Below are 195,903 nucleotides of genomic sequence, written 5' to 3'. Positions count from 1 at the left end.
CGCCGGTCCCTGGTAAACGACACCAGAGACCGGCGGCGACGCGACCTGGAGATTCGATCCCCCCCGACCCCCGCCGGGAGAGTGGAGCGGCCCCATGCGCTGATCGGCACACGACGCCGAACAGCGCACGGGTCCGACCGATTCTCATGCGGGGAGAGCCCCACTCCCCCGAGGGTCGCAGGCTCCAAGGTGCGTGCCCGCCCGGCTCATGGCACACGACGCCAGCAGCCGGGCGGGCACGACCGGGGGATTCTCATCGGTGGTGTCGCGGGGCTGATCGCGAGTCTGAGACCCGATCTCGGCTGAGAGGGCGCAACGTCCGACGCTCACTCATCGCCATGCTCGATCCGCCCGCACCTTCGCACTCCGCCGGGGCCGGCTGAAGGGCGCCGGTCCCGACTCCGTGCTTCGGTCCGGGCTCCGTGGCACGGCACACCCACTGCAGGATCTGAGCGCGGCCGGGCGGTGATTGGCCAACGACGCCAACCACCGCCCGGCCACGACCGATTCTCATGCGGGGAGAGCCCCACTCCCCCGAGGGTCGCAAGCTCCGAGGAGCGTGTTCCCCCGGTTCCCGGCACACGACGCCGGCAACCGGGGGAACACGACCGGGGGATTCGATCCCCCCGACCCCCGCCGGGAGAGTGGAGCGGCCCCATGCGCTGATCGGCAAACGACGCCGAACACCGCATGGGGCCGACCGATTTCATACGGGGTGAGCCCCGCACCCCCGAGGGTCGCAAGCTCCCAAGGTGCGTGCCCGCCCGGTTTCCGGCACACAACGCCGCCAACCGGGCGGGCACGACCGGGGGATTCTCATCGGTGGTTGCGGCGAGCATTGCAGCGATCCCGAACCCGATCCCGGATGCGAGGACGCTACGTCCCGCCGAGCGCTTATTGCCAAACGAGATCCGCCCGCACCTACGCACTCCGCCGGGGCAGGCTGAAGGTCGCCGGTCACGACTCCGTGCTTCGGTCCGAGTTCAGCGGTTCGATGTGACCTCGGCGAAGTGCGGAGCGCGTTGTCCCAATCCCCGGCACACGACGCCAGAGACAAGGACAAGGACAGGGACAAAGCGAGCTGGGGATTTGATTCGTCTCTTACATCCGCTGGGGGAGGATCATTCACAGATCCTCATCCGGGGCTGGCAGTCGCGGCCGGTTCGACGCTGGGCAGGGGGAAGATCAACGCGCCGGTCTCGAAGCCGGCCACCCGTGCCTTGGCGATCAGATCCCCCAGGATCTCGGCCGGCAGTTGCGGTTGCCGGGCCAGGATCCACAAATACTCCCGCGTCGGCCCCGAGATCATCGCCCAGCGGTATTCGGGATCCAACTCGAAAACGTGATAGCCGCCGTAGAAGGGGCCGAAGAAACTGACCTTCAGGCTGGCAACGTCCGGAGTGGACTGGAAGTAGGCGCGGCCCTCCGCTGTTCTCCAGACCTCCTTGGCCGGTTCGTAACCCCGGTTGAGCACGGCAAGACCTCCGTCCTCGCGCCGGCTGTAGGTGGCGGTCACCTGCTCCAGACCGCGCTCGAAGCGGTGGTCCAGACGGGCGATCTCATGCCAGGTGCCGAGGTAGCGCTCGGCGTCGAAGCCCCGCACCGGCGCGATGCCCTCCGGCACGCCGGTACAACCGGCCGCCAACAGCATCGGGAGCAGGAGGAAAAGTACGAGCAGCCACGGGCGAGGATTCATCGCGGGTACCGGGTCGGGTGGATGTGGGTGTCGGTTGCCCGTCCCGCGAGGGCTCGTGACCCGCTCGGATGCGCGTCCCTCGGCGTCACGGGTCGCGCCGGACGGCACGGGAGGTGCGCCGCGGCGAGCACGCACGGGCCATCGCGCCCGGCCGATCCCGCATCGCGACGCCGACGATGAGCGCCGCGGCAGGCTAGGGACCGTCCGAAAGACCTGTCAAGGCAAGGGCAAGGCAAGGGCAAGGCCGCGCCGGGTCATCCCCTCGCCCGAGGACGCGTCCGTCGTCGAGCGATGAGCGGCTCGGGATCCGGCGTGGCGCGTGACCGGGGTCGAAACGACCCGGCGACGATCGCCGCCGTTTGCGGGATGATGGCGACTTTCTCTCCTGCCCCCGGCCCTGCGCCTCACGCCGATGCCCGCCGAGTATCTTGCCGCCGGCTTCCCCGATGTCGATGCGAGCACGCGCACGGCGGACTACACCCGCTGCCTGGAGTTGCTCGATTCACTGCCTTACTTCCGGGCCTACAAGGCGCGCAGCGCTGTCCTGCTCGATCTGCACGCCGGTCAGACGATCCTCGAGATCGGCTGCGGACTCGGCGACGACGCCCGCCGCCTGGCCGAGCGGGTCGCACCCCGCGGGCGCGTCTTCGGCATCGACCGCAGCCGGCGCCTGCTGGCGGAGGCGCGGGCGCGCACCGCCGCGGCAAACGGGCTCGCGTTCGTGCAGGCCGATGCCCGCGCCCTGCCCTTCGCGCCGGCGAGCGTGGATCGCTGCCGGATCGATCGCGTCCTGCAGCACATCCGCGACCCGCAACGGGCGATCGACGAGGCGGCGCGCGTGCTGCGCCCCGGCGGGTGCCTGCTCGCCTACGACAACGACTGGGGCACCTTCGCCCTGAGCAGCCGCCTGCGCGAGACGACAGCGCTCGTCCAAAGCCGCTGGGCCCATGCCTTCACCAACCCCTGGATCGGACGGGACCTGCCGCGCATGCTGCTCGCGGCCGGCTTTCACGCCGTGCACGTCGAGCCGAGCGTCTCGCTGATCCGGGAGGTCGACCTGGCCGACCGCGTCTACAACGTGTCGGACACCCTCGACCGCGCGGTGCGCGACGGCGCCCTCTCGGCGGCGGCGGCCGAGGCATGGCGCGCCGAGCAGGCGTTGCTCGGCCGCACCGGCGGCTTCCTGTGCAGTCTCACCGCCTATACCGTCGTCGGCACCCGGTGAGCGACACGGCCCATGCCGGTCCGCGCTATCCGAGTGCATCATCGTTCGTCGGGCTCGTCGGGCACACAGCGCCCCTGCCGACATCGGCCCTCCAGCAGGCGATCGCGCGACACCATAAAACGGCACGCGGCGCGCTCCGGCCGCGCGCCGTTCGCATCGCGACAGGCGCACACGTCCGGGGCCTTCCGCAGGCAACCCAGACAATACTCATCATCGTCGGTGCTCCGACAGATCCGATCCGTCGGGCAGCGCCGGTGTCCGGGTGGGCATGGCGTGGCGCAGGCCGGGAGGAATTGCACCATCGGGATCGTCCAGGCGGTCCAGGGCGGCATGCTCCAGCGACCGGCATGCCAACGCACCAGGGTGTCGCGCAGCTCCAGCCGATCGCAGAAGGTCTCGGTGTCGGACTCCAGCGTGCGGGTGCAGCGCACGCCCGGCAGGTCGGCCGAAGGCATCGCCAGGACGACGCGCGGCCGACACTCGTCGCGTTCGAGACAGGTCGGGTCGCGCGGGATCTGCCCGCTCTCCAGGATCACCGTGCCCTGGATGCGCAGGTCGCCCGAGAGTGTGCTCCACCCTGGAGACGACTCGTGCGGAGGGGTCCGGTCGAGCTCGGCGAATACGTCACCCCAGTCCCGCGAGGAGCGCACGAGACGCGGCGGTGCGCAGCCGTCCGCCGTCGTGTCGGACGCACCCTCGCGCACCGCGTTCGCGCCGGACCCGGCCTCGCGCGGCACCAGGCCCGGCGGCAGCGTCGGGAACCGCTCCAGGAGCCGCTCGGGGTCGGTGTCCGCGGCGCAGGCCGCCGGGTCGTCTTCTTCGTCACAGGGGCCGAGTACCTGCACCGCCCAGCGCCCGTCCTGCTGCTGCAGGAGCGCGGTGACGTCCTCGTAGCGGCGCGCCCCGTCGCGCGATTGCGGGGCGGCCTCGATCCAGGCCCAGCCCGCGCGCACCCGCAGGGTCGCGACGACGAAGACCAGATCCGGCCCCGTCAGGTGCGTCAGCTCCGCGCGCAAGGCGTCGAGGATCGCGCCCCGCTCCGGGCTGCCGGGCGGCGGCGTGGTGATCGTCTCGCTCGTGGCCGGCGTCGCCGCGTGACTCGCCATGCAGCACCCCAGCAGGATCAGGATCAGGATCAGGGCGTCGCCGATCCGGGCGCGTGTCGGGTTCATCCTCGTGTCCTCGCTGCAATGAGATGACGAGGCCCGCGCGAGCGCATGACCGCGCGCCCTCAAAGCCCCATGATGTCCCGCAGCTCCACGCTGCCGAGCACCTGGCAGTAGATCATGTCGGGATCACGATCTCGCGCATGCGCCGGTGGAAGGGGAACCAGCGCGCGGCCTCCTGCGGATCGGCCGGGATCTCCAGATAGAGGTTCTGCACGTCGATGCACAGCAGCGCCGTCTCGGCCGGGTCCAGCACCAGGTCCTCGGGCTCGGGGGCCTGCGCGTAGTAGAAGGAGCGGTAGGCGGTCTTCCAGCGCATCGAGGTTCTCCGGGTGATGGGACGGGCGGGTAGCGCGCGCGGCCGCGCCAAGCAGGTGCGAGCCATCGGCGCCGATGATCCCCGCGCGTGCAGCGTAACCGGCTCGACCCGGTTGTGATCCGTAGCCAGCGGGACGTCTCATGGGCGATGACGCCGTCGGGCGTGACGATCCGATCCGGGTCGGCAGGGCGTCGAGGTTCAGCCGTGACCGGTCACCCAGCACCCGAAAGACGGTGACTCTTCAATCCTGTTGGCGAGCCGTCGCGGCCGAACCATGGGGTTTCTAGCCCAAACCGCACAAAAACCCCACTTTGGAAGACTGCATCGCCCTGCCCGACATGGATTGCAGCCTGAGGCCTGCCGACGTCTCCGAGCTGGGGGCATGTCCAGCTCAGCCCCTCGCAGCTCCCGTGCCAGCATCCATAAGGCGGTCAGACGCCAGCGAGATAGGCTGTCTTCCACCCGGCATAGCGCTCGACCAACCCCCGTAACGCTTCGGGCTCATAGGCCCGCAAGCCGCTCAGGATGAGGGTCTTCGCGCCCTGCCCGACCGGCTCCCCGGCGGCCGTCAGGCGGAACCCGAGTCGGGCCTCGCCGCGCTTGCCCGTCACCTCCAGCTCGGTCGATTCCAGAGCAATGTCCACGTCGGGGCAGTCCAATCGGTCCAGCTCGAACGACATCCGGTCATAGATCACCAGCGGCCGATCCGGGTTGATCATCACACCCTGCTGCTCCATGAGCGGCACCAGGATGTGCGGAAAATTCCGACCCGAAAAGGCCACGTAGCGGCGCACCAGCGATTCAATCATGACCAGATCCCGGGTCACCGGTCCCGAACGCTCGACCTCGAGACAGGGCTTGCCGTCGACCGTCTCGACCAGGACGCCGGCGCCGCTCTCAATGACGTTCAATGCGGTATCCGCTCCGACCATTCCGGTGAAGTGAAAGGTCATCCGGCGCGCAAGACCACATCGGGCGAGGACAAGTGCAAAGAGGAGATCGCCGGGGACACAGAAGCGCGGATTCGTCGCATCGTGGATCGGATTGAAGTCACCCGCGACCTCCTTGGCGAAGGCGCTGCCTTGCGGCGCGGAGATGCGGAGCGTGCCGTCTTCGGCCGCGTGGAAAGGATCGAGAAACATGGCTCAAAGCTCCGAGGTCGGGGAGGCCGGGCGACCTGCCACCGGGGCGAGGAAAGGACATCGACCGCGCAAGGGATCGGGTTGGCGCTGATTGCCCTCGGGGAACACTGGCGCTTCGTGCCCACGCACCACGCGGTTCATCCCTGCAGACGCTGAGGCCACTTGGAGAAGCCAGCCCTCGCCGGCACCCCGGCACCCCGGCAGTGTCGAGGTTAAGCTGAGATGCCGTGTCAGATCCACTACGAGACGTCAGCGTTGGACAACGCCGCCCCACCATCCGCGAGCATCGAGTATCACCGAAGCGGATACCGCGGAGTGCCTCCGACTGTGTTCCGGGAAGCCGTCACCGGTCTTTCGCAGCGTGGTGACTCATCAATCCTGACAGCGGTCACCGAGCAACCGAAGTGCACCGACCGACGCAGACCCCATTGGTCGCATCCTGAACTGCAGTCGCACCGGCAGAAATCCGCTATAGAGCGGTCGCACGGTTTAGGCGATCGCGTCCCTCAAGCGCTTAGTGTCGGCGATGTAGCTCGCTGCGCACACCCTACCTCGTCAACGTCCAAATAGGCTGAACCGCGCCCGAGCGTTTGAGTCGCTGCCGCCGATCAGGATCCTGGTTGTTGCGCATGAGGTCGAATATGTCGTGCAGAAGCGCTTCCGCCTCCGCGAAATAGCTGTGGCCCAAGAGGTCGACATCGAAGTCTGGTACGGCGATCGTGTTGACCCCGTCAACGACTGTGTACGGTTTGAAGTATCCTGCACGCGGGGCATCGTGCACGCGGGCGGATAGGTGCACGGCCTTGTCTGCATCGGAGGCGTAGAGCGTCGTTCGCTCGCTGTGATTCGGATAGAGCCTCGCGAGGTCAAGGAAGAGGTCACGGTCGACGTCCGGCGCGGCCAGGAAGATCTGGCCGAACTTAATCCGTCCACTGGTCTCGGCGTTGCTGGCGATTCGCTGCAGCGCACGGAGCAGGCCCCGGTTGCCCATGCTGTGCGCGATCAGGTGAACTCGGTCGGCACCGCAGTGCTCGACAAGGTCGATGAGAAACGCGGTGATTGCCGCTTCGCTCGCCTCGATGGTCGCCTCGTCGGCCGTGTAGGCGGTTACGCTGCCGCGCGATGGCCAGCTGAAAAAGGCTGTTGCCCCGGGCACCTTCAGATCGCAACCAAGCTGGGCTGCACGGATCGCCGCCTCCTCGAAATCCACATTGAATCCGTGCAGGAAGACCAGCGCATGGGGAGTCTCCTTGCTCTCGCGCGCCGCCGCCATTGCCTCCTGAATCTCATGGAAAAATGCGACTTGCTCTCTGGCTTCGATGGCTTGCACCTTTAATCTGTCGTCTCGCAGATCAAAGCGACACAGCCGTGTCCAGAAGCTATTGCCGATCTCGCCGAAGCGGTGGGCTTCCGGAACATGCACCAGCACTCGGCCGCGGGAGATCTCGTCATGTCGCTCGACACCGTAACCGCCGCGTCCGTCGGGCCTCCGATTGGTACCGAACCAGACGGGAAAGACAACGCCGGAGCCCGTTGCCGCTCCCGGGTCAATCGACAGTACCTTCGGTGTGCTCTTCTGCGGTTGCAAGCCCCGGCGGTCGAGGTCTGTCAGCAGCGCGCGTACCTTCTGTTCAATGGTTTGCGATTCAGCGGCCTCCGCGGCCAGACGTCGCTGGATCTTTTGCGAGAGCGCGAGAGCGATCTCCCGATTGCCGGCCTGAACCGCATCGTCGAGGGCTCTCATAAGTTCATCGATCGAAGGGGCATTTGTGGACCGAATCAGAGCCATGAACGCACTCCTGGAGTAAGTTACGACCTCAATCGCCGCACCGAAGCCAATCCAATACACGGAATTGTTCCGTTATCATAACCGCCTACCGGAGCTCGCTCGTGACTGAAATCGAACGGGGCGTGACATGACGGAACAATCAAGCACCCAACTGACCGGCGATGGCGCGATTGCCGCCGATTCCTCGACGGCGCTCGGCGCCGGTGCCGTCCTGATCGGGGGGGACAATCCGGGCGACATCAACACCGGGCGCTCGATTCACGCCAATGAAGGTGCTCGGGTCGTCTATGCGGAGCAGGGCGCCACCGTCGTCATCGGCGATGCGCCGGTCGCGATGACAGCGGTGGATCGCCATACCCTCCTCGGGCGCTACCTTCAGCATCTCATCGGGCAGAACCGCTACCTGCAGCTGCAGGGCATCCGTTCCGGCGGCCGGCTCGTCAACATCGAGCTGGATCGGATCTACATCACCCTGCGCACTGCACGCGTTCCGGAGGAGCGAACACGGGCCGACTGGCTCAAGGCTGAGGGTCTCCTGGCACCGGGCGAGCACCACCGGCATCGCCGGGATGAGCCGCCGCGCGACATCACGGATGTCTCCGTCAATCAGGCACTCGCCGAGCATCGGCGCCTCGTTGTCCTGGGCGACCCCGGCTGCGGCAAGACCACACTCCTGCGCTACCTCGCACTGCTGTTCGCCAGAGATCTCGCGGAAGGCACCGGGTTGGCTCGGGAAAACCTCGGCCTGACCGAACCGGGAACGCTGCCGATCCTCATGCCCCTGCGCCAGATCGGGCGTTACCTCAAAGAGCACCGCCCCAAGGACGATGGGACCGAGGGGCACGCCCTCCTCTTGGAGTTTCTGACGCGCGTGCTCGCCGCCGAGCGGATCGAAGTCCCCGGCCACTTTTTTGACGATTGGCTGAAGGCCGGGAAGGCCGCTGTCCTGCTTGACGGACTCGACGAGATCGCCGAGCCGGATCTGCGTCGCCGCGTCGCAAGGCTCGTCGATGCCTTTACCCGCGCCTACCCGGAGTGCCGCTATGTGGTCACCAGCCGCATCCGGGGCTACACGGACGCCTCGCGGCTGAGCGAAGGGTACGCCACGACCACGGTTCGCGATTTCTCGCCGGAGGACATCCGCCGCTTTCTCACCCAGTGGCATCGTTTGGTGGCTATCGGGCAGCACGGTCCCGGCGCGGAGGCCGAGGCGCTCGCCACTTCTCAGACGGATCAGCTACTCAATGCGATCGCCCAGAACGAGCGCGTCGGTGACCTCGCCATCAATCCGCTGATGCTGACCGTCATCGCTTTGATCCACCGTGATCGGGTCAAGCTCCCGGACCGTCGGGCCGAGCTGTACCAAGAGGCGGTCGACGTCCTGCTGGGCAAGTGGGACGAGGCGCGCGGCGTTCCCGAGTCGCAGATCCTGAGCGACGGCGTGTTCGATGCCGGCGACCGCCGGCTCGTGCTGCAGCAGGTTGCCCTGACGATGCACGAACGAAACATCAAGGAAATCGACGTCGGACCCTTGAAAGACTTGCTCGGAGAGGAACTTCGCAGCTCGACTAACGATTCTCGTGGGCTGGAGGCGACTGTGGGTCGCTTCCTTGGCGTCATCGCCGAGCGTACAGGCTTGTTGATTGCGCGCGCCGAGGGGACCTATGCGTTCTCCCATCTGACCTTCCAGGAGTATCTCGCGGCCTTGGCCGTTTCCGGGCGAGATGACTATCTCGACTACACGTTGGCGCGCTCTTCGGATCCTTGGTGGCGCGAGGTGATCTTGCTCGAAGCGGGCCACCTCAGCACCCAGAGCAAAAAACGTACGACTCGTCTCATCCGCGCCCTCGCCGATTCCAAGCGTGAGCCGCAGCTCTACCACAACCTCGTCCTGGCAGCCGAGTGCCTGCGCGACGCCGGTGCGAGCCGAATCGAGGACGACCTCGAGAGAGAGCTTCGTACACGCTTGCAGCGCGAGTTCGGCTCGCGTCCCCTTCGGGGGCCGCTGCGCATCGTGCACACTCTCCTCACACGACGAATGACTCCGGAGCAGGTGGTGAGCCGACGGATTGCGGCGGCCGAGGCGCTGAGCCGGATCGGCGGCACACAGTTCTGGTCGCGGCCACATGGCGAGCCCGAGTGGGTTTGCATCCCAGCCGGCGCCTTCACCATGGGTGAAGGCGCTGAAGCGCATCGCGTCCAGCTCTCGGAATTCAGGATCGGGCGCGTACCCATCACCAATGCCCAATATGCGCTCTTCATCGAGGCATCCGATCATGAGGCGCCAAGTGATTGGAATGGCCGGCGTCCGCCGCGGAGCCAAGAGTCTCACCCGGTCACCGGAGTCGGATTTCGGGATGCCTTGGCCTATTGCCGTTGGCTCGCCGAGGCGACAGGGAAGTCGATCACACTGCCGAGCGAGGCAGAGTGGGAGAAGGCAGCGCGGGGCTCTGAGGACTCGCGTGCCTATCCATGGGGAGACGCCTTCGATGCGGCGAAGTGCAATGCTCGGGACTTCGGATTCGATGGCACCACGCCGGTCGGCAGCTTCCTCAAAGGTGCCAGTCCATATGGATGCCTGGATATGGCGGGCAATGTCTGGGAATGGACACGCAGCCTCTGGGGCGAAGACTTTGGGTCGCCTGATTTTGGATATCCTTACGACCCGTCCGATTCCAAGCGAGAGGCACAGAATGCATCCAAGGCCATCCTTCGGGTCGTGCGCGGCGGCTCATGGTATGCCCTTCCCGACGTCGCGCGCACCGCCTTTCGCTACAGTCTTCTTCCCGACTACCGGTTCTACGGCCTTGGTTTTCGGGTGGTGTTGCGCGCCCCCCCTGTACTCTGATTGGTCTCCGGAGTGGGTGCGGGGGAGCCTTCTCCCGCCGCGCGCCGCACGTCGCCCCCACTCGGCGCGCGGTGCACGACAGCGAGAACAGCTATCATTCCGTCGCAGAGATTCGCACGCCTCGGAACAGAGATCACGCCGATTCGCGGAGAGTGAAATGACGGAACAGCCGCTCACACGACTGGAACAGCTCAAGCGCGCCCTGGACGCGGGTTTCCTCGATCAAGACACGTACGACACCGCGGCCGCCACCCTAAGCGCCCAGCTTCAAGGCTCGGGCGCCGTCGCTCAAGGTCAGGACGCGATCGCAATCGGCGCGGCCGGCGTCGGCGTTCAGGGCAACAATGACGGGGTCATCAACACGGGCGTCTTGATCCAGCAGGGCACCCGCCCCGGCGCCAGCCCCGCGGACCTGCGGCGCGCCTACCTCGCCCGCATTCTGTGTCAGGCGGATCAGTTGCCGCTTTTCACCGGCGACGGGGCCAGTGCACAGGTTCGGCTCTCGGCGGTCTACACGGCTTTGCTGACCCAACGCAGCGCCGTGGACGCGGACCCCAACGAGCGCTCGGCGCTCCTCGGTCGATCACCGGAAGGATCGCAGCGCAAAGCCTCCGCCGTGGATGTGCTCAATACCGACAACCGCCTCGTCCTGTTGGGCGGTCCGGGCAGCGGCAAGAGCACCTTCGCCAGCATCGTGGCGCTCTGCATGGCCGGCGAGCTGTTGGAGGTCCCCGGACTTGGCCTCGCGACCCTGACCGCACCGCTTGCGAGGGGAGACGATGCCGATAAGGAGTCCCAACCCCAACGCTGGAACCATGAGCCTCTGCTGCCGGTCTTTGTGGTCCTCAGGGACTTGGCCAGCCAACTGCCGCTGCCCGGCACGCCGGTGGCGGCACAGACCCTCTGGGAGTTCATCTGCGGACGCCTGAAGCAGGCCGCACTCGAAGACTTCGCGCCCCACCTGCAGCAGCACCTCCTCGACAAAGGTGGTCTGGTGCTCCTGGACGGCCTGGACGAAGTCCCGGACGCCGGCGGTCGCCGGGTTCAGATCAAGCAAGCGGTGCAGGACTTCGTTGCGACCTTTTCGAAGTGTCGCTTTCTGGTCACCAGCCGCACCTATGCCTATCAGCGCCAGGACTGGAAGCTCGACGGCTTCGGCGAAGCCCATCTGCTGCCCTTCACGACCGAGCAGATCGGCCGCTTCGTGCACGCCTGGTACGGACACATGGTCGAGCTGCAGCGCTTGGGCGAGTCCGATGCGAACGACCGCGCCGCGGTCCTGATCCGCGCGGTCGAGCACAGCGAGCGCCTCCGCGAGCTGGCCGAGCGCCCGCTGCTCTTGACGCTGATCGCCAAGCTCCAGACCGAGGCCGGCGGCGCGCTGCCGGAGAAACGTGAAGAGCTCTACGACAAGGCGGTAGAGATGCTGCTCACCCAATGGGAGCGCATGAAGATTCGGGTCCGCGACGACGGCACCAAGGTGATCGAGCCCAGCCTGGCAGAGGGGCTGAACGCCGAGCGCGACGCCATTCGCCGACAGCTCGATCGCCTCGCCTTCGAGGCGCACCGCGACCAGCCGCAGCTCACGGGCACCGCCGACATCCGCCAGGAGACCCTGATCGCGGCCCTGCTCAATGCCGGCAACCGCCGCGAGGAGCCGCCCGACGTCGCATTGCTGGAACGCTATCTGCGCGACCGCGCCGGCATCCTGGTTTCCCACGGAGTCGGCATGTACCAATTCCCGCACCGCTCCTTTCAGGAGTATCTCGCCGCCTGCCACCTCACCAACGACGAGTTCCCGGACAAGCTGGCCGAGCTGGCCCGCACGGATCCCGGGCGCTGGCGCGAGGTGGCGCTGTTGGCGGGCGCCAAGGCCGCGCGCGGGTCTTCGCTCAGCGCTTGGGCGCTGGCCGAGACGCTCTGTCCAAAGGCGCCGGCGGTCTCCACCCCCGCCGAGGACCACTGGGGCGGACTCTTGGCCGGGCGTATCCTGGTGGAGTGCGCCGACCTCGACAAGGTCGCGCCGCGCGACGAAGCCAAGCGCGCGCGGGTGCGTGATTGGCAACTCGCCATACTGCGGGACAATCGTCTTCCCGCGACCGAGCGCGCGCTGGCCGGGCGGTCGCTTGCCGTGCTCGGCGATCCGCGCCCGGAGGTGATGACGCTGGACGGCATGCAGTTCTGCCTGGTGCCGCCCGGAACCTTCCTCATGGGCGAGGACGACAGCGGCTTTGCCGACGAACAGCCCCGGCACCGCGTCGATCTGCCCTATCCCTACTTCATCGGCCGCTTTCCGATTACCGTCGCCCAGTGGCGCGAGTACCTGCGAAGCGGCGGTGGAGCCACCGCGGACGACGTCGAGCCACGGGGTAGGGACAACGATCCGGTCGTAGAGTTGAGCTGGCACGACGCTCTTCTGTTCTGTGACCACCTCACCGCGGCATGGCGGGAGCGCCTGCCTGAAGGGTTTATCGTCACCCTGCCGTCCGAGGCCGAATGGGAGAAGGCCGCACGTGGAGGCGAGCAACTGGTGGCGGACAACGGGCCTCTTTCTTTGGATCGCCTGATCAGTCAGCTGCAGGACAGATCGACTCGGTCCTGGACGCAGAATCCCTATCAGGCGCGCGTCTATCCCTGGGGCGATCACTTCGATGGCGAGATGGCGAATGTCGAGTTGGCGATCGGCGAGACGAGCGCGGTCGGCTGCTATCGCGCGGGCTTCAGTCCTTACGGTTGCGAGGAGCTGAGTGGCAACGTCTTGGAGTGGACGCGCAGTCTGTGGGGCAAAAAATTTGAGACGCCCGACTTCGGACATCCTTACGACCCGGCCGATGCCACGCGAGAGGTAATCGATGCTGGAGACGAAGTCTTGCGGGTCGTGCGCGGCGGCTCGTGGCTCGCCCCTCAACACCTCGCGTGCTGTGCCTTTCGCTTCGGGATTCAACCCGATAACCGGATCCCCGACCTGGGCGTTCGGGTGGTGTTGCGCGCAACCCGTGCGTTCTGACTCCAATTTCTGGTCCTCAGGCCTCCGGAGTTCTGAGATCCGGACTGTGAAGGGGTCACGGGGGAACTTGCCCGGCCGCGCGCAGCGCGGCGTTAAGCCCACCGTCTCGGGCGTCATCAGCGCTCCTGGCGGGGAATCGGGTGGCCGGCAAACAGATGCTCGCGCAGTCCCCAGGTTTCCCCGTAACGGACATGGTTGATCCAGCCCTGCACGCCGGCATCGAGCTCCGCGAAGGAGATCCTCCCGGCTTGGTAGGCGTCGAGATTGCGCTCGAAGCGCCGGGTGAAATTGACGGCGTTCCGGCGCTTGATGAGGCGGTACGTCGGATAGACGACGAAGCCCAGCTAGGGAATTCTGCAGCGCGTCGGCAGCACCTGGGCTGCGGTCTCGTGGATCCGGAGCTGGTCGCCTGCCAGGCGCTCGATGATGGCGCGCTTTCACGCGCAGAGCTGGCGCTTGCTGTCGCTGAAGAAGGCGATGTCGTTGACGTAGCGCAAATAGGCTCTGCATCCCAACTCGCGGTGGGCAATCCAATCGAAGTCGGTCAGGTAGACGTTCGACCAGAACTGCGAGGTGAGATTGCCGCTCGGCAAGCCACGGGGACGACAGCCTGCGAGCAGATCATCGCCGGGGTAATAGAGCAGACAGTGCTCGTCCGCGAGCACGCGGTCGCTGCTGGCCAGGATGAGATCCATGAGCCACCGGACCAGACAAGTCCTGCGCTGTTCTTCTTCCTTCACCTCGGCGAGCAAATCCGGCACAGCGGATCGACCGGCATTTCCGCAACGCGCTCGGCACGGGTGTCCCGGAGCGTCGTCCAGCTCGGGAGCAGGACCAGAAGAAGAGGCAGAAGAACGTGGGAGGCGCGCAACACCACCCGAAAGCCCAGGTTGTTGTTCCGGTTGTCGGGTTGATTCCTGTTGCGATAGGCGCAGCGCGCGTTGTCTTGATGGTTGTTCCACGAGCCGCCGCGCACGACCTCTCCAGACCGCCTGGCTGGATACACGATCCAGCGGCGCCATGATAGCGCGAACAATTCCGCGCTGCGCGCGGCGGCGGGGGAAGGCTCCCCCGCACCCCCTCCGGAGTCCGGTATCCGGAGTTTCGGAGGACAGAGCACCGGAGACCGGAGTCAGGAAACAGGGGAGGCGCGCAACACCACCCGAAAGCCCAGGCTGTAGTAACGGTTGTCGGGTCGATTCGCTAGGCGATAGGCGCAGCGCGCGAGGTCTTGACGGGAGCCCCACGCGCCGCCGCGCACGACCCGGAAGACATCGTCTCTAGCTTCGAGTACCTCTCGCGTGGAATCCGCCGGGTCATAAGGATACCCGAAGTCGGGCGGCCTAAAGTCCTTGCCCCAGAGACTACGCGTCCACTCCCAGGTATTGCCGAGGAGGTCATGGAGACCGAACCCGTTGGGCGGGAAGCATCCAACGACCGAGGTATCACCGATTGCCGAGTTTGTATAATTCGCACGTTCTGGATTCGGGTCATCTCCCCACGAGAAGATGGTATCCAATTGACCGCCTCGTGCCGCCTTCTCCCACTCCAACTCGCTCGGCAGCGCGACCTGCCATGCCTTGCCGCGCACCAGATTGGCTGCAGCGCATCCTTCTAGCTCCGGTGCGCAAGCCAACTGCTGATGCAGCCATCGACAATAGGCCAGCACCTCCTGCCAATCGATCCAGCGCACGGGCCGGCTTTCAGTATCGCGCAACGCGTCCACGTCGCGCGGCCGGCATCCGGTCGCTTCCAAAAAGGCTCGGAACTGTGCCACCGTGACGGGATAGCGTGCGATGAAGAAGTCCGATGTTGGAGTCAGTGCGTCGTTGAGCTCGTATTCGGGAATCTCGTGCCCGACGACCTCGGCGATGCGTTGCGCGTCCGAGTAACGTGTGCCGATCCGAAACGCGGGATCGGCAGGGACATGAACGAATCCGAGCCAATCGTCGGCAGGTAGATGGAAGCGGTCCGGGTCGAAACGGGGATCCCCGAGCGCGGCGAGCACATCCCCCGCAAGGGCGCGCACTGGCGCAGGCATGCCGCCATCGTCCGGGTGCACCGGCAGCGACGCTGCAAGCCAGCCTGCGACCCGCGTCTTGATGGCCCGTGTGCGATCGCGCGTGTCCACGGCGCCGAGACCGATCTCGCGCAGCTGGAGTCCGGCCATCAAGGCACAACGCCAGTCGGCAGCGCCCGGTTGCCGCTGTGCACCGAGCTCGGCGATCGAGGTCCCGCCGACGAGCTCGTCGGCCGCGCTGGAGCCGCGCTCGACCTTGGCAAGCCGAGCGGCCAGCGGCAGTGCAACCTGCCAGTGACCCGGCGCAAAGCGAGCCAGGCGGACGCACTCGGCGGGGAAGTCATCCTGCGCCTGCAGATGACAGGCCGCGAGGAACTCCTGAATGGTGCGGTGGGGAAAGCTGAACTGCCGCTCGTCATCCATCTCGCCTTGGCCGACCAGCAGACCGGCTCGCTTCTCGATGTAGTCCACGACCACGGCCGCCTTGTCCCGGCTGTTCTGCAGCAGCGGACGCAGAGAGCGAATCAAACGGTCTTCCCCTACATCCGCAGTCCGATCGGATTCAAGGCCGGCCAGGTTCGCGGGAATGGTGCTCTCTTCGTGCAGCTTGAAGGCCAACTCTTCGAGCGCCCCGCGCAGATCCGCAAGCTTGAGGGTTGGAATAGCCAGCTCCTCGAGCAACGCCTTGTCGGCGCCGATCTGGCGGTTCCAACGCAGCATCAGCAGCTGGACCGATTCGTCGTAGAGATCGGCACGATCATCCGGGAGACGGCCGCGGTTGGTGTGGAGGGTCGCCATCAGTGTTAGCAGCAGCGGATTGCGGGTGAGCGGGTCGAGGTCCGTCCGGTTGCGTGCGGCGAGCAAGTCGATGCGCTTGCGATCGGCTTCGCCCGGCGAGCGCCATCCGCGCCGGACCAGTGCCTGGTACCAAGCCTCGATGAACTGCTCGATCTGCGGATCGCTCAAGTCGGCCAGGGCGTAGACGCCGCGCCGCGGATCGGCCCCGCCGGGCCAGGCATAGGGGCGTGCCGTTAGGAGGAAGCGGCATTTGGGGCCGGCGGTGCGCATCAGCTCTTGGACGGCTCCGATCACCCGCTCACGCGCGTTGCCGGCGCCGCATTCGTCCAGCCCGTCCAGGAGGATGAGTGCACCGCTGCAGCGTGCGATGCGCTGCACGTAGTCAAGGGTCTTCGACGAGAGGCCGTAGCCGCTGGATTGGAGCTCCTCCCCGATATGGGCCCAGAGGTCTCCGGCCCGTACCGGTCGATCGCCCTCCGGAAGCCGGTCGGCGAATCGTCGCAGGACGACCCGGATCGGGAGCAGGGGGCCGTGCGACCAAGTTTCGCCGAGCGCGTCGAGCTGGTCGTGATGTCCTTGCCAGGCTTGTGCAAGCGCAAGGAGGACATGGGCGCCGAAGGTGCTCTTGCCGCTGCCCGGCTTGCCGAGCAGCTTGAGCTCGCGATGCATCGCCAGCGCTTCGAGTGCCGAGACCCGGCGCTGCCCGCCGGGCTCGCGAGGCTCGTCGCGCGTGCCGTCCCGCTCGCGCGCGAGCCACTGCGGAAGCGTGGCGTCTTCGGGTATCGAGAGACCGGTGTCGAGCGGGACGTAGACATCCGCGAGCTGCAGCGGCTCGCGGCTCGGATCCTGCGCGGCGGCATCGATCTCGCCGAGTTTGAGGCCGGCCAAGTCGGCAGCCAACACATGCAGATAGAGCGCGATGACCGACTGCGCTTCCGCCGGATCCTCGCCGCCCTGAACGGCCTGCGTGATGATCTGGATGAAGTCTCGGCCGATAAAATGGCCATTGGGCACCTGGACCGAGCCTTCGATCGCGGCGCCGCCTTGGGTCGCGATGCCGGGCGCGGGCGAGTCGGCGGGAGCGTCGTCCCCGCCGTGCTGGCTTAATTGGGCCGCTTGCGGGTTTGTCGCTTCAGCCGACGCCAGCTTGGCTTGCAGCTCGGCGATCTGGCGCCGCAACGCCTCGATGCCTCCGGGGTCGTGAGGCTCCGATGTCACAGCGGCTTCTCTCCGGGACCTTGGAGTCGTGCCAGGACCGCCTTCGTCACCGGCCCGGCGACACCGGCCAGAATTGGATTCCCGAAGGCACCGACAATGGCACCGATCGCGCCCGGCACCATCTCCGCCAGGCCGTCGACGAGTTTGGCCAGCCGGCCATCCTGATCGGGTTGGGGACTGGCCAGCTCGGCCTTGATCCGCTGCACCTGCCGGCTCGCGGTCTCCAACTGCGTTGCCGGTGCACCTCGAGCGACACTCTGCTCCAGGAGTGCGAGGAGGGCATCGAGCTCGTCGGGCTGGATACCCGACGACGCGGCCGCCCATGCGCTGCGCCCGATGGCGTTACCCGAGCCTCGAATGGAGTCCACTGTCGTCTGATCGCCCTAGAGGATCTTGTCGCGACCGACGACATCCCCGCCACTGGTCACATTGCCACCGACGTAGGCGCCACCCCCTGTATCGATCTGCGTTCCGGTATTGATGCGCCCGGTGTTGCTGCCGCGAACCAGCACGCCGCGGGCACCTACTGCCGCGGCGTTTGGACCTTGAGCAGTTGCGCCGTCTCCGGTCAGCGTTGCATTGTAGGTGTCCCCGGTCTGCTGAAGGATCTGGCGGAGCCTGGCATCTGCTTGAGCGGGCGTGATCTCGCGGGCAGCGGTACCCTCGGGGAGGTCTGCGGAGTCGTCGAATGTTCCGATCGCCGTCGAGCCGCGGTAGAGTGCGACCGCGAGGGGGCCGACCCCTTTGAGTATGGTCAGCTCCGGCTCCTGCAATTCGCCAAACTGCCGACGCACCGCCTCTTCGACGCTGTGGTAAAGATGGGTGTAGAGGTCGAAGGCGCTAACGTAGCCGCGGCTGCTCACTGTCCCCTTGCCCTGCAATCCGTCCACCAGTGCCTGCGTGAAGAGGGTCAGAGTACCGGCGCCTATGTATGAGACTTGCCCCTCGCGGCAGGCAGTGATGATGATGCGCCCTTCGCCCGTAGCGAGGAGGGCGGAGGTGGTGGCCGCAGGAAGTGGATGACCGCTTAAGGTTTTCCGGCCTGTGTCCAGGGTCGGCGAAACCTGGCCAGAATGGCAGGCGTTGATTAAAAGGAGTACCCGCTTGGCCTTGATCGCGCGAAGTTTCTGGATCAACTCCCCTTGGCGCAGCCCACTGCCGGCAGCGACTTGGTGTCCCTGCAGTCGTGTGTCGTGGGTGGTGAGGTAGTAGTCCCCGTCTGCACCATAGTCCCCGTGGCCACAGAAGAAGAGAAAGACCGTGTCGTCGGCGCCGGTACGGAGAGCAAGCTGATCCAAGGCGTCAAGGATCCCGGCGCGCGTCGCCATGGCATCATGCAGGACTGCGACCTGATCCGGTGGATAGGCACACAGGTCTGGATCCACAAGGACCGCGGCAACAGCCCCGGCGTCGGCGGCCGTGATGGGAACGTCGAGTCCGGGCGCATTACAATAGGACCCGATACCAATAAGCAACGCCTGGCCTTGACTGAACGGCATCGCAACCTCCTCGGGGTGTGGTCTGTAGACCGGCGGAGCGTCCGTACCATCGCGGCGCTCGCCGACAAGGCGAGAGCTTAGTTTACCCGCGTGCCAACGCGAACACGCAAATGTGCAACGTCTCTCCGGCGTCTGCTTTACGCTTTCATCCCGCCAGACGTCAAACACACTCTTTCGATCGGTGGCGGCGGGCTCTCTGCTGCTGTGATTGCGAATCCTGTGACCGCTGATGGGGCCCAGCCGTCGCCCACACCGGCGACTCGACTGACAGCTGTTCCGGTTCGACATCCGGTCTTTCGGGGACCGATCCGTTGCGGCTGGCCCCGACACATCGGCTCCTCACGGGAAACCAAGGCACACGCCCTCCTCGACGCCATGAGCGCTGGTGAAGCCCGAGCCGCCAAGCGTGCGCCGGAGTTTACGCCTGCGTAAGGCGGATGGATCCCGATCCGCTGCAGCGCTCTCGGTTGTTCTATGGCGAGAACACACCGTCCGGGCGGCTTCTCCCGAGCCCCGCCTGTGCCCGACAAATCAGCCGAGAACCCGCTCCAGGTGGTCGCGGCCGTAGGTCCGCGCAAAGCGTTGCGTCTCCTCCTGGCCTGGGTCGGCGAGGATGCGGATACGCTCCTTGACATAGTCGGGGGTCAGCGCAATGCCCCACTTGACCTCGATGCAATAGCGCCAGCTCGCGTAGCCGGACGGGATGAGTTCGGCGGCGAAACCCGCGGTGTCGTCGGTCATCGTTCACTCCTCCAGGCCGCGGGTCCAGGCCGGAAACGGGTCCGGGAGCCCACGCCAGGCGTCCGGCCCCAACGCCATTTCGGCATCGTCGAGCAGGCAGACGTCGAGCCGGGCGCGCATCTGCGGCGCGTCCAGGTGCTGGCCGATGAAGACGATCTCCTGGCGACGGTCGCCGAAAGGGCCGTCGAAGTCGGCCTCGATGCGGGCACGCTGCGCCGGATCGTCCGGCCAATGCTCGCGCGGGGCCGCGTCCCACCACAGCCCCGCCGGCCCATGACGCACCAAGCCGCCGGCCTGTGACCATTCGCCGGCCCAATCGAGACGCGAGGCAAGCCAGAAGAAGCCCTTGGAGCGCAGCAGGTTGCCGGGCCAGTCTTCCTGCATGGCGGCATGAAAACGCCCGGGGTGAAACGGCCGGCGGGCGCGATAGACGAGGCTGCCGACACCGTATTCCTCCGTCTCCGGGGTGTGGGTGCCGCGCAGCTCCGCGAGCCAGCCGGGTGCGTTGGCGGCCCGTGCGAAGTCGAAGCGGCCGGTGTCGATGACCTCCGCGAGCGGGACCTGCCCGAGCACGGCCGGGAGGATGCGGGCGTGGCGATTGAGCTGGCGCAGGGCATGGATCAGGCGCTCGCGCTCCGCGCTGCCGATCAGGTCGATCTTGTTCACGACGATGACGTCGGCGAACTCCACCTGGTCGATCAGCAGTTCCGCGAGCGAGCGGTCGTCATCCTCGCCGAGGGACTCGCCGCGCTCGGTCAGGTCATCGGCGGTCTCGAGATCGGCGGGAAAGGCGACCGCATCCACCACCGTGACCAAGGTGTCGAGCCGCGCCAGGTCACTCAGACTCACCCCGGTCGCGTCGCGAAAGGTGAAGGTCTCGGCCACCGGCAGGGGTTCGGAGATGCCGGTGGATTCGATCACCAGCACATCGAAGCGCCCGGCCCGCGCCAGGGAGGCGACCTCCACCAACAGGTCCTCGCGCAGGGTGCAACAGATGCAGCCGTTGGTCATCTCCACCAGCCGCTCCTCGCCGTGGCTCAGGGTGACCTCGCGGTCGACCAGGGCCGCGTCGATGTTGACCTCGGATAGGTCGTTGACGATCACCGCAACCCGTCGGCCTTCGCGGTTGTTCAGGATGTGGTTGAGCAGCGTCGTCTTACCGGCGCCGAGGAAGCCGGACAGCACGGTGACGGGCAGACGGGCATCGCTGTTGGACGGGGCCATGGATGGATCGCTCGTTGTGGCTGGCGGGAGTGCAGAGAACGCCGGTTGTCCTGTCCGGGTTTAGTCCCAGAGGGCATCCAGGGCCACGAGGATGCGCGGACCCGAGCCCGGGTCGACCTGCGGGGAGCGGTGGATCGCCCCGCCGGTCGCGTTGCCCTGCCAGGCGCTGCCCTTGAGCAGCAGGATGTCGAAGGGCCGGGCTTGGCCGCTTGCGAGGGTGCCCGCGGCGCTGCCGGGCAGGCCTCGGGGGTCGATCCGAGGATCGTCGAGCCACTCCGTGCCCGGACCGCACCAGGTGCAGAGCAGCCGGATGCCGGTGCGGTCGACATGCCAGCCGGGACACATGGCGCGCTCCAGACGCTCGATACGCAGCCCGATGGCCGCGCAGCCGAGCAGATCACCGTAGAGCTCCAGCAAGAAGGCGAGCTCGCGCCGAAGCGCCGGGTGCGCGAACGCCGGCGGCAACGGCAGCGCCTCGATGTCGGGAACGCCATCGGCGGAGAGCCGGACGACCGCCCGCAGGCCGGACCAGCCGCTCACGCGAAGGCCCGCGAGTGCGCCGAGCAGGTTCGGGCTGCCGGGGGGCGAGTGCACACAGATCTGGATCTCCGGCACGAAGATCCGGGTCAGGTCCGCCAGGGTACCGGCCCGTTGCACCATGTCGGTCGGGCTGCCTAGCCCGAGCAGCGCGTCGCTCCGGTTCACAGACTGCACGCTCATGACTGACACCTCCAGGCTAAACGGTCGAATCCGGGCGATGCCGGATGGCAGTCGCCCCTGTCGGGATCGGCGAGGGTCGCGAGGATCCGTTTGGCGGCTCGGACAGGATGCGCGGAGGCGATCCTTCGCTCTTGCACCGCGGGTCGCGGCAACCGCAAGGGCTCGGCTGAAACACTGCGCACGATGTTATAGCGTTGCATTTCGAGACGTAAACCCTGCAGCGAACAGGGTAGTCGGTGTTCGCCCGCACCTGCGACCAGCCGATCGGCGTCATCACCCGTCGGATCAGCCCGCGTCCCGTGCCGAATCCAACGTCCCCGATGCCATCCGGGTGCAGGACTGCGGCCGCGCTTTGCCGGTTGCCGATCCGCCCTCGCGCGTCTCTCCTTAACCCGACGGCATCGATCGGTCTTGCATTCCAATCAATAACGATTATCATTCGTTTTAAGGGAGGGCACCCATGCCCTGCCCCGCCATCCCGATCACCCGATCACCCGATCGGGTCGACACGCCGGCAAGGGCGTCTCGACCCTGGAGCCATGGTCATGCGCGCGCTTCTCGTCAGTACGGTTGCAACAGGTGTCCTCCTGCTCGGTTTGATGGGCGCCCACACTGCGACACCTCCGCCCGGCGCCTCGTCCGCGCTGGAGCGCACGCCCGCTACAGGGTACGCCGGCCCGAACAGGTTGCCGGTGATGGGCCGCTCCGCCGAAGCGGAGAACGCCTCATGAGCGCCACGGTCGAGCGCGACGAGCATCCCCGGAGGTCGCTGCCGGGAACCGACATCCAAGACACCGTCTTCAGCGCCGAGCTGTTCGACCCTACCGGGGAGCTGCGCATCCTGCATCGCGGCCGGCTCTATCGGCTGCGCGTGGCGCGCGCCGGTCACCTCGAGCTCGTCGGGCCGAAGGGATCCTCGCGGACAGCCCGTGCCATCTGACGGATCGGCGTTCTCCCCGCGCGATGCCCGGACGCGGCGAAGCCGTTTGGGGATTGCGGGACGCCGACGCGATCACGCCACTTGCGGCAATCCGAATACCCAAGACTGCCGTCGCGCGCGTCTCGATCCCCGCGCCGGTTGCGATCCGGATCCACCACAAGGCTGTGCAGACCCCACGGAAAGAATCGGCCGTTCGCTCATCGATGGATCACTATTCACAATCGATTGCGATGACGCAATCGTCCATGACGATAATTTCCATCGCAACAATCGACTTCGTGCGTTCATCAGCGATCGCTAATCTAGCGTCAACCTCATGCGAGGGATGACGCAACAACCACTGAACATCTGGAGATCGACCCATGACCAACGAGACCACGACCGCCCCCGCCATGCCGCGCCTGAACGAGCCGGCCCCGGCCTTCGATGCCCCGACCACCCACGGCCGCAAGACCCTGGAAGACTACCGCGGCAAGTGGCTGGTGCTCTTCTCGCATCCGGCCGACTTCACGCCGGTGTGTACCACCGAGTTCATGGGCTTCGCCCGCCGCCATGCCGATTTCCAGGCACTCGACTGCGATCTGCTCGGCCTCTCCATCGACAGCCACTACAGCCACGTCGCCTGGGTGCGCAACATCAAGGAGAAGTTCGACGTGGAGATCGGTTTTCCGATCATCGCCGACCTCTCCATGCAGGTCGCCAAGGCCTACGGCATGATTCAGCCGGGGGCGAGCGATACCTCGGCGGTGCGCGCGACCTTCGTGATCGATCCGCAAGGCGTGCTGCGGGCCATGCTCTACTATCCGATGAGCAACGGCCGCTCGATCGACGAGATCCTGCGTCTGGTGAAGGCCATGCAGACCTCCGACGCCTACAAGGTCGCCACCCCCGAGAACTGGCAGCCGGGCGAGCAGGTCATCGTCCCGCCGCCGGGCAGCGTGGCGGAGGCGAACGCACGGGCGGCGAGCGGCGAGTACGAGTGCGTGGACTGGTACTTCTGCAAGAAATCGCTCTGAGCCTGCGCATCCGGATTGAATGACGCTAACAGCCCCGGCCGAAAGGTCGAGGCTGTTAGCGTTCGGTGCTTCGCGCGGTTAACACACGCTCGCCCGGCACGCGCCGTTCTTGATGTTCGGAGCGAAGGCATCGGAAACCGACGCCGATCCGCCCCCCGGGCGGGTCGATTGTCGTGGCCGAAAGCGGGTCGGTTGCGGTGGGCAACGGCAGCTGTCACCGCCCCGGCACCCTTGCACTTCGGAATTTACCGACTAAGCTACTCGACTACTGTCTCAGCGTGGAGCGTTCGAGCCGGGCCGCCCGCCCCGCCGACCGGATGGCACCGATGGCACATACCTTCCTCGAGAACCTCGATATCCCACCGATCCCGTTCGACACGGCACGCACCGCCTGGCAAGTCGCGACGCTGTCGAAGCGCGTGGCGGAGCTCGGCAGCGTCGAGGCACTGGCGGCGGAGGAATCGGCGCGCATCCTGACGCCGGTCGCCGACGCCGAACCCGGCGAATTGGGCCGCCTGCACGCGCTCTACCGGGAGGTCTACACCCCCGCGGAGGTGCGGCGCCTGGTCGAGAACGGCCTGCACCGCCTCGGCCTGCGGCCGGCGATCTGAGGGCACGCGGCAATGTCCTACCCCAACCTGGGTAACTTGTCCGAATCCCTGACCTGCGAGCTCTGCGGCGGCGACGACCCGATCATTCTTTTCCCGGACTGGGACGACGTGGATGACATATTTATCCCGGACTGGATTGATCCGGACTGGGGTCCCGAGCCTGCGGAGAACGACTTCGACCTCGACGTCCCGACCGGCGTCGAGGGCGAGTGGAGCGACATGCATTGGGAGATCAGCCCCACCTGGGATCCTTGGGGCTTCGAGATCAAGGGGACCTTCTGACGATGATGACCCGCGAAGAGGCCTGCCGAGCACTGATCGCCGCCCGCAAGCTGGCCGCGCTCTACGACGCCTATATCGCAACCAGTCAGGCCGGTCGCATCATCATCGAGCGGTTCGACAAGGCCATCGCCCGCCGCCCGAAGCGCCCGGACGAGACCGCCTTGCTCGATCGGTACCGGCGACTGCATGAGCAAGCGGCGCTCTCGCGCCAGGCGCAGGCGGTCTACGAGGTCCGTGCCGCGCAAGTGCGCCGGCGCATCCGTGAACTGCAGTCGTGGTCGGAGGACAGTTAATCATGTCGGTCGCCACCACCGCCACACGGATCCCGGAGAGGGAGTACTTCGATCTGGTCCTTGCCAGTATCGAGGCTGCCCGGCGCCGGGCGTGGGTGGCCATGTTCATCTACGACATCCGCCCCGGTCGCGACATCGCCGGATACGTGATGGCCTTGAGCCTCGCCTTGGCCGCCCGCCGACATGCCGGCGTCGATGTGCGCGTACTCACCGCCGGACAACTCTTCACCGCCGACATCGCCGCCGCCAACCTGGCGAGCGGCGGGTTTCTGACTCGCTACGGCGTGCCCAATCGGCGCATCTTCGGCACCCCGGAACAACCCGGCTCGCACGCCAAGTTCGTCGTCTGCGATGACCTGGCGATGATCGGCAGCCAGAACTGGACCGACGACGCCTTTCGCCTCAATGTCGAGGACGCGCTGTTGCTCCGGGGCGGCGCCGCCGAGCGTCTGGCCGGTGAGTTCCTCACGCTGTGGGCAAGTGCCCGGGGGTTCCCTCGCCATGCCGCTTGATGCCGCGACCGCACGCACCGCTGCCGCCGACTGGGCCGCGACCGGGGGTCCGCCGTGGCCGGATGAGACCGTCGACGCATTGGCCAAACAACTGGTCGCGCTGTCCGGATTGGTCACCCCGACCGTGGTCGATGCCGCGCTGCTCGACGCACCGACGCTGCAAGCGGTGCTGCTGCACCGCACGATCGGCCATATCGAAGATTGGCTCGCACGCGCCGCCGGGGGGCTCCGGGCCACCCTCGGCATCGATGCCGCGCGCCACGTCGTCGCAGGCGACACCTACGCGCTCGGCCTACGCGCGGCGACGATACCGGAGATCATCGACCTGCCCGGGGTCGGCCCTGCCCTCGCCGACAGCGTCGCCGCTCACGTTGCTCGCGGTTCGCCGCAGCAGACGATCGATGACCTGACCGCCATCGACGGCATCGGCGCCAAGCGCGTCGAGCAGCTGCGCGAGACGGCTTATCTGGATCGCCCGCGTGTCGGTCTGCTCTCGCCCGGCCTGTGGCGATTCTGCACCGCGCCCGGCATGTCGAGCTATTTGGACCTGCTCCGACACACCGACCTGAGCCTGGTCTACGGCGATGGCACTCGCTTGGAGCAGATACAGCCGCACCTCGGCGGTTCTTCGGCCGAACGCCTGAGCGCGACTCTGGCGCTGATCGTCGCTCAGGCGGCACGTCGCAGCCACGCCGCGGACGGCGTGCTCGCCACCGAGGCCGCCGCCGCATTGGCGCGCCGATCCACGCGCGAGCGGATGCTCGCCGAGTGCGTTCCGGTCGCTGCGTCGGATCTGCTGATCGGCGAGCACTATGTCGCCCGCGCCAAGGCCGCCATCGAATCCGCCGAGACGTCGATCCAACTGATGGTCTTCCTAGCCACCGCCGCCGATGCCCCCGGCGACACCGATCCGCTGACGCTGGTCCAGGCGCTGGAAGAGGCGGCGGCCCGAGGTGTCGAGACGCGCGTCATCCTCGATCAGGACGATGGCGGTGTGCCCTACCGCAGCGCGCTGATCAACCAGCCGCTGGTCAAGCGGCTGAAAGCAGCCGGGGTTGGCGTGAAGTTCGACGACCCTGCCAGTCTGCTGCACTCCAAGGTGCTGATCGTCGATGCCGAACAGGTGTTCGTCGGCAGCCACAACTGGACCCGGGCCTCGTTTCGCGACACCCACGAGCTCAGCTTCGTGCTCGCAGCGCCAGCGGTAGCGCAACGCTATGCGGCGCACTTCGATGCACTGTGGGCGCGGCAGCCTTAGGCGCAGCGAGCGACTTGGCGCACGTCGCATCGGCTCCACGACAACCCCTCCGCGCAGACGCAAGCGATGTCCCGAAAGCCCGCCGAACTGCAAAACCATCCTGTCGGCTTCGAGCATGCCAAGGCGGTCGGCCTGTACCGCGCCGCGTGCCAGCACGTGGTCGACGGCGACACCGCCGATTTCCTCGTCGATCTGGGGCTCTACCACTACGCCTACATCGCACTGCGTGTCATGGGCGTCGACACCCCCGAGCTGGTCGGAGTGCCCGCCGCGGTGCGTGAGGCCGGCCTTGCCGCCAAGGCCCGCACCGAGGCCCTGCTGCTGCACCGCCCCGCGCTGCTCGATACCCACCGCGAGAAGCGCAGCTTCGAGCGCTTCATCGGTCGCGTCTGGCTGCCGCATCCCAACGATCTCGCGGGGCCGACCGATACGTTCCGCACGCTCAAGGTCGGTGACACCTTGTTCGTCGACCTCGCGGACGTCCTGATCGCCGAGGGTCACGGTCAGCCGGTGCCGGGGTAGCGTGGACGCTGAGGATCGTTCGCGAAGATGGGATGCGATGACGCGCAAAGCAGAGGATCACTGCTCGGTGGACATGGACACCCTGCGATCGAATCCATCGGCACGCCATCCCCTTCAAAAAACGAGAAAAGCGGTTTAGACTTCATCCGTCAACGAAACGGATATCCAAACATGGATGCTTGTCGCCGCCCCTCGCGCACATGCCCCCTCGAGGCGACTGATTCTCCGGAACATGACATCGACGGTGACTGGTTCGCCCTCGGTGCCCTCTGCTTCACCGCTCCGCTCGACCACCGTCACCTGCCCCCGCTCGAACATCTGGGAATCCAGCTCGCCTGGCTGATCGGTTTCGCCACCGCCTGGTTCAGTGCCTGGAGCAGCGGCGGCAAGGAGCCGGTCGACGAGGACGTCACCCTCTACACCGCCATCACCGCCACACTGCACGACCACCCGGCACTGCTCTTGGAGATCATGGCGATCCCATCGGTCGGCGAAAGCTGCGGACCACACTGAGACCGGACGGCCAACCGAGCCGAACGAAAGGATGCACGCATGCCGACCTCCTCCGACCCTGCAACGATCCTGATGCTTGCGGCCGCTTCGGTCGCCGCCCTGATCGCCGTCATGGCCCTGTCCCTGTTCCTCGCCAGGGTCGTACGCGAACGTGATCGGCTGAAGATCCTCGGCGATCGTCTCAAACAAAGAACCGATCGCACCATCGCCGAGCGGCAAGCCGAGATCGACTCGCTCTCGCGCTTCCGAGATATCCGCGATGCCGCGGCCACCGCCGATCAACTGCGAAGCGCCTCGAAGGCGTTGTACGAGGGCGCACGGCGCAAGGAACAGGAAATCCTGAACGCAGCGGAAGGTGCGGCACGGGAGATCACGACCAAAGCCGAGCGCGAGGCGGCCGGCGTACTCGAGGCCGCACGGCAGGAATCCGCGGCGCTACGCCGGGACGCCAATCTTGATGCGAAGACCCGGCGCGAGCGGGCCGACGCCGTGCTGGCCGACGCAAGTGCCCAAGCCGAAGGCATCATTGCGTCCGCCGATCGGCGAGCCGAGCAGATCGCCGGCGACGCTTATCGCGCGCTGCAGGAAGCCGATCGGCTCGGGGAGGTTGCCGCGGCGATGCGTAACGTCATCGACGGCTATGGCGATCGCTATTTCAAGCCGACCTTCGGGCTGCTCGACGAGCTGGCCGAGACCTACGGCTTCGACGACAGCGGCCGGCAGCTCAAGGCGGCCCGTGAGCGGACCCGCCTGATGGTCGCCGAGCAGCGCGCGGCGTCCTGTGCGTATGTCGAGGCCAAGCGTCGCGATACCGCGGAGCGCTTCGTCGTCGATGCCTTCAACGGCAAGGTCGACACCATCCTGTCCAGGGTGAAGACCACCAACTACGGTGTCCTCGAGCAGGAGATCCGCGATGCCTTCGCGCTGGTGAACCAGAACGGCAAGGCGTTCCGGGACGCCCGAATCACGCGGGAGTATCTCCAGTCTCGACTCGACGAGTTGACCTGGGCGACCGCCATCGAGGTCAAGCGCCAAGACGAGAAAGCCGAGCAGCGCCGCATTCGCGAGCTAATCCGCGAGGAGCAGAAGGCCCAGCGCGAGATCGAGCGGGCCCTGAAGGAGAGCGCGCGCGAGGAGGAGTCACTCCAGAAGGCATTGGCGAAGGTTCAGGCCGAGGCCGAGCAAGCCAGCGAGGCGCAACGCGCGGTCTTCGACGCCCGACTGGCCGAGCTGCATACGCGGCTGACGGAGGCCGAGGCGCGCAATCAACGCGCGCTGTCGATGGCCCAGCAGACCAAAGCCGGCCACGTCTACGTGATCTCGAACATCGGCTCCTTCGGCGAGGATGTCTTCAAGGTCGGCATGACCCGCCGGCTCGAACCGCTCGATCGGGTGCGCGAGCTCGGCGACGCCAGCGTCCCCTTCGGCTTCGACGTGCATGCGCTGATCTGGAGCGAAGATGCTCCGGCACTTGAAACGGCCCTGCACCGCCAATTCATGCAGGCCCAGGTGAACAAGGTCAATCCGCGCAAGGAGTTCTTCCAGGTCTCGCTCGGAGCGATCCGCCAGCAGCTCGAAGCGAGAGGGGTTCAGGCCTCCTGGACCATGACAGCGGCCGCGGCCGAGTACCGCGAAAGCCTCGCGCTCGCCAAGCAGTTGGCCGAGGACCCCGAGATGGCTCGGGAGTGGACGCATCGACAATCCGAGTACGACCTTGCGGCAGATCGCGAGGAGCGCGAGGTCGAAGACGAGGCCATCGCCTAACGGTCAATGGACCGACCAAATGCATCGACGAGCATCTCGAACACGTTATGTTTGAAAACGCTTGGGCTCTGCGTTAGGCTTCGATGTGTGCACCCACGACAAGGAGACACCAATGTCCGAGAAGAACAAAACGAGTGCCGCAATCGGTCTGCGGCTGCGTGCCGAACGCCACCGGCGGAAGTTGAGCCTGTCGCAGCTCGCTGCACTGACGGGAGACCTACTAGCCAAGTCGCGGATCAGCAACTACGAGCAGGGTATCCGGCGCATGGGGCTCGAGGAGGCGGTGATCCTCGCACGCGCCCTCGGCGATGTCTCGCCCGTCTATCTGCTATGTCTGGAGGACAGCGATCCGCTGTCGAGTGATGAGCTCAATCTACTGGCCCTCTACCGTGCGAGCGACAAACGTGGGCGGGCGATGATCGTCCAAACCGCCCAGGCGGAAACTGAACGCGTGCAAGGTCAACAGGCACAAGCGGCCTAGCCACGGGGATCCTCCTGGAAGTCTTTCAGCAGACGCTGAACGTGTTCTGCTCGCCCGCTCCGTAGGGGTGGAACGCAGGCCGAGCCGGTGCTCGGCCCGCGTTGTTTGAGAGATCGACAGGACGCTTCGGATACCCTTCGTACGCACGCATCCGAATACTCTCCAGAGCATGGACAACACAGCCTGTTACATTCGCTCATGGGCAAGGATTTTTAGATCCTTGTGGTTATTGCTATAAAATACTCAAATCGTGTCCAAAAGACCGGATTGGCGTTGAAAATTTGCTTGCCCCCAACGACGAACTTCGGTTAGTTTCGGACCTGCCATCATAATGCCTTACGATTGTCATGGTTTGGACGTGTACAGCCATCGCTGCGTGCACGAATCGTCGAGATAAAACAACACCTAGCCGTCAAAGTAACGGCCGACTGCCGTCACCGCTGTCCGAAAAAGAACGGCCCCGACCCTCCTGGTCAGGGTCACAACCTCTGTCGAGACACGGAGCGTCGGTCGCGGATATGGCAGAACCATCATCAGCGTCAGGGAATCGGTGCGGTCACGATCCAACCGCTCCGCGCTGGTTTGCTGCCCCACCTGATCACAAAGCGCGTCCACCGATCATCCGTAAGTTGGTCGAGCGAATACGCGATTTCTATGACGATCCGCAGAAGATCCCGAGCCTGGCAAACGCTCTGTTCGGTCGCAAGCAAGCCGCCGATCCTGACGGCCTGCACCAACCTCGCCAGATGCGCTCCGAGCGCCGGGAAGCCTGCTGTGCCCTACTCGGCGCGGTCGCCCACTACTGTGACCTGCCTTCGCTCTGTTTGAGCGTGCCGCAACCGGACGGCACCCTGCTGCCGATCTGCATGGACACCCTCGCCGAGCGCGCAGAGCTGAGCCTGCGCCGTGCCGAGCGCGCAATGCGCGATATCGTCTGCGGGGGGCTCCTGACGATCCATCCGCGGTGCGAGCGTCAGGAGGACGGCAGCTATATCGGCCGTGCTGCGATCCGGGTCGTTCCCGCAGCCCTTTTCGGTCTGTTCGGCCTTGAGGCGCGGCTGGAGCATGACCGGCAACGGATCAGCCTGAAGCGTTCTCAGGATCGCGGCGGGACGCCGAACCGCACGGCTTCCGCCCGCCTGAAGATCGGAGCGCGCGCCATTCTCGACCGAGTCGCGGGCGGCGGCACTGCGTGTCAACCGGCCGCGGCCCAGATCCCCGATTTCTCGTCCGACTCCCATCCCCTCTCCGGCGGCACATTCCCGCACAGCAAGCACATCGACGCCATGCGCGCGATGCTGGACGTCACCGGCTCATCCCGGACGATGGTCGGCACCGGAACCGAGACTCGCCACGATCAGCCGGTCATCGGCGACAAACCAGATGCATCCCCGCTACACTGCGACACCTCATAGGGCGAACACCGGTGTGACCAACGCATCATCTCTTGTCCGATAGTGTCGGCGACCCCCCCGCTTGTCCTGAGCCCCACCCGTTCACCCTCTCCGGACCATCCAGAGCATCGATTTCAGCTCCCGCCAGGCGGTTAGCGCTTCGTCGGGCCCTGTTTGCCTGTCCCATGGGGCAGCAAAGCCGTCCGAGAGCGTGCCAGGGCGCGGCGCCGAGAATTAAGTGCCGGGGTATTGCGAAGAAGTGACGGGGCTCGACCCCGGACAGGCCCGCATGACCGCAAGATGGAGGTTATGTGACGGCCGATAGGCCCCTTAAGTGGTGGAGCTCATCATCCGGTTCTTCATCTAAACGGCGAAGGAGCGCTAGCCTTCGGCTACGCGCGTCTCATGGACTCGCTGACGCTCGTCCGAAGAAGAAGGGACCAGGGGGAGCGATACCAAGCCCCATGCCGATTACGCGCCCCACTCCCGGCAGCAGGAGCGGACTGCGTCGATCCCGTTCGGGGATCCGACGTTCCAGGGTTTGTGTATCGGTCAGGCGTCGGTGCGCACCGCCTCGTTCCGATTCTACGTTTTTCGTAGAGCCGAAGGGAAGACGTTCCTTGACGATCGAAAGATGCCTCGATCGCCCAAGACATCTGCATCCACACCCTTCGGGCGTCGCCTGCGCGATGCCCGCAATCGGATGGGAATTGCGCAGGATCGTCTTGGGGTGATGATCGGGCTCGACGAGGGCGCCAGCAGCGCCCGCATGAGCCGCTATGAAAGTGGCGTTCATGCCCCGCCAGTGATGACCGCAAAAAGGCTGGCGGATGTGCTCGCGGTACCGTTGGCCTACTTCTACTGCGACGACGACCGGCTGGCCAACATCATTCTGGGGTACGGGCAGATGGACGAGACGGGGCGAGAGCAGCTGGCGGTACTGACGGAAGAGACAATGGCACGGAAACGCTGATAGGGATGTGAACAAGCCTCAGCGATCGCCGATGATCGTGACGACAACCATGCGCTCGGGCCGCGGTCCGTCGAACTCGCAGAAGAAGAGGTTCTGCCAACGCGACAGGCCGAGCTCGCCGTCGATCACGGGGACTGTCTCTGAGGGTCCGACCAGGCCCGCCTTGAGGTGGGCATCGCCGTTGCCGTCTTGGGCGTCATGTCGCCACACCCCCTTCGGGATTTGTTTAGCGAGGAAGTCGATGACGTCCTCCTGGACGCTGTCGTCCCAGTTCTCCTGGATCATGATCGCGGCCGTAGCGCCTTGGGCGTAGACATGGACGATGCCGTCGCGGATGCCGCTGCGCGTGACCACGTCTTGGACCTGGCGGGTAATGTCCACCAGCTCCTGGTCGCGGCGGGTGGTCAGGTGGATGATCTCGCGCATGGTTCGGGGCCCCTCGAATCGATGTCGGCGCTCTGCATCGGCACCGCTCTCAGCCCGGGGCCGTCACCGCCAGGGCGATCGTCACGGCCGCGAGCACGGTGCAGAGGGCCATGAAACCATGGACCAGCCGCACGTAACCAGGGGTGCCGACGCGCACCCCATGGCGTTGCATCAGGCGCCGCTGGACCAGTGCGCGACCCGCGAAATAGAGGTACATCCCCGACCCCACCAGCCCGACAGGTGGCCATCGCGGATGGTCGAAGAGCAGCAGGACGCCAGCGAGCGGCAGTACCCAGAGTGCGAGCGTGTCCCAGATCGCCTCGGCGCGGTTGTCGCTCCAGATCACCGCGTCGACGCTCTCGCGCGGCTCGACCAGACCCCAGCGGGCACCGATGCGCGGGGCGAGCGCGACGACTACTTGGCCCAGCCAGACGCCACCGGCGACGACGACGAGCACCAGGCCCCAGATGGTTTCGATGATGGACATACGGTCCTCCAGGCGACGACTCGGCGTGCTCACAGGGTGTGCCGAGCCGATTGGCAGGTTCTACACGATCGCCGAGAGGGGTCTCATGCATGTGCCGAGAAATCCGGCCCCGGTCTAATCCGCCGCATCTCGAAGGCTCGCAAGCCAACGATCGATCAAGAATGACGGTATAGCACCGACCGTCCGCCAGACGATGCTGGCACTCTCGCTGGATGTTCCGACAAGCTCCGAGGCATAGCCGATCACGGGGCCAGGGTGCCGTGCCCGGCTGCACTCCCAGCAGGGTACAGCACCGACCAAGGTATGGTATAGCAATGCTCGCAAGATGCCGTAAATGATGCTCAGATTTATGTTTATGCTAGGTTTTTTACCAACGTCCGACGCGCCTGATCTGCTTCTGATCTTTATCTATTCAGGTGCCGCCACCCCCGTGGCAACCGCCCATCGAGCCTGTGGCTTCGCCCCCGGACCGCTCGGCCCCCAACCGCCGCCCCGTTCAGCGATTCATTCGGTCCGGCACCGATCGACCACCGCCATGAATCCAGCCGTCGCTTGGGACCAGGGGGAGCGGCCCCAAGCGTGGGTGTGAATCCATCGTACGCCCGAGCGACGCGGGGCGGGCAACCGGGCGTGACCACCCACCACCCTAAGGAGTACATCATGGTGAAAGCTGTTTGGAAGGATTGCGTGATCGCCGAGAACGCGCGGGTCGAGGAGATGGACGGCTATGTCTATTTTCCGATCGCATCGGTGCGACAGGATCTGCTGCGGCCGAGCGAGCGGCGCAGTGTCTGCCCCAAGAAGGGTCAGGCGCACTATTTCCACATCGTGGTCGGTGACGACTGCAACGTCGACGCCGCCTGGCGCTACCCCGATCCGAAACCATCCGCCGCGCGCATCGCGGACCATCTCGCCTTCTGGCGCGGGGTTGAGGTGGTACGTTGAGCGGTCACAGCGGGAGCTGATCGAAGCGCGTGGCCCGCCAGTGGGCTGCGGCCGGTCCCGCGAGTCAATACGACCATTCCACGACTTGTCATCACCAGTGACAGCATATATGCTGTCACTATGATTCCAGTCGTGCTGGATACGAACGTCTTCGTGGCCGGTCTCCGCTCGACTGATGGGGCATCGCGTCTCGTGCTGCGCCACGCCCTGCAAGGACGCCTGCAACCCCTGTTTGGCAACGCGCTCTGGCTGGAATATCAGGAACTTCTGAATCGCCCGGTCTGGGGCACCCAAACGACTCCGGAGGAGCGATCCACGGTCCTTGCCGCGCTTGCCCGCCAAGGGCGGTGGGTGCGCATCTACTATGGCTGGCGGCCCAATCTCCCGGATGAAGGCGATAACCATCTGATCGAGCTCGCCATTGCAGGCCACGCAGAGGCGATCGTGACCCACAACGTTCGGGATCTGCGTTTGGGTGAGCTGCGCCTCGGTCATCTTCGGATCTGCACACCGGCCGAATTCCTGGAGGTCTTGGCATGAGCACCCTGACAATCCGTCTTCCGGACGATACCGCCGAGCGCCTGCGTGCCCTGGCGCGCAGCCGGGGCCTGAGCGTCAACAAGCTCATCGAGGAGTTGAGCTCTCAGGCATTGGCCGCCTGGGATACCGAGAGCCACTTTCGGGCGTCGGCGGCGATGGGTGACCCGGCACGCGCCTTAGCTATCCTCGATCGTCTGGATGCCGCCGAAGCAGATGCGACGCGTCCTCGCGATTAGCGCGTGAGCAATACCCTATCCGGGGCGTTTCATCCATAAGGGCGGGGTTCCAACAGGCACTGCTATCCCCGATGCAATCTCCTTCACCACCGCCACACGAACGCCTCGCCGGCGCCATCGAGCGCGTCACCTTCCACAGCGAGCAGTCCGGCTTCTGTGTTCTGCGGGTCAAGGTCAGAGGCCAGCGCGATCTGATGACGGTGATCGGCAGCGCTGCGTCGGTCTCGGCCGGAGAGTCCATAGAAGCTCAGGGCGCCTGGGTCAACGATCGCGAGCACGGGCTGCAGTTTCGTGCCGAGCAGCTCCGCGTGGTCCCGCCGACCACGCTCGAAGGCATCGAGAAGTATCTCGGCTCCGGCATGGTCAAGGGCATCGGTCCCCACTTCGCCCGCAAGCTGGTGCGCGCCTTCGGCGAGGCCGTGTTCGATGTCATCGAGAGCACGCCCGAGCGCCTCGAAGAGCTGGAGGGCATCGGCCCGAAGCGCCGCGAGCGGGTGTCCTCGGCATGGGCCGAGCAGAAGGTCATCCGCGAGATCATGGTCTTCCTCCAATCGCACGGAGTGGGCACCTCGCGGGCCGTGCGGATCTACAAAACCTACGGGGACGAGGCCATCCTCAAGGTCACCGAGAACCCCTATCGTCTGGCGCTCGACATCTGGGGCATCGGCTTCAAGACCGCCGATCTGATCGCGCAGAACCTCGGCATCCCGCGCGACTCGCTCATTCGCGCCCAAGCCGGCGTGCGCCATGCCCTGCAGGTCTGGTCCGAGCAGGGGCACTGTGCGGCCCCGCCCGAAAAGCTCGTGACGATGGCGATCAAGCTCCTGGAGGTTCCGGCGGCGATCATCGAAGAGGCCATTGCGAGCGAGCAGACTGCCGAGAATCTGATCCTGGATCGGGAGCTTCTCTTCTTGACTCCCTTGTATCGAGCCGAGGTCGGGTGCGCGTCGCACATCCAGCGTCTGCTGCGCGGTGCGCCGCCCTGGGGGTCGATCGATCCGGAGAAGGCTCTGCCTTGGGTCGAGGCACAGACGGGATTGACGTTGGCGCCTTCGCAGCGTGCGGCGGTCGAGACCATGCTGGCGAACAAGGTCTGTGTCATCACGGGCGGTCCGGGGGTGGGCAAGACCACCCTGGTCAACAGCCTGCTGCGCATCCTGCACGCCAAGCGCCTTTCGGTCGCCCTGGCCGCACCGACGGGTCGCGCCGCCAAACGCTTGACCGAGACGACCGGACTCGAGGCCAAGACGGTCCACCGGCTGCTGGAGTTCGATCCCAAGACCTTCCGCTTCAAGCGCGATGCCGAGAACCCGCTGGAGACGCAGCTCCTGGTCGTCGACGAGGCGTCGATGATGGACACGGTGCTGATGAATCAGCTCCTGCGCGCGGTCCCGAACGATGCGGGTCTGCTGATCGTCGGGGACGTCGACCAGCTGCCCTCGGTCGGCCCCGGCGCCGTACTGGCCGACCTGATCGGCTCCGGGGCAGTGCCGACCGTGCGGCTGACCGAGATTTTCCGCCAGGCGCTCAGCTCGCGAATCATCGTCAACGCCCATCGCATCAACCAAGGCGAGATTCCGCTTGCTCCGGCCAAGGGCGAGGTCAGCGATTTCTATCTGATCGAGGCCGATGATCCCGAGGACATCGCCGCCAAGCTCTACGCCACAGTGACGACGCGCATCCCTCGCGGCTTCGGCTTCGATCCGGTCGAGGACATCCAGGTACTGGCGCCGATGAACCGCGGCGGTCTGGGCGTGCAGGCGATCAATGTGGAGCTGCAACGCCTGCTCAACCCCACTGCCGAGCCGCGGGTGCAGAAGTTCGGCACCACCTATGCGCCCGGCGACAAGGTGCTGCAGCGGGTCAACAACTACGACAAGGAGGTCTTCAACGGGGACATCGGGCGGATCGCGACGATCGATCCGGAGCAGAGCACGGTGACCGTGACCTTCGATGGCCGGGCGGTGGAGTACGACTTCTCGGAGCTCGACGAGCTGGCGCTGGCCTATGCCGCCAGCATCCACAAGTCTCAGGGCTCGGAATATCCGGTGGTGGTGATCCCGCTGGCGATGCAGCATTACCAGCTGTTGGAGCGCAATCTGCTCTACACGGCCGTGACACGTGGGCGCAAGTTGGTGGTGATCATCGCCGAGACGAAGGCGTTGCGGATGGCGGTCAAGCGGCGGGAGTCGCAACAGCGTGTGACACGGTTAGGGGAGCGGTTGCGGGAGGGGGTCGGGGGTTCGTTCCCATAAGCCTGGTCGTTCCGGTTGCCCGGCTTGAAGATCGCGGTCTTGAGCAACGGGACATGGCAAGAGCCGGAACTTCGATTCTTGCTGAACTCTCTAGAATTGTTCCAGTTGCGGTGATGTTCCTGTTCGTTGCCTTTTGGAAGCGACCTGATGCGGTTAGTGCGTTGGCCACCCTGTTTAGTAACGGAACGGTTGGACGTTGGACCGCGCGCCATCCATTGGCGCAAGGGGCTGGGGCTGGCGTGTCGGTTAAACGGCCTCGCCGACCAGATCGCAATAGGCATACCAGCTAGCGTAACCAAGCAACGGGAAGATCACGACCATGCCGACGAAAGCCGTCAGCGCGCCGACCAGCATCAGGCCGAGGATCAATCCCGCCCAACGCAACATCGGCCCGGGATTGAGGGTGACGGCCCGCCAGCTCGCCTGCACACCGGCAACCGGGCCGGCATCACGATCGACGATCAGCGGAACCGCGATCACACTGGCCGCGAACACCGCCGCGCCAAGCAAGGCACTGCTCACCAGCGTGAAGAGCATCATCAATGGGTCCATCCCGCCTCCTAACAGGGTCACATAGCCACTGGAGGTCGGCGCCAGCGTCGTCACTTTGATGGCAAAGATCACCGCCGTGGCCAGCGCCCAGAAGGCGACAACGAACACCAGAAACAGCCCGAACAATGCCAGGCTTGAGCGCCGCTGACCATACAGCGCAAAGCTGGCGCGAATCCCGATCTGTTCACCGGCCAGCTGGCGACGCGCGGTGACGTAGAGCCCAGCGGCCAGAAAGGGGCCCAGCAGCAGGAGCACGATCAGAAACTTCAACGTCAAACCCGGCATCGCCTGGCTCATGGTCAGTGCCCCGAAACCGGCTAGGGCGCAGAGCGAACCATAAAATAGACTGACGAAAGGTGTTTTCTTCAGTGTGCGCCAGCCTTGCCCGAGCCACTGCAGGGGCGCATTCGAGGCCACCCGCTGGATCGATAATGTATCGGCTTGGACGACATCCCGATGCGTATCGGTTGAGGGAAAGGGGATTGATTCTGTGGTCATTGCGAAGACTCCCGGGGTTGATGACGGCAAAGTCGGGCGCTCGTTTGAACCGAGTGTCGACTCATCTGCCCTGGATAGGTTTAAGTAAATAGGAACGTAAGAAAATAAGTATTTTCTAATAAAGAAAGTCCCTGATCACTGATTGTAGGAGAGGGACTTGATGTGGTTTGGCGAGACCCACCGCTTGCCGCCATGACCCGCACGTACTCAGCATGCTCAACGTTTTCGCCCACCACAGCGCGTTCCGGGGCGTTCGGGGCGTTCGGGGGGCAGTCTATGTAACGCGTTGGTAGGGCAATCGTCGGCTGTCCGCGCGACTTCGGACTCCGACCGCCGAAAATCCTGTGTCAGGAACTGGCTGTCCAGAGTCGCTCACAGGGTTGACTGCGACAGACCGCCATGCGTCCTGAACAGTCGCTCGCGACGAGGCGGAACGCGAGCACCTGCCCCTCACCGCCGTGACTCACAAGGCCGCTGCTGCTCTCCGCCTTCTCCCGAAACTCACGACCGGCTTCGCGCGCGCCGCTCTGCTGCATACAACGCCGGCTCCTTGACGTACCTCAGATACACCACCATGGTGCGCGACCAGCTACACAACGAGAATCTGGCCTACCCGCCATGACGGGCACGTAAGCGGCTTGTGGTGATCATCGCCGAACGGAAGGCGTTGCGGTTGGCGGAGAAGCGCCGGGAGTCGCCGCAACGGATCACGGCGTTGACGGCGATTAGCCGGTTAGGAAGATTGAGTGTCATGGTCCGCGCCGCGGTGTGATCCCGACAAGCATCTCTGCCTGTTCCGGTGTGCCAAAACTTGGCACCTGACGCAGCGCTCCAGACTACGCGGATCCTGCAGGCCGGACCTCGGCGCCCGAACTTCGCACCTTCGAGACTCCCCCCCCTGCATAAAGGGTCACGAAAGGTCGAGGATTTGGGGACTGGATCCGTACCGGAATCTTGTCCTTCGAACGGTCGAGTTTTTGGGGCTTGCGGCCGGACTCGGAGCATCATCAGGATCAACCCGCGAACCGGATCCCCATGCCAATGTCACCCCATGAGATCGACCTTTACCCGCCGGAACTGCTGGCCCGCCTACGCACCTGTCGTCATCTGCTGGTGCTCACCGGCGCAGGTGTCTCGCAGGAGAGCGGCATCCCCACCTTTCGCGATGCCTTGGACGGCCTGTGGGGTCGCTTTGACCCGACGCAGTTGGCCACGCCGGAGGCCTTCGACGCAGATCCGGCGCTGGTCTGGGGCTGGTACGCCTGGCGCCGAGCGCAAGTGCTGCTCTGCGAGCCTAATCCGGCGCATCGGGCCATCGCCGCCTTGGCCAATCGAGTTCCTCGCCTGACCCTGGTGACCCAGAACGTCGACGGTCTGCATCAGCGTGCCGGCAGTTCGGATGTGCTGGAGCTGCACGGCAGTCTGCATAGCCCCTACTGCCGGGATTGCGGCTATCCGCATGCTCCGTCCGCGTCCGACCCGCCGTGCGATGTTGCACTAGAAGGCGCCCCGCTCCCGCCGCCGCGCTGCGAACGCTGCCGCGGACCGATCCGCCCCGGGGTCGTCTGGTTCGGCGAATCCCTACCCGGCGAAGTCTGGGATGCCGCCGAGACCGCCGCCAATACCTGCGATCTCGTGTTGGTCGTCGGGACCTCCGCGCTGGTCTATCCGGCCGCCGAGCTGCCTTTGACGGCGCTCGCCAGAGGTGCCGTCGTGGTGCAGATCAATCCTGACAGGACCGATCTCGACGACCTTGCAACGTTTCGGATCGGAGGTACCGCCGCGCGGGTGCTGCCCGAGCTGGTACTGCAGGGCTGGCCGGATGCGGGCTTTGGGTGAACCCGTTTACGAAAGGTCGAGGATTTGGGGAACAGGTGTCATTTCCGTGCCCGAAGTTGTCACCTTTTGGCTGGCGGCAAACCGAGCTTGATCGTTGGGTGGATTAGTCGCGACCAGTAGAGGATCGGTCCGAAAGGTCGAACTTTTGGGGACCAAACGACACCGTGGGGTTCGCGGCCGCCCGTTCTCGCCATCTCTCGAGAGTATTCTCCGTCGGCGCCGCAGGGGAACAGATGCGAAAGGTCGAGGATTTGGGGCGGTCTGCGATGCGGTCCGCGGATCCTCGGGATCGACACCCGTCGAGGGCTGGATCCGCTGGAAAGGTCGGAGATTTGGGGAACCCTTCATCAGCGATGGTTGCTTCATTTCAAGTATTTGTTTTTAAGGTCGTTCCTAAAATCATCTCGGTCCGAAAAGTCGAATTTTTGGGGCAACTCGTGCTGCGGTTCGCAGGCGGTCAACGTCGGCGCTGGTCTTGATGCCCTGCGGATCGGCTGGAACACTCGAAAGGTCGAGGATTTGGGGCAGCGATCCTTGATCTTGTCCCGCGCGAGATTGGCACCTCCCGGCCAGCGTAAAACGGAACGGTGTTGCAGAGCTGGCATCATCGCGTCCAGCGAGCGATCGGTCCGAACGGTCGAGGGTTTGGGGCCGCATCCGACGAAAGCTCGATTCACGGGAAAGGTCGAAGATTTGGGGAACCCTTCATCAGCGGTGGTTGCTTCAGTGCAAGCATTTGTTTTTAATTTCATTTCTGAATTCATCTCGGTCCGAAAGGTCGAACTTTTAGGGCAAATCGTACTGCGCTTCGCAGCCGGTCAGCCTTGGCCTTGGTTCCCTTCGGATCTGCTGGTTGGAGCGAACGGTCGAGGATTTGGGGCAGTTTCCATAGCGATCAGGATGCGCTGGAACTTGGCCTGGTGAACTCTTAGCCTTATGAAAAACAACAACAGTGATCGAGCTAGGTCCACCGGTGTATCAGGTTCCTCGAAAGGTCGATGATGTGGGGGTCTGTTGTTGTCCTATTAGTTAAGAGTTAACAACAATTAAAAGGCGTGGTAACTAATTGAAAATAAATTGAAATAAATGACGAAAGGTCGAAGATTTGGGATTTATCGGTCGGAAATTTGGGAAAATGGACGCAACTTGCTGTTCACAAAAAGTTTTAAAGGTCGGGGATTTGGGGATGAACGGTCGAAGATTTGGGGGAGAATCTCAAGAGACTGAAATATTTATAGTTATGCTGTTTGATCTTAAGCCGAAAGGTCGAGTTTTTGGGACAAAGGTCGGGGATTTGGGGACGAAAGGTCGAATTTCTGGGGAAAGGTCGAGTATTTGGGCAGGCCGGTCTGGATCGAGCCTCAAGGTACCGATGCGATCCTCGCCAAGCGGGTAAGGTTCGCGCTGAAAGGAACGGTCGAAGTTTTGGGGCCATACGAAAGGTCGAGGATTTGGGGGCTTACCGCGGTTATCCCGAAAGGTCGAAAAAAATCTGACACGTCTCGACCGTATAGGCTACCCTAGGGTCACGCAGGGTCCACGGCATGGGATGATGCAAGAGCTTGCTCAACAGCATAGGAACGAACAACTCCTCAAGCCCACGGCGACGATCCATGTTGGCAATCGGTTATCGTTGATCGAGCGGAAGGTCTTCAACGCGATTATTTGGCACTCCCAGAGTCAGCGTTCCGCCAAGACCGCGAATGTCATGTCCGTCGATTTGCTGATGTCGCTCATCGGTCTGGAGCGCAGCAAGAACACGGACGTGATCAGGGATGCGCTGGAGCGCCTGACCACGAATCCGATCGTCTGGAACACCCTCAAGAAGGACCGGACGGCCGATTGGGGGGTCTGCACCTTCCTCGCCGGCGCGGAGATGAACAGTGGGCGGTTACGTTATGTCCTGAATCCGCTGTTGGTCGAGAAGGTGGAGCATCCGACCTTGTTCGCCAAGATCCAGCTCCTCGTCCAAACCCAGTTCTCGAGCAAATACTCCCTCGCGTTTTACGAGTTCTTGATCGACGAGATGTGCCGTTCCGGCAATCCCAAGACGTATGCCTTTACAGTGTCGTTGGACACGCTCCGGCATGTTCTCCAGTTCGATGGCATCTACAAACACCTGAACAGCGACGTCCTCAAGCCATGCGTGAAGGAGATCAACACGCACTCCGATATCGCGGTGGCCTACAGCGGTGTCAAGAAAGGTCGTGCGGTGGTGGCCCTGCTCCTCACGATCGAGCGCAAAGCCGCGCAGCTCGCGCTTGTCGATCTGGTGGCTGTCGACACCTCCGGCGAGCCTGGAACCCATGTCGAGCTGCTGAAAGATCCGTTGGAGCAAATGCTCGTTGTCCGGGGTGTCGGTAAACGCAAGGCGAAGGCGCTGGTGGAGACCTATGACGAGACGCGGATTCGCGAGAACATCGCGTATGTCGAGCGCGAGTACCAAGCCGGCAAGGTCAAGGTTCTCTCCGCCTATCTGATCCGGGCGATCGAGGAGGATTACCGGCCGAAGGTCGAGGCCGCGCCACGCCTCGTCCGGTCGGAAACGACCGAGCGCGAGGCCGCCGAGAAAGCTCGCGAAGCACTCCTGACCGACTGGAATCGCTATCGCGAGCGCCGGGTTCGCGAACGCTTCGCCGCCCTGTCGTCCGGGGAACAGGAGGCACATCGCAGTGCGTTCGTCGAACGGCTGGTCCACACGAGCTCGATCCTCAACATGCAGTTCAAGAAGGATGGCTTTGCGAGCCGGATGGTGGATGCACAGTTCTTCTCGGAGCTTCGCGAGGTGTTGCTGAAGAATCCCGAAGAACTGGATCTCGAAGCCTATCGCGCGAGCCTCGTGGATGCCGTCGAGGCGGTGGCCGCCGGGTCGGCGCGCTGAACCTCTCGCCGCCTTCCGACAGGAGCCTCGTCCATGGAGTTTTTTGCCACCGCGCGCCTCGTCGCGTCCGCTGATCAGCTGCGCGATCGGATCACCGGGCCGCGCCTGGTCGAGCACTGCGCGGCAATTGACCGGGTCTTGAGCTGGCGTGAGGAGATCGATTCCGGCGAAATCTACTGCCTCTGGGGCCAGTTCCATGTGCGGCGCGAGCCGATCCGCGACGGCGTGCGTTTCACCCTCCCCGGCTGCCCGAACGCGCTGGCTTGGACGGTGACGGCGGAGCCCGATGGCGTGCTCGTGCATTGCACCATCAACCGCACCGAGCACGATCCTGACTTCATCGAGTCGATCGAGACGTTCGTGGAAGATTGGCGCAAGGGGCTGGAACGTCCGGGGTTGTCCGAGCAAGGCGCACTTTGAGGTCCGCGTAAAGCATCGTCCCTTGCCCTCTGCCCTGAACACGCACTCGGGCCCCGTGGTCGTCTGACTCTCCGGATCGCGATCTTGGCGAGTGAGTGCGAATCAGGGGGCGATCGCGATCATCTGAGTTTTCGCCTGACCTTTCCCATAAACAACTCAACGCCGGGATAGGGTGCAAATACAAACGGCCCTTGAAGCTCCCCGTCAGCAACATCCCCGTGGGAGCAACCCGACAGGCGAGACAAGAACAGCCGGAGATCGGATGCGTTGCGCGCGTGTTTCACGTCGGTTGTGGCGTGCGTGATGAACTCGTGCACGAGCATGACTGCTCGCCCCGCCCGTCGTCGATCTGCCTCGGCCAGCGTGCCTGCACAAGCCGTGAACAACTGGTATCGCAGATCCCCGGCCTTGGGCTGACCGCCACTCCGTGGCTTCAGGAGCAGCGTCGCCAAACCTTCGATCCTGGCGATGCCGTTGGACCTGGGATTCTCGATGTGCCGCTCCAAGGCGGCGGTGAGCACGGCGCCGAGGGTTTCGCCGTAGGGCTCGTCGGCCTTCGCTTCGACCGCCAGCACAAAGGGACCAAACGCATCGTTTGCGATGACGAGGAGGTCGGTGTTCCGAGGTTCACCGGGAAAGGCATCGAAGCGAAGCTTTGCTTCCGGTTCCGCGTCCCACGACAGCACGTCGTCGAAACGCGGGTGGCCGGCCAACACCTCCAGAACCTCTTGCGGCATGGTTGTCCCCCCGCCCTCGAGCCAAGCCCGGGAGCGACCGTCAACTCACTGCTCGCCTTCGGACGGCATGACGCTGTACTTGAGCGCGGGCGGACCCGGCGGCAGCTCCACGAAGCTGTCGCCGTGCGCGGCGATCACGAATTGGCGCTCGACGTCGGCGCCGGATGCCTGCGGGTCGGGATCGAGGTAGGCGGTGCCGATCCAGCCCGGCTCCAGGATGGCCGGGATCTTGGGTCCGACAAAGCCACGGTCCAGGAGCGCCTGACTCACGCCGTAAGAGCGCACCTGGATGGTCTCGCCCGACTCCACCCGCGTGGTCGAACGCAGTACGGAGACGACCTCCATGCGATAGACCACGTCGAAGCGCTCCGCTCGATCCGCAGCGGTCTGCACGTCCAACACCTTCACTTCGAGGACGGCTTGGGCATCGGCCTTGAGTCCCTCCACCGCATCCGGCGGCAGAACGGCGCTGACCTTCCCGGCCAGGATGGCGAGCAGTCCGACGACGGCGATGACGGTGGATCGCATCAAACGGGTTGTAGGCAGGAGGATTCCTCCGAGACAGGGCAAGGATTTCGACAAGGCAACAAAAAATGCGGCCCGAGGGCCGCATTGTTGGTCTGGTAAGCCGTTGACTGCAATTAGTTCGGGAGGATCGCGACACGCCCCTGGAACACGGCCTCGTGGTAGGCACTGGTCGCGAGCAGCTCGGTCACGTTCGGTTCAGCCAGCGAGCTGGCGACGTCTTCCAACTCGCTGCCGGACAAGCCACCTTGGTGCAGAGTCGCGAGCAGGTGCTCGGTCTTGAGCTCTGCGGCGATCCGGCTCTGTTGCGCGAACCAGTCTTGGCCGGCCTCTGTCGTGACGGACCGGTCGTGCGCGGTGATGCGATCAAGATCGAGTGCCGGCGTCTTGGTGTCGGACAACACGGCGGGAGAGGCGATCAGGGTCGCGATCAGGATCAAGAGTGTGGATTTCATGAGTCTTTGCTCGGCCATAAAATAAGTTAATGCTAATATACCGATGCAAAGAGCCTGAGTCAAATCGTCGGAAAACGCGCCATCGTTTCGGAAATATCTGCAAAGGTGCGAAACCCTTCATCCCGGTTACGGCGGGGTTCCTCGGCCACCGGTCACTGGAAGGTACTCTCGATCAGCTGCGCGATCTCCTGAGCGATTCGCTCGTTGATCTCCTCCGGCAGCGCGAGCCGGTTGTACATCGCGTTCTGGCCGCAGTACAGACGCGCGAGCAGACGCTTGATGTCGTCGAAACCATCGAACCGCCAGCCGATCAGGCCCGGCCGCAGGCGCTCGTAACGGCCCCGGCAGAGCAGGCGCAGCACGTGCGGGATGGTGTCGCCGACCTTCTCGCCGAAGTGCAGCCAATGGGGCCATGCCTCGGTGAGGGCGGCGAAATAGGCGCGGATCTCGGGGATCTCGGCGGTCTCGCGTGGGTCGTCGTCCCAGCCCTCGAAAGCGAAGGTCAACGTGCCCTCCCACTGCAACGCGGCCTCGCGGGTGGACGAGAGGGAGGTCAGCTTCTCCAGCATGGGCGCGATGTCGCAGGTCATCACCGACTCGCGAGTGATGGCGATGACGAGGATGTCGTCCTTGGCGGGCGAGAGGCGGGCCAGCAGGTATTTCGGTGAGTGTGTGGACATGGTGTCAGGGTTCCGATCGGTGCGCGTGCGGTGTGGCGGGTGCGATCTGGATCGGGGCGGCTTGGGCGTTGGTCCAGTGCCAGACGGCACGGGTTGCCATGCAATCCTGAATGGCGCGATGGGCATTGCCGGGCCAGACGTAGCCGACATGGTGCGCAGCGAAGGCGAGCTTCTTGCGGCGCCAGGTGCCGTGCGTATGACTCCATTCCCCGAAGACTTGCGCGAAGGCTTGCATGGCGCAGGCCACTTCACCTGCTCCGGCCAACTCCCGGACCAGGAAGCCGGAGTCGAACGGCGCGTTGTAGATGACCACCCTTGCACCGGCGACGACCGCGCTGATGTGTGAGCGCAGCTCGACGAGTGACGGTGCGTCTGCGATTGTCGATGGGTCAATCCCGTTGACCTTCTGCGCGCTTGGCCAGGCAGTCCGGCATTGAGGGTGCACGAGGGTATCGAGCAGGATCTCGCCCGCGTCGTCGAGGATTCCGATCTCCAGGATCTCGTCGTGGAGGGGGTCCAGCCCAGTGGTTTCCAAGTCAAGAAAGATGGTTCGCATGTTCAGCTCCTTGCGTTTCCGTGATCATGTCGTAGCTCATCCAACAGGGTCCGCAGCGCATCGGCATGTGCCGTCCGCCCGTCCTCCAAAGCCTCTTCCAGATTGCGGGTCTTCCCCGCACCGGCGGCGATCGCGGCCTTGGCCTGTTTGGCGGTTTCCTGCTCGCGCTGGAGGTTGTTCTCGGTTCGCGAGCCGACCTTTGTGGGCCAAGGCGCGGTCGCGCTTGCCCACGAGCGCCTGCGCCAGGCCGGCATTAGCCGTCGCTTCGGTGGCTTGGCGCTGGGCCTCCTGCAGCTCGATTGCCACGATTGCCAGCTGCTCGATGGGCGATGGCGATGATGGGATATCGGCCTTGGCGGGCGAGAGGCGGGCCAGCGGGTATTTCGGCGAGCCTGTGGATATGGTCTCACCCTTCCGGTCGGTGCATCCGCGGTGCGGCGGGCGTGGTCTGGTTCGGCGTGGCTTGGGCGTTGGTCCAGTGCCAGACGGCACGGGTCGCCCGACAGGCCGCGAGGGCGCGGTGAGGCCGGCCGGTCCAAACGTGGCCGATATGTGCTGCGGCCACGCCGAGCGGGGGGCACTGCACGGCGTCCCGCGGATCCGTACACTCGCCCGCAACCGTGGCGTAGGCCCGCATGGCGCATTGGACCTCGGCGGCATGCGCGAGCACCTCGCGCAACAAGGGAGCTTGGTCGGCGGCGTTGTAGATCACCACCCGCGCATCCCACACGGCCTCGATGATGCTCGGGTGCAGCTCGTCGATAAGCGGAGCGTTGGCCACGTCCTCGGGCGCGATACGGGCGATCCGCCAGGCGTCGGGCCAGATCGTCGGAAGGCGCGGATGCACCGAGCTGTCGAGCAGGATCGCGCCCGCATCGTCGAGGAGCGCGATCTCCAGGATCTCGTCGCGATCGGGATCCGGGCCGCTGGCTCGGAGGTTTAGATAACAGGTGCGCATGCTCAGCTCCTCCCCTGTGGTTGTGCATGTTGCAGCGTCTCGACGAGTGCCCGCAGCTCATCGGTCCGGGCGGCGCGCTCGGTAAGCGTGGCCACCTCCACACGCAGGTCCGCGAGTTTCCGCTCCCCTTCCGTGCGAGCCGTCCGCTCCTCCTCCAAAGCCTCCTCCAACTTGCGGATCTTCCCCGCACCGGCGTCGATCGCGGCCTTGGCCTGGCGGGCGGTCTCCTGCTCGCGCTTGAGGTCGGCGGCGAGCCGGTCTTTATCGGCCAAGGCGCGGTCGCGCTCGGCCACGAGCGCCTGCGCCCGGCCGGCCTGAGCCGTCGCCTCGGCGGCGCTGCGCTGGGCATCTTGCAGCTCAGCGGCCTGCTGCTCGATGCGTGCCTTGCGCTCGCTGGCGATGGCGCGCGCCTCCTTCACGTCGGCGCGTGTGCCTTCATGGGCATGTCGCTCGGCGGCAAGTTCGGCCTTGAATGCGTCGATCTCGGTTTTGGCCTTCTCGAGTTCGCCGTCGAGGCGATTGATCTCGGCGAGCATCTCGGTGCGCTCGCGCTCGATGTCCTTGCGGAGATTGGCGAGGGCCTCGCGCTCGGCCTCGATCTGAGTCTGGGTTTCCTTCCAGGCCGCCCCCCAGACCTGACGCATCGCCCCCTCGACGGCCACGGGCATCGACGGGAGCGTCTCGACGCGTCGCAGGTCGTTCTCGGCCTTCCACTCCCCCAGCCACTTGGTGATGTTGACCGTGGAGCCGCCGCCAAGGCGGGAGCGGATGCTCACCACGGTTGGCGTCTGGCCTTCCAGGAGAAGGGCTTCGGCGGTCTCCAGGACCTGTTCGCGCGTCAAGCCGGTTCGTGCCATGGGGGATCTCCGTGGGGTTATATCCATATCATAACAAAATATCGAAATTATGTAATGTTATGTTACCGACAGCCGACGACATTCGGCGGATCGGGCTGCATGGCGCGCGGAACGGCCCGGCCGGCTGCGCGCACCTGCGCGGACGGTGGGTGTTGGTCGGTTGGCAGACGACGGGCCAGATTCGCGATGCGGGGGGCACGGGATGGGAGGTGCGATCAGATTGACTGAGGGGCGGTTCTGAAGATGAGTCGGTCCTAGCGCCAACTTGTCGACCGGGCCGATGCCCTAGACTCAGTGGCAGAGGTCTGGCAACTGCCCACGCCGCCCTGTGAAACCGAGCGGCGCGTCAGGCGATTCAGCACGTCGAATGCAACGCCCTGCCCCTTTCGGCTCGATACGAGGACTCGACCATGACCGACCATCCCGATCCGCGACATCTGGAGCTGGTGCGTCACGCCATCCTGGCGCCTTCCAGTCACAACACCCAGTGCTGGCGGTTTCGGTTGGGGCCGCACCAGATCGAGGTCCTGCCCGATTGGAGCCGACGCTGTCCGGTCGTGGATCCGGACGATCACCATCTCTTCGTCAGCTTGGGCTGTGCCGCGGAGAATCTGCTGCAGGCCGCGCCGGCACTAGGTCTGCGGGGCGAGGCGCGGTACCGGGGCACCGCGGGTGGTTCAGTGACGGTGGCGCTTGAGGCGGGACCGGTGGAGCGCTCGGCGCTGTTCGAGGCCATTGCGACCCGCCAGTCGACCCGTTGCCTCTACGATGGCCGCCCACTGTCGAGCGCGGAGCTGCGCGCTTTGGAGTCGGCCGGAACCGGCGCGGGCGTGCGGGTGGTGCTGCTCACCGATCGGGCGCCGATGGAGCGCGTGTTGGAGCTGGTCGTCGAGGGCAACCGCGCTCAACTGAATGATCCGGCCTTCCTCCGCGAGTTGAAGAACTGGGTCCGGTTCAATGCCGGGCAGGCGAAGGCAACGGGGGATGGGTTGTTCGCGGCCTGCACCGGCAACCCGAGCCTACCGGCGTGGCTCGGACGCGCGCTGTTCGAGCGCCTGGTCTCGGCCGAGGCCGAGAACGCGAAGGTGGTGCGCCAGGTGCGCAGCTCCGCGGGGCTCGCGGTGTTCGTCTCGGAGGTCGATGCGCCGGCCCATTGGGTCGAGGCGGGCCGTGCCTTCGAGCGCTTTGCCTTGCAGGCGACGGTGCTCGGGGTGCGCACTGCGCATCTGAATCAGCCGCTTGAGGTGGCCGCGCTGCGGTCCGAGTTGGCCGCCGCGATCGGGCTCGACCGGGGGCGGCCGGATCTCCTTGTGCGCTTCGGTCGCGGACCCCTGATGCCGCGTTCCTTTCGGAGGCCCGCGAGCCGGGTCGTCGTGGCGGCGTGACGAGGCGGGCCTTTGACCGGCGGATGCCGTTTGGATCGATCGGCGCGTGCGCCGGGAGACTGGCGGGGCCCGGTCCGGATGCGAAGGGTCAGCCCGGATGGGTTTGATGAACGGATCGCGCGTCCAGGCATCGAAGATCGTTGCCGATCAAGCGGCAGCGATGAGGCGAGCGTGATCGTCATCCTATCGTCAGCACGCATCGGCTATCTTGACCCGAAACCGATTGAACCGAGGAGAAACCCCGATGAAGAATCCACGTATCCCGGCCTTTACCCTGGCCTTCTCCGCCCTCGCCTTTTCGCTCGGCGCCGTGGCCGACGACGATGTCTACGGCATCGTCGAGAGCCGACCCGCGGACGGTCATATCGGTAAATGGGTCATCGGCGGACAGACCTTTACGGCCACCGCCGCGACCAAGATCGACACCGACGATGGCCCGCTCGACATCGGTGCCTGTGCCTCCGTGGACACGGAAGGCGAGCGCGTCGAGGAGATCGAGAGCGAGCCTGCGGAGAAGTGCTCATGAGCGAATCGGAACTGATGGCGAGGATCCCGGCATGATCGACGCGAAGCGTTTGCTCGATGAGTTGGTGGGCAGCGGTCTGGCGGGTGGCCTGGCCGGCGGTCTCGCCGGCGGGTCCCTGGCGGGCCTGCTGAGCGGGAAGAAGGGCAAGAAGGCCCGGAAGTTTGCGGGCTCCGCGGTGAAGCTGGGCGGGGTGGCCCTGGTCGGCGGATTGGCTTACAAGGCGTGGCAGAGTTATCAACAAGGCCAGCAGCCGGGCACGACGACGGCGATCGAGCCGCCTCCGAGCGGGAGCGCCTTCATCCCGGCCCCCGGGGATCAGCAAGGCGACATGGCCCTCGGTTTACTGCTGGCGCGCGCCATGATCGCGGCGGCCAAGGCCGACGGCCAGATCGATGTCCAGGAGAGCCAGACCATCCTCAACCAGATCAATGGCCTTTCACTGCCGGCCGAGGACAAAGCGTTCCTGTTCGAGGAGTACGGTCGCCCGCTGGACATCGCGGGGCTGGCGGCGACGGCGCGCACGCCCGAGCAGGCGGCCGAGGTCTATACCGCCTCGGCACTGATGGTCGACCCGCCCTCGCCCCCGGAGCGGATCTACCTGAATGCACTCGCCTCTGCGCTGGGTCTTGACGGCGCGCTGGCGGTACAGATCGAAGCCACCGTCGCCGCCAGTCGGGCGGGGTAAGCGGTGGACGCGACAGGGCAGGATGTGCTTTTCGGATGGACCATAAGCCACACGACCGGGCGGGGGCCCGGTCCCGATGCGAAAGGGAGAATGCGATGAGCTTGATGAACGGACTGCTCGGCAACGCATCGAAGGTCGATGCCGAGAAGGCGAACAGCGATTACGCGAAGATCCTCGGCAACGGCGAACAGATCGAGCACGCCTACCGGTTGGTGCGCGACGCCGTCCTCTTCACCAATCGTAGGCTGATCCTGATCGACAAGCAGGGGCTGACCGGCAAGAAGGTCGAGTATCTGTCGATCCCCTACAAGAGCGTGGTGCGCTTCTCGGTGGAGTCGGCCGGTCACTTCGATCTGGAGGCCGAGCTCAAGCTTTGGACCTCGGGGATGTCCACCCCGATCCAGAAGACCTTCAGCACGGCGGTCGACATCTACGAGGTGCAGGCGTTGCTGGCGGAGTACGTGGGGCGGTGAGGGTGATGGCGGTTGTCTGTGCCCGCTGCGACGCCACCTCGGTGTCGAGGGCGTGCACGGGGTTCGCTGTCGCCGTCGTGCGTGCCCGTCCTTTGCAAGCGGTGCCGAAAACCCCTCAACCCTGTGGAGCAGCCCGATGAGTTATGCCTTTGGCGTAGAGATCGACCACCCTTTCGACGCGTCCGTGGAGCGCGTCGTGGCCGCCTTGGCGGCCGAACGTCTCGGAATCGTCAGCGACGTCGATGTCGCCGCGATTCTGAGAAACAAGCTGAACGAAGAGATCGGCGGCTATCGCATCCTGGGGGCCTGTGCGCCAGGGCTGGCCAGCCGCGTGATCGGCTCTCGGCCCTCTGCGGGGGCGCTGCTGCCCTGCAACGTCGTGGTTCGGGAGGTGTCGCCGTCACGCACCGCCGTGGATTTCATGGATCCGGTTCCCGTGCTCGCCTTGGTCGAGGACGAAGTAGCCGATCAGGTCGCCGCCGAGGCGCATGCCATTCTGGAACGGGTGGCAACGGCACTGAAGGCGTAACGCGGACGTCCGGGCAGGTGCGCGCGGCCGGCATAGTTGCGCGCGGCCGGCATGGCGCTCTGCGGCGAAGGGGGCAACCGATCGACATGCATCCTTTGAACAGGAAACGCCATGCTCGGTGACGTGATCCGGACCGAGCGACTCCTCCTGCGGCCGATCGGTGTCGAGGACCTGAGCGTGGTGCAGACCGCGGCCGGGCGGCGCGAGTTGGCCGACACCATGATCTCCATTGCGCATCCCTTCTCGGCGCAAGACGCCGAGCGCTATGTTGGATCCCGTGTCGAGGCGATGCAGCTGGGGTACGGCGTGGCCTTCACATTCCGGACGCATGTCCCCGCGGTATTCGTCGGCTTCGCCGAGCTCCGGGACATCGAGCCCGAGCACGCCCTGGCCGAGTTAAGCTTCTGGCTGGCGGTCGAAATCAGGGGGCGCGGGTACATGGCGGAGGCACTCGCTGCGGTCCTGCGCTACGCGTTTCGGGATCTGGACCTCAACCGGGTCTATGCCTACCACATGGTCCGCAATCCGACGTCGGGGCGGGTCCTGTCGCGCTTGGGTTTCCAAGTGGAAGGGCTGTTGCGGCAACGGGTTCGCAAGTGGGGCCTGTACGAGGATGTCGTCTTGCAGGCGCTGTTGCGTTCGGAGTGGTCCGAGACGGCCGGTCCGCCTGGTTGACCGCCGGGGTTTCGGGTGCGCTATGCTCCCCGGGGATATGAACCCTGCGACCTATACACCTGACCAGCTTCTGGGCCCGCTCAATGCGGTCGAGCGCAAGCATGCGCCCGAGCATCTGTATGTCGCGGGCGATCTCGGGATCCTGCAGACCGGTGCGCGGGTGGCCATCGTCGGCGCGCGGCAAGCCTCGCCGGCCGGTTTGGCGCGGGCGCGCAAGCTCGCTGCTCGGCTGGCGCACGAGGGTGCCGTGGTGGTCAGTGGGCTGGCGCTGGGAATCGACACCGCTGCACATACCGCGGCGATCGCTGCCGGCGGACGGACCATCGCCGTGATCGGTACCCCGCTTGAGCGTGTCTACCCGCGCGAGAACGAGCTGCTCCAAGCGCGCATCGCGACGGATCACCTGTTGGTGTCCCAGTTCCCGCCGGGGACCAAGACCCAGCGGTTCCACTTTCCTCAACGCAACCGCACGATGGCGCTGATCTCGGACGCGACCGTGATCATCGAAGCGGGCGAAACGAGCGGGTCGCTCTCCCAAGGCTGGGAAGCGCTGCGCTTGGGGCGGCTGCTCTACATCACCCATGCGGTGGCCAGCGATCCGGCCTTCAAGTGGCCCGCGAGCATGCTGGACTATGGTGCGCGGATCCTGAGCAACGACACGCTGGAGGATTTCCTCGAAGCCCTGCCGCCGCGCGTTCCCGACCCACTCGATGTCGCCGTTCCCTTCTGAGATCGCGTTCGGCGCACTCCTTCAGTACGCGGTTCGCGGTCAGAGTCCCTTGTCCCGGCGCTCTCGGGATGTGCGCACGGCGATCAAGACCAACGGCGTTCTCGGTGGCGTCGCGGTGATCGGGCATGCCGCCCTGCGGGCCAAGGAGAACCTCGATGCCTGCGGTTGTCTCTCCCGGTTTCTGGGGCCGGATGTGACTCTGGTTCCGATGCCCCGGAGCTCGCTGATCAAGGAAGGCTCGTTATGGCCTGCAATGGTGATCTGCGAGGCGCTGCAAGACTGCGGAATCGGTGGCTCGGTCTTGCCATGCCTGAGCCGGGCCGAGGCGATCGGCAAAGCGGCATTGGCGGCTCCGGGTCGACGCCCCGACCCTCCCGACCATTACCGCACGATCCGAGTGGAGTCGGTCAGGCCACTCGATGCCCCGCGAGCCCTGGTGCTCGTTGACGACATCGTGACCCGCGGATCCTCCTTTGTCGGCGTCCTGCCGCACCTCGCCGCGACCTTTCCGGGTATCCCGATCCATTGCTTTGCGCTGCTGCGCACCGTCAGCCAGGGCGAGATCGCGTCGATCCTGGACCCCGTCGCGGGTCGAATCACCTATCGTCACGGTCATCTGCATCGCGACCCTTAGAGCTCGGCCGTCCGGCTTGGCCCGACCACCCCCGCATGCGCTATCATGACTGGACGTTTATACAGCTCCGGTCATCCGACATGCCTCGATCCGATTTCGCCGTCGGCGCCCTGAGTGCGCCGCGGGTTCATCCGCTGTGTTCGGCACGCCGATGATCGTGCACGCCTGCACCCTCGCCCCGCTCCCCTGCCCGCTCCCGCTCTTCGGCGCGCGTATCCCCGCCGGCTTCCCCTCGCCGGCCGACGACGATCTGGAAGGGACCATCGATCTGAACGAGCAGTTGATCCGGCATCCGGCCGCGACCTTCTTTTTGAGGGTGCAGGGGGACTCCATGACGGGTGCGGGGATCCGCGACGGCGATCTGCTGGTGGTGGATCGCTCGCGCGAGGCCAAGTCCGGGTCGATCGTGGTGGCCGCTGTGGATGGCGAGCTGACCCTGAAGCGCCTGAAGATCGAGGGTGCGCGGGTCTGGCTGGTGCCCGAGCATCCGGACTATGCGCCGCTGGAGATTCAGGGCGAGATGGGGTTGGTGGTCTGGGGCGTGGTTGCCCATGTCGTGCATTCGTTCTGAGCCGTGCGGGTGCGACAGTCACTGTCGCGGGGCAGTGCTAGTCTGGTGCCTTTGCCGAGGAATCACCCATGACATCCTTCGCGACCCGTTTCGAGGCCGCTCTCTGTCTGGCCGCGCAGGCCCACCATGGGCAGGTGCGCAAGGGCACGGCCAATGTCCTGGGGCTAGCGCTGCCCTACATCACCCATCCGGTCGCGGTCGCAACGCTGGTGCAGCGCTACGGCGGGGACGCCGACCAGATCATCGCCGCGCTGTTGCATGATGTGCTCGAGGATGGGGGAGAACACTGGGCGGAGCGCATCGCGACCGAGTGTGGCGCCGAGGTGCTGGCGCTGGTGCGCTTCTGCACCGATGACGTGCCGGATGCGGCGGGTCATAAGGCCCCCTGGCGGGAGCGCAAGGAGGCTTATATGGCGCATCTGGCCCAGGCCACGGGGCCTGGGCTGCTGGTGTCGGCCTGCGACAAGCTCGCCAATCTGCAAGCGATTCACCTGGACCGCGTTGAATGCGGCGCGATGGTCTGGTCGCGTTTCAGCGCAGGGCTTGAGGGTACGCGCTGGTACTACAAGGAACTGGTCGCGACCTTCGCCGGACGCGTGCCGACGGCGCTCGACCAGGCGCTGAACCGCGAGTGGCAGGCAGTGGAGGCCCTCGCCGCCGTGGATGGCCCGTGAGGTGCCCGCCATGTTCGCCCTGGTCGACTGCAACAACTTCTACGCCTCCTGCGAGCGACTCTTCCGGCCGAGCCTGGAGGGGCGTGCGGTGGTGGTGCTCTCCAACAACGACGGCTGCGTGGTGGCGCGCAGCAACGAGGCAAAGGCGCTCGGCATCCCGATGGGGGCGCCCTACTTCAAGTACGCCGAGGTCTTGCGCCGGGCCGACGCCGCCGTCTTCTCCTCGAACTACGCCCTCTACGGGGATCTGTCGCGGCGGGTGATGCAGGTGTTGGCGGGGTTCGCCCCGCGGATCGAGATCTACTCGATCGACGAGTGCTTTCTGGATCTGGCCGGGGTCCGGGATCCCACCGCCTTAGGACTGGAGATCGCCCGGACCGTGCGGCGCTGGACCGGCATCCCGGTGGCGGTGGGGATCGCCCCGACCAAGACGCTCGCGAAGCTCGCCAATCGGCTGGCCAAGAAGGGCCAGGGACCGGCCGGTCCGGTGCTCGACTGGTCGGCGCTGCCGGATCCCGACGCCGTGCTGGCGGCGGTTCCGGTGGAAGACCTCTGGGGCATCGCGGGTCGCTCGGGCGCACGTCTGCGCGCGATCGGCATCGCCGATGCGCGGGCGTTGCGCGAGGCGCATCCGCAGCGGTTGCGCGCGTCCTTCGGCGTGGTGGTGGAGCGCATCGCTCGGGAGCTGCGCGGGTGCGCCTGTCTGGCGCTGGAGGAGGTGGCGCCGCCCCGCCGGCAGGTCATGGTCTCGCGCAGCTTCGGTGCCGCGGTGACCGCGCCGGCCGAGCTGCGGGCGGCGGTCACGGCGTTTGCGAGCCGTGCCGGGGAGAAGCTGCGGTCGCAGGGGCTCGCCGCCCCGGCGTTGACGGTGTTCGTGCAGACCAACCCCTTCGAGACGGGCCGGGCATTCTATGCGAACGCCGTGACCGTTGGTTTCCCGGTGCCGACCCAGGACAGCACGGCGTTGGTACGGGCCGCAACGAGTGGGGTCGACCGGCTGTTCCGCGCCGGGGATGTCTACCGCAAGGCCGGGGTGCTGCTGCCGGATGTGGTCCCGGCCGGGCAGGCGCCGGCGGATCTGTTCGCCGAGGTCGGGGAGGAGGAGCGCGTACGGCGCCGCATGGCGGTGCTGGATGCGGTTAATCGCAAGTACGGGCGCGAGACCCTGCGGTTCGCGGGTCAACTGCGCGGGTCCGGCTGGCGGCGTCGCTCGGAGCGTGGCTCCGGGATCTCGACGACGCGCTGGGCGGGGTTGGCGAGGGTACGCGCGGGGTAATCCCGACGCGGGGTTCGATGACGAACACACGGGAATTCGAGGGACGATCATGCGCGTCATCTATCTGGCAGGACCGCTGTTCACCGAAGCCGAACGCGACTGGCACCGCAAGACCAAACGCCTCCTGCTCGAGCAGGCGGCACGACGGGGCCAGGCCGTCGAGATCCTTTGGCCTTACGAGCTGATTACGCCCGAGGCCATCGTCGCCTTGGGGGCCGGGGCACGCACGGAGATCTTCCGGCGCTGCAAGGCCGGGCTCGACCGTGCCGATCTGCTGATCGCCCTGCTCGACGGCACCCAGGTCGACGACGGGACCGCGTGGGAGATCGGGTATTTCTTCGCGACCAAGGCGGCGGACGCGAAGATCGTCGGGATCCGCACCGATCTTCGGCGCGCGGGCGAGTCGGCGGAGGCGATCGTCAACGCCATGGTCGAGATGGCATGCGACGCCATCGTGAACACGCAAGCGAGGCTGCAAGAGGCGGTGTTCGGGTCCGACCGTGTTCTCGATATCGGCGGAGAGGTGCGGGATTCAGCAGGTATTGAACGCGCATGATCCCGGTTCTGCGACTAAACTCCCCGAATACACTCTCACCGCCCGGAGAACGCGATGGACGATGTGTTGCAACCGATTCGTAGACAGGTGCGTCCCACCTGGCACCCCGACTTGGAGCCGCTCGACCCGAGTGAGGAGCTCACCGTCGAGCTGCCGCTGCTCGGTCTGGTCAGCGCCGGTCAGCCGGTCCTCGCGGTCGAGGAGCGCGAGACCCTGACGGTCCCTGCCCGTCTGGTGAAGCGGCATGCGGCCGAGCGCAGCTTTGCGCTCTATGTTCGCGGCGATTCCATGACCGACGACGGCATCGACACCGGCGATCTGGTCGTCGTGGAGCAACGCCCGACGGCCGAGAACGGCGAGACGGTGGTGGCCCGGATCGACGGCTACGGGGTCACGCTCAAGCGCTTCTACCGAGAGCTCGACGGGATCCGCCTGCAGCCGGCGAACGAGGCCATGGACCCGCTGGTGTTCGTCGAGGACGAGGTGGAGATCCTCGGGGTGGTGTCGGGGGTGGTGCGGGCGGGGTGAGGGTGCGGTGCATGTCGCGACCGGAGCCCGTCGAAGATCGATCGGGTGATGCGTCGCTGTCGTCCTGCTCGGCCCAGAGTCGCCGGGCGCGGCCGTAGGTCTCGGGTCCGCGGCTGGTAATACGATGTGATATTTAGTAACATTCGCGCCATCCTGTTGATCCGAGTACAAGTGGATGTGGAACGCGAAACCTTTTGGCCTGTCGCTCGCCGTGGTGGCATGTCTGCCCGCGATTGGCCATTCGGATGAAGCGGTGCAGCTGGAGACGGTCGAGGTCGTGGGGTCGCCCATCTACTCGGTCCAGTTTCCGGGTGACACGCTCTATACGGGCAGCGCGCTGACGGAGGAAGGCAGGCGTGCGAGCGGGGCGGCGGGGCGGACCAACGTCTTTGCAAATCTCGATCTTCTGCCCGGTGTCGATACCGAGATGACGGACCCCTACGGCCTTGCCGCGACCTTCATGCGAATCCGCGGCGTGAAGAGCCAATTCGTGGGGCTTTCCATCGACGGATTGCCCGGTTACGGGATCATGCCGATCGGACCGCGCGACAACCTTTTCGATTTCGAGAATATCGAGTCGCTTGCGCTCTATAAGGGGATGGCCCCATTGGCGATCGGCTCGGCCGTGGGGAACCGCGGCGGTGCCATCGCTTTGAGCTATCGCCGTCCCGCACCGGAGGCCGGCGTCCAAGCAAGTCTGGCCTATGGCTCGGATGCCTATCAGCGCGCCTTCGTTCGGCTCGATACCGGTCCGATAGTCGGCGGGCTCGGCAGCTTCCTGTCCCTCTCCTACACGGATGCGGATAAATGGAAGGGCGCCGGTTCCTTGGGGCCGCGGCGCAATCTGGCCTTTGGGCTGAATCTGGCCGAGGGGGTTGCCGGCTCGAGCGCCGATCTCTTCTTCAACGCGACCGACACCAACACCCACAACCTTCGCCCGCTGACCTATGAGCAGGCTCGGAACGTCGAGCGCAATCGCGACATCGACTACAACACCCGTTTCACGGGCGATCCGGCGCTGGATCGGGACTACTACGACTTCTACTTCAGCCAAACCGAAAATCGCGATCTGCTCGGCATCGGCACAGTGCCGGTTGCCGACGGTGTCCTCACCCTCAAGCCCTATGCGTCGAGCGAAGACGCCGTCCTTCGCAACGGGCTGCAGGACCAGTTTCGCGACCTGGACCGCTACGGTCTGATTGCCGAGTACATCGGCGAGGTCGGTGGTTTCGAGCTCAGCACCGGCTATTGGTGGGAATCGGCCGATCTCGAGAAGGCGGTTCGGCGGATGCTTGTCACGCCGACAGGTCGACGGCCAAGCGGCTGGGTCTATCTTGCCGAGAACGAGGGACGCGGAGCCGTGAATAGCCCGTATTTACAGGTGGGGCAGACCTCGACGCGGCTCCGTTGGCAGGCCGGCATCAAGTACTTTCGCTACGGGGAGCCGGCCAGTACGGCATATCGCACCGATTCCGACACACCCTCCGGATGGTCCGCCGCGCTGCGCCGCAACCCGGGCCCGGACCCGGATTTGAGTTTGGATGCGCTCACCTTCGATGCCTGGTCGCCGAACCTGGGGGCCAGTTGGCAGTTGGACGCATCGGGACGACTGGAGGTCTATGCCAACTATGGCCGCAATTACATGCGCCCCTATGCCTTTGTGCCCGTGACGAACATCTATGCCAGCAACCGCGCGGCTTTCAAGGCGCAGGGACTGGTCCTGCAGGATCTCTTCGACAGCTGGCGGATGGAGACCTCGGACAACATCGATCTTGGGTTGCGATGGGCGAGCGAGCGCCTGGAGCTCGCGCCGACACTCTTCTATGCCCGGCATCACGACCTCCTGGCTGTTGCCCTGGATCCTTCGGTGAACCTCAACTACCACCAGAACGTCGGCGGGGCGACGTCGAAGGGCGTTGAGCTGCTCGCCAGTTACGCCGTCACGCCCGATCTCCTCGCCTACCTCAACCCGACCTATCTGAGCTACACCTTCGACGACGATCTGGCCCGGCGAACAGCGAACGGCCTCCAGACGCTGCCGCTCGCGGGCAATCAGGTACCGGATACCCCGCACTGGATGCTGCGCGCCGGGCTCGTCTTCGAGCGCGGGCCCTGGCAAGTCTTGCCGGTCGTTCGCTATGTCGGCAGACGTTACGGCGACCCGCTCAACAGGCAGCCGGTCGATGCCTATTGGACGCTGGACCTCTCGGCGAGCTGGGTCTCACCCCCGGTCGGGCCGCTCGGCGGTCTGCGTTTGGGCCTGGACGTCAGCAACCTTCTCGACGCGAAGTACATCGGGGCAATCGATGCGCAGGACGACGGTTCCGGCACGGTGGGCTTCTATGCCGGGGCACCGCGGAGCATCGTCCTGAGCCTCGCCACGGAGTTCTGAAGCCTCATGCATCGACGTCGGGTATTGAGTGCGATGTTGGGGTTGCCGGCCGCGCTGGCCAGCGGATTCGGCGTCGGCGTGACGGACACGGGCGCGCCGAACCCGCGGCGGCTCGTCGCCTTGGGTCCGGGTGCGCTCCGATTCGTGGTGTATCTCGATGCGGTGGAGGATCTCTGCGCGATCGAGGAGATCGAGCGTCGCAGCCCGGATGGTCGGGCCTATGCCTTTCGTTCGGGCGAGGCGACCGCGCACCTGCCGGTCATCGGTCCCGGCGGGGCGGGCAGACTCCCGGATCTGGAGGCATTGGTCGGGGTCGGTGCGGATCTCGCGATTTCCGTCACCCTCGACGAGCAGCAGCGACGCATGTTGCGCGAACGGGTTGGTGTTCCTGTCCTCGCCCTGGATTACGGGGCGACCGGACTGCTCGATCCGGCCGTGTTCGGCGCCTCGCTGCGTCGGCTCGGCGAGGCGCTGGGACGCGATGCCAGGGCCGAGGCCCTGATCGGCGCCATGGATGCCTCGGTCGCCGAGCTCGCGCAGCGTGTCGGCGACCGAACGCCGGTCGCGGCCTATCTCGGCGGGGTCAGTCTTAAGGGTCAGCAAGGACTCACCAGCACGCAGGCGGGACATCCAACGCTCGCCTGGGCAGGCACCGAGAACCTGGCCGACCGCACCGGGCGCAGCGGACACCTCTTTCTCGACCTCGAGCAGATCCTGGCGTGGGATCCTCCGGCCCTGTTCATCGATGCCGCCGGCGTGCCGGCCGTGCTCACCGAGCAGGCGACCAATCCGGGAGCGTTCCGCGCGCTGCGCGCCGTGCGCGAGGGTCGGGTCTATGCGACCTTGCCGTACAACGCCTACAACACCAACGTCGAGCACGCACTCATCAATGCCTGGTTCATCGCCGGGATCCTGACCCCCGAAGCCTTCTCGGACGTGGAGCCACGCGCCAAGGCCGACGAGCTCTATCGACTCTTCCTCCGCCGGCCTCTCTACGAGGAGCTGGCGCGGAGCGGACTCGGCTTCGCGCACGTGGATGTGCTGAACGGCGGGGTTCGAGCCTGGTGAGGCGCGCGCTTCGATCGGCGAGGTGGGGCGTGCCTGCTCCTGAAGCACCGCTCGCACTCTATCGCCGACGGCTCCGGCGTCGGTTCCTGGTAGGGCTGTCCATGGCCGGCGCCCTGCTGGTGCTGACCCTGGTGTCGCTCGCAAGCGGGACCTATCGACTGAGCTTGGAGGCGCTCATGTCGATCCTGCTCGCCGGTCCGGGGCAGGAGGGGATCGGCACCCAGGTCGTCTGGGGTATTCGTTTACCGCGCGTCGCCACGGCGTTGCTGGCCGGGGCTGCGCTCGGGCTGGCCGGGACACTGCTCCAGGGGCTGCTGCGCAATCCGCTCGCATCGCCTTTCACGCTCGGGATCTCGCAAGGTGCTGCACTGGGGGCGACCTGCGCGATCGTCTTCTTCGGCGCCGGTCAGCTGCACAGCACCGGCACCCAGGCGGTGACCCTCACCGCGCCGGCCGGTGTCGTGATGCTGGCGCTGCTGGGCGGACTCGGTGCCGCGGCCGTGATCCTGACGATCGCCACCCTACGCGGGCTCACGCCGGAGGCGGTGGTGCTCGCCGGGATCGCCTTGGGTGCCTTTGCGAGCGCCGCGACCATGATCGTTCAGTATTTCGCCTCCGACACCCAAGCCGCGGCGACCCTCTTCTGGACCTTCGGCGATCTGGGCCGCGCCGGCTGGCCCGAGGTCGCCTGGCTGGCCGCAGCGCTGGTGGTGATCGGCCTGCTGCCCTTGCGCGCGGCAAAGCACTACAACGCGATGGCGTGGGGCGATGACCCGGCCCGTGCACTGGGCGTCGATGTGGTGCGTCAACGTCTGATCGGCACGGCCGCTGCCGCCACCTTGGCGGCGATCGCGACCGCCTTCCTCGGCGTCATCGGCTTCGTCGGTCTGATCGCACCCCATGCGGTCCGGCTCCTGATCGGTGCCGACCAGCGTTTTCTGCTTCCCCTCTCGGCATTGACCGGTGCGCTGGTGCTTCTTGCCGCCGACACGCTGGGGCGCCTCGCGATCGCACCTGCCATGCTCCCGGTCGGAGCCGTCACCGCGTTGGTCGGGGCCCCTATCCTGCTCGTCTTACTATTGCGCGGGCAGCGTTGAGCCGTGCTGGCGATCGAGGCGCTTCACTTCGGCTATCCAGGCGCGCCGGTTTTGTCCGGGCTTTCGGCGCAGGCCCCGCCCGGTGCCCTGACGGCCGTGCTCGGACCGAACGGGGTAGGCAAGTCGACATTGCTCAAGTTGGTCGCCGGCATCCTGCCCCTGCAAGCGGGCCGGATTCGACTCGACGACGCCGAACTTCCGCAGCTGAGTCGCGCGCGTCGCGCCCGGCTGGTGGCCTACCTCCCACAGATGACGCAACCGGTGCAGGTGAGCGTCTTCGAGGCGGTTCTCCTCGGGCGTCTTCCGCATGCGGGCGCGGACACGGACAAAGGCGTGGATCTCGTCGCGGTCGAGCAAATGTTGTATCGGCTGGGGCTGGCGCATCTGAGTGATCGACCCGTCACGAGACTCAGCGGCGGTGAGCTGCAGAAGGTGTTGATCGCGCGCGCCCTGGTGCAGAACCCCCGTCTTCTAATGCTCGACGAGCCGGTCAACCACCTGGATCTGCGCAACCAGATCGAGGTTATGGAGACCATCCGGGGTGTCGTCCGCGACCGGAAGCTGGCTGGTCTGGTGGTGCTGCACGATCTGAATCTCGCGCTGCGCTTTGCCGATCGCTTCCTCTTGCTGGGACCTGCAGGCGCAACCCATTGCGGGGCGATGGCGGATCTCGATGCGGAGCGGGTGCGCACGGCCTACGGCATCCCGGTCGTTCGCGGCGAGGTCGGCGGCTATGCTGTCATGGTCCCGCGCGGATCGACGTAGCGACGCCGGACCTTTGGTGAGCGGTGGATCCGATGGGTAGGACGCCGGTGTCGACATCGATATTGGCTTTCGGAACAAGCCTTGGCCAGTACCGCGCGTACCGGAGGGACAGCCGGAACGGCCCTCGATCGCTCAGTCCTTGCGCAGCAGCCGCCCGGAGAGGATGTCCCACTTCTTGATGTTGAATTCGCCCTCGGTAAGCACGCCCTCGCGTTCGAGGGCCTTGAGACCCCGCAGGAGCCGGATCACATCCTCGACGCCGCTCGAGCGCTCGGTGATCTGTCGTTTCAGACGCGCGAGCTCCTCCGGGGTCAGCACTCCCTCGCGATGCAGCGCGGCGAGCCTGGCGAGCCCGTCCGCGATACTCACGGGTGCGTGCGAAGCGCCCGCGTGGATCGCGTCGAGGTCGTTGCGGATGACCAGCTCGTCATGGACGGCGACGCGCGGTGTCTTGGTGCCGGTGTTGAGGGTTTGCCCGGCAGCGGTGAGGGCGCGGCCCTTGCGCAGGGCATCTTGGCGCAGGGCGGTGTCGGCCGGGTCGTCGGCCAAAGCCGCGAGGGCATCTCGATAGGCCGCCTTGGCGACCGCGTAAGCGCGGTGATCGGCAATGGCCTTGTGGATGGCGAGCACGAACACCGCGCCGACGATCAGCCAAACCCAGATGCTGTTGTCCATGTTCCTGCTCCTGCTTCCTCGGGCGAGCCCTGGTCTCGCGGACGACACATCCGGAATAGTCGGGCCCGTTCCTCGTCAGTGCGTGTGCGTGGCCTCTTCGGATATCGCCGCGATCAGCTCAGGCCCCTCGTTGCGCACGTTTCCGACCGCCCGTGTGACCGGGTGAAGCGCGAGAAGCTCGTCCGGACACGGGCCGAGCAGGTCGCTCGCGGTCTCGGGCGTGCTCGCCGGATCGAGCCAGTGGGCCACGGCCTCGGGAGCGAGAATCACCGGCATGCGGTCATGGAGCGGCCGAACCCGTCCGTTGGCCGCGGTGGTGACGATGGTGAAGCTGTCGATGATCTCCCCGTCGTCGGGTCGTGTCCAGCGCTCCCAAAGCCCGGCAAAGGCCAACAGGGTGCCGTCCGAGGCATGGATGTAGAAGGGCTGCTTGCCGTCGGGGCGCTTGGCCCATTCGTAGAAGCCGTCGGCCGGGACGATGCAGCGACGCTTGCGCAAGGCCGAGCGGAACGCGGGCTTCTCGGCCAGGGTCTCGGCGCGGGCATTGATCAGCCGGTTGGCGATGGTCTCGTCTTTCGCCCAGCTCGGGAGCAGACCCCAGCGCAGCGACTGAACGATCCGCTCCCCGCTCGGGCGTTGGCGGATCACCGGCAACCATTGCAGCGGGGCGGCGTTGTAGCGCGGGCTGCCGTCCGCGATGCCGAGGGTCGCGCCGAAGATCTCGGCGATGGTTTCGGGCGAAGTGAATTGGGCATAGCGTCCGCACATGAGCCTGGGCTTCTCCTGTTCGGCAGCTCGTCGGGTGTCTGTTTCTCATGGTGTTCGGTACATTTCTCGGAACCGGCCCCGCGCCTAGAGTTCCGTTCGCTGGCGGAGCGGCGCTGTTTGAAGTGCGGCAGCGTGCTTGTCCTGCGCACCGTGAAGAAGGGACCGAGGGTAGGCAATCGGTTCTAGGGGTGCTCGACGTATCCGCAGTGCCGGGTGATGCAGCCGCTCGGGTGAAAGTGGCTGCGCTCTGGTTGGCGTGCCAGCAGTCGGCGTGCTCTGCTAGAGTGCCCGGCCGCCGCGCTGTCAAGTCGATCCGTCCCCGATGCCCCGTCGCCCGTCTCCGAAACGCCCTTCACCGCGCCAATCTCCGCGGCTCTCGGGTCTCGCCCGGCTCGTTCCGGTCCTTCAGGGTAGCCTGATCGGTCTGCGCATCCTCGGTATCGGGCTGGCCCTCATCGGCTCGGTTTCATTCCTGCCCGAGTCGCTGGTCCAGACCTGGCCCGAGCATGCGCAGCGCGCGATCCAGATCACGCGCGATATCCGCACGCTGCTGTTGGACGTCGTGCGTGATACGACCGCCGGCGTTGGCTCTTGGCTGTCCGACCTGGACGGGCTGAACATCCCGGAGCTTGGTCGCGTCGTGGCCGAGCAGGTGCCGGGATGGTTGCCCGGGGATCTTTGGCCCTTCGACCTGCCCGGTGCATCGAACACCGATCAGTCGGGAATGGCGCTCAGCTTCGGTGCGGCGAGAACGGCGCTCTACGACACCGTCTACAGCGGCCACCGGGTCACCTTCTACTGTGGCTGTCGTTACGATCGCAATGGCCGAACCGATCTCGAGGGATGCGGGCTCGGCACGTTGGTCGGCAGCAGCCGCGCGCAACGGGTCGAGGCCGAGCACGTCTTCCCCGCATCTCAGTTCGGCAATTTTCGACGCTGTTGGCGTGATCCCGCCGCCTTTTCCAAGTGCCGGAGCGACGGAGGGAACACCCTTTCGGGGCGCGCCTGCTGCGAGCTTGTCGACCCGACGTTCGTCACGGCCCACAACGATCTGCACAACCTCGTCCCGGCCGTCGGTGCGATCAACGCGGCGCGCTCCAACTTCAACTGGGGCGAGCTGCGCTCCGGGCAGCCTCTGGGCGACTGCGCGATCCGCTTCGATCCGATCCTACGCCGGGTTCAACCCCCCGATGCGGTTCGCGGCGAGATTGCCCGGACGATGTTCTACATGCGCGATACCTACGGCTTTCTTCTGAGTCGGCAGGACGAGAAGCTCTATGCGGTCTGGAACAATGCCGATCCGCCCGATGCGTGGGAGATCGAGCGCAACCGGCGGATCCGGCGTGTTCAGGGCAAGGGAAACCGCTATGTGGAGAACTATCGGAGGTTGTGACGGGAGTGATGAATCGGATGGCTCGAGCACTCTGTTACCGACGATCGGGAGCGTGCTCTCAACCCTCCTCCGACGCATGCCCGATGGGCGTCTCGCTTAGCGCATTGCGGTACGGCTCGGCAAACAACGCGGGCTGCCCGCCGGTGTGCCAGAACAAGATGCGCGCATCGCTCGGGAAGAAGCCTCGGCGGACAAGATCCAGCAGGCCGCCGGCGGCACGCCCGGTGTAGACCGGATCAAGGAGGATGCCTTCGGTGCGGGCGAAGATCCGGATCGCCTCGCGCTCCGGATCGGTCATCACCCCGTAGCCGGCTCCGCAGTAGCGATCATCGACGTGCACGTCCGCAGCATCGAAGGCGATGCGTGGGCCCAGCGCAGCACTTGCGTCGCTCGCCAGGGCGGCGACCTGTGACGTCAGCGTGGATGCCGGTTCGTCGATGCTGATCCCGAGGAGCGTCCCGCGGTAGCCGAAGACGCGCTGCCCCAGGATCAGTCCAGCCTGGGTGCCGCCGCTGGAGGTGGCGAAGACCATCCAGTCCACCTCGATCCCCTGTGCGAGGACCTCCTCCATCGCAAAGGCATAGCCCAGCGCTCCGGTCGGGTTGCTGCCGCCGTAGGGAACCAGGTACGGGGCTCGGCCCTGCGCCGCGACGCTCGCAACGGTCTCCGCGAGGAGACGATCGCGGTCGCGGCGATCGGACGTCGCGACGATCCGCGCACCGAGAAGGTGATCGAGCAGCAGATTGCCGGACGCTTCGGCGGGGCGCTCGCCGGTCAACACCAGGATGCAGTCCATCCCGCAGCGGGCCGCCGCCGCGGCGGTCTGGCGACAGTGGTTGGACTGCCAGGCACCCGCGGTGACGAGTGTACGAGCCTCCTGCGCCTGCGCTTCGGCCACCAGGAACTCCAGCTTGCGGGTCTTGTTGCCGCCCAGCGCAAGGCCGGTTTGGTCGTCGCGCTTGATGAAGAGCCGAGGACCGCCGAGCAGGGCCGAGAGCCGGGGCAGCGGCTCGACTGGCGTGGGTAGGTAGGCCAGGTTCAGGCGGGGAATGGATGGGGGTGTCATCGGGGGCTTCTCGGCAGATCGGAATTGCGATCCGATTCATGATGAACCGGATCGCGAGCGCAGCTCCAGGGGTCCGTTTCGGTTCGGGCGTCTCTTGTCCCGGTGCATCGATGGGCCCTTTCCGTGAGCTTGTTCACCCGTCCCCATAGCTGACTGGTCTACTCTCCGCGGTGTGCCGAGTGTTCCGCAAGCTTGCGAAACCGGTGTGTCGGTCGCGATGGTGCCAGGATGCCCTCTCGCAACGGTGGCCGATCCGATGGCCAGGGAGACAAGGACGTTCCGCTGCGTTATGTCGTTGAACGGTTCTTCGGAGTCAAGAACAGTATGCAGTCCCATGACAAAGACCAGATGATGGCTCCTGCAGGGTTCTCCCGTCGCGTCCTGCTGGCGGTGACGGGGCTGTCACCGCAGGTGGTGACCGAGACCCTCTATGCGCTTTGGAGGCAGAATCCAGGGCTGCTCCCGACCGAGGTGCACCTGATCACCACGCTTCAGGGCGCCGAGCATGCGCGCCTGAATCTGCTCTCCCCGGCGATAGGGTGGCTGGAGCGTTTACGACGCGAGTACGCCATGCCATCGGTCGCCTTTTCGGCAGAGCACATCCATGTCATCACCGGTCATGGCGGCGCACCGCTGGTCGACATCCGCACGCCCGCGGACAACGCCTGTGCGGCGGACTGCATCACCGCGCTCGTGCGCGGCTTCACCGAGGATCCCGATTGCGCGTTACATGTTTCGATCGCCGGCGGACGCAAGAGCATGGGCTATTTTGTCGGCTATGCCCTGTCGCTCTTCGGGCGCACCCAGGATCGACTCTCGCATGTTTTGGTGACTCCGCCCTTCGAGAACCATCGCGACTTCTACTATCCATCGCTCATCGAGCGGCCGATTCACGTCAATCAGGGCGGCAAGGACGTTGCCTACGACTGTCGCACGGCAGCAGTCGACCTGGCATGGATCCCCTTCGTGCGGTTGCGTGCGGCGCAGCATCTTCCTCTCGTCGAGGGTCAGGCGCGTTTTACAGATTGCGTCGGCACGGTCGAAGAGGCGCTCGCGGCACGCGAGTTGGTGATCGATCTGGCGGCTCGGCGGATCCGTGCCGGGGGGCAGTTGATTCGCCTGCCGCCGACCGAGCTGGCCTTTCTGTCCTGGTTCGCACGACGCGCCAAGATCGGGCAGGCGCCGTTGCCGGGAATTACCGTCAAGGATCTCGAGGGTCGAGGCGTGGCCTACCGAGATGAATTCGTCGCCGAGCTGCGGCGCATCGACCCCTTGCTGGATGAGGACGGCAAGACCCTTCGGGCGATCGGGCTGCGCGACGGGATGCTCTCGGAGTATTTCAACGCGAAGAATTCCAAGCTCAACCGGGTGCTGAAGGACCGCTTGGGGGCGCTGGCGGCGCGGCCTTATTTGATCTTGCAGGATAGCGATGGCGGTGGCTATGCGCTCGCCCTGGCGGGCAGCGACATCCACTATGGAGCCTTGCAGGCACCGCCCAAGGATTCAGATGCCGGACCGGAACGAGCCGCCCAGAGCGTCCTCTAATCGTGTCTTCCCGTGGCGTACCGAAAACGTCATACTTCGCTCGGATGTCGCCTGATCCCTTGGCATCGCAGCCTCGAGGATCGAAGCGCATACAACCATCGTCATGGTGCATGGAGAGGGGTTTCAATGGACTCTGTCCCCGGCTTGCAGTTCCCGCCGCTGGCGCGCTTTCGTTTTGCTTTCACGGCTCTGGATCCGATCCGGCTGCCGGATTATCCGGGCTCGGCGTGGCGCGGGCTCCTCGGCCATGGTCTGCGGCGCACCGCCTGCGTGACGCGGCAACCCACCTGTGACGGCTGTCTGCTGCGGCCATCCTGTGTCTACTCGACCCTGTTCGAGACGCCGGGTGCAGAGGATGACGGTTACAGCGCCCTTCCGCATCCCTTTGTTCTGGACATCGATCCGCGCGCACCGCGAAGGCTGGCATCCGGCGAGCCCTTCGCGCTGACCGTCCACCTCATCGGTGCGGCGATTGCCCAAGCCCCCTATCTGATTCACGCCCTCGGCCATGCCGGGCAGTTGGGCTTTGGCCGCGAACGTGCGCGCTTTACCGTCACCGACGTGACCCGCGAGAACGGCCTTGGCACGGATAACTGGGAGGATGTCTACACCACGCGCGGCGGTGTCTATCGCACCTTGGAGGCCGCCGCGCCGACACTGCCGCCCGGCCCGCCCGCCGCACAGATCTGCTTCACGACCCCGCTGCGCATCAAGCGCAACGGGCGTTTCCTCGGCGCGCGCGACCTGAGCGCACCGGATCTGATCCAGACCCTCTACCGTCGTTTGAGAACACTGGCTCGACTGCAGGGCGGCGATCCGGATCGGTTCGATCTGTATCGCGCCGCCGAGTTGTCGCAGGCGCTCAGTCTTCACCCACGCGACCTGCGCTGGCATGACTGGACACGCTACTCCTCGCGCCAGGACGCACGGATGCAGTTCGGCGGCCTGCTCGGCGAGGTTCTCCTGGACGGCCCGGCCCTGCCCGAGCTCTGGCCTGCGCTGTGGCTCGGGCAGTGGACGCATGTGGGCAAGGGGACGGCGTTCGGGTTGGGGGGGTATCGGGTTGTGACCCGCACGGAAGAGTTCGAGGCAGGGCCGCAAGCCTGCGAAGACTGACCGAAGGCACCACCTGCGCGACACTGCGTTTAGTTGATACGGCTAACTGAGGGAACCTGAGCCATGGCCACGCCACATCCATCGCCGAGTGCCGGCACGGCGTCGACGTTTTGGAGCACCTTGATCTGGCTGATCTTGGCGAGCCTGAGTCTTCTGCTTCTGACGGTGCTGGCGCGTGGTGCGCCGTGCTGGGGTGTTGCGCTCTTGGGCTTGGCAGTGGCCTATCCCCTGTGGCGGTCACTTGATGAGTCCTCTTTGTTCAGCCGTCGTCTCCTGCTGACGGGAGCCACGCTCGAGGGTTGCCTGACCCGCCGCTGGTTCTGGGGCGGACGCATCGGTGCCGCGTTCCGGGTCATCCCGGCCTTGGTCATGGCCATACTGCTGCTGACGCTGACCCTTCGCCTGAACGCGCATCAGTGGGCGTTCCTGTTTGCCGATGCGTTGGTCCTCGCGCTGCTTTACCGCGTCGTTCAACGTCGGGCGGCCAGTCAGATCCACCCGCACATGCTCGGCCCTTACGTGCGCGGTTGGCCGTTGCGCTGGATCAACCTGGGCGTGCTGACGCTCGCCTTCTTCATCCTGAGTTTCTTCGTGCTGGGCGCGCCCGACCTGCGTCAGGAGAGTTGGCAAACGGTGGCCGAGCATGCGTTCCAATCAGGTCGAGAGGTGGTTGCTTGCCCTTGGATCGGTACGCTGGTCGGGGCTTCGGAGTCCCTTGAACAGGGCAGCTGGTCACTGGCCCAGCATTACATCCCCGAGTTGCCTCACGCCGAGTGGCGCCTTGCCGCGTGGGCGTTCTTTCTGCTCCAACTCGGCTTGCTCTCGTTGCTCTATACGCGGCTGCTGCTCGGCGTGCTCACCCTGAGCGAGTCTCGACAACTGCGCGCCGAAACGGTGACCGGTGAAAGTGCTCTGGCGAAAACCTTCATCCTGACCATTTTGGTATTGGCCCTCCCGTCTCTCTACGCGGCCTTGCGCCTGCAGGATGTCGATCCGAGCCAGTTCGAGCCGACCAGTCAGAACGTACTGACCTGGATCGATCCCTGCCGCGGCAGTCTCGATCGGAGCGCCGAGACGCAGGCCGCACTCGATACCACGGTGATCGGCGAGCGCGACCGCTTGATCGAAGAATCCGGGCAGCGGATCGACGAAGCGGTCGAGCAGATATTCGTACCGGTTACCGCAGCAGTGGATGAATACCTGGACTGGTACTTCACTGTCGTGGGCGAATACGAGCGTCTCGCAGCACTGGTCGTCGGGGATTTTCCGCAACTGATGGCCGATCAACTCGATACTCGTCTCTTCGAGGCGACGGACTTCCACGCCCGGATGCACACGCTCGATCAGACCCTGCTCGACGAGAGCCTCGCGCGTGTGTCCGGCCTATCTCAAACGGTCAAGGATCACATCGAGGCGCAGGCAAGCGCCGATCCTTGCGTGCGGGTTGCCTTGAATATCGAGCCGCTCGCGCGACTGGATCGCGATGTCTGGAGGGCCGGTGCGGCGGCGGGGGGTGGCGCGGCCGTCGGCGGTGCCATTCTCTCGCAGAAAATTGCCGCAGCCGTGATTGCCAAGGTCGGCGCCAAGAAAAGCGTCCAAGTGGCGGCGGTTATGGGGGCGAAGCTGGTGGCTAAGAAGAGCGGCGGAACGGTGGCTGCGGCTTTGGGTGGCGTGGCAGTCTGTTCGCCTTCCGGTCCTGTGGCGGTCGTGTGTGGCGTCGGCGCGGGACTTATCGCGTGGTTCACCATCGACAAGATCGCCATCGAGATCGACGAGGCGGTGTCGCGCGAAGACATGCGTGCCGACATCCTGGAGGTGCTGGCCAAGGAAAAGGAGGCATTGAAGCAGGCTTTGCGGCAGCAGCATGCCTCGTTGATCGGCTATCTCGTCGAGAACATCAAATCCACCGTTGATGGCGTCTTCATTCCCGCGCGGGATGGCTGGTAGCGGCATACCCTCGCAAGCTTGCAACCGCAGACGCGAGAGGCCCGTACTGGAACACTTGAATCCCGGTGACGTGCCGTAGGAGCACCGGACCACCGACAGCGACAGACCCAGGAGCACCGTCGATCATGCCGGTTTACCTTTGCACATGCGGTACCAGTGCCGCCAAGAAGTTCTTCGGTCAGGCAACCCCGTTCAATGCCGGTTGGGTGGCCGATCAGGGCGGGATCGAGTCGGCGGCCGAACGAATCTATCGGAGCTTTCAGGACGCATCGATGGCGGATGAGATGGCGCTCAAGCGCGACCTGTCGGCCGAGATTCATTCCTTGGCTCGGATGGCTGTAGACGACAAGGACACCGTGGTCCTGTTCAGTTCCGAGACCGCCGACGGGCAAGCCTGCGCACTGGCCGTCGCGCGCTATCTGGGGCATGCCCGGCCTGGTCTTCGCTGCCGGGTCGAGGTCGTCGAAGGGTTGCAGGTGACCGACGCGCAAGCATTCCGCACCAAGGGGGTCCTCAATTTCACCCGGGCGATCCTGCGCGAGATCGATGACCACGGCGCCGCTCAGTGCATGCTCAACCCCACCGGCGGCTTCAAGAGCCTGGTGCCCTACACGGTGCTGATCGGCATGCTCAAAGGGATCGAGGCGAAGTACATCTTCGAGCAGTCCAGTGCGCTGATCCCCTTGCCGATGGTGCCGGTGGAGTTCGCCCGCTCGCGCTTGGAGCCCATCCGTCCGCTGCTCGAGCGCATCCAGAACGAGACGGCGATCCCTCGCGCGGACCTTGAGGCGGCTCTGCCCTACGAGGAGCGCCGCGCCTTGGAGCATCTGTTCGAGGATCTGGGCGAGGGGCAGGTGAGTCTCTCGCCGGTTGGTTTCCTGATCTGGGAGGAGCTGGAGAGTCCGTCCGCGCTGGTGCCGTTCCTCTCGCGACGTGCTCTCGACGATCTGCTGAAGGTACGCGGCATCGAGGGCTGCAAGCCCGACGCGTATCTGGACCGGGTCGCGCGGGTCCGCGAGCACCTGGCGAGTGGCAAGCACGATCCATGGAGCAACGGTTTGTTCCGGCTCAAGCCCGGTGAGCACACACGCGACCGCTATCTGGTTTCGGTCGAAGGCTGGCGGCTGCTGGTCTGGCGTATCGTCGGTCACGACGAATACGACGATTTGCTCACCGAGAATCACAAACGCGATGCGGGGGCACGCGTGGTCGCCGAACGGCGGTCGCAGTACGCACCATTCGTGCGCATGGAGCTGTACGAAGGCTGATGGCGAGCCGACGAAGCCAGTACTGCGTTTCGAATATCCGTTACTCGGCCGAAAAACAAAGGAGATCCATCACGACATGGTCAGCTACGCCTATTTGTTCGAGGCAAAATCCATCCAGCAGTACATCCTCGGTTCCGGACGTCTACGACATATCGTCGGTGCCTCGGAACTGATCGATTCGCTCACCCGCGATTTGCTCGACGACACATTGAAAGAACTCGGTCTCCAAGTCGGTGTCGATGTGCATCTTTCCCGCCGAGCTGGAGGTGCCGTCTACCTGTTCAGCACATCTGCCAGCGCACGTGATGGATTTCGCGAACTCTGGTCTTTGCTTGTGCGCCAGTACGCGCCAAATCTGGAGTTCATCGTCGCATGTGGGCAGGGCGAAACCGACTACTCGGCTTATCTTGCGGCAACGCAAAACCTTCAGGCCGCGCGCAATCGACAGTCCGCTTGGTTACCCGCAGGCAATCCCGTGACGGCCTTTACACCGCGGACCGGGAACCCGGCGGTTGAGTCCCATCAGAAGCTCGGTCTTCAGGATGCCGCGACCGCCCGATTCGGTGCCGATCGGTTCTGGCGTCGCGGAAAGCTGACCGACAAGTTCACCGATGTCATCTCGGCCGACGACTGGCCACGCGACCTGGAACACAAGGCCGGCGACGAGGAGACATCTTTCCCCTTCCTTGAAGACAATCGCTATCTGGCCATCGTACATGCCGACGGAAACGGCCTTGGTCAGGTGCTTCGCCAATTGAGCGAGCAGACACAGCCCAAGCCCGGTCAGTTCGTCGCCCTGTTTCGCGATTTTTCCCAGGCAGTTGCCGCAGCCACCGAAGGAGCTGCGAAACAGGCGACCGAAGCGGTCCTCCTCCCGCTGCGGGCGCGCAATAATGCACGCATGCCGGCTCGGCCGATCGTGCTGGGTGGCGACGATCTGACGATTTTGCTTCGCGCCGATCTCGCCTTGCCTTTTACCCGGGTTTTTCTGCTTGCCTTCGAAGAACACAGTCGCACAGCATTACGCGCGCTCGGCCGCGACTATCCCGATATCACCGACATGCCTGCCGCCTTGACGGCCGGCGCCGGCATCGCCTTCGTGAAATCCAGCCACCCCTTCCATCTGGCGCATAGGCTCGCGGAGTCGCTCGCCAAGCATGCGAAACAAACCGCGAAGAACCACCTGGGGATCGATCGCCGCATCCCGCCGACGCTCGCCTGGCACCGCGTTACCACGGCCAGCCAGGGCGAGTACCGTGACATTCTGGATCAGGAGATGACCTTTGGCGTCTCGGCGCCGCGCGTGCGGACGACGCTGGAGGTCTATGGCATCGATGAAACACCGATCCCGGGTCTGCCTCCGTTCGGCGAGTTGGAAAAACTCCTCGACTTGTTCGGCGCAGAGCAGATGGCGCGTGGTCCGGCCCGTCAGATCTTGACGCTGCTTGGCCAAGATATTGACAACGCGCAGCGACGGTACGAACGCTGGCGCGAGGTCATGGTCGATCGCCATTCGCATGAACTCCACGCCATCGATACGGCGCTGAAGGCCCTGCTCCCCGGAGGCATTGCAGAGGATTTGCGTCTTCCCGTCTCGGCAAGCGGCGACCTGCGCAGCAGCCCGTTCGGCGACATCGCAACGCTGCTGGCGGTCACGCGCGGCGCAACGCATCAGGTGCCGGTTCACGAGGAGGACAACGCATGACAGACGCGACTCTGAGCATCGAGATCCAAAGCTATTGGCATCCCGGCACCGGCAGAGGCAGTGGCTATCATCTTGATGCCATCACGCATACAGGAGCCGATGGTTTGCCGCGCCTGCCCGGGCGCACCCTAAAGGGACTGCTGCGCGATGCCCTTTATCGGGCCGAGGTTTGGGGCTGGCCGGAAACGCCACGCGGCACTACCGACGCGCTGTTCGGCCCCCGTGGTGACGGGATCGAGACCCTCCCAGGACTCTTGCGATTCGCCGACGCGACCCTGCCGCCCGTGGTCGCGCGTTATCTTGCGAGCAGCGAGGGCGCGCATCTCGTGCCCGGCCTTTATCGCGAGCACTTCAGCACCGCGATCGTGCCAAAAAAGGGGGTGGCAAAGCAGCACAGCTTACGGGGCATGCGCGTCGTTGTGCCCTTGACGCTGCAGGCGAGCATCTCAGAAGTGCCCGGCCTTGCGCCCATTGCAGAGTGGGAAAACCGATTGGCGGCCTGTTTTTGCCTGGTGAACGCTGTCGGTGCGCACCGTTCCCGAGGTTTCGGCCGAGCCCGGCTTGCCTGGAAGGAGGCTTGAAAACATGCCAATGTTGGATCTTACACTCACACTGATCGATGACGTTGTGGCCAGCGAGCGACCTGCCACCGAAGGCGGCCATACAACGCTCGACTACTTGCCTGGGGCCATGCTGCTTGGGGCAAGCGCCGCACGGCTTTATAAGGATCTGCCGCGCTCGGACAGTTTCATCCTCTTCCACTCGGGGAAAGTGCGTTTCGGCGATGCCGTGCCGCTCTCGGACGCTCTGCCCGGCTGGCCGATGCCACTGTGCTGGCATGAGAATAAGCTGCGACCAGCCCAGGATGGTCATCGTCTGGTCGCGGAGAGACTGCGCAACCTTCAGTTCGGCGGCTTTGCCGAGAATGTTCAACCCAAGCAACTTCGCGACGGCTATGTGCGAACGGATGGGTGTCGCGTCACGGTTGAAAAGGCGCTTCGCATGAAGACCGCCATCGACCCGGACACCGGTCGCGTCGACGAGGCGAAACTCTTCGGGTACGAGGCCATCCTTGCCGGACAGCGTTTCACCGCCAGGGTCGAGGCCGACGATGACGTGCCGGCCATGCTCTGGGAGGCACTCGTCAGCGCTCTCACGTGCTCGGACGCCTTGTTGATGGGGCGCTCACGTTCCGCCGAATACGGCCGGGTGCGCGCCGAGTGGGATCCGCATGTATCGGCCCTGCCGCCCCTGGAGCAGCCAACGCCACTCGGGACACTTACACTCTGGTGCCTGAGCGATCTCGCACTGCTCGACGAGCGTGCTCAGCCGTCCCTGAAGCCGACGCCCGCGCGCCTCGGTCTGCGGCGAGGAACGCTCGATTGGACGCGCAGTTTCCTGCGGTTTCGTCGCTTTGCCGCTTGGAACGCATATCGACATAGCTATGACCTTGAGCGTCAGGTTATCCGGCGCGGCAGCGTCATCACGATCGAGGGCATCGATCCGCCACTCACCGACGCAGAACGCCAGCATCTGCAGGCCGGCATAGGCATTTACCGCGAGATCGGTCTGGGCCGGGTCGCTGTCGCCCCGGCCTTGTTGTCCGCTGCTGTGCCTGTATTCGATACTCTGCCTCACACCGAAACAACCGTACGGGAAAGCGTCGAGCGACCAGATCATCCCCTAATCGATTGGCTTCAAGGCAGCCAGCAGCTCGGCGCGGAACGCCGCATGGCAGAGAAACAGGCTAGAGTCTTGGCATTGCAGTTGGAGAGACGCTACCAACTCGCCCGCGCCTTCTCCGGCCTGGCAGTCAATCTACCGGTCGGACCGTCACCGGCGCAATGGGGTACGGTCTATGAGCAGGCGCGCGTCGCCACCGATCTCGCGAAACTCAGAGGCTCGCTTTTCGATGGCGGTAATGCCGTGTGCAAACCGAAGGGTGAGGGCTGGCAAGACCAATTTCGTGACGAGAGCGTCATCCTGACCTTTGCCGACTGGTTCCAAGCCGCGAGCGTGGAGCTGAACTCGCTGCACGCCTTCCGCGCCTTTGGTAGAGAAGCTCAACGGGCCGCGAAACAGGTCGGTGGTCGTGATCAACGCCTGGAGGGAACCCGATGAACCGGCTGAACCGATCCGTTATATACATCGCCAGGTTTACGCTCGAAGCCCGCACCGCGTTGTCTATCGGGACAGGCGGTCCCGATGGAATCTACGATCACCCTATCGTTCGTGACGCCAACGGCCTGCCCATGATCCCGGGAACGTCGCTCGCCGGCGTCCTGCGCGCTTTGACGGCGGCGGTAGGCGGCGACGACATCGTGAACAACCTGTTCGGCTGGCAAGCCTCCGTGCGAGGTGCCCCCTCGTGCGTCGAAGTGGCGGCCTGCGCGCTCCAAGACAGCGCCGGACGGCCGATTGAAGGGCTGCTCCTAGATGCAGCGGACCGCACGCGTTTGGCCACCGACCGACTGCTTCGCGACGCCCTTGCAACCCAAAACGACCCTTTGTTCCGCGACCGCGTTCGCCTCACGCACCGCGGTGTCGCCGCTAAGAACAGCAAATACGATCGTGGCCTACTCGCGGCCGGCCATCGATTCAGCGGCGAGATTCGCCTCTGGTCCGAAGCAAAAGACGACCACCACTGGTCAAGCCTGCTTGACCTGCTTGCACACCCGCTGTTGCGCCTCGGCGGAGCGACGCGCGCCGGGATGGGCGCGATGGCGCTGCGCGCCTTACATGTCGGAGTCTTCGATCTCCGCGAGCCGTCCAATGTGGCTGCCTACCGCAAGCTCGGCAGCCGACTGCATGATCTCAAAGGATTGGACCCTTACCCTATCGATGCTTTGTCTCAGGACGATGACACACGCATCCTATCGATCGAGCTAACGCCGCGGGACTTTTGGCGTTTCGGGCAAGGCAATCAGTCCCTAGCCGGCCAACGCGACAAAGTCCCGGATCTCCTTCCTATGGTCGAGCCGATAATTACGTGGAGTCCATCGGGCCAAGCACAAGTCTCTGCACGGTTGGCACTGGTCCCGGGGTCATCGATCAAGGGGGCTTTGGCGCACCGCACCGCGTTTCACTGGAACGCATTGAACCAGCGCTACGTCGACGATCTGCCGGAGACCACAATCGCAACCTGGGACAAGTCCGATGATTGCGACGGGGTTCGAGAGATCTTCGGTTACGCCAAGGGAAAACAATCGGACTCGGATCGCAAGCCGGAGGAGAGTGGTCAGGCGGGGCATCTGATAATCGACGACGTTTACGTCGACCTGCCCGAGCAGGCGATCCAACACCACATCCAAACCATGATTCATAACAGTCTCGATCGATTCACGGGCGGGGTACGCAACCGGATGTTGTTTACCGAAGAGCTGGTTTATCGGTGCCCTATCCCCCTTCGTATCACCTTGCTGCCCGGCATCGACACCACCGAAGCAAAGGCGCGGAGGGCCTTCTCGCGCGCGGTTCGTGATTTGTGTGACGGTCGCCTGAGCCTCGGCGCCGGCACGACGAAGGGCCACGGTAGCTTTTCTGGGGTCTTGGATGACACAACGCGCGGATGGCTCGACGCACAAGAGGATGCCTCGACATGATTGTAGAAGACTTGAGCAACGCCTATGGCCGCGTGGCGCGAGCGCATGGACTACCGCAAATGGTGCCGGCGCGGTGCCGCATCGAGACTAGGCATTTCGAAGATGCGGCTAGCGCGCTCGCCGCATGGCAAAGCTTCCAATCGCGCGAGGGTTGGCTGCAGTTTCAGTCGCATGTGACGATCTTCGAGCGAAGCGAACCACCACAGCCGTCGGATGACTGGGGCGTACTGTTAGCCGCCGAGAGCGTCGATGCCGATGGACGTTCAATGAGTCTACGTCACACCGGTGGAGATGGTTGGGTGAGCGTGCTCTGTACGCCGCTCGACGACACCGCCACGCCGAGCGAGGACGACCTGGTCATCGCTGACCTGTGCTCGATCCTTGGGACCGGCAAGACCCCCGGTGGACTCCGCTATCGCCGCTACTGGAGTCTCGATCCAGATACCGGCGCAGCCCCCGCCTTCGCTGCCTTTCTCGGCTTTGACCGCACGGAGATTCGTTGACATGGCACCCCCAACGAACATCGACGCTCCTTACAATTTCGTCCCCTTGGCCGACTGGGTTCACCTTCCCAACTGGGCCACTCGGGTGTCTCACGATCTCCCCTTCCGCGACGGTCTCTGCGGGCAGTTGGACCTCACCTTGACGGCCCATACCCCGATTCTCGTCGGGCGCGAACAAATCGCGGCAAGCGGAGACGAGCCTGGGCAGGTCTATCCGTACCAGTTACCGGACGGGCGCTACGCACTCCCTGGTACTGCATTGAAGGGCATGATTCGCAACGTCTTGGAGATTGCGAGCTTCTCGCGGATGAACGCCGTCGATGACGTGCGTTACGGTCTGCGCGACATCTCCGGCGGGTACGTCAGCAACGCCTATACGGGCCGCGTCCACGATCAGCTGAAAACCGGTTTTATGCGAATTGGTCAAGACGGGCTCCCCATCATCACGCCCTGCGCCATGGTGCGCCTTTCACATCGGGCGCTGGAGGAATGGCTTGAAGAGCGTCCACCGATTTTCAAACCCGACCGTACAGTCGAGGCCAAGTACAGACGCTGGTCCGACCTCTGCCGCCGTCATCGCATGGAGGAGCGACGAATCCGTTTCTCGCTCGATGATGGCGAAGCCACTCGGCTGGGCTGCGGCCTCATTGAGGGTGTGCCGGTCTTTACGGGACAGATCAGCGATAGCACCCGTAAGAACGGGAAAAAACGCGATTTCATTTTCTACGACGAAGATCCGACACGGGCATTTGCACTGAAGGCCGATGACTGGGGCGATTTCCTCTTCATTCACGGTGATGAGGCCACCCGAGATGCGGCCGACATGTCTTGGCCGGGATACTGGAAGCAACGCTTCTGGAACGGCGAGCCGGTTCCGGTGTTCTATCTTCGCGATGCTGCGAAAACGCGCGTCGGGTTGGCCTTCATGCCACGCTTGGCCGGCGATTTCAGCACCCTCGACATGATCAAACACACCCAACCTCAACATCTTGACGGCCAAGGCCGCGGGCCATGGGATTTTGCCGAACTGCTGTTCGGAACCGTTGGTGATCAATCCGAGAAATGCCTGAAAGGTAGGGTCATCTTCCACCATGCCGTTGCAGCCGGGGCTGCACCTCCCGAGGCAACCGAGCCGACCATCCTCAACGGGCCGAAGCCGAGCTACTTCCCGAACTATCTGTTTCAAGAAGCAAACACCACGACATGGACGCTCAACAGTCGGGGGGGCTACGCGACTTGCCTGGGGACATCAGAGCATCCTGAACCCGAGATCCGGGGCTGGAAGCGCTATCCTGCGCGCACTCAGCATGGTGTTCAGGAACTGACCAATGAGCAGCGCAGCAACAAGCGCGTTCAAACCGTCCTACACCCGCTGCCGGCCGAGACGGTGTTTCATTGCCGCGTGGTCTTCCACAATCTCTTGCCCGCCGAACTCGGCGGTCTGTGCTGGGCGTTGACCTGGGGCGGCGGATCCGGACTCCGCCATACCGTCGGAATGGGCAAACCCTTCGGATTCGGGCAACTCAGCGTCAAGATCGAGCAGACCAGTATCCGTCCCAATGCGCCGGAGATCGCGGCAAAACCTTGGCAGCAATATTGCGACGCCTTCATCGAGCATATGGAACAGAGTGCGCAAATTTCGAATCGGTCCTGGCGCACTTCAACCCAGATCAAAACCTTGCTCGGCATGGCGGATCCGAACAACGCGAACCGTTTCAAGGGCAAGCTCCAGCACATGACTTTGGAGCCGAAGAAAGGGACGAATGATTTCGTCAAGGCCAAACAGGCAGGGCTCGTCCTCGCAGACTATCCGCAGACAGACCATCCAGCCACTTGGGCAGAGCGGGAAGCAGAGCGCGCGGTACTGAACCGTCAGATCGCGGAGGCATTGGCAGAACAAGAACGCCAAGCGCTTGAAGAAAAACGCAAGGCTGAAGAAGAATCTGCATTCGATGCGCTGCCGCCCGAACGCAAACTGATCGAGACAACCCGAGATCAACTTAAGACATTTCTTGCCGGCAATGAGTTCGAACATCGCTTGGGGCGTGACAGGATTGTCACCTTCCTCAACGCACTCGCAAAAGCGTCGGAGGATTGGGCTGACGGGTCTCAACGGTCAGTGGCCGCCGACATGCTCGAAGAGGCGTACAACCAGATCGGCTGGTCTGATCCTGGCCAGAGCAAAAAGCAACGAGAGAAAAAGGAGATTAAACGCCGACGGCAGATCGAGCAAATCAGGATTGGACCTGGTGGATCTTGATCAACCGAGAGTCATTGCGCTGCCTGACATCGTTTCAGCCATGACCGTTCTGGACGTTGAGAATACTGAGTCGATTCATTGGGCAGATCACCCAGGCTCAGTCCGATTCCATCGATTGGTATGACGAGCAAAAGGATGTAAATCATGAAGATCCATATTGTCTTGGTTTCCGACCAAGTGCTCGCCAATCTGATCCCGATCCTCATGGATAGCCCTGATCTTGTGTTCTTGGTGGTGACTCCCGAGATGGCTGCCCGTCGTCTGGATCAGCATTTGAGGTCCCTGCTCGAAGCAAAGGGTGTCACTGCGCGCATTTTTCCCGATGCTCCGGATGTCGGGTTACGGGAGATTCAATCCTTCGCCAATATCCTCGCTGACCAGGTTGTCGACCAATACGCCGAGGCTGAAGTCGTGCTCAACGCCACCGGCGGAACCAAACTGATGTCGCTTGGCTTCGTCGAAGCCTTTCGCGGCATCGCCAGCCGCATCCTTTATACCGATACCGCGCATCGTCGCATCGAGTATCTCCCGAATGCCGACGCGCCGCTGCCGGAACCCACTCCAATGAGCAATACGCTCGATCTGCCGGACTACCTTGCCGCGCAAGGGTTTCGATTTCGGCACGCGGTTTCCGATGACGCGAGTTGGCGTGAATCGGCGAAACAACGCAAGGCAGTTAGCAAGTTCCTCGGTCTGAATATCGCCGATCCTCAGCTTCAACATTATGTTGGGCAGATGAATTATCTGGCTGATCAAGCATTGGAAGCGATTCCTGGTACCTATGGGCAGAGACTTGTCGAGCCCCGTCAGGCGTTTGACGACCCACCCTGGGGCATGTGGGCAAAGGCACAAGCAGAGCTGGTCAAGGCCGGCCTGCTCGGCTGGGAAGACGGTGCGCGGGATTTCACCTTCGTGAGTACCGAGGCAGCGCTCTTCGTCCGTGGAGGCTGGCTTGAGGAATACGCTTGGCATACCGTCAAGGATGCGCAGGTGTTCGACGTTCGTCTTGGCGTGGAAGGTCTATGGCTGGATACCAAGAAAACCACCAACGAATTCGATGTTCTGGCTTGCCACATCAATCAATTGTTGCTGATCGAGTGCAAGACCCTGCGATTTCGTCCCGAGAACGAGAACGAAGTCGCCTATAAGTTGGATAGTCTCAGTCAGGATGTTCGTGGACTCTTCGGCAATACCTGGTTGTTATCCGCACGTCTCCCGTCCGATGTGCTGATCGAACGCGCGCGGCGGGCACGGATCCGGCTGGTCGGTCCCCAGGAGTTGTCCCGGCTGCGCGAGATCGTCCTCAAATGGATCTCTGCCGACCACGTCTAAGCCCACCGTCCATGTCCAAGGTTGTCCTGGTGGGCCCTGGGGAATCAAATATGCAACAATGGCTCGTCGACATCCGTGGCCAGGAGGCGATCGTCAGACTCGGCCAGGCCGACGGGGCTGACCCGTTGCCCGGTCTGGTCGATATTGAGGTGGAACTCAGGGACCAGCAGGTCCGTAACATCTGCCTGGAACTCGATCCCGGTGTGGCTGTGCCGGTGCACCGCCTGTCCCACCTGAACTACCGCGAGCTGATGCCGGGGTCTTTCGTCAAAACGATCCCGACACGCCGCGCCGTGCGCTTCTCCATCACCGAGAAATGCAATTACAAGTGCTTCTTCTGCCACGAGGAAGGTCTGGAGATGGAGCGTGTTCGGCAGGGTGCCCACGAGGAGCAGGTCTGCCGTGTGCTCGATCAGATGAAGGCGCTCGACTATAACGACCTCACCTTCACGGGCGGCGAGCCGCTGCTGCGGTGGAAGCAGATCGTGCCCTATCTGGCCTACATGCGGCGGATCGATTACCTGCCGGATATCAAGCTCGTCAGCAATGGTTTGGCCCTGCAGCACGCGTTCCTGGAGGTGTTGCAGGACTATCCCGGTCGCATTCGCTTCAATATTTCCATGCACAGCCTCGATCCGGTGCTGCATGATCGGATCGTTCGCCAACTCTCCGATCGTCCGTCGCGAACACATTCGGACCTGAACCGCATTCAGGCCAATCTGGGGTTGCTGCGCGAGGCCGGGATTCCCTTCAAGCTCAACTTCGTGCTGCTGAAAGGACTCAACACGCAAACCCGAGAGATCGAAGCCATCCTGGCCTATGGGTTGGAATCGGGGGCGCGACGGGTGAAGTTTCTCGAGCTGATGATCACGAAGAAGCTGAAGCATCTCTACCCCTACTACTTCCGCTTGCAGGGCCTGAAAGACCAACTGGGCGATCAGCTCGTCTATCTCGAAGAAGGGGAGCGTCGCACGCTCTACCGCTGGCGCGACTCGCCCCTGGAGGTCGAGTTGCAGAGCTGTACCTGTAGTCGAGGCTGCAATGTCTGCGCACTTAACCGCGATGTGAACTTCACCGCCGAGCTACGCTATTTCCCCTGCTTCCTGCACCCGGAGCAGGGTTCGGATCTTCAGGTCACGCCCTTGGCCGAGGCCGTTGCGGCAGGGGCTGCGTCCATCGCGGCGATGGCGCAGCATTACGGCGACAACAGTCCGATCATCATCCGCGATCACTATTTGACCAACCAAGAGTCGTTCTACTACTTCGAAATCCCGCTCGACAGGGTTCCGGCGTTGGTAGAGCATCTCCGAGCGGCCGAAGGATTGGACTTGGAGCGGCACCGTACCTTGACCGAGATCTACTTCGGCGATGGGTCGCCGGCATTCGCGGCCTTCGAGTACGTGCACAAACTGGCACTCAACACCTACGACCATCATGCGATGGCCATCCTGCAGCATCATCGGGTCGATCCTGACGGGTCGGGCCGTATCGACACCGCATTCGAGCGCGACGGCGAGCGCGTGCCTTCGGTCGACACCTATGCCGCGGACATGGCAAGCAAGGGTTTCGATGTCATCCTGAAGACGGACTGGGCGCTCGATTACTACGCGGCGTTAGGGGCACGCAAGTCCGGTATGACCATCAGCATCGGTACCACGCCGGGACGCTCATCGGCATTGCTGCGCAGTAACCGTCCGCTCCTCGACGCGCCGGTTCCACTGGCTCCACTCGTCGCCTTGATGCAGACGGTACCCGCGTGGCTGGCAGGGGGCGACGCTTCCTGACTCGCGGATTGCGTTCGCCGTTGGTCGCTCCGCCCCAAGCCGGGCCAGCCGACAGGCCTTTGTCGGCTCGGGCGTTGTCGGTCAGACGGCCCGCATCTGCTTGATCGCGAGGATCGCGCCGTAGGTCAGCAACGCGCCCACGGCCACCACCGCTGCCACCGGTACCACCACGGGTGCCGCCACCACCGTGGTCGTCGTGGTGGTGAAGCCGAGCCAGCCGGCCAACCCGGCGGCCGGGACGGTGGCGCTCACCGCCGTGGGGATCGTGGCCAGCGTGATGGTTCCGGTTGCGGAGGTGCCGAGTGCGGCGGTCGCGGTGGTCAGAATAGTTTCGGTATTCATCGAGGCGTCTCCCGGTTGATGTTCAAAGTGATGACCGTCTCGGCGGCCTGGTGATTAAAGCTCGCAGGGTGCATCACGACGGTATTGCCAAGCTTGCAAAGGCGCCGATCGCGATGACCCGACAACCGGTGTGATCGTGGCAGCACGCCGGCGCGTGAACCTGCGCTGCAAGCTTGCACGAACAGGCCGCGGCGTTCGCCCATGCTAGCGTTGAACTGAAACGGGACCCGGATGCAGCGGGTTCCCATGCTCCTCACTCGAACGGAACGCGATACCCATGAGCACCCCCGCCACCCCCCGCCGTCTGCTGATCGCCGTGACCGGCCTCACTCCCCAGGTCGTGACCGAGACGCTCTACGTCTTGGCCTGTCGCACCGATCCACCATGGATTCCCAGCGAGGTCCACCTCATCACCACTGCGACCGGGGCGAACAATGCCCGGCTCAACCTGTTGGGCGGCAAACGCTGGTTCCACCGCCTTTGCGAGGACTATCGGCTGCCGCCCATCGCCTTTCCGGAGCAGAACATCCACGTCCTGCAGGGCGATGACGGCTTGCCGCTGGAGGACATCCGCACGCAGGCGCACAACACCCTGGCGGCAAACTTCATCACCGAGACGTTACGCGCTCTGACCGAGGATCCGAACACCGAGATCCACGTCTCGATCGCCGGCGGGCGCAAGACCATGGGTTACTACCTCGGCTATGCCCTGTCGCTCTACGGGCGTCCGCAGGATCGGCTCTCCCATGTGCTGGTTTCCGATCCCTACGAGACCAACCGCGACTTCTACTACCCCACGCCCTACGAGCATCCGATCCACAGCAAACGCGGCGACAAGGAGATCACCGTCGATGCGCGCAACGCCGATGTGGATCTGGCCAGCATCCCCTTCGTGCAGCTGCGCGACGGCTTGCCCGAACGCTTGCGCACCGGGCAGGCCGGTTTCACGCAGGTGGTGGCCATGGCCAACCGGGGCCTCCGACCGCCCCGGCTGATCCTCAACCCGGACACCTACGAGGCGTGGGCCGACGATGAAGCCCTCGACCTCGGCGAGACGGAGTTCCTGATCCTGCTCTGGCTGGCCGAGCGTGCGCAGCGCGGGGAGAGCGCCACGGATTGGTCGTGTCGTGCGATGGCCGAGGAGTTCCAGACGGTCGTGCGTCGGGTCGCCAATCCCATGAGCGGTCATCTCGACCGCATCGCGAAGGCATTCGCCGATCACGACTACTTCCCCCTCAAGACCGCGAAATATTTCGAGCCGCACAAGTCGCGGATCAAGAAGACCCTCGAGCACACGCTCGGCGAGCGACCGGCCGAGCGCTATGCCATCGCCCGCTCGCGCGATCGCGAAACGGCCTACTACTTCCTGCCGCTGGACCCGGAGCAGATCGAGATCCGCCGGACTTGATCAGCCGGGTTGCAACCCCCGGGCGCGGCGCAACCGGCTGTGTCCGCGCACGGGTGCGCAGCGCCGTCGCGTCGGCCTAAACGTTGCTCGTCGGCACTGTTGAAGCGAGCCACCGGGCGGGAGTGACGCGCACGCGCAACGCACCTGCTTCGGCGATGTCGATGCGGATTCCGCGTTTCGGCGCAAAGGCCGTCACACGCGCCGGAGCCGGAACGGAACAGGCCGGACAGGCGTGTCGATCAGAAGGGGTCGCGCGTGGCGATGTCGGTGCCAGCCGCGCCGCGCAGATGTTTCGCTGCAAGGTAACCGCCGCAGACCAACAGGGCCCCGACGGCAACCACTGCCTCCACCGACACGGTCACGGGTGCGGCCACGACCGTGGTCGTCGTGGTGGTGGTGAAGCCGAGCCAGCCTGCCAGTCCGCCGGCCGGGACGGTGGTGGTCACCGCCGTGGGGATCGTGGCCAGCGTGATGGTTCCGGTTGCGGAGGTGCCGAGCGCGGTGGTCACGGCGGTCAGCAAGGCGTTGGCATTCATCGGGGAGGCGTCTCCAGGGTTGATCTTCACGGCGATGACCGCGTCGGCGGCCGGACGAGTAAACCTTGCAGGAGGCATCGCGTCGGAGAGCGCAAGCTTGTGATGGCGCCGGTGGCGGCCCCGAATCCCGGCTCGCGGCGGCGGGGATCAGGTCAGATGCCGGATCTCGATCCCGTCCCAGTGCGCCGACAGATGCTCGGCGACCAGTCGGCGGTGGCAATGATGCGGTTGGTGTTCGCTGCATAGCAGACAGGCGTCCTCGAACAGCGAGGATTCCAGAGTCGCGGCCACGCGCCGCTGTTCGAGCAGCGCCAGAAAATGCCGCTCGTAGGTCGGCCAGTCACCGCCGTTGTGCTTGTAGGCGGCGAGGATCTCGGAGGTCGGCGCCAAGGTCGGAACCTCCAGGTACGCGATCCCGCACAGCGCCTTCAGGAAATAGCCCAGATCGTCGCGTTTGGCGAAGCCGGCCAACTGCGAGCGGTTGTTCAAACGGATGTCGAGCACGCGTTTGACGCCGTGCCGGCTCAACAGAGAGAAGAACTGCTCGGCGCGCTTCTGCGTGAAACCGATGGTGTACAGCTTCATTGGATATCCTCCGTCGGCGTGCCGCCGGGCTCGGTCGGCCGTTCCTGCGTATAGGCGATGCGTTCGGCCTGACGGCGATACGCCAGGGTATCGAGGTCGGCATCCGTGCTGAAGAGGTCCGGTTGACCGAGGCCGAGTTGCGTGCGCAGTCGCACCAGCGCCTTCGCATGGGACTCCAGCGTGCCGTCGGCCAGGATGTGCTCGACGCACAGTCCGGCGTCGACCAAGTGGCGGCTGACCAAGATAGTGCGATGGCAGCCCAGGGGATCGCGCTCGGCGCACATCAGCGCCAGACGAAAGGCTGCTGCGCCCTCGCGGATGCGTGACAGCCCCGCCTGAAACAGTGCGGTGCGGGCCAGTCGTTCGTACTGGACTTGACCACGGTCGTAACAGGCCGGATCGTCCGCGCGCGCACCGCATTCGCGACCCAGGTAGACGTAGGCGATGCCGGCCTCCTGCAGCGCTGCCTTCAACGGCTCGCGATTGAACTGTGGATGGCGTCGGCTGTAAGGCCGGGAGCGCACATCGGCGATCGCCGTGACGGCATGCGCGCGCAGCAGTTCGAGAAAACGCTCCGGCGGATGGTCGGAATGGCCGATGGTGTAGAGTTGCGACGTCATATCAGTCTGCCTGCGGGGTGATGATGGCGGCGGCCAGTTTGTACGCGTAGCCGTTCCAGACGGGCGCCAGGCTCGCGCAGATGAACGCCTCGCCGAGAGGGTACCAACCGTCCGCGCAGGCCGCATAGGCGGCCTTGATCGTCGGGTCGGTGACGCAGATGTCGTGCTGCACCTGCCGATAGTGGAAACGGGCGCGCACCTTGCCTGCGCCGACGGACAGTGTGACCGTCACGGGGCCGATGAAACAGAGCGACGTGTCGAGGCGGTCGAGCTGGCTTTCCGGGACGCGGTCGTTGCAGCCGCCCGCGCTCGAAAAGCCGTTGAGCCACAGTGTTGCGCAGGGATCGACGAACCGATGCAGCGCGGCGCGCGAGAGCCGCCCGCGGTATGACCAGGGCAGACCGGATGCGATCCGGTGGTTCTCGCTCTGGAAGCCGACCGGGTCCGGGCGACGCAACGCGACCTCGACGACATCCAGGACGGCGGGCAAGGTGCCGTTGTGCAGCCGTTGCTCGAAGGGCTGGAGCGCTCCGCCGAACCCTGCACCGGTCGGACGCACCCAGGCTCCGACGCGGCCATTGACCACTTCCTTGCCCGCGACGCAGCGACCGCCGTTTTTGCAGGAGTTGGCGAGCAACACCAGGGTTTTGGAATAGGTCGCCATCCGTGATCTCCCGTGCACAAACCGCTTGAATGTGCAGAGGATGCGCGCGACACGCACACGGGTCCGGAATCGCAAGCTTGCGAACGGCCAAAGCGGATCCGTCTGCGCGCAGTCTGGATCCGGGGCCGATTGATGCCTCGACTCACAGGATTGAAGGAGCCTTTACGACCATGACCACCTACTTCGTTTCCCGCCATCCCGGTGCCCGCGACTGGGCTGCCGAGGAAGGCATCACCGTCGACGAGGTCATTGACCATCTCGATCCGACCATCATCGCGCCCGGCGACATCCTCATCGGCTCGCTGCCGGTGAATCTCGCCGCCGAGGTCTGTACGCGCGGGGCGCGTTATCTGAACCTCTCGCTGGATCTGCCGGCCACCTTGCGCGGTGTGGAACTCTCCGCCGAACAGATGCGAGCCTGCGGCGCGCGCGTCGAGGAATATCGCATTCAACGCCTGCCGACCTGACCGATATCCGCCGGCTTACGCCATCCCGGCCTCGTCCGGGATGGCTCCCGCCAACACCCCGCTGCGCATGAGATAGGCCGCGATACCCTCGCGGCGTGCCTCGGCCGGGTGCAGCCCTTCGGTCAGGCGAGCCAGCGCGACGGCATCTTCTTCATCGATTTGACCGGTCAAGGCCCCGAAATCGTCGAGCATGGCCAGCCGATCGAGCGAGGCGACGGCGTGTTCGGCCAGCCGCCGGCGTTCGGCACACACCGCCGCGAGACGCGCCGGTGTCACCCGCGTCAAGACCCGTTCGATGAAGCGCAGCGCCAGGGCTTGCTCGTCCTGCGGCGGCGCGCTGTTGCGCAGCGCTTTATGCTGGATCAGCACGGGGGTGGTCTCGGCCACTCGGACCTCGAAGGTGGAACAATGCCGGCCGTAGCGGTCGCGCACCGCGTAGATAAAGGTGACCCCTTCCAGACAGACGGCGGCATAGGTGCCGACGCAATGCTCGAGCTGATGGCCTTCCTGCTCCAACGCGATCGGGCTGGTCAGTTCGATGACGTGATAGGGACCATGGCTGTGGCGACCCGCGATCAGCGCCGGCCAGGCCAAAGGTGCGTCGGGTTGCGGCAACCCCGGTGCGGTCTCGACGGCCTGCACGCGCGCCAGGCTGAAGCGGTTCAAGTCCTCATGCCAGCGCCGGGCGAGCACGGCCAGCCGCCCGAGACCGTAGCGCCCGAACCAGAGCGCAAAGACAGCCAGCGGGGCCTGGGGGGGAATCACAGATACTCCGCCATGCTCGATCCGCCAGGCCTGCAACGCCGGGCGAATCCCATAGCGGTAAGCCCCCTGCATCATGGCGAAGATGGCCTGCACGTCGAGCGCTCCGCCGGCGTTTTCCGTCAGGCTTGCCAGTCCGATTGCCCAGCCCTTGCTCAGCGGCTTGAGCAGCTGCGGAAGCGGCACGCCAAGCGCCTCGGTGAGGTCGCGCAAGGGCTCGTCCAGCGCATGAAATACGCGCCAGTCCTCCTCGCTGCGGGGCAGATACTCCGCCGGCAGCGTGTCGAGGCGTTTGAGCAGGGTTGCGTGTGCCGCCGGATCGGACGGTTGCCGGGCCAAGGCGCGTGTGTGCTCGATGGTGCGCGGCTGCACACGATAGTGATCCGCGAGCGTGCGGGTGAGCGGCGCGCCGGCCACCACCGCGCGACGCAGCCGCCAATCCCGGCGCAATGCGGCGGCAAACCAAGGATAAGCCCGTGCGGCCTGGAGCCGGTTGCGGCGCTCGGGCGCGGCCCCTGCGCAGTAAGCGTTGAACTCATCCGGTGTCGTCGCGCCTTCGGTCCGGACCGCGGCCAAGATCTCGGGATCGAGCGACTCGACAAAGGCGTTCAGGGCGGCGCGCAGCAGGGCGCCTTCGATCCGCGCCAGGATTCGAACATCCGAGGGACGCTCCGGGGTGGCGATCCGAGCCGCCGGGGTATCGAGCGTACGGGATGCCAGTCGCATGGCCAGCGCGTCGATCCAGGGTGCCTGCGGATCCAGAACCGCAAGCCGGTTGAGCACGCGCCCGCCGGGGGGCCGCTGCCAGGCTGCGGGGTGGGTGGCGGCATAGCAGAACAGCTTGCGATCGCTCTCCTCAACCAGCCAAAGACCCCACCAGGGTACTGATTGACCGCGAATGTCCAGCGGGCCACCGAAATCGATGTAGAGGGTTTGGCGCTGACGCGGTTGGCCTGCGGACCGCGCCAAGATCGCCCGCGCACCGCCCAACTGCTCGCGCGCCAACAAGCGACTCAAGAGCGTCATGGCGGCGGTGCTCAGACCGGCATCGCCGATGTGGCGGTACGTCCAGTGCTCGAAGCGAAGGGTCTCGGCGTGCATCGCGTTCCATGGACTCGGCGGAGACGGAGCGATTGCTCCTGATGACCGCCAGTATCCAAAGGCGCGCCCGCCAACTCCGGAAACACAAGCTTGCGGATCCCGGAGAACCGGACCGATTCAGGTGAGTCTTGCCTATGCCGTAATGCAGGACGGCCAAAGGCTCCGGACCAATCGTCACGGGAGCCGCGATGCCGGACCGTGCCGCGCTGTTTGCCTACGACTTCCGCCGTGGTCTGCGCCGCCGGGCGCTGTGGACATTTCTCGCCTCGGGCATCAACTCGATCGCCTGCGTGGGCGCAAGGCCATGGGCTACTGCCTGGGCTATGAGTTGCGAGACAGGCTTCCGGAGCGGCTGCATATTGGGCAGGCGAGTTTCACGCAGGCTGACGCCACAGCCTACCGCGGGCTGAAAGCGTCATGTCCAGTGCTGAACGTCGAGGTGGTCCGAGCGTGCCGTGCGCGGGGAGAGCGCGACGGATTGGTCGCTCCGGGCGATTGCCGTTGCGCCCGCGTGCGGGCGCCGAGTGTCCTATTCGATGTGTTGAGATGACGAGCGCAACGAGAAGGCGTTCACCGACCACGACTATTGTTCGGTCAAGACCGCGAAAGACGTCGAGCCGCATGAGTCACTGACTACATTAAGTTTTGCAGGCATGCTCGGCGAGCGCCGGGTTGAGCGCTATGTCATCGCCTGCTCGCGTGATCGGGACACGAACTATTACTTCCCGCCTCTCGCCGCCGGGCAGATCGAGATCCGGCGCGGCGAAGCGGTGTCGGCGCAGTCAGCGCGGACCCGCGCAGCGTCCGGACGGGCCGGGGTCAGTCGAAGAGCCAAGCGGCGAGGGCATAGGCCCCGCCGCCGAAGGCGATCACACCCACTGCCGGGAGCGCCACCAAGGTGACCGCGCCGGCGGCCATGCCCCCGCCGACGAGGGTCCCGATGCCGGCCAACCCGGCGGCGCCGACACCGTAAGTGCCGGCCAAGCCGACCGCCGCCGCGGTACCCACCCCGGCTCCGACATAGCCGGATACGGCCGCCGCGTCGCAGGCATTCCGGTCGGCGCAGTCGGAGTAGAGGTACTTGGCCTGCAGGCCAGCCAAACCGAACCCCGCGCCCCCGCCGACGATCAGCGGGCCGCCAGCGACGTTCAGCGTCCCCAAGATCGTCGCGGCGGAGCTGCCCGCGACGCCGTGGACGGTAGCGGTCCCTGCGGCAACCGCGGCAACGTCCTTGACGGTGTTCACGGCACCGAACGCCTCGTCGAGGGGTGCGGGCGCCCAGTGCTCGCCCGCGCCGAGCGCGGCATCCTGCGCGAGGTCGCGCACGTGGCGCCGGTCGACGGTCGGGTTGCCCGCCGCGTCGACGGCGCTGGTGGCTAGGACAAGACCCACGCCGAGGAGAGTCAGGACGAGCGGGCTGCGTGCGGTTGCGTACGTCATGGTGCAACTCCTCCGGTGCGGTTTGGTTCGAAAGGGGGCCTCCGGTCGCGTCTGGCGACCGAAGCGTCGCGCACATTGAGAACCGCACGAGGCATCCCGTCCGGGGCGACAAGCTTGTACAGGAGGGCGTCGGATACCGGTCGACAGGCAAGAGGAGCGCACCCCTGCCGAGTTTCTTTGTCTCCCGCCATCTCGGGGCATCGTTCGGTCTTCCGGCGCTGCAAGACCCGGCGAGCCATTCATCTCGGTAGGCGCCTGCATCATGTCGAGAACGTCCGGCGGGGCCACCGGACGATCGCATGACTCGCGAGCCCGAGCGCCCGAGAGCTTGCGCAGAGCATTGATCAACCGCGGGAGCTCCACTTCCGGCCTCGGTCAGATCGTGCCGCGGCTCGATCAGGTCCCGGAACGAGCGCAGGTCGTAGTCATTTGGTGACAGGTCGTTTCACGGGAGTGCGTCGATGCGCTTGAGCAAGGTTGCGCACGTCAACGGTCGAGCGCGCGCCGTCGGCTGGCCTTGAGTATCCAAAGCCTCGCCGATGCCTATGGCACGCAAGCTTGCATGGCGTGATAACCAGGCCGGTTTGCGTTGAACTGCACCCGGACCCCAAAACCCCGAGGAACTTCGATGCCGCAGCGCACCGCACTCTTTGCCTACGACATCAGCGACGACCGCGTGCGCCGCCGTGCCCTGCGGCGTGTGCGCGAATGGCGCTTGGACGGTCAACTGTCCGTGCATGAATGCCGGATGAGCGACGGCGAAGCGGCTCGGCTCTTCGAGTCTCTCCGCGCGGATCTGGACTTCGCCGGCGACCACCTGCTGTTCGCCTGGGTCGCGGCCCAACGGCCGATCCTCGCGCGGGGCAAGGGGCGCGCCGCAGTCGCGACCAGCGACCTGCTGTTGGCCGCCTGAGCGGTCGCGAACCGGAATCTGTCCGATGCACCATCCCGGCTGGTACTTGATCGCTTACGACATCGCCCACCCGCGTCGCCTGCAGCGCCTGCACCGTGCTTTGCAGGCCGAGGCCATCGCCATCCAGCGCTCGGTTTTTCTCGTTGCAGGGACCGTCGCGGACATCGATCGCCTGCTCGATCGCCTGGCGACTCTGATCGACCCCGAGGAAGACGACTTGCGTGCCTACCCGGTGGGCGCGCCGGACATGCTGCGCTGCGCCGGACACAGCGTCCTGCAGGGTGCCTTGCTGAGCGACAACACCGAGACCGGGCCACCCCGAACCGTCCTCGCCGGACGCTGGCGGCGCATGGCTGCACCATCCGCAACCGACCATCACAGGGAGTTTCCGACATGAACGCCGATCTGATGCTCGTCATCGACAACCGCGACACGCGCCTGACACTGGACGGGCGTGCCTTGCGCCTGGAAAGCCCCGACGCAGCGCTCCGGCATATCCCGCTTGGCGTGCTCGGGCTGGTGGTGGTGCATGGACGTGCCTTGGTCGGCTGCGAGGTCTGGCGCGCCCTCGCCGAGCGCGGCATCCCGGCGGTGCTGCAATCCTCCAGGGGTCACGGCGCCGCCGCTTGGATGAGCGCGGCCTTGGGATCCACGGTGGCGCTGCGCACTGCTCAGCACCGGGCAGCGGATCGGACCGAGCGACGTCTGGCCTGTGCTCGGCGCATCCTCATCGCCAAGCTCCACGCCCACGCCCGTGCCGCCGCGGTGCTGTCAGCGGATAGTGCCCCGCGTCAAGCCGACACGCGGCTCGGCGAGCAGCTCGCGGAGGCTCGTCGTCAACTGAACACGGCTCCGACGCTCGCCGCTTTGATGGGACATGAAGGCACCGCCGCGCGAGCGTGGTACCAATGGTTGGCGACCCGCCTGCCCGCGCACTGGCAATTCCGCGGGCGCAACCGGCGTCCGCCCCGCGATCCGGTGAACGCGCTGCTGTCGCTCGGCTATACGCTGCTCGGCGGGGAGATGCTTGGTGCCGTCCAACAGCAGGGCCTCGACCCGGCGCGTGGTGTGCTCCACGACCTGGTGCCGGGGCGCGAATCCCTGGTGCTCGATCTCATCGAGCCACTACGCCCCTCGGTGGATCTGGTGATTGTCAGTCTGCTCGATACCGTCCTGGGTCCGCAGGACTTCACCACCAGCGCCGAAGACGGCTGTCGCCTCGGCAAGGACGGACGCAACCGCTTCTATCACGCATGGGCGCACGCCCGGCGCGACTGGCCTGATTTGCAATGCGACGAGGCACTGGATTCAGATCCAACCGCGACCACGCTCGCGCAGTGCTGTTGGCGCGAGACTGCATCTTTACGGGAAGATCTAAAGGACTTGATGCCTGCCATGGACGACCGGTCATAGGTACTGTTTCGTGTTGATGGAGCAAGGCTACGGCCAGGGATGGCAACCGAGGAGAAATCGCGTAATATCAAGGTCGGGACAAGGAGTCGCTCCCGAAACCAGAATTAGGCCCGAGATGTGCATGTGTAACCTAATGTTTTCGTGGCTGTGGATAACCGGATTGGCAAGGTCGCAACACCTTGATCTTGATGGGGTCACGAAACGTTGAGCCGTTTGATCTGAGACCCGCTTTTAAGGGGATTAAGACTGCCTTGCATTCGTACTGGCTTGGGATGTCTTTGTTTGATCTGAGACCCGCTTTTAAGGGGATTAAGACTCAGGATTTTGATGCTAAACAGGGGTGGCTCAGCCGTTTGATCTGAGACCCGCTTTTAAGGGGATTAAGACTACCAGCACCTCGCTCAAAGGCAGAGTCAGCACCGTTTGATCTGAGACCCGCTTTTAAGGGGATTAAGACGGCGATCAGACGAGCACCGCTCGCCCAATAGACGTTTGATCTGAGACCCGCTTTTAAGGGGATTAAGACCCTTCCAATACTGGAAGGACATGCCCTGGGTTGGCGTTTGATCTGAGACCCGCTTTTAAGGGGATTAAGACTCGCTGAGCGCGTCGCCGGTGCCGCCCCCCGCAGCGGTTTGATCTGAGACCCGCTTTTAAGGGGATTAAGACGTTCATCAATTCATCCAAGAGTACAACGGCATAGGTTTGATCTGAGACCCGCTTTTAAGGGGATTAAGACAGCATGTGAAATGCTCCAAGTAGTAGACTCCAGGCGGTTTGATCTGAGACCCGCTTTTAAGGGGATTAAGACGTGCCGAGCAGCCCACGTGGTTGCCCCGCGAACGGGTTTGATCTGAGACCCGCTTTTAAGGGGATTAAGACCACGCTCTCAGAGCGCTTCTAAGGCGCTTGCGGGTTTGATCTGAGACCCGCTTTTAAGGGGATTAAGACAAGAAAAGCACTACCAGTAATCAGGTAGGCCACCGTTTGATCTGAGACCCGCTTTTAAGGGGATTAAGACAACACAGTGTTGACCGACACCCCACCGAACCCCGTTTGATCTGAGACCCGCTTTTAAGGGGATTAAGACCAAGGGAGGTTTGCGGCATTACGAGACTGACATCGTTTGATCTGAGACCCGCTTTTAAGGGGATTAAGACAGTCGCATGTCCATCAACGTCCTGTTGCGATCGGTTTGATCTGAGACCCGCTTTTAAGGGGATTAAGACACCGGCCCATACCGGAATGTCCACCCTAATTGTTTGATCTGAGACCCGCTTTTAAGGGGATTAAGACGTCGCCATTCCCGCCGAGCCAGTGATACACGTTGTTTGATCTGAGACCCGCTTTTAAGGGGATTAAGACCCGCGGGGCATGGGACCAGGCCCCGCCGGACTGCCGGTTTGATCTGAGACCCGCTTTTAAGGGGATTAAGACGCTACATTCCGAGCCACTCAATCGTCCGGATTTGTTTGATCTGAGACCCGCTTTTAAGGGGATTAAGACCTGGAGCCCAACGCGCAAGCCCCTTCGTTTTGATGGTTTGATCTGAGACCCGCTTTTAAGGGGATTAAGACCCTTGTTAAGCGCCGTGTAGGCTGTCGCGTTCGCGTTTGATCTGAGACCCGCTTTTAAGGGGATTAAGACAACATGAGTTGGAGAGTTAGTTTTTGTTAGCCCACGTTTGATCTGAGACCCGCTTTTAAGGGGATTAAGACAGCCAGGAACCGCTCGTTTAGTTGTCCTTTGCTGGTTTGATCTGAGACCCGCTTTTAAGGGGATTAAGACGGCCTCGCCCAGGGTGGTCTCGAGGTTGAGGGCCGTTTGATCTGAGACCCGCTTTTAAGGGGATTAAGACGGACCAACTCAACCGCCATGATTGGTACTACAACTGTTTGATCTGAGACCCGCTTTTAAGGGGATTAAGACTCCGCCTGCGGTGCGGTGATTGCCTTTCGGTCTTTGTTTGATCTGAGACCCGCTTTTAAGGGGATTAAGACATCTGGCGACGAAGATTGTACGTAACGGCCACACATGGTTTGATCTGAGACCCGCTTTTAAGGGGATTAAGACAGGGTAAATCCGTCCTTTGTTATACGGGCCGAGGCGTTTGATCTGAGACCCGCTTTTAAGGGGATTAAGACCCTTGGGGTCTCCTTGTGGAGCGTCGTCCTCGGGGTTTGATCTGAGACCCGCTTTTAAGGGGATTAAGACGCGAGCCTGCTGCGGGGCAGCAGTCGGGGCGGCCGTTTGATCTGAGACCCGCTTTTAAGGGGATTAAGACCCGGAATCGCGCCCGTAGGGCGCGGACAAACAATGTTTGATCTGAGACCCGCTTTTAAGGGGATTAAGACTTTACGCGCACCTTGCGTGTGCGTGTACACACGGTTTGATCTGAGACCCGCTTTTAAGGGGATTAAGACAATAACAAGGAGAACTATCGCCGCGACACCAAAAGTTTGATCTGAGACCCGCTTTTAAGGGGATTAAGACCATTCGGCACTCGCGCAGCGCTGGCAGAAGTCGAGGGTTTGATCTGAGACCCGCTTTTAAGGGGATTAAGACCGTTAAGCGGCTGCTCGTTCATGAATGTCTCCTGCCGTTTGATCTGAGACCCGCTTTTAAGGGGATTAAGACTGTGAATCTGGCTCTGGTGCGCGCCGGCTACGCCGTTTGATCTGAGACCCGCTTTTAAGGGGATTAAGACCCATGAGCCAGGTTGTTTATTTGAAAGTGCCTACCGGTTTGATCTGAGACCCGCTTTTAAGGGGATTAAGACACAATGCTCCAAAGGTATTGGCAATGACTCCACCAAGTTTGATCTGAGACCCGCTTTTAAGGGGATTAAGACGGAGAGCCTAAATACGACGAAGAGCGTAATCCAATGTTTGATCTGAGACCCGCTTTTAAGGGGATTAAGACCCGTAATGGCGAGAGCCACCCATGCAGCCGTAGCGTTTGATCTGAGACCCGCTTTTAAGGGGATTAAGACACTAGCATTCATATCGATGCTCCAGGCCCCTAGGTTTGATCTGAGACCCGCTTTTAAGGGGATTAAGACCGAGATCGTTGGGGTCGATGAGCCTGTTCATTATGTTTGATCTGAGACCCGCTTTTAAGGGGATTAAGACTTCGACGAGGTACTGCCACCGGAGCGGCAGTACTGTTTGATCTGAGACCCGCTTTTAAGGGGATTAAGACGGTACATACGAATCGTATGGACCAGACTCCTCATGTGTTTGATCTGAGACCCGCTTTTAAGGGGATTAAGACCCATATGAACTGGCGCAGCCACTAGTTGTGATTGTTTGATCTGAGACCCGCTTTTAAGGGGATTAAGACCGCCGAACGTCGCTTCAAACGTCGCGAGACCTGCGTTTGATCTGAGACCCGCTTTTAAGGGGATTAAGACAGGGCTGGCGCGACGAGAGATAACACCAAACGTGGTTTGATCTGAGACCCGCTTTTAAGGGGATTAAGACGACAGGACGCCTGGTAGTAACCTTCGTAAGCGGCGTTTGATCTGAGACCCGCTTTTAAGGGGATTAAGACAGGGCCTGACGGGCCTAGCACCGGCTCTCGCTGGGTTTGATCTGAGACCCGCTTTTAAGGGGATTAAGACAGTCGGACGCGGCCCGCTCCAATTCCAGTACATCGTTTGATCTGAGACCCGCTTTTAAGGGGATTAAGACCCCCGGTAATCGCGCACCGGAGGACCCAGAATTGTTTGATCTGAGACCCGCTTTTAAGGGGATTAAGACCGAACCAGCAATCAACAGAGCGTCGGGGTTACACATGTTTGATCTGAGACCCGCTTTTAAGGGGATTAAGACGCCATCGCTTGGGGCAAGGCTCTTATCTCCGGGGTTTGATCTGAGACCCGCTTTTAAGGGGATTAAGACAGCGATAGCCAGTCCCTTTCCGAAGGCTCTACTCTGTTTGATCTGAGACCCGCTTTTAAGGGGATTAAGACGACGAGCACGAGCCTGGTTGCGTACTCCTGGTAGGTTTGATCTGAGACCCGCTTTTAAGGGGATTAAGACAAGCCCTTGCGACGCGCATACGCCCGTAGGGACTGGTTTGATCTGAGACCCGCTTTTAAGGGGATTAAGACGCCCAATCCACACCGGGAAGCGAAATTGCGATAATGTTTGATCTGAGACCCGCTTTTAAGGGGATTAAGACGTACTTGGGTGAACGTATCATCCTTGATACATTGTTTGATCTGAGACCCGCTTTTAAGGGGATTAAGACACGAAGTAGACAGCCAGGCCCCGCTCGAGTGCGGGTAGTTTGATCTGAGACCCGCTTTTAAGGGGATTAAGACACACAAGACGCCCGACCCCGATCGCGGACTGGATGTTTGATCTGAGACCCGCTTTTAAGGGGATTAAGACCTCCATCCAGCGGATGGTTGCGCCTTCGGGGAGCGGTTTGATCTGAGACCCGCTTTTAAGGGGATTAAGACGCGAGGTAGGCCGTCGACAGCCAAGCACCGCTCGGTTTGATCTGAGACCCGCTTTTAAGGGGATTAAGACCGCGTACAGGTCGGTAATCTTCTGGTCTTTCGTTTGATCTGAGACCCGCTTTTAAGGGGATTAAGACACGCCGTCTCCAGTCTGCCTGAGACGCCGATGACGTTTGATCTGAGACCCGCTTTTAAGGGGATTAAGACCGATCCAATAGGCCGAGTCGATCCGGTCCCCCCGTTTGATCTGAGACCCGCTTTTAAGGGGATTAAGACGGCATTGCCGTGCGGGTCGCGGAAGACGGGTATGTTTGATCTGAGACCCGCTTTTAAGGGGATTAAGACGCCGAATCCTCGGCCCATTGCCCCGGAATACCTTGGTTTGATCTGAGACCCGCTTTTAAGGGGATTAAGACCTCCCCGGTCAACCGGTTGATCTCGTTGAACAGTTTGATCTGAGACCCGCTTTTAAGGGGATTAAGACGCCGTCCAAGGATACGATGCGTCGTGCCTCGCCGGTTTGATCTGAGACCCGCTTTTAAGGGGATTAAGACGCTGGTCGGCGATTGCTGCCGGCACCTATACCGGGTTTGATCTGAGACCCGCTTTTAAGGGGATTAAGACGGGATTCGAACATCCCCTATGGCGCTGAGTTGAAGTTTGATCTGAGACCCGCTTTTAAGGGGATTAAGACTTCTCCCCCGCGCCCGCATCGCCGCTTGATTGGTTTGATCTGAGACCCGCTTTTAAGGGGATTAAGACACGCAACGAGCATCGAGCGCGAGAACCGGTTCGTTTGATCTGAGACCCGCTTTTAAGGGGATTAAGACCCGCTCCTGACACTCCAAGCACCGGCCCCGTTCGGTTTGATCTGAGACCCGCTTTTAAGGGGATTAAGACCTAGGCGCCTGGAGCAAGGAAGGGATCAAGCTGCGGTTTGATCTGAGACCCGCTTTTAAGGGGATTAAGACTCGGCTTTTTCAGCCGAGAGTACGGGTGTAACCGTTTGATCTGAGACCCGCTTTTAAGGGGATTAAGACAAGGCCGGTCGCGACGAGCAGCCCAAGGCCGACGGGTTTGATCTGAGACCCGCTTTTAAGGGGATTAAGACGAGTTGAGCTATGCGCTTAAGAGCGCGGTCAAGAGTTTGATCTGAGACCCGCTTTTAAGGGGATTAAGACTGAGCCTTAAGGGCCTCGATCTCGGCAGCCAGACTTGGTTTGATCTGAGACCCGCTTTTAAGGGGATTAAGACACCAGGGAGACGCCGAGGGTCATCGCCATCGCGGCGTTTGATCTGAGACCCGCTTTTAAGGGGATTAAGACAATAAGAGACGCCGTCTTCGCCGTCAGCCCGGGTTTGATCTGAGACCCGCTTTTAAGGGGATTAAGACCGACCCGATGATCTCTTATCGGGCGCAGATCGGTGTTTGATCTGAGACCCGCTTTTAAGGGGATTAAGACATGCTGGAGTGACCGATGGGAAATGGTAAGCGCGTTTGATCTGAGACCCGCTTTTAAGGGGATTAAGACGAAGCCCAATGCGTCGGAAGCGCGTAATTGTTCGTTTGATCTGAGACCCGCTTTTAAGGGGATTAAGACGGCCTGTTATTGGAGGGGCACGATATAGAAGAAAGGTTTGATCTGAGACCCGCTTTTAAGGGGATTAAGACCAGTTCCGCAAATGGCATTCGATACTCATGTTGTGTTTGATCTGAGACCCGCTTTTAAGGGGATTAAGACAGTTAAATTATTAGACTTACCATCAACAGGACTAGGTTTGATCTGAGACCCGCTTTTAAGGGGATTAAGACATTTAGTTGGATATTGGTTATTGCGCGGTGGATGTTTGATCTGAGACCCGCTTTTAAGGGGATTAAGACAATTCTAAAATGTTTGATTTATTGACTATTATTGGTTTGATCTGAGACCCGCTTTTAAGGGGATTAAGACCGCCGCTTCGAAGTCGTCCTTGAACCATGTTATTTGTTTGATCTGAGACCCGCTTTTAAGGGGATTAAGACGGAGGGCGCGGTTGTTGATCGTCAGTGCGGCGTGTTTGATCTGAGACCCGCTTTTAAGGGGATTAAGACGAGGAGGAGGGCAGGTGGCGGCGTAGCCGCACGGTTTGATCTGAGACCCGCTTTTAAGGGGATTAAGACGTCCGCTCGGTGCGGCCAGCAGGGAGCTGCTCGCGTTTGATCTGAGACCCGCTTTTAAGGGGATTAAGACCTGATGACGCCGCCCGGACGCGAACCCAGGAAGAGTTTGATCTGAGACCCGCTTTTAAGGGGATTAAGACACCCGATCCACCCCTGCATCCTTGCCTCCACCTGTTTGATCTGAGACCCGCTTTTAAGGGGATTAAGACGCAGACTGGCAAACCTTAATAGGCAGGTCGACGCGGTTTGATCTGAGACCCGCTTTTAAGGGGATTAAGACTTTATGCGCGGTAATGCATTGTAACGGATCTAGGGTGTTTGATCTGAGACCCGCTTTTAAGGGGATTAAGACGCCGCACGCGGCGCTGGAAGGGTTTCCTACGCCGGGTTTGATCTGAGACCCGCTTTTAAGGGGATTAAGACGGGAGGAGTTGGTTATGGTAAGGAAGTTTGCTGCGTTTGATCTGAGACCCGCTTTTAAGGGGATTAAGACTTCCGCGTCGAAGCGGGGCGCGAAATCGAGATGGTTTGATCTGAGACCCGCTTTTAAGGGGATTAAGACCGATGATGGTGTTCCCCTGGTACTCGATCGGCGTTTGATCTGAGACCCGCTTTTAAGGGGATTAAGACGACGCTACCGGAGTGGGTGGTCGACATCGGACGATACCGCCCGCAGCCTTCCCGCCGTGGCTCGGAAATAGCCAAAGTCGTAGAGCTTATGAGCATTCGAATATCTAATCAGACTGTTGCTTGGGCTCGAAAGGCATTAGAGGCGAATAATGTCGACGCGGTCACGGAAGATGGATGCATAATGATTCCTGAACTTCCAGGGTTTGTCTTATGCAAGGAAATCTCTGAAGTTCATGCACTGCTAGGCTCTTTCAAGTTTAATGGTGAAACGTATTACCTGCATCAATCCATATTGTAGTGATCGAACAAGTTATTCGCATTGAGCCAAGTTATTCGCATTGAGACTGGATTTTAGGCGGATCAACACATGATCCATGAGGCGCCTGTTCGCTCCCAGGCGTGGTCGTTGACTAGGCGTCACTGTGTTCCGAGGGCGTTCGAGCGGACAAGTTGGCCCAAAACCCGAACCTCGCCCCGGAATGAGCCGCCTATTCTGGCTTCGACGGCCCGACTGACGTTTGCGTGAATCTGTTCACCCGTCCCCGTAGCGGACTGGTCTACCCTCCAAGGTACCCATGCCCGCTGTCCGGGGTACGTCGTGTCCCTTTCGCTCCTGCGTTTGCTCCCTGCCCTCCTTGTCCTGACCCTCCCGATCTCCCCGCCAGCCCATGCCGACACCCTCGTCGGCACGGTCGTCCGAATCCTCGACGGCGATACCGTCGAGGTGCTCGATGCGCGCAAGCGCACGCACCGGGTGCGTCTAGCCGGTATCGACGCTCCCGAGAGCAAACAGCCCTTCGGGGCCAAATCCAAGCGCGTCCTGTCGTCGCTGGTCGGCGGCGAGACCGTGGCCGTCGATTGGCACAAGCGCGATCGCTACGATCGGCTCGTCGGCAAGATCATGCTCGACGGGGCCGATATGAACCTGGCACTGGTGCGCGCCGGCTACGCCTGGTGGTACCGCGAGTACGCGGGCGAGCAGTCTCCGAGCGACCGCGGGCTCTACGCGGCGGCCGAGAAGGCGGCTCGGCGGGATGGGGTCGGACTCTGGGCCGACCCGCGGCCGATTGCGCCCTGGGATTGGCGCGACGGCGGGGCGACCGCCGTGCCCGCGAAGCCGAGCTCGGGTGCCTGTCCGTGTGACTCGGGGCGCCTCTGCACGGGACCACGGGGCGGGATCTACTGCGTGCGGGAGAGCGGATCGAAGCAGTATTTCCCGCGGGATTGAGCGGGATGTGACGGATGGTTGCCGATCCCGGGCGTTATCATGCCCAAGGTCGCCGGGCGCTCCGCTCCGGCGACTGTTTCGATCAACCACAGACCTCGAGGACATCCGAGCATGCAGATCGCACTCTTTGGCGCGACCGGTGGAACCGGCCGACAGGTTTTGGAGCAGGCTCTCGCGTCCGGTCACACCGTGACCGCACTGGTGCGCGACCCCGCCAAGATCGAGGCGCAAAGCGGCTTGACCGTGGTGTGCGGAGATGTTCTGGATCAGGAGGCGACCAGCCGCTGTGTTCAGGGAGCAGATGCCGTGATCTGCGCACTGGGCTCCGGGGTCGGCGCCGAGCCGGTCGAGGCGCACGGCACGCAGCGCATCCTCAAGGCCATGCAGACCAACGGGGTGCGCCGGCTCGTCGCCGTGACCTCGCTCGGGGTCGGCGACAGTCGCGAGCAGGTCAGTGAGCAGTTCCGGCAGGCCATGGATACGGTGTTGCAACCCATCATCGCGGCCAAGACGGAACAGGAGCGCCTCATTCGGGCGAGCGGCCTGGACTGGACCATCGTGCGTCCCGGCGGGCTCGGTGACGGACCGCGCACCGGCGACTATCTCAGCGGCACTGACCCCACCTTGATGGCCGGACTCGTCAGCCGGGCGGATGTGGCCGAGTTCGTCCTGCGCCAACTCTCGGATGCTTCCTACCTGCACCAATGCCCGGCGGTGACCTGAGCCAGCTGGATCGGTTCGGTAAGGCGATGCCGGCATGAGGACGGGATGATCTCATGTGTGCGGCACCGACCGTCGTGTTCGCGACGGCCACGCATCGCCGGGCCGGGAGGCGCCCGGTGGCAAAATGCCAAGACAACCAGACGCTGAACTGAGGCCTGCGCGCGACTCATGACCACCGTGCCCGTCCACATCCACCTACACCGGCATCGCCTTCGATCTGCGCGATCCCCAACCCGAGATGGTGTGCCTGGAGGACATCGTCCATTCCCTGTCGCTCATGAACCGCTTCAACGGCGCGGCTTTGTTCCCCTACAGCGTCGCCCAACATTCGCTCCACGTCGCCGAGCTGCTGCCCCCGGCGCTGCGTCTGGACGGGCTGCTGCACGATGCCGCCGAGGCGAACATCGGCGATATGGTGAGCCCGCTGAAACAGGTGCTTCCGGAGTACAAAGCCGTGGAGTTGCGCATCACCGCCGTGGTGGCCGAGGTCTTCGGCCTCATTCATCCTGAGCCGCCCGAGGTCAAGCGCGCGGACCTCGCAGTGCTCGCCGCCGAGCGCGAGCAGGTGCTGAGGCCGTCCTACGGGCCTTGGTTCAAGGACTTTCCGAGTCCGGCGCCGATCACCATCGTGAGCCGACCTTGGGTCGAGGTGAGGCAGGCATTTGCCGAGGCGCTCCGTGCCGAGATCGGGATTCGCCTGGGCCTGGTGGACAGGAGGCACGGCGCGTCGTTTTAGCATCGCCAGTCATGGAGTGATGGTGTACGCTTGACCCACGGATGAGCGTCCCCGCCCGGGGACGGACGCAGAGAGCTCGGATGGTGTGATCAACCGGGATGCCGAGATTCGCACGGCCGCGTTCGCGCGGTGCCGCCGCCTGCTGGATCAGCACGGCGGCGCGGTGCCGTGGGGCGCGATCCAGGAGGGCTTCCACGTGCAGGGCGAGCACATCCATCTCGGGAGCACCCCGCGCGGGATCCACCGCCCGGCGCAGATGCGCCGCGGCGTGTTGAGCATCAAGACCACCAAGCCCAAGCGTGGGCGCACCGCGCGCTACGACGATGCCTTGGGCGACGACGGCGACTTCATCTATGCCTTCCAGGGCGAGGACCCGGACACTCGGGACAACACCGCCCTGCGTGAGGCGTTCGAGGATCAGACCCCGCTGATCTACTGCTATGCGCTGGTTCCCGGCGTCTACGACATCCTGTTCCCCTGCTACCTGACCGACTGGTACCCGCATGCGTTGCGCTGCACCGTGGCCGTCGGGAGTGCGCATGAGCTCGCAGGCCGCTCCCCGGAGATCCGTCTCCCGGCCCCACCGCTCGATCGGCGCTACACCACCGTCGAGGCCAAGGTCCGGCTGCACCAGGGCGAGTTCCGCGAGCTGGTGCTCGGCGCCTACGACCGGCGCTGTGCGATCTCGGGGTTGCCGATCGCTGGGCTACTTGAGGCGGCGCAGATCATCCCGGATCGCGACGATCGCGGCCGGCCCGAGGTCCCCAATGGGCTCTGCCTGTCGTCCCTGCACCATGGCGCCTATGACCGTAACCTGCTGGGTGTCGATCCGGATGGGCGCGTGGTGGTCGCCCCTGCGGTGCTCAAGCAGCGCGACGGACCGACCTTGGAGCAGGCGATCAAGGGGTATCACGGGCAGCGGATTCGGTTGCCGAGACATGAGGAGGATCGGCCGAATCGGGACTACCTGGCGGAGCGGTTCGAGGGGTTTCGGGTAGCGGCGGGGGTGTGAACGTGGCGATGGGATGGGCCGATCCCGATCGGTGTGCAGCGGCGTCGGCAGGAGCGCGCCCGCGGCGGATTGCAGGAGGAGCAGATATGCAGGTGACCAACGACGGATGGTTGTATGAGCGGAAGGCTCTGTCTCGGCGCAGAAGGCCCGGCCTGCTCGGCGTGGATCTCGGGTGCCTGGGTATATAATGCCTACCAGTCATGGGTCAATCCCATGCCGTCGGCTATTCGTTCAGAGGACCCCGCTCCTGGATGGTGACAAGGACCATGACTTACTTCGACTCACTAAATTTCGTCTATCAGCTTGTTTTTTCGAGGCTGGATGTCCCCGTTCTTGTTTGGACGTTCCTCGCCTTCCTGCTGTCGCTAGTGGTTCTTTACTGGATATGGGGCCTGGCCTGGAACGCACGCTGGGGGCTGCTCAGCCGACCCGGCATGGCGATCTTCGGAATCACCGCGGCACTTTTCATCGCCGCCTCCACCCTGTTCTGGCTCGGTGCCGGCCGCGCTGGCTCATGGCTCCAGCTGCAGGCGGCTTCACTACCCCAGAAGACCGCGACCGATCCAGCTCTGCTGTACGACATCTTCGTGACCGCTCAGCAGCAGTTGGGGTTGCCCTCAGGGTCAGCTGATAACGAGATGACCCTGCGAGATCGCCGTGACTTGACGATCCTCGCCCAGACGGCCGCTGCGCTTGTCCAGTGCCCGCTGATCCGCTCCGGGCCGCTTGGCCCCGGTGCACCCTGCGAGATGCGTAACCCGGATGATGTGGCTCAGGAGACCTTGTCTGCGGTCTCCGCCGGGGCATTTCCGCTGACGGTCACGGATAACAACCCCTGGGTGGCCTATGCCGTGACGAGCCAAGTGCAGGCTGCGATCAGTGATGCGACGCCGAAATTGACCGAAGGCATGGCAGAGTTACGGACTCTCTTGGCTACGGTGTTTTGGGTGTTCATCGCTCTACATATTCTCATTGTCCCCATCGTGGCTGTCACCGACATTCGCGTACACCCCAAGGTCTGAAGGAAGAGACTGACATGAAGAACCATCTGTTCATCGGCCTCGGCGGGCAGGGTGGGCGCACGCTTGGCGAGCTGCGAAAGGTTATGATGCAGCGGGCGCGAGATGTTGCGGCGCTCGAAGCAATAGACGTGCGTCTTGCGTTCCTTGCTATAGATTCAAGCGACGATGTTCGCAACGAACGATCCACATGGAGCTTGTTCGGGCAGTACCTGGACCTGCCATCGAGCGATTGGCTGATCTTCGACCGGCCTTCAGTGGGCAATATCGGCGATCTGGCCGCGCGTCGGGACATCAACCCCTGGATTGGGGATCCGGCTATCATCGATGCCTTCCTTGGCAAGGCCGAGATCAAAGGCGCCAACCAAAGGCGGCGATTCGGTCGGCTTTTGTTCGCGCAGAATGCCGCAGCCGTTCGCGATGCGGTCTCCGGCAAGGTTGGCGCGCTCACCAACGGGCGATACGACCAGTGTTCCTTTCACCTGTTCGCAACCCTCGGTGGTGGCACTGGAAGTGGCGGGCTCATCGACCTAATCACGCTGATCCGTTCCAAGTATCCCAGCGGCGGTGCTGACCAGTTCCCAATTTTTGTGTATGTCTTTGTCACCGATACCGACCCCCAGGGCGCTAGCGTCGGCTATTTCTTTCAAAACCAATTCACAGGGCTACGCGACCTTAACGCCCTAATCTGTGGCCGCCTGCAACCGACGCTTCTCGGCAACGACATTGCCCCTGGACGGTTCGAGGGTGCCGAACCCGTGATCCAGGTCGTGCTGACCGCTCCTCTAAATAGCGCTAACTTGAGGATGCCGCTCGAGACACAGTTGCGTGTGGTCGCGGAGGCCTGCTTTGAGCGCATCGTTGCATGGCGTTTCGGGCAGATGGGTACGGACGCCCAGAAGATGTTGACCGGCGAGGACATCCTCACCACCTATCCCGGCGAGCCCTTGAAGAGACCTGAGCGCAGCTACCGGTTCAGTGCCTTCGGCATGCGCCGGTGGGAGGTGCCAACCGAGAAGCTCAAGACCCTGCTGGCGCTGGACCTACTGGTGAGCGTGCTACGCCAAATGGTGTACAACCACTGGCAGGATACCAGCGGATATGTTGACGTACTTCAGGATAGCGCTGGGACGATGACCCGCGGCGTGGTGAGTGGTCTGCTGGCGGAGATCGAAGACGTGCGAAGACCTGCGCCCAAGGCCGAGGCTCTTACGCAACGTCTGCGTACTGCCCTAGCTGAACAGGCCACCGGGCTAGCGCGCGCCGCGGCCCCGCCGACCTTGCAGGATATCGAACGGGCGTTCGAGGAATTTTACGTCACCAGGTTCGAGCAGGGCGGTATGGATGCATTGGTCAGTCAACGTCAAGGAGACCAGGGAGTCCGGGTGGCGGAAGCGGTGAGCCGGTTGGAGACGGCCTTGACTCGCCACTGGCTGGACCACAACCAGCCCCTCGCGTTGGCGCGTGTGCCCCAGGTCCTAGGGGAACTCGGAGCGCAGTTGAAGCGGGATGGGGCCTTGCCTGCGGCGGATGATAAGAGCGGGGACCGGCCGCAGCGGATCATCGAGGCCCGCCGCCTTGAGTGGGACAAGCTCACCTTGCTCAGCGCTAGGTTTAGCGGCCGACGTACGGCCCTGATTAACGCCCACGCGACCGATTGCAGTGTTATACACGTATCGGATATTAGGCGCCGCCTGGCCGAATTGGACCGCAGTTTCATCAATCAAATGGCGGGCCAGTTGCCCCAGGTACAGAACCGCTTCCTGGCCGTACAGCAGGCGCTAATGGGGCTTATCGATACTGTCCAGCGGGAACGCGATCAGATCGATCAGGAATTGCGCGCCCTGAAAAAGACCATCACCGCGAACCGGTATGAATTCGCCCCGGCTGCCCTGGATACGTTCCTCAACTGGTTGCGTTGTCATGGGCAGCATCAGCAGACCGCAGCGGCCCTGATGCGCGCGGATATCCTTCAGGCGATTGGTGACCAACAGCCCCTCGCGGCGATGCGAGACGACGCGCTGCCCGCTATAGAAGACCGCCTGCGGCGCCTTGCATTGCAGTTGGCAGAGCAGATCCATACGGACTATGCGGCCAATGGTCATGGAACACGGATCCTCGAGGACTCAGTGCTGGACATCCTGCAGAAGCGCCACGCGGAGAATCCAAAAGCGTTTCTTGCAGAAGTCGACAGTTTTCTGAGCCAGGCTGCGGTGTGTGCACGCCTCCGCAGCGACGCGGAACCGATCGAGATCCTGGGTGCAGGCACCGAGGTACCGAGCATGCCACGGCGGGTCCTGTTGTTCGGCTTGCCGCAGCATGCTTTTGCCGTGAAGCTTGAGGAGATCTTTTTTGCGGCAACTCCTGCGGGGAAGGCTCATCGCATCGAGGTTTTCAAGCATGACGACCCTGGGCAGATCAGACTGCTCACGATGGACTACTGGCTCGCTGCTCGCCGCTTGGAGGTGGTTGCATCGCTACGTGACAGGTACAAAAGTACCGTCGGCAGTGCCGACACGCGCTACTTCTGCAACATTGACCCAGACGGAGAACAGGACCGGCGCCCCGACCTGTTCCTCCTAGACGCTGAAACGATGCGGTTGCGCTACGAGGCGGAAATCTGGCTTGGAGGCATTCCGGAGGTGGGTGTACTGAAGGTCGATGAACACGGTGTATTTCTCATCCGTGAAGAGGATGATGGGGTTCATGCCGATCGACACGGTACCACAGTTGCGACGGCCATCGCGAACCCGGATCGTCCGCACATGGATGCACTTCACGCACGTTTGACCGACGTGCTAGCCCGCCGTGAGAGGGGTTGGCTCAACGATTTGCTCCGAAAGCGACGTGCTGAACTGATACAGGAGCATGGTAGTCCGACCTCCCCGGAATACCAGCGCTGGGACAGCATGTTGACGCTACTGAAGCCATTGGCGGACTGACGTGCCCCGCTATTTCCGCTGTGAAGAGCCGGACGGCCAGTGTCCTCATGCCCGCACCCGGGCGGTGTTGATCGACGCGCCAGGTGCATGCCCACTCAGTCATCCGGATTGCGCCCAATGGCGCCGGTCGGTACCGCTGTTGACGGCGCTGCGGGAGCGCAATCCGTTGCCGTTTTGGAGCGTCTTCGGCGTGGTCGGTCTGGCTATGTTGGGGCTCATCCTGTCGTTGCTGTTTGGAGGCACGAGTTGGCGCAGCGACCTTGATCGGCTCCAGGCAGAGCTCTCCGGTCTAGGCGATCGGTTGAAGGTCCTAGAGGTGGCCGCCCCGAAACCGGTCGATCCGGGTCGCGTGTGGGAGGCACTCGAGGATGAGAGCCTGAGCCTGCGGAATGACGTGCGCAATGCCGTCATTGCCAAGGCTACCGCAGATGTTCCCGGTCTGAGCGCGCGGCTTGACGATCTGGAACAGCGACAGCAAACCGTGACCGAGGCGGTGGGGGCTGATCCGAAAGGCGCCCGTGCTCAGGCGATGGCCAGACAACTGGCAAGTGAGTACGTGGCGCTGAAGAAGGACGTATCGGTTGCGCAGGCCGCTGCTCCGGCGGACGACGAGGAGGCGCAGCGTGCCTTTCGGAGCCTGCTCGTCAGTGCGGACCGGGGTCTGAAACGCGCGCAGCGGCTGGCCGCACCAGTGGCACCCCCACCGGCTCCACCGCCGGAATTGTCTGGCGGTTTGGCAGCAGCGCTGGGTGAGGCGCGAGATGGTCTGGAGACTTTGTCGGCGTCGGTGACCATTTCCACCAATCCGCTACTTGCGGAGGCGTTGGTTTTGCCGGTGTTGAACACGTGTGTTGCCGACAGTGCCGTCAGGCCGTCGTCGGATGAACGGCACTGGTTTGTTGCAAGCCAAGACCCCGAGATCGCCCCCGGCGTGCTGGTTAGCATCGCGGATCTTGATGACCCCTATCGCCCACTGCTCGCAGAGCGAGCCGATGTGGTCGTCGCCGACCAGACCCCGGACCAACAGACCCAGGCCGAGTTCAGTGCGCGCTTCCCGGGCAAAGTCATCACCGCTTCCGATCACGCGACAGTGATTGCCCTTGATGCTATCGCTCTGCTGGGTCATTCCGCCCGTCCGGCAGCTCCCGTGACCGACCTAAGCCAGGACCGTTGGAGCACCGATACGGCTTCTGCGCAGGTCATCACGCGACTGGCACCGACCATCAACGTGACGCTCGTCGAAGATCCGTTCGCAACAGTGCAGGCGGACCCCGAAGCCTTGAGCGTTGTGCTATATCACCAGCTCACGCGGCACCCAGTCGGGCAGTCGCTGGCCTACCAGCCGTCACCCGATGCCCCTGCTCTGAAACCGACCGCATTCTCGATTGGCACCGAGAACTATCCACTCTCCTATCGCATCCTGGCTACGCAGTCACCTCAATCCCGACCCTTGTCTCGGTCCCTCGTGAATTGCATGACGTCCGATGCGGGGCAATCCGCAGTGAAATCGACGGGTTTCGCTGACCTCACACTGCTCGGTGGACCAGCTGGTCCCCCGGCCGACCCCCTGATCCTGTCAACATTGGGTACAGCGGTTGGGCGTAACGTCACCAGCGCGCAGCAGTTTCCAACAAGTTTGCGTTTCGCCTTAAACGAGGCGGAGTTGGATGTGAAGGCATTGGCAGATGTGCAACGCCTTCGACAGCCTTTGCAGGCCAAACTCGAGCAAGGAAATCGGGTCGTGATCCTGGGTTTCACCGACAACACGGGCACTGATTCGGATAACGTGCGTTTGTCGATCGATCGGGCTCAAAAGGTCAGCGATCGACTCTCGGCAGTAGGCGTGAAGACCGTGACGGCCGGGTTGGGAGAGCAACTGCCCGTCGATACTAACGACACCGAGGCCGGCCGGGCAAGAAACCGGCGTGCCGAGGTCTGGGTCGTCGGAGTCGAACGTTAAATGAGCCTGGAGTAGTCGAATGGATGGATCAGGGTTGGGAACCCTGCCGATCTCGATATCATTGGGGGTCGGTGCCATTGGTGTTTTCGGTTTCGTAGCTGCACTCGTGGCGAATCGGGGCATCGAAGACGAACGCGATGCCGTTCGGAGGGGACGTAACGCGCTCGGCGATCTACCGGTTGATGGAACACCATCATCCGAGTACCGCCAATGGTTGAAGGAACAACGGTTAGATGATTTTCACTTCGGCGACCATCTGCGTGCCGCAGTTGATTCACGAAGTTCCGGCCGCGCCATCACGCTCAATGAATTTCATCAGATCTCCGCTCGTCGGGAGGCGCGACGCCGATCAGCAATATTATCGGGTGGTATTACGGGGCTGCTCTTAGTCTGCGGAATCGCCGGAACACTCTGGTGCATCAAACCGGTCTTGAGTGAGTTCAACGTCTCGGCATCGCCAGATGCTTCAGTCTCCGGCCCGGACAATCGCAGACGCGCGGATAATTTGATACATGGCCTCAGTCATGCGTTCTGGCCGAGTCTCGTCGCATTGATTCTGACTGTCGTGGTGGCCTTCGCACGAGGGTTTTATACCCACAACAAAGGCATGCTCGCCGGTGAGCTTGACCAGTTAGATATGGAGGATCTGTTCCGGCGCTTCCCCCCCCCTTCGCTTGCGAGGGAGCTCAATGGTATAAGGTCACAACTCGCTGAACTGTCAGCGCAAATGCTTGCGAGTCAGAGTAACTTCGATAGGTTTGTCCAGAAGCTCAGCGACGCGGCGGCAGGGTTCAAAACGGACGCTCCCCTCTTGCAGGGCGCCTCGGCGGATTTTGTAAAAAGTGTGGATCAGCTTAATCCAAAGCTCGATGTGCTCGGTACGACTATCGCTGACCACTTAGGCGCGGCCTCTCCCATCGTGGCACGTTTCGACGGGCTTCAGGCTGTTGCGAGCGAGGTCAGTAAAACGTCGGGGCAGATGAAAGTCATTGGAACGGTGCTGTCCAAACACGTCGCTGAATCACATCAGCTGCTGAAGACTACGGTGGATACACTGCCGACGCAGTTGGCGGCAGCGTGTGAGTCCGCGAGCACAATCATCGCCGAAGCTGCGTCGCAGGCGTTGGCTGCGGCGTGTGCCGATGCCGTGGCCCGTCTCGACTCAGCTGCAGAGCCTCTGCGTCAGGCGGCGCATTCGATCGCGGAAGAAAATCGTGCGCTCAAGGCGGATACCAACAATGCGATCATCCAGTTGACGCAATCAGTCCAGGATCTTTGCGATGCCACGGCCGCAGCGGTAACAAAAGATGTCAGCGCCGGCGTGGTTTCTGTCACAAATCAAGTCGAGTCTCTGTTGAGACATGCGTACATGGAGTTCAGTCGTGCCATTGACACGGCAGTAGCAAGCATCACACCGATACACACCGGGTTCAATCAGATCTTGTCGAACATCACTGCATTGGTCGATGAGCTTAAACAGGTGGAAACCTGGGTCGAGATAGCAGTCCGGGACTCTGGAGAGACCCGCGACATCATCGATAACGCGCGTCGTGCGATCGTCGCGGCGGCTGATCAGGTGAACGGCATCCAAGCCCTGGTGGATAATACACGTCAGATGCTGACTGGTATGCGGGGGACCTGTGCTGATACAACGAAGCGACTAGATGAGCTTGCGAGCAGTCTCGGTATCCTGCATCCGGCACTGGACAAGCTGGTAAGCGATCAACGAGACACTGGTGTGCGCATTGAGTCGCTGATTCAGCGCGCGGAAGCGGTCGGCGCTCAGTGGACGCTCTGGCTTCCTGAGGCTAGCCAGCTCCATGTCACTGGTACCTCTTTGCATCGTGATCTCGATCAGTTGCTCGAACAAGGGCGCACCGTCGCGGAGGCTCTGGCGGCTACTACGGCCGCTGCTGGAGCAGAGCAACAAAGGCTGGCCGATGAGTTGGCGTTATTGGTGCCTGCTTTGAACAAGGTTTCGGAACTACACCAGAGCAATGCTTTCAAGCGCTTTTTTGGATCCAAGAGTTGAGCGGCTGGGACTTTGGCGATCTAACTGATGATTAGTGACGAAGACAGCGTCCGCCAGGTCTCTTTTTGGCCGAGCATCAGCGATCTCTTCATGACGTTGTTCATCATCTCTATTGCAATCTTGGGGGTGGTGATGTTTGTTTATATGATCAATCCCGCTGGGGATGCGTTTAAGGGCCAGATCATCGAACTTCGAAATTTGCTGGGGCTGGCTCCGCTCCCACAGGAGGTGTTGCCAGACGACCCGGCGGCGTTGAGTGAAACCGTTCGCAGCGCCATTGCTAGGCTGAAAGCAAGCGAGCAACTGAAAGCGGATGTCAGCGCACTGGCTGATGCATTGTCAGAGGTAGAGAACGTCCGTAAGGAAATGCAAGCTATGCTTGAGCAGCTCGCTTCGAAAGAAGAGGAACGGGTTCGGCTTGTCGAGGAGATCGCGCAATTGCGGGAACAGCAGGACCGATCGGCCACATGGATTGCAAACGCTATGGAAGCGGCTGCGAGCATGGGTATCGATCTCGATCCTGTTCAGGGCATCCTTGGGGGGAACGACAAACCGCCGTTTATCGAGGTCCGTGCTGATGTGCTGTTCCCATCGGGTGGCTCAATCGTGAGCGAGACGTCGGCTAGTGGTCTTGGTGAAAAGGAGTTCCGTGGTCTCGCCGAGGAGATTCTCAAGCGCAATTCTGTCGGGCTCCAGATCGTCGATACGTTGGAGATCATCGGGCACACCGACGGGGTCCCAATGAAGGGCGCTCGGGGAAACCTTGATACGGGGCTGCCGTCGGTGCTATCGGGTAGTGCCTCCATCGGCGGTCTGAAACCGGGTTCGAATAACGACCTTGGTCTGCTGCGCGCCCTTTCAATCAAGCAGGCTTGGCAGGACTTCGTTACAACGCACCCCAATAGTGCGGCACTGCAGTGTATCAACGTACGAACCTACTCTGCGGGACAAACGATCCCCTTTGATCCCCTTGGACCAGTAGACGATGAACGTGCTCGCCGCATTGAACTGCGCTTGACCAACCTGCGGGTCGGAGTTCCCCCAGGATGCGCACTCGCGGCTACGACGAAGGCGTCGCCGGAGGGTCTGCACAACTCTCGGCAGTCGGCGATGGGGGCGAACGCGATGGGCGCTCGATGAAAGCGTCAGTGCGCTTGATCCTGTGGTTGACGGTAATGGGGGTCGGTACGGGGTTTGCCATGCAGGCCCCCGCCGAGACCGAGATCTGGCAGGCGATCCCCGGCACCAGCACGCCCGATCATCGGGGTCCGCTCTATATCGAGCGCAATGGGGTCGTCTACCCCGCCATCCCCGGTACCCGCACCCCAGATTTCGACTCAGATGACCGGCGGATCATCCGCGGCGGCACGATCTACCGTGCGATTCCGGGGACCAACACGCCGGATTACGGGTCGGGGCGGTATCTGATTCGCTAGCGTTGAAGCGGATGCATGCGGTGTCGGCGGTTGCTACCGACTCCGTCGACCAGCGCGATCGTGGATTGCACTGTCATCCTCCGGCCATGCTTCAAGAGCCGATGGGTGCCCGGTCGATCGCGGAAAGCTCTCGATTCACCTCGAAGAGCTTGGCGTTGACATGGGGCACACCGAAGCCGACGAGCCGCTCGGTGTGCATCGCCAGGTAGGCTTCGGCGCTGGGGCGGTCGGCGAAGAGATAGATGCCGCCGGCCTCGCTCGTCTCGGGTTCTCGGTCCAGATCTTCCAGAGCAGGCCGGGCTCCTGCGCGATGGATGCGGCGAGCCCCTGCATGGTGGCGCTCATCTCGGCGCCCCAGGGGCCTTGGAAGGGGAAGTCGATCTGTAGGAGGATGGGCACGGGGATCTCTTGTTGGTGCGGTGGAGCGTAATGCCTTGGAGTCTACTGCAACGGCGGTCTGCCAGCGGAGGCTCCGGCCGTCAACACATCGACGTGGTTCGCATGGGAGCATGACAATGGGCCGGAAATTCGATGCGCTCTCGGAGCAGCATATCCGCTTCATCGCAGAGCAGAAGATCTTCTTCGTTGCCACGGCGACCGAGGACAGTCGCGTCAACCTCTCTCCGAAGGGGATGGAGGCCCTGCGGGTCGTCGACGCCGGTCGTGTCCTGTGGCTGAACCTGACCGGCAGCGGCAACGAGACCTCGGCATACGTGCAACGGGATCCGCGGATAACGTTGATGTTCTGCGCCTTCGAGGGTCCGCCGATGATCCTGCGGGTCTACGGCGCCGCGCGTGTGGTACATCTGAGTGATCCCGACTGGGCTGATCTTCTGTCGTTGTTCAAGCCGCTCCCCGGGGCGCGCCAGATCTTCGACCTGGCCGTGGATTTGGTGCAGACCTCCTGCGGAATGGGCGTGCCCTACTTCACCTATAACGGCGATCGTGAGCAGCTCGTCGACTGGGCGGAAAAGAAGGGCGATGAAGGCGTGCGCGACTATTGGGAGCAGAAGAACCAGGTGAGTATCGAAGGCTTCCAGACCCGGATCGTCGAGAAGAATCGATAGCCAGGTTTCACAGCCCCCCGACCCGCACGTAGATCAGACACCCCGTATCCGAGAACGGGGTATGCCGGCTCAGATGCGGACTGCGGATCCAGGTCCCCTCGGGATAGCGCCCGTGCTCGTCGGCAAACTCACCCTCGAGGACCAGGATCTCCTCGCCGCCCCAATGGGTGTGGGTCTGAAACCGCGTTCCCGGCGCCCAGCGCACCAGGGCGACGCTTTCCGGGTAGCCGGACTGCGCATAGAGGGGGCGCACGGTGAGACCTTCCACCAGGCCGGGGCGCCAGCCGTCCTCGGCGTGCGTGTCCTCGACCAACCGCGGGCGATCCGCGCCCGGATACTGGCGCAGTCGCACGAAGAGCGTGCAGCCCGGAGCGGAGCGCGGAGAATGCCGGCTGCCATGCGGGTTCATCAGGAAGGTGCCGGCCGGGTAGTCGCCGTGCTCGTCGGAGAAGACACCGTCGAGCACCAGAATCTCTTCGCCCTCGGGATGGGTATGCTCGGGGAAGGCACCGCCGGGGGTATAGCGCACCAGACTGGTGACCGGGCCGGATTCACCGCCCGCCCGGAACAGCGGCTTGCGCCAAACGGTGCCGCTCGGGCTGGGTTCCCAGGACATCGCGGCCGTGTCGACCACCGTGCGTCGGCCGAGGTCGGCATGGACGTCTGCAAGGGTCGTAGGGGTCGGCGTCGATGTGGACGGGGCTTCGATCATGGCTGGTCGGTGGTCGAGTCGAGGAGAATGCATCGGACCGCAGTGCACGACGCACATGCTTGGCCGTTCTGCCGATCTTCCGGACGTTGCGGCACCCGCCGTCGACATCAACGCAGCGACGAGGCGACGCCATGAACCGCAAGGCCCTGCTGGAAGAGATCCGCCGGCGCAACCGCGCCCACCTCCCTGCCCTGCTCGCTGCGTTGGAGCGCGTCAGGACCGGCATCCGTCTGACCCGTGCGGATCACGAGGCGGTGATCGACAGCTTGGAGGACGGCAACGCGAGCTTGGCGTTCGAGGAGCCCGATCGGGCCGAGCGTGCGCTGGCGGCGCGGATCCTGGACCAGTGCAGGCAGATCGATGCCGCCGAGGCGCAGCTCAGGTGAGCTTCTCGCCTAAGGTGACGGCGTGAGGCGCGCAGGCGGTCTTACAGCATGCTCATGCCGCCGGATGTGGCCGAGAATAGTGTTCCACGTATACAAAAAGCGCACATCCAGCGTCTCAAAGTACACTTTGCCGCACGGTTGGCCTCTAAAGTGTGGACCGTTTCACGCTTCTCGCACACTTTGTCGCTAATATTCCTTGTGGTCATAACGGAATTAAGCTAGCTGGAAGGAACATGCTGAACGGTGATCTCAAAAAAGAGGCTCTGAACCAGCTCCAGAGTGCCCAGTCGTCCTATCTGCGGAGCTTCGAAAGCGTCAAGACGGACTCCGAAAGGTTATTTATTCTTCGCCAGGAGAGTAGTCGGGAAGTCATTGGCAGCGTTGAAAAATACATCAATCGCCTTGCCAATACCCCAAAGGAGTTCGACCGCTCGTTTTCAACCTACAAGGCGGAGTTCAAGGTCTTCAGCGGCATGATTCGGCAGCTCGAAAGCGAAGCTGCCGCCATTGATTTCAAAGCGGGAACGAGTGCGGCGACAGGGGTCATGGCAGGCGTTGGCGTCGCCGCCATGGGGCCGACGGTCGCCATGGCGGTTGCCACGACCTTTGGTGCAGCCTCAACGGGAACTGCCATCTCCGCCCTTTCCGGTGCCGCCGCCACAAATGCGGCGCTGGCATGGATCGGGGGCGGTGCATTGGCCGCCGGTGGGGGCGGCATGGCCGGCGGTTCGGCATTTCTGGCGCTGGCCGGGCCGGTTGGCTGGGCGATTGGCGGCACGGCGCTGTTGGGCAGTGCGCTATTTGCGCGCAGCAAGAATCGGAAAATTGCCGAGGAAACAAACGGCAAACGAAAAATCATCGAAGTACATTGTGCGTCGTTAAAGGCATCTGGTTGTGAGATCGTGCGCCTCATCGAGGCGACCAAGCAGCATGTCAACGGCGTGAACAGTTTGCTGTATCAACTTAGTCAGACGGCCCCTCCAGACTACCAACGATTTACTAGCCAGCAGAAGGAATGGCTGGGTGCCTTGATCAACCATCTCCAATCCCTGACGGCTCTCCTGAACAAGAAAGTCGATGCATGAGCGTTCGGCAAACTTATGATCGCTCGCCTCTGGTCAACGACCAGATTAGTGGCGTCGTCGTTCAAGCCATTAACACATCTCGCCTTCAGGATGAGTTGGCGAAGATCGCTACCCAGGATATGGCCTTTGGAAAAGCCGTCGCGCAGATGGATGAGGTTCTGACGTTTCTTGGCAGTCCTGACAAGATTCTCGGCAGTGAATTGACGAAACACGGAGAGATTGCCGAGCATGTTGAAGTCGGCGTCCGCAATGCGCGGGCCGCGTTGCATCAGCATGATCTGCCGGCAACCTTCGACGGGGTGGGTCGAACAGCACCTGAAGATTACCTGTTGAACGGCGTCGACGTTCAGTCGAAGTTCGTTAATGGTGTCAACAATAACCTGAACCATGTGCTCGACCACATGGAAAAGTACTCCAATTTTGGAAGAGACGGCTCGTATTACCACATCCCCAAGGATACCCATGAAACGATCAGCAAGATCATAGCCGGGGACAATTGCGGCTTAGCAGATCGGACAGCGAATGCCATTCGCGAGAAAGTTAACCTGATCGAGCAGCAGTCGGGGCAGCCGTTCGGGACGGTGGTTCAACCAGGCGTGTCGACTTATGCCGAAGTCCAGCAGGGCAAGGTACATACAACACTGGATGAACATGAATCTGGCCTGGAAAGGGAAAACCAGCGAATCAAGGAACACATCGTCCAAGACCATCGGCCCAGTCTTCAGGAAGCGGCGAACGCCGCTGCCATGGCGGGTGCTGTCGGTGGCGCGCTGTCGTTTTCGACCTCTCTCTATGAAAAGTACAAACAGGGTAAGAACCCGTTCAAGGGCGAGTTTACAGCCGTCGACTGGGGTGATGTGGGCATCGAAACTGCGAAAGGGGCGTGCATCGGCGCCGTGGCGGGGGTGTCCATTTATCTGATGACCAACTATGCCAGCATGTCGGCACCATTTGCCGCCGCCATGGTCAGCGCATCGAGAGGCGTCGGCTCACTCGTGACCCAGCTCAATGCGGGAGAGATCGACTTGGTTCAGTTTGTCGATCTGGGGATGATCGTGTGTTCCGAATCGGCCGTTGTCGGCGTCGCGGCGACCGCCGGTCAGATGCTGATACCGCTACCGCTGGTGGGTGCCGTGATCGGTTCGCTAGCCGGTCGGATACTGGCCGAGTTCGTGACCGGGAAGACTGCCGAGGTAGCAGAACGCATTCGACAGGATATGGATGCCTTCTTGAAAACGCTGGATGCCAAATTGCAGTACGTCTTCCAGGCGATCGATGCTGAATTTGATCGATTGGGTCAACTGAGCGTAGCGGCATTTGATTTGGATCGCAACCGCGCATTGTTGGGTTCAAGCATTCGGCTTGCCCAAGCGTATGGTGTTCCGTCTGGTAACATTATTTCCAGTCACAACCAGTTGGATGATTTCATGTGCGCATAAGGTGTTTCGGGAAGATGGTCAATCAAGAAGAACCACGAATAAAGGACATGGGGTTCCCGTGATACTTCGACTTGCGGCGTGGCTGGTCTTTGCGTGCCGAAAGGTCTTGGATTGGAATTTGGTACCGACCAAACATTCACTGCTCTCCACATGCATCATTCCGCCCCCTTCGTCTTCATCTCGAATACCTGTCCCGCCGGGACTACATGGACCGCTACGCGCGCTTCTCAGAGCTGATCGACGGGCGGCCGATCCGCGCCACGAGCGCGGAGGCATTCGTCGAGGATCTGCTCGCACTGGGGATCGCGGTCCGGGTGGAAGGCGGCCCCGCGGCCGAGCATCAGTCCGGCGCGACGGCCTCCAGATAGAGCCATCGCCCATCTTCGTTCACAAATCGGCTGGTCTCGTGGAGCCGGTAGGCGCGACCGCCGACCTTATAGCGTGCGACGAACTCGACGATGCCCTCGCGATCCTCGGATGTGCCCGCCTCGACTCGGCGGATCGTCAGCCCCAGCCAGCGCACCGGCGCGTGGTCCGGATCGAGCTTGGGCGGTCGCGTGCGCGGGTGCCAGGTCGAGAGGATGTAGTCGGTTCGATCCATGACATAGGCCACGTAGCGCGAACGCATCAGGGCCTCGACGCCGGGCGGGAGCGCGGCGGCGTCCAGATAGGGTCCGCAGCAGCGCTCATAGGGCCGTGGGCCGCCACAGGGGCACGGAGTCGCTTGCGTCATGGGTCTGGGCATCAGTTGGATGTCTTACTGGGCAGTCTGCCATAGCGGTCGACGGGATTCATGACCGCGGCACGGCATCGTCGACCTTCGGCCGCATGACGGCAGCCGGGCGCGGACCCGGCGGGCGAACGCCGCAAACGTTCCAGGCCGTCAGTTCGATCGAGGTTCTGTTTCACTGCACCGGCGCGTTCTCGCGAGGCCCTCCAGGTGGCGCCGCCGAGCCTCTTCTCTGCGAGTTTGCTCAGCCTTGCGGCAGGTTCGGCATAACACCGCATCAGTGTTGATATTTCCTTTCGCCACCTCGTACCACCACTTCTGCCGAGCGGCAGGCCAGACCTCTTCCTGACTACACTGTCGGCACACCACCACCCTGTCGATATAGAGCCGCGGAAGAACAGCATAGGTGTTGTTGTGGCGGAGCTGCTCGGGATCTGCCATCACGGCTCCCGGCGGTGGTACCACGAGCTCGTTGCGCGGATCGATCCCTTCCAGATCCTTCGTACGCTGGAGACGAGCATCGTCAAGCCGCTGTTGTTTCCGCTTCCGGCGCGTCATATCACCGTCCAATATAAGAAATGCGCGTCCTAAGCGGCACGACCTTATCGGCGAGGACTACGCCCTACTGAAGGCAAAGATGTCGCCCGAGTATCGATCCGCCGCAAGGCCGCATCGCAAACCAAGCGATAGAAGGGTGCCCAGCGCGGGATCTCGAAGGCGATGCGACAGCGTCCGGGTCCGAGCGCCTCGACGCGATGTCCGGTCGCCTCGACGCCGGCGACCCGCCAGGCCCAGGCGCGCTCGGGCTCCCAGCGGGTGATCTCGAAGGGGAGCCAGAGGCCGACCGGGGTCTGGATCCGGCCTCGCATGCCGGGGCCGATCAGATCCGCTGGTGCCTCCACCGCGCGCACGCTCGGCCCCCAGATCGGCCATTCACGTGTGTCGATCAGGATGCGCCAGGCGAGGCCGGCGGGGGCTTCGATCATGCGGTCGATTCGGTGCATGGGGTTAGCCCTCGGCGGGTTTCTCGAACACCATGAAATGCTGCGTGGGCAGGATGTCGAGGCTCTCGACCCAGCGCAGCCCGACGGCTTCGAGCTCGGTGATGGCCTGCGCTTGGGTCATCTTGTGCAGTGGTTTGATGGGGACCCGTGGATCCTCGCCGCGGTACTCGATCAGGAACACCCGTCCGCCCGGTCGCAGCGCGCTGCGGATGCCCTGCATCATCTCGTAGGGATAGGCGAACTCGTGGTAGGCATCCACAAGCAGCACGGCATCGAGACTCTCCGACGGCAGCTTGGGATCATCCTCCGCGCCGAGGACCGGGACTACGTTGGTGATCGCGCGTCGCTCGATGCGCTTGTGCAGGGCATCGAGCATCTCCGGTTGAACGTCGACCGCGTAGACGCGACCCGTCGGGACGGCCTCGGCGATGCGGAAGGTGAAGTACCCGGTCCCTGCGCCGATGTCGGCGACCTGCGCAACGGGCGCGAGCCCCATGCCCTCCACGACCCGGTCGGGCCGCTCCTCGACGACACGGGTCCTTCGCTCCAGCCAAGCGGCGCCCTGGTGACCCATGACTTGGGAGATCTCGCGGCCGAAATAGGTCTTGCCGATCCCGTCGCGGCTCGGTGTATGGAAGGTGTAGAGGCTGTCGGCGGCGGGTTCGGATTGCGCAAGCGCTGGGACGGCTGCGAGCAGGCACAAGCCGGCGAGGAGAAGGATTGATCTTCGGCGGCTCATCGAGGCGATCTCCCGTTGGTGCGGGCATCCGAGTGTGGATGCGACGCTTCGACCAATGCGGGCATTGGCCCGCGAAACTACCCCACGGGCCCGGGCGGCATAGGCGAACGATGCCGTCCGTGGCACACTTCCGGCCGGAAAGACCGACCCAGGACTGTTCGGAGCGTCCTGGCCTGCCAGTCAGCCTTCTGCAATGGAATGCCCAGCGGCGCTTCTCCGAAGAACCCCGGACTCATTCCGCAGATCCGGGACCGCATGATGACCAACCACACGTTGCATCCGAACCTTCTCGCCCGGCTCTTTGCCGACGGCGTCGGCAAGCAACCATTGGCCGAGATCGGCCCGGGTGCGTTGACCGTCTACGGTCGATCCGGGCCTCATCGACTCCTCCATACTCAGATCGAGGGGGTTCGCGTAGAACGAGGTCTGTTCTGGTCGACCTTGATCGTTCAGCCTCAAACGGGGGCTGCGTTGCGCCTTGCCGGCGTGTCCAAGAGCGCCGCACAACACTTCGTCGAGGCGTTCGCGCAGGCCGAACAGGACTACAAAGCGGCCGTCCTTCTGCTCAAACGCGAGGCGACCCGCGCGACCGTGGTCGCCGAGTGGGTCCAACGCGCGGAGGCCGGCGAGTTCTGGGTTGCCCACCATCGCGTCGCACGCGCGAAGTCGGACACGGCGATCCTGGCGCCCGTGCTGGGCATTCCCGCGCAGGAGATGACATCTCATCCAGGGCTCATCGCGGCATTGAGGGTCCTGCAGGGCTTTGCGAGTGACCCGTCGGGTTTCCGATCCCGAGCGAATGAGACCTTTGTAGATGCCGAGCTGAAACGCTACGACGGTTACTTCAGCACGGTCGAGTCGCGACCGTTGACCCCCGCGCAGCGACGGGCGGTGGTCGTCCACGAGGACAACACGCGTGTCATCGCCGGCGCCGGCTCGGGCAAGACCAGCGTCATGGTCGCCAAGGCCGGATACCTCCTCCATAAGGAGCTGTGCAAGCCCCGTGAGTTGCTGTTGCTGGCCTTCAACCGTGACGCTGCCGAGGAGCTGGAAACACGCCTCAAGGAACGCTTCGGTCTCGACCTGCGGGTCAGCACCTTCCACGCCTTGGGTCTCGACATCATCGCCCGCGCCACCGGCACCAAGCCTTCGCTTGCGTCCTGGGCCGGCAACGAACGCGAGCTCACGGAGCATCTGCAGGCGCTTCTGACCGAGACGATCCGCGACCCGCAGACATCGGACGCCGCCCGCGCCTACGCGCAGAGTCACTTTGCGCCTTACCACAGCCCGTTCGAGTTCAAGAGCGAAGGCGAGTACTACGACTACCTCAAATCGGTCGACATGGTCAGCCTCAACGGCGAGCAGGTGAAGAGCTTCGAGGAAGCCGAGATCGCGAATTTCCTGTGCTTGAAGGGCATCCCCTATCGCTACGAGGCCGATTACCCGCATCCGACCGCCGACGCGGAACATCGTCAGTACAGGCCCGATTTCTATCTGACCGACGCGGATCTCTACATCGAGCACTTCGGGATCGCGCGGGACGGGGCGACCGCGCCGTATGTCGATCGGACCGAGTATCACGCGGGCATCCAGTGGAAGCGCGATCTCCACCGGACGCATGGCACTCGCTTGATCGAGACCTACAGTTACCAGAAGCGCGAAGGGACCCTCTTGGCCGAGTTGGAGCGGCAGTTGCGCGCGGCCGGTGTGGTCTTCAATCCGATCTCGTCGGAGCAGGCGCTGGAGCGACTGAACTCGGGGCACCGCATCGGGTTGATGACCAAACTTGCCGCAACCTTCCTCCAACACTTCAAAGGGGGTGGCCATCAGCTCGATGAGCTACGCGGCAAAGTTCGCCGACAAGGCGACAAGGGGCGACGCGCCGCCGCCTTCCTGGATCTGTTCGAGGCGGTCTACGATCGCTACGAGCGCCGCCTGCAAGCAGCCAACGAGATCGACTTCAACGACATGATTCTCCTCGCGGCGGATCACGTCGCCTCGGGTCGTTACCGGTCCGAGTACCGTTGCATCCTGGTCGACGAGTTCCAGGACATCTCGGCGGGTCGTGCGAAACTGATCAAGGCACTCAAGGATCAGGGGCAGGGCCACCGGCTGTTCTGCGTGGGGGACGACTGGCAGGCGATCTACCGCTTCGCCGGCAGCGATATCGCCTTGATGCGCGACTTCGAGGAGCATTTCGGTCCGTCGGAAACTGTGCCCCTCGACCGCACCTTCCGGTGCAACGCCGGCATCAACGCGGTGGCGACCCGCTTCGTGCTCGCCAATCCGGCCCAGATTAAAAAGACCGTCGCCGCGGAGCGCGCCTCGACCGGCGCGAGCGTCCTGATCCATCGCTCGGGGGAGAACAGCCTTGATCCGGTCGGCGACGCGTTCTCGGAGATTGCTCGACGGGCCGATGGCGCGAAACGTAGCGTCTTGCTTCTCGGGCGCTACGGCTTCCAGAGCGACGGTTTGCCTTGGAGCGCGATCGGACGCGACTATCCGAACCTCTCAGCGACGTTCAAAACCGCCCATGGCGCGAAGGGACTGGAAGCCGATCATGTCATCGTGCTGGGCATGCAGTCGGGACGCTACGGATTCCCGTCGGAGATCGTCGACGACCCTCTGTTGTCCTTGGTGTTGGCCGCACCCGAAAAGGCGCCCCATGCCGAAGAGCGGCGTCTGTTCTACGTCGCCCTGACGCGAGCCCGACATTCCGTTCACCTGATCGTCGACGACGGGCTGCCGTCGGTCTTCGTTGCGGAGATCCAAGGCTTCGGGGTCGACGTCGAGACGCGCGGCGTGGCGTCGGTCGCCCCCGTGAAGTGCCGACAATGCAAGACCGGGATCATGCTGCTGCGCAGCGGTCCATCGGGCAACTTCTACGGGTGTTCGCACTATCCGCGATGCACGCGAACGGAGCCGGCTTGCCGACGCTGTCAAAGGGGGTACCTCGTGCCCGACCCATCCGGGGAGCGGCATACCTGCAACAATGGGCTGTGCGGTTACAGCGAGCGGGCTTGTCCACGCTGCGGTACGGGACGAATGGTCGAGAGGAGCGGCAAGAAGGGGCCCTTTCTGGGCTGCACCAATTTCTACGTCAGCGGGTGCAAGTACACGGAGGATCTGTAGGACATCGGCTGTCGCGGGAACTCAAGCGGTAGGCCAAAATCTTTTCAGTCTTATTGATGGCCAGGCAGACCCAAACCTGCCGCTCGGCGCCACGTCCTGGGCGACCGTTCCGGACGCATTGCTGCCTCTCGCCCCCAACATTCTTTACCTGCGGACTAGAGAGACAAGGTTGCCTTCGACAAGCCAGAAGGCAACCAAGGGCTTCGCCCGGCTCCCATTACTTCATGGCTGGGCCGGCCGCGCCGGTCCTTGCGTGAAGGTCCATCGTAAATCTAGGCGTATCCCTACTAATACCCAGTGATATAGACATAAGTGAAATTCTGTCTATCCTCCCTTTTAACGGTAAAAGAAGGAAAGCCTGCCGCTCGTCCTCCAAGCACAAGGCAGCGAACACTGATCTGAACGACTGACCAAAGAGAGCTAAGATGCCTGAGAACTACGTTGAATTTGGCGCAATCGTGCGCGAGGATCAAAATCCACCGCTCCAACGCCCCCCGGTGGATCCGATGCTGCGTATAAGATGGCAACGTGAAATGCCGAGGCGGGCGCGAAACGCCATCATGAATCATTGGTTGCAAAGCGGAGGTCCTGCTTCTGCAGTCGGATTGCCGCTTGACCCGAGTTTTCCTGTTCTAAACATGGCGGGCGACAAGATGCGATCCGATTTCCGCGGCGGTCGCCTAACCTTCAACGACCACGATGGCACCGTCGTTGAATCCGAGCTTCACAAGGTCGTAGTCACGTTCGAAGGCTACGGACTTGAGATCCGACAAGAAGATGGCGACGAGATCTTTGGTTCAATCCATTCGACGATCGGAACGAGCGGCTACACGAAGGATATCGTGCTCCCCGAAGTCGTCCTCGGACCTGAGGGCAACAACCGGATCCAGCAGTACGGCATGGTTCTGTACGAAGGACCCCCGGTTGATCTTGGTATTGTGCTGAGCCTGACAGAGCACGACTCCGGTGACCGGAAGGCGGTGAGGGACGAAGTCCGTGTACGGGTCAACCAGATATTTCAGGAAGCCCGCAATGCAGCCGCTGCCGGTGCTGCGGGTTCGGCCGCTCAGCAAGCAGCCACGGCTATGACCAACGAGAGCCTCGTATCTTCTTCGCTTCAAAACTGGATCATCAATGGAGCCGCAGACCTCATTAACGACCTCCTTGGTATGGGGGACGACCCCTACAACCCGGTTGGCTTCACCATCACGGCGAATCAAATGCAAAACATTCCGCCGATGCTGCAATATCGCTGCTCATCCGATCCGCGAGTGATCAACTTCACCCAAGGGTTGTCGCGGATGATGACGGGGCGGGACGATGCCGGCGATGTCGGTCAGATCACTGCTCTGTTTTCAATCCGGCCGGCGTAGGGCCGTAGGTTGGCGTGAACGGAAGTGAACCCCAACTTTCCAAGCAGCGATCGCCTAACGAATAAAGTTAGATCGTCCGAGCGTAGCGAGCGACGATCCGAACCGTTTACTTTGAAACACAGCGGCCGAAACGGACTTTTATGTGCGTATGAGTAGCGTGACCGCCCGCCAGCGTCCGCAACGCGCGTCTACCTTCCGTAGAGGCGACTCGACTGATCGTCTGGATTCAGCCGAGTTCCTCCTGATCGCCGCCAGAACTGAATGATCCGTCATGGGCAGACCCGGCATCGGGCGGGGTGGCTATCCGACGCTTCAAGTCGCACGCTCGGCCGGCCCCGACGTCTCATGCAGTTGTTAAGACATCCGTTGAACCGCGAGTGTCTCCGATCCCCTCCCGACCATCGCATTCAACCACCGCTCCCCCTCCCTCCCCTCCCGCCGATCCCCGGTAACCCAGGTCTCGATCACCCCGAGCGCCGGCACCGCCTCGACCAGCGCCGCGAGCCGCTCCTCGTACCAGATCCGTGAACCCCCGGGGGCCGAACGAGGCACCACAGGCGTGCTACCCCGGACCGGATCAGTCAGCCGGTTCGGCCGGCCAAGCTGGTTCGCCTTCTGGTTCACTGTCACGGTACGAGGTGTCGGCTTGAGCGTCGATCCAGAGCAAATGCGATCAGCGGTGCCCGCGCCTCGCGATCTCGGCGGCCAACGCCTCATTCATGGTCGCATGCCTGATCGCGAATCCATTTGAGTTGCCGCCGCTCCGAGGTTTCATCCTCACGCGGCCGACCGCGTTGAAATCTCCGTCGGCGATGTGCTGGAGGAGTCGATCGAGGTCAGCCAGATGGTAATCCTCTTTCTTACCGGTCAGCGTGATATCGAATCCGCGCGCCGTCGTGCCCCGTTTTCCCTGGAGGAATGGGAAGACCTGTTGCCCCTGCTTGTTCACGGCCCAGAGCGCGGTGAAGAATCCGTCTGGACTGATTTGGATCGTCATTGTGGTGTTGCTCTCTGTGGATGGTTGCCGTGATGTTTCCGGTGGAGATCCAAGCCCCGTGTATCTGCTTCCGATGGTGAGAACGTCCTCGCCATCGATCATTGCGTCGATGCATGGATTGGTGGGGTCTGCGATCGAGCGCAACGACGTTCCAACATGCAGACGGCCGGCACCGCATGCAGCGGCTCCGCTAGCCCGACCTTCCGTCGTTGTGTCGATCGCGGAACACCCGCTCACCTCAGATAGACGACGTTGTCATCATCCTCGCAGTGGTCCCAGTACGGGTTGTCGATCACCGTGTAGGCGTTGCCGAACTCCGCCATCTGCGCGTCACGCTGTTCGTCAGAGACGCCTTCGTCATAGAAGGCGACTTCGTCGGTTTCGAGTGTGCGCAGCACCTCCAGGCACAGATGCTCGACTCGCCACTGAGCGACCCGCGGGATGATTGTTCCGAGTTCTTCGAGCGTCGCGTCTGCCGTTGCATCGAGATGCAGGCGGCGGATCTCGCCGGTCTGCTCGGCCAGGTCGGGTGCCAGCCACGCCAGGAGGTAGTCCTGGGCGTAGTCGCGGACATGGCCCCGGTCATCGAAGAACGAGCTGTGCCCGTGTTGTCGACGCAGCTGCAGCAGAGCCGCAATGTGCAGGTCGAAGGCGCGGCGTTGAAGGGTGTGACGAGCGGTTGTCTTGGCCATGGATGTAAAACTCTCATTGTTGAGGGCCGCGCCCGGGCAATCCGGGCACGGACTCCTGTGGACGATCGGGGAACCGCTGGCCCGGCGTCAGCCGAACCGATCCTTGGCGAACAGTTCCAGGCTGGTAGTGGAGTCGAAGCCGAACGGTACGCCGTAACCGGAGGGTTTCTTCCCTCCGCTGACCTTCTACGGGAATGCGCCCAGGTTCGAGCCAAAGCGCAGATCAGGACCACTGCCGATGACAACCGGAATCAAGCATTCGGCGGCTCTGGTCGAGATTCAAACTGCTCGCGCTAGTCGATCGATGGCTGCATCGTCAAGGTAGACGAATGTGACCGCTCCACTTTTCTGAACGTACTCCACGGGTATAGTCAAACGCCTGACATCGCTGAGAACCCAGGCACAGCGCCACTTAGAAGCCTGCGGTTCGCGCATTCGACTGAGTGACATTCCGTGCTTGTCCTGGTTCGCAATCATATCTTCCTCTGTAAAGGGACCCAGCGAACCAATGATCGTTGCGATGCCGTAGATCCTTCCGCTGCCTTTCTTTATCAGGGCGATTCGACCCCGCTTCTTCGTATGCGCAGATCGCATTTCCCAAGTCTTTCTGCCAGCCAAAATCTTCTCAAGTGGTTCCGGCTGAATGATAAGTCCTTGAGTAGGTGCGCCTGAATCAGTCATAGTGTTGTGCCTCCAGCTTGATCGAGGAATAGTCTGTTTTGATTTCGTACGGACTCGCGATATTTTCCGGATTTGATCATCTTGTTTTTGCCTTGAAATCAAGCCTAATAAAGCGGAAACGATAGCTCCGATTATTATTGCTGTAACGAAGAATGAAATGATGGCTATTATCATATCTAGGCTGATGCCGAGAAACGCGCCAGCATAGACGATGAAAAAGAAAAGTAGAATAAGGCCCGTTACAAACCGAATGAGTTTGGCTATAGCTCTCACTTTAAAAGCCCCCGGTTTAAGAATAAATTATCTGAGTTGTCAGTTGTTCGCAATCGATCACTTCTGTATTTCCAGCTTTATTTTTCGGAACAAAGAAAAGGCTCGTTGATAAAAACGAGCCTTGTTGATATAACCAAGCCATAGTTTCGCAATGCTCCTCCTGCAACAAGGCTGGAGGGTGATGCCGGTCAGGTGTCTGTTTGCTTGATAACCTTGTTGATGGTCGCGTAGCTGACTTTCACCTGGCGGGAGATCTCTCGGATACTGAAACCGTTCCGTTTCAGTAATCTGATATCTTCCTCCTTCTTTGCCGAAAGCTTTTGCCGACCGGGGTTCGTCCCGCGGGCCTTCATATCGGCACTACGCTCTCTGAGACTCAACCGCGTGATCTCGTCGTGGATCCCCCGTAGTTCAATGCTTAACGGTACCAACATTCGGCCCGTGTCTCCGTCTGAGTCGATTCGAGGATGCTCCATGTACCATGCGAGATTCAATGCATCGAGCAACTGAATCAGTTCGAGAAAACCGTCAAGACTGCCGGCGACATGGCCGGCGTGCCAAAACATGACTCCTTGGATCTTTATCCTAGAATCCGTCAGCGCTTCGTTAAGGAAGCCACAAAAATGGTCGATTCTCTTGACTCCTCGATTGCTCATTACTGCCGGGTCTTCATCCTCCCATACGATCGTCCAGTCTCTGTCGCGTGCACGGGCTTCCAGCGTTTCCCGTTGAGCGCGCACGGTAACGCCTGTCAGCGTTTTGCGAAGATACGCAGCAACATTCATTTAGCGTTTCACATTGGATGGAATGCGACCCAAAACGTGGACGGCTAGGTAAAGCCGCTTCGCTCGAGTCGGTTTCTGGATGGCTGAGATCTAGACCGCTCGACAAGTATACACGCGGAGCGCTATTTTTTACGGGTAACGATGCCTGTAATTTTCATATTTATATTTAAATATCATAAACATAAAAATATTTTACGTAAAATAAATTCTCTATTTTCGATTTATGTGTAAATGATCTGGTTGAGCGGGTCCGCTGCTGAATGGTACCTGGTCACCGCTGGCAGCAACCGCGGCATTCAACCACTGCTCCCCTTCCCTCCCCTCCCGCCGATCCCCGGTAACCCAGGTCTCGACCACCGCAAGCGCCGGGACCGCCCCGACCAGCGCCGCGAGCCCCCGCTCGTCCAGATCCGTAAACCGCCGCCCTCCATGCTCCCGCTCCCCTGCCCCGTACTTGAACGAGGCATAGAGCACCCCGTCGGGCTTGAGCGCACGCCCGAGACGCACGAGCACCACGGGCAGCTCCGCCATCGGCACATGCAGCAAGCTCGCACAGGCCCAGATCCCGTCGAATGCGTCCTGCCACTCGATCTCCTGGAACCGCCGGACCTCGACCGGCAACCCGCAATGCTCCGCGGCCATCCGCGCCAGCTTCTGCGACGCCTCGAACGCAGTCACGGCATAGCCGAGCCGCCGGAACGCCAGGGCATCGCGCCCCGACCCACAGCCGGCATCGAGGATGTGCCCGCCGGCCGGGATGTGTGCGAGGAACCGGGCGTACAGCGGGGCCATGTCGACGTCGACGGTTTCGGCGAAGAAGGTCTCGGCCTGGTCTTCGTAGTAGGCGATCGAGTCTGCTTCAGTGTCTCGGTCTTGCGGCTTGGGATCATGCGACATGGCGATCTCTCGATCTCTGGTTACGGCCAAGGCATCGCTCCGCGAGGCAGCACCCGCCGGGAAGGCCGGTGACCGGAGCGGCGAAACCTGCGCCGTCCGATTGAGGTTCGAGCCGGACGACCTCACGGATGGTGCATGAATTACGGTCAACTCGCTCGGCACAAGCTGCGCAACAATCTTCAGAGCCTGGGGCTGTTGGCGTTGCTCGCCCTCTTGCTCGGTTCGCCGGCCTGGGCGATCGGGGGCGAGCCGCTGCTGTGGGGCACCCTGCTCGGTGTGCTGATCCTCGCCGCGGCCAATCCCGCGATCCCGCCGCGTCTGCTGATGTCGCTGTATCGCGCCCACCCGGTGCGACCGGGCGAGGCTCCGGGGCTCTATCGTCTGCTGGGCGCGCTGTCGCAGCGCGCCGGCTTGACGCGCATCCCGCAGCTCCATTATCTGCCGTCGGCGACCGTCAACGCCTTCGCGACCGGACGCCGCGACGATGCCGCGATCCTCGTCTCCGATGGCCTGATGCGGCGGCTCGACCGGCGCGAGCTGGCGGCGGTGTTGGCGCACGAGGTCGCCCATATCGCCCACGATGACATTCGGGTGATGGCCCTCGCCGATCTGGTCAGCCGCATCACCGCCGCGCTGAGCCTCGCCGGTCAGCTCTTGCTCCTTCTGGTACTGCCGGCGCTGCTCTTGGGCATGGACGAGCTTCCGTGGTTTCCCATCCTGATCTTGCTGGCCGCGCCGACACTCAGCGCGCTGGTGCAGCTCGCGCTGTCGCGCAGTCGCGAGTATGAGGCCGACCGCGGCGCGGTGGAGCTGTCGGGCGATCCCGCCGCCTTGGCCGCGGCCTTGGTGAAGCTGGAGCAGACCGGGCGTGCGTCCTGGGAGCAACTGTTGCTGCCCGGTCGACGTCTGCCCGAGCCCTCGCTGTTGCGCACCCATCCGCCGACGGCCGAGCGGGTGGAGCGTCTGCGCGATCTCGCGTCAACGCACGCGACCGGGTTCTCCTCGGGAAGCCCGCTTTGGTTGCCTCTTGCGGATCCTTCGGGTTGGGCCGGGAGCCCGCCCCGGCAAGCGCCGCGTCGGCACTGGACCGGACTGTGGTACTGAGCGCTCGTGGAGTGAATGCTCGCTGGAATCCGAATCCGAGGTCCTGCCTCGGAACTGTCGGTTAGGTGGACTCGGCGGCGCCTGCCTTCATGGTGTCGGCCAAGGCGCTATAGACACCCACCCAAGCGTTCTTTACCTCGGGGGTGAAATCATCGCCGAGGCCCTGGCCAAGGGTCCACAGCAGGGCGTCGGCGACTTTTGCGTAGTCGTCGTCATGAACCCCGTAGCGTGCATGGCGTGCCCCCATCTTCTTGATGGCCGGGATCAAGGGATCGAGATCGTCGAGGGCGTTTACGGCGGTGCTGAGCATGACGACGAGCTTATTGCCCTGCTTTTTCATATTGCCCTTGAACATGGGCCTGACCTCGGGATAAACCTCGAACAAGCGCCCGTAGAAAAGCCCCGCGGCCTGTTCGGATATGGGCTCCACCTTCGCCCAAGACGCTCTGACGAGCGCTATGGTCTCTGGGTTCATGGACGTTTCTCTCCGGTTTGCTCTGGCGATTCGGTGATGGAAACGCTGATCCAATGCGCTTTCCTGGTCGACGGTGACCGATTGCAACATGACCAATTCCGTGCGCCAAGAGTCTCGGGGGGAGGAAATCAAATCGTCTAAGGCCGGTAAGCGGAATCGCTGGATCATCGCGCCCCGAGCCGAAGCCGGTTTCGAGGATATGCGCACCGGACTGAGCGTGGGCGAGGAAACGGGGAGTTCAGCGGGGCCATGTTGACGTCGACGGTTTCGGCGAAGAAGGTCTCGGCCTGGTCTTCGTAGTAGGCGAGGGTCGGGTCGTCCGCGGACTTGGCAGTCATGACAGGTCCTTGGGGTCGGCGGTTTCGGTCGGCTTGGTCGGCTCATCCGAGGGCGGTGCCTCGTTGGAGAGCCGCTCGACGGTTAGACCCCGCGCCTGCAGATGCTCGATCAGGACATCGAATCCGCCGTCCATCGACATCACCCGGAAGGTGGCGGTCGGCTCGCGTGCCGCGAGCTCGCCCAAGTAGAAGGCCAGATGGAAATCGAGTGCGTTCTTGCCGGCGCGGCCGATCTTCACGTATCTCGCTCGCGCGCCGAGCGCCTGCATCGCGGCGACGAAGTTGAACGGGAGCCGTTCTTGATGGGCGCCGACGAACACCGTCACGTTGGTGTCCTCGTCGGCCCAGGTTTTAAGGTGCCGGGGCTGGATGCTCTCGTAGTCGATCAGGACGTGGATCATGGGGCCGTTCCTGCGAGTCCCGTCCGTTCAAGTCGAGCGCCGATATCCTCGATAGCCTGCCGGGATCAGTCAGTCGGCATCATAGGTCTATAATGCCCCTCAGTCATGGGCATGACACGCCCGCAAGACCGACCGAAAGGTAGACGACGGGCCGATGACCGACAGCAAGAAGCGGATCAGCGAAAAGGAAGCGCTCGCCATCATGGCGGAGCTCGGGGAGATCGTGCGCTCGACGCGCTCCGAGCGGCTTCTGGATGCGTTCGGTGCTTTGGCGGCGCTCGATGCCTATCGGATCGAACGCCGAGCCCGCGAGGTCATCGACGGGCTCGATTCGGATCTCCTCGACGACGGGGGCATGGGTGCCGAGGGACTCCTGCACCAAGCGAGGATGGAAACCTTCCGCACGACTCTCTTCGAGTGCCTGGAGGATAAGTGCCCCGACATCGAGCCCTCGGTCCCGCACGACATCCCGACCTGGATCGAGGCGAATGCCCCGCTGGTGACCTCGGAGAACATCCGCATCATGGAGACCGCGTTGCCGGCCGATGATCCACAGGCGCACCGGTCCCTGATCGAGTTTCATCGCCTGCTCGATCCATCCCAGTGCGAGGCGGAGCAGATCTGCGTTCTGCTGGAGGTCTGGTCGGACATCGAGACCCGGATCCGTGCCCGTTTCGCGCTGTCCGAACCCGACTGATCCGGGTCGTTTCCTCTCGCTCAAGGATTGCGCGTGTCCTCTCCCGAGTCCCCTACCCTCTCACCATCGCTTCCGGCCGGCGACGGGCTGAACATCGCAGCCCTTGCCGGACTCTTTCGCCACACCACGAACTCCTACAAGTTCGTCTTCTTCCTGGCCCTGCTCGACCTGCTCAAGCGCCATCGTTTCGATGCCCAGCGGCCCTACACCTATGCCGAGATCACGCTGGAGATGCTCTCGCTGGCGTGGTTTCCGCATACCTACTTCAAGCTGTCGTTCGGGGCACAGGACACCATCGCGAAGAAGCTCGATGCGCTCGATCTGGGGCTGGACGAGGGCGCGAACCTGTTCGCCAACGACCGGCGTGCCCTGCGCGGTGCACTGGCCGCGGTCGACCTGAAGGACGCGGCGCGTCTGATGGATTTCGTGCCCTACCGCTTGCAGATCCCCTTTCTGGAGCCGCAGCTGCGCGGGGTCGACAAGGGCGCCTGGATGATCTTCGAGAAGGCCATGCCGGCGATCGTCAACGCGCATTTCGAGACGGCTCGGCCGCTCTACCGCTATGGCAGCGACGAGTGGAAGGACTGCGCCGCCGTCACCTGGCATCCCGACTGGGTCGCCTACCTGGAGCGGCACTTCCCGATCATCCAGGGGTGGGCGGCCTGGCACTGGCTCGGCTACATGCAGAAGCGCAATCCGACCACGCCGGGGCTGTCGAACAAGCTCTTCCCGCCGCTGAAGCGCGATGCGCTGAGCAAGCAGACGCGGTATTGGCGCACGATCCTCGCCCATCCCGATCGTCCGGAGCTGCACTGCATCTACTCCGGTACGATCCTGACGGCGGACGCCTTCGCCCTCGATCACTATCTGCCCTGGTCCTACGTCGCGCATGATCAGCTCTGGAATCTGATCCCGGCGCCGGCGGCGGTGAACTCGGCGAAGTCGAACCATCTGCCGAGTCCGGATTACTTTCGGGACTTCGTCGCGCTGCAACATCGCGGTCTGGTGACCGCGAGCCGGATCATGCCAAAGACGACCTTCGAGAAGCTCACCGAGGACCACTTGGCCGATCTGCACCTGCCGTCTTGTGCGGCGCTGCTGGATATCGAGCAGCTCTCGCGCGCCTACGAGCAGAACATCGGCCCGTTGATCACGCTTGCGACCAACCAGGGCTTCACCCCGGACTGGCAATACACCCTACGAGACACCTGATTCAATGGACCCCATGCAAGACCCCGCCATCATGGCCCTGCCGCATCCGGTGCGCGTCGATGCCGCCGTCGGCAAACCCGTCGACACGGTCATGTTCGAGAAGCTCGGGGTCATGCCGGGCCTGCGCCCCTACCTCACCGATCGGCATGCGACCTCGGAGTGGATCCTCAACAACGTCCCCGGCATGCGCGAGATCGCCATCGCTCATTTCGGCCTCATCGGCAACGCCAACATGGGGAGCTTCCTGTTGACGATCGTCCGGGCGAGGTTGCGTGCCCACGGGGATCCGATTCTGAAGGTGGCCCCGACACTGCAGTCCATGTTGGCCGAGACGGACCTCGCGGAGGGTCTGCCCGCGCACTATTTCCGCAGTCCCTACACCCTGGTGTTCATCGAGCTGGCCCGGCCGAATCCGTTGCAGGTCCCGAATCGTCAGACCGGTCTGCATGTCTGCGAAGGGGCCTACATGGGCGTCTACGAGGTGCCCGCCGGTCACTCCGTCTTCGTCCATCCGGCACGCAACCAAGCGCTCAAGCTCGACCCCACCAAGCCGGCGCGGGTCGTGGAGATCGTCATCATCGGCTCGCCGCTCGGCAAGGCGAATGCCCTCGACGACGCCTCGCAGGACATGATCTTGGTGATCCAGGACGAGGACGAGTGTCTGGCGACCCTGCTCGATCGGCATATCGCCTGGTTCAACACACCGGCTGCCTATGCGCATCCGGGGATGAGCCCGATGGATCCGAACGAGGTTGCGATGGCGAAGCCGGTGATCTTCGAGCTGGCCAAGGTGCTGCTGTACATGAACCTGCCCGATGCCGAGAAGCTGCGCGTGACCGAGCGCACGGACCTGGAGAAGCGCCTGCGGGGTCTCGGGCCGAAGAAGGCGGCCAAGATCGGGCGCAAGCTGACCACGGCCTATGACCGGATCCTGATCGGGCCGAGTGCGGATCCGGATTGGGCGGGCTCGGGTGCGACGGGCGGATTGCCGCGCGGGGATGATCGGCATGTCCGGCCGCATTGGCGGCGCGGACACTTCCGGCGGATTCGCTACGGCGAGGGGTTGGCGGAGAGCCGGCTGGGCTGGATTCAGCCGGTTTTGGTGAATGCGGGGGAGTTGACTGGGGCGGGCTCGGCGGGGGTGAAGACGAAGCCGTATGTGGTGCGCTGAGGGGCTCCGCTTCACGGGGTGCAACGCGAAGCCTTGGTTCGAGTCCGATCCGACTGTGGACTCCGGTGCCGGCACACGGTCACGCGACCTCGGTCACCGGACCCCCGTCGGTCCACCAGCAGCGCCGCTCCGGGAGCAGGACCGCGAAGAGTCCTCCGCCGTGATCGGCGGTGGCCGAGACGCAGACCCGCCTCGGTGCGAAGAAGAACGGCTGTCCGCGCAGATGCGTGTGGCTGCTCACCACGACCCGCTCCCACGTCGGATCATGCTGCAGCGCCAGACGCTTGTCGCGCAGGGGGGCGGGCATGAAGGTGGGTTCTGCGGGCAGCGTCCGGGCCTCGAGCGCGGCGCGTTGCGGGCCGATCGGTCCCACCTCCAGACCGGCATGAACGCAGAAGTGCTCGCCGTCGTCGTGGTACCAGGGCAGCGCGGCGAGAAAGCGCCGATGCGTCTCGGGGAACCGGCGTGCGAAGCTCGGCGCATCCCGAGCGCCGTACGCCTGTGGCGTGCCCAGTCCCGGATTCCAGTAGCGTGATGCTCAGCGCGCATACCAGGCCGGGTCCGGGTCCGCGTGCGGCCATCCGAGCGCACGCAGCAGCGCCAAGTCGTGGTTGCCGAGGGTCGGACAGAAGCGCCCCGGGCGCGCCTCCTGCAGCGCGATCAGACGGTCCAGGAGTGCGGGGATCTGCGGCCCGTTGTCGACATAGTCCCCCAAGGTGACGATCCGCGCATCCGGCACCTCCCGGTCGATCCACGCGAGCAGGCGCTCGAAGAGATCCAGGTGTCCGTGCAGATCGCCGATCACCACCAGCGGTGCAGGGCGACTGATCATGGAGCGGGTGTCACGGGGCGATCCGCGCGAGCGGCACGCCGCGCAGGTTGTACTCGGGTTGCAAGCAACGCGTCCGGGACCGAGGCGGCCCCCTGGCGCCCCCGGATCAGGCGCGGCGGGTGGGTATCTTCGATCATCAGGATCCCCTTGCAGCGCTGTGTTGGCGCGGCCATTCAATCCGTGGTCCCTGGTTGCGCGGACACCTGACGAGCGAGGTCGACATCGTGGCACAACTGATCCTATACGCCTGTCCTCAGGGTCACCTTGGTGAGCAGGTCGAACGTTTCTTTGAAGAAAGCCGCCGGCGGTTTGGGGCCAATGCCGCGCATGCCTATATGCCGCACTGCAGCTTAACCGGCTTCTTCGATGGCGACTCGGACCTCATCGCGGAGCATTCCCAGATCCTGGATGGACGTTTCTCGCACCAGAAATCGGGATGTCCGGTGCACTCCATCGAGGTGCTGGGCTTCGGTCATCGCCACGACTGGCACGGCCTAGAGCTGCGCTCACCCTGGCAGCTGGACCGGATGCATGAGCTCACTCGCAAGAGCGCGGCGTCGATTCGGGTGAAGACCTGGCAGCACCTGAGTCTGGCGTATGACTTCCGTCCTGAATACGACGCCGCGTTGGGGCGTCTCGCGCGCGAGATTATCGATCCTGGAGCCGCTGTTGCTTGGGAGCTTCGGTTTTACCAGCGGACGTCCGATTCCGGGTGGATCTGCCATCGGGCGTGGCCATTGCCCGGCACCTGAGCGCCAGGCGGCGAACCGCCGGGATCACGGCATGGATCGCGTCGGGTTGCGCGGGTGAACGCGACCGATGTCGGCGTCACTCCAATCCGTTCGGCGTCCTCGGCACAGGGCGCAGGTCCGCGCGCCGACTGAGCGCGGCATCGAGCGCGAGGAGATGCTCGCGGGCGCCCTCCTCGTCCCGGACGATGCCCATCAGGGCGTCGGCTGCCTCCTTGAGGCGGGACTCGCGGAGTGTGCCGCAGGGGGGCGTTCGGGCGCAGAGTTGATGTGTCCGGTCTCTATTTGGGGCAGAAACGGCGTCCGTTCGACTTGGGTGCGTAAATCATGACTTATGGGCAGCCTGGTTTCAAAGCGCCTTCTTGAGTTGATCGAGAACGGACGGCGTGAACAATCAAATAATAACTTTTTAATATATAAGCAATAACAATCAGGCACGCGCGAGTAGCTTTACGAAGCACTGGTCGATGATATAGCGCGCGGGCTAGCCCCGGGCCTTTTCTGTAATACCAAGCAACGAATTTTCGGCCGTGTTTAGTTTGTATAAGTGTCGAATCTCGGAACGATCTGAAGAACCTGACCATGGGTGCCTCAGGATCACCATATGCTGCAGTGACGACAAAGCACGTGGCGCCTCTCCTAGACTCAATCCGACGCGTTCCGACACCAGTCTTCATTTCGTCCACAATCTTTCTTGACGTAAAACCGCCAGTATGTCTGTCGGCGTTGAATGCGTCTAGGTGATCTTGCGTTGTACGCCGAGATTCGTCCTGCATAGTTTCGATTCTGCGTCGCTCAACTTCGAGCTTCAACGCCTCCTCTGCAGCTTTCGTATACAATTCTTCACGCTGGGCTTCGGGCAACCTAGCTAGAGCTTCCCCAAGTATGTTTGTTGAAGGCAAGCCACTCCCACTAGCAGTCGCAAGAGATTTATTGGAATCCGCTGTGTTGGGTTTGTTGTCGGCTGGTTTCATAAGCGCCTCATATTTCAAAGTTCTTGACTAGCACGCGTAACAGTGAACGTATAGGTAACTTCAAAGCTGGGATTCGATCTAACACTTCGGCAGCGTAAGGGCCAATGCCGTAGTACAAACGAATAAGACCCTTTCCGAAGGTCGTGTTTGAAAGAACCGTATCCCTATAGATGCGCAGCGCTACGACGTCTTCATGGCTTGGGTCACCGTATACTGCTGTTGCTACGAAACAGATTGATGGTTCAGTCGAATAAACTCTTAGCTGACCAGTCGGGAAGTTAAATGTTTCAGAGAACGACTTAACATCGGTGCTCTGAGCAAGCCTTGAAATTGTTGGCCACTGACGATCAATCGCGCTCAAGACAGTGCTCTGCCTTTCCTTATCTATTACGGCGAGGACTGCACGAGTCGCTGTACTGTCGTGATCGTGGAGCCATGTCGCGGTTTCCAAGACATGATCGGGCAAGTACTTCAAGTCGGTGATGGCCTTAAGATCTTCGATAGCGGCACGCAGGGCTGGTAATGCGTCAAGAGGTGATTTCTTCTTGATCTCGACGCTTAGATGTTTTTTGATTGCGTGATGCTCGCAGAGCCGCTTCACCATGTCGAAGCGTTGGCCGGTTGTCAAGTACTTAGGAACGAGATTCAGCAACCGATGGGCGGTCTGCCCAGACATCATTGTTTGCCCCCAGCGCCACCTCGGAAAGGTCTCGATCGCATACTCTGCGGCACTATCGCCATAGGTGAGCCGATACTCATTAAACAGCTGCGCTCTTTTGTCGTCGGGCAATTGAAAGAAAGCGTCCCTCACGTCTTCGACTATAGGCCCCAACCGATTCGCTAATTCAGAGTATTCTTGGACGTGCTTAATAGCCGCAGCATTAGACGAGTAGCGGCCGCCGGAGTACGAGCGTCGACGATAGTAAGAAGGTGATCGGCTCACTGGAAAGGCTCCCTGTTTGTGCGTCATATTCTTAGCATCAAGCCTATTATGTGCCCGCCCCGCTACTCTCCTAAGTGCTGGAGAATTCCTGTCCTTACCTCTCTCGACATCACATAGTTCTTACCAAAGATTGCCGCTGAGGGTCCACTGGAGTGTAGCCAAGAAAGGAAGTAATGTTGGATGCGCTCAGATCCCGAGGCCGGCCGTTTGATTAGGTCGGTGTTGTCGGGCAGCGGCATCCATAGCATGAGCCGGAGATCAGTGGGTTGCCCATCAGGCTCGGCCATCGACTGGTCGTTCATGGCTCACGCTGGCGTTGCTCTTGGGTTTGATTAGGGCCCTAACAGTGCTCTTTCCAAACCTTGTCGGAAATCTCCGCTGACATAACCAGCGCGGGGCGGAACGCATGGTTCAGCGCGGCAACCGCCTGGTTCGGTAGCCCGTGGTCAAGGTCACGCCGGTTCTCGAATCTTCGACTCGATACGCCCGCAGCTTGTCGGCAAACCTCTTCACCGGCTCGCGTCCAAGATCGCGTTCCATACGCCGCCGACTGCGTTTATCGAAGTACCGGATGACAACCCCGTGGCCATCGTAAATCTCCTCGCCGAACCGTTCGAGCCATTCATGCATGAGGGGCGGTATGCAGCGCTGCTGCGCTCGACATTCGGCGTGTTGGGTCTGGTATGGATGGTGGTTCATGCTGTCCTCGCGGGATCGGTCTGATCCGGGTTCTCTGGATCAACGGCCAAAAGGTCGATGCCCTGTTCCACCTCCACGCGCCCTGAGCTCAGCGGTCCGTAGGGGTCGTAGTGAAGCTTGATCTCGTCGGCGCGGGCGTGCGCCGGATCGGCGCTCGTGTACCTACGGGGGCCGAGTTCCGGAAAGTCGTCTGCGAGAGACTTCTCCAGCAGGGCGGGATCTTTCAGATCCAGCTCCTCCACCCAGAAGCCATCGGCCTCTGCGCCGTACACCATCTTCTTGGACACCGAGAGTGCTTCCGCTACGACGGCGTCCGAGACCATCTCGCTCGCGGTGTCGAAGGCGCTCTTCAGGTGGGGTGCCAGGGCGCTCATTACGGCGAGCGACCGCTCGGCCTGCTCCAAGAGCGTACGGAGCGCAGACAGGTTCTGGGAGCGGCGCTGAAGGGAACGCTCTGCGAGGAACTCGAAGAGTCTGGCCGATCGGTTGACGATCTCCGACTGCGGGACTCCGTACTTGTGTGCGGTCTCGCGGATGCGCTCGCGCGCGTAGCGGTCGAGGCTGAAAGATGTCCGAATGGCACCTTCGCTCGCATCTTCTGGGGCGTTTTGTCGTGGTGTGTCGCTCATTTGCTCAGTCAACCCTATTAAGAGTCGCCAAAAAACCGTCTGTCGCAGACGAAAGTAGCACTTTTCTCTGCGATGTCAAAATAGAGGAGCATTAAGAGTTCTCAAACATGAAAAGAGATTGTTCATCTGAGCTAGACTGTCCGATGTTGTCGCTCCCGTAGTACCTTCGGGAAGATGGCGTCGCAAACCATGGCGCCTGTGGGTCGTTTTTCTGCTCAGGCCTTGGGTGATGGGCCGTTGACCCCGTCGCGTTGGTCGCGGGCGCTCGATGGAGCCTGGTTGCGTGCCTATCGGCCACGCCCTGCCTCGGGACCTGGGGAGCACTACCTTGCCCGATCGAGAGGCATGTACTATATATGACACATGACATTCGGAATCTACATCCGCGAGCAGCGCGAAGCCCGGCGCGTCGCCGACAAGGCGTACTCGCTGCGGCAGGTCGCCCAGCGCATCGGCGTGGAGCCGGCGTATCTGAGCAAGGTCGAGCGCGGCGAGGTGGCGCCGCCTTCCGAGGCGACGATTCGCAAGCTCGCCGTGGATCTCGACGAGGACGTGGATGTTCTGCTGGCGATGGCGGGAAAAGTCTCGTCGGATCTGCAAGCCATCATCCGGGCGCGCCCTCGGCTGTTTGCGGAGGTTCTACGCCAGCTGCGGGAATGTCCGGACGATGCGATCCTTCGGGTGGTGCGGGAAGTCAGAGACGGTGAGTGGTAGATCAATCAAGGGAGCACACACATGATCGAGATCAAGAACGACCGACTCCACTTCAGCTTTCCGCAGGTCCATCCCGAGGCGGGTTGCCGGATCGATTTCCAGCGCACCCTGCGGATCCCCGACGACAACCGCGACTACCCTCTTCCGCCGGGTTTGGGGCCGTTTCCGTTGCAGCACGTGGATGACTTCAAGGACGCGGTTCCCGCGGACTGGATCCGCCATGGCGGGGTCTTTCTGCCGATGTATCAGGCGGAAGCCTTGTGGATCAACTTCGGCGGGAGCTATCCCTGCGCAGTCAAAATCGCGGCCGGGAAGATCAACGCGGTCACCGGCAAGGCTTGGCGGAACCCGCTGGCCGGCAAGCGACAGGATTACGTGGTGGTGCCGGATCAGCCCTGGCTGGACGGCTTTGCCGTGAGTCGCGGGGTGATCCGCCAGTTTGTCGCGATGCCGCTCGGGGCGGGTTATATCGCCGAGGAGCAGTTGACCGGGACCGGCGAGCACGGCGGTATCCAGATCGTCGTCTATCCGATGAAGGCGGCGGTGTATGAGAAGCTGCGTGCGGCGGAGGCAAGACGGGGCGCTATGCTTGAGATGATGTGCTGCGAGGCGCTGCCATGTCCATCAATGGGCCTCGCCCCCGGCGGACTGATGCGCCAGGAGATCTACGACGACGACTACGGCGTGGAGGCGTGGGACCAGTCCGCCGGCTCACGCTGTTTTGTGCATCTGCTGAACAGTTTGGGGTATCTCTCGGTCACCGGGTACCGACCGCCTCAGCCGTCGCCGACGGCTGCGGATTACACGCGTGCCGGCTTACCCTGGTTCGAGTATTTCGACGCCGAGCGGGAGGCCCTCGAGGGCGCAGCGAAGCTGGCCGGTCTGGACAGTGTGGCAGCGATGTCGATCAAGAAGGGGGCCGGAGTTATTGCGGACAACGGGCCGATCGGGACACCGAAGGTGAAGGCGCTCGGGCCAGCGGGGGCGGTGCGCGAGGGTGAGTTTTGATCCACCGAATCGGGCATGACGGTTACCGCAAGGGGCATCGACGGCGGCTTGCCGGCATCACCACCCGAGGGAAGAATCAGGATGAGCATTGGACAGAACACGCTGGATTGGCTGCGTACCGACCTGTTCCAGGTCGACGCGGCCTGGTCGGAGGAGACCGCGCGCGGGTTCCGCTGGTGGCCGCATCGGCAGGCGCAGACGCTGGAGGTCATCGGCCGGGAAGCCGGGCCGGACGGTGCGCCGGCGGCTCTGGTGCAAGTGCGCACCGAGCTGCTGCGCGACCTGGATCTCGACGAGGAGGTCTTGGCGGTGCTCCAGGCGGTCTCGCTGCGCACGGCGGGGATGGCCGGCCCGGTCTATGACCCGGCGCGCCGCACCCTGGATCTCTGCACACTCGTGCGGGTCTACGCGGACACCGACGACTGGATGCGGCGTCTGATCGGCCTGGCCGCCATGCTGCAGATCCGTGATGCCGATCGGGGCGCGGCGGCCATCGCCGAGGCGGTCGGTGCAAGGCCCGCGCAGAGTGGCCATCCCGAGCGGGGAGCGCGCGCGGAGCCGGATACGTTGATCGCCGAGGCCCTGCTGCGACTCGATGCCGAGGGCCGGGCGGCGTCACGCTGGCCGGGCGATGAGCTCGTGCGCTTCGCCGAGACCTATCTGGACCAGTCCCCTGCCCTTTTGGGTACCGGGGACGCGACGGGCTTCACGGTGGAGTTCCCCCACGGCAAGCGCGCCTCCTCGCTCTGCGAGGTTGCCACGGATCAGACCCACCCCTGGTATGGCCACGGCCTTGCGTTGCGGCAGCGGTTCCCCGTGTCGGTGACATCGGACGTGGAGGGGCGGCACCTGGCGCTCGAGCTGAACGCTCGCGCCCTGAGCGAGGCACCGATGGGCTACGGGTTCGGCAGCTTCGGCTACGAGGAGGGGACGCTTGCGTTCCAGGCGTTCTTCCCGAATCCGGCCTATCAGTTGGGGTTGGTGACGAATCTGTATCTGTCATGTGCCGAGCGGGCGCGGATGCTGTCGGTGCTGCTGACCGGGGTGGATTGGACGGAGGAGTCGTTCGATCCGGGGCGGTCGGCGATGGGGCGGATGATGCATGGGTTGGAAGACGATTGATGCCCGCTCGGAGCTGGGGACGCTGAACCGGGTCGGGACCGGCGCACCTGATATGTCACCTGCTGGCGCGGAGTCCGGGCAGTCAGGACAGCGAAGATCAACACCGGAGAGTTAGGATGACCAAGGCAACACCCACGCCCATGGCAGCAGAGGACGACAAACAGGGCCTCGCCCGCCTCGCCCAATTCGAGGACTGCGCCTCGGCGATCGACGGACTCTTTCAGCAGGCGCTGGCGACAACCGGGGCCGGTGCCTTCGACGCGTTCCTGGACTTCGTACGCAGCTTCAAGAGCCTCTCGGTCTACAACGCCATGCTGGTGCGGGTCCAGCGACCGGGTGCCGCGGCGGTGGCCAGTCGCCGGGAGTGGCGCAAGCGTGGTCGCACCGTCCTGGCCGATGCCATCCCGATCGTCCTTCTGCAACCGTTCGGGCCGGTGCGCTTCGTCTACGAGGTGAGCGATACGGAGGGTCGCGAGATCCCCGGCGAGAAGGCGTCCTCGCTGTTCGCCGCCGGGGAGCTGCCGCAGAAGGTCTACGACAACACCCGCAAGGCGGCCGAGAAGTTCGGGATCACCGTTGTCGAGACCGACCGGTACGGCGCTCTGCTCGCGGGGACGGCGGCCGGGATCTCGGTTCAACCGGTGCTGGATCCGGCCCGAAAGACGCTGCCGTTTCGGGTGAAGCTGAACGCCAAGCATGATTTGCCGACGCGCTTTGCGACCCTCGCGCATGAGCTCGGGCACATCTACTGCGGGCACATCGGTCGGGACCGCAAAGGCCGATGGCCCGACCGCTCCCATCTGTCGGTCGAGCTGTGCGAGATGGAGGCCGAAGCGGTCGCCTGGCTGGTGTGCCAACGCAACGGGGTTCAAGCGCGCTCGAAGGAGTATCTCGGTTCGCTCATCGGCCAGGTCGATCCGGGGCAGGTCAGCCTCTACGCGATCTTCGAGGCGGCGAATCGGGTGGAGTCGCGGACGCAGCCGGTGGAGTGGGCATAGCGACCGGGCGTGAGCCGGGCCGATGCCGACCGCGGCCGATGTCGAGACCAGACCAGGAGTGATGCGATGACCGCCGAAGACCACCACGACCTGAACCGCTTCGTCCGGGCGCAGGAGCACGCCTATGCCCCCGCCCTTGCCGAGATCCGCTCGGGACGCAAGCGCACGCACTGGATGTGGTACATCTTCCCGCAGCTCGATGGGCTCGGATTCAGCGAGAAGGCGCGGCGGTATGCGATCCGCGGTCTCGACGAGGCGCGGGCGTATCTGGAGCATCCGCTGCTCGGGCCGAGGCTCGTCGAGTGCGCCGAGGCGGTGCTCGCCGTTCAGGGGCGCTCGGCGCGGGAGATCTTCGGGACGCCGGATGATCTGAAGCTGCGTTCGTGTTCGACGCTGTTTGCGGAGGTGTCGCCGGAGGGGTCGGTGTTCCATCGCCTGATCGAGGTCTTCTTCGGCGGCGCGCCGGACGGGCGCACCCTGACCCTCCTCGGGCAAGCCACCGACCGGGCTTGACCCGCAGTGATGGCTCAGTCCGTCAGCCGCACCACCCCCGAAACGATCCCGAGGATCTCGATTTCGTCGTGCCGCAGACAGATCGGCGCCATCTCCGGGTTGGCCGGCTGCAGGCGGATCCCGTCGGGCTCGACATAGAAGCGTTTGAGGGTGACCTGCTCGCCCTTGATGAGTGCCACCACGGTCTCGCCGTTCTCGGCGGTTTGGCGCTTCTCGACGAGGATGATGTCGCCGTCCTGGATCTGGTCGTCGGTCATGGAGTGACCGCGCACCCGCAGTGCGTAGCTGTTCTTGCGCACCATGTGGCGCGGGACCGTGACGCTCCCGAGATCCTCCGGGGTCTCGACCGGGCGGCCGGCGGCGACATAGCCGAGGAGGGGGATCTGCAGGCAGTGACAAGCTCGACACCCTCGGTAAGAGAAGGATTGGCGCTTCGCATCAAAAAATTCTTTGTCCAACCTTCGCCGCAAAACTCGCCAAACTACGTTCTGAGTTCGACCACGGCTTGAGGCGACCGCCGCCTCAGACCACAGGAGTTCTTCAGACCTCCTGCACCGTGCGCCGCAAGCCATCACACCTATGCGGGAGGGTAAGTCATGTCGGTCGGTTGTTTCGGTAAGTCACTCAGCTGTAACACGGAATACAAAGACGCGTGGGGACGTGTCAGAACAAAGCGGTATCGCGATGAGTATGGCGAGGCGTTCCGACGTGCGATCGGATACAAGGACTACTTGCCCGGACAGGTGCGAAGGTATTCTACGGAAGAGATCGAAGCCCTGACCCGCGCGCGTCAAGGTGCGGCGAAGACGTAGGCGCCCGGTCTGACATGAATGCCAGATCCCGTCGCGTCCCCTTGAGCGTCTGCTATCGTCGCGAAAGTCTGTGGTCGTTCCGTTGCAGCACACAAAGGAGGTTATGTACTACTGAGGGGGGCGGGGACATGGGCGAGCTGGTGAGGACAACCTCGGGGGTTCTGGAAAGCGCGGGCGGCGCGTCCGGGATGCCGGCGCTGATCGTGCGCGCCGGCGGTCAGGCCGAAAAACGCTTCATGGAGTTTTTCGCCGCGCAGATCAGGAACCGCAACACGCGCGAGGCGTATTTGCGGGCCGTGCGCGATTTCCTCGACTGGGCCGAGTCCGTCGGCGTCGGCGAGCTTCTCGACATCGAGCCGATGCACGTCGCCACCTGGGTCGAGCTCAAGATGCGCGGCTACGAGGCGCAAAGCGTCAAGCAGCAGCTCGCCGCCCTGCGCCACTTCTTCGACTGGCTGGTCATGGGCCAGGTCCTGACCATCAACCCGGCGGGCTTCGTCCGAGGTCCGAAGTTCTCTTGCGCCGTCGGCAAGACACCGATCCTCTCCCCGAACGAGACAAGGAGGCTCATCCGCGCGATCCCGACCGATACGCTCGTCGGGCTGCGCGACCGGGCGCTCATCGGGCTCATGGTCTACACCTTCGCCCGCGTCTCCGCCGCCGTCGGCATGAACGTCAAGGATGTCTTCCCGAAACAGGATGCCCTGTGGGTTCGGTTGCACGAGAAAGGCGGCAAGCGCCACGAGATGCCCTGCCAGCACAATCTCAAGGATTGGCTGCGGGAGTACATCGATGCCGCCGGGATCGGCGAAGACGGCAACGGTCCCCTCTTCCGCACGGTGGACCGCAAGACCAAGACGCTCGGCTCAACCCGGCTCGACCGGCAACGCGCCTGGGCGATGGTCAAGCGCCGGGCGCGCGAGGACGGGATCGATGCGCCCGGCATCTGTAACCACACCTTCCGGGGGACCGGCATCACGGCCTATCTTGAGAACCCCGAGGCCAAGCTGGAGCACGCGCAGCGCATGGCCGCGCACGCGGACCCCAAGACCACCCGGCTCTATGACCGGCGAGGGGATCAGGTGTCGATGGATGAGGTGGAAAGGATTGGCATTTAAATGGGAGTGCCGTCCATCAACAGGTGGTCGCGGGACGGCTATACAGGACCGCCGAAAGGCGCGTAACTCCTGAGCGCCAGATGGGCGACTTTCGGATACGGCTTTTCCGTTCATGCCGCTGCAATTGTATGTTCTGCCTCCACGGCATCGTCATCTACTTCTATGTCTTCGCCTTCTTCCGGTATGTCGCCCATAAACGGCGTTTTGCCGGTGGCTTGCTCTATCAGCGCCAAGAGCCTCTTTTGTCGATCCGCCATGAACTCCTCGAACTGATCCGCATACAATAGCGACGGGGCGATCAGATGAGAGGTAAGATAAGTATCGAGCTTCTCGCGCGCTATTGGTGGCGTTTCTTTATCACCCTTCTGCAATTTTGCAAGGTACTCTGATGGTGACACTCCACCGATAATCCGATTTGTTCGGTAAGAAAGTGGCGTTTTGTTGATGATGGAGTCATAAACATCAGCTTTGATATTCTGCTTTTTGCACCAATCCTGCGGGAATATGTGGTGAATATCGACATTCTCCTCGAAGAACACTGTGTGGCCGAACTGCTGACCAGACCGAAAGTCGAGCGCACCCTCCTTCATCAAAAGCGCGTTCACGCCCTTGTATGCTGCGGACAGGCGCATGCGCATGGTTTTCAACCTATCGGCTCGGAACATGGTTTCGCTCACTGTTGATGGTTCGGGGCCACCTTTCAACCAAGCCGGAACTTCCATAAAATCGCGAGCTATGCGAGTGTCGACCGCTGAACCATAAAGCTCACCAAATACGCCGTTCCAATACCAACGGACCAGCTTCTCTCGGTTAGCCTCATGCTCCCAAGCGTCGCCAATGTCCGCTAGTATTGCAGCCAACGGAATCAGTTGAGACTGATATGGAAGGTCAAAAATGCGGTAGATGTGGAGGAGGTGCAAGAACTTCGCCGCCTTCATAAAGCCTTGTTCCACCTGCTTCTCATGTCGGGTGTATGCATCAAGAGGTAGATTTAGTAAGGATTGGCGGTTACCTGTCACGGCGGGAAGTTCTTTGCCCTGCTTGCCCGCGGCCTCTGCTGCACGTCGCCGGTCGCGTGTATGGAACAGCGCGATGGCCTGAAGAAAATCCGTATTGGCAACATTCTTGAGGATTCCGCTATCTGCCCCAGCAAGCCGGAGCGCTTCTGCAAAGCGGTAATGTCGTCCCTTGACGTGTTCGTCTCCGTACCAATCTTTTCGTAATTCATGACCAGACGCTGCATACATTGCTGTCACCAGCTCAAATGCATCTAGTGGTTTGCCGCCAGTGTTTACTTTCTCGAACACAACGCATACAGCTTCCTTCGATGTTGATTGATCAAGGGTGATTACTGGCACATGGTAGCCCTTGAAATTCTCTAGTATCTGCTTTTTGAAATCACGAAACTCCGTGCGAATACTCTTGTGTTCGTCGCCGCTCCAGTGCTCATCGAAACCGTCTTGCCAATTGTCCCAGTCGAAAACCTGAGAAACCGGGTACATGAGATTGGCATATTCCAGTTCGGCTGATGTAAGATTCAACACCTCTTCGCGGCCAAAATCGGTCCGCACAACTTTATCTTCAGGGATGCTAATAATCGCTTCTTCTCTGTCCATTGCAGGATCGAGGGCTTTCCTGATGTCAATATAAAACCAGCGTTTTACTTTCTTCTTTTTTGGGGTAACTGTTTCGACGACATGCCCCCGCAAGCTGACCTGATACAAAGAGGTCATCCGTTGTTGACCATCAAGAAGTAACGACCGAGGGGCGGTCTGTTTTGCGGTAATCGGAGCTCCTTCGATGGGCCGTGGCTTGAAATCGACGGAGCCGCCCCTGTCAAGTGTCATCAACGCGCCAACAGGGAATGCCCGCGAAACAGAAGCTATCAGACTTTTGATGCGGTCTTCATCCCACACCCAACTGCGCTGAAAGTCCGGTAATTGCAACACTCCGTTATGGCACTCGTCGAGAAGTTCCTTCAAGCGTATTGGGTTCGTCTTAAAAGTTGATCCGGTCATTGTATCATTCCCCCTTGTCCTTCATGACAAATCGCCCAATAGCGGCAGGGCCTTCACGATCTCCATCGTTTCCAAGCTGACGGTAATGACGCGCTGAAAGAGTTTCAGCGGATAGGCCGGATCGCCGGCGGTTTCGATGGCGTAGCGGTTGGCATCGTTGACGATGCCGCTATTCTTGTCGGTCTTCACGCATTGGCGCTCCATCACCCATTCTAGGGCCGGTTTGCCATTGACGATGTACTCATAGGATTCGAGCGGAATGCCAGTGATGGTGATATTGCTGTTGTAGATCACCGTGGTTTTGTCGAGGTTCGGGCGTTTTCCGCCGAATTTCATCTTTTCGACGCGGTAGAAGCTGACCGGATCGTCGGGCGCAAACAGACGGGTGTCACCACGGCTGAAAATGACGGGGTAAGGCTCCACCGTCTCATACCCGCAATGCAGGTCGCCCAGTCTACGGCCAGCGGTGACCAATGCCAAGAAGTCGGCGGGGCTTTTCACCGCAGGAATGCGAGGTAGCTCCTTAGACAGATTCTCGGCATAACGACTGCGGTAGTCCTCGGAATGGAGCACGCCATAGACGTAATAGAAGAGGTCATCCTTGGTAATCTTCTCGCCTGGATAAGCGGTCTGAAAATGAGATAGCCCCTCCTCGGTAATAGCGTCCCGGTGCGGCACGTCTTTAGGGACGCTGCTGCTTACCAGCATATCACTTTGCCCTTTCTCATCCATTGCCGCTGCTTCCACATCATAAATGTAGCGTGGGAAGCATTGGCTGCCGCCATCCGTTTGTTGCTCTGGTATGGCGTTCATCATTAGAGCCAAATGCCCATCGCCGCCCCAACGGCTCTTTATCATGATGACACGGTTCGCCGCATCCTTGTGCGGGAACAACCGCGGCATCTGGAGAACCATTTCGTTAAAATTTCTGTTGTAATACAGCCATTGACGCGTGAAGGGACGATAAACACTAATCGTCAATGCATCAGGATCGTATTGAAATTTTTTTCCCTTTACTAGATCGCCTTTGAGCGCACGGCTCCAACTTACTTTTGATGGGTCGGCATCAATGAAACTATCGACTGCCGCTTCTCGGGCCTTACGGTCAGTCATCCGGAACGCCGCGCCGAATTGATCGACTTGCATATTATAAAAATGGATCATCTGGCGCATATTGTCTGAAAGAGCCTTGCGACTTGCATTGAAGACCCAGATGTCCCGATTGGTCATGATGCCACCGGAATAGGTCTCAAAAATCTTAGTGCCACTACCTTTGCTTTTGTCTCCCATTACAAGGTAATCGTCGAATCTTATATCTCTTTGATTGAGCCAATCCCCGTGTTTGTCAGGTACAATGTTTCTCCAACCGTTCGCGCATTCGACCCCGCTGATGCTTCCGAATCCGGCGACGATGGCTAATTTCTGCTCACGGGACAAATAATCGCCAATGTCATAGAAACGAATGCGGCCATGATCTGATGACTTAGAATTTTTTACCAGGATGGTAATTGCTATCGGTGCGCGGCTGCCACTCCCAAAAATCTTTCCCCCTTCCCGCCTGGAGCGCTCTCCAGATGTGCGCTGATTCCCGCGCAGGTGAAATACATGAATGCTGGTGAATTCGTCGGCAAAACATTTCCGTAAGCCATCTGCTGCGTTGCCGTCTATCCAACCGGCGTTTGATACGAATGCCACAACTCCAGCATCGCCTATTCTGTCGCTTGCCCATCGGATAGCGCGAATGTAGCTATCGTACAAAGAATTTTTTAAGGTAGCCGTTGATCTAGCTGCATATGTTTCTTCAATTCGCCCATCCAATCTTGGGTAACTAAGATTAGCCGCATTATCGTTGGCGCTCTCTTGTCCCTTTGAATATGGAGGGTTGCCAAAAATAACGCGAATATCCAGCTCTTTCTGGCGTGACCGGCGGGTGCTATTATCGGCCATAAGGTCGCTGATAAGGTCGCGTTCCTGCTCGTAAAGCTGGAAGGTATCAGTCAGACAGATACCCTCAAACGGCACATACTCGCCGCCGGCGAGGCCATGATAAGCGGCCTCGATGTTAATGGCGGCGATATAGTAGGCCAACAACACGATTTCGTTGGCATGAATCTCGTGCTGGTATTTGTGCGCCAGTTCATCAGATTTAATAAGGCCGGATTGCAGCAGACGAGTGATAAAGGTACCTGTGCCGGTGAAGGGGTCAAGGATGTGAACTCCCTTGCTTCCCAAGGTCTGTCCGAATTCCCTTTGCAGCACTTCGTTAACGGAATGGATGATAAAATCGACTACTTCAACAGGGGTATAGACGATACCGAGGCGCTCGGTCATTTTTGGAAAGGCGTTGCGGAAGAACTTATCGTAAAGCTCGACAATGATCTTCTGCTTGGCCTGAGCGTTGTCGATGTTAGTGGCTCGGCGCTTTACGCTCTCGTAAAATTTCTGAAGGCTCTCGGATTCCTTCTCCAGATTATGTTCGTCCAGCTTATCGAGAACCTGTTGCATCGCCCGTGAAACGGGGTTGTGGCTAGAAAAACTGTAGCCCTCGAACAATGCCTCGAACACGGGGCGGGTGATGATGTGCTGAGCCAGCATTTCGATGGCCTCGGCCTCGTTGATGCTGTCGTTTAAATCGTCCTTGATCTCGGCTAGGAAGGCATCGAAGGCTTGGCGCTCTGGCGCATCATGCTTCTCCACCAAAGCGGTAATGCGCGTGATGTGAGTCTGGGCGATTTTGGCAATGTCGGCAGCCCAATCCTCCCAATAGTCGCGCCGGCCGCATTTCTTGACGATCTTGGCCATGATCGCCTTAGAGAACTCGTCGAATGCGAAGCTGTTCTGAAAGGGTGCTACCGGCTTGCCGCTGCCTGGATCGCCCTCGTCGTCATCTTCTGGTGAGTGACCGTGGCCGATATTGGGACTAGTGCCTTTTTTGTCTTTATGGGTAGGCAGCTTGTTGGTGACGGCGATAACCTCGATGTGATCGGATACGTCAACTCCAAGGTCGGCCTTGTTTATCATGGCGTCGAAGCGTTCGTCGTGCGAACGCAAAGCATTCAAAATCTGCCAGACGACGCGGTAACGCTCGTTATCATTCAAGGCATCTTCCGGTGCAACTCCAGCCGGAACGCCGATAGGCAGGATGACATAGCCCATGTTCTTGTCTTTGGCGCGGCGCATGACACGCCCCACAGACTGCACCACATCGATCTGTGACCGGCGCGGGTGCATAAAGAGAATGGCCTCCAAGGCGGGAACGTCCACGCCTTCCGACAAACAGCGTGCATTGGTTAGGATGCGACACGAATTTTCGCCGTGCTCGTCCTTCAGCCAGTTCAGAAGGCGGTCGCGAGACTTAGCATTGAATGTTCCATCTACATGCTCCAACTGGCATTCGAGCGGATGGGCATCGCCCTCGGTTTCTTTGCCCTCTTCGGATTCCAGATATTCGGAGATGACAGCAGCAAATTCCTGCTGGATCATTTGGGATGTCGCGATATCCTTGCAGAAGGCAAGCGCCCGTTTCATCGGCTGTGGATCGGTAAGAAGCTCTCCTTTCAGGCCATGCTTGGCCAGAGCCTTATAGCAACCAATGATCTTGGTCGCGTCATCCAACTTCATTTCGGATGTGCCGTCAGCCAAGCGCTTTTGAACGCCGGTGCTGACCATCTGCTCGTCCACGGCAAGCACTAAAACCTTATAGTCGGTCAGTAACTTGTGTTCGACGGCCCAGCCGAAACCGCGAGCAAAGAGGGTATCGCCGAAATACGCATGGTTATCCATATCGTAGAGAACGGCAGACACCTCGCTCGCTTTTGCTCTGACGGCCTCACCGAAGACTTTCGGTGTCGCCGTCATGTACAGGCGCTTTTTGCCGGCGATAACCTTCTGGTCGTGAACCTTGACGAAGTTGCTGTCATCCTCACCGTCCAAGGTCGCGCCGGTCGTGCGATGCGCTTCATCACAAATAATCAAATCGAATTCAGGAAGACCGTGCTTCTGCTGTGCGTTTGAAATAACCTGTATCGAGTGATAGGTAGCGAATATCACCGTCATCTTGTCGGCGGCAGGGTGCTTGGCGCTAGCAGCTAGCTTTGCTGCGTCGGTAGTGGCGGGAAAAGCCAGATCAAGAAAATCGATCTCAGCCACGTCTTCGGCATTCACACGGCGTTTGCCGACCTGTGTATCTGAACAGACGGCGAAGGATCGCAATGACGTGTCGGCGTCTGCTGTCCATTCGCGGACGGTTTGAGACATCAAGGCCAGCGATGGGACAAGGAAGAGAACGAACCCGCCGAGACCGGCCTGATCTTCTGCAATCTTCAGGCTAGTGAATGTCTTACCCGTGCCGCAAGCCATAATCAGCTTGCCTCGATCGGCCTTTTCAAGGCCGGATCGGACAGCGGCAACCGCGTCCTTCTGGTGTGTCTGGAGAGTTTTCTTCTTCGCTAGAACGATTTCGCCCTTGGCCGCGAAGAGTTCCCACTGGATAGAACTTGCCTCAAAGTCAGCAAGGCTCAGGCGCGTGGTAATAAGCGCTTGGCCGCGCAGCATCGTTTCCGCGTTCTCGCTCCAAGGCACATCTGTTGTGTCGATGATGACACGGCGCTTGAACGGCTCCTTCCCTGATGCAGAAATGAAGCTGTCTATATCTTCCTTTCTGATGCGATGCTTGGAGTCGTAGAACTTGCACTGGATTGCTGCAAAGCCTTCCTCGCCGCGTAATGTGGCAACCAGATCGATACCAGTGTCGCGCCCGTCCCAGCCCTGCGATAACGCCCAATCCTTGTAGGTATGAACTGCCTCATATTGCTGGACTTGCACCGGATCATGGGTAAGAAAGGCAATCGCCAAGCGCTCGAAATACGTCCCCTTTTCGCGCTCGGTGCGGGCCGCTTCGCGGTACGAACTTAGAAGGTCTCTCAAGGCATTCATGCGCTCTTTCCTACCGTTAGTATTTCTCGAACGGGAGGCGATACATCTCCTCGCTCACGTCCTGTGTTGCCGCGCATCTTGCCGGCAGCGCCCCAATGATTGGTGTCGATCCCGAGATTTGCGTCGTTGTCGTTGTTCTTTTTCGCGATCCGAGTCATCTGCGTTCCTTTTGAAAAACCAATCAAACCAACCTAATCAATCATTTCGTGGGATGGAAGGGAAACTTCCCGATCAGGGCAGCTACACGCTCCCCATGATCTCGCCGATCCACGCCTCCAGCAGAGCTGTGAGGCGGCTCGCCGCGGCCTTAAGTTCGTTCGGGATCGCGTAGTTGACCCATTCGTCGGTCCCGATCCCCGCGAGCCTTGCCCGGTCACCCATGATACGGTGCAGGGCTTTCGCCGCGTCCGCGATGTCCGCGAGCCGCGCCGAGAGCGGATCAATCGGCAGGCTCTCCAGCACCCGGATGAAGGAGCCCAGCACATCGCCGCGCACGAAGGCACTGCCCTCGATGGGATCGAGCTCCCATTTCACCGCCTGGCGGACAGCATCCCCGGTCCGGCTCTCGATGTCGGCGTTCTTCGCCCCCTCGACATAGCCCGCAAAACGGCTGACGCCGACTAGCACCGCGACAAACAGCGGGCCGTGCGAACGCAGGATTTCGGCGTCTGGTATCGAACTCATGCCCCTCTCGATCCTCCGTTTCGGAAACGCCATAGGTTCCCGCGGTTGGCGTTCCCAAAGCCGACAGCCGGCATCTCCCTAGCTCTCCCCTTCGCCCGACTCCGAACATCCCGCAAGATCTCGGCGAACACATGCCCCCGGTTCATATCCAGATTCAACGGCAACGACAGCCCTGCGATCAGGCTCTCCTCCAACACCCAAGGCACCGGATCTACAAACCAGGTTACAAACGCGTTCTCGGCCATCCATCCCGACAGAGCAATCTCCCCATCGGCAAAGGTCATCCGCTTACCACTCCCGACCCGCCGCAACTCAATGCCGAGCGTCTCCGAGAGCAGACACCCGAGCGTGAGCCGCAGGGTCGAGCCCTCGGCATTGCCGCGGTAGTGATAGCGAACGCGATCGACGAGCCGCTGGGTGCTGGGACGGGCGCCGTTCTTCGGCGGCGCCTTCGGGGCAATTCCGATGTAGAGCAGGGTCAGATCCCCGCAGCGGTGACAGTCCGCCGTCGGAACGCCAGGCGGGACGTCACGGAAGTACCAGGCGTAGACACCCGGCTCGCGCGGAACCGGCGAGGGTGAAGCGAGCACCTCGGCGCGTGACCAGAGACGGGCAGGGGCGAGCATCTGGGGCCGCAAGGCGATTGGTTCACTCCTATGCCGTTGCACGATACCGCTCCACGCACCCCTCAAGCCTAGCCTTTGCAGTTTGCTGAATCCGCTTCAGAAGAACAAAGGTCACCGCGGCGCGTTCGAAGCGTTCCATCAGAGTTCGCTTCGGATAGAGCGTCAGGTGCACCGCCATCTCGGTATCCGCATGGGCACGGTGATCGTGCCCGGTCACCGGGAGTCCCGGGTAAATCAGCAAAGTGCCGAGCTGGAGATTCGGCGCCACCGGCCGGGTGCGTCGGGACTGCAGGGTTGCCGTGCTCATCGGCACGAGGGTTGGCGATGGCCGGCGGGATAGCAGGGGGGACTGGACGAGATCAAGGATTCGCCTCGAGCGAATACTGCACCAGCTCAATCACACGTCGGCTGCCTCCTTGACCGGTGGTGACCGACTTCACGCTGCGTTTTACCTCAGGCACGTACCAGGAGACATCGGTGCCAGGAATGCTCTCCCCGGAGCTTGGGTCGTAGAGCTCCGTTCGGAGGCTGACTTTGATGGCGCGGAAGGTCCCGGCTGGAACGGTGACCACGTCCCAGCCCTCGACCACGCCCGCGACCGTATGTGTGCGGACGGCGCCCGAGCGGATGTCGGTCTCGGTCGTGGTCTGCTGCCATGTCTTGCCCGGAAACAGCGGAAAGTCGTAGTACTTCAGTGGCGGGGAGTAGTCCCGCCCGGAGCCGTTGGGGCTGCGGCTCGCGAGAAGATTCCACTGCCGATCGAAGCGCAACGTCCGCGGCTTTGCATTCTTGCTGTCGAGACTGAGCGACGATAGGACCACGTTCGGCGCGATTGCCGTCACGGTGCGGCGTGTCGTCAGGCTCGCGGCGGAACCGTCCGGGTCCTCCGACGCGTAGACGTAGGTGTCACCAACCCGAATCGGCGGAGGACCGACCTGCCCAAACGGGTCCTGCGACGGCGGGTGGCGCTGGGGCTGAGCCTGGTCCCGGAGTGGCGGGTCCCGCAGCTCGGGCGCTGCGGGGGGCGGCACCGGCGACGCGCTCAGCGACACATAGCTGACCTTGCCCTCCGAGAACGCGACTTCGCCGCCGGCGTAATGCCAGAGTTCGGCATCCGGCGGGATGACCTCTTTACGCATCGGTTCGCCGCGGGCTTGCAGCACCTGCGGCATCGTCATGTCCTTCAGCACCCTGCCGGCTTGGATCGCCGCGACGATCTCGGCATCCGCATCAGCATCCGCATCGGCGGCGTCCGGCGCCGCCGGCGCATTGCCTGGATCGGCGCCAGACCCATCCGTAGCCGATGGCGGCGCTGTCTCCTCAACGGTCGCCACGACAGGACCAAAACCGAGCAGCCCGGCCACCAGCAACAGCGCCAGGGTGCGGGGCAATATGCAGGGGACCGATCGCTGTGGCATCGGGTGTCGGCAGCAATCTCGAGCGGTGGGCGAACTGGACCGGTTCATGGATGACTCCCCGTCGACGCGGCAGTTGCGCGACCTTGCTCAGTGAGCTTGACCATCGCCTCCATCGCCGCCCGCACGGCTCTGGAGTGCCCTTCCAGTGCAAGGAAGGCCAGCACGAGCGCGACGGATAGAAAGATCCCAAGCGCTCCGCCGATAACCGATAGCGTGACCCAACTCTGCGCCTGGGCCTCCAGCACGCGGCGCTCATGCTGGTTCATCAGGTCTCGGTTCCGCGCCAAGGCCTGCTCGCGCGCGGATTCGGCTGCCTGGCGCGCCGCCCAGTATTCCTCCTGTAGTTGTTCGGCTTCCGCCGCCTCTTGCGCGAGGACCGACTGCCAGGCTTCGCAAAGTCCCAGATAGAATGCGTCGACGTTGGACGCAGTCAGCCGCGGACGGACCTCGTCGAACGCGCGCCGGTAATTCGTGAGGAAGCGCTGGTCGGACGCTTTGGTCCCGCAGCGCCCCGGCACCTGTTCTGCCACCTTGTACGCGGCGAAGTAGGCCGGGTTGACCTCTGGTTCGACGGTGCGCGCAATATCCCGTGCTATCGCCTGCAGCGGCGTCGGCTCCGGCTCGACCGTGGGTGCCGAGGCCGCCGCCGGTGCCGCCAGCGGCGCAGGCGCAAGCCTCAGCGCGAACGACAGCTCTGCGGGGGCCGATGGGAGGCCGTACGTATCCCTCGCGACCACGCGGACGGTAAAGGAGCGGCTGGTGGGCTCGGTGATGTCCCGCAGCGTGTCGCGGAGTTCGGTCACGAGCGCTGCCCTGGCCGCCAAGCCGACCCGCTTCCCGGCACCGTCACGAACACGCTCGAACAGCTCCGCATCCGGTCCTCCGATCAGACTCACGCCTTCCGGAAATGGTGCCAGCCCATTAGAGGTCTCGGCGACGAAATGCCCGAGGACCTGACTCTCGGACGGCGGCGCGCTGAGAGTTCCAGCAGTGACATTGAAGCGAACGGCGCTCGGCGGTTCGAGGCGCGCCCGCACCAAGGCCAGGTCGACGGCGCGATCAGATGCATCGACGAGAGGCTCGCCGGCCTGGTCGGATGGCGGAACGGCGACCAGTGCGGGTTGGCCGACCGTCGACACCTGCAGGAAGATGACATATAAAATCCCACCGATTACGACGACCAGGCAGGTCAGCGCGATCAGAAGATAGACGCCCCGCGCGATCGGCAACACCAACGCGCTCTGCAGCCGGAGCAGCCAGCGCCGGCCTTGCCTGTCAGTCTCGTTCATCATGACCTCCGTTTGCCTCCCATTCCGTTGTAACGCCGGTTCATAAGCCGATTCGCATCGCCGCCGATGGTCGCCATGGTCGAGGGGACACCCTAACGAACCAGATACCGCTCGAACACCCAGCCGACCTCGCCTTGGAAGCCGGTCCTGCACCAACGCCCGTCGGCCTCGCTCGTGACGCATTCATCCAATGTCAGCACCGTGTTGTGCGGGATCTTCAACAGCCGTTTGCCGCGTCGAATGCTCGGCTCGCTGCGCAAGGCTAGAAAGCCATCACCAGGCGTGTTAACGCTTGCCGTATTGCGGCGTGAAGGCGGCTCTACGGCCTCTTGATCTTCAGACGGTATTGGCGCCGGACGCGCATTCGATTGCCCGGCTGGGTCGTCCCACACCGGCAGCTCCCGGAGATCCACATAGCTCGCCTTGCCATCGGCGAATGCCACCTCGCCATCGGGGTAGTGCCAGAGCGCCGAATCCGGCGGAATCACCTCGATCCGCGCGGGCGCGCCGCGGGCGAGCATCACCTGTTCCATCGTCATCGCCTTGAGCACGGTACCGGTTAGGATCGCGTCCGTGATCTCGGCACCGTGCGCGTCTACCAGCGCCCTTCGCCGTGTCTGCTCCGGAGTTTCAGCGGGCGCTGACGCCTCGGCGACCGGCGCGAGAACGGCGGGCGTGCTTGAACCCTCCGGTTCGGCGGCTTGCGTCGGTCCAAAAACCAAGGGGAGCGCGGCCATGATCGTCGGTAGACAGCCCTGGATCATTCGCATCGCTGGGATTCCTGCATCGTTGCGTTGCAACAAGGACCTACAGCAACCGCATATCGTGCGAACTGTTTCGCGTAGCAACCCGTCTGCGGCCCCCGGCTACTCCGCCTTGGCGGATGCCGTCGCGCAACAAAGCCTGGTCGGGACCGAACTGACGCCGATCCGCGAGTCGTTCCACCATAGTCGCCGACGAAGTCCGCAACCTCGGCCATAACCTGGCTGGCCGGCGGTGCCTCGCGCAACATGGCGTTGCTGATCCCGGTGAAGTGCTCGATAAACGAAGGGATGCGCCGACCGGCATTCATCAGGCTCTGGTACTGATCGACGATGCAACCATCACGGATCAAGACTGCTGCGATCTCGGTCGCGCGATCGCCGAAGTCCGGCGACAGTCCCGTCGCCTCGAAGTCGATCACCACCACGGGTTCCATGGCCACTCCGCGTCGTTCCAGTCCGATCCAGGTATCCGTGGGTTCAATGCTGAGCCATCACCATGCCGTGGTGTCCCGCGCCCCGGTGTCCGTGCCTGTGACTGCGGGAGGGCGTCATCGTCACGGCGACGATAACGGGAGCATAGCACCCTGAGTCATGATCGGCCGACACTGGACGTTGACTTTGGTCAAGATTGCGCCGCGCACCGGCAGCGGTGTGGCGCGTTGAGCGGATCGGCGCGGAGCGATGGCCATCACCGAGGGCGTGCTTCGCTGCGGGTTGTGGCGCGGTGAGTCGACCGTTGCCGCCACGGTTCCGATCGGGTTGGGTGTTCGCTCCTCCCCCGCCAACCGGGCGGCGTTCGTGCCGGCGAGATGGGGGTCAGCCGCCCGCTGCGTCATCCTCTATCCTCTTGACGAGGGGCTGGCGGCTGTCCCGGTGCGCCTCCATCACCGCGTCGCCATCAGTCGAGGGTATTCATCGGGATCACGATGTTGACCAGTTTCCAGAACACGCCGTCACGTTTCAGCACGAAACGGGTCTCTCCGCCGGTGTCGTTGGGAACCCACACCGAAAACGTGCTCAACGTGTCGTAAGACATGCGAGCGTCGCGGAAGAGATCCTCGCGATCGGCCGTCGATGGCGAGCGAGACGATGGGGTCGACCCCGTGGGTGGCTCGCGCCCCTCCATGACGCTGGCCAGCGCGCTGGGCGTGACGAAGTTGTCCACGAGGCCGTCGACGAGGCTGGTCGCCAGTCCTGCGAGCAGCAGACCCAAGGGGTTGTCGTCGGCATCTTTGGCCGCGCTCTTCATCAGGAGGATGTTGAACTGCTCTTTCAGGTTCTGCCGCAGGGTCGGAAACTCGATGTTGTCCGCCAGCAGCTCGGCATCGTTTTCGACGATCCCCGTCTTGATGGCGCCGATCGTCAGGTACGGCCCCGCAGCGGCGTAGCCGACAACGCCGATGACCACAAGGGCCACGATCCAGACGATGTTTTTCATGGTTGATCTCCAGAGGTCCGTGTCGAGATCCATTCGGCACTGGCGGCGTGCCAGGCGATGCGATCATGAGGCGCGAGGACGACGGAACCATGTCGCGGCGGGGTTTCCCGCGACGGGTGCATCGTGCTTGCCGGGGGACGAGCTTACACCCGTCCGGGCTAAGCCGCCGTGGTCAGCCATATCGAGATTCAGCGCACCCGGGACGACCCTCGACGGCCCCTCCCCCGTGCACCCCATCCGAGCCGACCACCCACGAGGATCGCCATGCCCGAGTCCACGTCTGATTGGAAACGGCTGTTCGTGAGCGGCCTTCGACCGGCTGAGCCGGTCATCGGCAAGGCTTGGGGACAGGCGTCAGAAGGTCTCGCTGTTCCAGCCGAACAGATGCCGGGGCGGGGCGGTGAACTCGATGTAGACCCGCTCGGGCGAAATGCCGAGCGTGTCAGTCAGCAGGGTACAGAGCGCGCGTGAAAACTCGGGCGTGCGCGACTCGGGTAGCCCCAGGCTCTTGAGTTCCAAATAGGCGGCTGGGTCGGCCGTGCCGGCGAATATCAGGTCGCGTCCGCTCTCCAGGATCACCATGACATAGGACTCGGGTTTGCCGAGGATCTCGGCGACGGTGCGCGACACGCGGGCCATCAGCGCGGGGCGCGACTCGGGGGTGATCTCGGCATTGGTCAGCAGGCGCAGTGTAGGCATGGGCGGGTCCTCGTGTGCGTTGATAGTGGAAGACGATGCGCTCGAGCGGGATCGAGCTTGGCGTCGAGGCCGGCGTGGGTCATGGTTGCGGCAAAGTGTATCGTGGCACGTGCGGACGAGTGTTCTCGGACGATTATTGTCGACGATCGGGGCGCGCGTGCAAGCATCGACATCCCGAGTCATCGACATCGCAACGGCGGAGGTTCCAAGGTGTCCCGAGAAGGCGAACTCATGCGCAAGGCGTTTCGCAAGCACCTTGTGCCCGCACTCGCTGCGGCCGGCTTCGTCGGCAAATCCATCCACTTCATGCGGCTGCGGGACGACGCACAGGATCTGCTGTCGATCCAGTATTGGAAGTACGGCGGCAGCTTCATCCTCGAGTTCGGCCGGAGAGGTCGCGGGCCGCTGCTAACCGCTTGGGGGCCGGTCATCCCCGAGGAGTCGCTCGATGTCGCCTACCTGCCGGTCGGAGATCGTGCACGGCTCCAAGAGCGCGACGCCCCGCCGGACGACACCTTTGCGGGCTTCAGCTTTGCCGGCTTCGGGGAGGATGTCGCCGAGTACGAACGCCTGGCACTGCGGGTGGCGAGCTACCTTCCGCAGGTGGAATCCTGGTTGTCGTGTCGCGAGGTCGGTCCGGACGTGACGACGTTCGGCGGCCCATGACCATCCTTCAAAACGGGGATTGCGCGCAACCGTCGCCGACCGCTTCGCTCGAACCGGATTTCACCGAGCAAGGCTGAGCATCGGATGCCAGGGAACCGGCCGGCATTCGCGCCGCAGATAGAGCGGGTGGCGCGGTTGACCCTGACGGGTGAGTCCGAGGCAGGCGAGCGGCGGAAGCAGGGCTCGCACGGCGCAGTCACGCCCGCCAAAGGCGCCGTGCATCCCCCAAGAGGCCACTACCAGCGCTGCACGGCTCGCTTGCTCGACCAGCCAGGCATCGTTGTCCGGTCCGGCCGGGTCGTCGGCGGCCATCAGATCGCGGGGCTTGGTCGCGCGGTAGGCGAACAGGTTGGTCATGCAGAGACCCGAGTAACCCCAGTCGCGTGCGAAGCCGATGCAGCGCCGGATGGTCGGATCATCGTGCATCGCATCGGCCGTGCTCGGGTTCAAGCCTACGATCATCGCCGTGCCGCCGGGGCCGCCCCAATGCCGCCATAGGGCGTAGCGATAACGCCCGCAGGAGCTGAAGACGGCAGATCCCTTCATCGCATCATTCCTCCGGAACGAGATGCCGCCGGTGGTCGCCCGGTTCGTGCTGTACGAGCCCATTCGACTATCCTAGCTCTTGCCGGTCGTAACGCGAATCGCTTCGCGCTCCGACCGGCCGGCAACCCCAGTGGGCGCCGCACTCTTAGCGCGCCAGGCGACCGGCCCGGCTCGTCGGACGAACGCCGGGGCCGCTAACCTGAGTCGGGGGACGATGCAATCGCTTCGTCAACCTTGGATCTACCGGATTGTTGCCGATGTTGCCGAAACCGACCACCGCATCCTCCGGAACCGACCGCCGAAGAGGCTTTCCGGTACGTCTGCGCGTTGGCGTCGCACTGGGCGTGCTTCTGCTCGCTGCGCTCTGGTGGGGTTTCGGCGCAAACATCGACGGCTCGCTCACGGACTGGACAGCGCTGTTCCTCGATCGGATGGCGCAAATTCCGCCCTGGGTCTACCTGATGAGCTTCGCTGTCCTTCCCGCCTTCGGCGTGCCCATCCTCGCCTACTATCTGACGATCGGGGTCGTGATCGACGGCTTGGGCTGGACGCTGCTCGCGGCATGGACCTGTATGGCCGCAAACATGGCCTTCTCCTATGTGCTCGCGCGGGGGCTTCACGGCCCGCTGAACGGTCTGGCGATGCGCCGCGGCTACCGCATCCCATGCCTTCGGCCCGGCGATGAATGGAAGGTCATCCTGATGGTCCGGGCGTCCCCGCTGCCTTGGATGATGCAGAACTATCTGCTTACGCTCGGTGGTGCAAGCTTCCGCCCGTACCTGCTGGTCGGCATCCCGGTGCAGGCGTTGATCGGCCTCGGCGTGATTCTGCTCGGCGACGCCATCCTCTCGGGCGATCTGCGGTGGGCGCCAATCGCGCTTTTCCTCGTCGCGGCCGTCTGGGTGGCCCTCCGGGTCATCCGTCGGCGCAGCGACTCGGCGCCGCCGTTGCGCGCATCGCCGCAAACGCTGGCGGGCGACTGACCGACCCGACCGCGTAAGCGGCGGGCTCGCTCAGACACGTGTGACCACCATCCACAGGAGCAGCGTCAGGCCGGCGGCGAGCAGGGTACGTTCGGCCTCGCCGATCTCCAGGCCGAAGATCCAGCGGTAGATCCCGTAGATCAACGCGGCGAGCCCGACCCAAAGCAACGGGGCGATGCGCCCGAGGAGGGCGATCGCGCGGGAGCGCTTCGGGGCCTCGAACGGCGCCGGGGGCTCCACGACCTCGCCGCGGAGCGCAAAGCGCGCGATGGCGTCCCAGTTCGCTTCCGCCAGCGCTGCGCTATGACCGCCCCTGACGTAGCGGATCTGATGCACGGCGCCCCCGCTCGCGGCGGAAAACCCGTCGTGTCCGGCACTTCCGAGATCCTGCAGGTGCAGCATCTCGATCGCCTTCGGAAAGATCGCCACGACCCAATCGGCGGTGGCGACATAGTTGAGGATCTTCTTCACTTGTCCGCGGCGCAGCGCGTCGGTCCAGGGATAGTGCGTGCGCACGACACTGCCGGCGAAGACGACATAGCGAAAGCGGCAGGAGGGGTACTTGCGCAAGGCATCGGCGAGCAGATAGGTCCCGTTGCTGTGGCCGACGTAGGAGAACTCGGCATCGGGAAACCGCGCCAACGCCTCCGCGTACTGGTCCATGAGCCATTCGACCTTCTCCCGGCGCTTGCCGGGCAGCAGGAACGAGAGCATCGGGAAGTAGCCGTAGGTCGAGGTCTCGGTGGCCACCACGATGCTGTCCCCCTGCGCGCGCCCCAAGGCTTGCACCCGTCTGGCGATCTTGTGGGTCCAATAGCCTTGGTCGCGGATGCCGTGGATGACGAAAACGACATGACGCACCGAGGCGTTGGCCGCCGGTGGCGGCTCATCGTCGGGAATCACGGAGGCGTTCAACAAGGTCGCATCGTCGGACAGCAGTACGGAGCGGATGACCGCGAACCGAGCGTCGCCGAGGGTCTGCGGACCCTCGGTCGTCGGGGTCGGGAGCGGCGTCGCATCCGCGACATCGACGACGTCGGCGTGACCGGAGTAAGGGATATCGCGGTAGACGAAATCTCCGCCCGAGATGAGATCGATGTTGTCGTTCGGCGAGACCATGTCGTCGACCGAGCCCAACAACTGGACGGTCAAAGCGCCGCCGACACCTCGTTCGCGTGCCGCTTGCCGCATCTTGATCCATTGGATGCGCAAATCCGTGATGAAGGGCGCGCCTTTGCGGATGAAAAAGATGCTCGGTTGCCGACCACTCAGGAGCTGGATCAGGTTTCCGAGCAGGATGCCGAGCGTCCAAAGCAGCGCCGTTGCGATCGACAGGTGATGGGAAATGCGCCAGCCCCGGTTCATGCCGGCGAGCAGGATGATCCGCTCGACCTTCGCGGCCCACTCCTTGCCCCTGTGGTCGCGAATCGCCGCCTCGAAAGGCGCGGCTTCGGTTTCGCCGCACGCGACGACGTAGAGCTTGCGGGCCAAGAGCGCCCCGTAGCTGTGTCCGATCAGCAGGATGCGCCCGAACGCCGGGCCGGGCCGGGCCAGACGTGCGTCGATCGCGTCGATGAGTTGGTTGACCATGACGAACGGATCGACCGCCGACAGGACGGAGAGCGGCAGCGGCGGCACGAGGAGCTCGGCTTCGGCGTCCGTTCCGAAGCCTTCGACGGTTCGGACCGCGGCCGCCAGGGCATCCAGCGACTCCGGACCCAACGAGTAGGCGTGCAACAGCACGACCAGTGTCGGACCACGCTCGGCATTCGCTGGCCCTGAACCCGGTGTTTGGCTGGACATGGACCGATCTCCCGGGCCCCGCTTGGAGCACTATTCACGGCATGGGCGGTGGGTGCGGATTCCGAAGGCGCGGTCATGCCACGGCGGGCCGGCGAGATCCGATAGCGGGATCGGAGCGGGCTGGGGGGCGTTCCGAACACCCTGCACGGGTAAGCGTAGTCAGGATAAGCCGGGGCGACAAGCTAGCCCGCCGACGGACGGCGTGCGTCGTGCCGTCATCGGACGGTGATGTCCGACGACTTTTTCGAGGTCTGCAACGCACGCGCCCACTGCCGTCACCCAATCGTCAAATCCCGAGTCTATCGTTCAGGTTCATCGCGAATCACTTTGGAGTGGCACCGTGTGCATCCGTCATGTCCTGCTTTCGATGATTCTTGGGTCGGGGATCGGACTCGGCGGGCTGCCGGCCGCCGCCACCGAAGTCTGCCCACCGACCGTCGGCGACCTCGGCCTGACCTTGACCTATGACGGGAACGCCTCGAGTGCGGAGCCCTTCATGGATGCGGTGTTGGCGCTTGGCGATGAGTATGAACCTGCCAATGTCATCGTGGTGCTGGATATCGACAACACCTTGCTTGCAGGGATCGACGATCTGGGTTCGGATCAGTGGTATCGCTGGCAGAAGCAGCTCTTGGAGCAGCCGGGACCCGATCCCGGCGAGGTGGCACCGGATTTCGACGGGATGCTCACGGTGCAGCGCTTTCTCTTCGCCGCCCGACCGATGCGACCGACCGAGCCGGACATGGCCGAGGCGGTGCGTGCATTGCAGGATCTGGGCTTTCCCGTGCTGGCGCTGACCGCACGCGACCCGCAAACCATCGGCGCGACCCGCCGCGAGCTCTCCCGCAACGGCTTCGATTTGACACGCACGGCGCCGGTTGCGCCAGCGGCACTGGCGGAAGCGGCGCTACCGCTCGACCCGGCTGCGCCCGCCGCGGTCGGCTTGACGCCCGAGGAGATCACCGCCTTCGGCCTGCAGGTGCCCCGTCCGGTGATGTATCGCGACGGACTCTACATGGTGGCCGGCCAGCACAAAGGGGCCATGCTGCGGATCCTCCTGCACCGCCTCGGCACCCAGGTCGGTGCCATCGCGTACCTCGACGACCGCGACAGCCATGTCTGCGAGATGGCCGCCGCCTATGCGGGGCAGCCCGCGACGCTGAGCGCTTGGCGTTACGACCGGGAGCGGGCCAGCGCCTTGGCGTTCCTCGAGGATGCCGAGCGGCAGACGATCGCCACCCGAGACTGGGGCCGCATGTCTGCGGGTCTTGCGCCGCTTTGTGCGGCCGTGCCCGAGCATTGCACCATGCCGATCGCGGACGTCGCCGTGCCGGTCACGCCTGATCCGGTGTCGCCGACGATCTCGTCCGTCGCTGTGCCGGACCGCCCCTTGCGGATCACCACGTGGAACCTCGAGCACATGATGAGCGAGGGGGTCTTTGCCGACTGGGTCGCCGCGTGCGCGCCGCACGACTGGGACGACGAGGCCGCCCGAGCGGACGGCAAGCCGCCAACCCTGACCTATTGCAATGCCCACTCGGGCATGGATTGGCCCTGTGCGGACCGCCGGGAGGCGTTGGCTCTGCGCACCCCCGAGGCATTCGCCGAGAAGGTCGATGCCCTGCGGGCAAGGGCAACCGAGCTCGATGCCGACATCTATGCCTTCCAGGAGGTAAGCGATGCCGATGCCGTCGCGCGGATCCTCCCGCCCGATACCTACGAGATCTTCTTCGCTCCGGCCGAGATCGCCATGAACGTGGCCTTCGCGGTTCGGCGGGAGCTGGCCCCGGCTGTGTCTGTGGAGCCGTTGGAGTCCCTGTCGGTCTGCGCGGTCTCGGACCGCTTGGATCCAGCCGACCCGGCGAGTTGCATCGATGGCAGCTACCGCACGCGGCCCGGCTTGGTGCTGAACCTGATCGCGGGCGATCAGTCCCTTTCGCTTCTGAATGTCCATCTCAAGTCATCGTGTCGCGGCCATCCGGTGAGTGCTCCTGCGCTCGAGCGGCTCACGGCAAGTGCCTGCCGTGCTCCCGACTTCGATCAGGATGCGGCGAATGCGACCTATCGTGCCTCGGTCGCGAATGGCTGCGGTCTGCTGCGTGATCAGGTGCCGGCCGTCGAGGGCTGGATCGAAACGCAGGCGCGTGCGGGCCGCGACTTCATGGTGCTCGGCGACTTCAACCGAGACTTCATTCGAGAGCTGCGCGAGGGCATGCCGGCGCGTCTCGACGGCACCGCCGCACGCGATCCGATTCTGCCCGGGACGGCCATCGGCTCGATCCTCAAGGAATGGAGCGACAACGAGCCGGAGGGGACCTATCTGTATCTGGTGCGCCAAGACATCGACGGGCGGGACCGCACGTGCCGCGCCGAGGACGGCGGGACCTACCGGGTACGCACCTGCCACAAGGGGATCGACCACTTCCTGATCGGCAAGCAGTGGGCTGAAGCGGTCAGCGAGGACCCGCGCAGCTTGCGCGCATCGGGGAGCGACTACGGCGACGTCGGCTACTGCGCCGAGCATGCTCGCCCATCGGACCATTGCCCGGTGACGCTGGAGATCCCACTGCCGAGCGCAGCGCAGATCCCCGCGGCGCCCGAGCCGCCGCCCGTCACCGAGCCCGTTGCCATCGCTCCGAGCGGACCGCCGCAACCTCCGGGGGAGTTGACCGGCGAGGCGTTGCGGGACTGGCTCCGCGAGCACTGGTATCAGGGGCGCCACCGCAACCTCGGGTACAACGCCGCGCGTCGGGCGATGTATACCCACATCGACGTTGCCGCAGATGGTCGGGTCTACGGCGTTTACAGCGGCTTCAGCCAGCCCGCGCGCGAGACCACCTTCCTGGACCCCATCAACGCCGAGCATACGGTTCCGCAGTCCTTCTTCGGGAGAAGCGACCCGATGGTGTCGGACCTCCATCACCTCTTCCCGACACACAAGGACGTGAACTCGGCGCGTGGGAGCGACCCGTTCGGCGAGATCCCGGACACCGACACCGCACGCTGGTACGGCTTAACGCCCGACGGCACCCTGGCGCGGTTGAGCAGCCCGCCGGAGAACGACCGCGATGCCTACTCGGAGGACCGCCCCGACGTCTTCGAGCCGCGCGAGGCCCATGAAGGCGACGCTGCACGCGCCGTGCTCTACTTCTACACCATGTATCCGGGACGCGCCGGCTCGCTCGATCGCATCACCCGCGACGGCCCAGAGGTGCTTGGCGTGTGGCACCGGATCGATCCGCCAGACGATTGGGAGCGCCGGCGCAACGAGCGCGTCGAGGCGGTGCAGGGCAACCGCAATCCCTATGTCGACCATCCGGAGCTGGTGTGTCGGGCTTGGGGGCTGGGGTGTCCGTGAGGAGGTGCCGCGACGGTCATAGGAGCCTGCGACGGTACGCCCCGGCCTGTCGAACTGACTTGACCCGAGGCAGAATAGATCGCGTACCGCGTTACACGAAATCCACCAGTTCCAGGTACACCTACAATGAGCGGTGGCTGACGCGTCGGCCATGCCCTGTTCCCCCGGCATCCTGACCCACTCGGTGCGCACGCAAGCATCCCCGGTTATGGTCAGCCGTCGGGAACCCTCAGATCGGTCACAAAATAAAAACCAACTAAAATGCTAGGCCAAGACCACGGAGTGTCTGCGGTTTTCGTTGAAGCCTGCTGGACCGTTCCAATCTTCGGGATCGTTGGCACGACAGACCAACGTCAACCAATCGACCAATCGAGGTGACAACGATGAGCGATGAAGCACTGCGTTCGGGTAACCGCTGGGCCTTGTGGATGGCTGTGGCGATTTGTTTGATGCCTCTTGTGCCCTACGCCATCCTCGGCGGCTCCTGATGCCTCTGCGGCGCGGCGTCGGCCGCGTCCAATTGACGACGACGGGGCCGTGTGCCCCGTTTTTCTATGCGTGTCGATAGAACCGCGACCGTATCGCCGGGTAGGCTAGTCGACTAGGCCCACATCTTCTCTATGCTGCGCGCACAGCGCCTCGCCGGGCACGGCCGGGCTATCGCAGACTGCGCAACGGGGGACCGTCGAGCCGGCTACTGCGGTGAGGCGACGACGCTTGTGTCTGATGACGGGAGCTGAGCTACTCGTGGTCTGATAGGCAATCATCGCAGGCGGTTGTAACGCTATCGTCGGACCCGAATCGATGGTGTCCGACCGGGCACTTTGCGCGGCCAACCGGTGGGTGAATCCGCACTCCGGACAGGCCATGAGTGGATGCTTCGGTGTCCCGCACTCGGGACATTCGTGACTGCTCACTGAAATCCTCAATGTGTACCCGCTGTTGCGGGCGATGCGTTGGATTGAAGACGGATGCAGTGGATTGCCGTCATCATTTGATGTTCTTCTACGGTCGTGGATTAGGCCATTGTGCGGCGTGTCCGCAGTTCGTTGAAGGACATCAGCACATACGTGCTGGCATCCAGTTTCATTGACCGCCAGCCTCTTCGCGGGCCGGCCGTAACCGGTCCAGCAGCCACGCGTATTGATCACGCAACCAACTCGCGTACTGATCCAGCGATGGCCTCAGTTGATCGAGGATCTGCAACCACCTTTCAGCTGCCGCCACATCTCCACGCAGACGGAAGCTGAAGTACGCTACACCAATCACGCGATCCATATGATCGCGCAACTGCGGCTGCACTTCGAGCAACCCAACTGCCCTGTCCAGAGCATTCTCGGCTAACGGAAGATACTCCTGTCGCCAGGCAGATCGAGCGGAATGGGGCAATTGATCGTGATAGGCGACATACTCATCACAAACGATGATCCAGGTGGTTATCGCCTCGGCAGGGGCTTCTTGTTCGGTTAGCCATTCGGCATGCTCGCGGAGATGCGCGAAAAGCCGGGAGAATGCGACGTGCGCTGCCTCTTGGTTACCTGCGAGCAAGATCCCAGCCTTGTCCATGTCTATCTGATAGCGGCGCCAGATCGACACCGGACCGATCAGCTTGGGAGATAGAGTTCGCAAATACGCGTCGACGTCAGACTTGTGCTCAAATAGTCGCCGAGTGACGCGCCATGCTAACGCGTGTAGTGCTACGTTATTCGCTGATGGAGGCCGTGTTTCAATCTCTCGCTTCAGGTCATGCTGGATCTCTCCCAACGCTCCGATGCGCTCGCTGACTGGGGTGCCCATTGGTAGCTGCTCCAAGTCGTTAAGCAAGCGTTCGATAAGATCTTCATAAATGATCGTCGTGAGCGGATAACCGTCGTTTCGGCGCATGCGCAGCCTACTAACGTCCAGCGCCAATCGCTCGCGTGCTGATAGCGATTTGAACCGAGGCAATTGACGCTCAAACTCCTTGTAAACGGCCCGCTTCCATGTGTCATCGCCTGCCTCTCTCGCAGCCAATAGATTGTTGTTCAGCACTTCCAAGACATGCCGTAGATTCGCACTGTCACCGGCCGCCAATGCCTCGCGGAGCACCTCACGGGCGATGTCTGGCTGCCCATCACGTACAAGTGCTATAGCCAAATTATGGTGCAGGATCCCGGTCAGGTCCGCTCTCGGAGCTTCTCGGAAAACCAAGCGCGCCGCTTGCAGCCGCTCTAATTGTGTTGCTGTCCGGCCTTGAGCGTGCTCGACCAAAGCCAAATCATTCAACAAACGCAGCCGATCTCGGGTGGATGGATTGGCGTCCAACCCCTTTTCCAAGAAACCTCGTGCTGCACCGACTTGTCCAAGTTGTAGCGCTACGTTGCCTTTCAGAAGCAGGCACTCGGACTGGCGTGCGCAGTACTCTACCGATAAACCATCAAGTCGCCGCTGAGCTTCAGCGGGATTTCCAGCCGCCAAGAACAAGCGGCCCCAAGCGCAGCGCAGAAGCATCATTTCATCGGGTAATAAACTGCGCTCAGTTACTCTCGACAACGCATCATGCGCCTCAAGGAACTGCCCTTCTCTAACATATGCAGACACGAGTAATAACGCACGCTTAAGGTGGTAGTGCGATCCGGCTAAAGCGAGCGGCAATCGCATAACCCGTATGGCCTCATCAGGTCTCACAGCCGCAAGGGCATGCTCCCCCTGTCTCAGCCGCGAGGTTTCATGTGGCAGCAGTCGAAACAGTGTTAAACGGGCTGCACCGATCAAAGCGATTGAAAAAAATATCGCTGCGATTTCTGTCTGCCCGAATGTTGAGAAAACGCCCGTTAACCCGGTCGGCCAAGTCACGACAGCGAAGCGCGGCTCGGTCAGCCAGCGCTGATCGTCGCGTAACCGTTCTAACAAGATTTCCAATGACTACCCTTTACCCATGCCATTACCCATAAGTCGGCCGGACTCGCCAGATCAGTGGCTTAGGCGGCCAAATTCCGGGGCATCGAGCCCTGTGGATGCAGCAAGCGGATCGCCCAGACAAGCACTTACAGTGCCGCACACATATCGACTTAAGAGATATGGGTAATGGCATGCCCTTTACCAAGAGGCTGACTCGCCCGCCCGTCTGTGATGAATGTTCTCGGAACACATGCTTCTCGGCGGCTCGTGGTCTGGACACTCGCGCCCCGAGGGACGGATCAAGGTTTAATTCTGTTTAACGTCCGAACTCTCAGTTCGACCAATCGCACCAGTTACGAGAACTTCCATCTTCGACCTTGAGAACCGTCGGCGCGTCTATTTCATTCGGGATCGTTGGTGATTCGTGTCGCTGATTGATGGAGCAGCGTCTTAGGATCGTTCACGGCCGATTAGCTCATTGGTGTAAAGACCAAGTAGCGTACCCATGCGTTCATTGCTTTTTCCAACCAGAACGAGCCTAAACTTCCAATTATGGAATCAATTATTTTCATTTTCACCTGTATTGCCCCTTAAGTCCATTCGAATTAACCGTAGGGCTGATCGACGGGCCGATACCCCCTCCTTTCCCTTACCCGTGCAATCTCCCCCAACCGCTTCTCCGCCTGCTCCCGCGTCGCTACCCAGGCAGTCCGCATCCGCCCGAGCTTCGACCCCAAGCCACCCCAGGCCGTGACCACAGACCAGCCGCCGAAGAGATCCTCGACCAGGTCAGCCTGATAGTACCTTGCCGTGTCCGGGTTGACCCATCGTTGCATCGCCCTACCCTCCTCGCCTGCGGTCAAAATCTATCCATTACCGGTGGTGCTACGCGCATAGAATCGGTTTCGCGTGGGCTGAGTGCCCCGAAAATCGCGTAGGCGCGCATGTTTCGCGTAACGTATTGTTTCTAAAGCTTCGAGACAACATCCGCCATGCGATCTTCAGTCACATGCGTGTAGATCTGGGTGGTCGAGATGCTTACGTGCCCCAGGAGTGCCTGGATATCGACCAGCTGCGCCCCGGACTCGAGTAGCCTGGTCGCATAGGTGTGCCGCAGCTTGTGTGGGGTAACGCGCTTGTCGATCTCGGCGCGCTCGACCAAGCGCCGCAGATACAGGCGCACCGCCACCGGACTGGGCGGGCCCTCGCCGACAGCCTTCGCGAAGACATGGTTGTCCTTCGGTAGATCCGCGATCCACTCCCCGAAGACCGCCCCGAATGCCTCGGGCAAGGGCACCACCCGTTCCTTGTTGCCTTTGCCGACCACCCGGACCGATTTGGCCAAGCGGTTGATCATACGAACATCTTTGACCTTGAGCCCCAGCGCTTCCGAGATCCGCAGACCCGAATGCTGGATCAACGCGAACAGCACGGCGTGACGGCGCCGCGCATCGAGGATGCGTTGCCGTGCGACTCCGTGGAGGTTGTCGGGCAGGTCCTCGATGTCGTCCGCGACCGCCTGGAGGCGCGCCTGCTCGTCCCGATCGAGCCAGATCGGCAGACGCTGCGGGCGTTTCGGCTTGTCGGCCAGATAGATGGGATCGCTGGCGACCATCGCGCGCTTCTTCGCCCACTTGTAGAAGGACGACAGGCACGACACGCGGCGGGCGATGATGTGTGGCTTGACCCCTCGCTCGCGGGTCTGCCAGCCGATCCACTGCTCGACCTGGACGTGACTGCAATCGCGCCAGTCGCGCTTGAGCTCGTCGAGCCACTCCCCCCAGAGCTTCAGGTCCGACGCATAGCCCGCGCAGGTTCCCGCGGCAGCCCCGCGCGTGAAGCGCAGGTCGTCGAGGTAATCCTTGCGTGCGGTCCAGTAGTCCGAAGTGTCCACGCTTCCCAAGCCAATGATTCCTAGTGCTATTCGATGAGGGTGTGGCGTCGAGAACCCTGCCCGATTGCGCGCGTCCCGATACCCTACTCCACGCCTCGATACCGACCCCGTCGGTGTCCATGCGCCTGAGGCATACTTACTGAAATCAGCATTTCAGAAAGGATGCTCAAGCATGGTCGGCCGCGCGTCTGGTGTGCAGAATCACATAGACGTATCAGGGACTTTCGATCGGGTCTCGCGGCGTGGTGCCCCGCCCTCCGGTGACCAGCCGGATGGTGATCAGGAGGGCGACATAGCCGTCTTTGGTCGCGGCACTCGGCAGGATCAGCGAGCGCAGTGCGCGCCACTCGGAGGGTTGGATGTCGAGACTTGCCGCCAATACCCGGTCGCTGGCCAGCGCGCGCAGCCCCTCCGCGGTATACCGGTTCTCCAGCAGTGCATCCGGACTGTCCGGAAGATGACGGGCGCTGTCCGCCAGACTGTCGAGCGCGACCCCCAGGGCATCGGCCAAAGCCTGTGCGGTCTCGGGGGTCGTCGAGCGCTCGTTTCGCTCGATCGCTCCGATCATGCTTTGGCTGAGCCCGGCACGCCGACCGAGCTCGGTCTGGGTGAGCCCGGCACGACGCCGCGCGTCTCGCAATCGCTCGCCGTTCATGGATCTGCCGCATCGTTGGAGCCTGCCGGTTTAATACTGACAGTGTTAACCATGACGGCTTTTCTTTCAATACCGAAAGTGCTACAAACACACTTAAAGTACTAGGGAGCTGCACATGTCCAATACATTGGCGAGGAATCTCCGTAAACTTCGCGTTTCCGCCGGGCTCTCGCAGGACGACTTGGCGGAACGCACCGGCCTATCCCAGACCTGGATCAGTCGCCTGGAGTCGGGGGGCGCCAATCCCACCATCGAAACGCTGAGCTCCATTGCAGAAGCGCTTGAGATCCGGGTTCACGACCTGTTCAACGATCAGCCTGAAGCCGTGCGTTGAGCCTGTCGATGGCGGCTCCGCGTCAGGGAGTGCACCGATCGGATAACGTGACGTGTCTTTTCGCGCATCGGTGAATGGGTGTAGAGGCAGTTGTCGGGATAGTTCGATCCGTTCAAAAAAATACAAAAAGTAGTATTTTTTCCAAAATGTGCTATTTGTATCCTCATCGCTGATTGCCGGCCCCGGCACCCAACAGGATGCCGGGGCATCCTTCATCACATGAGGACTTTGCTGATGAACGCTGAACGCACCTTCCGCACCGACGGTGGTCGTGATTCCTCGACCGCAGCCATGGAGACCATTCGCGTCTCCGGCCTGACATGCCGGGTCAAGAAGATCACGGTCTCGGACGAAGGCAAGTTGACGTTGGCGATCGATGCCACGGCCACCGACAACGAGGCCATCGAACGTGTCCGTGATCTGATCATGATCCAGCAGGGCGAGGTGATGCTGTCCCTGGAAGGCATGTTGGTCGAGTCGGCCGACCCAGCTCCTCACTGACCAAATCGGCTTTCTGCGACGCCGGCTTCGGCCGGCGGGAGGGAGGGAACCATGAATTTTGCCGAAACGCTCGGTTTACGCCCCACGCCTTACCGGATACTGACCATCGACGGGGGTGGCGTACGCGGAATAATTCCTGTGCTCTGGATCGAGCGGCTGGAGCGTTACCTCAACGGCCCCGTGCACGCCCACTGCGACCTGATCGCAGGGACATCGGTCGGGGCGATCCTCGGGTGTGGGTTTGCAATGGGTATGACCGCGAGCCAGGCTCGCGAGATGTGGCTGAACGGTGCCCATGTCGCCTTCGCCAAGCCGCACTCCATGAAGCAGCGGGGACGGCGCATCGCCGCCAGGGCCGGTCTCATGACCAAGTACGAGAGCGCCGGGCTGGAGACCCTGCTCAAATCGATCTTCAGAGACACCCGAATGGGTGACCTCACCCCTCCGACCCTGGCCCTCAGCTACGATATCCAGAGCATGCATGTGCATGTGTTCTCCTCCGCAAAGGATGAGCACAAGAACCTCAAGGTCTGGGAGGTGTGCCGAGCCTCGACCGCCGCCCCGCTGTTCTGGGATCCGCACCTGATGGCGTTGGACGACAGCGGGGTGAAGCATCCGATGGCGGACGGAGGCATGACCGCCAACAACCCGGTTGTGATCGCGATCAGTGAATCCGTGAGCCACGCGAAGGGGACCGGAAGGGCCGTCCCGCTCGAGAACGTCGTGGTCGCGAGCTTCGGTACGGGGGCACCGCCGGAGGGCCAAACGCAGATTCCCAAAACGATCTTCGGGCATGGCTCGATGATCATGCGCGCGCTCATGACCGGCGCGACCGGCACCGACCATGTCACCGCCCGCACCTTGCTGCCGGCGAAGAATTACTGGCGCTTTCAGACATCGATCTCCGGACGGCTCGCACCCCTCGACGACATAGAGAATATCGACGAGCTACAGGCCGTGGCGATGGCGCATCTGGCCGACGGCGCCGACCAACGTCTGGGTCAACTCGCGCGTCGCCTGTTGGGCAAGCCGCTCGACAAGCGCTGGTGGGAAAGCCGCACCGAAGAGGCGGTAGCCTGATGTGTGCGCGCTACTACAGCCTGCTGTGGCTCTCGTCGATCCTCTTATGGGGCGCACTCTGGTGGCAGGCGATTCCGCTTCCCGCCTGGTGGCCCCTGCTCCTGCTCGCCGGCTGGGCAACCGCCGACGCGGGCAGCTACGTCTTCCACGTCATTCTCGATCACCACATCGGCGCCGAGCGCTCGGCGATGGCGCGCGGCTTCCAGGAGCATCATGCCGACCGCCTGAAGATCACGCGCGAGTCGTTGTCGCAGGTGCTGGCGCCGGTCATGCCGTTGCTTCTCCCGGCCTGGCTGCTGTTGAGCGCACCGGCCGCGCTTGGGTGGATCGCTCCGGGCTGGGCGCTCTATCTGTGCGCGGTAGCGCTGGGCGTGGGGTTCGGGCAGGTGATTCACCGCTGGTCGCACCTCCCGGATCCAGGGCCGGTGGTGATCGCGCTGCAGCGCCTGGGGCTGGTGGTCTCGGCTCGTGCCCACGACGCCCACCATCGCCCGCCGCACGGGAGCGCTTACGCCATCGTCAGCGGGTGGAGCAATCCGCTGTTCGATGCGGTGGCGCTCGACCGCAGATTGAGCGCCGTGCTCGCGCGCTTGGGGTATCCGAGGGTTGCGTGATGGACGGGGCACGACGACTCCTCGTCTTGGCCTTCCTGCTGACTGCCACGCCCGGCCACGGCTCCGGGTTCGCCCTGATCGAGCGTGACGCCGCGGGCCTCGGGCGAGCCTACGCCGGTCAAGCGGCCGTAATCGCGCCCTCCGCCGTGGCCTTCAACCCGGCAGCGGTGCCGGCCGCTACGACGCTGAACGCCAACCTGAGCTACCTGTGGAATCACCTTCAACCGGAAGATGCGGGCACGGAAGCGGCGGTGCCGGCGCTCTTCGGCACGATGCACGGCATCGGTCTCGGGGTGTACGGGGAGTTCGGCCTCGCCACCGACTATCCCTCCGACTGGTCCGGACGCTATTACGCACTGCATTCCGAGATCGCGGCCGCCCGCTTTCAGATCGCAGGCGCTTATCCAGTGACGCCGACCCTGCGTCTCGGCGCCGGGCTTTTCCTCCAGTCCTTCGAAGCAGAGCTGACGCAGGCGATACCGACCCCGCTCGGCGATCGTGTCTCGAAAGTCGAAGGCAACGACACCGGCATCGGCTGGACCTTCGGCGTGCTCTGGAGCCCGCTCCCCGAGCTCGCCCTCGGGCTGTCCTACGGATCGGCTGTCGATCATGTGCTGAGCGGGACGGCAACCACGCCGCACGGCACACAGGGCGCCACGGTCCCCGTCACTACGCCCGAGGTCGTGCGATCCGGGATACGTTGGGCTCCGCGCTCGCAGCTCGTCCTTATGGCGGGTGCGTCCTGGACACGTTGGAGCAGACTGCAGGCGCTTGACATCCGGCTTGCCGACGGCAGCCGTCTCATCGAGGAGCACGCTTGGCGCGATACCTGGCGCTTGGACCTGGGAGGTGATTACGTCATCGGGCCATGGACCTGGCGTCTCGGTACGGCGTGGGACCAGTCGCCTGTGGCAACTGCCACACATCGCTCGCCACGTCTGCCCGACAGCGATCGGACCTGGCTGGCGGGAGGACTCGACTACCGCACCGGCCCTTGGACCCTGAGCTTGAGCTACGCCCACATCTGGTTTGCAGGCGGGCGAGGCGAGCATCCCCCGATCGATTACAGCGCCGGCAGCGACATCCTCGCCGCCGGCATCACGCGTAGTTGGTGAAGGAGCACTTATGCCCAACGAGCCCACAGAGATTCCCTGCAAACAGCGTATCCGTCAAGCACGACTCCTGTCGTGGCGGGCTGGTTTCGAGGAAGCGATGCGCACGGTCGAGATCAATCTGGCGCTCCTGCTGATCCTGGCAGAGCAACAGGCCGAGCGCGCACCCCCCGATACGAACGAGCATGCTCGAGCACATCAACGGCTATCGGACCTGACGCAGGCTTTCGCCGTCATAACCTCCAACCCAGTCGATCGGATGGACGATCGTGCGCGCCTCGGCGGAGCGCTGGCCGGGGTGGTCGAGCAGATCCTGGCCCCGCTGCGTGCGACCAGGTGGGGCACCGGTTCTGATCGCAACATGGAGGGGGCCGAGGATCTGGTCTATGCCATCCTCATGGGACTCCCGCTCTGGCCGAACAGCTGGGGACAAGATGTTGCGGCGGCTGCCTGGTTGCTGACCGACGAAGGAACGAAGCGTTGTTTCCGCTCGCGCGCATCCGGGTTGATTGTCTCGCACGCGATCCCCGAGGGCATTTTCGCGGCCAACACGCCGTCTCGGTCCGACCGCGCGGCATGAGCAAATATGAGCGTTATGCCCTGCCGTTGCCGGCCCGCCCTCCTCGTCCTCCCGGTCGTCCTCGCCGGCATGCACGTCCGCGCCGACTGCCCCGGAAGCGCTCGGCTCGAAGAGGCGCTGGTGCTCGTCAGCACCGTTCACCCGGTCCTGATCGCCGAGGGCTCCGCGCATGCCGAGACGCAAAAGCAGCATGACTGGAAGGCGGTGTTGAGCCTGGGCTACGACACCAACACTACCTTCGAGACCGGAGAGGCCGGTGGCCGAGCGGCCCTACGCGTCGAGATCCCGCTCTGGGACCGAGCCAATCAGATCGAAAAAGCGAAGGCCCGCGCGACCCTGGTCGCCAAAGAAGACACCGCGCGGGTGTCACTGCTGGGCGACATCCAGAGCCTCTGCGAGCTGTCCAGTCAGGTCAAGGCACTCGATACCATCCGGATCTTTACGCGCGATCGGCTCGAGTATCGTCAGGAGCGGGTGACCCAGGGACTCGATCCCACCGAGTCGCTGTGGCGCGAGGCCGAGTCCATGCAACGCGCGGAGCATGATTGGCAACGCGAAGCAGGCAAGCTCGACGCCCTACGGCTCACGCTCGCCCGCCGTTACGGAGGTGAAGAATGGCCTCGGCTACAGGCACTGTTGACGGCGATGACGCACTGATCGAGCCGGCGGCCGAGCCGGATCCGATCTTCGTCGGGCGCGGCCCCGTGCTGGAACGCGGGCTCGCCGCCTTGCGCATCGGTCACAGCATCTTGATCAAGGGGCAACCCGGCATCGGCAAGCGCTCGCTTCTGCGCGAGGTCAGGATTCGCCTCGCCGAGGAGCGGATTTGTCTCTGTCCGACGCTTGCCACACCCAAGGCGTTCGTCGCCGAGCTTGCCGAGCAGGTTCATCACGCCATCGGCCTGACGGTCCCGGAGCGGCTCATCCCTCCGCGGTTCCGCGCCGAGGCCGAGCGTACCGGGCGGATCGCCTGGAAGCACATCCAACGCACCATCGTTCGGCTGCCCGCCCAAGAGGTCATCCTCTTGGTCCTCGGCTCGCTGGAGGGGCGCGAGGACGTGGTGCTCTTCGTGGAGAGCTTGGAGGTTCCGCCATCTCAGGCGGACATGCTCCACCAGCTTGCCGAGCACTGTCAGGTCGCGGCCGGGATCGAGACCCAGAACCGGCGTAACAAGGTGATGCGCCTGCTGTGGCGATTCCAGGTCACGCTCGAGCTCAAGCCGCTGATCGGCGCCGAAAGTCGCGAGTTGGTCGAGCGACACCTCGAACGCGCGCCCATCGACTTCGAGACCGAGAAGGTCAGAGACGCCTTCGTGACGCGCGTCGTGCGCGAATCACGCGGCCTGCCCGAGGCCATCACCGGGATGCTGGCTGCCGCGGTCAACGAGCGCGAGGTCACCCGCCGTTCCCTGCACGGCTTCCACCATGAGTCGGCCATCACCTACATCGACATGACGCCGATGCTGCTGGTGATGGCGGTCGGTCTGATGGCGATGCGCTACATTTCGCGTGGGATCGGGGTGCAGGAGCTGATGGTGTTGGCCGGCGTGGGCACCTCGATGTTCTCGCTCATGCTCTTCTTCGCACGGCGCATGTCGAGTCAGGGGCGCTGATGTTGACGCCGACCCATCTGGTGGCCGGACAGACCGCCTATCTCGCGGTCTGCGTCGCGAGCGGCAACCCGCCGACCCCGACCGAGGCACTGGTCGCCTTGGGCGCGGCGATGCTGCCGGATCTCGACTCGCGGCAGTCCTACATCGGTCGGCTGATACCGCCGCTATCCACCTGGGTCGGAACTCGTTTCGGCCATCGCACCCTGACCCACTCACTGGCGGCTCAGGTCGTGGTTCTGACCGTCGCCTGGTTCCTGCTCCCGACCGGCTATTTCATCGCGCTGGCCGCGGGCTGGATCTCCCATTCGGTCGCCGACATGATGACCCGGTCCGGGGTCTGCTGGTTCTGGCCCTCGCTGGCGCGCTGCGTCCTACCGGGTAATCCGCGGTATCGCATGGAGGTACTGGGTCACGGCGAGCTGTGGTTCCTGTCCATCATGATTCTGCTCGGGCTGGTGCTGATGCCGCTGGCCGAGCGAGCGGAAGGCACGACCGGGCTGATCCGATCGGCGATCGGCGACATCACCGCCGCCCGTTCCGACTTCGATGCCGACAAGGGTAGGCTTGCCTTCACGCTCGAGATGCGCGGGCGCGATAACCTGAGCTATGCCGACGTGTCGGGCACCTATCCCGTCATCGGCCCGTGGCAGGAATCGGGTTTCCTGGTCGCCACCCCGGACGGTCCGCGCTCCGCCTGCAACAGTACCGCGTGCGACTGGTACACCGAGCATGCGGACCTCTCCCGTGGTGTGGCACAGACCACGACCTCCTTCACGCTCGCCGCGCCGGTTGCGAGCACCGACGGCATCCGGGCCGCCCTCGCCACGCTCACCGCCCCGGAGATCTATCTCCTGGGCACCTTTATCGCCCCCGAGACCAAGCCCGCACCGCCCACGGTCATGGTCTCGGGCGAGCGAGTCACACTGTTCTACGCCACCCCCGACAGTCTCGGCACCTGGAACGGTCGCGTTCTCGCCGAGCTGACGCTGACGGTGCAGGCCCGCCACACGCCGGATGCCGATCCCGGCACCCTCGGTCCGCTTGGCCCTGCGTCCTCGTTCATTGATCCGCGCCTGCAACGGTGGCTACAGTGACGACGAACGTCGATCTGGACGTCGGCCACCATCGGCTGGTGCTGTTCTGGGGACTCGCGGTCTTCGGGCTGATAGCACCTTGGGTCATCGCGAACATCGACTGGTCGGCGCTGCCGTTCCTGGAGCAACCACGACAAAGCTGTACGGTCGCCTCGATCCACGACGGCGACACCCTGCGAGCCGAGTGCCACGGCGAACATCTGCAGGTGCGCTTGTACTGCATCGACGCCCCGGAATTGGCGCAACGCCCCTGGGGTCCCGACAGCCGCGATCACCTGCGCCGAATCACGCCGAGAACGATCTCGTTGCGTCTTGTCGATACCGACCGTTACGGGCGGCGTGTCGGGGAGGTTCTGACGACCGACGGGGAGAGCTTGAATCTGGCGATGGTGTCGGCCGGTCAAGCGGCGGTCTATCCGCGCTACTGTCGGGACCAGCGATTCTTCGCCGCCGAGCGCGCGGCGCGGAGCGGTGGCCTCGGGATCTGGTCGAGCCCCGGTGACCACCAACACCCCTGGGATTACCGACGCGGGTCGAATTGATGGGCGGAACGGACGGACACTACGGGCTGTGGCAACTGCCACAGTCGATGGCTTTGGTCGGTTGTTGAGCGACCGGCACGATGGTTGAACGGCTCGATCGATGTCCGGACTCGATCCGTTCTGGAGCTGTGGCAACTGCCACAGTCGACCACAAGGCATGGTTATTCAGCGAAGGTGAAGCACGCTGCGGTTGTCGATCCCTGCTGAAACGACAGGAAGTGACTGTCAGGAGGGGTGTGGCAACTGCCACAGGCGCCGATAGAAGCGCCTCGAACGAAGCTGAGCTCGGGTTGATCAAGGCGCGATACCGAGCATCCCGGGGCTGAAATGGCATGATCTCTTGTGCGTGGGTATTGGACGGTCTTTTCCACCGTCTTTTTTTTCGTCCCACCCCCACCTGTCTCGGTCGGGGGCACCGGGGACCGACCGGGTTGGGTTTGGGTAGGGTAGGGGTGACGTAGGAGTAGGGTAGGCAGGAGGCAGCACCCCATGCACGACTCACCCGCGCCGACCGCCCACCGCCCACCGGCCTACTCCTCGAAGTAATCGTCCACCGCCTGCTGCAAGGCGGCATACAACTCCTGTTTGGTGGCACCGGATGCCCGCGGCACTTCGAGCGTCATGCCGCGCGAGGTGCGCTTGATCCGCACCGCCAACTTCCCGGTTGCCTTGGCCGATACGGTTGCCACGACCATACCCCGCTTGCCGCTGCTGCTGCGTTCCCTGGCCGCGTCCAGCAAGGCCGTCAGCGTCTCTGCACCCGTCATCGGCAGGTTCTGACTGTGTTCCTCCCGAGCTTTGGCGAGCGAACGCGCAAAGGACAGGATGCGCTTGGCCGCGTCCCGATGGGCCGTCTCTTCGCTCGAAAAGGTCGGGCTGAGCTGTCGCCAGTGCGAGGTGCGGATCTCCAGGATCGACGGATAGGCCCGGACCAGCTCGTCCGGCATGTCGCACAGTGCGATGATGCGGCTCAGGTTCGAGCGGTCGATCCGGATCGCCTCGGCCATGCGCGAGATGTTGCCTTCGTAGAGGCTCTCCAGCGCCCACCGATACTCACGCGCTCGCTCGTAATCCGAGATGTCGCGCTGTCCCCGGTTCTCGGCATCGGACAGCTCGAACGCCGCTGCGGTGTCCAACTCGTCGCGCACCTGGATCAGCAGGAGATAGGGCTCGCCTTCGGCATTGACCTCGCCGTGCATGCGAAGCCAGGAGACCGTCCAGTGGCGCCTTGCCCCGGACAGGATCTCGAAGTCATGCTCCGCCCCGTCCACTCCCATCCGCGCATCGCCCTTGAGGCTGCGCACGATCGCCGGACGCTCTTGACGCCCGAGCGTGCGGAACCCTGAGATCAGATCCGCGCACCGTTCCGCGTTGAGCAGCTCGTAGGCTCGATTGTGGTGTTGCCACAGCCGACAACGCGCCGGATCCACCCAGTGAAAACGCTGGATGGCCGTCTTCTGAATCGCGGCATTCGGCTGGCCGGGTGCCCGTGGATTCGTGATCGCGGCGATGTTCGCCCCGAATGGCCCCGAGCGATCATCCCCGACCGATCCTTGGCCGGCACCCTCGTGACCCTGCTCGATCCGATCGGCAATCCCCGAGATCAGACTGCGGTTCTTCATGACGGTGCGCCCCTACATGAGCCCGGCTTCGCGCAGGGCTTCGTGGTGACTCGGCCACGTGCGCCGGACCAGGATTTCGAGCTCGCGGTTGAACCCGTCCAGATATGCGATGCAGCGACGATGGACCTCGCGCGAGGTCAAGGCCACAGGCTGCTCGTAGACCGTCTCGAATCGCGCCGAGGCATTGTCGATCTCGGCGCTGTCCTTGATCGGCGTCACCATCAGGTAGGAACCGAAGACCTTCCTCATCATGTCGGCAATCGCCGTCTGCGTGGACTTGCGCTCATCGAGCTTGGAGAGCACCACCCGCACGAAGCGATAGCTCGGATCCACCCCGTGTCGCCGCAGCGTATCGAGGGTGTCGATGACCATGCCGAAAAAATGCGTCGTGGATGCGAAATCGATGTTCGCCGGCGGCACCGGGATCACCAGTGCATTGGCCGCGACCAGGGCGCTGATCGAGATCAGACCCAACGCAGGCGGCGGGTCCAAGATGATGATGTCGTAGGCGTCGGCCACGCCTTCGAGACCCGCGCGTAAGGTCTCCAGCAACTCGACATTGCCGGCTACCTGCGCCGCCAGCTCGTACTCGGCGCTGTAGAAGTGCAGGGCGCTCGGGATCAGATCGATCCCGGGCCAGTAGGTCTCACGGATCGCGTAATGCAGGCTGTGCTGCTCGCCGAGCAGATACGGGGCGATGGTCTCGTCATGCCTGATCTGCAGATCCGGATTGAAACCGAACACCGTCGTGGTGCTCGCCTGGCTGTCCAGATCGACGACCAGGACCCGATAGCCCTGAATCGCGAAGTATTGTGCCGAGTGACAGGCGAAGCTCGACTTGCCGACACCCCCCTTGAAGTTGGAGAAGCTCAGGATTAGGGGCGGATCCTGTGGCGAGCGCCACGGCCGTGTCCCGAAGGCATCGCGCATCCGATTGACGGCATCCAGAGAGTAGCCACCGCGCCGGCCATTCTCCATGCGACCGGGGGAGGGGAGCTTGCCCTCTTTCTCTGCGAGTCGGATCGTCTGCTGGCTGCGCCCGACCAGCTCCGCCGCCTCCGAGATCGACCAAGTCCGTCGCAACGTCTTCTGGCCCTCCGGGGCGAAGACGTCTTCGCGCAACGCGCCAAGCACTTCCTCGGCACGCTGGCGAAGGAACTTCAGCGGATCCAGGCCCGCGTCTTCCGTATCCATGATCGCTACCCGTTGCCTCTCGACCGCTATCGCTTTTCGAGAAGGATAGACGATAAAAGCGCTAATAGACAGAAAAGGAAGACGATAACGTTAATCCAAACACGGTGGCTCGGCTTGCGCAAATACACCGCTAGAGGAGGGTAGGGGAGGTCAGTATCTCGGTTCGACGCCAAGATGTACGGGTGCCAGAATCACCCCGACGACGCATTCACCGGGGTCGATCGGTCGTCCGCGTACACACGAATCGGGAGATTCCTGGATGCCCCCGCACGAGATCGGTTGGTTCGGCGCCGGTTATGCCGTCGCCAAGGGCGGCAGTGCCCCCGACGACTACTATCCGCCGCTGAACGATATGGAGGCCCAGCGCGAATGGTTGGCTGGCTTCGGAGCAGGGTGGGTTGAGTGCACCGACGGCGATCTCGACGTCATACTCGCGACCTTGTTCGGCGACGGTCGCGCCGGTGAGAGCATCGACGAAGCCCTGGCACGAGCACTGGAGGGAAGGGCCGATTTGCTGCGGCAACTGCGAACGCACGGGGAGGGGAGGGTGCATCGTACACTGCATTGAAGGTTATCCCCCGTTGCTGTGGATAACCCAGTTCGGAACATCCATTTCACGCCGTAAACCTCGCATACATCAACCCGATGCATTAGATCGGTCAAACATTGACCACTTGTCCCGGCATCGGTCTTGCGCTCACATCGAGAGCGGCTCCCTCTGTTTATCAATTTCCTCTACCAACCGCGCCAACAGCGCATATAGCTCGCACATCTCGCGGTCTCCAGCGAATCCCACCAGAGGCATCGAGGGCAAATCCGTGACGACCCGACTCAGAATCGCGACCGCCTCGTCATGCCCGAGTCGCGACAGGATCTCCGCTGCGCCGTTGAGCTCGCATTCCACCTCGCGCACACTCCCAGAGCTGCAGCCGCATTGGAGCAAGTGCCGGATGGTCTCGGCGGCGAACCGACGCGCTTCCAGTATGACGTCAATCATCGAGTCGCCTACAATCGGGGTTGGTGGGCGAGCGGATGACGGATCCTTATAGACACCGACTGGATTCTCCGCAACCACGACCCGCGGCCGGCTCCGGCGACCATCCGGTCATTTCGTATAATATAGTTTATGTCAAGTCACATACTCAGATATATCAAGCTCTTCGCTATGACCAGAGTTGACATAAACCTATGAACCAGAGTCTTCCGGCCGGGACACGCCATCGCGCCCGAACTCGCCCGGATGATGGTCGCACCCTCCGGACCGCATTCCGCGTCATCGACCCGAAATCGACGTTTGTGGATTTGGCCAGGATGCGGTATGTGTGCACGTCAGGCGGCATACCGCCAAGAAGCCCAGCCGAATCACCTTCCGAGGAGAGCCGAGCATGTCGCGACGAGGCCGTCACCGTCCGTCCGTCGTCACCTGGCGCGAGTACCTTCGCCAAGTGTTCGATCATGAGGGGTTCCCGACTTTTCCCGATCTGAATCTGCTCGCCGAAGGCGATTCCTGGTTCACCATCAGCGGCCTACCCCCCTATAACCTCCTCTTCGAGCTTCGTTTCCGCAAGCACACCCGAATCGTCAACTGCGGCACGCCCGGCGACACCATCGTCAGCATGGCCAGCATCGCCCGCAGCCAGCAGCTGCGCGAGGCCCTCTCGCCAGGGATCCAGCGCTGGGATGCCATCCTCCTGAGCGGCGGCGGCAACGATTTGATCAACGCGGCCGGCAATATCGTCCTGCCCAAGAACAACCGACCGACCAATCCCGGCAACCCCGCCGACTATTGCGACCCTGCTGCACTCGCGGCGCTCCTCGACGACGTCCAAGACGGATATCGACGCATCGCCGCAATGCGCGACGTCCCCGGCGGCCCGAGCCGCGGGGTGCCGATCATCGCCCACACCTACGACTACGCCACGCCCCGCGACGCGCCCGCCATCTTCGGGAGCCTAGGCCCCTGGCTTTTTCGGGCATTCAGCGATCGGGAAATTCCGCCTGAGAACCGGGTCGAGCTTGCCGACTACCTGACCGATCGCTTGGCCGAGAGACTCCTGGAGCTTGCCGACGGCACGAAGAAGATCCCCGAGCTCCACGTAGTGGACACCCGAGGCACCCTGACCCGAGCTGCGCTCGGGCACCACGGCGACAGCCACGACTGGCAGAACGAGATCCACCCCAACGGCGGCGGCTACGAGAAGCTCGCCAAGCGCATCGAGCCGGTCCTCGAGGGGCTGCTAGATCACTGACGGCAACGATAGGGCGGGCGTGACGCCGTGTTGCGCTCCGAAGCCGACGGCTCTTGCCGTGCACACCCCGGGGAAGAGCGTGCCATCAAGCCAACCCGGCACCTACGCCGTGCTTTTGTCCCCGAACCATCAAGGACCGGTCCCGATCGGACGACTCGGAATCCTGATGCTGGGCACCGGTTGCTTCATTTACGTCGGCAGCGCGCTCGGCCCCGGCGGAATCCCCGCACGTTGCAGACATCACCACCGGATCGCCACCCGCCCGCACTGGCATTTGGACTATCTGCGACCCCAATGCGCGATCAGCGGGTACTGGATCGCCTACGGCACCGAACGACGCGAGCACGCCTGGGCACAGGCTTTGGGCCGCATTCCCGGAGCGCGCCGACCACTTCCCGGCTTCGGTTCGAGCGACTGCGATTGCCCGACGCACCTGGTCGAGTTGGACGCCGCACCTCAGCCCGAGACATTGATACGCGTCCTGGGGCCTGGCACCACGTGGATTCCAGATCTGTCATGATTCCGACGACGAGCCCCGACCCTCGGTGCGACCGATCCCGGCCGACGGCAGCCACCAACCGGATCAACGCCTCATGACCAAGATCATCCTGCGAATACCCGAGGGCACCGAATGGCCCGTGGTCGGACGAGATCCCGACACCGGCTCACTGAAACTCCGGCCCGGCTTCCTGATCGCAGCAGCCGAAGCATCCGGTTGCACCTTGTACGACGACGGCAGCAACCGACCGCTCTTCACGGAAGACATGATCGCGACCCTGCTCCTGGAGTGGTATCGCGAACGCCGCCAGATGGGCGCCCCTGCCTGTCCGACCATGGAAGCGGTCATACGTGAGACACGAAGAGAGTCCCTGCACTGATCGTCTGCTCTCCCGCCCGACCACCAGACCGCAATCCGATTGCCGCCAACGAACACCGAGACGCCTGCTCGACCCTTAACCCGATGCCACCCCCGCCCCGCACCTCCGCACGGCACCTGGACAGGCAAACAACGCCTGACCCGGCGCCGCGCTCCGGTCCGGGGCTCCTCACTCCGACGCACCCTCGGCAGCTAAGGAGCGTGCCCCTGTCACCCGCCTTGCATTGCAGCACCCAACGGCGTCGCAGTCTGATTCGGGTGGTGGCGGCCCCGTCGGGCGCCGGCAAGGCGGGCGCCAGGGGCACGACCGTGTGGACATCTCCCCCCCGGCCCCCGCTGGGGGTGGATTGAGCGTGGCCAAGCGGCTCTTGGCAAACGACGCCAACAGCCGCTTGGCCACGACCGAAGGATTCTCATGCGGGAGGGCCCGCACCCCGGCCCTGCGGGGTCGCAAGCTCCAAGCAGTGCGTCTGCCCCCGCGGGGTCGTGCCCGGCAAACTGCGCCGGTCACTCCTCTCCGCGGGGGCAGCCGAGGCCGGGGATTTTGATGGCGGTGTGCGCAAGCACGGCAGTGAACCGCGAGCCTCTCAGCCGCCTTGCCGCGCCTTGGGCGCTGTGTCGGCGGCCGAGTCGGCTCATCCGCGCGCGACTCGCCGCCCTGACGGGCGTCTCGCCGGGCGCGCGCGGCATCGGCGCGGCTGGTTGCTCCGCAGATCGGGCGCCCGGCTCCGACGCCGGGGTAACGAGTTAGCACACCGCCGCGAAGACGGCTGACGCCACTTCGCAGCGCATGCCGTCGGAGTGGTGCAGACCGTCGGAGCAGGGCCGCTCTGCTCGGGTCTCCAAAGTTTAGCGGGGGTCTGATCCTGTCAAGGGCACCTCCCCATCCGCTTGTCGGGGCGCTCCGAACCCGTATCCCTGTAGACAGAATCCGAGCCTACCGCGCCCCGACAATCGGACGGGGCCCCTCCCTTGACAGGATCAGACACCAACCGCTGATGGGGGGACGACCCGAACAGAGGGTTGCCGAAGCTCAAGGAGAAACGCCATGACGCGCAACATCGACGACTACCCGGATGCCTTGTGGTTGGACGAGGGGCAGGGGGCGACGCGCTGGGACATCGGCGAGGACTACCCGGTCCACTTCTGCAAGGAATGCGGCGACGAGGTGACGCCGGAAGACGGTTGCGAGAGCTGCGGGACCGGGCTCTATGCGGAGGACAGCGACGAGGACTAGCGCGACTGACGAAAGCCCCCGGAACGGGGCTTTCGCCTTTTCCGCCACTGCTCGTCCGCTGCGCACCGGGGCGCACTCCGATCCGATCCATTCAGGATCGCCCTGATCCGCACCGCCCGGACGCCCGTGCGAACGGCGGTTATCATCGCAACACCGTCGCGCGTCTTCTGCCACGGGGTCGCACCCGCCTGAACCATGCCGGTCGCTCCTTTCCCGTGGCGGCATCCGACCTCCGGTTTGACCTCGATCATCCACCTCGCCGGCATTGACCGATCCAATAGCCCATGGCACTCACGATTCATCAGAAATTCGCCTCCATCGTCGAGGAGATCGACCGCAAAGGGTTCGCGGAGCTTGTCCGCCTGTCGGTCCTGAAGAAGTGGTTCGACAAGCCAGGGCGCCTCATCGCCTTCGCCCTCTGGATCGCCGAGAAGGCGACAACCGGCGAAGCACCGGCATCCGAGCCGGAAGCCGCGTTGCTGGCGCAGGTACGCGCACTGCTCGAGGACATCCAGGCGCGCAGCGATCTGAACCCACGGGCGATGTTGGAACTTCACGGACGGCTCGAGGCATTCCAGTCCGACTACAGGAGCCTGAGCTGGGGCCAAGTTCGCCTGGTTCACTCGAAAGCGCTGTTGCTGATCGAAGATGCCCTCACGATCTGCCTCCGGCATCCGGACGACCCCCGCTTGGGCTACAAGCTCGCGTCCGACTACTGCGGGCACTACGATGCGAGGTACGGCAGAAACCTGAATGGCCCGTCGCGTGACCGCGTCCAGGAGATTGCCGAGCTCATCGCCAGACGGGAAGCGGATGAGATCGCTTTCCCCCATGGGACATCAGTGCGCGGCGAGCCCTAGAAAACGAACGTCAGCTCAGCGGTGCAGCCGGGACCGGGGATTCAGATGCCGATGCATTCGCGCGCCGTACGAGTAGCCGACCTCGGCGCGGCCTGCAAACACGGCTCGTCCGGTGCATGCTCATCCCGAGATCAACCCCGCCCCGCACCTACGCACTTCGCCGGGACAGGCACACGACGCCTGACCCGGCTCGCTGCTCCGGTACGGGGCTCCTCACTCCGACGCACCCTCGGCAATCAAGGAGTGCCCCTGTCACCCGCCTTGCAGATCAGCCCCGTCCGGCGCCGCGGTCTCGATGCAGGTGGTGGCGGCCCCGGCCAGCGCCGGCAAGGCGGGCGCCAGGGGCACGGCTTTGTGGACATCTCCCCCAACCCCCGCTGGGGGCACCGCGCTGCGCGACAACAGCTGCGCGCGCTCCGCGCGCGCGGCTGTTCCGCGTCCCGCGATCCTGATCCGGTCCCGCCCGCCCGAACCCTTGTCGCAACACATCCGATTTCCGGTGCCGCTCATACAACCGAATGCTCCTCCGGCTGCGGATCGATCACCGGTGCCGGGCCCCTCCATCCGGCAGGCGATTCGCTCATCCTCCCGAACCGCCCCGGCTCCTGTGCACCGGCTGCGAACGGTACGGCCGAACGCACCATCGCAGACGTACGAGCTTCACACGGCTAGACCAGGCCGGCAGGTTTGGCGATGTCGGCGGCTCGACCACCGTCCTCGTCGCCGCCTGAAATGTCCGCCCGCCGCGATATCGAGCGCACACGAGACGGTGTCCATCCCTGGAAGGCGGCCGGCCGTCCCTGGCCGGACGCAGCACGCGGCACCCGACCTGAGACATTTTCCCGTGATCGAGAACCCCCACATCCGGCGCATACCCATCCCGATGCCACCCACGCCCTGCCCCTGCGCACTCCGCCGCACCCGGCAAACGACGCCGGCAACGGCTCCGCGCTCCGGGACAGGGCTCCCCACTTCGACTCGGGAAGAGGCATTGAGCACGCCAGCCCAGCCCCAAGCAAACGACGCTTGCGGCCGGGCCAGCGCGAGCCGTGTGGACATCTCCCCCAACCCCCGCTGGGGGCTTGAGGGTCGCGAAGCTCCAACGAGCGTCTGACGTCGCCGGGTCGCGCCCGCCAAACAGCGGCGGTCGCTCCTTTCCGACGACGTCAGCCGACCATCAGGATTTTCATAGGCGGTGACCGAGACGCTCGAGCGCGCCCGACAGAGACTCACAAACGACGTGAGTCACTGCCGGGCGACAGCCTTGGTCAGGATGTTCGAGGTCCCGGATGCGGAACTGCTGCGCAGATCCGCGGGGAGCGTCTTCCCCATGCCACCCCCGCCCAGCCCCTGCGCACTCCGCCGGTCCAGGCACACAACGCCTGCACCGGCTCCGCGCTCCGGGACAGGGCTCCTCACCTCGACGCACCCTCGGCAGCTGAAGAGCGTGACCGTCACCCGCCATGCAGATCAGCACCCAACGGCGCCGCAGCTTTGTACAGGTGGTGGCAGCCCCGTCGGGCGCCGGCAAGGCGGGCGCCTGTCACGACCGATGTGGATGCGGGAGGGCCCGCACCCCGGCCCTTCGGGGTCGCAAGCTCCATAAGGTGCGTCTGCCCCCGCGGGGTCGTGCCCGGCAAACAGCGCCGGTCACTCCTCTCCGCGGGGGCAGCCGAGACCGGAGGATTTTGATGGCGGTGTCCGAGATGTCGACGGTAGCCCGGCAGAGACTCACAAACGACGTGAGTCACTGCCGGGCAGCAGGCTTGGTCAGGTTGCGCAATGCCGCAAGAGCGGAACTGCTGCGCAGATCCGCGGGGAGCGTTTTCCCGAGCCCCGCCGCTTTGCCCTGCCGCCACTTCACACCCTCGGGCAGGGTAGCCCACCGTGGAGTGGAAGCAAGGTAGTAACGCCAAGAGCCGCTAAGGTCGCAAACGACGCGCCCTAAGCGGCTCTAGGCGTTCTCCACCTTGCTTCCACTCCACGGTGGGCTACTGATCCTGCCGGGTGTGAAGCGTCGGCAGGGCAAAGCGGCTCCGTGGTTGTTCATACGCTCGGGTTTTGAGGCTTCGCACCGGGGGATTTTGATCCCCCTCCCGTCCCCCAGGGGAAGCGGGTGCTCTCATCAGCATGGCCTGTAAAAGCCCGGCGTCAACGCCTTTTGTGCTCCGCACAGGTTCCACGTGGAACCATTAGCAACTGTTTTTAATACATTTTCTTCTTGATATACTCGCTTCGTGTGCTATACTGTGTTTATACACAGCACACCGGAGCAAGCCATGACCAACCCCGCCCGCATCGCGCCCGCGCCCGTCGGCCCACGCGGCTTCTTCTCGGTCCCCGCGCGCCACGCCGGCCGGGTCATCGCTCGCGTCAGCGCCAACGGCTCGGTCTGGGCCTGGCGTGCCGTCCGCAAGGGTGACCGCCCCTCTCCCGCTTGCCTGTTCGTGCCTTGTCGCAACCACGCCCACGCGGTGGCGGTCGCGGCCTGCGCCAAGGTTCAGGGTTGGCAAGTCCAGACCAAGCCCGGTACAGCTTGCGCGGTCTACCGCAATGGTCCCCTCTCCGCTTCCGCCCCGCCGCTCGCGGTCAAGGTCAGGTTGCCCCTTGGGGCATCAGCCTCGGCAGCCCGCTGCCTGCTCCGCGCAGCCTGGCTCAATCTGGTGCAGCCATGAGCGTACCCACGTCCCTGGTCATGCTCGCCGGCTCTCGTGGTCGCGTGCCGGGTGCGTCCAACATCGCCGCGGTTGTCTCGGACTTGCTCGCGGACGGGTCGCACCTGGTCACGGGGTGCGCTACGGGCGTCGATGCCCTGGTCATCCGTGCCGCCCTCGCCCAGGGCGCGCCTGGCGCTATGGCCCTATCGATTCTCGCGGCTCACGGGCCGGTCTCGCCGTCGGCGTCCGCCTCGCGCTACTCGGCGCCGGGCTCCTGGTCCGGCTCAGCGGTCGCGGCTGTCGCCGCAGCCCAGCGCGCCGGGGCCTCGGTGTCCTGGTGGGCCGGTGGCGGCCCGGATGTCGACCTGCGCGCCCGCTTGGCCCGCCGCTCGCTCGCCGCCGTGCGCCTGGTCGCGTCCGGTAGCTGCGGCTCCGGCCTGGTCGCCTGGCCCTCTCGGTTGCCGTCGTATCCGTTCCGGGCCGGGGCTTGGCCCTCCTGCGGCTCCGGTACTTGGGCCTCGGCTGCCGCCGCCGCGCGGCTGGGCGTGCCGGTGGTTGTGTTCCCGGTCGGCGCTGTCGCCGGTCTGCCCCTGGTGTCGTGGCCGGCTCTCGCTGCCGGCGGCTCTTGGTCGCCCCTCACATCCGGTGTCCTTGCGGGTGCGGCCATCTGGTCGCCCCCTCCAACCCTCGCCCTGTTCGCCTAATCGGAGGCTCCCCCATGCGTTACTCCACTCACTGGCATTACCTCCCTGCATCCGTCCAAGACCAAGCCCGCGCGCGCTGGCCCTCGGGCTCACGCGCCGCCGGGCCCGGTGACTGGTACCTGTACGAATACGATACGGTCGAGTTCGGTCCCGGTTATCAGTTGAGCTTTTTACCCGCCATCTCGACCGCTAAGACCCAGTGCTTGGCGCGCCTGGTCGGGCGCAAGGCAGTGAAGCCGACGGCTCCGGTCGCGCACGCTTTTCGCCGCCGCTGAGCTCCGGGGGTCCTCGATGGTTACCGGCTACCGTCGCTTTCGCGCGCTGTATCGTGGCTTTCGCAGCGCGCCTTCTTCGCTACCCCGTCGGCTCTGGGGCCTCGTCCTCGCCTTGCTGCCCCTGCCGCTTCGCCGCCCGCTCCTGCGGCTGGTCGCGCTTTGGGCCAGCGCGCCGCCCTGGCTGGTCCGGTTCCTGTCGGGTCTCGGCGGCTACCTGGTCATGTCCGGCGGTGCGTTGTTGGTGCTTTGGTTATGGGGTCGTGTCGCTCCCCTGGTCTGCTCGGACACGCTCAAGCCGGGTTACGCGCCCGTTCAGATCGACAACCACACGGAACTCACAGCAGGGTAAATCCAATCCAAACGTACACGATATTGACATTCTTCATGCTGGAAAAACACATATAGTGTATAATTAAGACATGAAAACAACTCGCACCACCCTCCCGCCCTGGCGGGTTCTCACCGCTCCGGCTGCGGCTGGCGCTCAACCCTTGGAGGTCACAATGAGGCTAAACCTGATCGACGGTGGCGTGTTGATCCACGCCTACACGCGTGCCCAAGCCCTAGATGACGGGACACTCGTCGATGTCTCGGATCTGGCACGGGATGCCGGATTCAAAGTCCCGGTCACCGTCACGGCCAAGGTCTGGTCCGACTGCGTCGCGTGGGAGCAGGCACGGGAGATCGCCCCGCAAGACGAGACCGGGCGTCTCTGGGACGTGCTCGCAATGGCCCATTTGGCGGCTCGTGGTCGACCCCACACCGGCCGCCTGACCTTCTCGGTCCTGCGGATCGGGTCCGGTCGACTACGCCCCTCGCGGGTGACTCTCGCCCTCGTCATTGGTCCCGGAGACCAGGGCGAACCCGTTATCACCATCATGCAACCCTCGGAGGATTGAACCATGTGTCTCTCGATCAATGTCCACCAAGTCGCGCGTATCGAGGTCAGCGCGGTGACCTGTCCCCTGGAGCGCGACATAACGTCCTGGTGGCAGATCCTGACGTTCCTCGATCAACAAGGCGAGAAATTGGGCGAAGTGGTCGCCTTTCTCAAAAGCCCGGATGCCGCGCTCCCGTTCGGTGACCAGCCGCCCTATTGGGGCATGGACCTGACCAAGCCGGCCGGATTGATGGACGGGGAGAGCCCGTTCTGATGAGAGAGCGCTTAGGGGGATTGCCGCCCCCTAGCGCTCGGTTCCCAAGTGTCGTCGCAACAACAAGTAGGAGATTCGATCATGTTCCGCAAAGCCGAGAAGCGTCAAGCCCGCCTCCGCCTGGCCCTGTGCGGCCCGTCCGGGTCCGGGAAGACCTACAGCGCGCTCCTGATCGCCCGGGGCTTGGCCCCTGGCGGTCGGATCGCGCTCATCGACACCGAGCGCGGGTCCGGTGAGCTCTACGCCGATTTGACGGCCTACGACGTCGCCCCGCTCGAGCCGCCCTACACGCCCGGCCGGTATATCGAGATCATCCGCGCCGCCGAGTCGGCCGGTTACGACGTGCTGATCATCGACAGCCTTAGCCATGCCTGGACCGGTGATGGTGGCGTGCTCGACATGCACGACAAGGCGACTGCGGCCAGTCGCTCGGGCAACTCGTTCGCCGCCTGGCGCGAGGTGACCCCTAAGCATAACGCTTTGGTGGACACGATCATTGGGGCCGGTCTTCACGTCGTCGTGACCATGCGCACCAAGACCGCGTATGACATGGTCGATGATGGCAAGGGGGGCAAAAAGCCCATCAAGATCGGTTTGTCCCCTATCCAGCGCGACGGGATGGAGTACGAGTTCACCACCGTGGTTGATCTCAGCGTGGACAACCATATCGCCACGGCGACGAAGGACCGCACCCGGCTTTTCGACGGCGAGCATTTCGTCCCGTCGATCGCAACTGGCGAAGCCCTGCGCGATTGGCTCACCACCGGCAAGGATCCGATCGCGGAGAGCAAGCGCACCCTCAAGGCGCTGAAGGCGAGCGCGACGCGGATCGGCAGCGTCCCCGAGTTGGAAACCTGGTGGCGGTCGCGCTCCGCCGAGATCGCCCTCCTGTCGCCGTTCGATCGCGAGGCACTCACCGGTCACTGTGCCGGACGCAAGCTCGCGATCATTGAGGCCCAGACCAAGGCGCACATGGCCGAGAACCCCGAGGAGACCGAGGAGGCGCCGAAGCGCCGCGGGAATGGTGAGGACCGCCCCGCCGCCGGAATCGACGCCCTCAAGGCCGCCACCCTCTGACCAACCACGGAAGCGCGGCCCGGGTGGGCCGCGCAAGGAGAACGTACAATGGCCAAGCCGTCCCTAAAGCTCTACGAACTGTCCGCCGATTATCTGGACGCCCTGGACGCCCTCGCCGAGATCGAGGATCTGCCACCCGAGGTGATCGCCGACACGCTCGAAGGTCTCGCGGGTCCGTGGGAGGATAAGGCCCTGAACGTCGGCCGCTACATCCGCAATCTTGAGGCCGAGGCCGTCGCCATCGAGGAGGCGAAAAAGCGGATGGGCGCTCGGGGCAAAGCGGCCGCGAACCAAGCCGCGCGGCTCAAGACCTACCTCGAGGCCGAGCTCAAGAGGACGGGGCTCAAGCCCAAGGCGCCGGATCTGGCGCTACGGCTCCAAAACAACCCGCAGTCGGTGACGATCGACGACGCGGCCCTGATCCCGGACGAGTACCGCCACACGGAGACGGTGGTAACCATCCTCAAGGCCGAGATCGGCGCCGCCCTGAAGGCTGGCGAGGTGATCCCCGGGGCGCGCCTGGTGCGCAGCCAACGGCTGGTGATTCAATAGACCCCAACCACCGCGCCAAGGACGGCGCACGTAAGGAGACGACGACATGAGCGGAATCAACAAAGTGATCCTGATCGGCAACCTCGGTGCGGACCCCGAGATCCGCGCCACCCAAAGCGGCGACTCCGTCGCCACACTCCGGATCGCGACCAGCGAGTCCTGGAAGGACAAGCAGACCGGCGAGCGCATGGAGCGCACCGAATGGCACCGCGTCATCCTCTGGCGCCGACTCGCCGAGATCGCCCAGCAGTACCTGCACAAGGGCTCGAAGGTCTACATCGAGGGCAAGCTCACGACTCGGAAGTGGACCGATCAATCGGGTCAGGATCGTTACACGACCGAGATCGTGGGCAACGAGATGCAGATGCTCGAGGGTCGGCCGGCCGACGCCGGCGAACGCGCGCGCGACTCTGGCGGTTCCAGCCGGTCGGCCCAGTCGACGCGGCAACCGGTCGAGTCCCAGGCACCGGAGCCGCCGCCCCCGGACTACGACGAAGACATACCATTCTGAGGTTTCCCCGGCTCGGGTGTCCGCCCGAGCCGTGCGCCCGATCTGCAGGAACGCCAAGCGCCGCGCGGAGCCGAGACCCGAGCAGCGCCCGCGCGGTCGTATCCCGCCCGACCTGGCTCAGTGGTCCGAGCTCGCCGAGGGCCGGATGCGGAGCGCGTCGCCGCCCGGAAGGCTGGCGAGGTGATCCCCGGGGCGCGCCTGGTGCGCAGCCAACGGCTGGTGATTCAATAGACCCCAACCCCCGCGCCAAGGACGGCGCACGTAAGGAGACGACGACATGAGCGGAATCAACACAGTGATCCTGATCGGCAACCTCGGTGCGGACCCCGAGATCCGCGCCACCCAAAGCGGCGACTCCGTCGC

The 195,903-nt window shown here is 63.3% G+C and carries 190 protein-coding genes, 3 pseudogenes and 1 CRISPR repeat array; of the genes and pseudogenes, 115 read left to right on the top strand and 78 right to left on the bottom strand.

Annotated elements, in window-relative coordinates; translation table 11 throughout:
* Positions 1-1,135 precede the first annotated feature (1,135 nt).
* The gene (locus AADX97_RS06695) at positions 1,136-1,696 is read right to left on the bottom strand and encodes a lipocalin family protein (protein ID WP_374238935.1); all 561 of its coding nucleotides are present in this window, start codon (positions 1,694-1,696) and stop codon (positions 1,136-1,138) included.
* Positions 1,697-2,108: 412 nt separating this feature from the next.
* On the opposite strand from AADX97_RS06695, the gene AADX97_RS06690 reads away from it, so the two are divergent.
* A complete protein-coding gene (locus AADX97_RS06690) occupies positions 2,109-2,921 on the top strand; it encodes a methyltransferase domain-containing protein (protein WP_374238618.1) in 813 nt (270 codons plus the stop codon).
* Between the two features lie 38 nt (positions 2,922-2,959).
* Here AADX97_RS06690 and AADX97_RS06685 read toward each other — a convergent pair whose 3' ends face one another.
* The 4 genes from AADX97_RS06685 to AADX97_RS06670 all read right to left on the bottom strand — a co-directional run bounded on the left by AADX97_RS06685 (position 2,960) and on the right by AADX97_RS06670 (position 7,292).
* A complete protein-coding gene (locus tag AADX97_RS06685) occupies positions 2,960-4,093 on the bottom strand; it encodes a hypothetical protein (protein WP_374236519.1) in 1,134 nt (377 codons plus the stop codon).
* A 112-nt stretch (positions 4,094-4,205) separates the two neighbouring features.
* Complete coding sequence (locus AADX97_RS06680; RefSeq protein ID WP_374236520.1) at positions 4,206-4,406, bottom strand: hypothetical protein; 201 nt, start codon at positions 4,404-4,406, stop codon at positions 4,206-4,208.
* A gap of 431 nt (positions 4,407-4,837) precedes the next feature.
* Positions 4,838-5,548 (bottom strand): DUF3581 family protein, encoded by a 711-nt coding sequence (locus tag AADX97_RS06675; RefSeq protein ID WP_374236522.1) that lies wholly within the window; start codon positions 5,546-5,548, stop codon positions 4,838-4,840.
* Between the two features lie 547 nt (positions 5,549-6,095).
* Positions 6,096-7,292, bottom strand: coding sequence for an alpha/beta hydrolase (locus AADX97_RS06670; protein WP_374236523.1), 1,197 nt, complete (start codon positions 7,290-7,292; stop codon positions 6,096-6,098).
* 172 nt (positions 7,293-7,464) lie between these two features.
* Between AADX97_RS06670 and AADX97_RS06665 the strand changes: the two genes are divergently transcribed.
* Together AADX97_RS06665 and AADX97_RS06660 are read left to right on the top strand one after the other, a co-directional pair.
* Positions 7,465-10,185, top strand: a complete 2,721-nt coding sequence (locus tag AADX97_RS06665) for an SUMF1/EgtB/PvdO family nonheme iron enzyme (RefSeq protein WP_374236524.1) — start codon at positions 7,465-7,467, stop codon at positions 10,183-10,185.
* Positions 10,186-10,342: 157 nt separating this feature from the next.
* The gene (locus AADX97_RS06660; RefSeq protein WP_374236525.1) at positions 10,343-13,192 is read left to right on the top strand and encodes an SUMF1/EgtB/PvdO family nonheme iron enzyme; all 2,850 of its coding nucleotides are present in this window, start codon (positions 10,343-10,345) and stop codon (positions 13,190-13,192) included.
* A gap of 437 nt (positions 13,193-13,629) precedes the next feature.
* On the opposite strand, the gene AADX97_RS06655 is transcribed toward AADX97_RS06660, so the two are convergent.
* The 8 genes from AADX97_RS06655 to AADX97_RS06620 form a co-directional block, all read right to left on the bottom strand.
* Complete coding sequence (locus tag AADX97_RS06655; RefSeq protein WP_374236581.1) at positions 13,630-13,953, bottom strand: RNA-directed DNA polymerase; 324 nt, start codon at positions 13,951-13,953, stop codon at positions 13,630-13,632.
* Positions 13,929-14,198 carry an SUMF1/EgtB/PvdO family nonheme iron enzyme gene (locus AADX97_RS06650; RefSeq protein ID WP_374238576.1) on the bottom strand — a complete coding sequence of 90 codons (270 nt, stop codon included), beginning with the start codon at positions 14,196-14,198 and terminating at the stop codon, positions 13,929-13,931. Before AADX97_RS06650 ends, AADX97_RS06655 begins: the two co-directional genes overlap by 25 nt.
* Before the next feature lie 126 nt (positions 14,199-14,324).
* Positions 14,325-17,228: an SUMF1/EgtB/PvdO family nonheme iron enzyme gene (locus tag AADX97_RS06645; protein WP_374236528.1), complete on the bottom strand. Its 2,904-nt coding sequence runs from the start codon at positions 17,226-17,228 to the stop codon at positions 14,325-14,327.
* Positions 17,225-17,596 (bottom strand): hypothetical protein, encoded by a 372-nt coding sequence (locus tag AADX97_RS06640; protein WP_374236529.1) that lies wholly within the window; start codon positions 17,594-17,596, stop codon positions 17,225-17,227. Before AADX97_RS06640 ends, AADX97_RS06645 begins: the two co-directional genes overlap by 4 nt.
* A gap of 15 nt (positions 17,597-17,611) precedes the next feature.
* Positions 17,612-18,727: a caspase domain-containing protein gene (locus AADX97_RS06635; protein ID WP_374236530.1), complete on the bottom strand. Its 1,116-nt coding sequence runs from the start codon at positions 18,725-18,727 to the stop codon at positions 17,612-17,614.
* Positions 18,728-19,258: 531 nt separating this feature from the next.
* Complete coding sequence (locus AADX97_RS06630; protein ID WP_374236531.1) at positions 19,259-19,468, bottom strand: hypothetical protein; 210 nt, start codon at positions 19,466-19,468, stop codon at positions 19,259-19,261.
* Between the two features lie 3 nt (positions 19,469-19,471).
* Positions 19,472-20,692, bottom strand: coding sequence for a zinc metallochaperone GTPase ZigA (gene zigA / locus AADX97_RS06625; RefSeq protein WP_374236532.1), 1,221 nt, complete (start codon positions 20,690-20,692; stop codon positions 19,472-19,474).
* A gap of 60 nt (positions 20,693-20,752) precedes the next feature.
* Positions 20,753-21,412 (bottom strand): DUF1826 domain-containing protein, encoded by a 660-nt coding sequence (locus AADX97_RS06620; RefSeq protein WP_374236533.1) that lies wholly within the window; start codon positions 21,410-21,412, stop codon positions 20,753-20,755.
* Positions 21,413-21,957: 545 nt separating this feature from the next.
* Here AADX97_RS06620 and AADX97_RS06615 point away from each other — a divergent pair.
* The 14 genes from AADX97_RS06615 to AADX97_RS06550 all read left to right on the top strand — a co-directional run bounded on the left by AADX97_RS06615 (position 21,958) and on the right by AADX97_RS06550 (position 31,971).
* Entirely contained in the window at positions 21,958-22,143 is a 186-nt protein-coding gene (locus AADX97_RS06615; RefSeq protein ID WP_374236534.1) for a hypothetical protein, read from the top strand.
* Positions 22,140-22,352 (top strand): hemin uptake protein HemP, encoded by a 213-nt coding sequence (gene hemP, locus AADX97_RS06610; RefSeq protein ID WP_374236535.1) that lies wholly within the window; start codon positions 22,140-22,142, stop codon positions 22,350-22,352. Before AADX97_RS06615 ends, hemP begins: the two co-directional genes overlap by 4 nt.
* Before the next feature lie 362 nt (positions 22,353-22,714).
* Positions 22,715-23,368: a peroxiredoxin gene (locus AADX97_RS06605; RefSeq protein WP_374236536.1), complete on the top strand. Its 654-nt coding sequence runs from the start codon at positions 22,715-22,717 to the stop codon at positions 23,366-23,368.
* A 326-nt stretch (positions 23,369-23,694) separates the two neighbouring features.
* Positions 23,695-23,979, top strand: coding sequence for a hypothetical protein (locus AADX97_RS06600; RefSeq protein ID WP_374236537.1), 285 nt, complete (start codon positions 23,695-23,697; stop codon positions 23,977-23,979).
* Positions 23,980-23,991: 12 nt separating this feature from the next.
* Positions 23,992-24,261, top strand: coding sequence for a hypothetical protein (locus AADX97_RS06595; protein WP_374236538.1), 270 nt, complete (start codon positions 23,992-23,994; stop codon positions 24,259-24,261).
* A gap of 2 nt (positions 24,262-24,263) precedes the next feature.
* Positions 24,264-24,554, top strand: coding sequence for a hypothetical protein (locus AADX97_RS06590; RefSeq protein ID WP_374236539.1), 291 nt, complete (start codon positions 24,264-24,266; stop codon positions 24,552-24,554).
* 2 nt (positions 24,555-24,556) lie between these two features.
* Positions 24,557-25,066 carry a phospholipase D family protein gene (locus AADX97_RS06585; protein WP_374236540.1) on the top strand — a complete coding sequence of 170 codons (510 nt, stop codon included), beginning with the start codon at positions 24,557-24,559 and terminating at the stop codon, positions 25,064-25,066.
* A complete protein-coding gene (locus AADX97_RS06580) occupies positions 25,056-26,324 on the top strand; it encodes a phospholipase D-like domain-containing protein (RefSeq protein ID WP_374236541.1) in 1,269 nt (422 codons plus the stop codon). Before AADX97_RS06585 ends, AADX97_RS06580 begins: the two co-directional genes overlap by 11 nt.
* Positions 26,325-26,390: 66 nt before the next feature.
* Positions 26,391-26,846, top strand: coding sequence for a thermonuclease family protein (locus tag AADX97_RS06575; RefSeq protein WP_374236542.1), 456 nt, complete (start codon positions 26,391-26,393; stop codon positions 26,844-26,846).
* A 171-nt stretch (positions 26,847-27,017) separates the two neighbouring features.
* A complete protein-coding gene (locus tag AADX97_RS06570; RefSeq protein ID WP_374236543.1) occupies positions 27,018-27,359 on the top strand; it encodes a hypothetical protein in 342 nt (113 codons plus the stop codon).
* A gap of 39 nt (positions 27,360-27,398) precedes the next feature.
* Positions 27,399-29,123, top strand: coding sequence for a DUF4041 domain-containing protein (locus tag AADX97_RS06565; protein ID WP_374236544.1), 1,725 nt, complete (start codon positions 27,399-27,401; stop codon positions 29,121-29,123).
* Between the two features lie 112 nt (positions 29,124-29,235).
* Positions 29,236-29,604: a helix-turn-helix domain-containing protein gene (locus AADX97_RS06560; RefSeq protein ID WP_374236545.1), complete on the top strand. Its 369-nt coding sequence runs from the start codon at positions 29,236-29,238 to the stop codon at positions 29,602-29,604.
* Between the two features lie 629 nt (positions 29,605-30,233).
* Positions 30,234-31,019, top strand: coding sequence for a hypothetical protein (locus AADX97_RS06555; RefSeq protein WP_374236546.1), 786 nt, complete (start codon positions 30,234-30,236; stop codon positions 31,017-31,019).
* A 613-nt stretch (positions 31,020-31,632) separates the two neighbouring features.
* Complete coding sequence (locus tag AADX97_RS06550) at positions 31,633-31,971, top strand: helix-turn-helix domain-containing protein (protein ID WP_374236547.1); 339 nt, start codon at positions 31,633-31,635, stop codon at positions 31,969-31,971.
* Between the two features lie 18 nt (positions 31,972-31,989).
* On the opposite strand, the gene AADX97_RS06545 is transcribed toward AADX97_RS06550, so the two are convergent.
* Positions 31,990-32,397, bottom strand: coding sequence for a secondary thiamine-phosphate synthase enzyme YjbQ (locus AADX97_RS06545; RefSeq protein ID WP_374236549.1), 408 nt, complete (start codon positions 32,395-32,397; stop codon positions 31,990-31,992).
* 49 nt (positions 32,398-32,446) lie between these two features.
* Complete coding sequence (locus tag AADX97_RS06540) at positions 32,447-32,884, bottom strand: hypothetical protein (RefSeq protein WP_374236550.1); 438 nt, start codon at positions 32,882-32,884, stop codon at positions 32,447-32,449.
* Positions 32,885-33,544: 660 nt separating this feature from the next.
* Between AADX97_RS06540 and AADX97_RS06535 the strand changes: the two genes are divergently transcribed.
* From AADX97_RS06535 to AADX97_RS06520, 4 genes are all read left to right on the top strand, one after another.
* Entirely contained in the window at positions 33,545-33,829 is a 285-nt protein-coding gene (locus AADX97_RS06535) for a DUF427 domain-containing protein (protein WP_374236551.1), read from the top strand.
* 132 nt (positions 33,830-33,961) lie between these two features.
* A complete protein-coding gene (locus tag AADX97_RS06530) occupies positions 33,962-34,369 on the top strand; it encodes a putative toxin-antitoxin system toxin component, PIN family (RefSeq protein ID WP_374236552.1) in 408 nt (135 codons plus the stop codon).
* A complete protein-coding gene (locus AADX97_RS06525; RefSeq protein ID WP_374236553.1) occupies positions 34,366-34,605 on the top strand; it encodes a ribbon-helix-helix protein, CopG family in 240 nt (79 codons plus the stop codon). The genes AADX97_RS06530 and AADX97_RS06525 overlap by 4 nt, the downstream gene beginning before the upstream one ends.
* A gap of 71 nt (positions 34,606-34,676) precedes the next feature.
* Positions 34,677-36,860: an ATP-dependent RecD-like DNA helicase gene (locus tag AADX97_RS06520; RefSeq protein ID WP_374236554.1), complete on the top strand. Its 2,184-nt coding sequence runs from the start codon at positions 34,677-34,679 to the stop codon at positions 36,858-36,860.
* Positions 36,861-37,106: 246 nt separating this feature from the next.
* Here the strand turns inward: AADX97_RS06520 and AADX97_RS06515 are convergent, their stop codons facing one another.
* A complete protein-coding gene (locus AADX97_RS06515) occupies positions 37,107-37,910 on the bottom strand; it encodes a DUF2189 domain-containing protein (RefSeq protein ID WP_374236555.1) in 804 nt (267 codons plus the stop codon).
* 1,041 nt (positions 37,911-38,951) lie between these two features.
* Between AADX97_RS06515 and AADX97_RS06510 the strand changes: the two genes are divergently transcribed.
* Positions 38,952-39,749 carry an NAD-dependent deacetylase gene (locus AADX97_RS06510; protein WP_374236556.1) on the top strand — a complete coding sequence of 266 codons (798 nt, stop codon included), beginning with the start codon at positions 38,952-38,954 and terminating at the stop codon, positions 39,747-39,749.
* Positions 39,750-40,111: 362 nt separating this feature from the next.
* On the opposite strand, the gene AADX97_RS06505 is transcribed toward AADX97_RS06510, so the two are convergent.
* Positions 40,112-40,513, bottom strand: coding sequence for a hypothetical protein (locus tag AADX97_RS06505; protein ID WP_374238575.1), 402 nt, complete (start codon positions 40,511-40,513; stop codon positions 40,112-40,114).
* Positions 40,514-41,298: 785 nt separating this feature from the next.
* Here AADX97_RS06505 and AADX97_RS06500 point away from each other — a divergent pair.
* Positions 41,299-42,630, top strand: coding sequence for a replication initiation protein (locus tag AADX97_RS06500; protein ID WP_374238574.1), 1,332 nt, complete (start codon positions 41,299-41,301; stop codon positions 42,628-42,630).
* A gap of 33 nt (positions 42,631-42,663) precedes the next feature.
* Complete coding sequence (locus AADX97_RS06495) at positions 42,664-43,050, top strand: hypothetical protein (RefSeq protein WP_374236558.1); 387 nt, start codon at positions 42,664-42,666, stop codon at positions 43,048-43,050.
* A gap of 119 nt (positions 43,051-43,169) precedes the next feature.
* Here AADX97_RS06495 and AADX97_RS06490 read toward each other — a convergent pair.
* The 8 genes and pseudogenes from AADX97_RS06490 to AADX97_RS06455 form a co-directional block, all read right to left on the bottom strand.
* Positions 43,170-43,802 (bottom strand): annotated as a pseudogene (locus tag AADX97_RS06490) (hypothetical protein); the annotation flags it as partial.
* Positions 43,803-43,832: 30 nt separating this feature from the next.
* Entirely contained in the window at positions 43,833-44,315 is a 483-nt protein-coding gene (locus tag AADX97_RS06485) for a hypothetical protein (RefSeq protein ID WP_374236559.1), read from the bottom strand.
* Positions 44,316-44,428: 113 nt separating this feature from the next.
* A complete protein-coding gene (locus AADX97_RS06480; RefSeq protein ID WP_374236560.1) occupies positions 44,429-44,767 on the bottom strand; it encodes a hypothetical protein in 339 nt (112 codons plus the stop codon).
* A 152-nt stretch (positions 44,768-44,919) separates the two neighbouring features.
* Positions 44,920-45,447, bottom strand: a complete 528-nt coding sequence (locus AADX97_RS06475; RefSeq protein WP_374236561.1) for a chlororespiratory reduction 6 domain-containing protein — start codon at positions 45,445-45,447, stop codon at positions 44,920-44,922.
* A gap of 4 nt (positions 45,448-45,451) precedes the next feature.
* Complete coding sequence (locus AADX97_RS06470) at positions 45,452-46,003, bottom strand: 3'-5' exonuclease (RefSeq protein ID WP_374236562.1); 552 nt, start codon at positions 46,001-46,003, stop codon at positions 45,452-45,454.
* Positions 46,004-46,005: 2 nt separating this feature from the next.
* Positions 46,006-46,257, bottom strand: a complete 252-nt coding sequence (locus AADX97_RS06465) for a hypothetical protein (protein ID WP_374236563.1) — start codon at positions 46,255-46,257, stop codon at positions 46,006-46,008.
* Positions 46,258-46,409: 152 nt separating this feature from the next.
* Positions 46,410-46,961 carry a 3'-5' exonuclease gene (locus AADX97_RS06460; RefSeq protein WP_374236564.1) on the bottom strand — a complete coding sequence of 184 codons (552 nt, stop codon included), beginning with the start codon at positions 46,959-46,961 and terminating at the stop codon, positions 46,410-46,412.
* A gap of 2 nt (positions 46,962-46,963) precedes the next feature.
* Positions 46,964-47,818 carry a DNA-binding protein gene (locus AADX97_RS06455; RefSeq protein WP_374236565.1) on the bottom strand — a complete coding sequence of 285 codons (855 nt, stop codon included), beginning with the start codon at positions 47,816-47,818 and terminating at the stop codon, positions 46,964-46,966.
* A gap of 410 nt (positions 47,819-48,228) precedes the next feature.
* Between AADX97_RS06455 and AADX97_RS06450 the strand changes: the two genes are divergently transcribed.
* The 17 genes from AADX97_RS06450 to AADX97_RS06370 all read left to right on the top strand — a co-directional run bounded on the left by AADX97_RS06450 (position 48,229) and on the right by AADX97_RS06370 (position 62,382).
* Positions 48,229-49,203, top strand: coding sequence for an Acg family FMN-binding oxidoreductase (locus tag AADX97_RS06450; RefSeq protein ID WP_374236567.1), 975 nt, complete (start codon positions 48,229-48,231; stop codon positions 49,201-49,203).
* Between the two features lie 244 nt (positions 49,204-49,447).
* A complete protein-coding gene (locus AADX97_RS06445) occupies positions 49,448-49,729 on the top strand; it encodes a hypothetical protein (protein WP_374236568.1) in 282 nt (93 codons plus the stop codon).
* A gap of 31 nt (positions 49,730-49,760) precedes the next feature.
* Positions 49,761-50,414 carry a tellurite resistance TerB family protein gene (locus AADX97_RS06440; protein WP_374236569.1) on the top strand — a complete coding sequence of 218 codons (654 nt, stop codon included), beginning with the start codon at positions 49,761-49,763 and terminating at the stop codon, positions 50,412-50,414.
* A gap of 95 nt (positions 50,415-50,509) precedes the next feature.
* Positions 50,510-50,887, top strand: coding sequence for a PH domain-containing protein (locus AADX97_RS06435; protein ID WP_374236570.1), 378 nt, complete (start codon positions 50,510-50,512; stop codon positions 50,885-50,887).
* Positions 50,888-51,023: 136 nt separating this feature from the next.
* Positions 51,024-51,416, top strand: coding sequence for a DUF302 domain-containing protein (locus AADX97_RS06430; protein ID WP_374236571.1), 393 nt, complete (start codon positions 51,024-51,026; stop codon positions 51,414-51,416).
* Positions 51,417-51,527: 111 nt separating this feature from the next.
* Positions 51,528-52,091 carry a GNAT family N-acetyltransferase gene (locus AADX97_RS06425; protein ID WP_374236572.1) on the top strand — a complete coding sequence of 188 codons (564 nt, stop codon included), beginning with the start codon at positions 51,528-51,530 and terminating at the stop codon, positions 52,089-52,091.
* 37 nt (positions 52,092-52,128) lie between these two features.
* Positions 52,129-52,821, top strand: a complete 693-nt coding sequence (locus AADX97_RS06420) for a DNA-processing protein DprA (RefSeq protein ID WP_374236573.1) — start codon at positions 52,129-52,131, stop codon at positions 52,819-52,821.
* Positions 52,802-53,455 carry a hypothetical protein gene (locus AADX97_RS06415; RefSeq protein ID WP_374236574.1) on the top strand — a complete coding sequence of 218 codons (654 nt, stop codon included), beginning with the start codon at positions 52,802-52,804 and terminating at the stop codon, positions 53,453-53,455. The genes AADX97_RS06420 and AADX97_RS06415 overlap by 20 nt, the downstream gene beginning before the upstream one ends.
* A gap of 136 nt (positions 53,456-53,591) precedes the next feature.
* Positions 53,592-54,026, top strand: a complete 435-nt coding sequence (locus AADX97_RS06410) for a LexA family protein (RefSeq protein ID WP_374236575.1) — start codon at positions 53,592-53,594, stop codon at positions 54,024-54,026.
* A 68-nt stretch (positions 54,027-54,094) separates the two neighbouring features.
* Entirely contained in the window at positions 54,095-54,700 is a 606-nt protein-coding gene (locus AADX97_RS06405; protein ID WP_374236576.1) for an HD domain-containing protein, read from the top strand.
* 10 nt (positions 54,701-54,710) lie between these two features.
* On the top strand, positions 54,711-55,976 hold the full coding sequence (locus AADX97_RS06400) for a Y-family DNA polymerase (RefSeq protein ID WP_374236577.1): 1,266 nt from the start codon (positions 54,711-54,713) through the stop codon (positions 55,974-55,976).
* A 49-nt stretch (positions 55,977-56,025) separates the two neighbouring features.
* The gene (locus tag AADX97_RS06395) at positions 56,026-56,532 is read left to right on the top strand and encodes a nucleoside 2-deoxyribosyltransferase (protein WP_374236578.1); all 507 of its coding nucleotides are present in this window, start codon (positions 56,026-56,028) and stop codon (positions 56,530-56,532) included.
* Positions 56,533-56,586: 54 nt separating this feature from the next.
* Positions 56,587-57,060 (top strand): transcriptional repressor LexA, encoded by a 474-nt coding sequence (gene lexA, locus AADX97_RS06390; protein ID WP_374238573.1) that lies wholly within the window; start codon positions 56,587-56,589, stop codon positions 57,058-57,060.
* 175 nt (positions 57,061-57,235) lie between these two features.
* Complete coding sequence (locus tag AADX97_RS06385) at positions 57,236-59,452, top strand: TonB-dependent receptor (protein ID WP_374233854.1); 2,217 nt, start codon at positions 57,236-57,238, stop codon at positions 59,450-59,452.
* A 6-nt stretch (positions 59,453-59,458) separates the two neighbouring features.
* Positions 59,459-60,520, top strand: a complete 1,062-nt coding sequence (locus AADX97_RS06380) for an ABC transporter substrate-binding protein (protein WP_374233855.1) — start codon at positions 59,459-59,461, stop codon at positions 60,518-60,520.
* Positions 60,521-60,549: 29 nt separating this feature from the next.
* Positions 60,550-61,617, top strand: coding sequence for a FecCD family ABC transporter permease (locus AADX97_RS06375; protein WP_374233856.1), 1,068 nt, complete (start codon positions 60,550-60,552; stop codon positions 61,615-61,617).
* Between the two features lie 3 nt (positions 61,618-61,620).
* The gene (locus AADX97_RS06370; RefSeq protein ID WP_374233857.1) at positions 61,621-62,382 is read left to right on the top strand and encodes an ABC transporter ATP-binding protein; all 762 of its coding nucleotides are present in this window, start codon (positions 61,621-61,623) and stop codon (positions 62,380-62,382) included.
* Positions 62,383-62,514: 132 nt separating this feature from the next.
* On the opposite strand, the gene AADX97_RS06365 is transcribed toward AADX97_RS06370, so the two are convergent.
* Together AADX97_RS06365 and AADX97_RS06360 are read right to left on the bottom strand one after the other, a co-directional pair.
* Positions 62,515-63,057, bottom strand: a complete 543-nt coding sequence (locus tag AADX97_RS06365; protein ID WP_374233858.1) for an SHOCT domain-containing protein — start codon at positions 63,055-63,057, stop codon at positions 62,515-62,517.
* Between the two features lie 75 nt (positions 63,058-63,132).
* The gene (locus AADX97_RS06360; RefSeq protein ID WP_374233859.1) at positions 63,133-63,825 is read right to left on the bottom strand and encodes an SOS response-associated peptidase; all 693 of its coding nucleotides are present in this window, start codon (positions 63,823-63,825) and stop codon (positions 63,133-63,135) included.
* Between the two features lie 322 nt (positions 63,826-64,147).
* On the opposite strand from AADX97_RS06360, the gene AADX97_RS06355 reads away from it, so the two are divergent.
* The gene (locus AADX97_RS06355) at positions 64,148-65,218 is read left to right on the top strand and encodes an endonuclease (RefSeq protein WP_374233860.1); all 1,071 of its coding nucleotides are present in this window, start codon (positions 64,148-64,150) and stop codon (positions 65,216-65,218) included.
* A gap of 58 nt (positions 65,219-65,276) precedes the next feature.
* Here the strand turns inward: AADX97_RS06355 and AADX97_RS06350 are convergent, their stop codons facing one another.
* The gene (locus tag AADX97_RS06350; protein WP_374233861.1) at positions 65,277-66,284 is read right to left on the bottom strand and encodes a D-cysteine desulfhydrase family protein; all 1,008 of its coding nucleotides are present in this window, start codon (positions 66,282-66,284) and stop codon (positions 65,277-65,279) included.
* A gap of 324 nt (positions 66,285-66,608) precedes the next feature.
* Between AADX97_RS06350 and csm6 (AADX97_RS06345) the strand changes: the two genes are divergently transcribed.
* From csm6 (AADX97_RS06345) to AADX97_RS06290, 12 genes are all read left to right on the top strand, one after another.
* Positions 66,609-67,829 (top strand): CRISPR-associated ring nuclease Csm6, encoded by a 1,221-nt coding sequence (csm6, locus tag AADX97_RS06345; RefSeq protein WP_374233862.1) that lies wholly within the window; start codon positions 66,609-66,611, stop codon positions 67,827-67,829.
* Positions 67,830-67,955: 126 nt separating this feature from the next.
* Positions 67,956-68,945, top strand: a complete 990-nt coding sequence (gene cas6 / locus AADX97_RS06340; RefSeq protein WP_374233863.1) for a CRISPR system precrRNA processing endoribonuclease RAMP protein Cas6 — start codon at positions 67,956-67,958, stop codon at positions 68,943-68,945.
* Positions 68,946-69,314: 369 nt separating this feature from the next.
* Positions 69,315-70,892, top strand: a complete 1,578-nt coding sequence (locus AADX97_RS06335) for a hypothetical protein (RefSeq protein ID WP_374233864.1) — start codon at positions 69,315-69,317, stop codon at positions 70,890-70,892.
* Between the two features lie 125 nt (positions 70,893-71,017).
* On the top strand, positions 71,018-72,160 hold the full coding sequence (locus tag AADX97_RS06330) for a putative CRISPR-associated protein (RefSeq protein ID WP_374233865.1): 1,143 nt from the start codon (positions 71,018-71,020) through the stop codon (positions 72,158-72,160).
* 76 nt (positions 72,161-72,236) lie between these two features.
* On the top strand, positions 72,237-73,865 hold the full coding sequence (locus AADX97_RS06325; protein ID WP_374233867.1) for a hypothetical protein: 1,629 nt from the start codon (positions 72,237-72,239) through the stop codon (positions 73,863-73,865).
* Complete coding sequence (locus AADX97_RS06320) at positions 73,862-74,446, top strand: RAMP superfamily CRISPR-associated protein (protein ID WP_374233868.1); 585 nt, start codon at positions 73,862-73,864, stop codon at positions 74,444-74,446. The genes AADX97_RS06325 and AADX97_RS06320 overlap by 4 nt, the downstream gene beginning before the upstream one ends.
* 4 nt (positions 74,447-74,450) lie before the next feature.
* Entirely contained in the window at positions 74,451-75,986 is a 1,536-nt protein-coding gene (locus AADX97_RS06315; RefSeq protein WP_374233869.1) for a hypothetical protein, read from the top strand.
* Positions 75,983-77,467, top strand: coding sequence for an RAMP superfamily CRISPR-associated protein (locus AADX97_RS06310; protein WP_374233870.1), 1,485 nt, complete (start codon positions 75,983-75,985; stop codon positions 77,465-77,467). Before AADX97_RS06315 ends, AADX97_RS06310 begins: the two co-directional genes overlap by 4 nt.
* Positions 77,464-77,970, top strand: a complete 507-nt coding sequence (locus AADX97_RS06305) for a hypothetical protein (RefSeq protein WP_374233872.1) — start codon at positions 77,464-77,466, stop codon at positions 77,968-77,970. Before AADX97_RS06310 ends, AADX97_RS06305 begins: the two co-directional genes overlap by 4 nt.
* A gap of 1 nt (position 77,971) precedes the next feature.
* A complete protein-coding gene (locus AADX97_RS06300) occupies positions 77,972-80,230 on the top strand; it encodes a TIGR03986 family CRISPR-associated RAMP protein (protein WP_374233873.1) in 2,259 nt (752 codons plus the stop codon).
* Positions 80,231-80,374: 144 nt separating this feature from the next.
* Positions 80,375-81,562 carry a Card1-like endonuclease domain-containing protein gene (locus AADX97_RS06295; RefSeq protein ID WP_374233875.1) on the top strand — a complete coding sequence of 396 codons (1,188 nt, stop codon included), beginning with the start codon at positions 80,375-80,377 and terminating at the stop codon, positions 81,560-81,562.
* A 50-nt stretch (positions 81,563-81,612) separates the two neighbouring features.
* Entirely contained in the window at positions 81,613-83,346 is a 1,734-nt protein-coding gene (locus AADX97_RS06290) for a radical SAM protein (protein ID WP_374233876.1), read from the top strand.
* A gap of 81 nt (positions 83,347-83,427) precedes the next feature.
* Here the strand turns inward: AADX97_RS06290 and AADX97_RS06285 are convergent, their stop codons facing one another.
* Entirely contained in the window at positions 83,428-83,688 is a 261-nt protein-coding gene (locus AADX97_RS06285) for a hypothetical protein (protein WP_374233877.1), read from the bottom strand.
* Between the two features lie 277 nt (positions 83,689-83,965).
* Here AADX97_RS06285 and csm6 (AADX97_RS06280) point away from each other — a divergent pair, with 277 nt between their 5' ends.
* Positions 83,966-85,096, top strand: coding sequence for a CRISPR-associated ring nuclease Csm6 (gene csm6, locus AADX97_RS06280; RefSeq protein WP_374233878.1), 1,131 nt, complete (start codon positions 83,966-83,968; stop codon positions 85,094-85,096).
* A gap of 239 nt (positions 85,097-85,335) precedes the next feature.
* On the opposite strand, the gene AADX97_RS06275 is transcribed toward csm6 (AADX97_RS06280), so the two are convergent.
* The 4 genes from AADX97_RS06275 to AADX97_RS06260 all read right to left on the bottom strand — a co-directional run bounded on the left by AADX97_RS06275 (position 85,336) and on the right by AADX97_RS06260 (position 87,501).
* Positions 85,336-85,662, bottom strand: coding sequence for a hypothetical protein (locus tag AADX97_RS06275; protein WP_374233879.1), 327 nt, complete (start codon positions 85,660-85,662; stop codon positions 85,336-85,338).
* Between the two features lie 117 nt (positions 85,663-85,779).
* Positions 85,780-86,217 carry a DUF488 family protein gene (locus tag AADX97_RS06270; protein ID WP_374233880.1) on the bottom strand — a complete coding sequence of 146 codons (438 nt, stop codon included), beginning with the start codon at positions 86,215-86,217 and terminating at the stop codon, positions 85,780-85,782.
* The gene (locus AADX97_RS06265) at positions 86,214-86,837 is read right to left on the bottom strand and encodes a DUF488 family protein (protein ID WP_374233881.1); all 624 of its coding nucleotides are present in this window, start codon (positions 86,835-86,837) and stop codon (positions 86,214-86,216) included. Before AADX97_RS06265 ends, AADX97_RS06270 begins: the two co-directional genes overlap by 4 nt.
* A gap of 1 nt (position 86,838) precedes the next feature.
* Positions 86,839-87,501 (bottom strand): hypothetical protein, encoded by a 663-nt coding sequence (locus tag AADX97_RS06260; protein WP_374233882.1) that lies wholly within the window; start codon positions 87,499-87,501, stop codon positions 86,839-86,841.
* 170 nt (positions 87,502-87,671) lie between these two features.
* On the opposite strand from AADX97_RS06260, the gene csx16 reads away from it, so the two are divergent.
* Positions 87,672-87,968, top strand: coding sequence for a CRISPR-associated protein Csx16 (gene csx16, locus AADX97_RS06255; RefSeq protein ID WP_374233883.1), 297 nt, complete (start codon positions 87,672-87,674; stop codon positions 87,966-87,968).
* Between the two features lie 15 nt (positions 87,969-87,983).
* Here csx16 and AADX97_RS06250 read toward each other — a convergent pair whose 3' ends face one another.
* Together AADX97_RS06250 and AADX97_RS06245 are read right to left on the bottom strand one after the other, a co-directional pair.
* Positions 87,984-89,831: a PcfJ domain-containing protein gene (locus AADX97_RS06250; RefSeq protein ID WP_374233884.1), complete on the bottom strand. Its 1,848-nt coding sequence runs from the start codon at positions 89,829-89,831 to the stop codon at positions 87,984-87,986.
* An 819-nt stretch (positions 89,832-90,650) separates the two neighbouring features.
* Positions 90,651-91,271: a hypothetical protein gene (locus AADX97_RS06245; RefSeq protein ID WP_374233885.1), complete on the bottom strand. Its 621-nt coding sequence runs from the start codon at positions 91,269-91,271 to the stop codon at positions 90,651-90,653.
* Between the two features lie 628 nt (positions 91,272-91,899).
* Here AADX97_RS06245 and AADX97_RS06240 point away from each other — a divergent pair.
* The 13 genes from AADX97_RS06240 (at position 91,900) to AADX97_RS06180 (ending at position 113,944) form a co-directional block, all read left to right on the top strand.
* On the top strand, positions 91,900-92,184 hold the full coding sequence (locus tag AADX97_RS06240) for a CRISPR-associated endonuclease Cas2 (RefSeq protein WP_374233886.1): 285 nt from the start codon (positions 91,900-91,902) through the stop codon (positions 92,182-92,184).
* A gap of 25 nt (positions 92,185-92,209) precedes the next feature.
* Entirely contained in the window at positions 92,210-92,581 is a 372-nt protein-coding gene (gene cas2 / locus AADX97_RS06235; protein ID WP_374233887.1) for a CRISPR-associated endonuclease Cas2, read from the top strand.
* The gene (cas1, locus tag AADX97_RS06230) at positions 92,578-93,597 is read left to right on the top strand and encodes a CRISPR-associated endonuclease Cas1 (protein ID WP_374233888.1); all 1,020 of its coding nucleotides are present in this window, start codon (positions 92,578-92,580) and stop codon (positions 93,595-93,597) included. Before cas2 ends, cas1 begins: the two co-directional genes overlap by 4 nt.
* Positions 93,598-93,808: 211 nt before the next feature.
* Positions 93,809-100,856: direct repeats of the CRISPR family, unit length 36 nt; unit sequence GTTTGATCTGAGACCCGCTTTTAAGGGGATTAAGAC.
* 598 nt (positions 100,857-101,454) lie between these two features.
* On the top strand, positions 101,455-102,084 hold the full coding sequence (locus AADX97_RS06225; protein ID WP_374233889.1) for a thermonuclease family protein: 630 nt from the start codon (positions 101,455-101,457) through the stop codon (positions 102,082-102,084).
* 111 nt (positions 102,085-102,195) lie between these two features.
* The gene (locus tag AADX97_RS06220) at positions 102,196-102,807 is read left to right on the top strand and encodes an NAD(P)-dependent oxidoreductase (protein WP_374233890.1); all 612 of its coding nucleotides are present in this window, start codon (positions 102,196-102,198) and stop codon (positions 102,805-102,807) included.
* Between the two features lie 238 nt (positions 102,808-103,045).
* Positions 103,046-103,543 (top strand): hypothetical protein, encoded by a 498-nt coding sequence (locus tag AADX97_RS06215; protein ID WP_374233891.1) that lies wholly within the window; start codon positions 103,046-103,048, stop codon positions 103,541-103,543.
* 85 nt (positions 103,544-103,628) lie between these two features.
* A complete protein-coding gene (locus tag AADX97_RS06210) occupies positions 103,629-104,555 on the top strand; it encodes an HNH endonuclease (protein ID WP_374233892.1) in 927 nt (308 codons plus the stop codon).
* Positions 104,556-104,821: 266 nt separating this feature from the next.
* Complete coding sequence (locus AADX97_RS06205; protein WP_374233893.1) at positions 104,822-105,577, top strand: hypothetical protein; 756 nt, start codon at positions 104,822-104,824, stop codon at positions 105,575-105,577.
* A 14-nt stretch (positions 105,578-105,591) separates the two neighbouring features.
* Complete coding sequence (locus AADX97_RS06200; protein ID WP_374233895.1) at positions 105,592-108,516, top strand: tubulin-like doman-containing protein; 2,925 nt, start codon at positions 105,592-105,594, stop codon at positions 108,514-108,516.
* 139 nt (positions 108,517-108,655) lie between these two features.
* Positions 108,656-110,476 (top strand): OmpA family protein, encoded by a 1,821-nt coding sequence (locus AADX97_RS06195; RefSeq protein WP_374233896.1) that lies wholly within the window; start codon positions 108,656-108,658, stop codon positions 110,474-110,476.
* 34 nt (positions 110,477-110,510) lie between these two features.
* Entirely contained in the window at positions 110,511-112,508 is a 1,998-nt protein-coding gene (locus AADX97_RS06190) for a hypothetical protein (RefSeq protein ID WP_374238572.1), read from the top strand.
* A gap of 27 nt (positions 112,509-112,535) precedes the next feature.
* Positions 112,536-113,648, top strand: a complete 1,113-nt coding sequence (locus AADX97_RS06185; RefSeq protein ID WP_374233898.1) for a hypothetical protein — start codon at positions 112,536-112,538, stop codon at positions 113,646-113,648.
* A complete protein-coding gene (locus AADX97_RS06180; RefSeq protein ID WP_374233899.1) occupies positions 113,645-113,944 on the top strand; it encodes a hypothetical protein in 300 nt (99 codons plus the stop codon). The genes AADX97_RS06185 and AADX97_RS06180 overlap by 4 nt, the downstream gene beginning before the upstream one ends.
* Before the next feature lie 91 nt (positions 113,945-114,035).
* On the opposite strand, the pseudogene AADX97_RS06175 reads toward AADX97_RS06180, so the two are convergent.
* Positions 114,036-114,277, bottom strand: a pseudogene (locus AADX97_RS06175) (monooxygenase).
* A gap of 182 nt (positions 114,278-114,459) precedes the next feature.
* Here AADX97_RS06175 and AADX97_RS06170 point away from each other — a divergent pair.
* Complete coding sequence (locus tag AADX97_RS06170; RefSeq protein WP_374233900.1) at positions 114,460-115,011, top strand: pyridoxamine 5'-phosphate oxidase family protein; 552 nt, start codon at positions 114,460-114,462, stop codon at positions 115,009-115,011.
* A 7-nt stretch (positions 115,012-115,018) separates the two neighbouring features.
* Here AADX97_RS06170 and AADX97_RS06165 read toward each other — a convergent pair whose 3' ends face one another.
* On the bottom strand, positions 115,019-115,723 hold the full coding sequence (locus AADX97_RS06165; RefSeq protein WP_374233901.1) for a cupin domain-containing protein: 705 nt from the start codon (positions 115,721-115,723) through the stop codon (positions 115,019-115,021).
* Positions 115,724-115,854: 131 nt separating this feature from the next.
* Here AADX97_RS06165 and AADX97_RS06160 point away from each other — a divergent pair, with 131 nt between their 5' ends.
* From AADX97_RS06160 to AADX97_RS06145, 4 genes are all read left to right on the top strand, one after another.
* Entirely contained in the window at positions 115,855-116,109 is a 255-nt protein-coding gene (locus AADX97_RS06160) for a hypothetical protein (RefSeq protein ID WP_374233902.1), read from the top strand.
* A gap of 233 nt (positions 116,110-116,342) precedes the next feature.
* Positions 116,343-117,194, top strand: coding sequence for a hypothetical protein (locus AADX97_RS06155; protein ID WP_374233903.1), 852 nt, complete (start codon positions 116,343-116,345; stop codon positions 117,192-117,194).
* The gene (locus tag AADX97_RS06150; RefSeq protein WP_374233904.1) at positions 117,191-118,633 is read left to right on the top strand and encodes a hypothetical protein; all 1,443 of its coding nucleotides are present in this window, start codon (positions 117,191-117,193) and stop codon (positions 118,631-118,633) included. The genes AADX97_RS06155 and AADX97_RS06150 overlap by 4 nt, the downstream gene beginning before the upstream one ends.
* Positions 118,634-118,839: 206 nt before the next feature.
* Positions 118,840-119,001, top strand: coding sequence for a hypothetical protein (locus AADX97_RS06145; RefSeq protein ID WP_374233905.1), 162 nt, complete (start codon positions 118,840-118,842; stop codon positions 118,999-119,001).
* Here AADX97_RS06145 and AADX97_RS06140 read toward each other — a convergent pair.
* From AADX97_RS06140 to AADX97_RS06125, 4 genes are all read right to left on the bottom strand, one after another.
* A complete protein-coding gene (locus tag AADX97_RS06140) occupies positions 118,974-119,366 on the bottom strand; it encodes a YchJ family protein (RefSeq protein WP_374233906.1) in 393 nt (130 codons plus the stop codon). The two genes, AADX97_RS06145 and AADX97_RS06140, sit on opposite strands and share 28 nt — an antisense overlap.
* A 150-nt stretch (positions 119,367-119,516) precedes the next feature.
* Positions 119,517-119,804, bottom strand: a complete 288-nt coding sequence (locus AADX97_RS06135; protein WP_374238578.1) for a zinc-ribbon domain containing protein — start codon at positions 119,802-119,804, stop codon at positions 119,517-119,519.
* A 161-nt stretch (positions 119,805-119,965) separates the two neighbouring features.
* Positions 119,966-120,367 carry an SRPBCC family protein gene (locus AADX97_RS06130; RefSeq protein ID WP_374233908.1) on the bottom strand — a complete coding sequence of 134 codons (402 nt, stop codon included), beginning with the start codon at positions 120,365-120,367 and terminating at the stop codon, positions 119,966-119,968.
* Between the two features lie 4 nt (positions 120,368-120,371).
* The gene (locus AADX97_RS06125; protein ID WP_374233909.1) at positions 120,372-121,106 is read right to left on the bottom strand and encodes a class I SAM-dependent methyltransferase; all 735 of its coding nucleotides are present in this window, start codon (positions 121,104-121,106) and stop codon (positions 120,372-120,374) included.
* Between the two features lie 258 nt (positions 121,107-121,364).
* Between AADX97_RS06125 and AADX97_RS06120 the strand changes: the two genes are divergently transcribed.
* Both AADX97_RS06120 and AADX97_RS06115 read left to right on the top strand, forming a co-directional pair.
* Positions 121,365-124,238: a UvrD-helicase domain-containing protein gene (locus AADX97_RS06120; RefSeq protein WP_374239278.1), complete on the top strand. Its 2,874-nt coding sequence runs from the start codon at positions 121,365-121,367 to the stop codon at positions 124,236-124,238.
* 425 nt (positions 124,239-124,663) lie between these two features.
* Positions 124,664-125,611 (top strand): hypothetical protein, encoded by a 948-nt coding sequence (locus AADX97_RS06115; protein ID WP_374233911.1) that lies wholly within the window; start codon positions 124,664-124,666, stop codon positions 125,609-125,611.
* A gap of 673 nt (positions 125,612-126,284) precedes the next feature.
* On the opposite strand, the gene AADX97_RS06110 is transcribed toward AADX97_RS06115, so the two are convergent.
* The 5 genes from AADX97_RS06110 to AADX97_RS06090 all read right to left on the bottom strand — a co-directional run bounded on the left by AADX97_RS06110 (position 126,285) and on the right by AADX97_RS06090 (position 129,966).
* A complete protein-coding gene (locus tag AADX97_RS06110) occupies positions 126,285-126,752 on the bottom strand; it encodes a hypothetical protein (protein WP_374233912.1) in 468 nt (155 codons plus the stop codon).
* A gap of 89 nt (positions 126,753-126,841) precedes the next feature.
* Positions 126,842-127,300, bottom strand: a complete 459-nt coding sequence (locus AADX97_RS06105) for a hypothetical protein (RefSeq protein ID WP_374233913.1) — start codon at positions 127,298-127,300, stop codon at positions 126,842-126,844.
* A 279-nt stretch (positions 127,301-127,579) separates the two neighbouring features.
* Positions 127,580-128,254 carry an ASCH domain-containing protein gene (locus AADX97_RS06100; RefSeq protein WP_374233914.1) on the bottom strand — a complete coding sequence of 225 codons (675 nt, stop codon included), beginning with the start codon at positions 128,252-128,254 and terminating at the stop codon, positions 127,580-127,582.
* A 188-nt stretch (positions 128,255-128,442) separates the two neighbouring features.
* On the bottom strand, positions 128,443-129,039 hold the full coding sequence (locus AADX97_RS06095; protein WP_374233915.1) for a hypothetical protein: 597 nt from the start codon (positions 129,037-129,039) through the stop codon (positions 128,443-128,445).
* Between the two features lie 210 nt (positions 129,040-129,249).
* Positions 129,250-129,966: a class I SAM-dependent methyltransferase gene (locus AADX97_RS06090; protein ID WP_374233916.1), complete on the bottom strand. Its 717-nt coding sequence runs from the start codon at positions 129,964-129,966 to the stop codon at positions 129,250-129,252.
* 105 nt (positions 129,967-130,071) lie between these two features.
* On the opposite strand from AADX97_RS06090, the gene AADX97_RS06085 reads away from it, so the two are divergent.
* Positions 130,072-131,040: a zinc metalloprotease HtpX gene (locus tag AADX97_RS06085; RefSeq protein WP_374233917.1), complete on the top strand. Its 969-nt coding sequence runs from the start codon at positions 130,072-130,074 to the stop codon at positions 131,038-131,040.
* Positions 131,041-131,101: 61 nt separating this feature from the next.
* Here the strand turns inward: AADX97_RS06085 and AADX97_RS06080 are convergent, their stop codons facing one another.
* From AADX97_RS06080 to AADX97_RS06070, 3 genes are all read right to left on the bottom strand, one after another.
* Positions 131,102-131,515: a globin family protein gene (locus tag AADX97_RS06080; RefSeq protein WP_374233918.1), complete on the bottom strand. Its 414-nt coding sequence runs from the start codon at positions 131,513-131,515 to the stop codon at positions 131,102-131,104.
* Positions 131,516-131,679: 164 nt separating this feature from the next.
* Positions 131,680-131,853, bottom strand: a complete 174-nt coding sequence (locus tag AADX97_RS06075) for a hypothetical protein (RefSeq protein WP_374233920.1) — start codon at positions 131,851-131,853, stop codon at positions 131,680-131,682.
* Positions 131,850-132,254 (bottom strand): PIN domain-containing protein, encoded by a 405-nt coding sequence (locus AADX97_RS06070; protein ID WP_374233921.1) that lies wholly within the window; start codon positions 132,252-132,254, stop codon positions 131,850-131,852. The genes AADX97_RS06075 and AADX97_RS06070 overlap by 4 nt, the downstream gene beginning before the upstream one ends.
* Positions 132,255-132,408: 154 nt before the next feature.
* Between AADX97_RS06070 and AADX97_RS06065 the strand changes: the two genes are divergently transcribed.
* Genes AADX97_RS06065 through AADX97_RS06055 form a run of 3 tightly spaced genes read left to right on the top strand, consistent with a single transcriptional unit; the run spans position 132,409 to position 135,334 of the window.
* A complete protein-coding gene (locus AADX97_RS06065) occupies positions 132,409-132,951 on the top strand; it encodes a hypothetical protein (protein ID WP_374233922.1) in 543 nt (180 codons plus the stop codon).
* A 33-nt stretch (positions 132,952-132,984) separates the two neighbouring features.
* Positions 132,985-134,163 carry an HNH endonuclease domain-containing protein gene (locus AADX97_RS06060; protein WP_374233923.1) on the top strand — a complete coding sequence of 393 codons (1,179 nt, stop codon included), beginning with the start codon at positions 132,985-132,987 and terminating at the stop codon, positions 134,161-134,163.
* 4 nt (positions 134,164-134,167) lie between these two features.
* On the top strand, positions 134,168-135,334 hold the full coding sequence (locus tag AADX97_RS06055) for a hypothetical protein (RefSeq protein WP_374233924.1): 1,167 nt from the start codon (positions 134,168-134,170) through the stop codon (positions 135,332-135,334).
* Between the two features lie 79 nt (positions 135,335-135,413).
* On the opposite strand, the gene AADX97_RS06050 is transcribed toward AADX97_RS06055, so the two are convergent.
* Positions 135,414-135,641 carry a hypothetical protein gene (locus AADX97_RS06050; RefSeq protein WP_374233925.1) on the bottom strand — a complete coding sequence of 76 codons (228 nt, stop codon included), beginning with the start codon at positions 135,639-135,641 and terminating at the stop codon, positions 135,414-135,416.
* A gap of 231 nt (positions 135,642-135,872) precedes the next feature.
* Complete coding sequence (locus AADX97_RS06045) at positions 135,873-136,166, bottom strand: metallophosphoesterase (protein ID WP_374233926.1); 294 nt, start codon at positions 136,164-136,166, stop codon at positions 135,873-135,875.
* Between the two features lie 119 nt (positions 136,167-136,285).
* Here AADX97_RS06045 and AADX97_RS06040 point away from each other — a divergent pair, with 119 nt between their 5' ends.
* The gene (locus AADX97_RS06040) at positions 136,286-136,918 is read left to right on the top strand and encodes a hypothetical protein (protein WP_374233928.1); all 633 of its coding nucleotides are present in this window, start codon (positions 136,286-136,288) and stop codon (positions 136,916-136,918) included.
* Between the two features lie 329 nt (positions 136,919-137,247).
* Here AADX97_RS06040 and AADX97_RS06035 read toward each other — a convergent pair whose 3' ends face one another.
* From AADX97_RS06035 to AADX97_RS06020, 4 genes are all read right to left on the bottom strand, one after another.
* A complete protein-coding gene (locus AADX97_RS06035; protein WP_374238577.1) occupies positions 137,248-137,592 on the bottom strand; it encodes a CFI-box-CTERM domain-containing protein in 345 nt (114 codons plus the stop codon).
* A gap of 304 nt (positions 137,593-137,896) precedes the next feature.
* Complete coding sequence (locus AADX97_RS06030) at positions 137,897-138,679, bottom strand: CFI-box-CTERM domain-containing protein (protein ID WP_374233932.1); 783 nt, start codon at positions 138,677-138,679, stop codon at positions 137,897-137,899.
* 564 nt (positions 138,680-139,243) lie between these two features.
* Entirely contained in the window at positions 139,244-139,531 is a 288-nt protein-coding gene (locus tag AADX97_RS06025; protein WP_374233933.1) for a hypothetical protein, read from the bottom strand.
* Positions 139,528-140,160: a hypothetical protein gene (locus AADX97_RS06020; RefSeq protein ID WP_374233934.1), complete on the bottom strand. Its 633-nt coding sequence runs from the start codon at positions 140,158-140,160 to the stop codon at positions 139,528-139,530. Before AADX97_RS06020 ends, AADX97_RS06025 begins: the two co-directional genes overlap by 4 nt.
* 363 nt (positions 140,161-140,523) lie before the next feature.
* Between AADX97_RS06020 and AADX97_RS06015 the strand changes: the two genes are divergently transcribed.
* The 5 genes from AADX97_RS06015 to AADX97_RS05995 all read left to right on the top strand — a co-directional run bounded on the left by AADX97_RS06015 (position 140,524) and on the right by AADX97_RS05995 (position 144,515).
* Positions 140,524-140,874, top strand: coding sequence for a helix-turn-helix domain-containing protein (locus AADX97_RS06015; RefSeq protein ID WP_374233935.1), 351 nt, complete (start codon positions 140,524-140,526; stop codon positions 140,872-140,874).
* Between the two features lie 21 nt (positions 140,875-140,895).
* Positions 140,896-141,882, top strand: a complete 987-nt coding sequence (locus AADX97_RS06010; RefSeq protein ID WP_374233936.1) for a hypothetical protein — start codon at positions 140,896-140,898, stop codon at positions 141,880-141,882.
* A gap of 81 nt (positions 141,883-141,963) precedes the next feature.
* Entirely contained in the window at positions 141,964-143,004 is a 1,041-nt protein-coding gene (locus AADX97_RS06005; RefSeq protein WP_374233937.1) for a hypothetical protein, read from the top strand.
* Between the two features lie 116 nt (positions 143,005-143,120).
* The gene (locus AADX97_RS06000) at positions 143,121-144,002 is read left to right on the top strand and encodes an ImmA/IrrE family metallo-endopeptidase (protein ID WP_374233938.1); all 882 of its coding nucleotides are present in this window, start codon (positions 143,121-143,123) and stop codon (positions 144,000-144,002) included.
* Positions 144,003-144,068: 66 nt separating this feature from the next.
* Positions 144,069-144,515, top strand: a complete 447-nt coding sequence (locus tag AADX97_RS05995) for a DUF1810 domain-containing protein (protein ID WP_374233939.1) — start codon at positions 144,069-144,071, stop codon at positions 144,513-144,515.
* A gap of 14 nt (positions 144,516-144,529) precedes the next feature.
* Here the strand turns inward: AADX97_RS05995 and lexA (AADX97_RS05990) are convergent, their stop codons facing one another.
* Positions 144,530-144,973: a transcriptional repressor LexA gene (lexA, locus tag AADX97_RS05990; protein ID WP_374233940.1), complete on the bottom strand. Its 444-nt coding sequence runs from the start codon at positions 144,971-144,973 to the stop codon at positions 144,530-144,532.
* A gap of 482 nt (positions 144,974-145,455) precedes the next feature.
* Here lexA (AADX97_RS05990) and AADX97_RS05985 point away from each other — a divergent pair, with 482 nt between their 5' ends.
* Entirely contained in the window at positions 145,456-146,445 is a 990-nt protein-coding gene (locus AADX97_RS05985) for a tyrosine-type recombinase/integrase (protein WP_374233941.1), read from the top strand.
* A 110-nt stretch (positions 146,446-146,555) separates the two neighbouring features.
* On the opposite strand, the gene AADX97_RS05980 is transcribed toward AADX97_RS05985, so the two are convergent.
* The 11 genes and pseudogenes from AADX97_RS05980 to AADX97_RS05930 form a co-directional block, all read right to left on the bottom strand.
* Positions 146,556-148,427 carry a DUF262 domain-containing protein gene (locus tag AADX97_RS05980; RefSeq protein ID WP_374233942.1) on the bottom strand — a complete coding sequence of 624 codons (1,872 nt, stop codon included), beginning with the start codon at positions 148,425-148,427 and terminating at the stop codon, positions 146,556-146,558.
* 57 nt (positions 148,428-148,484) lie between these two features.
* Positions 148,485-153,398 (bottom strand): DEAD/DEAH box helicase, encoded by a 4,914-nt coding sequence (locus AADX97_RS05975; RefSeq protein ID WP_374233943.1) that lies wholly within the window; start codon positions 153,396-153,398, stop codon positions 148,485-148,487.
* A 240-nt stretch (positions 153,399-153,638) separates the two neighbouring features.
* Positions 153,639-154,082: a hypothetical protein gene (locus tag AADX97_RS05970; protein WP_374233944.1), complete on the bottom strand. Its 444-nt coding sequence runs from the start codon at positions 154,080-154,082 to the stop codon at positions 153,639-153,641.
* Positions 154,079-154,708 carry a GIY-YIG nuclease family protein gene (locus AADX97_RS05965; protein ID WP_374233945.1) on the bottom strand — a complete coding sequence of 210 codons (630 nt, stop codon included), beginning with the start codon at positions 154,706-154,708 and terminating at the stop codon, positions 154,079-154,081. Before AADX97_RS05965 ends, AADX97_RS05970 begins: the two co-directional genes overlap by 4 nt.
* A 28-nt stretch (positions 154,709-154,736) precedes the next feature.
* Positions 154,737-155,015, bottom strand: a complete 279-nt coding sequence (locus tag AADX97_RS05960) for a hypothetical protein (RefSeq protein WP_374233946.1) — start codon at positions 155,013-155,015, stop codon at positions 154,737-154,739.
* Positions 155,016-155,067: 52 nt separating this feature from the next.
* Positions 155,068-156,099, bottom strand: a complete 1,032-nt coding sequence (locus tag AADX97_RS05955; protein ID WP_374233947.1) for a hypothetical protein — start codon at positions 156,097-156,099, stop codon at positions 155,068-155,070.
* A 71-nt stretch (positions 156,100-156,170) separates the two neighbouring features.
* A complete protein-coding gene (locus AADX97_RS05950) occupies positions 156,171-157,358 on the bottom strand; it encodes a hypothetical protein (protein WP_374233949.1) in 1,188 nt (395 codons plus the stop codon).
* 149 nt (positions 157,359-157,507) lie between these two features.
* Positions 157,508-158,185 carry a hypothetical protein gene (locus AADX97_RS05945; protein WP_374233950.1) on the bottom strand — a complete coding sequence of 226 codons (678 nt, stop codon included), beginning with the start codon at positions 158,183-158,185 and terminating at the stop codon, positions 157,508-157,510.
* Between the two features lie 182 nt (positions 158,186-158,367).
* Positions 158,368-158,613 (bottom strand): annotated as a pseudogene (locus AADX97_RS05940) (PolC-type DNA polymerase III); the annotation flags it as partial.
* A 464-nt stretch (positions 158,614-159,077) separates the two neighbouring features.
* Positions 159,078-159,617 carry a DUF2939 domain-containing protein gene (locus AADX97_RS05935; protein ID WP_374233951.1) on the bottom strand — a complete coding sequence of 180 codons (540 nt, stop codon included), beginning with the start codon at positions 159,615-159,617 and terminating at the stop codon, positions 159,078-159,080.
* Positions 159,618-159,971: 354 nt separating this feature from the next.
* A complete protein-coding gene (locus AADX97_RS05930) occupies positions 159,972-160,316 on the bottom strand; it encodes a phenylpyruvate tautomerase MIF-related protein (RefSeq protein ID WP_374233952.1) in 345 nt (114 codons plus the stop codon).
* Positions 160,317-160,526: 210 nt separating this feature from the next.
* Between AADX97_RS05930 and AADX97_RS05925 the strand changes: the two genes are divergently transcribed.
* The gene (locus tag AADX97_RS05925) at positions 160,527-160,982 is read left to right on the top strand and encodes a DUF4304 domain-containing protein (RefSeq protein WP_374233953.1); all 456 of its coding nucleotides are present in this window, start codon (positions 160,527-160,529) and stop codon (positions 160,980-160,982) included.
* Between the two features lie 60 nt (positions 160,983-161,042).
* Here AADX97_RS05925 and AADX97_RS05920 read toward each other — a convergent pair whose 3' ends face one another.
* Complete coding sequence (locus AADX97_RS05920) at positions 161,043-161,528, bottom strand: DUF1643 domain-containing protein (protein WP_374233954.1); 486 nt, start codon at positions 161,526-161,528, stop codon at positions 161,043-161,045.
* A 257-nt stretch (positions 161,529-161,785) separates the two neighbouring features.
* On the opposite strand from AADX97_RS05920, the gene AADX97_RS05915 reads away from it, so the two are divergent.
* Entirely contained in the window at positions 161,786-162,511 is a 726-nt protein-coding gene (locus tag AADX97_RS05915; RefSeq protein WP_374233955.1) for a hypothetical protein, read from the top strand.
* Between the two features lie 30 nt (positions 162,512-162,541).
* Here AADX97_RS05915 and AADX97_RS05910 read toward each other — a convergent pair whose 3' ends face one another.
* Positions 162,542-164,314: a hypothetical protein gene (locus AADX97_RS05910; protein WP_374233956.1), complete on the bottom strand. Its 1,773-nt coding sequence runs from the start codon at positions 164,312-164,314 to the stop codon at positions 162,542-162,544.
* Between the two features lie 340 nt (positions 164,315-164,654).
* On the opposite strand from AADX97_RS05910, the gene AADX97_RS05905 reads away from it, so the two are divergent.
* Positions 164,655-167,672, top strand: a complete 3,018-nt coding sequence (locus tag AADX97_RS05905) for a DUF2608 domain-containing protein (protein ID WP_374233957.1) — start codon at positions 164,655-164,657, stop codon at positions 167,670-167,672.
* Between the two features lie 1,086 nt (positions 167,673-168,758).
* Here AADX97_RS05905 and AADX97_RS05900 read toward each other — a convergent pair.
* From AADX97_RS05900 to AADX97_RS05885, 4 genes are all read right to left on the bottom strand, one after another.
* Positions 168,759-170,573, bottom strand: a complete 1,815-nt coding sequence (locus AADX97_RS05900) for a tetratricopeptide repeat protein (RefSeq protein WP_374233958.1) — start codon at positions 170,571-170,573, stop codon at positions 168,759-168,761.
* Between the two features lie 584 nt (positions 170,574-171,157).
* Positions 171,158-171,388 (bottom strand): WGR domain-containing protein, encoded by a 231-nt coding sequence (locus AADX97_RS05895; RefSeq protein WP_374233959.1) that lies wholly within the window; start codon positions 171,386-171,388, stop codon positions 171,158-171,160.
* 131 nt (positions 171,389-171,519) lie between these two features.
* Entirely contained in the window at positions 171,520-172,446 is a 927-nt protein-coding gene (locus AADX97_RS05890; RefSeq protein WP_374233960.1) for a tyrosine-type recombinase/integrase, read from the bottom strand.
* Between the two features lie 214 nt (positions 172,447-172,660).
* The gene (locus AADX97_RS05885) at positions 172,661-173,101 is read right to left on the bottom strand and encodes a helix-turn-helix domain-containing protein (protein WP_374233961.1); all 441 of its coding nucleotides are present in this window, start codon (positions 173,099-173,101) and stop codon (positions 172,661-172,663) included.
* A gap of 115 nt (positions 173,102-173,216) precedes the next feature.
* On the opposite strand from AADX97_RS05885, the gene AADX97_RS05880 reads away from it, so the two are divergent.
* The 10 genes from AADX97_RS05880 (at position 173,217) to AADX97_RS05835 (ending at position 180,571) form a co-directional block, all read left to right on the top strand.
* Positions 173,217-173,435 (top strand): helix-turn-helix transcriptional regulator, encoded by a 219-nt coding sequence (locus tag AADX97_RS05880; RefSeq protein WP_374233963.1) that lies wholly within the window; start codon positions 173,217-173,219, stop codon positions 173,433-173,435.
* A 234-nt stretch (positions 173,436-173,669) separates the two neighbouring features.
* Positions 173,670-173,936 (top strand): hypothetical protein, encoded by a 267-nt coding sequence (locus AADX97_RS05875; protein WP_374233964.1) that lies wholly within the window; start codon positions 173,670-173,672, stop codon positions 173,934-173,936.
* A gap of 51 nt (positions 173,937-173,987) precedes the next feature.
* Entirely contained in the window at positions 173,988-175,016 is a 1,029-nt protein-coding gene (locus tag AADX97_RS05870) for a patatin-like phospholipase family protein (protein ID WP_374233965.1), read from the top strand.
* Positions 175,016-175,630, top strand: a complete 615-nt coding sequence (locus AADX97_RS05865; RefSeq protein ID WP_374233966.1) for a fatty acid desaturase CarF family protein — start codon at positions 175,016-175,018, stop codon at positions 175,628-175,630. Before AADX97_RS05870 ends, AADX97_RS05865 begins: the two co-directional genes overlap by 1 nt.
* Positions 175,630-176,745, top strand: coding sequence for an OmpP1/FadL family transporter (locus AADX97_RS05860; protein ID WP_374233967.1), 1,116 nt, complete (start codon positions 175,630-175,632; stop codon positions 176,743-176,745). The genes AADX97_RS05865 and AADX97_RS05860 overlap by 1 nt, the downstream gene beginning before the upstream one ends.
* Before the next feature lie 10 nt (positions 176,746-176,755).
* A complete protein-coding gene (locus AADX97_RS05855; RefSeq protein WP_374233968.1) occupies positions 176,756-177,322 on the top strand; it encodes a hypothetical protein in 567 nt (188 codons plus the stop codon).
* Between the two features lie 6 nt (positions 177,323-177,328).
* On the top strand, positions 177,329-177,979 hold the full coding sequence (locus AADX97_RS05850; protein WP_374233969.1) for a hypothetical protein: 651 nt from the start codon (positions 177,329-177,331) through the stop codon (positions 177,977-177,979).
* Positions 177,937-178,935 carry a hypothetical protein gene (locus AADX97_RS05845; protein WP_374233970.1) on the top strand — a complete coding sequence of 333 codons (999 nt, stop codon included), beginning with the start codon at positions 177,937-177,939 and terminating at the stop codon, positions 178,933-178,935. The genes AADX97_RS05850 and AADX97_RS05845 overlap by 43 nt, the downstream gene beginning before the upstream one ends.
* Positions 178,935-180,029 carry a metal-dependent hydrolase gene (locus tag AADX97_RS05840; protein WP_374233971.1) on the top strand — a complete coding sequence of 365 codons (1,095 nt, stop codon included), beginning with the start codon at positions 178,935-178,937 and terminating at the stop codon, positions 180,027-180,029. Before AADX97_RS05845 ends, AADX97_RS05840 begins: the two co-directional genes overlap by 1 nt.
* Positions 180,026-180,571, top strand: coding sequence for a thermonuclease family protein (locus AADX97_RS05835; protein ID WP_374233972.1), 546 nt, complete (start codon positions 180,026-180,028; stop codon positions 180,569-180,571). Before AADX97_RS05840 ends, AADX97_RS05835 begins: the two co-directional genes overlap by 4 nt.
* Positions 180,572-181,101: 530 nt before the next feature.
* On the opposite strand, the gene AADX97_RS05830 is transcribed toward AADX97_RS05835, so the two are convergent.
* Positions 181,102-182,193 (bottom strand): ParB N-terminal domain-containing protein, encoded by a 1,092-nt coding sequence (locus AADX97_RS05830; RefSeq protein ID WP_374233973.1) that lies wholly within the window; start codon positions 182,191-182,193, stop codon positions 181,102-181,104.
* Positions 182,194-182,205: 12 nt separating this feature from the next.
* Complete coding sequence (locus AADX97_RS05825; RefSeq protein WP_374233975.1) at positions 182,206-183,387, bottom strand: AAA family ATPase; 1,182 nt, start codon at positions 183,385-183,387, stop codon at positions 182,206-182,208.
* A gap of 259 nt (positions 183,388-183,646) precedes the next feature.
* Between AADX97_RS05825 and AADX97_RS05820 the strand changes: the two genes are divergently transcribed.
* The gene (locus AADX97_RS05820) at positions 183,647-183,955 is read left to right on the top strand and encodes a histidine kinase (RefSeq protein ID WP_374233976.1); all 309 of its coding nucleotides are present in this window, start codon (positions 183,647-183,649) and stop codon (positions 183,953-183,955) included.
* Positions 183,956-184,084: 129 nt separating this feature from the next.
* On the opposite strand, the gene AADX97_RS05815 is transcribed toward AADX97_RS05820, so the two are convergent.
* Positions 184,085-184,384 (bottom strand): hypothetical protein, encoded by a 300-nt coding sequence (locus AADX97_RS05815; protein ID WP_374233977.1) that lies wholly within the window; start codon positions 184,382-184,384, stop codon positions 184,085-184,087.
* 388 nt (positions 184,385-184,772) lie between these two features.
* On the opposite strand from AADX97_RS05815, the gene AADX97_RS05810 reads away from it, so the two are divergent.
* The 5 genes from AADX97_RS05810 to AADX97_RS05790 all read left to right on the top strand — a co-directional run bounded on the left by AADX97_RS05810 (position 184,773) and on the right by AADX97_RS05790 (position 188,610).
* Positions 184,773-185,636, top strand: a complete 864-nt coding sequence (locus AADX97_RS05810; RefSeq protein ID WP_374233978.1) for an SGNH/GDSL hydrolase family protein — start codon at positions 184,773-184,775, stop codon at positions 185,634-185,636.
* Between the two features lie 79 nt (positions 185,637-185,715).
* Entirely contained in the window at positions 185,716-186,156 is a 441-nt protein-coding gene (locus AADX97_RS05805; protein ID WP_374233979.1) for a DUF123 domain-containing protein, read from the top strand.
* Between the two features lie 73 nt (positions 186,157-186,229).
* Entirely contained in the window at positions 186,230-186,514 is a 285-nt protein-coding gene (locus tag AADX97_RS05800; RefSeq protein WP_374233980.1) for a hypothetical protein, read from the top strand.
* 1,047 nt (positions 186,515-187,561) lie between these two features.
* Entirely contained in the window at positions 187,562-187,750 is a 189-nt protein-coding gene (locus tag AADX97_RS05795; protein WP_374233981.1) for a hypothetical protein, read from the top strand.
* A gap of 284 nt (positions 187,751-188,034) precedes the next feature.
* Positions 188,035-188,610, top strand: coding sequence for a hypothetical protein (locus tag AADX97_RS05790; RefSeq protein WP_374233982.1), 576 nt, complete (start codon positions 188,035-188,037; stop codon positions 188,608-188,610).
* A 252-nt stretch (positions 188,611-188,862) separates the two neighbouring features.
* Here the strand turns inward: AADX97_RS05790 and AADX97_RS05785 are convergent, their stop codons facing one another.
* A complete protein-coding gene (locus AADX97_RS05785) occupies positions 188,863-189,099 on the bottom strand; it encodes a hypothetical protein (RefSeq protein WP_374239276.1) in 237 nt (78 codons plus the stop codon).
* A 1,760-nt stretch (positions 189,100-190,859) separates the two neighbouring features.
* On the opposite strand from AADX97_RS05785, the gene AADX97_RS05780 reads away from it, so the two are divergent.
* From AADX97_RS05780 to ssb, 9 genes are all read left to right on the top strand, one after another.
* Positions 190,860-191,285 carry a hypothetical protein gene (locus AADX97_RS05780; RefSeq protein WP_374239274.1) on the top strand — a complete coding sequence of 142 codons (426 nt, stop codon included), beginning with the start codon at positions 190,860-190,862 and terminating at the stop codon, positions 191,283-191,285.
* The gene (locus tag AADX97_RS05775) at positions 191,282-191,971 is read left to right on the top strand and encodes a hypothetical protein (RefSeq protein ID WP_374233984.1); all 690 of its coding nucleotides are present in this window, start codon (positions 191,282-191,284) and stop codon (positions 191,969-191,971) included. The genes AADX97_RS05780 and AADX97_RS05775 overlap by 4 nt, the downstream gene beginning before the upstream one ends.
* Before the next feature lie 14 nt (positions 191,972-191,985).
* Complete coding sequence (locus AADX97_RS05770; RefSeq protein ID WP_374233986.1) at positions 191,986-192,246, top strand: hypothetical protein; 261 nt, start codon at positions 191,986-191,988, stop codon at positions 192,244-192,246.
* A gap of 16 nt (positions 192,247-192,262) precedes the next feature.
* Positions 192,263-192,595: a hypothetical protein gene (locus tag AADX97_RS05765; protein ID WP_374233987.1), complete on the top strand. Its 333-nt coding sequence runs from the start codon at positions 192,263-192,265 to the stop codon at positions 192,593-192,595.
* A gap of 154 nt (positions 192,596-192,749) precedes the next feature.
* A complete protein-coding gene (locus tag AADX97_RS05760) occupies positions 192,750-193,145 on the top strand; it encodes a DUF6573 family protein (protein WP_374233988.1) in 396 nt (131 codons plus the stop codon).
* Positions 193,146-193,148: 3 nt separating this feature from the next.
* Positions 193,149-193,400 (top strand): hypothetical protein, encoded by a 252-nt coding sequence (locus AADX97_RS05755; protein WP_374233989.1) that lies wholly within the window; start codon positions 193,149-193,151, stop codon positions 193,398-193,400.
* 81 nt (positions 193,401-193,481) lie between these two features.
* Positions 193,482-194,477, top strand: coding sequence for an ATP-binding protein (locus AADX97_RS05750; protein ID WP_374233990.1), 996 nt, complete (start codon positions 193,482-193,484; stop codon positions 194,475-194,477).
* Between the two features lie 48 nt (positions 194,478-194,525).
* Positions 194,526-195,029 (top strand): siphovirus Gp157 family protein, encoded by a 504-nt coding sequence (locus AADX97_RS05745; RefSeq protein ID WP_374233991.1) that lies wholly within the window; start codon positions 194,526-194,528, stop codon positions 195,027-195,029.
* A 46-nt stretch (positions 195,030-195,075) separates the two neighbouring features.
* The gene (gene ssb / locus AADX97_RS05740) at positions 195,076-195,540 is read left to right on the top strand and encodes a single-stranded DNA-binding protein (RefSeq protein ID WP_374233992.1); all 465 of its coding nucleotides are present in this window, start codon (positions 195,076-195,078) and stop codon (positions 195,538-195,540) included.
* A 117-nt stretch (positions 195,541-195,657) separates the two neighbouring features.
* Here the strand turns inward: ssb and AADX97_RS05735 are convergent.
* Positions 195,658-195,903 (bottom strand): hypothetical protein (locus tag AADX97_RS05735; RefSeq protein WP_374239273.1); only part of this gene is annotated, 246 nt, incomplete at its 5' end.

Source organism: Thiocapsa sp. C2-2m (genome assembly GCF_041903745.1).
Classification (GTDB): domain Bacteria; phylum Pseudomonadota; class Gammaproteobacteria; order Chromatiales; family Chromatiaceae; genus Thiocapsa; species Thiocapsa roseilacustris.
The sequence above is the reverse complement of the archived record's forward strand: the minus strand, read 5'-3'. Positions and strand labels throughout refer to the sequence as shown.

Coding starts and splice junctions, on each gene's coding strand:
- AADX97_RS06695 (WP_374238935.1), bottom strand. CDS start 1,696: ATGAATCCTCGCCCGTGGCTGCTCGTACTTTTCCTCCTGCTCCCGATG.
- AADX97_RS06690 (WP_374238618.1), top strand. CDS start 2,109: ATGCCCGCCGAGTATCTTGCCGCCGGCTTCCCCGATGTCGATGCGAGC.
- AADX97_RS06685 (WP_374236519.1), bottom strand. CDS start 4,093: ATGAACCCGACACGCGCCCGGATCGGCGACGCCCTGATCCTGATCCTG.
- AADX97_RS06680 (WP_374236520.1), bottom strand. CDS start 4,406: ATGCGCTGGAAGACCGCCTACCGCTCCTTCTACTACGCGCAGGCCCCC.
- AADX97_RS06675 (WP_374236522.1), bottom strand. CDS start 5,548: ATGTTTCTCGATCCTTTCCACGCGGCCGAAGACGGCACGCTCCGCATC.
- AADX97_RS06670 (WP_374236523.1), bottom strand. CDS start 7,292: ATGAGAGCCCTCGACGATGCGGTTCAGGCCGGCAATCGGGAGATCGCT.
- AADX97_RS06665 (WP_374236524.1), top strand. CDS start 7,465: ATGACGGAACAATCAAGCACCCAACTGACCGGCGATGGCGCGATTGCC.
- AADX97_RS06660 (WP_374236525.1), top strand. CDS start 10,343: ATGACGGAACAGCCGCTCACACGACTGGAACAGCTCAAGCGCGCCCTG.
- AADX97_RS06635 (WP_374236530.1), bottom strand. CDS start 18,727: ATGCCGTTCAGTCAAGGCCAGGCGTTGCTTATTGGTATCGGGTCCTAT.
- AADX97_RS06630 (WP_374236531.1), bottom strand. CDS start 19,468: ATGACCGACGACACCGCGGGTTTCGCCGCCGAACTCATCCCGTCCGGC.
- zigA (WP_374236532.1), bottom strand. CDS start 20,692: ATGGCCCCGTCCAACAGCGATGCCCGTCTGCCCGTCACCGTGCTGTCC.
- AADX97_RS06620 (WP_374236533.1), bottom strand. CDS start 21,412: ATGAGCGTGCAGTCTGTGAACCGGAGCGACGCGCTGCTCGGGCTAGGC.
- AADX97_RS06615 (WP_374236534.1), top strand. CDS start 21,958: ATGCGCGCGCTTCTCGTCAGTACGGTTGCAACAGGTGTCCTCCTGCTC.
- hemP (WP_374236535.1), top strand. CDS start 22,140: ATGAGCGCCACGGTCGAGCGCGACGAGCATCCCCGGAGGTCGCTGCCG.
- AADX97_RS06605 (WP_374236536.1), top strand. CDS start 22,715: ATGACCAACGAGACCACGACCGCCCCCGCCATGCCGCGCCTGAACGAG.
- AADX97_RS06600 (WP_374236537.1), top strand. CDS start 23,695: ATGGCACATACCTTCCTCGAGAACCTCGATATCCCACCGATCCCGTTC.
- AADX97_RS06595 (WP_374236538.1), top strand. CDS start 23,992: ATGTCCTACCCCAACCTGGGTAACTTGTCCGAATCCCTGACCTGCGAG.
- AADX97_RS06590 (WP_374236539.1), top strand. CDS start 24,264: ATGATGACCCGCGAAGAGGCCTGCCGAGCACTGATCGCCGCCCGCAAG.
- AADX97_RS06585 (WP_374236540.1), top strand. CDS start 24,557: ATGTCGGTCGCCACCACCGCCACACGGATCCCGGAGAGGGAGTACTTC.
- AADX97_RS06580 (WP_374236541.1), top strand. CDS start 25,056: ATGCCGCTTGATGCCGCGACCGCACGCACCGCTGCCGCCGACTGGGCC.
- AADX97_RS06575 (WP_374236542.1), top strand. CDS start 26,391: ATGTCCCGAAAGCCCGCCGAACTGCAAAACCATCCTGTCGGCTTCGAG.
- AADX97_RS06570 (WP_374236543.1), top strand. CDS start 27,018: ATGGATGCTTGTCGCCGCCCCTCGCGCACATGCCCCCTCGAGGCGACT.
- AADX97_RS06565 (WP_374236544.1), top strand. CDS start 27,399: ATGCCGACCTCCTCCGACCCTGCAACGATCCTGATGCTTGCGGCCGCT.
- AADX97_RS06560 (WP_374236545.1), top strand. CDS start 29,236: ATGTCCGAGAAGAACAAAACGAGTGCCGCAATCGGTCTGCGGCTGCGT.
- AADX97_RS06550 (WP_374236547.1), top strand. CDS start 31,633: ATGCCTCGATCGCCCAAGACATCTGCATCCACACCCTTCGGGCGTCGC.
- AADX97_RS06545 (WP_374236549.1), bottom strand. CDS start 32,397: ATGCGCGAGATCATCCACCTGACCACCCGCCGCGACCAGGAGCTGGTG.
- AADX97_RS06540 (WP_374236550.1), bottom strand. CDS start 32,884: ATGTCCATCATCGAAACCATCTGGGGCCTGGTGCTCGTCGTCGTCGCC.
- AADX97_RS06535 (WP_374236551.1), top strand. CDS start 33,545: ATGGTGAAAGCTGTTTGGAAGGATTGCGTGATCGCCGAGAACGCGCGG.
- AADX97_RS06525 (WP_374236553.1), top strand. CDS start 34,366: ATGAGCACCCTGACAATCCGTCTTCCGGACGATACCGCCGAGCGCCTG.
- AADX97_RS06520 (WP_374236554.1), top strand. CDS start 34,677: ATGCAATCTCCTTCACCACCGCCACACGAACGCCTCGCCGGCGCCATC.
- AADX97_RS06515 (WP_374236555.1), bottom strand. CDS start 37,910: ATGACCACAGAATCAATCCCCTTTCCCTCAACCGATACGCATCGGGAT.
- AADX97_RS06510 (WP_374236556.1), top strand. CDS start 38,952: ATGTCACCCCATGAGATCGACCTTTACCCGCCGGAACTGCTGGCCCGC.
- AADX97_RS06505 (WP_374238575.1), bottom strand. CDS start 40,513: ATGAATTCAGAAATGAAATTAAAAACAAATGCTTGCACTGAAGCAACC.
- AADX97_RS06500 (WP_374238574.1), top strand. CDS start 41,299: ATGATGCAAGAGCTTGCTCAACAGCATAGGAACGAACAACTCCTCAAG.
- AADX97_RS06495 (WP_374236558.1), top strand. CDS start 42,664: ATGGAGTTTTTTGCCACCGCGCGCCTCGTCGCGTCCGCTGATCAGCTG.
- AADX97_RS06485 (WP_374236559.1), bottom strand. CDS start 44,315: ATGCGATCCACCGTCATCGCCGTCGTCGGACTGCTCGCCATCCTGGCC.
- AADX97_RS06480 (WP_374236560.1), bottom strand. CDS start 44,767: ATGAAATCCACACTCTTGATCCTGATCGCGACCCTGATCGCCTCTCCC.
- AADX97_RS06475 (WP_374236561.1), bottom strand. CDS start 45,447: ATGTCCACACACTCACCGAAATACCTGCTGGCCCGCCTCTCGCCCGCC.
- AADX97_RS06470 (WP_374236562.1), bottom strand. CDS start 46,003: ATGCGAACCATCTTTCTTGACTTGGAAACCACTGGGCTGGACCCCCTC.
- AADX97_RS06465 (WP_374236563.1), bottom strand. CDS start 46,257: ATGCCGGCCTGGCGCAGGCGCTCGTGGGCAAGCGCGACCGCGCCTTGG.
- AADX97_RS06460 (WP_374236564.1), bottom strand. CDS start 46,961: ATGCGCACCTGTTATCTAAACCTCCGAGCCAGCGGCCCGGATCCCGAT.
- AADX97_RS06455 (WP_374236565.1), bottom strand. CDS start 47,818: ATGGCACGAACCGGCTTGACGCGCGAACAGGTCCTGGAGACCGCCGAA.
- AADX97_RS06450 (WP_374236567.1), top strand. CDS start 48,229: ATGACCGACCATCCCGATCCGCGACATCTGGAGCTGGTGCGTCACGCC.
- AADX97_RS06445 (WP_374236568.1), top strand. CDS start 49,448: ATGAAGAATCCACGTATCCCGGCCTTTACCCTGGCCTTCTCCGCCCTC.
- AADX97_RS06440 (WP_374236569.1), top strand. CDS start 49,761: ATGATCGACGCGAAGCGTTTGCTCGATGAGTTGGTGGGCAGCGGTCTG.
- AADX97_RS06435 (WP_374236570.1), top strand. CDS start 50,510: ATGAGCTTGATGAACGGACTGCTCGGCAACGCATCGAAGGTCGATGCC.
- AADX97_RS06430 (WP_374236571.1), top strand. CDS start 51,024: ATGAGTTATGCCTTTGGCGTAGAGATCGACCACCCTTTCGACGCGTCC.
- AADX97_RS06425 (WP_374236572.1), top strand. CDS start 51,528: ATGCTCGGTGACGTGATCCGGACCGAGCGACTCCTCCTGCGGCCGATC.
- AADX97_RS06420 (WP_374236573.1), top strand. CDS start 52,129: ATGAACCCTGCGACCTATACACCTGACCAGCTTCTGGGCCCGCTCAAT.
- AADX97_RS06415 (WP_374236574.1), top strand. CDS start 52,802: ATGTCGCCGTTCCCTTCTGAGATCGCGTTCGGCGCACTCCTTCAGTAC.
- AADX97_RS06405 (WP_374236576.1), top strand. CDS start 54,095: ATGACATCCTTCGCGACCCGTTTCGAGGCCGCTCTCTGTCTGGCCGCG.
- AADX97_RS06400 (WP_374236577.1), top strand. CDS start 54,711: ATGTTCGCCCTGGTCGACTGCAACAACTTCTACGCCTCCTGCGAGCGA.
- AADX97_RS06395 (WP_374236578.1), top strand. CDS start 56,026: ATGCGCGTCATCTATCTGGCAGGACCGCTGTTCACCGAAGCCGAACGC.
- lexA (WP_374238573.1), top strand. CDS start 56,587: ATGGACGATGTGTTGCAACCGATTCGTAGACAGGTGCGTCCCACCTGG.
- AADX97_RS06385 (WP_374233854.1), top strand. CDS start 57,236: ATGTGGAACGCGAAACCTTTTGGCCTGTCGCTCGCCGTGGTGGCATGT.
- AADX97_RS06380 (WP_374233855.1), top strand. CDS start 59,459: ATGCATCGACGTCGGGTATTGAGTGCGATGTTGGGGTTGCCGGCCGCG.
- AADX97_RS06365 (WP_374233858.1), bottom strand. CDS start 63,057: ATGGACAACAGCATCTGGGTTTGGCTGATCGTCGGCGCGGTGTTCGTG.
- AADX97_RS06360 (WP_374233859.1), bottom strand. CDS start 63,825: ATGTGCGGACGCTATGCCCAATTCACTTCGCCCGAAACCATCGCCGAG.
- AADX97_RS06355 (WP_374233860.1), top strand. CDS start 64,148: ATGCCCCGTCGCCCGTCTCCGAAACGCCCTTCACCGCGCCAATCTCCG.
- AADX97_RS06350 (WP_374233861.1), bottom strand. CDS start 66,284: ATGACACCCCCATCCATTCCCCGCCTGAACCTGGCCTACCTACCCACG.
- csm6 (WP_374233862.1), top strand. CDS start 66,609: ATGCAGTCCCATGACAAAGACCAGATGATGGCTCCTGCAGGGTTCTCC.
- cas6 (WP_374233863.1), top strand. CDS start 67,956: ATGGACTCTGTCCCCGGCTTGCAGTTCCCGCCGCTGGCGCGCTTTCGT.
- AADX97_RS06335 (WP_374233864.1), top strand. CDS start 69,315: ATGGCCATACTGCTGCTGACGCTGACCCTTCGCCTGAACGCGCATCAG.
- AADX97_RS06330 (WP_374233865.1), top strand. CDS start 71,018: ATGCCGGTTTACCTTTGCACATGCGGTACCAGTGCCGCCAAGAAGTTC.
- AADX97_RS06325 (WP_374233867.1), top strand. CDS start 72,237: ATGGTCAGCTACGCCTATTTGTTCGAGGCAAAATCCATCCAGCAGTAC.
- AADX97_RS06320 (WP_374233868.1), top strand. CDS start 73,862: ATGACAGACGCGACTCTGAGCATCGAGATCCAAAGCTATTGGCATCCC.
- AADX97_RS06315 (WP_374233869.1), top strand. CDS start 74,451: ATGCCAATGTTGGATCTTACACTCACACTGATCGATGACGTTGTGGCC.
- AADX97_RS06310 (WP_374233870.1), top strand. CDS start 75,983: ATGAACCGGCTGAACCGATCCGTTATATACATCGCCAGGTTTACGCTC.
- AADX97_RS06305 (WP_374233872.1), top strand. CDS start 77,464: ATGATTGTAGAAGACTTGAGCAACGCCTATGGCCGCGTGGCGCGAGCG.
- AADX97_RS06300 (WP_374233873.1), top strand. CDS start 77,972: ATGGCACCCCCAACGAACATCGACGCTCCTTACAATTTCGTCCCCTTG.
- AADX97_RS06295 (WP_374233875.1), top strand. CDS start 80,375: ATGAAGATCCATATTGTCTTGGTTTCCGACCAAGTGCTCGCCAATCTG.
- AADX97_RS06290 (WP_374233876.1), top strand. CDS start 81,613: ATGCAACAATGGCTCGTCGACATCCGTGGCCAGGAGGCGATCGTCAGA.
- AADX97_RS06285 (WP_374233877.1), bottom strand. CDS start 83,688: ATGAATACCGAAACTATTCTGACCACCGCGACCGCCGCACTCGGCACC.
- csm6 (WP_374233878.1), top strand. CDS start 83,966: ATGAGCACCCCCGCCACCCCCCGCCGTCTGCTGATCGCCGTGACCGGC.
- AADX97_RS06270 (WP_374233880.1), bottom strand. CDS start 86,217: ATGAAGCTGTACACCATCGGTTTCACGCAGAAGCGCGCCGAGCAGTTC.
- AADX97_RS06265 (WP_374233881.1), bottom strand. CDS start 86,837: ATGACGTCGCAACTCTACACCATCGGCCATTCCGACCATCCGCCGGAG.
- AADX97_RS06260 (WP_374233882.1), bottom strand. CDS start 87,501: ATGGCGACCTATTCCAAAACCCTGGTGTTGCTCGCCAACTCCTGCAAA.
- csx16 (WP_374233883.1), top strand. CDS start 87,672: ATGACCACCTACTTCGTTTCCCGCCATCCCGGTGCCCGCGACTGGGCT.
- AADX97_RS06250 (WP_374233884.1), bottom strand. CDS start 89,831: ATGCACGCCGAGACCCTTCGCTTCGAGCACTGGACGTACCGCCACATC.
- AADX97_RS06245 (WP_374233885.1), bottom strand. CDS start 91,271: ATGACGTACGCAACCGCACGCAGCCCGCTCGTCCTGACTCTCCTCGGC.
- AADX97_RS06240 (WP_374233886.1), top strand. CDS start 91,900: ATGCCGCAGCGCACCGCACTCTTTGCCTACGACATCAGCGACGACCGC.
- cas2 (WP_374233887.1), top strand. CDS start 92,210: ATGCACCATCCCGGCTGGTACTTGATCGCTTACGACATCGCCCACCCG.
- cas1 (WP_374233888.1), top strand. CDS start 92,578: ATGAACGCCGATCTGATGCTCGTCATCGACAACCGCGACACGCGCCTG.
- AADX97_RS06220 (WP_374233890.1), top strand. CDS start 102,196: ATGCAGATCGCACTCTTTGGCGCGACCGGTGGAACCGGCCGACAGGTT.
- AADX97_RS06215 (WP_374233891.1), top strand. CDS start 103,046: ATGGTGTGCCTGGAGGACATCGTCCATTCCCTGTCGCTCATGAACCGC.
- AADX97_RS06205 (WP_374233893.1), top strand. CDS start 104,822: ATGACTTACTTCGACTCACTAAATTTCGTCTATCAGCTTGTTTTTTCG.
- AADX97_RS06200 (WP_374233895.1), top strand. CDS start 105,592: ATGAAGAACCATCTGTTCATCGGCCTCGGCGGGCAGGGTGGGCGCACG.
- AADX97_RS06185 (WP_374233898.1), top strand. CDS start 112,536: ATGATTAGTGACGAAGACAGCGTCCGCCAGGTCTCTTTTTGGCCGAGC.
- AADX97_RS06180 (WP_374233899.1), top strand. CDS start 113,645: ATGAAAGCGTCAGTGCGCTTGATCCTGTGGTTGACGGTAATGGGGGTC.
- AADX97_RS06170 (WP_374233900.1), top strand. CDS start 114,460: ATGGGCCGGAAATTCGATGCGCTCTCGGAGCAGCATATCCGCTTCATC.
- AADX97_RS06165 (WP_374233901.1), bottom strand. CDS start 115,723: ATGATCGAAGCCCCGTCCACATCGACGCCGACCCCTACGACCCTTGCA.
- AADX97_RS06160 (WP_374233902.1), top strand. CDS start 115,855: ATGAACCGCAAGGCCCTGCTGGAAGAGATCCGCCGGCGCAACCGCGCC.
- AADX97_RS06155 (WP_374233903.1), top strand. CDS start 116,343: ATGCTGAACGGTGATCTCAAAAAAGAGGCTCTGAACCAGCTCCAGAGT.
- AADX97_RS06150 (WP_374233904.1), top strand. CDS start 117,191: ATGAGCGTTCGGCAAACTTATGATCGCTCGCCTCTGGTCAACGACCAG.
- AADX97_RS06145 (WP_374233905.1), top strand. CDS start 118,840: ATGGACCGCTACGCGCGCTTCTCAGAGCTGATCGACGGGCGGCCGATC.
- AADX97_RS06140 (WP_374233906.1), bottom strand. CDS start 119,366: ATGACGCAAGCGACTCCGTGCCCCTGTGGCGGCCCACGGCCCTATGAG.
- AADX97_RS06135 (WP_374238578.1), bottom strand. CDS start 119,804: ATGGCAGATCCCGAGCAGCTCCGCCACAACAACACCTATGCTGTTCTT.
- AADX97_RS06130 (WP_374233908.1), bottom strand. CDS start 120,367: ATGCACCGAATCGACCGCATGATCGAAGCCCCCGCCGGCCTCGCCTGG.
- AADX97_RS06125 (WP_374233909.1), bottom strand. CDS start 121,106: ATGAGCCGCCGAAGATCAATCCTTCTCCTCGCCGGCTTGTGCCTGCTC.
- AADX97_RS06120 (WP_374239278.1), top strand. CDS start 121,365: ATGACCAACCACACGTTGCATCCGAACCTTCTCGCCCGGCTCTTTGCC.
- AADX97_RS06115 (WP_374233911.1), top strand. CDS start 124,664: ATGCCTGAGAACTACGTTGAATTTGGCGCAATCGTGCGCGAGGATCAA.
- AADX97_RS06105 (WP_374233913.1), bottom strand. CDS start 127,300: ATGGCCAAGACAACCGCTCGTCACACCCTTCAACGCCGCGCCTTCGAC.
- AADX97_RS06095 (WP_374233915.1), bottom strand. CDS start 129,039: ATGAATGTTGCTGCGTATCTTCGCAAAACGCTGACAGGCGTTACCGTG.
- AADX97_RS06085 (WP_374233917.1), top strand. CDS start 130,072: ATGAATTACGGTCAACTCGCTCGGCACAAGCTGCGCAACAATCTTCAG.
- AADX97_RS06080 (WP_374233918.1), bottom strand. CDS start 131,515: ATGAACCCAGAGACCATAGCGCTCGTCAGAGCGTCTTGGGCGAAGGTG.
- AADX97_RS06075 (WP_374233920.1), bottom strand. CDS start 131,853: ATGACTGCCAAGTCCGCGGACGACCCGACCCTCGCCTACTACGAAGAC.
- AADX97_RS06070 (WP_374233921.1), bottom strand. CDS start 132,254: ATGATCCACGTCCTGATCGACTACGAGAGCATCCAGCCCCGGCACCTT.
- AADX97_RS06065 (WP_374233922.1), top strand. CDS start 132,409: ATGACCGACAGCAAGAAGCGGATCAGCGAAAAGGAAGCGCTCGCCATC.
- AADX97_RS06055 (WP_374233924.1), top strand. CDS start 134,168: ATGGACCCCATGCAAGACCCCGCCATCATGGCCCTGCCGCATCCGGTG.
- AADX97_RS06050 (WP_374233925.1), bottom strand. CDS start 135,641: ATGCCCGCCCCCCTGCGCGACAAGCGTCTGGCGCTGCAGCATGATCCG.
- AADX97_RS06045 (WP_374233926.1), bottom strand. CDS start 136,166: ATGATCAGTCGCCCTGCACCGCTGGTGGTGATCGGCGATCTGCACGGA.
- AADX97_RS06035 (WP_374238577.1), bottom strand. CDS start 137,592: ATGAAGACTGGTGTCGGAACGCGTCGGATTGAGTCTAGGAGAGGCGCC.
- AADX97_RS06025 (WP_374233933.1), bottom strand. CDS start 139,531: ATGAACCACCATCCATACCAGACCCAACACGCCGAATGTCGAGCGCAG.
- AADX97_RS06020 (WP_374233934.1), bottom strand. CDS start 140,160: ATGAGCGACACACCACGACAAAACGCCCCAGAAGATGCGAGCGAAGGT.
- AADX97_RS06015 (WP_374233935.1), top strand. CDS start 140,524: ATGACATTCGGAATCTACATCCGCGAGCAGCGCGAAGCCCGGCGCGTC.
- AADX97_RS06010 (WP_374233936.1), top strand. CDS start 140,896: ATGATCGAGATCAAGAACGACCGACTCCACTTCAGCTTTCCGCAGGTC.
- AADX97_RS06005 (WP_374233937.1), top strand. CDS start 141,964: ATGAGCATTGGACAGAACACGCTGGATTGGCTGCGTACCGACCTGTTC.
- AADX97_RS06000 (WP_374233938.1), top strand. CDS start 143,121: ATGACCAAGGCAACACCCACGCCCATGGCAGCAGAGGACGACAAACAG.
- AADX97_RS05995 (WP_374233939.1), top strand. CDS start 144,069: ATGACCGCCGAAGACCACCACGACCTGAACCGCTTCGTCCGGGCGCAG.
- AADX97_RS05985 (WP_374233941.1), top strand. CDS start 145,456: ATGGGCGAGCTGGTGAGGACAACCTCGGGGGTTCTGGAAAGCGCGGGC.
- AADX97_RS05975 (WP_374233943.1), bottom strand. CDS start 153,398: ATGAATGCCTTGAGAGACCTTCTAAGTTCGTACCGCGAAGCGGCCCGC.
- AADX97_RS05970 (WP_374233944.1), bottom strand. CDS start 154,082: ATGAGTTCGATACCAGACGCCGAAATCCTGCGTTCGCACGGCCCGCTG.
- AADX97_RS05965 (WP_374233945.1), bottom strand. CDS start 154,708: ATGCTCGCCCCTGCCCGTCTCTGGTCACGCGCCGAGGTGCTCGCTTCA.
- AADX97_RS05960 (WP_374233946.1), bottom strand. CDS start 155,015: ATGAGCACGGCAACCCTGCAGTCCCGACGCACCCGGCCGGTGGCGCCG.
- AADX97_RS05945 (WP_374233950.1), bottom strand. CDS start 158,185: ATGCGAATGATCCAGGGCTGTCTACCGACGATCATGGCCGCGCTCCCC.
- AADX97_RS05935 (WP_374233951.1), bottom strand. CDS start 159,617: ATGAAAAACATCGTCTGGATCGTGGCCCTTGTGGTCATCGGCGTTGTC.
- AADX97_RS05930 (WP_374233952.1), bottom strand. CDS start 160,316: ATGCCTACACTGCGCCTGCTGACCAATGCCGAGATCACCCCCGAGTCG.
- AADX97_RS05920 (WP_374233954.1), bottom strand. CDS start 161,528: ATGAAGGGATCTGCCGTCTTCAGCTCCTGCGGGCGTTATCGCTACGCC.
- AADX97_RS05915 (WP_374233955.1), top strand. CDS start 161,786: ATGTTGCCGAAACCGACCACCGCATCCTCCGGAACCGACCGCCGAAGA.
- AADX97_RS05910 (WP_374233956.1), bottom strand. CDS start 164,314: ATGTCCAGCCAAACACCGGGTTCAGGGCCAGCGAATGCCGAGCGTGGT.
- AADX97_RS05895 (WP_374233959.1), bottom strand. CDS start 171,388: ATGCAACGATGGGTCAACCCGGACACGGCAAGGTACTATCAGGCTGAC.
- AADX97_RS05885 (WP_374233961.1), bottom strand. CDS start 173,101: ATGAACGGCGAGCGATTGCGAGACGCGCGGCGTCGTGCCGGGCTCACC.
- AADX97_RS05880 (WP_374233963.1), top strand. CDS start 173,217: ATGTCCAATACATTGGCGAGGAATCTCCGTAAACTTCGCGTTTCCGCC.
- AADX97_RS05875 (WP_374233964.1), top strand. CDS start 173,670: ATGAACGCTGAACGCACCTTCCGCACCGACGGTGGTCGTGATTCCTCG.
- AADX97_RS05870 (WP_374233965.1), top strand. CDS start 173,988: ATGAATTTTGCCGAAACGCTCGGTTTACGCCCCACGCCTTACCGGATA.
- AADX97_RS05865 (WP_374233966.1), top strand. CDS start 175,016: ATGTGTGCGCGCTACTACAGCCTGCTGTGGCTCTCGTCGATCCTCTTA.
- AADX97_RS05860 (WP_374233967.1), top strand. CDS start 175,630: ATGGACGGGGCACGACGACTCCTCGTCTTGGCCTTCCTGCTGACTGCC.
- AADX97_RS05855 (WP_374233968.1), top strand. CDS start 176,756: ATGCCCAACGAGCCCACAGAGATTCCCTGCAAACAGCGTATCCGTCAA.
- AADX97_RS05850 (WP_374233969.1), top strand. CDS start 177,329: ATGAGCGTTATGCCCTGCCGTTGCCGGCCCGCCCTCCTCGTCCTCCCG.
- AADX97_RS05845 (WP_374233970.1), top strand. CDS start 177,937: ATGGCCTCGGCTACAGGCACTGTTGACGGCGATGACGCACTGATCGAG.
- AADX97_RS05840 (WP_374233971.1), top strand. CDS start 178,935: ATGTTGACGCCGACCCATCTGGTGGCCGGACAGACCGCCTATCTCGCG.
- AADX97_RS05830 (WP_374233973.1), bottom strand. CDS start 182,193: ATGAAGAACCGCAGTCTGATCTCGGGGATTGCCGATCGGATCGAGCAG.
- AADX97_RS05825 (WP_374233975.1), bottom strand. CDS start 183,387: ATGGATACGGAAGACGCGGGCCTGGATCCGCTGAAGTTCCTTCGCCAG.
- AADX97_RS05820 (WP_374233976.1), top strand. CDS start 183,647: ATGCCCCCGCACGAGATCGGTTGGTTCGGCGCCGGTTATGCCGTCGCC.
- AADX97_RS05815 (WP_374233977.1), bottom strand. CDS start 184,384: ATGATTGACGTCATACTGGAAGCGCGTCGGTTCGCCGCCGAGACCATC.
- AADX97_RS05810 (WP_374233978.1), top strand. CDS start 184,773: ATGTCGCGACGAGGCCGTCACCGTCCGTCCGTCGTCACCTGGCGCGAG.
- AADX97_RS05800 (WP_374233980.1), top strand. CDS start 186,230: ATGACCAAGATCATCCTGCGAATACCCGAGGGCACCGAATGGCCCGTG.
- AADX97_RS05795 (WP_374233981.1), top strand. CDS start 187,562: ATGACGCGCAACATCGACGACTACCCGGATGCCTTGTGGTTGGACGAG.
- AADX97_RS05790 (WP_374233982.1), top strand. CDS start 188,035: ATGGCACTCACGATTCATCAGAAATTCGCCTCCATCGTCGAGGAGATC.
- AADX97_RS05785 (WP_374239276.1), bottom strand. CDS start 189,099: ATGTGTTGCGACAAGGGTTCGGGCGGGCGGGACCGGATCAGGATCGCG.
- AADX97_RS05775 (WP_374233984.1), top strand. CDS start 191,282: ATGAGCGTACCCACGTCCCTGGTCATGCTCGCCGGCTCTCGTGGTCGC.
- AADX97_RS05770 (WP_374233986.1), top strand. CDS start 191,986: ATGCGTTACTCCACTCACTGGCATTACCTCCCTGCATCCGTCCAAGAC.
- AADX97_RS05765 (WP_374233987.1), top strand. CDS start 192,263: ATGGTTACCGGCTACCGTCGCTTTCGCGCGCTGTATCGTGGCTTTCGC.
- AADX97_RS05760 (WP_374233988.1), top strand. CDS start 192,750: ATGAGGCTAAACCTGATCGACGGTGGCGTGTTGATCCACGCCTACACG.
- AADX97_RS05755 (WP_374233989.1), top strand. CDS start 193,149: ATGTGTCTCTCGATCAATGTCCACCAAGTCGCGCGTATCGAGGTCAGC.
- AADX97_RS05750 (WP_374233990.1), top strand. CDS start 193,482: ATGTTCCGCAAAGCCGAGAAGCGTCAAGCCCGCCTCCGCCTGGCCCTG.
- AADX97_RS05745 (WP_374233991.1), top strand. CDS start 194,526: ATGGCCAAGCCGTCCCTAAAGCTCTACGAACTGTCCGCCGATTATCTG.
- ssb (WP_374233992.1), top strand. CDS start 195,076: ATGAGCGGAATCAACAAAGTGATCCTGATCGGCAACCTCGGTGCGGAC.